Genomic DNA, 230686 nt, shown 5'->3' with positions numbered 1-230686 from the left:
GCAGGTCCTCCGCGGTGGCGGAACTGCGCACCGCGACGTCCGGGTTGGCGCCGTATTCCGCGCCGAGCTGTTGATAGGCCTGCGCGATCTCGCCGGCCAGTTCATCCGGGATGTCGCTGTACATGATCCATTCGCGGATGATGGCGCCGGTATAGGCCAGCGCCTTGACGTCATGGGTGTCGAGCTTGTCGAGGGCCTCGTCGATCTTCTGGTTCAGCCGGTTGTGCTCGATGAACAGGCGGTAGCCGTCCGCGGTGATGGCGAAACCGTCCGGGACCTTGACCCCGTGCGGGGAAAGGGCGTTGTACATCTCGCCCAGCGAGGCATTCTTGCCGCCGACCAGCGGCACGTCTTCGATGTGCAGTTCGGAGAAGCGGCGAATGTAGCGCATGCGATTTACCCCTAAGGTCGAGATGAGTGATGGGCAATGGGTGATTGGCGGGAGCCGGGCAGGGCGGAAGATGGCGGTATCACGGAGGCTTGCTGATCTGTCCGAAACGGCGCATTACTCATCATTACCCATTTCCCAACACCGATAAGAGCCATACCCCGTTCGGGGCCGCGGGTCCGGGTTCGTGTGGCGCGATCCCGGCTTCACGTGATCACCGTCGGTCCTCCCCGGCCGGTGCGCGCGAGCACGCCGGACAGCTTGTTTGCGATGTCGATCAGGTCCTTCAGCGCCACCTGCGTGTCCTCGCCGTGGCGGGCGGGGTCGGCGACATACTTCTCGATGTAGATGCGCAGTGTGGCGCCTTCGGTGCCGGTGCCGGACAGGCGGAAGACGATGCGCGAGCCGTCGGTGAAGCCGAGGCGGAGCCCCTGGCGTTCGGTGACCGATTCGTCGACCGGATCTTTGTAGCTGAAGTCGTCGCCGTAGGCGACCTGGTAGTCGCCGATCTTCTTGCCCGCCAGGGCGGTGATCCTGGCACGCAGCTCATCCATCATCTGCGCGGCGATGCCGGACTCGACCTGTTCATAGTCGTGGCGGGTGTAGAAATTGCGGCCGAAGGCGGCCCAGTGCTCGCGCACGATCTGCTCGACCGGCTGGCGTCGCACCGCGAGGATATTGAGCCAGAACAGCACGGCCCAGACGCCGTCCTTTTCACGCAGGTGATTCGAGCCGCTGCCGAAGCTTTCCTCGCCGCACAGGGTGATCTTGCCGCTGTCGAGCAGGTTGCCGAAGAATTTCCAGCCGGTCGGCGTCTCGTAACAGGGGATCCCGAAGCGCGCCGCGACGCGGTCGAGCGCCTGGCTGGTCGGCATTGAACGCGCCACGCCGGCGAGCCCGGAGCGGTAGCCGGGCACCAGGTGCGCATTGGCGGCGAGGATCGCGATGCTGTCGCTCGGCGTGACGAAGAAGCGCCTGCCCAGGATCATGTTGCGATCACCGTCGCCGTCCGAGGCGGCGCCGAGGTCGGGCGCGGTCGGCCGGTTCATGATCTCCACCAGCTCGTGGGCGTAGGTCAGGTTGGGGTCGGGATGGCCGCCGCCGAAATCGCTCAGCGGCGTCGCGTTGATGACCGTGCCGGGCAGGGCGCCGAGCCGCCGTTCGAGGATCTCGTAGGCATAGGGACCGGTGATGGCGTGCATGGCGTCGAAGCAGATATTGAACATCCCCGCCTCGATCATGCCGCGGATGCGCGGGAAATCGAACAGCGTCTCCATCAGGTCGGCGTAGTCCGTCACCGGGTTGATGATCTGGATGCGGGTGCGGTCCAGCATGATGTCGGCCGGCTTGCCCAGCGCGATGTCATCCGCTTCGAGGATGCGGTAGGCGCGGATGCGCCGGGTCTCGCGGTAGATCGCCTCGCTGACTGGCTCGGAGGCTGGCCCTCCGTTGGGGCCGTTGAACTTGATGCCGAAATCGCCCTCGGGTCCGCCGGGGTTGTGGCTGGCGGAGAGGATGATGCCGCCGTCGGCCTTGTGCTTGCGGATCAGGTTCGAGGCGGCCGGGGTCGAGAGCAGCCCGTTCCTTCCCACCAGCAGGCGCGCGACACCCTGGGCGGCCGCGATCTTGATGATGATCTGGATCGCCTCCTGGTTGTAATAGCGGCCGTCGCCGCCCACGACCAGGCTCTTGCCCTCGCCGCCGCCGATGGCGTTGAACAGGGCCTGGATGAAGTTTTCCAGGTAGTGCGCCTGGCGGAACACCGCGACACGCTTGCGCAACCCGGAAGTGCCGGGTTTCTGTTCCTCGAAGGGCGTGGATTCGACGGTGCGGACACTCATGTTCGTGCGCTCATGCGGAGAGGGTTTTTCCGCCGATTGTGCGTTTTTTTTCCGCCGATTGCCACAGGATTCTGCGGCCGGGACGCCAGGACTTGAATCCGGGCCCCGGCGTCCCTACCATGCTGGCAGCGCCGGGTTTGCCCGGCCGGCGTCCCCCGCGGCGCGCGCGAACCATGATGCCCCGATCCATTGCAACTGGGAGAACACTGCCACGATGACCGCCGATGTGCACAAGGAAACCCTGGATTTCCAGGCTGAAGCGAAACAGCTGCTCAATCTGATGATCCACTCCTTGTATTCGAACAAGGAGATATTTCTGCGCGAACTGATCTCCAATGCCTCCGACGCCTGCGACAAGCTGCGCTTCGAGGCGCTGACCGACGAGGGACTGTTCGAGGGAGACGCCGCGCTCAGGGTGCGCGTCACCTGGGACAGGGAGGCGCGCACCCTGACGGTGGCGGATAACGGCATCGGCATGAGCCGGCAGGAGGTGATCGACCATATCGGCACCATCGCCAAGTCCGGCACCCGGCAATTCTTCGAATCGCTCACCGGCGACCAGGCCGGCGACATGCGCCTGATCGGCCAGTTCGGCGTCGGTTTCTATTCCGCCTTCATCGTCGCGGAGCGCGTCACGTTGACGACGCGCCGCGCCGGCCTCGATCCCGCGCACGGCGTGCGCTGGGAGTCGGCCGGCGAGGGCAGCTATACCCTGGAGACGGTGCCGCATGCCGGTCGCGGGACCGAGATCGTACTGCACCTGCGCCCGGACGAGGACGAGTTCCTCGACGATTACCGGCTGCGGGGGATCATCCGCAAATATTCCGACAGCGTGTCGCTGCCCGTCGAGATGCCGGTGGCGGACAAGACAGGCGAATGGGAGGCGGTGAACCGCGCCGCCGCGCTGTGGGCGCGCCCGCGCAAGGACATCACCGCGGAGGAGTACAACGAGTTCTACAAGCACGTGGCGCACGATTTCGAGGAACCGCTCGCGCACGTGCATACCCAGGTCGAGGGGACGCAGTCGTACATCACCCTGCTGTACATCCCGAAGCGCGCGCCATTCGACCTGTGGGATCGCGAGCGCGGGCACGGCATCAAGCTCTACGTGCGGCGCGTGTTCATCATGGAGGACACCGAGCGCCTGATGCCGAACTACCTGCGTTTCATGCGCGGCGTGGTCGATTCCGATGATCTGCCCCTCAACGTCTCGCGCGAGATACTGCAGCACAACCGCCAGCTCGACGTGATCCGCAGCGCCTCGGTCAAGAAGGTGCTCGGCCTGCTCAAGGACATGGCGGAGAGCGAGCCGGAGAAATACCGCACGTTCTGGGCCGAGTTCGGCCGCGTGATGAAGGAAGGTCCGGCCGAGGATTTCACCAATCGCGAGCAGATCGCGAAACTGTTGCGCTTCACCACCACGCGCGGCGAGGGCGGAACGCAGGACGTCTCCCTCGACGACTACGTCGGGCGCATGAAGCCGGGCCAGGACAGGATCTATTACATCACCGCCGAGAGCGCCCTCGCCGCGCGCAACAGTCCGCACCTGGAGATCTTCCGCAAGAAGGACATCGAGGTGCTGCTGCTGTCCGACCGCGTCGACGAGTGGATGCTGACCGGCCTGACCGAATACGCGGGCAAGCCGCTGCAGTCTGTCGCCAAGGGCGAACTCTCGCTGGGCGGACTGGAGGACGCGGAGGAGAAGCGCGAGCTCGACGCGGTCACCGGCGAATTCAAGGATCTGGGCGAGCGCATGAAGGGGGTGCTCGGCGACAAGGTGAAGGAGGTACGCGTGACGCATCGCCTGACCGATTCGCCATCCTGCCTGGTGGTGGACCAGGACGACATGGGGATGAGTCTGCGCAAGCTGCTCGAGGCCACCGGGCAGAAGGTGCCGGCGACCCCGCCGATCCTGGAGCTCAATCCCGGTCACCCGCTGGTGAAGACGCTCAATCGTGAGCAGCAGGGCGCCCGCTTCGACGACTGGGCGCACCTGCTCTACGAGCAGGCGATGCTGAGCGAGGGCGGCCAGCTGGAGGATCCGGCCGCCTTCGTGCGCCGGATGAACGCGCTGTTGCTCCAATTTGCGGAGTGATCGGTACCTCGGCACGGGCGGTTTCCGCTATGATGCCGGATCACCGCGCGGTGCGCGCGGTTGGTGCTGGACGGGAAACACGGGAGGGTGCGCGTGAGCGAAGACGGGATGGAACGGCGGGGGATCATCGGCGTACTGCTGAGCAATCTCGGGACGCCCGAGCAGCCGACCGCGCCGGCGGTGCGGCGGTATCTGCGCGAATTCCTGTCCGATCGCCGCGTCGTCGCCTTGCCGCCCTGGCTCTGGCTGCCGGTGCTGAACGGCATCATCCTGCAGGTGCGCCCACGCCGCTCGGCGCGGCTCTATGAAGGCGTCTGGACGCCGGAGGGTTCGCCGCTGCTGGTGACCGCGCAGCGCCAGCTGCAGGCCGTGCGCGCGCATTTCGCCGCCGACGAGCGCCTGGTGTTCGCCCTCGGCATGCGCTACGGCTCGCCCTCGATCCCCGCCGCGCTGGAGGAGCTGCGCACGGCCGGCGCCGAGCGCCTGCTGGTGGTGCCCTTGTATCCGCAGTATTCCTCCGCGACCACGGCCTCGACCTTCGATGCCGTCGCGCGCGCGCTCGAAGGCTGGATCCGGGTGCCGGAACTGCGCGTGGTGGCCGACTATCATGCCGAGCCCTGGTACATCCGCGCGCTGGCCGACTCCATCCGTGAGGCCTGGCGCCAGCAGCCGGCAGCCGAGCGCCTGCTGTTTTCCTTCCATGGCATGCCGAGCAAGACCCGGCAGCAGGGCGATCCCTACTATGACCAGTGCCAGCGCACCGCGCGCCTCGTCGCCGCCGAACTCGGCCTCAAGGAGGACCGCTGGCTGGCCACGTTCCAGTCACGCTTCGGCTATGCCGAATGGCTGCAGCCCTACACCGACCAGACCCTGCGCGCCTGGGGCGGCTCCAACGTCGCCAGCGTCGACGTGGTCTGCCCGGGGTTTTCCGCCGATTGCCTGGAGACGCTGGAGGAGATCGCGGTGATGAACCGCGAGCTGTTCGTCGAGGCGAGCGGCGGGCGATTCCGCTACATCCCCGCGCTCAACGAGCGAGCGGATCATATTGAGGGGATCGCGGAACTGATACGCCGCCAGACCCAGGGCTGGTGATGATCCGGCCTGCGTACGCGGCTCAGCCCGCTGGGCGGCTGTCGAGGCTGTCCAGGTCAAAGTTGCCCATACGATAGTTTCCCGCGGAATACTCCAGCGCGCAGCCGTCGCGATACCAGTCGCCGAGGACGTAGCGCCGGGCGGGCGCGCCGTCGAGCGTGAATTCATGGATCGCCTGGCGGTGGGTATGGCCGTGGATCAGGCGGTGCACGCCGTGGGCGCGCATCGCCGCCTCGACGGCCTGCGGGTTGACGTCCATGATCTCCGGCGGTTTGTCGCGCGACAGGCGCGCGCTCTCGCTGCGGTAGTGCCCGGCCAGCGCGATGCGTTCGTCGATCGTCAGCGACAGGACGTGGGCGCGGAACTCCGGGCTGCGCACGCGCGCGCGGTAGGCCTGGTATTCGTGGTCGTCGGTGCACAGCGTATCGCCGTGCATCAGCAGCACGCGCTCGCCGCCGAGTTCGATCACGGCGGGATCCGCGAGCAGCCGGCAGCCGCTCTGCGCGGCGAAGTCCATGCCGGCGAGAAAGTCGCGGTTGCCGTGCATGAAGAAGAGGGTGATTCCGCGTTCCGCGGTCGCGCGCAGTTCCGCGAGCACGGGAGACTGGTCAGGCAGCACGGCGTCGTCGCCGAGCCAGGCCTCGAACAGGTCGCCGAGGATGTACAGCGTGTCGCCGGGACGGAGGCGCCGGCGCAGGAATGCGCGCAACAGCCCGGTCATGGCCAGGCGCTCGGCGCACAGGTGCAGGTCGGAGATGAAGGCGACGGTCATTGACCGTCGCCGGACGGTACGGCGCGGCGGGCGACGCTCAGGCGCCCCGCTTCAGGGCGCCGCGGGCTGGTCTCCGGCGGAGACAACGGTCGCCTTCTCGATGATGACCATGGTCTTCGGCACGTCGCGCGGGATCATGCCGCTGCTGCCGGTGGGCAGGTTTTCGATCTTGTCCACCGTCTCCATGCCGGCGACCACCTTGCCGAACACCGCGTAACCCCAGCCGCTCTGCGTCTGGTCGCGATAATCGAGGAAGGAGTTGTCGACGGTGTTGATGAAGAACTGCGCCGTGGCCGACTGCGGGTTGGAGGTGCGCGCCATCGCAATGGTGCCGCGCAGGTTCTTCAGGCCGTTGTCCGCCTCGTTCTTGATCGGCGGACGGGTCGGTTTCTGACTGTAGTCTTCGGTGAGTCCGCCGCCCTGGATCATGAACCTCTTGATTACGCGGTGGAAGATCGTGCCGTCGTAAAAGCCGTCGCGCACGTAGGTCAGGAAGTTGTCCACGGTGACCGGCGCCTGCGCGCGGTCGAGTTCCAGCGTGATGTCGCCCTGGTTGGTCTGCAGCAGGACGCGGGGCGCGGTGTCGGCGGCGTGCGATGGGTTTGCGGCTATGGTCGTCATGATGAGCAGGAGTTTCCCCAGGGTTGTCGTGAACGGTTTCGGCATGGCGCAGGGCTTTTGCAAGGGTCCGTGAGCCACGCATTCTAGCAGACCGGGTGCAGTTTTGGCACCCGGCGCCGGTTTCGGCTACCATGCCAGCTTGCGCGCATCCTGCGGCGGAACGGACAGGCGACGATGCTCCAGATCTACAACAGTTTGACGCGGCGGAAGGAGCCCTTCCGGCCGATCAAGCCCGGTGTTGTCCGCATGTACGTGTGCGGCATGACGGTGTACGACTATTGCCACATCGGGCACGCCCGCGTGATGGTGGTGTTCGACGTGGTGGCGCGCTACCTGCGCAGCCGCGGCTACGACGTCACCTATGTGCGCAACATCACCGACATCGACGACAAGATCATCAGGCGCGCGACCGAGCGCGGCGAGTCCATCGGGCAGCTGACCGATTTCTTCATCCAGGCGATGAACGAGGACGCCGCGGCGCTCGGCGTACTCCCGCCCGACCAGCAGCCGCGCGCGACGACCTCGATCGACGACATCAAGGCGATGATCGGCGTGCTGGTGGAGAAGGGCTACGCCTACGCGGCCGCCAACGGCGATGTCTATTACGACGTCAGCAAATTCACGAGTTACGGCCGGCTGTCGGGCAAGAAGCTGGAGGACCTGCGCGCCGGCGAGCGCGTCGCCATCGGCGAGGCCAAGGACGATCCGCTCGACTTCGTGCTGTGGAAGGCCGCGAAGCCGGGCGAGCCCAGCTGGGAGTCGCCGTGGGGGCCGGGCCGTCCCGGCTGGCACATCGAATGCTCGGCGATGTCCACCCGCTGCCTCGGCGACCACTTCGACATCCACGGCGGCGGCATGGACCTGATGTTCCCCCACCACGAGAACGAGATCGCCCAGAGCGAGGCCGCCACCGGCCATCCGTTCGTCAACGTCTGGATGCACAACGGCTTCGTGCAGATCGACGAGCAGAAGATGTCGAAGTCGCTCGGCAACTTCTTCACCGTGCGCGAGGTGCTGAAACGCTACAAGCCGGAGGTCGTGCGATTCTTCATCGTCAGCAGCCACTATCGCAGCCCGCTGAATTACTCGGATCAGAACCTCGACAACGCGCGCGCGGCGCTGGATGGCTTCTATCTGGCATTGCGTGGCCTTATCCCGAGCGATACGACCGGTGAAGGAGAGGGATACGTCGCCCGTTTCGAAGCAGCCATGGACGACGATTTCAATACACCGGAAGCGCTGGCCGTCTTGAACGAGCTGCGGACCGAAATCAATCGCGCCAAGGCGGCAGGCAACAGCGCACACGCGAATGCGCTGGGCGGGGTACTGATTCGGCTTGGAACTGGGCTTGGATTGCAGCAGCAGAAGCCTGAAGATTATCTCAAGAGTGGCGCTGGGGTATCCGTCGGCGTTGAAGCGGCGAAGTTATCCATAACGACATATCCTCCTGAAGTTAAGATACAGACTGGAGATGCCAAGATAAACGAACTTGTTACACAGCGAATCGAGGCGCGCAGCCGCAAGGACTGGGCCGAGGCCGATCGCGTTCGCAAAGAGTTGGATGCCCTTGGAGTGATCCTGGAAGATGGTCCACAGGGAACGACGTGGCGCAGAAAATAATTCAGTTGTAGCCTGGATGGGCGCAGCGGAATCCGGGGATAGGTTTGACTCCGTCCTTGGTCCTCAGCCCTGAGCCCTGTGTAAATTCTCCGCCGCCCACAAGGTATTCTCCATCAGCGTCGCCACGGTCATCGGGCCAACGCCGCCCGGCACCGGGGTGATCCACGCGGCGCGCTCGGCCGCCGCCGCGAATTCGACGTCGCCCACCAGCCTGCCCTGCGCGTCGCGGTTCATGCCGACGTCGATGACGATGGCGCCCGGACGGATCCATTCCCCCTTGACCAGCCCCGGCTTCCCGACCGCGACGACCAGCAGTTCGGCGCGCCGCACCTGGGCGGCGAGGTCGCGCGTGAAGCGGTGACAGGTGGTGGCGGTGCAGCCGCCCAGCAGCAGTTCGAGCGACATCGGGCGGCCGACGATGTTCGAGGCGCCGACCACCACGGCGTCGAGCCCGTGCAGCGGGATCCCGGTGTGCTCCAGCAGGGTCATGATGCCGCGCGGCGTGCAGGGGCGCAGCAGCGGCAGGCGCACGGCCAGGCGGCCGATGTTGTACGGGTGGAAGCCGTCCACGTCCTTGTCCGGACGGATGCGCTCGATGACGGTCTCGGAGTCGATGTGCGGCGGCAGCGGCAGTTGGACCAGGATGCCGTCGATGGTCGCATCCCGGTTCAAATCATCAATCAGCTCAAGCAGTTTCTGCTGGGTGATGGTCGCGGGGAGGTCATAGGAGCGGGACAGGATGCCCAGTTCCTCGCAGGCCTTGCGTTTGCTCGCGACGTACACCTGCGAGGCCGGATTGTCGCCGATCAGGATGACCGCGAGCCCGGGCGGGCGCAGGCCCTGGGTCCCGCGCTCGGCGACGCGGCGTCGGATCCGGTCGCGCAGCTCGGCGGCGATCGCCTTGCCGTCCAGCAGGCGCGCCGTCACGGCCGCGGGCTCCGTGCGCGGGCGGCGATCTTGCCGGTCGTGGTCGGGTGCATGGCGTGGTCTCGGATCGGTGTCGGCCGTGAGCCCGGCATCATAGCACGGTGCCCGCGTTCGCGCCGCGTTGATGTGTCAGGCCGTTGAAATACGTTAAGATAGTCGACTGACAAGCGATCGCGCCGGATTCGGTCCGGCGGGCGGCGGGTGCGAAGATGGCTAAGACCCTGTACGACAAACTGTGGGACGATCACGTGGTGCGCGACAACGGCGACGGCACCTGCCTGCTGTATATCGACCGCCACCTGGTGCACGAGGTGACCTCGCCGCAGGCCTTCGAGGGTCTGCGCCTGGCCGGCCGCCAGCCGTGGCGCGTCTCCAGCGTGCTCGCGGTGCCCGACCACAACGTGCCAACCACCGACCGCGCCCGGGGTATCAGTGACCCGGTGTCGCGCGAGCAGGTGGAGACCCTGGACAGCAACTGCCGCGAGTTCGACATTATCGAGTTCCGGATGAATGACCCGCGCCAGGGCATCGTGCATGTGATCGGACCAGAGGAAGGCGCCACATTGCCGGGCATGACGGTGGTGTGCGGCGACTCGCATACTTCGACCCATGGCGCCTTCGGCGCGCTCGCCTTCGGCATCGGTACCTCCGAGGTCGAGCACGTGCTGGCGACTCAGTGCCTGGTCCAGAAGAAGTCCCGCACCATGCAGATCCGCATCGAGGGCCGTTGCGGGCCCGGCATCACGGCCAAGGACATCGCGCTTGCGGTGATCGGGCGCATCGGCACCGCCGGCGGCACCGGCTACGTGATCGAGTACGCCGGCGCGGCGGTGCGTGCGCTGTCGATGGAAGGGCGCATGACGCTGTGCAATATGACCATCGAGGCCGGCGCGCGCGCCGGCATGGTCGCGGTGGACGAGACCACCATCGAATACCTGCGCGGCCGGCCCTTCGCGCCCGCGGGCGAGCAGTGGGAGCGCGCCGTCGCCGCCTGGCGCGGCCTGCAGAGCGATCCCGACGCGACGTTCGACGCCGTGGTGGAAATCGACGCCGCGACGATACAGCCGCTGGTGACCTGGGGCACCTCGCCCGAGATGGTGACCACGGTGGATGGCCGCGTCCCGCGGCTGGAGGAATTTTCCGATCCGGTGAAGCGCCGCGGCGCGGAGCGCGCGCTGGAATACATGGGCTTGACGCCGGGCATGCCGATCCGCGACATCCGGGTCGACAAGATCTTCATCGGATCCTGCACCAATTCGCGCATCGAGGACCTGCGCGCGGCCGCCGCGGTGGTGCGCGGGCGGCACGTCGCGGCCAACGTCAGGCTGGCGATGGTGGTGCCGGGCTCCGGGCTGGTCAAGCGGCAGGCCGAGGAGGAGGGGCTCGACCGGATCTTCACGGCGGCGGGCTTCGAGTGGCGCGAGCCGGGCTGTTCGATGTGCCTGGCGATGAACGCCGACCGGCTCGAGCCGGGAGAACGCTGCGCCTCGACCTCGAACCGCAATTTCGAGGGGCGCCAGGGTCCGGGCGGCCGCACCCATCTGGTCAGTCCGGCGATGGCCGCCGCCGCGGCCATCGCCGGGCATTTCATCGATGTACGGGAAATCTGATCTCAGGGAGCATGAACATGAAACATTGGTTGGCGCTGGGTCTGGTGGCGTTGATGGTGCTGGGGGTGGCCGGTTGCGAAACCATGAAGGGTCTGGGCCGCGACATCTCCAAGGCCGGCGAAAAGATCGAGGGCGCGGCGGACAAATGAGGCCGGGACCGTACAGCATCACGGTGCCTGACGCGTGCGCGGCGCGCGTCTTCGTGTCCGCGCGCGTGACTGAACGAGGGCAGTGATGGAAAAACTCGACAAGCTGACCGGGATCGTGGCGCCGCTCGACCGCGTCAACGTCGATACGGATGCGATCATCCCCAAGCAGTTCCTCAAGTCGATCAAGCGCAGCGGATTCGGGCCCAACCTGTTCGACGAGTGGCGCTACCTCGATCACGGTGAGCCGGGGATGGATATGTCGAAGCGCATCGTCAATCCGGACTTCGTGCTCAATCAGTCGCGCTACCGCGGCGCGACCGTCCTGCTCGCGCGCGACAACTTCGGCTGCGGCTCCTCGCGCGAGCACGCGGTGTGGGCGCTGGCGGACTTTGGCTTCCGCGTCGTCATCGCGCCCAGCTTCGCCGACATCTTCTATAACAACTGCTTCAAGAACGGCGTGCTGCCGGCAGCCTTGCCGGCGCATGTCGTCGACGACCTGTTCACGGCGGTGGAGGCGCATCCGGGCTACGCCCTCGCCGTCGATCTCGCCGCGCAGGAGATCACCACCCCGGCGGGGGACCGCCACGGTTTCGCGATCGACCCGTTCCGCAAGCACTGTCTGCTGAACGGGCTCGACGAGATCGGGCTCACGCTGGAGCACCGCGACGAGATCGCCGCCTACGAGGAGCGCCGCCGGCGGACGGCGCCCTGGTTGTTCGTGACGCCCGCCGGCACGTAAAGGATCGAGACAGATGAGCAAGAAGTTACTGGTATTGCCGGGCGACGGCATCGGCCCCGAGATCATCGCGCAGGCGCTCAAGGTGCTCGCGCGGCTGCAACGCGACTTCGGCCTCGACATCGAGATCGAACACGACCTGGTCGGCGGCGCCGCCTATGAGGCGCACGGGCGTCCGCTGACCGATGAAACCCTGAAGCGCGCGCACGCGGCGGACGCGGTATTGCTCGGCGCGGTGGGCGGGCCGAAGTGGGAGTCGCTCGACATCGCGCTGCGACCGGAGAAGGGCCTGCTCGGCCTGCGGTCCGGCCTCGGGTTGTTCGCCAACCTGCGTCCCGCCGTGCTGCATTCGCAGCTCGCCGGCGCCTCCACGCTGAAGCCGGAAGTGGTCAGCGGGCTCGACATCATGATCGTGCGCGAGCTGACCGGCGGCATCTATTTCGGCCAGCCGCGCGGCATCCGCCGGCTTTCAAACGGCGAACGCCTGGGTTTCAACACTCTCGTGTACAGCGAATCCGAGATCGAGCGCATCGGGCGCGTGGCCTTCGAGACCGCGCGGAAACGTGGCAAGCGCCTGTGCTCGGTCGACAAGGCCAACGTGCTGGAGAGCACTGAGCTGTGGCGCGAGGTGATGACGCAGCTGCAGCGCGACTACCCGGATGTCGCCCTGAGTCATATGTACGTCGACAACGCCGCGATGCAGCTGGTGCGGGCGCCGAAGCAGTTCGACGTCATGGTGACGACGAACATGTTCGGCGACATCCTGTCGGACTGCGCCTCGATGCTGACCGGTTCGATCGGGATGCTGCCGTCCGCCTCGCTGAACGCCACCGGCCAGGGCATGTACGAACCGATTCACGGCTCGGCGCCGGACATCGCCGGCAAGGGAATCGCCAACCCGATCGGCACCATCCTGTCGGTGGCGATGATGCTGAAGTACTCCCTGGGCGCGCCGCAGCTGGCGGAACGCGTCGAGCGGGCGGTTTCCGCCGTGCTCGACCAGGGCGCGCGCACGGCGGATATCCATACCCCGGATATGCGCCGCGTGGGGACCGAGGAGATGGGCGTGGCGATTACCGCGGCGCTGGGATGAAACCCAAAAAATATAACGATACGTATTGAGCGAAAGGATCGAGACACTATGGGCAAGAAGGTGAATGTGGCGGTGGTGGGGGCGACCGGTGCGGTGGGCGAGACCATGATCTCGATCCTCGAGCAGCGCGATTTCCCCGTTGCGGAGCTGTTTCCGCTGGCCAGCAGCCGTTCGGTCGGCAAGCGTGTCGAGTTCCGCGGCAAGTCGATCCCGGTCGGCGACCTCGAGACCTTCGATTTTTCGCGCGCGCAGATCGGCCTGTTCTCGGCCGGCGCCAGCGTGTCCAAGGTCCACGCGCCGCGCGCCGGGGCGGCCGGCTGCATCGTGATCGACAATACCTCGCAGTTCCGCTATGACGACGATATCCCGCTGGTGGTGCCGGAGGTGAATCCGCACGCGATCGCCCGCTATCCCGGTCACAATATCATCGCGAACCCGAATTGCTCGACAATTCAGATGGTTGTGGCGCTCAAGCCGATCCATGACGCGGTCGGCATCGAGCGCATCAATGTCTGCACCTATCAGGCGGTATCGGGCACCGGGCGCAAGGCCATCGAGGAACTGGCGGGGCAGACGGCGAACCTGCTGAATGCCAAACCGATCACGCCTGCGGTCTATCCGAAGCAGATCGCGTTCAACGTCATCCCCCAGATTGACGTGTTCCTGGACAACGGCTATACCAAGGAAGAGATGAAAATGGTCTGGGAGACTAAAAAAATCCTGGAAGATGACGCTATCCTTGTGAACCCGACCACAGTCAGGGTTCCGGTATTTTTCGGACACTCCGAGGCCGTGCACATCGAGACCCGGAAGAAGATCACGGTCGAAAAGGCCCGGGAACTGCTGGAGCGCGCGCCCGGGGTCACGGTCCTGGACCGACGCGAGCCCGGGGGATACCCGACCGCGGTGACCGAGGCGGCGGGCAACGACCCGGTGTTCGTGGGCCGTATCCGCGAGGATATCTCCCACCCGCGTGGCCTGAACCTGTGGATCGTCGCGGACAATGTGCGCAAGGGGGCGGCCTTGAACAGTGTTCAGGTGGCCGAGATTCTGCTGCGGGATTATCTGCATTAAGACCGGTATTGCCGGCTGACGGTGCCGGCGGCGCGCCCAGCCCCTGGGTTTCCTGGCAGGGCATTTGCATGCAACTACAGTGGACGTAACGACGTATGAAAAAGACATTACGCGGACAATCTGACGGAGACGGGATGTTGCACAGATTCACCAGGTTGCTGGTCGTACTTTCCCTGTTGATGCCGCTGGGCGCTACCCCGCTGGGCCTGGGCGACATCACGCTGCATTCGGCCCTGAATCAGCCCCTTGACGCCAAGATCGATCTGACGGCGCTGGGCCAGACCCGCGGCGAGGAGATCACCGTCGCCCTGGCCTCGCCCGCGGCCTTCGAAAGCGCCGGCCTCGACCGTTCCCTGGCGCTCGTCAGCCTCAAGTTCGAGGTGGTGGCGGAAGACGGCGGCGCGCCTTATATCAGAGTGAGCTCCACGGATCCGATCAAGGAGCCGTTCCTGGATTTCCTGGTCGAAATCGACTGGCCGAGCGGGCACCTGCTGCGTGAATACACCCTGCTGCTCGATCCCCCGGTGGTGGTGGACGAGGAGCCGCTGCCGGTTCAGTCCGCGGTCGCGGGGGAGGAGGCCGTCGTATCCGCGCCCGCCCCCGTCGTGTTCGACGAACCCGTTTCCGCCCCCGAATCTCCCGCCGGACAGCCGATGTCCGGCGCCGGGATCCTGACCTTCGGCCCGGTGCAGCGCAGCGATACCCTGTGGTCGATCGCAAGCCAGATGCAGCAGGCCGATCCCGATGCGACGGTGGAGCAGGTCATGATGGCCCTGCTCAAGAACAACCCCGACGCGTTCTACAACGAGAACATCAACGAGCTCAAGGCGGGCTACATCCTGCGGGTGAGCGACCCCGGGTTGTTGACGGCGATGTCCCGCGCCGCCGCCGCGGCCGAGGTACGGCGACAGAACGAACAGTGGATGGATTCGAAGCAGTCCCGCGCCGGCATGGCGGGCGCCACGCCGCAGGGGATGCCCGAGGCGGGACCGGGTGATGTCGCGGGCGCCGGCGGCGGCGATGCCGGACCGCGCCTGCGTCTCAGCGTGCCCGAAGCGACGGCGACCGGCATGGCGCTGGAGGGCGTGGCCGGAGAAGGTGAGGGTAATTCCTCGCCGCAGACCGAGGTTGCCCGCCTGAAGAACGAACTCGCGGCCGCGCTGGAAACCTCCGAGGCCTCGCGCCAGGAGAATACCGAACTGCGCGAACGCCTGGCGACACTGCAGGAACAGATCGATGCGATGCAGCGGCTGACGACGTTGCAGGACGATACCCTGGCGGCCCTGCAGGCCGGCGCCGGCGCGCCCGCCGCGGAAGCCGAGCCGGCGCCGGCGTCCGCCAAGGATGCGACGGAGGGCGGCAAGCCCGCAGATGTCGCGGCCGCGAAGCCGGCGCGCAAACCCGAGGCCCCGGCCAGGCAGAGCGCCGGCGGCGGCCTGCTGGATGACCCCAATATCCTGACCATGGGCGGTGTGGCCGCACTGGCCGTGCTCGTGATGGCGTGGCTGATCATGCGCCGGCGCCGCCGCAGCGCGGCGCTGCTGGAAGAACTCGCCGCGGCGGATGCGGCGAGCGAGGCGCGTGACGACATCAGCCCGCCGGCCTGGGCGGCCGTGACACCGCAACCTGCCGTGGCGCCGGCGGCGCCGCAACAGGATACACCGGCTGCGGAGACCGCGGAGGCGGAAGACACCGGGCTCGATCTGATGCAGGCCGACGATGATGAGATCGACGTGCTGGCCGAGGCTGATGTATATCTCGCCTACCGCCGCTTCGACAAGGCGGAAGAATTGCTGAAGGAAGCCATCAAGGGCGATTCCAACCGTAAGGACCTCGTCCTGAAGCTGCTCGAAGTGCAGGCGGCAAGCGGCAACAAGGGCGCCTTCATTGTCCAGGCGGAGTCGTTCAGGACGATGCTCGGTTCCGGAGACTCCACCCTGTGGGACAAGGTCGTCGTGATGGGCCGGCGCATCGCCCCGGATCACGTTCTGTTCGGCGGTGCCGCGACGACCGTCGCCGCCGCGGCCATGACGGCGGGTGCCGCGCACGCGACCGAGAGTGCCGGCCCGGATCTGGGTGGCGATGATCTGGGCAATGAGCTGCCCGTGCTCGAACTCGACGCGGATATCGCGACCGAGCTGGACAAGCTGGCGGGCGCTGACGACGAGGCCCAGGCGGCCGGCCATGCCGATGAGGCCTCCCCGCTGATGGACATGGACCTTTCCCTCGACGATGCCGTCGTGGCCGAGACGGCGCAGGACGGTTTGAACGATCCGGCCGGGGAAGAAACCCCTGCGGATTCAGCGCCGCAGCACGCCGGATCTTTCGGCAATGCGAGCAACGTGATCAACTTCGGGTCCAGGGCCGGGGTTGGCCAGGGCGCCCCGGGCCTGCCGCAGGAAGATGCGGCGGATGCGTCGACCGGCGCCGGGACGAGCGTCGCGGGGCTGGACCGGGATCTCGACTGGCTGACGGGCGGCGATGAGGAATTCGGTTCGCTCGATGACGCCGAGGGCGACGATTTCAGCAGCCTGATTTCGGGCGAAGACGAGGTCGGCACCAAGCTGGATCTCGCCAAGGCCTATATCGACATGGGCGACCAGGAAAGCGCGCGCAACATCCTGAGCGAGGTGGCGCAGGAAGGTTCACAGGACCAGCAGCGCGAGGCGAACGACCTGATGCGCCAGATTGGCTGACCGGGCGCTCACGGCGCCCGGTGTTGCTCCCCGCAGTCCACTCCCCGTTGTACAATGCCCGCGTCAGGTCCCGCCCCGCCGGGGCGGACGCGATCCGGTCGTGAGTCGCCCGTGCATCCGCTGATACGCGTAGTCTGCTTCCTGGTCTTCTCCGTCTGCCTCGCCTTCGGCAACGGGATGGACCTCCTGTGCGGCGCCCTGCTGCTCATCGCCGCGTATGTGGCCACGTCTCCCCGTCATTTGTCGCCCGCCGTACGCATGCTGTCCCGCCTGCGCTGGTTTCTGTTGTCGTTGCTGATCGTGTATGGGTGGTTCACGCCGGGGAACCCGCTGTTCGGCGCGGAGGGCGGGCGATTCGCGGCGATGTGGCCGAGCCGCGAGGGCCTGATGGAAGGGCTGCTGCGCGCCGCGCTGCTGGCGGCGATCGTTGCCGGAGCGAACCTGCTGCTGCGAACCACGGCGCGCGAGCAGATGCTGCTGGCGGTGTACGGGCTGACACGGCCGCTCGCCCTGTTCGGGGTCTCGCGGGAGCGGGTCGCGGTGCGCATGGTGCTGGTGATCGACGCGCTGGATCCGGTGCGGCGCATCGTGACGGAACGGATGGCCGCGGCGCCGGGCGGGCGGCCGGATCTGCGCTCGGCCGGCCGCTTCGCCTCGGGGGTGATGCAGCACGTGGTGCGCGAGGCTGAGGCGGTGACCTGCGGCAGCGTCCAGTTGTCCGGCGCGGGCGCTCCACCGCCCGCGCAGTGGGCCTATCCGCTGATACTGTGGGCGTTGTTCTACGCGGCCGCGCGGATCGGGGTCTGAGCCGCGACTTCAGCCGGCTTCCGGCCTGAGCACCACGCCGGCCAGCGGCGGCAGGGTGATGGCGATCGAATACGGGCGTCCCATCCAGGGGATCGCTTCCGCGTGAAGACCGCTGCCGTTGCCCTGGTTGCTGCCGGCGTAGAACTCGGAATCCGAGTTGAGGATCTCGCGGTAGACGCCGGGGTGGGGTACGCCGATGCGATAGTCCCGCCGCAGCACCGGGGTGAAGTTGAGGGCTACGATCAGCGCGTCGCGTTCACCCTGGCGCAGATAGGTCAGCACGGACTGCGACGAGTCGTGACAGTCGATCCAGTCGAAGCCGCGTCCTTCGAAATCGAACTGGTGCAGGGCCTCCGATTCCCGGTACAGCCGGTTGAGATCGCGCACCAGTTTCTGCATGCCCTGGTGATAGGCGTAATCGAGCACGTACCAGTCGAGCTCGACACTGTCGTCCCACTCGCGTCCCTGGCCGAATTCGCAGCCCATGAACAGCAGTTTCTTGCCGGGATGCGTGTACATGTAGACGTACAGCAGGCGCAGATTGGCGAAGCGCTGCCATTCGTCACCGGGCATCTTGTTGAGCAGGGATTGCTTGCCATGCACGACTTCGTCATGCGAGAACGGCAGCACGAAGTTCTCGGTGAAGGCGTAGAGCTGGCTGAAGGTCAGCATGTCGTGCTGGTACTTGCGGTACACCGGGTCCTTGCTCATGTAGGACAGAGTGTCGTTCATCCAGCCCATGTTCCACTTCATGCTGAAGCCGAGGCCGCCGAGCCAGGTCGGACGCGACACCATCGGCCATGCGGTGCTCTCCTCGGCGAGCATCAGCGTGCCGGGATGCAGTTCGTGGGTGAGCTGGTTGAGCCGGCGCAGGAAATCGATGGCCTCGAGGTTTTCGTTGCCGCCGTGGACGTTCGGCGTCCAGTCGCCGGGCTCGCGTGAGTAGTCGAGATACAGCATGGAAGCCACGGCGTCGACGCGCAGTCCGTCGATGTGGAACTCCTCGAGCCAGTACAGCGCGCTCGAGACGAGGAAGTTGCGCACCTCGTTGCGGCCATAGTTGAAGATCAGCGTGCCCCAGTCGCGATGCTCGCCGCGGCGCGGGTCCTCGTGCTCGTAGAGCGCGCTGCCGTCGAAGCGGGCCAGGCCGTGGGCGTCCTTGGGGAAGTGTCCCGGCGCCCAGTCCAGAATGACGCCGATGCCGTGCCGGTGGCAATGATCGACGAAGTAGCGGAAGTCTTCGGGTGTCCCGTAGCGGCTGGTCGGCGCGTAATAGCCGGTGGTCTGGTAGCCCCAGGAGGCATCGAAGGGATGCTCGGTGATCGGCAGCAATTCGATATGGGTGAACCCCATTTCGAGCACGTAAGGCACCAGGCTCTGGGCCAGCTCGCGGTAACTGAGGAACGTGCCGCGCGGGCCGCGGCGCCAGGATCCGAGGTGCACCTCGAAGATCGTGACCGGGGCATGGAGCCAGTCCATGCCCCGGCGTCGCTCGATCCAGCCCTGGTCCTGCCAGGGGTACGGCTCGGCGTCGGCCACGATCGAGGCGGTATAGGGGCGGAGCTCGAATTGTTGACCGTAAGGGTCTGATTTGAGGTGGATGCCGCCACTGTCGCGGTGGCGGAGTTCGAATTTATACAAGGTGCCGGGCGCGATTCCGGGGATGAACAGCTCCCAGATCCCGCTGCCGCCGCGGCTGCGCATCGGATTGCGGCGCCCGTCCCAGGTATTGAAGTCGCCGACCACGCTGACCCGCCCGGCATTGGGCGCCCAGACGGCGAACAGGGTGCCATGGATGCCCGCGACGTTGTGCGGATGCGCGCCCAGGAAGCGGTAGGCGTGCTGATGATTTCCTTCTCCGAACAGGTAGAGGTCGTAATCGGAGAGCAGCGGGGCGAAACAGTAGGGATCGTAGGCGGTGTGTGCCGCGCCGCCGCTGGTCCAGGTGAGGCGATATCGATCCGGCACCGTTCCCGGGCGGCCGCGCCACTCGAACAGGTCGGTGCCGTGGAGGCGCTCCAGAGGCAGGTCCCCTTCGGCGATGCTGACGCGGACCGCGCCGGGAACATATGCGCGCACCACCTCGGTGTCGCCGTCCCGGTGCTTGCCGAGAAACGAGAATGGATCGTGATGGCGAGCGGACAGGATCCGCTGGATATCCTCGGGGACGGAAGCGGCGGGCTGATTTTTCATTTGCTGGCTTTATGCTGGTATGTGGGCGTGAACAAGCGTCGTCCTCCGCGTGTTTTCGACTCGCCTCGATAAGGTCAATAATGATAGCATAATGCCCTGTTTGCAGGGTCACGCGAAAGGTCTTCGGCCACAATGAAAGAAAAAGCAGCGATGAAACGCACGGACAAACATGGAAACATCACCCGCTTCGTCAGCCGGCTTACCCGCGACACCATCGCCCTCATCCTCGCGGGAGGGCGCGGGTCGCGCCTGAAGCATCTGACACAGTGGCGTGCCAAGCCGGCGGTGCCGTTCGGCGGCAAGTTCAGGATCATCGACTTCCCCCTGTCCAACTGTGTGAACTCCGATATCCGCCGCATCGCGGTGCTGACCCAGTACAAGTCGCACTCGCTGATACGGCATATTCAGCAGGGCTGGAATTTCCTGCGCGGCGAGCTCGGCGAGTTCATCGAGGTGGTGCCGGCGCAGCAGCGCATTGCCACTTCGTGGTACACCGGCACTGCGGATGCGGTGTTCCAGAATCTCGATATCATCCGCAACTACGACGTTTCCTACGTGCTGATCCTCGCCGGCGATCACATCTACAAGATGGACTACGGCCCGATGCTGGCGGCGCATGTCGAGGCGAAGGCCGACATGACCATCGCCTGTATCGAGACCCCGATCGAGCGCGCGCGCGCCTTCGGCGTGATGTCCGTCGACGAAAACTGGATAGTGAAGGATTTTCAGGAGAAGCCCGCGTCGCCGCAGCCGCTGCCGGGTAACAAGGACATGGCGCTCGCCTCGATGGGAATCTACGTCTTCAACACCCTGTTCCTGTTCGAGCAACTGGTGAAGGATGCCGATATCTCCTCATCGAGCCACGACTTCGGCAAGGACATCATTCCGTCCGCGATCAGGAAATACCGCGTGCACGCCTACCCCTTCAAGGATCCGGTCACCGGCGACCAGGCGTACTGGCGCGACGTGGGGACGGTCGACGCCTTCTGGGAGGCCAATATGGAGCTGATCGGCGTGACGCCGGAGCTCAACATGTATGACGAGGACTGGCCGATCTGGACCTACCAGGCCCAGCTTCCGCCGGCCAAGTTCATCTTCGACGACGAGGGCCGCCGCGGCATGGCCGTCGATTCTATGGTGTCCGGCGGCTGCATCGTGTCCGGCGCCCAGGTGCGGCATTCCCTGCTGTTCTCCAACGTGCGCGTCGATTCGTACAGCGTCATCCAGGATTGTGTCGTCTTGCCGGATGTCGAGGTCGGCGAGGGCTGCAGGCTGAACAAGGTGGTGGTCGACAAGGGCTGTCGGATCCCGGCGGGGACGATCATCGGCGAAGATCCCGTCCAGGATCAGAAGCGGTTTTATGTCAGCGAGAAGGGCGTGGTTGTCGTGACGCCGGAGATGCTGGGGCAGGATTATCATCGTGCCCACTAGCGGTCGGCTGAAGGTGGTGCTGTGCTGGCACATGCACCAACCGGAATATCGTGACTATTCCACCGGCGACTACCAGTTGCCGTGGACCTATCTCCATGCCATGAAGGACTACACCGACATGGCCGCGATCCTGGAGCAGACGCCGGGCGCCCGGGCGGTGATCAACTTCGTGCCGATCCTGCTCGATCAACTGGAGGACTACGCCGCGCAGATCCGCGCCTATCTCGCCGAGCGCCGGCCGTTGCGCGACCCGCTGCTGGCGGCGCTGGTCAGCGAGACCTTCCCGCGGGAGGCCGAGCGGCGCGCGCCCCTCGTGCGCGCCTGCCTGCGCGCGAACGAACAGCGGCTGATCAACCGTTTCCCGATGTACCGGCGCCTGGTCGACCTTGCCGTGATGATGAAGGATGACACCGAGAGCCTGAGTTATCTGGGCGACCAGTATCTCGCGGATATCCTGACCTGGTATCACCTGGCGTGGATGGGCGAGACCGTGCGGCGCGGAGACAAACGCGTGCAGCGGCTGATCGAGAAGGCGCGCTTTTTCACGCCGGAAGACCGGCTGCAGCTGTTCGAGGTGATCGGTGAGCTGGTCGCGGCCGTCGTTCCGCGCTATCGCCGCCTCGCGGAAAGCGGGCAGGCCGAACTTTCCATGACGCCGTACGCCCATCCGATGATACCGCTGCTGCTGGACTTCGCCAGCGCGCGCGAGGCGGTGCCGGAGATGCCGTTGCCGGCGGCGGGGGGATATCCCGGCGGCCTGGAACGCGCGCACTGGCATCTCAAGGAAGGCGTCGCCACCTTCGAGCGTCATTTCGGCTTCGCCCCGCAGGGCTGCTGGCCGGCCGAGGGCGGGCTCAGCACGGCGACGGTCCGGCTGCTCGGCGACCACGGTTTCAGGTGGACGGCCACGGGTGAAAGCGTCCTGCGCAACAGCATCGCGCGCAATGTCGCCATTCATGATCCCTGCGCCAGCAAGAATCTGCACCGCGTCTATCGCATCGATGCGGCCAAGCCCGCCTGTTTTTTCCGCGATGACGGCCTGTCCGACCTGATCGGCTTCACCTATCAGGGCTGGCACGCCGATGATGCCGTCGCCAACCTGGTCCATCACCTGGAGAATATCGCGCAGGAATGCGACGGCGACCCGAATCATGTCGTCTCGATCATCCTGGACGGGGAGAATGCCTGGGAGGCCTATCCCGAAAACGGATATCATTTCCTGACCGCGCTCTACCACCGCCTGGCCGAGCACCCCGCCCTCGAGCTGACCACGTTTTCCGACAGTCTTTCCGGAGACATGGAATTCTGCCGCCTGCCGTCGATCATCGCCGGCAGTTGGGTCTACGGGACCTTCTCCACCTGGATGGGCAATCCGGACAAGAACCGTGGCTGGGAGCTGTTGTGCGAGGCCAAGCGCAAATGCGACGAGGTCCTGGCCGGCGACACGCTGCGGGATGAGGAGCGTGAGCGCATCATCCGTCAACTGGCGGCCTGCGAGGGATCCGACTGGTGCTGGTGGTTCGGCGACTACAATCCCGCCGATTCGGTCAGCGATTTCGAGCGCCTGTACCGACTGCATCTCGGCAACCTCTACCGCCTGCTGGGGGTGGAGCCGCCGGCGATCCTGACGCAGAGTATCAGCACGGGCGGCGGCCAGCCGCAGCTCGGGGGTGTGATGCGGCGCGGTTCCGAAGCGCACTGAAGTGGCGCCGCCGGCCGCATCAGCACTCAACAGGCGTCAGGCAGGCATCCTCCTGCATCCGACCTCATTGCCGGGACCGTACGGCTCCGGTACCCTCGGTGACGAGTCCTTCCGTTTCATCGATTTTCTCGTCGCGGCGGGACAGGCCGTGTGGCAGATGCTGCCACTCGGCCCCACCCATGACAACGGCTCACCCTACCAGTGTCTGTCGGTGCACGCGGGAAATCCGCGCCTGATCTGTTTCGACCGTCTGGTGCAGTACGGTTGGCTCGAGCCCGGCGATGCCGCGACGCGCGACGCGGATCGCGCCGCGACACTTGCCGAGGCCCGGTCCGGCTTCCAGGCACGGGCCTCCGCCGAGGACCGGGCCGCGTTCGATGCCTTCATGGCGGCGGAGCAGGACTGGCTGGCGGATTACGCCCTGTTCCAGGCGCTGCGGGCACATCATGGCGGCCACGACTGGGCGCGCTGGCCCGCCGCCCTGCGCGACCGCGAGGCCCCCGCGCTGGACAAGGCGCGGCGCAAGCATCGCGCCGCCGTCGAACGCGCCTGCTTCGAGCAGTTCGTGTTCCATCGCCAGTGGAGCGAAGTACGCGCAGCGGCCAATCGTCGCGGAATATCGATCATCGGCGACATGCCCATCTTCGTCGCGCATGACAGCGTCGACGTATGGGTGAACCGGTCACTGTTCGAGCTGGATGACGCCGGCCGGCCGACGGTGGTGGCCGGCGTGCCGCCGGACTATTTTTCCGCGACCGGCCAGCGCTGGGGCAATCCCCATTACCGCTGGAAACTGATGGAGGAGAGCGGCTTCTCCTGGTGGTTACAGCGCATCGAGCGCCAGATGAAGATGTTCGACCTGGTCCGTATCGACCATTTCCGCGGCTTCGAGGCCTACTGGGAGATCCCGGCCGACCACCCGACGGCCATGGGCGGGCGCTGGGTCGAAGGCCCGGGCGGCCGCTTCTTCGACGCGGTGCTGAAGCGCTTCGGCACGCTGCCGTTCGTGGCGGAGGATCTCGGCCTCATCACCCCGCCGGTGCATGCGCTGCGCGAGCAGTATGGTCTGCCGGGCATGCGCATCCTGCAGTTTGCCTTCGACGGCGGCAGCGACAACCCCTATCTGCCCCACAACCATAACCGCAACAGCGTCGTTTACACCGGGACGCACGACAACGATACCAGCCTGGGCTGGCACGAGGCGCTGGACGCGACCGCGCGTGCGCGGGTGCATGAATACCTCGGCAAGCCGGAGGAACCGATGCCGTGGCCGCTGATCCGCGCCGCGCTGGCCTCGGTCGCCGATACGGCGGTGATTCCGCTGCAGGACGCGCTCGGTCTGGGGACGACCTGCCGCATGAATACCCCGGGGACGACGGAGCACAACTGGCGCTGGCGTTTCGACTGGGGGCAGGTCGCCCCGGATCTCGCCACGCGCCTGCGCCACATGGGCGGCCTTTACGGCCGCACCCCGCCCGCCGGCGGCTGAGGCGCCGGCGGGCCGGCTTACAGCCAGAGCATGTAGCCGGCCTCGAAGCGGCGGCTCAACAGCTTGTGGTAGGGGTACATGCGGATCTTGTAGTGCTGCAGGCCGGGCAGCGGGGGGTGCAGTTCGAGCGTGAATATGGTCTCGCCGTGCTCACCCGGGCCGTCCGCATGGAAGCGGTAGACGCTGTGATTGCTGAAATCACCCGGTTCGGGTTCGGTGCCGACCAGGCATTCCAGATAGACGTCCTCCACCTTCAGCCCGTTGAGGCGCGCCGCGACCTGGATCTTCAGTTCTTCGCCCGCCAGCAGGGTATTGCGCCCATCGTCCACGCGGCGGATCGACACACCGGGCCAGGCCTGTGCGACGATCTGCTTCCATTCGGCGAGCCGGCGCGCGGGTTCGCCGCCGTTTTCGCCCAGCGCCGCGCGCTGGCGTATCGCGCGGCCGTAGAGCTTCTCGGCGTAATCCATCACCATGCGTTGGGCATTGAAGCGCGGGATCAGCGATTTCATCGACGCCTTGGCCTTGCTGACCCAGGAGCGCGAGTATCCCTGGGTCTTGCGGCTGTAGTACAGGGGTATCACCTGGGTTTCGATCAGGTCGAACAATTCATTCGCCTCTTCCCGGTTGCGGAAGGCCTCGTCGAAATGCTGTCCGTGCGGCGTGATCGCCCAGCCGTTCGCGCCGTCATAGCCTTCGCCCCACCAGCCGTCGAGTACGCTGAGGTTGATGACGCCGTTGATGCCGGCCTTTTCACCCGAGGTGCCGCTGGCCTCCATCGGGTAGGCCGGATTGTTGAGCCAGACGTCGACGCCGGTGACGAGCTTGCGCGCGAGCGCGAGGTCATAGCCTTCGACGAGCAGGATGCGCCCCTCGAATTCAGGCCGGTGCGAGAACTCGTGGATCACCTGCAGCAGGCGCTGCCCCGGTACATCGAGCGGGTGCGCCTTGCCGGCGAAGATGAACACGACGGGTCGCTCGGGGTCGTTGACCAGTCGCGCGAGCCGCGCCGGATCCGAAAACAGCAGCGTGGCGCGCTTGTAGGTCGCGAAGCGGCGCGCGAAGCCGACCGTGAGGATGTCCGTATCGGGCAGTGTGAGGTAGCGCGTCTGGCGTTCAACCTGCGTCGGACTGGTGCCGTTGCGCCGCTGCTGATGGGAGACGCGCCGGTAGATGTCCTGGTAGAGCTTCGACTTCAGGGTCTGACGGATGCTCCAGAAGCTGTGGTCGGGGATGTCGTCGATCACCGACCAGAATTCCTCGTTGAGCAGCTCGTTACGCCAGCCCGGGCCGAGATGCATGTCGAACAGGTTGACCCACTCCTGCGCCAGGAAGGTCGGCACATGCACGCCGTTGGTGACGTAGCCGATCGGGTTCTCCGCCGGCGGAATCTGCGGCCAGATATACCCTTCCATCTGCGACGCCACGTCGCCGTGGATGCGGCTGACGCCATTCTGGAAGCGTGAACCGCGCAGGGCGAGCGCCGTCATGTTGAAGCCCTTGTCGTTGGTCGGATACGCGCCGAGGGCGAGGAATTTCTTTTCGCCGATGCGCGTCTCGCGGATGTAGCGCTCGAAATAGGGCAGGATCAGGTCATGATGGAAAATATCGTGGCCGGCCGGCACCGGGGTATGGGTGGTGAATACGGTTCCGGAGGCCACCAGTTCCAGCGCCGCCTCGAAGTTCAGGCCTTGCTGCATCTGTTCACGGCAGCGCTCCAGGATCTGGAACGCCGCATGACCTTCGTTGATGTGCCAGGCGGTGGGCGACAGGCCCACCGCGCGCAGTGCGCGTACGCCGCCGATGCCGAGCACGATCTCCTGCTGAATGCGTGTGTTGATGTCGCCGCCGTAGAGTTGGTAGGTGATCCGGCGGTCGTGATCGTTGTTCGTCGGCAGGTCGCTGTCGAGGAAGTACAGCGTGATGTGACCCGCCTTCGCCTTCCATACCTTCAGTTCGACGTTGCGGCCGGGCATTTCCACCCGCACGTGCACGTCCTGGCCCTGGCCGTCGCGCGCCGGGGTGATCGGCAGGACTTCGGGGCTGGTGTTGAAATAGTGTGCGACCTGGTTGCCGTTGCCATCGATGGTCTGGTGAAAATAGCCTTCCCGGTACAGCAGGCCGACCGCGACGAAGGGAATGCCGAGATCGCTCGCCGCCTTGCAATGGTCTCCCGCCAGGATGCCGAGGCCGCCGGAGTAGATCGGGAAGCTTTCGTGCAGCCCGAACTCGGCGCAGAAATAGGCGACCAGGTCGGTATCGGGGTCAAATATATTGAGCCCGCGCCGGTCCGCGTTGCGATGTTTCAGGTAGGAGTCATAGGCCGCGAGGATGCGGTCATAGTCCTGCAGGTAGACGGTGTCGGCCGCCGCGGTCTCCAGCACATGCTGCGAGATGCGCCGCAGGAATACCTTGGGATTGTGCCCGCAGCGCTCCCACAGTTCCGGGTCGAGACGGACGAACAGGCTGCGGACCTGGCTGTCCCAGCTGTAGAGCAGGTCGTTCGCGAGTTCATCAAGCCTGCCGAGACGTCCCGGGATCACCGGACGGACTTCGAGGGAAAAGCGTGTGCCTGTCATTGCCTGTCGCACCTTCCGAGGTTGGATCGATGAGTGGAAAAATCAGCCGCCGCCGGGGGGTGAGAACGCCGCTGACGTTACAGTGTATCGGGCGGCGTGCCTGAATCCTGAGTCCGAAGGATAGCCAAGGGCGCGGCGCCGCGGCGAGGCCGCGGGGCGGGATGGAACGGCAGTTGTGATATAGTTTCTCGGCATTTTTCGCCGGATGTTTCGTGGTGCGTGTGGTGCCGGGAGAGAGACTCGAACTCTCACGGTCGTGAAACCACCGGATTTTGAGTCTGCCTTAGGCTACATTATTTGATTGAAACTAAACGATAATTTTCGTTACTTTTCGTTTATGTGTAAGAGAGTGTGTAAAAAGTAACGAATTACCTTGTTTCAAACGCATCCGTGTTCTCCTGCTTCATGTTGCTTTGCTGATCGTTAAAACTAACGTATTCCCGCTGTTCCCGCAATCTGAAAGTTAACATAGATTTCCCAAGTGGCATTCGCCTAATCACGCAATATCGAACTGCTCGAATAACGATTCCTGTTTTGGTGCAAAGAATGAAATGCTAGCCTGAATTTCAGGCTCGTCGCACCAATACTGGTGCATCAATCAGGTTCGCGCGGTGTAGATGTCGGAATGGATTTCTTGCGAGGATGGATTCATTGCAGCGGATGTCATCCGGTGGAAAGAATGTATATGGGAAAAACGACGTTCTCGAAGCAACCGCGCTAGGCGTTTTGGTGAAAGACTAGTAGAGGCTGAGGTACTTCAGGAAGCCGAGGCAGATGAATGGGTCAGGTTGCTCGTTGTGGGATCAACGGTATTATCAGAATTCCCGACGCGAACTCCCAAAAAACTGCTGCTGGACAAGGGCCAGGAGATCAGACGTAAAAGACAAACAATTATGCGCAGCAAGCCAGAACGGCTGCTGTGGAGCGATGAAAGAGCCAGGCAATTGGTAGTTAGTAAATTTCTGGGGAATCGCAGCTAACAAAAACACTAATAACTATTCATAGCAAAAATGCGTAGTTTATCTATTTTCCTCGACGATTATACGGCGTTTTGTTTGTCGGTTTTAAGGAAATTCTTTCCTGACTAGCTTTCTGCTGTACGGCGGCTGGTGTCCGCTTAAGCTTCCTTGCCACAATCGGTGTCGGAGTATTCTCTCTGGCTAGCTGTCTTAGCTGATTGATATCAAATGCAGACCAGTCTTTGCCATGTTTGGCTGGTTTTTTAACAATCGGTTTTTTCCCCATATAAAATTTACCCCGCGAAAAATGGCGTTGATATCATATGACAAGAGACTCGCATCAGTCATCAAGTTCACGAAGTATTCCGCCAATTCGTTCATTCAATTGTTCAAAGGCTTTTGTCATTTCATTAATATGAGACTCGCCTTCTGTTTGAGTTAAGCACATACCCGCATTGGTGGAATGATCCTTAAGTGCCTTGACAAGTTGCCGAACAGTGCCATCACGCACTCGTACAGAAAGCATTGTCGATCGAGCATAGGCAAGTCTTAATCCTTCAGATAATTCATCATCATATAACTGCTTTTGCCAATTCCCCGTTGTTCTGAATGCCATAACGTCCTGATGATGCATCATGGACACATGACGAACGAGTTGCATCAGTACATCTTGAAGATCAAGAAGGGTCTGCCGCTGGAATGTCGTTCGTCTTTCGATAAGCTGGTCCTGTCGTGTATCCATTCTGGCTTCGCGCTCACGTTGTCTTGTGCGCTTATCTCGAAACCATTCGGCTACCGAGCTAGCGGCGAACCCGAGAAGCAATGTCGCGACAGGGAACCAACCGTTGAGCGTATCGGACATGAAGTCACCTTCTATGGGCAAGTCAGCATGAATTAATGCGGCCAATATCATCCATCTCCAGACCCGTGGCAATGCGTACACTTACCGCTTCCGCCGCACTCTTCACAGGTGGTGTCGCCAGCTAAGCTGGCACCAACAGCCTCAATTAGTGGCATGTGCACTGGGCAACCCATGCAAATTTCTCCTATACCATGGCATTCAGGGCAATCACCACTACCTTCACAATTGCTACATTCAGACATGATATGCCTCCTGTCCTAAATTTTAGAACGGAATTTTCGGGTCTGTTTCATCATCCTCCAGGTCCATGATTTTACATTCCGGCGCTCCCATCTCATCGCAAAGACGGTTCCAGACATCCCTGTAGTAGGGAAAAGCCGTAGGCTCGACCGTCAGCCAATGCAGGATCTCGTGGCAGTGATGGTCTACAAGCCGCGACAGGATCTTTTCAATCGGATCATGGCTGGCCTGATCTTGGGTGCGTGATGCAATGTAATCGTAGAAGCCAAGAAGACGAACAAAGTCGCTGGATAAATTTACAGTGATTTTCGTTTCTTCCTCGCCGCCGCTAATCCCTCCTAAGGCATCTTGCAGTTCCATATACTCAGGCGTGGCCTTGAAGCGAAGGGAAATTTCTTCAAGTTTCTGCTCTGACATGGCGGGCTCCCGGTTTGTTACTGTTCAAGTATGTCAGTGCCGGCATGCAGCCTCAAGACTAATTCCAAGGTATTAGTCGGGTTGGATATCTGTAAAGATAGGCGGAGCTCCGGGGGCATTCCCCCGGAGGCTTGGGTCATGGATACGTTAGAGGAGTCCACGCTCGGCGAAGCTCATTGTTCCCTCCGTGCCGACGATGATGTGGTCGAGCACTCGAACGTCGATGAGCCCCAGGGCGTCCTTGAGCCTGCGGGTGAGGCTCTCGTCGGACCGACTGGGGTCTACTACTCCGGAGGGGTGGTTATGGGAGAAGATGACGGCGGCGGCGTTGTGCCGGAGGGCCGCTTTTACCACCTCGCGGGGGTGGACGGAAGCTCCGTCGATGGTGCCGGTGAACATAATCTCGAACTCGATCACCCGGTGGCGGGTGTCGAGGAAGAGTGCAGCGAACACCTCGTGTTCCAGTGGGGCGAGCCGAAGGCGAAGGAATTCCCGCGAGTCCGCCGGGCTGGAAAGCGCCTTTCCGCGCTGACGGGTTTCGAGTATCGCCGCTGCCTGAGCGATCAGCTCCGCCTCGGTAGCGGGCCGAGCCGTGGCGTATTTACCGCTGGCATCCCGGATGAAAACGCCTTCGTCGAGTTTTTTCCGTTGCATGATGTGAGCCTCCTGGTGGTTGTCTTCACCAGGCGAAAAGCGAAGCGGGCGTGCGGCCATTGCCGCGTGCCGTGGACGGAAAGTGATCTGCAATGAGAATGACAGCTCCGCTGGCGGGCGAATTGCCTGAACGCCACGGCACAGCCTGCGTAGCGCTATGAGACAACCATCAGGAGGCGGTGCAATGGAAAAGACGGCAGGTGGGAATGCATTGACCGCTAGCTCGGTTAGGAGCTAGGGTCTATCTAAAGACGGCTGGCCGCCTCTGCAAGGTGGCAGAGGTGTGGCCAAGATAATTTCTTGGAAATGTTTATATTCTTGCTCGACTTTTGGGGATGAAATACCTAATTACGTAGTCTCAGTATCAATTGATCGAGATATCGCAGATAAAATGTCTGAAACAAGAAACAATCATTATGTTCCTGAGTGGTATCAAAAGGGATTTCTGTTGCCTTCAAGAGGCCAGCTTCACTATCTTGATCTCTCCCCTGATAAGAAAGAGCTTTCTGATGGGCGGGTGATAACTTATCGCGCTTCGAATCACTGGCCAGTATCAAAATGCTTTCGAGAGCGCGACTTGTATACCACGTTTTTCGGTCCATATATCAATGATGAGATTGAGAGGGAGCTCTTCGGTAAGGTAGACGACGTGGGGTCAAAGGCGGTTCGTGCATTTATCGGTGGCGATTTTTCTGAATGCCATAAACGTTTCCAGGATTTCTTTTCTTATATAGATACACAGAAAATTAGAACACCAAAAGGACTTGCATGGATTAGTAAACACTACCCCCAGCTTAGCCAGCTCCAATTGATGATTGAAATGCAGTCATTGAGGAATATGCACTGCACCATCTGGACTGAAGGTGTTCGTGAAATAGTGTCTGCCGAGAAATCTTCATTAAAATTCATTATCTCAGACCATCCTGTCACGATTTATAACTACGCCTGCCCTCCTGAGAGTCAAGAATGCATATATCCAGATGACCCGCCCATTGCCTTCAAGGGGAGTCAAACAATATTTCCGCTAGATAGGGATCATTGTCTAATCCTGACGAATCTTGAGTATGCGGAGAACGCGGATGCTAATCCGCTGGAAAATAGAACGAATGCGCGGAATTTTGGGAATTCCCTTGTTCGAACCGATGCTTTTATACGGTCACGCTTCCTAAGTGAAGAAGAGGTTAGGAAACTAAATTTCATTGTCAAGAAAAGAGCGCGCAGATACATTGCGGCCCCTGAGAGGGACTGGTTATATCCAGAGAAAGATATTCAGTCTGACTGGTCTGCATTGAGGAAAACATTTCTCCCTCCTAAGGGCGAGATGTTTCATTTTGGTGGGGAAATATATGTGGGCCACAAAGATGGGAGTACATATTATCAGGACGCTTTCGGACGGACCACTGGTGACGTCCCGTATCTGAAGAAAAAAAAGAAGGAAGAGCCCGGACCAAATGATTCCTGCGTCTGCGGCAGCGGAAAGAAGTACAAGAAATGCTGCCGCGATAAAGATCCATCGCAAAGGCCAGCATCTGATGTGCTCAGCATACGTGAGCGAAATTTGATTTTCTGTAGGAAGGTAAAGGATACCCTTGGATTATATGATGGCAAGACTTGGGATGACGTTCGTAAAGAACTGGATGAGGACAAGGTCAAAGATATTTATGAATTCTTCGGGGGATTGTGGCCAGTTGATACTGATGTAGTGAGTCTGCTTCCAAAGCCGGATGGAACGTTGAGAGCGTTATATACGGGGTTGATCGATCCAAGAACAATTTCTCATTTTGCAATGAATGGTGTTCTATATTTTGATGAGATTCTTATTCAGTCTCCCTTTATTAATCCCGCTACCGTTAAGGCTGAATACAGTCCGGTTCATAATCCGGATCAATATAAACAGCAGACATTAAAGAATGTATTTCTGTTGTTTATGCTGGAACCATTTATAGATGCTGGTCTCGTTAACTTTATACCTGATCCATGTTCATTTAATGGATATCTCAGAATGCAAATGTTCGACATGGCAGAGGAGCGCGCCGGAAATAAGAAAATGCTTAAGACGGAAATGGCGAGATTAAAAGAGCTAGGTAAAGATGATTTTAAACGACTTCAGTTTATGTTGCCTAAAGAGGTGATGAAAGCGCAGATTCAAAAGGCGCTTCCTGACCTATCTGAGGACCAGGTTGTCGAGCTTATTGATTACATGGAGTCAGAAAAACAAAGAGATCCTCTTTCACTGCTTCAAGATGGTTTATATGGCGATGGTAAAGGACAATTAATGATAATGAGCATGTCTCCGAATTTTGAAATGTCCCTATTTATAGCGCAAGCAACAGGGTCACTAATATTTACCGATAGTCCCTATAGATGGGACGAATTGCAGAGTTCACAGTACTTGGAAAATGGTAACCCCAAATATCAATGGCGTGATTTAACCGAATTCATGAATAGACAGGATTATTTCTTGAATTCAAATCCTGAAACTATCTTTCGATTAAGAGTGTCTGGCAAGTTGGGAAGGCTAAGAAAGGTATTGGGAGATATATACACTGCTATTAAGTCGGAATCCGATCCAAACATTATTGGCAGTTTGACAGAACACTTCACACAGCAGTTTACTAAGGCACGTGAAATATCGTATAGAGAATTAATAAATCCAAAGGGACTAAATGGAGAGATAATCCCGGGGATGGAACAGCATAGTTTTAAAGGAAAGTTTATCTATCTCTCGCCTATGAGTGGGATTATCCACAATAATGTACAGAGACTGCTCTTCTCATGCGGATTAAATAACTATCTTAATAATGTCCCAATGGCGATTTTTATGGGCCATGAGGAAAATTCCGAATGATAGTAGCTCTAATACAACAATCCCATGCCAATGCAAAACTGAGTTATTCTGGCAGTAGTCTAACCAGCTTTTCTGTTACACGTTCCGCCGCCACATGTATATCCCACGAGCGCGTACCTGATAGTAATGCGCTAATATCAGCAGTGAATCTCGCATCTTGCAGTTTATCTTCGAGGTTTTTTTCAAAGATGGTTCGTGTGATGTGGTGACCGCCATGTGCCATATATTGAAGAAATACATCAATAACGCGCTGGGGATCTACTTCCGGATTACCTAGTGCTGTATCCAAGTCGAATAAATCACGCCCCTTTTTACGCTGATAGAGTGCTCGTAGCTTAGTTCCTAAGAGTTCATCGAGCGCATATGTGTTGATTTGGCAATTACCACTAAACCAGCGGGACGATACAGTGAATGGAATCTGATGGAATCCATAAACGGAAAAATGCTCGCGCGTATTAATTTCGACTTTTAGTCGCAGGGGGATGGTTGGCGTTCCCTCGGAATCAAAACGATATGTTAGAGTTACGTTGCCTTCAGATTGTTTACGACGTGGATCTCCAAGCCATGGATCAAGAATGGAGTGGATGGCATCCATTATTGGCCCGGCAGGTCCGGGACGAATCTGTACAAGATCTATATCTTCGGAGTACCGTGAAGCGCCCAGGTGAAGCTTGTAAAGTGCGGTGCCGCCTCGAAACGCGAGTTCTGCCTTAAGAAGCGAGTGCGAGAAAATATTCACCAGCGCACGGCTGATGACTAAGTCTTGCTCCACTTGGGCGTCGTCTACCCATGGAGCTACTGCCCGCCATTCGGTGATGAAGTCGCGAGGGATCATTCTTCCACTCCGACTTCAGTATTCAAATAGATTTTCCAGTCTTTGTCGCGCCGGGCAGGATCATGGGGCATTGTTGGCGATAATGGAACATATTCTCTTGCGTGTTTTCGTACATAGGTTTTTAGAGGTGTAGTTTTGTCACTAGCGCCGATTTTCTGAAGCAGATAGCCTAAGCGCTGTGAAATAGGGATGGGTGCAGTTTTGGCCGCAATTGCCAGTATCTCGGGATCAATTTTCTCCATAAGATCTGTGAGAACCGTTGCGATGTTATCAAGTCCTCCGGCGTGATTCGGATAACCGACAAGGTCCACGGCAGTCGCTTCTGGCGTTGAAACATGAATGATCCCTCGTAGCGTATTGAAGTCCTTTGTAGGTACTTCTATCAGGCGCTTTCGCGCTACGAAAATCACACTTACCGATCCACAGTGAATAGGCCGGCGATTCTTTTTGAGCAGAACCTGGAATTCCTGTGGCCGGTGATGCGCTGCGCCATGATACTGAGCGGCAGAGAGCAAGCCTACGTAATAAGGAACGCTCAGGTACTCCATGAGAGAAGGAATAAATTGATCGGCTGGCAAACAGCCAAGAGTCCGGTACTCCGGGGGCACGATGACATAGTATCCGCGTGCTGGAGAAGCGATGGCCGCTTGTTTAGCAAGCCGGCTCAGGGCTAGCTTGGCGGCATCCGGTGAAACACCAAGCGATAACTGAGCCTCTTTCGACGTAAAGAGATAGCGCCCCTTTGCAGCAAGCTGGGCGATATAATCCCTTGCATTTAAATGGCTATTATTCGTTTTCACTCACGTAAAGTATCAATTTATAATACTTTATGCAAGTAATTCCGGGGAACATTGTTTACTGTTTCGAGCACTTAATTGATCTCTATGCCGAGACTATACCTATAAACATTTGGGCAGTAGAAATCGCTCATAGTGAGTCTATCTGCTATTTATTTTCTATATTCTGTCTTGGCATGATCTGAAAACTATTTAGCGAGTTACAGCCGGTAAACTTAAAAATAAGTCAGGCTTATCGCATTTAACTTAATTTATGGCTAGGCAAAACAAGAATCTTCAGGATTTTGAATTTATTTATAGTGAAATAATTCGATTTATTGATTTGCTAAAGAACGATAGAAAAAGTATCGACTACAAATCTGACGGATTATATTTTCTGCAAAGTCCAGATGGTGCTGGCCATTTCTTAATTGGGTATGCTGCAAAGAAAAGATTCTCAGCCATTGCCGGTAGAATTTTAAATGCAAATCCGAGTATTAAGGACAGGGCATCAAAGAAGTTGGTGGTTAGTACGGCAGAGCACATCTTCTATGAAGAAATCATAAAGAGGGGGAGAAGTCTAACGGCATCTCTCTCAGATAAGATGGTTTCTCGTGTCGTCAAGCATATTGAGAAAAACAAGCTTAGAACCATTACGCAATTTTTCCCCTGTATTTTCCCTACTGATAAAGATTCAGGACGATTTAATATTGGTCCTGTCAGGTTTACGAAGACAAGCATCCTTCTTGAAGAAAGGGAGGCGCAATTCAAAGAATATATAAAGAAGTCTCAAAAAAATTATATCGAGAGAGCAAAGCTAAGCGGAAAAACACTCGACCAGGAACAGAAAGAGAAGAATCGTAAATTTGTCAAAATATTTCCTCGTGAGCTACGTGACTATTATTCGAATTATCCGTGGATTGCTTCCATCGAGATGGCCAACTTTGATGAAACAAGATCACGTGAAGTTGCTAGCATTTGCGTTCAGGCCGCCCTCAATGTAATTAGGCTTTATTTTCCTTCTGACAGAATAAAAATATACATGGCAAGCGGATCAGCATTTGAGTCGAAACCAGCTGCAATGGTTGAGGAAAATGGAAGTATTGATATCGTTTTGTCGCGACCCGGGTTATTGAGAGAGAGTGCTGGCTGGATAGCGACGCTTGAGCAAAAAGAAAATTATTGGCTTAAACTGGCTGGGGCTCTGATCCCTTTCCTGTCTTCTGCCGCACCTGTTCCGCTTCTCTATCAACGCTATATTAATGCCTTGTGGTGGTATGGTGAGGCCATGGTATCCAAGCCGCCTTACCTTCGAATCATATCTCTTTCTAATGCATTGGAGGCATTTTTGTGCACCTCCAGTAGAGGAAAAGATATTGTTAAACAAATCTCTGCGCGCGCCAACGCGTTTCTTCAATATGGAGAAACGGATATAGATTGGGTCAAGGAAACAAAGGAATTTTATGACCTGAGATCTGATCTGGTGCACGGAAGAATCCCTGCTTTTGACAAGAAAGTGCAACAAAAGATTGAGCGGGGAATTGAGATTGTTCAGAGAGTATTGATAGATGGATTAATCTGGACAAAATATTTAGATTCTCAGGAAGGCTGTCGTGATAGTTTGCCGAGAATACATGAGGAGTTTGAGTCGAACTTAGTCAGGTTATATAGTGGGGAATTGTTCGGTATAAAGGTTGTGGCACAATAAGCCTTCCCTTGCTTGTCCGCGTATAACGCCTAGGGATACGGCTTCCCCGTTCGCGTTTGAATAACCATCCTGTGTGGCCACTCCAAGAGGTGTTCTGGTCAAGAAAAGAGTTCGGCATCTACGCTGGTTTATATGCTGGGTTTGCAAGAAGCATTCTTGTATTGCAGACCGGACAGCGAATACGTGTCGTTGCAACGTGAGCGTTATAAACGGATGCGCATTTTGGGCAGCGTACCTGTATCCCTGCCGGGCGGGTTGGCGAGGCAAGCGCTGCAAGAACCAGGGCGATACCCGCTCCGATGATGGCACCATCAGCGCCCCGCGCAGCGCCAGCAGCTCCACCTGCCGCAATTGCGGGAATGACATGAGAGTCGTCGTAGGAATTTATGATTTGTGTCAAATAACCTTGCCATCGCTCATCCCTATGGTCGAGACAAACATAGTGCTGTAACCGGGGGACGACAAAAGAAAGCGCATCCGTATCAGACAGAGTTTCTAAAACCCAAATATCCTTGTTGGCTTGTGCCGCCGCAGCACCACCTTCAAATCCCATCCAATCTCGGGTATGTCGTAAAGCTTCAGCGTTTTTGCCGATTGCAATAAAAACGGCATTAGATTGTGCGATATTTTTTAGAATGCGAGGCGCATTGGCAGATCCTTGAAGGATTGATTCAAATTCCTCAAATATGGCCTTTACCTTTGTTGAGGAGAAAGCCCTAGAAAGTATATCAATTAGTTCTTTGTCCTTGCTGCTATGAGATACAAATATCTGTGCCATGGGATTCTCATCTGACTGAAGAATTAACTGACATCTTTAAAGATAATTCGCTAGCGATATCGTCCCCACGGTCTATGCGTATCTACCTCATCCAGCATCTCATCTTTTGGGAGGAGCAGAGTTAACACATCATTCGATATTTTGACGCTTTGCTCATTGAGCTGATAACGGCTTGCGTCGTACCGGTCAAACCATGCGTCTGCATCCATGAGCGTGGGAGGATGGTCGCCACGCCTGCCATAAAGTACGTCGAAAGCATAGGAATCATGACTCAGTTCATTCCTCGGAAACCAGCGCTCTGGAACTGATTTGGCGCGTCTGAACCATCTGCGACCTGAAATTCCATGGCAAACAAGCAGTGCAGGAAATAGGTCCAGGTCGATAATGCGTATCGCGGTGGCGGTGATGCTGCTTGAAAAAATGTCTGCCACTCCACGTACCACATCCCACGTTAGTTTGCGATGCTTCTGAGCCTCCGGGAGGAACAGATACTGGGGCATCAACATATCTGCCGCGTATTTATCGGCAACCTGTTCCGTTGCCGGCTTTCCCGGTGTCTCCTGCCCTATATCCTCGGGACGGCAGATTAATATCCGGCCTCGATGATACTGCCAGTGGCCAAGCTCATGGGCAATTGAAAATCTCTTTCGGCCCGGCGATACGTCGTCACGAACCGAGATGATCGCTCGCTTGTTATCCCCTGCAATCCTTGCCTCACATCCTTCAAGATGCCGATACCGGATTTGAACGCCGAGATGCCAAGCAATTGCCTCCAGATCAATCTCCTGAGGTTGTATCACGCCCAGCTCTTGCAGCAATTGTTCAGCAGGAGACAAGTGAACCATCAATTGTCTTCCTCATCTTTGATTATGCCTAGCTCCAACAAATCCTGGACGAGACTTAGGATGTCGTTATCGGACGATTCGCCACCATTACGTGCAGCCAATGTTAGCTGAACTTGAGGGTCATTAGCGGCGGCGCTTTTAAGTATTGTTTTTGCCCTATGAATATCCATTGATGTATCGCGCATGGGGTGTACTTTGTTTTGTGAGTGCAATCCCGCACGTGCCTTCTGCATTCTTTGCCTTCCTGATTCTAGAACAGCATTATTGAGCACGGCGCGAATGCGGTTTGCGGCGGTATCCGGGTCCAGACCTTTTTTCCTGGATTCCGCAAGGATCTCTTCATCTGTCATGTTCATTGCATCATCAGCCAGCTCCTCGCGAAGGAGAAAGAGCTGGTCTTGGGGGCGATTCACCTTATCGTTCATGATTTCCATCCTTCCGGATAACGCTCATCGAGCTTCCGGCGTATTCTTTTTCTAATTGTGTCATATTGGGTGTCCGATAGGTTGCACTCCGTCTGGATTTCTTTCCGGGTCATGCCTTGGAAAAGCCCCACCAGTAACAATTGAGCGTCCTCATCATCCTCGAACAATGATTCCATTTCCCTGATGAGTCGATTTACCGCATCTGCATTTATAAAGTGATCCTCCGGGCTCGGGTCCGGATGCTCTGCTTCAATAATTACGTTGTCTTGCGAGGTGGGGTCAACAGACTCTACCGGGTTTAATCGACGTTCTTTGAGGGCAGCGCTACGAATGCTGCGCATGGTATTCCATAGGAAGGTCGCGACAGGAACTTGGCGGGGACATGTTCGATCTTCGGTCAGGCTCCTGAGAACTGCCTCATGGAGCAGGTCATTGGCCTCCATATCGAGACCTCGGGAAAAATAGCCGGCGGCCTTCCCCAGCCGCAACACGGTTGCGGTGTCGAAGGCTTCTATTGCCTCCTTGATCTCGGCCGGTGTCAGCTCAGCCGAGCTGTCCACAGGCACTGTTACCTTCTTGGACGTCATTCACCCCCCTCTCTCTAATAGGATGGCTCCCGACGGGGCATATCACGGACAAAATATCTGAATGAAATAATGTCCGCAGTCCGGTGTTTCAAGAGCCTTTATCTATGAAGGGCAATACCGCCTGTATATAGAGGAAAGTGAAAATGAGCCATCATGATGAAAATAAAGGAAATATCCGGGTTCATATCGACCAGAAGCTCTACCATTCCCCCAATCCGACGACAGGGGAAGCCCTCTATGCCCTGGCAGGGGTGCGAGATGGCTTCGACCTGTTCAGGGAGGTCGATGGCAACCGGGAAGATACGCCGGTACCCGACGACGACACCCCTGTTCACCTCCGGTTGGATGACCATTTTCATAGCGCCGAGGCGCGTGAAAAGACCTTCTGGGTCGTGGTGAACGGCGAGCGGAAGGAAGTGACCAAAAAGATTCTGACCTTCAATGAGGTTGTGGCTCTCGCATTTTCCAATCCGCCGTCGGGTCCCGATGTCCGTTTTACCATTACGTTCAAGAAGGCGGCTGGGCCGAAACGCGAGGGGAGCATGCTTCCTGGTGATACCGTGAAAATCAAGAATGGAACCATTTTCAGTGTCACAGTCACCGATAAGTCGTAGCGAGGACCTGCGCCGTCTCCGCGAGGAAGGCTATGACATCGAGATCAGGTCGTCCTATCTCCTGGTCAAGGATGTCCCATACGTCAACTCAGGGAGGGAGATCAAGCGTGCGATCTTGGTCTCCTCCCTCAATCTTGCAGGAGATATCACGAGTCGCCCGGATGATCATACCATCCGCTTCGCCGGCGAGTTTCCCTGTCGCGCCGATGGCTCACCCATGAATGAGCTCGTCAACGCCAGTGATACCACTAGGCTCGACGATGGGCTTGTCATCAACCACTCATTTTCGCGAAAACCGCCGCGCGGACATTATGAGAATTACCACGAGAAAATGACGACGTATGTGGCCTTGCTTTCGAGTCAGGCCCAAGCGATTGATCCGAATGTGACGGCGCGTACATTTCGCGTTGAGGAACCGGAGGACGCCAGCTCTCCCTTCAACTACATAGACACGGCCTCCGGTAGGGCGGAAATCAGCGTCGTTACGAGCAAGCTGATGCTCGATCGCATCGCGATTATCGGTCTCGGTGGTACGGGTGCATATGTCCTCGATCTGACCGCGAAAACGCCGGTTAGGGAGATTCATCTCTTCGATGGAGACAAACTTTCCACGCACAATGCATTCCGATCGCCCGGCGCTTCCTCAATAGAGGAACTCCGGCAGCAGCCATTCAAGACGGAGTACTTCAAGGGAAAATACAGCCCGATGCACAAGGGGATTATTGCCCACAACTACTACATCAGCTCGTCAAGCGTGGATGAACTCCGCGGCATGGCATTTGTTTTTCTTTGTATTGATCGCGGTGAGGAAAAACAGGCCATCATGGCGAAACTTGAAGAGTTCGGCATACCCTTCATAGACGTTGGGATGGGGGTTTATCTCAAGAACGAAACTCTGATTGGAACTGTGACGGTTACGACCAGCACTCCAAGTCAAAGGGGGCACGTTAAGAACCGTGTTTCATTTTCCTCGGGAGATGCCGAGAACGAATACGATACGAACATCCAGATCGCGGATCTCAATGCCCTGAATGCGACACTTGCCGTTATTCGATGGAAAAAGCTGTTCGGATTCTATGCGGATTTTGAAAATGAGCATTTCTCGGCCTATACGATAGAATCCAACCTTCTTATTGGTGAGGATGCTCCATGAAGCAGGCGGCATTAACGCCAGAATTTGTCGAATTCATCCCATCGTCACTCCAGGATGGGGTGATTTATATATCAATCCCCTATGCGACGGCTGTTCATAAATGTTGCTGCGGGTGTGGAGAAAAGGTTGTTACGCCCCTGAGCCCGACAGACTGGCAGTTGATCTTCGACGGGGACGCGGTTTCACTCAAGCCATCAATAGGCAACTGGAGTTTCGCGTGCCAGTCCCACTATTGGATCGAGCGGAACAGGGTTAGATGGGCGCCCCGGTGGTCTGCGCAGCAGATTGCGGCCGGGAGAGCACGTGACCAGATAGCTAAGGACCGTTATTACGGGACAGATGAGCCAGGTATTCCCGAGACTGTTCAGCCAGAACCTCAGCCGGAGAGCCTACTCCTGAGGTTCGTGCGTTGGCTGAAGTCGAAATTCTGACTCGCCTGCGAAGAAAAGCGGACGGGGCTTCAGGCCCCGTCCTTTTGGACAATCCGGTGTCCCTGCGCGAGCAGGTTGGACAACCATGTGTTCAGGAAGGCATTGAGATCCCGTTTGGCGCGAGGATCGACGAGACGCCGATTGCCGTCGTCGTGATAGACGACGCGGTAGCCGAAGCTGTCCTGAAAGGACAGTGCCTCGACCGCGCCGTGGTTCCAGACCCGGATCTCCATGTCCGGGTCCGCGATCATGTCGCCGGAGGGATGCCGGTAATAGTGGCTGAGCGCGAGATCCGTGTAGGTATCTGTGCGGTTCAGGATATCGACGTTGAGGTCCATGAAGCCCTCGGCCTTGAGGGTCGCGTGTTCGGCGATGTCCGGGAGGCCCGGCAGTAGCCGCATGAGCTTGCGGTGCATGGATTCGTATATTGTGTTCATGGCATTTCTCCTTGAGAGAAAGGCCGGCTCTCGCCGGCCTTCCCGGTTCATTCCTCAGATTTGTTGGGCACGAAGATCAGCACGCCGTTGATGGGGAGGCCGTAGAGCTTCGCAGAGATCACTCCCTTTTCGTTTTGCCAGGCAACGCCGAGGTCGTGATAGAACGTGCGCTTGCCGTTGTTGTAGGGCGTGCGGATGCGGTAGTCGGGTTTTTCGTTCGTCATGGTCTTTCTCCTTTCCTTTGTTGGGTTAACCGAATGACAGCACCCAAAAGGCCGCCGGATCAGGCGGACGCCGCAAGGCTGTGGCAGCGAATGGAGCGGGCCGCGCAGCAACACGGGAGCGTCAGGTCCACACAGAGCCTGGCCTTGCGGCGAACGGCGCGGCGGCCAGGGTGTGCGTCCATGAGGTCAATAAAGGGCAAGGAGGCAGTGACGAGATCAGAAAGACCCTGCGTCCGGATGCCTGAATGTAATCAACGGCGCACCGGACGGAAACGACCGTGACTAGTTCGAAAAGGGCTGAAGCGAAGCCGGACTATGAAGGGTGCTGATCGACCAATAGAAAGGCGGAACCGGGATGGAAAGAAGCCCCTTTCCTTGCAGTCAAGGAGACATGAACGTTACGAAACCAAAGGGTCGGACTTCCGCCCTGGGACGATGAATGCGCGGGGATGCCCGAGGCACCCCCGCGCCGCCTCCGATTTAGAAGCCAGGCCTCGCCCGCATGCGGCGGAACACCGCGAACAGGCCAAGGATTGCCAGCATCAGGGGAGTTGTCGCGCCGCCGCCACCCTTCTTCTTTCCCGAGCCAGAGCCGGAACCGTTCGTCGCCGCGCAGGTGACAGATATGTTCGTCACATTGGCGTCGCCAACCGTGCCACCGCTGTTTGAAACCGAACAGGTTTGCCCGGTCGGCTGGGTAGCGACGGCCACGCTATAGCTGGATCCGGCGGTCATGGTTGTTGCAAAGGTGAATCCTCCATTCGAGGAACGCGACAGGCTGTCGCCGCCGTTATTTCTCAGCACGACCGTGCCGGTCAGGCCGGAAATCGTGCCGCCTATGGTGTACTTGGTTTTGCACGTCACCTGGACGCCGGTGACATTCCCGCCGCTGACAGTCCCGGAACCATTCGTGACCGAACAGGTCTGTCCGGCTGGCTGGGAAGAAACGGTGACATCATATGTGGCTCCATCCGCAAGCACCGTCCCGAACGTAAAATTGCCGTTCGTCGTCAATGACAAGGTGTCGCCGCCGTTATTTTCCAGCACGACCGTTCCCGTCAGCCCAGAAACCGTGCCGCCGACCGTGTAGTCGTCATCGGGGATGTCGCTGCAGGTCACCTGGATAATGGTTATGTCGGCGCTGCCAACAGTGCCCGACCCGTTGGAAACGACGCACAATTGCCCGTCCGGTTGCGTGTCCACCGTCACCGAGTAGGCCACACCGCCCGCAAGCTCTGAATCGAAGGTAAAGCCGCCGTTCGCGAATATTGTCTTGCTGTCTGTGCCGTTGTCCTTGAGGACCAGGGTGCCGCTCAACCCGGAAACGGTGCCTCCGACGCTGTAGGTGACAGGCGGATTGTCGCTGCATGTGACCTGGATGTTTGTCACGTCGGCAGTATTGATGATCCCTGCGCCGTTCGACACCACGCAGGTTTGCCCGAGGGGTTGGGTGAAAACGGTTACGTTATAGTCATCCTCATCCCTGAGTTCGGTCGGGAAGGTAAAGTTTCCGTTGGCCGATCGCGTGAGGCTGTCCGTGCCATTGTTCCTGAGCACGACAGTCCCGGTTAGACCGGAAATCGTGCCACCTATCGAGAAGGTGCCGACGAACAGCGTGGTATTGGCGTTTATATCGCCCACGGCGGCGGTGATGAGGGTATGTCCCCGGACAAGGCCGAAGGCTGCGCCATAGCCGTTGATGGTGCCGACCGGCTCGTCGTCGCTCTGCCAGGTAAGGGCATTCAGGGCGGATTGCACCATGCCGTTAGCGAGAGCCGGTGTCCCGCTTCCACCGACCTTGACGGCGGTTCCAAGCTGGCCGAGATTGTTATAGCCCCAGCACCGCATTGATGCGTCGGAAAGCACGGCGCAGGTATGGTTGGAACCCGCCGAAATGGCAGTGGCGGTCTTGATCCAGAGAACCGCGGCAGGGGTGCCTGAATCCGAGGCTCCCCCGTCGCCCAACTGCCCGTACTCGTTGTCTCCCCAGCATTTCAGGGAGCCGTCGTTCAGCAGGGCGCAGGAATGAAGGGCCCCTGCGGTCATGGCGACGGCGTTTGCAAGGCCGCTGACGGAAACCGGGGTGAACGTCGTAATAGTCGTGCCGTCGCCGAGCTGGCCGTCGCTGTCGTAGCCCCAGCATTTGGCCGATCCGTCCGCAAGCAGAGCACAGGTATGGGACTGGCCTGCGGCAACAGCAACGGCATTGTTGATGCCGCTTACGGTGGTCGGCGTGGATACGCCGCTTGTGCTGCTGTTAAAGCTGGTGCTGGCGCCGACCTGGCCGCGCTGGTTGTAGCCCCAGCACTTCACGGTTCCGTCGCCGATGGCGGCACAGGTGTGCAGGGCCCCGGCGGCGATGGAAACCACATTGGCAAGGCCGGTCACCGTGACCGGGGTCGTCAGGGGAGTGGAGATTCCGTAGTTGGTGGCAACTCCGAGTTGGCCGCGCAGATTGTTTCCCCAGCACTGCACCGTTTTGTCTGTCAGCAGCGCACAGGCGTGGGTTTGTCCGCCTGTAATCGCAGTGGCGGCATAGGTGGTGCCGTCGATGGCGCTCACCGACACGGGAACATTGCTGCTTGTCGTCGTGCCGTTTCCGAGATTGCCGTAAGTATTCCGGCCCCAGCATTTTACGCTTCCATTCTCAAGCAGGGCGCAGTTGAAATACTCACCACTGGAGCCTGTCACGGCTACAGCGGTCGTGATCCCACTTGTTACGACCGGCTTGAAGGAAGAGGTAGAAAGGCCGTTCCCGAGATCTCCGGCAACATTGTCGCCCCAGCATTGCAGGGACTTGTCATCGAGCACCGCGCAGGTCGTGGAGGTCCCGCCGCCTATTGCGGTTGCGGTCGTCATTCCGTAGACCATGGCGGGAGTGCCGGAGGCATCGGAATCGCAGGTGAAGGAGGCGGGGCAGTTTCCGATCTGGCCCAGATTGGAAACGCCGCCCCCTCCCCAGCACCACATCGACCCGTCTGAAAGCACCGCGCAGCTATGGTATCTTCCAGCGGAAACGGCGGTGGCATTCCCGATCCCGTCTACTTCCAGGGGGATCGAGGAGTTCGTTTCCGTGCCGTCTCCAAGCTGTCCTGCGTAATCTGCTCCCCAGCATTTGATACCGCCATTCGCAAGCAAGGCACAGGTGTGATCCATATGCGCCGAGATTGAGATGGCAGTGTCGAGGCCGCTGACCTGGACAGGCGTGGAGGAAGTAGTGGTGGTCCCGTTGCCAAGTTGACCCTGGTTGTTCACGCCCCAGCATTTGGCGGATTTGTCTGCCAGCAGGGCGCAGGCGAAATAATTCCCGACCGTCACCGCCGTGGCGTTGTTGATGCCGCTGACCTGCACGGGCGTGGTCGAGAGACTTCCCGTGCCGTTCCCGAGGTCGCCGTTTCCGCCGCCGCCCCAGCACCACACGGTCCCGTTGGACAGTACCGCGCAGGACGTTAACTGATAGCCCGTCGCAACCGCGACCGCGCTGCTGATGCCGCTGACCGTGACAGGGGTTGAGGAACTCGCCGTGGAACCGGCTCCCAGATATCCGAGTCCCCAGCATTTGACAGTGCCGTCCGAGATTAATGCGCATGAACGCTCATAGCCGCTTGCAACCGCTACGGCGTCGCTGATGCCTGTGACCTCTACAGGCGTGGAGGAGTTGATAGTGGAGCCGTTGCCCAGTTGGCCAACAACGTTCAGGCCCCAGCAGTAGACCGATCCATCGGCAAGAACCGCGCAGGTATGCTCGTACCCGGCGGCGATCGAAACGACCTCGTCCAGGTCCGTGACGGCCACGGGGGTTTCGGAGCTGGTGGTTGTTCCATTGCCAAGCTCGCCGGCGAAGTTCCCTCCCCAGCACTTCACTGTCCCATCGGCAATGATCGCGCAGGTGTGCTGGGTTCCAGTCGCGATCGGCGCACCGGGCATCGCCCGCACCGAGCCGTCGCTGAAAGTCCCTGTCGCCGTGAACGGCTGTATGCGCCCCGCGCTGATAAGCGGGTTTACGGGCGTGACGCTGATTGAGGAAAGGGCAGCACTTGCGGGCCCGTGCAGGGCAAGGCCGCAGATCAGGGCGATGAAAAGGATCAATGCGATACGCGGACGGCTGCTGCACACTTTCATAGCAATACACTCCTTCTTTTTGTGATCCGGTTATCTGAAAAAGGGATATTTTTACGCCGGATAATATCTGTTTTACAGATATCTAAAAAGGGGATTTATAAGTTATGGAATGACAAAGAGTATTTCCCATCGGAACCACAAGGTTCTTCTGGAACTGCTGCGGGAAGCCCGTACGGAAGCCGGGTTGACTCAAGTGGAGGTCGCAAAGCGCCTCCACCGCCCGCAGTCCTTTGTCAGCGACTATGAGACAGGGGTGCGCAGGCTGGATCTGATCCAGCTTCAGGAAGTCTGCAAAATACTTGGGGTGAGCCTGACGCAGTTCGTCAAGCGCTTCGAGAATTCATCCAACTAGGTTCAACCTCACCGGTTTCTTTTGAGCAGCTATGGCAGCAATTAGCAACGCGCTATCTCGTAGGGATAGACGAGTGCAGCAAGGTTGTGGTAGCGAATGGAGCGGGCCGCGCAGCAACACGGGAGCGTCAGGACACACGCAGCCTGGCCTTGCGGCGAACGGAGCGGCGGCTAGGGTGTGCGTCTATGAGGTCAACAAAGGACAGGAGGTAATGACGGGGGCAGAAGACCCTGCGTCCGCACACCTGAATTAGACATAACGGCGCACCGGACAGGAACGACCTTGGCTGACTGAAAAGGAGAAAAGCGAAGTTAGGCCGATTCGATTACTGATCGGCTCAACAAATCTGAGGAATGAAACGACAAGGAAGTATGATTGCTATATATTGGCTTTTGTAAAAATTATTCACAAAATCTTTTTGCAAGATCTGAAAGAAACTGAATGAAGAATCCAATCCCAATAAAGCTTAATCCCTGTAAAGATACTATTACTTTATCTTGGCTAATTAGTTTAATTTTCTCGCCCTTTTTTGCATAACATCCCCGCCTAAGACTAGAAAAAAAAACTCCTAACGATTGTATGAAATTTAACTGATTTAGGTAAGCATTGGCCATAAAAAATGCACCAAGAGTTTGTAGAGCGAGTCCTATCAATGGTGATATGTCGATAATAATTTGAACTATCTGAATTTCTAGAATCTTACACATATTGATGCTTTCAACATTGGAACGGGGGGTAAATTTTTTCGATACTTACTTTTTTATTCTCTGTACTTAATAAAAGCTCAATTACTGCCCCACATTCATATAACAAAACTATCCCCTTAGATACCTCCTTTGCTTGATACTCGGCTGTGACGCGCTCTAATTTACGAAATAAGCTGCTAAGACATCTTAGGAAATTTTCCGATTCATCAACGTAGTCTAAAGCACCAATATCGACTTTGACTGTAACTGGCCCAATTTTCATTTATGTTTATTCTCTCTTCCATGTCTAATTCTTTTCAGAAACTCGTCAGGACTTATCCCATCTGTTTTTCCAGTGTCCTGAAACAACTTATTTTTATTTACAAGGTAAGAAAAGTGAGCGGTATCTTTTGCGAGATCTGCGGTCGCTTTTAATAAATAGTACTCACTTGGTTCTAAAACAACAGCTAATGGTTCGCCTTCGTCATCTCGTATTATCAAATGGTCCTTCAATTTCTTATGAAAATTCTTATCGTTTCCTAATATAAGATCGCTAAGAATTTTCAAAAGTACTACTACTATGTCTGTCTTTATAGTCATATTCGGTAATTGTTAAGTTATTTCCTAAATAAAATTACGATTATTGAATTGACATTCAATACACATTCGAGCAATAAGAATTAACTAGGAGAAGAAATATGATTCTAACATATGAAAAGTTTAGCAAGCTCTTTAATAGTGAAAGCAAGAAATTACTTGGGATTTCTGCTGACGAGAAAGTTGCAGTACGTGCTTGGCGCAACTATTTAAACACCATATCTGCTATGAAAACTACAGGAAAATTATCTTTCGAAAAGGGCACTGATAATACCTTGAAAGTATATTTTGAACCAAAGTGGAATAATTAGTTATGCTCAATTTTCTAAAATAATATGAATACACAGAGCTAGTTAATTATTAAGAATTAATTAGTTAGTAGCTGCTAATGGTGCGGCTTGTGGAAATTCTTCGACTTCCATAGCGACCTCAAGCGCCGTCTTCTCTCGCGATCTGACTTTTGGATCGACCCAAGAAAAGCTGAAACAACCGGCACCGATTTGGCAACGGCCAAGAATTTTGAAACCGGCGCGGACTGAGTAAACGCACCCATGAACCGCGACCGGACCGGCGCGGGTGGCGTACTGGCAACCTGTGGTGGGAGAAAGCGGCTCGGCTTGGGTTGCAGGAAGCGGGAGCCGCTCAGAGTGTGCGTTTGGGCGGCCTGTCGGGACCGTCCCTGGTGCGTTGCTCCTCTTTTTCTCGGGCGCGTTTTTGTTCATCCAGCAAGCGCCGCGCTGTCTCCCAGTCGCGCAGATGGCGGTCAAGGTCGTCCTTAAGGCTTTCAGTCTGTTCACGGTGCTTCTGGGCGTGGCGCTCCTTGAGTTCGGCCAATTCATATTGCGCCTCCAGATTGAGGCGGGCACGGAGATCCTCGCGCTCCTGCTTCTGGCGGTCCGCAAGCTCCTTGCGTTTCTGCAGGCGGGCCGCGTCCTGCTCGGCGGCGCGTTTGGGACTTATGCGTCGCTTGACGGCTGAAACGAACCCGCTGCGCTCGCGGTGCTGTTGTTCGCGCAGTCGCCGCCGCTCTGCCGCCTGCAGCGTCTTCTGGTCTTCAAGCTTTTCCCGGCGTTCGGTTGCAAGCACGCGCCGTAGGTGCTTGAGCTCCGCCGCCTGCCCCGCACGTAGTTTCTCGCGTTCCTGGGTGTAGCGTTCCTTCAAGGCAAGCTCAAGCGCGGCGGTCTCCGTATCGCCCTTGCGCCGCTCACCTTCCGCCCGCTCCTTCATTGCCTGCTTTTGGAGTTCTTTGGCCTCGTCAACGGTCGGAAGCTCATCCCGGTCAATGCTGGACATGAAGGCGCGGAGCTCTTTGGCCGTCGCGCCGCGTATTTGGCGGCTGAGGCTGTAGACTTCACTCATCGTATCGACGATCACGAAGTCGCGCCGGTCGCCCTTGGCAAGGAGGTATCCTTGCTCCTCGATGGCAGCCTGCAAGGCGGAAGCCGAGTCCGATTGTTCATACAGGCGGGTGATCGTGTTCTTGCGCTCACGGGGGTCAATGCCGGTGCGTTCGCTCTGCTGCCATTCGGCGAAGTTGATGGCTTCACGCGGCATGTCGGATTGGATTGACCGGTCCCGCTTGTCGTGTTTGCCGGGCACGTGCTCGTGCCCGAATTCCTTTTCCAGTTGCTGGGAAGCGCGTTCATGCGCGAGGTAATTGAAACTGTCGGTGCGCAGCGTCATGGTGTCGATGTCGGTGCGCTGCCAGACGACATGGATATGCTCGCGGCCCTCCTTCTGGTGCATGACGATCACACGGGGCTGGCCTTCGAGGCCGAGTTCCTTTTCGAGCACGCTTACGGAATGCAGCCACTGTTCCTTCGTCATGACGTAGTGCTCGGCGGGGTCGATGTTGGCGTGATACAGGCCCTTGGTGCCCCGCGTGCCTCCGACCAGCAACTGCCAGTCCCGGAAGGTCCGGGACAAATTGCCGTGCATGGAGGTGTTATCAAGGACGAGCACGCGCTCGTTGGTGTCGGTGCGGAGCAGGTGACGGGCGAGCTGTTTAGGACCGGACCGGCTTTTGCCCTTGATGATCATCGGGCGGACCTTCCTCCGGCTGCAAGCCGAGGGCGCTGTATATGGCGGCGCGGATGTCGAGGACGGCGTCAAGCGCGTCCCGGAGTTCGGGCGGAGCAACGCTCCCGTTGGAGTTGAGGCGGTGGGCGATCTGGTTGATGTTCCCACCCACCTTGCCGATCTGCCCGAGGACGCGGCGCAGCAGTTCCTGATCGACCGTGGGGCGGCGCTTGGCGCGGGGGCCGGTGTTGCCGAGCATAGCGGCGCGGGCGAAGGCCCCAACGGCCAGGCCCCGCTCGGTGGCCCGCGCTTGCAGCGCGTCCCGTTCCTCGCCGGACAGCCGGACGGTGATGGTATGGGGCCGCTGGCGCTTGTCGCTTCCGCTGGTCATGTCGCCTCCCTCTCTCCCGCCGCGCCGCCGGGGTTCCAAGGGGGCCAGCGAACGCCGGTGCCCCTTTGGTCCGGGTCCAGGGCGGACAGCCCGCCTGGTCGCGTCCAGGAGCGACGCCCCCCTTGGTCATGGGGTTAACGATGCCAATAAGGCATCGTTAACGGGAGCTCGAAGGCTCCCCTGTCGGGGGATGCAACGGGGGCGCAGCGTCCCTTGCCAAGCCGCGCGGTGTTACCGCGCATGGCTTGCACACCCTGATTACCAGAATATCACGGTAATCGTTAACGAAAGATAAAGGGTGTGTCGGCGGAAGGCCGAGTGATTCGATGGTTAATTATACTACGGAACAATAAGTTATGGTAATTGAATCGCCGGTGCAAAGTTATTTTCCCGGCTCCGCGCCTCTGGTAATTCTGGAGGGGGCGACATGAAGGAATGAGAAATGACGGAATGGATTCCGGTCGGAGCGGCGTTTATCCAGGCGGACGTGATTCGCTGTAAAGAGAGCATCTGGGATCAGCGCCGGACCAGAAAGGGCCGGGCGTTCCGGCTAGGTGAAAGGCTGGTCATCGCGGAGGTCTTAAGCGAGGAAGACGAAAAGGGCTGGGTGTGGCTTCTGGTGGTGGGCTGCGAAGTCCTGTCGGAGAAGCCGTCCCGCCGTCCGAGAAAGCTGGTGCTGGACAAGGGGAGCAAGATCAAGCGCAAAAGGACGACGCTTGCACGCGGCAATATCGAACGGTTGCCGTGGAGCGAAGAATCGGCTCGCCTCCTGCTGGCGAGCCGGTTTCTCCGAAATAGTACATATTAGTCCTTGCTGATTATTTTCCATATGGTCCAAATAAACCATCTTTCAATGAATAGCCCTTTGGTTTTAGTAAGGGGCGAATCAATACGCGCAATTGTAGACAATAAATTTTTCGGTAATGAAATACCTGTTTCTTCACTATCAATTGACATAGAAAAATTAACCACATAATGGGTTTTTTCTTTTGGATTAAAGAATCTTGTTGACTCTGTAAATCAGACTCGCTAATCCATAATCGAAGAAAGGATTAGCCAATGAAGGAAAAATTCAATAATGGCCGCGAAGACGGTCCGACAATGAAAATACTTAGAAATGGAAATAAGGCGTGGTTTTACAATGGTAAGCTGCATCGTGATGATGGGCCTGCGCTTGAAACTGTTGATGGTGAAAAATACTGGTTTAAAAATGGAGTGCAGCATCGAGACGATGGGCCAGCATTTATATCAAGTAATGGTGACAAAGAATGGTGGTATGAGGGGAAGCAGTATCGCGAAATAGAATTTGCATTAGCTAAAGAACGAAATATATTTTGTAAAAAATTCGATCATCATTAATTTGACCTAGCCATCAAGCTGTAAAATAATCTACTATCCTATTGTTTACATCTTGGGAGGTTGTAATGTCGCTTACGCCCCTTGAGGTTCTTGAGGCTATTGACGCCTCTACTACAGTGGGAGTGGCAGCAACTCTTACTGGTTTGAGTCTGACGGCGGCCTCGCTGCTCATAAACGTTGTTAGAACACAGGGTGACCGAGTAGATTCATTAAGAGAAAAAATGGAAGCTAGGCAGAAGGATTGGGCTGACCTTAGGAGTGATGGCGGGGCGAGTAAGGAAGATAAAGCAGCGGCTGAAAGGTTGCATGATAGCGCGGTAAGGAGGCATAAAGACGCAAACGAACTTGCTAATGATGTAAGGAAAGCATTGCAGACGTTAATTTGGGCATTTGTTCTATTTTCAATTAATCTTGTAGAAGCACTATCACTGGATCCACTCGTCGATAATTCCATAGCTGTACTAAAAGATGAAGCTATCAAATATATCCAATTATTATCAATTGATGTGGGTATTTCGACAGGTACCATGGCGTTAGGAATAATTTTCCTTTGGGCGAGTGCGCGAGAGATATACAAAGCGATACCCCATCTTTAAGTCCTCATTTAACCCTTGAAGCCTATTATCAATCATGATAACGAAGCGGTGCATGTAGTTCGATAATTTCTTATCGTTTCAGTCGTTGCAATATTTTTATAAATTACATTTAGCTGGTATTGAGCACTACCACCTCCACCAAAGGCTTTTGATTCACTCCAAGCCGTCGCAATTACACATACTTCCTTTTTATCATCGGATATTTTTGGTGCAGTCACCGAGCAGCGCCCTCCATGACATGACAGTTCATGAGTAGAGGCGGAGATAATTTCCTGGTCAGGTCCTACGCTATAACATAAAGATTCTCTCTGAGTGTTTTTGCCACCCTTAACGCCAGGGCTACTAGCCGTTGCACCACCTCTCGTCGAAGCTGTTTTGGGTTCCTGATAATTGCTGACCATATCTGTTACACAGGCTGATATTTTAATATCCTCCTGTTTACTCTTTATTTCGAGGATTTTGTCGTATGCTCCGTCGAGTATCGATTTCTTTTTATCAAGGCAATCAGAAGATGATTGCTCACCACAGGATATTGAATTGACGAGTTGGCAAGTTTGATATTGATATGTACTTGCAATGTTCATCCAAGTATCTGGGTTAGTGTTTGCAAATTTTGCGGTTAATGATTTGCCAAGAGCCGTTTTAATTTTACCCTCAGCATCTCTTATTGTAAGATTTCCCTCAATATCCAACCCTTCATTTACAGTTAGCTCTGTGGGTTTTGCACAAGAGATGATTTCGGTTTTATCGCATGCGCATAGAAGCAGAAAGGCTAGGCCTAGAGTTAATAAAATATATTTATTGTTTATATAGTACATATTACAAATCCAGTAGTGCGCTTGGGCTGTAGCTTACAGAGACCGATGAGCCAGTCTCATCTCCCGTGTTATCAATTTTTCTCTGTTTACCAGCTCGAAGGTTAACCCATAAACTTTCAGAGGCTTTAATATCTAAGCCAAAGGCACGTTTAAATGTTCTATTAAGAGCTGTCGGAGTATCGTCGCTGGTGTTACTGCCTTCAATGAGGGCGCGAATGGCTGGTGACCCAATTGCTATTCTAAGGGTAGTAAGGTTGCTATTTTCCCGATCAGGAGAATCTTCTGAAAGGGTATCCAGCACAGGGGCATCTGAAACATGCTTATATGCACCAGTAATACCGATAGCAGTATTATCTGTAGCGTCGCCAAAACCCCAAGATAGACCAATTACCTCGGTTCGACCTAAAGAATGATTGTCACCTCCAGATTCTGGTTGATATTCCCCAGTTGCCCATGAGAACCATAAGCGGGATACATTCCACCTCATATTTTTGGTGCTTTTGGCCATACATGAACTCGCACGCTTATTAACCTCTTCTTGATATTTCTCCCATTCTTTATCTGTCTGATCTGGTTTTAAAGGTATAAGCAGCACACAGAGATCATCAAGATTATTACCATCAGCTTTTTCTAAAGCTTTCCAATAAGCTGTAGACGGGTCATCCTTATCCGGTTCCAAATAGTAGCTGGTTTCTATAGCAACAGCGCGCCGTTCAAATGAAACATCATTCGAGTCAGAAGTACCTTGGGCATAGCTAAATGATGTAGCAGCCCAAAGGCGTGCTAAAAAATTCGTGTCATATGTAGATATGCTTAATGGCATAAGCGAAGTTCTGGCAGGCGAAATTGATAGGCCAAAAGCGTCATCACTATTTAATGCCTTCAAGGCTAGAGTTAGGTTTCTTGGGTTTTGAATAACGGTAGTATCATCCGCTGAAATACCCAGGAGTGACATCGCGGTCACATTACCAGGCGCAGTTTCTACAACTGCTTTTGATAGTTCAACATTACCTTTGGCACTATTTATTATGTTCGTCTGCTTATCCGCGTCCGTCTGTGGCACATCGTCTGCTGACGCAGAAAGTGTAAAAAGAAAGAAGAAAGAAGCTATGATATAAGATGATTTCATTTTCGAATCCCTCATTGGACATCAATGACAAATTGGTTTTTATAGAACTTTGAATCATGCGGATTACTTGTCGTGTCAACATTGCCACTGTCTGAGCCCACTGAAGTGCCATTTACTAACATATCGAAGTCATACACGCCGTTAATAGATTCTTCCATACGACATACTAAAACCGCTGTATAAGAGCCTTTTGGAAGATTAGCTGAATGTGTTTCGTTTTTTTTGGTCACATTTTGAAATAGACTACTTCCGGCTAAGTCCCAGCCCTGCGGAGTTGCTCTCCAAAAGTCTATCCTAGCTGTGATTACTGTTCCGCCATTACGATTTAGTACCATTGAAATAGGTTTCTTCGATGTGATTTGCATTGCCTTCTCCCTTGTTAACCCAATCTTCGATTAATATTCATGCTTCAACTCGATAATATCCTGCCTCGCCACTCCGGCCCGCTGGATGTGGGCGAAGGCGTGCCAGCGGCCCATGGCGATCACATCTGAAATCGTCATGGCCGGAGCCAGGCTGTTTCCTTCCGTTCTGTAGCGCCTCTCCTGATCCTCTGCCCGCCATGCGGCCTGTTGCTGGGCGCTCAATTGCGCGACGCCAACCTTGTCGGGGATGAAGCGCTGATCCGCTTCATAGGTGCGCCGCGCCGATGCCTGCCCGACGGCGGGACCGGAAAACAATCCTTTTGCCGCCTTGAAGAAAAATGTGGGTCCGGCATCCAGCTTGCTTGCTGTCTCGTCGATTGGGTCTAATGGCGTCCAGCCGCTGACCAGCCGACGCTGGTCAAGGCTTTCCCACTGGCCGTCGTCGAAGACGCGGTTGCGCTCGAATTCCCCCGCGCACCAGCAGGCGTAAGAAACCGTCGCCTGATCCTCGCTGCGCAGGAACACCTTACTGCGCGTTTGTTGCAAAAAGTTGTCCGCCGCGTCCTTGCCCATCGCCTGCTTGAGCGCGGCGACGGTTTGCGTGGCGAACACGCCCGCAAGGCCAGTCGAACGCGCCACGTTCCAGAAGGTGGCGTCACTCAGGCCCGAGCTCGGGTCCACCGTCACGATCTCCTGAACCTCGTCCATCATGACGAGACAGGGCCTGTCCTGCGGCGTGGGGCCGTCCTTGCCCTTCAGGGCGGCCTCGCGCAGGCGGGCTTCACGGTAGAGCGTCGTCTTGAGCAGCACCGCGACCAGGCGCGCCGCGATGCCTTCCTCCAGCGTGGACAGCGTGACCAGCACGACCTTGCCATTCAGGGGCGCGTCGAGGCTCACGGTATTGGACGCAAGGCCGGAGGCGAAGCGCTCGCGCAGCATCGGAGCGCCCGCGAAGTTGTCCATCAACTGCGAAACGTTGGCAATGATCCCTGTCCGGGTGTCCTTCGCCATCTGGCTCCACGCGCCGGACAGGTATTCCTGGCTGGCGATGATGGCGGGACCGGAGAGGTTCTGGCGTTTTTCCTCAAGAGCGTCGTATGCCTCGCGGTCTCCCTTGGCTAGGGCCTGGTTCGTCTCGTCCATGAGCTGCCTGATCTCATCCGCGAGGGCATCGAGCGCGGATTTCATCTTGTCTGGGTCCAGCACTGCCTGGTAGGCCCACCACAGGCTGTAGGGGTGAACGACAGCGCTTTCGGCCTTTCCCTGCGGCGTCTGCGCATAGGCGCGGCCAAGCGTCAGCATGTGACGCATGACGTTCGAGGCCATGTCCGGCCAGAACGATTCGCGAGAGCTTCCGCCGGTCTGGTGCAGGACCGAGCGCAATGTCGCCGCGATCTGGTTCGGCGTGAGCTTTTCGCAGATGTTCACGCCCTTTTCATTGGGGCCGGTGCCGATCCAGATGAGGTCGCCCGAGCGTCCCACTTCGCCCGCGATTCTCTCTGCATCGCGCCACAGGACGCCCTTCGCGTCCGTCACATAGGCCCCGAATTGGCGTTGCTCCAGCACCTGCCGCAACAGCGGCTTGAGTACCGCCGTGGTCTTGCCGTCGCCCGTGCCGCCGAACACCATCAGGTGCTGGAAGAGCGACTCGCGGTCCAGCGCCAGCGCCTGGCCGGGCGACGGGGCGGCCAGATCGCCGCGCACGCGCATCGTGCCGGTGCCCGCGCCGATGGTGAACAGCGGTGAGTCCTTCAGGTAGCCCGTGGCGTGGCGCATCTGCCTGACATAGGAATTATGCGCGAGCGCCCGCGCCTCGGCGCGGTAGGGCCAGCGCACATGCGCGTCCTTGGAGATCAACTCGTAGGGCGCGGCCTGCTCGCGCCGCCAGTATTCGATGGCGGTGATGGCGATAAGCAGGCCCGCGCCAACGGACACCAGCGCCCAGGCGAGCACGAAGCCGACCGAATTCACAAGCGCGTGCAGGGCGCTGCCGAAGGCGTCGCCGATCACGGCGGTCCAGACGGACCAGCCGGAGACATAGACCGGCTCCTCATGCGGAAACTGCTCCAGCAGCACCTTCGCCGCGTCGGTTTCCGGCGTGCCGGGGGTCAGAGTCAGGTTCAGGATTCCAATAACGATCAATGGCAGGAGGAAGGTCAGCAGGGCGGCGGTCAGGCCCAATTGACCGGCCTTCTCCTGCATCGCCGCCGTGAAATGGCGGTCCGCGAGCCACGGGATATCCCGCCCGCCGACCAGCTTGCCGTCCTCCCACAGGGGCCGGACGATATCGGGCGGAACGTCCTCGTAGAGAAAGGGGTAGCGCTTCTCCGGCCAGAGCTCCCTTGCAACGGCTTCGCGTTCTCCCCGGTTAAGCGGGTTTGACGACCGAATGCCGAGCCGCTCGACGCCAGCGGCAAACAGAGCGCCCACGCGGGACGCGTAGGGCACGCGGGCAATGCCCCACGTCAGGGGATGCCAGAAGGGAACCGCCAGGGCTCCGATGACGAAGAGCGCCGCCGCCGGAAAGACCATGAGGCCCTTCCAGAGGATTTTCCGCACGAAGGGCACCGTCATGATGACGGAAAGGGCGACGAACAGCGTCACGATCATGCCGATCCATCCCATGCCAAGCAGAGCGGGAAGCGTGTTCATGGCCGGGCTTCCCTTGGCGTCAGGGTCCGCAGGGTTTCCGGGATCGTGCTGGGAGATAAGGGTTCGCCGCGCCCGCACGGAAGGGATCCCGGAACGGCGAGGCAGTAGAAATCCCACTTCTGCGGGGATTCCACCCGGTGATACAGGCTGAACACGCGGCCTAACGATACCTGTTGTCCGACTTGGGCATTCGGCGTGAAGGCGGCTTTGTTGACATAGAAGCCGACAAGAATGTCGCGCCTTGTGGCGACTGCGATGATCTTGCCCGGCGTCCAGTCGCCGGTCCAGAACTCCTCCGGATCAAGCTTGATCACTTCGGACGGCAGCTCGCCGGTGTTGCTGAGGAGTTGTGTCAGGCGGTCGATGATCTCCTGGGTTTCCGGCAACGCGAACGCCTTGGCGGAGTCGGTCGGCAGAGTCTGGGGCGGAGCGCCTTTTGATGCCAGGAATTGAGCAAGCGCCTGCTGACGAGCAACTACCAGTTGCTGTTTGGCATCGGCGATGTGCGGGGCCGGTTTTACATCCGGCAAGATGCGGATGCCGATCAGGCCGAGAATAATCAGGGAAATGCTCGCGACGACAATAAACCTGGCGGTGCTACGCCATCGGGCGGCACGTACATGTCCCTCTGTTACCAGCAGCTCCCACTGCGGCACGGTTCGATCCCTCCCCAAGGACCTCCCCGAATAGATTACTCTTTGTGTTGAATATTGCCAGAGAACACGGAATGGCTAATCCGTTTCGAGACGGTTCTAATACCTCCGGGCTAGGCGTAAAGCGTCATTTTCTCCTTAAACACCGTCCACAACATTCACGTCCTTTTCATCCTTGACCATGGCAGCGGTTCGTCCCGATAGCCGCAAACCTGAAGGCTTTTCCACTTCGTTTCAACGAGTGCGGCTGGCCGATACGCGCTGCCGGGGCCTGCGTCATGAAGGCCGCGATGGTCGCGGTCGGAAGACAAAGGAGAAAAGTCATGACTTACTTCGTCACCCCGTCGGAACTCGAACATCTCAGCGAAACGGAACTACGCTCGAAACTGTTCTACCTGGCGCAGGAACTCCACCGCATAGAGGAGTCGCAATTCGAGAGGAAGCTGGTCCTTGCCGCGATCGAAAACGTGCAACGCGCACTGCTGCGCAAGAAGCACAAGGGTCCGAAATTGTAAAAGGTACACCGATAATGGAAGTGCCTGCAAGAACAGGCACTTCCATTGCTTTAGTTGCTGACCGATCTCGACAATATTGCCTAAAATTGCAAACGATTATTCTTCAGGGCATCCTAGAGAACTCAACCACTTTGAAAACATGGCGAATGTTATTGCGTGCTGAAAAATTGGCGTGTGATTGAGCATGTAACGGAGAATTGTAGCTTCCGAGTCCGTTCAGCCCCCGTTCAGAATTCATCTGGTATTTATGTTTCTGTAGCTGGAGTTATCTATAACAAGAGGGTACTAACAATGAAAATCCTTGCCAATAGTTATGGGTTTATTTTCACATTACTTCTTCTAGCTAATAGCTCTCCGGCCTTGTCTGACGAAATTTCAGATAAACTTAAAGACGGATTCAGTAATATCTTTAAGCAACTACAGGCTCAGAACAATACTTCTTCGCCATCTGATAGCACATCTAATACCATAGATCAGAAAGCCCTACCTCAGAAAGAAGCAACTCAGATATCAAGTAATGCTGAAACCTCATCTAACGCTACTTCTTTTCAAACTGATCTTGTGGGAGTAAAACTAGGGATGACAGTAAATGAAGTAAGTTCGGCGCTAAATAAATACATGCCGGGAGCGGATATTATTGAAGTTCCCGCAATAGTCCCAGATGTTCCTTCCAGTAATTATGTTTCCGCATTAAAAGTTACTAAGCCTGGCAGCAATAATAACTCAGAAGAGCGCATTAATGTTTTGTTCCCTGCGCCACAGAACTCAGAAAAAGCAGTAGCTATTTTTCGATATATACATTTTGCTGTGAATGAGCGCACAACGCTGGAAAATCTAGTTAACTCACTAAAGAAAAAGTATGGGAAATTATCGTATGATAAGGATGAATCAAATTATGGCATTACATCAAAATATCTAATATGGGTATGGAGCCAGGATGGATCTCTGCGCACAGTGAATCCATATGATACAGCAACGTTGAAACTTGCTGGAATCAACATAATTAATGTTGGTGACAACCTGGATTCGGATGCCTTTAAAATTACATGGCTGAGAAATGGCGACTACAAAAATATTATTCACGGATGTAAAAACTCAAGCATCGGGTGTAGTACAGTCCTAAGCGCAAAGCTAACTCATGAAAATGGTCTAGTTACTATAGCTTTCATTTCCGCCATAGATATTGCTGCATGCGATATTGCTTCCGCTAACACTGAAAAATTTGTGGCGGAATACAAGCAGAGTGAACAGCAGAAAGCTTTAGACAAGGCAAATTCACAAAAAGGTCCAGCGCTATAACTCTTTATAGATTGGATTTCTTCTTCTCTTTCAAAAAGGGGACGACATGAAAATTATAATTGCCGGTGCTGCCGTTACGCTTCTTGCCGCTTGCGGACAAGGTGCTTCTTCCATGGCTACTTCCGGATTGTCGGGGGTATATGGAGGCAATGAGTGCCTATTCCAAGACCTCACTTTCAAATCTGACGGCTCCGTCAGATTCTCGCAGTTTGGTAGCGACGAATGGGGTGATTACAAAATCGACGGAGACAAGGTTCTAATCAACACAAACAAAAGGAGCGTTGCTTTTACACGCAATGGTGATTCACTGGATTTTTATATGAACGGACAAAAATCGTTCGTTTGTAATAAAATGTAATTGCCAGCATTACAGTGATCTCAATTTAGATGTAACTTATAAGTTTAATAAGTTGTTAGCCTACACGCGATCATCTATGCCGTGGTATGTGCAGAAGCGTTTGGCTGACATGTTTGTTATTGAGGGGCTATTGGAAGTTTAATATGCGATGGCCGAGTCCCGTTCGGTCCTCTATGGCCACCGTGCAGGCTGTTCAGCCTGCACTTCGCAAAACCCGGTCGAGCGGTTCCGCTCTTCCCGAAAGCCTAAAGTGTGAAAAAAAGAAAATTGAAAATGAAAGTGGTGCGGGCGGTCGGAATCGAACCGACACTCTGTCGCCAGAACTGGATTTTGAATCCAGCGCGTCTACCAGTTCCGCCACGCCCGCAGATTGGATTCGTCACGTAGTATATTGACGACGGAAAAATAGAGAAAGCTATTTTAACGATTATGAGATTTATGGCAATTGGAGTTTTTGTAGTCCTATTTACTTCCTTTCTTGCGCTTCGCGTCAGCTCCGCCCTTAGGCTTGCGGCTGGATGGCCGCTTCTTCACCGTGTTCACCGCTGATGCGTCTATCATATCCTTGATGTGAGACGCATAGAATTTCTCGATCATCTCGACGCTGGTACGGCAGTTCTTGGCTACCTGATAGATGTCCGCCCCTTCCATCAGCCTCAGGCATATGTAGGTATGGCGAAGGCTGTAGGCCGTTCGGGTCAGGCCTTCACGATCCTTTTTCAGTCCTTCTTCTTCCAGGATTGTATTGAAGAGCTCGCGCTGAATCTTCCCAAAAATAAGGTCTGTTGGTTTTGGATTGGTTCTCTTTTTCAGCCGTTCAAACGGCATTACGGCTCCCGGCATACTTTTACAGTAGCCGACGCCACGTTTGCCCCGAACGCTGATTTCCAGGATGGTCTTGTGGGTGCTGTCGTCATCCACGATTTGCACATCCCTGTATTCCAGCCTGATCGCTTCATCAGGTCTTAGCCCTGTATTCACCATGAACAGGACGAAGTCATGCATTTGCTCGCACGCGTATTTCCAGCGCGGATTAATCGGTTTCTCCGCTCTGCGGCGGGTTGCCTCGTAAAGCTTTTTATATTCCTCGGGCGAGAACCATGCCCGATGAGAAATCTTCGGAGAAGTTTTGTACGGCGGAGAAAGATCGGGGATGTATTCTATCCATCCATGTCGCTGCGCGGTCTTCAGGATATGGCGCAGCGTGATTATTTCGGTGTGCAGGGTACTGCGGGCGGGTCTCATCGGCTCACCCGTTTCAGGATGCTTACGGGAGGTCATGCGATGAACCCGGTACTGCTGGACTAGGCCGGGGGTGATTTCCGGCAAGGTTTTATGCTCGAAGAAGGGCATCAGGTGAACCCTGATCTTGTCCTTCAGGGTGGCAACATACTTGGGGCTGCGTTCCCCGAGGGTTATAGCTTCGAATTCTTGCTCAAACAGGGCGGCGGCTTGCTTGAATGATTTGCCGCTCTTAAGCTCACCAGACCGGAGCTTGCCTTTCAGGCTAAGATACCAGTCTTCGGCAAAATCCTTTGCGTGGGCCAGGCTGTCTTCTTTTGTTGATGTGCGCCAGTTTTTGCCATCGAGGAATGTGGAGCACTGCCAGTAGTTGCTGTTCTCGCGTCGATAAACGTGGAGCTTGCCTCCCATCAATTTATGTTTTTCTGGCATGATGGCTTCCTGATACAATACGCCCACAAATGTGTAATTTGTGTAACATATGTGTAAGTATATTCAGGAAGTTTAAAATTGTAAATATGTTTGTTTTTATTGGATAATTTAGATTAATGACGTGAAGGAAATTGCATTTTGAGTCCGGCGCGTCTACCTGTTCCGCCACCCCGGCGCGCAGCGTGAGAGTATACAAGCCCCCGTACGGACATGACAACAAAAAGCCCCGGCTGCGGCCACCGCCCGCCCGCACCAATGTGATGCGTCGCTCCGATTTTTTCTACGACCTGCCCGACGAGCTTGTCGCCCAGGCCCCGCTGCCGGTACGCAGTCACAGCCGGCTGTTGTGCCTCGACAGGGACGGCGGGGAATGCCGGGATCGCATGATCGCCGATCTGCCCGGCCTGCTGCGGCCGGGCGATCTGCTGGTCTTCAATGACACCCGCGTCATGCCCGCCCGCCTCGCGGGCGTCAAGGACACCGGCGGGCGAGTCGAGGTGTTGGTCGAGCGCGTGCTCGCGCACGACACGGCCCTGGTGCAGATCCGCGCCAGCAAGCCTTTACGCGCCGGCGGCCGCGTGATCCTGGAGGACGGGACGGGTGCCGAGGTGCTCCGGCGCGCGCGGGGGGGATTCTATGAGCTGCGGCTGGACGGCGGTAACGGCATCAGCGAGCTGATGCATTCGCGGGGTGCCCTGCCTTTGCCGCCCTATATCACCCGTCCCGCAGACGAGGTTGACCGCGAGCGTTACCAGACCGTCTTCGCGCGCAACGAGGGCGCGGTCGCGGCGCCGACGGCCGGGCTGCATTTCGACGCGGACCTGTTCGAGCGACTTGACGCGGCCGGTGTCGCGCGCGCCCGGATCACGCTGCATGTGGGCGCCGGGACCTTCCAGCCGGTGCGCGTAGAAGACCTGGCGCAGCATCGCATGCACAGCGAGCGGGTCGAGGTGGACGCGCGGACCTGCGCGGAGATCCGTGCGGCGCGGGCGCGCGGCGGGCGCGTAATCGCGGTCGGCACGACCGTGGTGCGCGCGCTGGAGTCCGCGTCGGACGCGGACGGACCGCGGCCGTTTCACGCCGAGACGGATATCTTCATCACTCCGGGATACCGTTTCCGCGCCATCGACGGCATGATCACCAATTTTCACATGCCGCATTCCACGCTGCTCATGCTGGTGTGCGCCTTTGGCGGCCATGGACCGGTGATGTCGGCGTATCGCCACGCGGTCGAGGCGCGCTACCGCTTCTTCAGTTATGGCGACGCAATGCTCATCGTCTGACGGGCGCAGGGTGCAAAGAGAGGGCGAAGATGCATAAAATAGGCGCGACCGGGCCACGGCGTGCGGTCGCGATTTTTCCCCTTGCATCCCGAGAAGCGCATCTGACACGATGAAATTCACCTTGCTTTCCACCGATGGCGCGGCGCGGCGCGGCCGCCTCGAATTCGCCCGCGGCACGGTCGAGACCCCGGCCTTCATGCCGGTGGGAACCTATGGCACGGTCAAGGCCATGTCCCCCGGGGAATTGCGCGCGGCGGGCAGCGAGATCATCCTGTCCAACACTTTTCATCTCATGCTGAGACCGGGCGTCGAGGTGATCGCGGCGCACGGCGGCCTGCACGAGTTCATGGCCTGGGACGGGCCCATCCTCACCGACTCGGGGGGCTACCAGGTGTTCAGCCTCGGCGACATGCGCAAGCTCACCGAGCAGGGGGTTCATTTCCGTTCGCCCGTCGACGGTTCGCCCGTGTTCCTGGGTCCGGAGGAATCCATTGCCGTCCAGCGGGCGCTCGGGGTGGACGTCGTCATGGTATTCGACGAGTGTACGCCGTATCCGGCCACCGAGGACGAGGCGCGCGTTTCGATGGAGCTGTCGCTGCGCTGGGCCGAACGGAGCAGACGGGCCTTCGACGCCGACGGAGGGCGGTCCGGAGCGGCGCTGTTCGGCATCGTGCAGGGCGGGATGTACGAGGGGCTCCGTGAGCGTTCGCTGCGCGGCCTGCGCGAGATCGGGTTCGACGGCTACGCGATCGGCGGGCTGTCGGTCGGCGAGCCGCGCGGCGAGATGCTGCGGGTGCTGGATTTTCTCGCGCCCGGGATGCCGGAGCGCGCGCCGCGCTACCTGATGGGCGTGGGCAAGCCGGAGGACATCGTGGAGGCGGTACAGCGCGGGATCGACATGTTCGACTGCGTGCTGCCGACGCGCAACGCGCGCAACGGTCATCTGTTCGTCGAAGGCGGGGTGATCAGGATTCGCAACAGCGCCTATCGCAGGGACACGCGTCCGCTCGACGAAAACTGCGGCTGCCCCACCTGCCAACATTACAGCCGCGCCTACCTGCGTCATCTCGCGGTGTGCAACGAGATCCTCGGCGCGCGCCTGAACACCCTGCATAACCTGTATTACTACCAGTCACTTATGCAGGGATTGCGCGCGGCGATCGCGGCGGGAGAACTGGACGGATACGTGCGGCGCTTTTATGAAAAACGCACCCAAAACGGGGAGCCTGTGGCATAATAGCCGGCTTTATGGCCAGGGTTGAAATAACAGGAGCGTGATCATGGACTTCTTCATCAGTGACGCATGGGCCCAAGCCGGGGGGGCGCCCGCGCAATCCGGATTCGCCAGCCTCATTCCACTTATCCTCATTTTCGTCATTTTCTATTTTCTCCTGTTGCGGCCGCAGATGAAGCGCGCGAAGGAGCTCAAGAAGATGGTCGCCGCGCTGGCCAAGGGCGACGAGGTGGTGACCACCGGCGGGCTGCTCGGCCGGGTCACCAAGGTCGACGACAATTTCGCCGCGGTGGAGGTTGCCGACGGCGTTGTCGTCAGGGTGCAGAAGTCGGCCATCACCTCCATGCTCCCCAAGGGCACGCTCGGCAAGGACAAGGGAGACTGATCCGGTCCGCCGGACGAGCCCGACATGAATCGCTATCCCTTATGGAAGAATCTGCTGATCCTCGCGGTGATGATCTTCGGGTTCCTGTATGCGATCCCGAATCTGTACGGTGAAGTGCCGGTGGTCCAGATCTCCGCGCTGCGCGGCGCCAGCCTCGGCGAGGCCGAGAAGACGCGCATCGAGCAGGTGCTGAAGGGCGCCAACCTCGGCTTTCTCGCGCTCGAACAGGAGAGCGACAGGATCACCCTGCGTTTCGCCGACACCGAACTCCAGCTGAAGGCGCAGGACCAGCTGATAGAGGCGCTGGGCGAGGATTATGTGGTGGCGCTGAACCTGGTGCCCGCCACGCCGAAGTGGATGGAAGACCTCAACGCGGCGCCGATGTATCTCGGTCTCGACCTGCGCGGCGGCGTCCATTTCCTGATGCAGGTGGACATGGACGCCGCCGTGGCGCAAGCCGAAGAGCGTTACGTGAGCGACCTGCGTTCGCTTCTGCGCGACGACAAGATCCGCTACCTCTCCATCAGCCGCGCCAGCGGCGGGGTGGAGGCCAAGTTCCGCAGCACCGAGGACCGCGCCGCGGCTCAGGAGAGAATCAGCCGGGAATTTCCGGCGCTGCTGTTGAATGACAGCGAGGCGGACGGCGCCTATTACCTGGTGGCTTCGCTCAGCGACAAGGAAGTGCTCGACGCGAAGAACCTGGCGCTGCAGCAGAACGTGCTGACACTGCGTAATCGAATCAACGAGCTGGGTGTCGCCGAACCGGTGATCCAGCGCCAGGGCAGCGACCGCATCGTGGTGCAGTTGCCCGGCGTGCAGGATCCCGCCCGCGCCAAGGAGATCCTCGGCGCAACCGCCACGCTCGAGTTCCGCATGGTGGACGCCAACGGCGATCTCACGGCCGCCCTGGCGGGCAAGACCCCGATCGGATCGCGCCTGTACCGCGAGCGCAACGGCAACCCCGTCCTGCTCGAACGCCGCATCATCGTCACCGGTGACCAGATCATCGACGCGGCCTCCGGCCTGGATCAGCAAAGCGGGTCACCCGCGGTCTACGTCACCCTGGACAGCAAGGGCGCGCGCCAGATGCTGCAGACGACCAAGGAAAACATCGGCAAGCCGATGGCGGTGGTGTTCATCGAGAACAAGTCCCATACCCGCATGGTGGACGGCGCCCCGGTGAAGGAAACGAAGACGGTCGAGGAGGTGATCAACGTCGCCACGATCCGCGACCAGTTCAGCAAGCGCTTCCAGATCACCGGCCTGGACAGCCCGACCGAGGCGCGCAACCTGGCCCTGCTGCTGCGCGCCGGCGCGCTCGCGGCGCCGATCGAGATCATCGAGGAGCGGACCGTCGGCCCCAGCCTGGGGGCGCAGAACATCGAACGCGGTTTCAACTCGACCCTGATCGGTTTCGCCGCGATCGTGCTCTTCATGAGTTTCTATTACCGGGTCTTCGGCGTCATCGCCTCGGTCTCGTTGTTCAGCAACCTGGTACTGCTGGTTGCGATCCTGTCCATGCTGCAGGCGACCCTGACCCTTCCCGGTATCGCCGGCATCGCCCTGACCATCGGTATGGCCATCGATGCGAACGTGCTCATCTTCGAGCGCGTGCGCGAAGAGCTGCGTCTCGGCAACTCCCCCCAGGCGGCCATCCACGCGGGATACGAGCGTGCCTGGGGCACGATCCTCGATTCGAACGTCACGACCCTGATCGCCGGCTTTTCCCTGTTCCTGCTCGGTTCCGGTCCGGTGCGCGGGTTCGCCGTGGTGTTGTGCATCGGCATACTTACGTCGATGTTCAGCGCCGTGATGATATCGCGCTCCCTGGTGAATCTGGTGTACGGCGGGCGCAAGCTGAGCAGGCTGGCGATCTAGCGGAGGCCCCATGATAGAGTTCTTTCATATAAGGAAAGATATCCCCTTCATGAAGTACGCCCGGTCGACCACCGTGGTGTCGGCCATCCTGTTCATCGCGGCGGTGGCGGCGCTGGCGACGCGCGGGCTCAATCTGAGCATCGAATTCACCGGCGGCATCGTGGTCGAGGTGCGCTACGCGCAGGCGGCAAATCTGCAGCAGATCCGGTCCGTGCTCGAGGAAGGGGACTACCGCGACGTCACGGTCCAGAACTACGGCACCGCCCAGGATGTGCTGATACGCCTGCGGTTACAGCAGGACAAGTCCTCGGCCCAGGTCAGCCAGGAGGTGCTGGAACTGCTGAAGCGGCAGGATTCCAGCGTGGAGCTGTTGCGCGTCGAATTCGTCGGCCCGCAGGTTGGCCAGGAGCTTTACGACAGCGGCGGACTGGCCCTGCTGCTCGTCTGCGCGGGCATCATGCTGTATCTGGCGATGCGCTTCGAATGGCGCTTCGCCGTCGCGGGCATCATCGCCAACCTGCATGACGTGGTGATCATCCTGGGCTTCTTCTCCTTCTTCCAGTGGGAGTTCACCCTCGCCGTGCTGGCCGGCGTGCTGGCGGTGCTCGGATATTCGGTCAACGAGTCCGTGGTCATCTTCGATCGTATCCGGGAAATCTTCCGCAAGAAGCGCAAGATGCCCGTTCCGGAGACCATTGATCACGCCCTCACGGTCACGATGTCGCGCACGGTCATCACCCATACGATGACCGAACTGGTGGTGTTGTCCATGCTGTTCTTCGGCGGCGAGGTGCTGTTCTATTTCGCGCTGGCGCTGACCATCGGCATCGTGTTCGGCATCTACTCGTCGATGCTGGTCGCCAGCCCGATCGCGATGTGGCTGGGGGTGTCGCGCGAGAATCTGTTGCCGGTGAAGAAAGAGGGCGCCGAGGCCGACGCGACGCCGTAGGACGGCGCCGTCAGCGCGGGGCGGGGTCGGCGCCGTCGTGCTGCTGCGCCAGTTCGATGCGGTTGCGGCCCATGCGCTTGGCCTGATAGAGCGCCCGGTCCGCCCGTTCGATCAGATTGCCCGGGGTTTCGCCCGGCTTGTACAGCGAGATGCCGGCCGAGAACGTCGGCATCGGCATGGCCCGCCCTTCGAGCTGATATGAGCTTTCCGCGGTACGTTTCTTGACCTTCTCCAGGGCACGCAGCGCGCCGGCCTTGTCGGTGTTCGGCAGCAGGACCGCGAACTCCTCGCCGCCGTAGCGCGCCACCATGTCGTGGTGGCGGAAGATCGACAGGATGTTGGTCGAGAAGTTACGCAGCACCTCGTCCCCCGCCGCGTGGCCGTACTTGTCGTTGACCGCCTTGAACCCGTCCATGTCGATGAGGGCGAGCGAGAGCGGGTAGCCGTAGCGCTGCACGCGGGCCACCTCGTCCTCCAGTCGCCGCATGAACGCGCGCCGGTTCGGCAGTTCCGTCAGTTCATCGGTCAGGCTGAGGATGTGGACCCGGGTGAGTTCGTCGTTGAGATATTGCCCTTCGGTCTCGATGATGCGCAGGTAATTGTTCGCCATCTCGAGTTTCTTGGCCAGGGCGCCGTGGCCCTCGCGCAGTGTGGCGACCTCGGCGATGAGCGACTGCTTCAGTTGCCGCAGGTCGGCGTCGTCGCCGCTGCGCAGCAGATTTTCGTGCTCGCTGGTGAGGATGGCGCCGAAACGCTCGTTCTGTTTGATGACCTCGCGCACCTGGTGCGCCAGGGTCTCCTGGACCTTCTGGACGCGGGCGCGTTTCTCGTCGATCTGGCGCCGCTGGGCGCCGTCCAGCCGCCGGTCTTCGCCGGCCTCGCCCACCGGCAGCTCCGGGGCAGGGGCGGTCGCCGGCCCGGTGTCGTCGATGGCTTCGACGGACAGCGGCGCTTCGGTGCCGGGGGGTTCCGCGACGGCGGGCTCCTCCCTCGCGGGAGTCGGTTCCGGGACGGCAGCAGGCACGGGGGCTGTGGCAGGCTCGAGTCTCCCCGCTTCCTGGGCCAGTGCGATGATGTGGTGTCTGAGTTGCTCCAGTTGGGCGCGGTCCGGCCGCTGGGCAAGCCGCAGCCCGAGCAGCCTGATCTCGAGCCGTTGCGGACTCGCCTCGGGGAAGAGCTTCGCGTAGGCGGCGAGCAGGTCGCGCAGCAGGGAGGTGCAGAGCGTCAGGCTCTGTTCCGCCTCGCGCTCATGGGTATCGAGGACTTCCCGCACGTGTCGCGTGATGACGCCGACCGCGGGGGTCTGACCCTGCTCGGCGAGCAACTGCAGGACCTTGGACGTCAGCGGTGCTGCGGTGATATTGGACTCTGGTCCTGCCAAGTTCGTGCCCGTCTTACTGAATTTTCAGTATTTTGTTTCTTCAAGCCATGGATTCGTAACAGTAAATCCATGACGCTACGGCTCGATCACGGGGTGATAACAGGGTCGTCGGCAGGATCCGCTGCGCCACTCGCCCGCACCCTCCCGGTCGGTGGTTTTTCCAGCCCGTGATGAAGCGGAATACTATCACACAGCTCCGTCAAATAATAGACGCTTCATTTTGCGCCGGGATAGCTATCCTTTGTCGGAACAATAAGATATTTCATTTGGACGCCAGGGCGTCAAATTTTTGTACAACGGCCTTGCACACACCCAGGGAGACCGGCTGGCTTCCGGGGGCCGGGTTAGGCGATTGACTCCGATATCATGTATCCTTAGCCATTTTCCCGGGCCAGTCCACGTCCAACTGCCATATAAGGTGTGAGATGTTCGCAGCGAAGATGCAAATTGCCGGTTTCGACAACGATCTGTGGGATGCCATCCAGGGCGAGGCGAGGCGCCAGGAGGAGCATATCGAACTCATCGCGTCGGAAAACTACGCAAGCCCGCGCGTACTGCAGGCCCAGGGGTCGGTATTGACCAACAAGTACGCGGAAGGCTATCCCGGCAAGCGTTACTATGGCGGCTGCGAGTATGTCGATATCGCGGAACAACTCGCCATCGAGCGCGCCAAGCAGTTGTTCGGGGCCGCATACGCCAACGTCCAGCCGCATTCGGGTTCGCAGGCCAATGCGGCGGTCTATCTCGCGCTGCTGCAGCCGGGAGACACGATCCTCGGCATGAGCCTGGCGCATGGCGGGCATCTGACCCACGGCGCGAAGGTGAATTTCTCCGGCAAGATCTTCCATGCCATCGGCTACGGACTTGATCCGGCGACGGGCGAGATCGATTACGCCCAGGTCGAGGCGCTGGCGCGCGAACACAAACCGAAGATGGTGGTCGCCGGTTTCAGCGCCTATTCGCGCGTGATCGACTGGCAGCGTTTCCGCGCCATCGCGGACGAGGTCGGCGCCTGGTTGTTCGTCGACATCGCGCATGTCGCGGGCCTGATCGCCGCCGGCTGCTACCCGAGCCCGGTGCAGATCGCCGACATCACCACCTCGACCACCCACAAGACCCTGCGCGGACCGCGCGGCGGCCTGATCATGGCACGCGCCAACGAGGAGATCGAGAAGAAGCTCAATTCGATGGTGTTTCCCGGTACGCAGGGTGGTCCGCTGATGCACGTCATCGCGGCCAAGGCGGTGGCCTTCAAGGAGGCGCTGGAGCCCGAGTTCGGCGTCTACCAGCGGCAGGTGCTCGCCAACGCGCGCGCAATGGCGGCACGCATGCAGGAGCGCGGCTACAAGATCGTGTCCGGCGGCACCGACAACCACCTGTTCCTGGTCGACCTGATCGACAAGGACATCACCGGCAAGGACGCCGACGCGGCCCTCGGCGCGGCCAACATCACGGTCAACAAGAACAGCGTGCCGAACGATCCGCGTTCCCCCTTCGTCACCAGCGGCATCCGTATCGGCACCCCCGCGGTCACCACGCGCGGCTTTAAGGAGGCCGAGGTGCGCGCGCTCGCGGACTGGATCTGCGATATTCTCGACCGTCCGGGCGATGCGGGTGTGATCGACCGGGTGCGCGGCCAGGTACTGGACGTCTGCCGGCGTTATCCGGTGTATGGATCCTGAGAGTTAGTGCTCGCGCCGGCGGAGTTCATTCGCGGGCGTACGTGAGTAACGGCTGACCCCTATGCGATGCCCATTCTGCGGCGCTGTCGATACCCGGGTGATCGATTCCCGCCTCGCGAACGAGGGTGCCTCCATCCGCCGGCGGCGCGAATGCGTCAGCTGCACGGAACGTTTCACGACCTTCGAGAGCGCTGAACTCGTCTTTCCCCACATCGTCAAGCACGATGGGACGCGGGAGCCCTTCAACGAGGAGAAGCTGCGGCGCGGCATGTTGCGCGCCCTGGAGAAGCGTCCGGTGGACATCGAAGCCATCGAATCCGCCATCAATCACATCAAGCATCGGCTGCATGTCTCGGGTGAACGCGAGATACGCGCGCGCGAGCTGGGCGAGTGGGTGATGAACGAACTGCGCGACCTCGACGAGGTGGCCTACGTCCGCTTCGCCTCGGTCTATCGCCGTTTCCAGGACGTCAACGCGTTTCGCGAAGAGATCGAGCGCTTGCAGAGCGACGCCTCCTCGGAGCTCAAGAAAAGGCAGTATTCGCTGCTCACGCCGGATGAAGACGCCTGAATGGCCGCGCCGCAGCCGGAGGCTGTCGTGACGGCGGCCCCGGTCCCCGTGAACGATCGTCAGGATCACGAAATGATGGCGCTGGCCCTGCGGCTGGCGCGCCGCGGCTGGTATACCACCCGGCCCAATCCGCGCGTGGGCTGTGTGCTCGCGCGCGACGGCGAGATCGTGGGCGCGGGATGGCACGAGCGTGCCGGCGGACCGCATGCCGAGGTGGCCGCGCTCGCGCAGGCCGGCGCGCGTGCGCACGGCGCCGTTGCCTATGTCACGCTCGAGCCGTGTTGCCATCACGGCCGTACGCCGCCGTGCACCGAGGCGCTGATCGCGGCGGGGGTGCGGCGCGTGGTCGCCGCGATGACGGATCCGAATCCGCGAGTGGCGGGTGCCGGGATCCGGCGCCTGCGTGAGGCCGGGGTCGAGGTGGAGAGCGGGTTGATGGGCGCCGAGGCCGAGGCCCTGAATCCCGGTTTCATCACGCGCCACCGCGCGGGCCGGCCCTACGTGCGCGCGAAACTGGCGCTGACGCTGGACGGACGCACGGCGGCGGCGGACGGGCGCAGCCAGTGGATCACCGGCGCCGCCGCGCGGCGCGATGTGCAGCGCCTGCGGGCGCAGAGTTGCGCGATCGTGACCGGTATCGGCACCGTGCTCGCCGACGACCCCAGGCTGACGCTGCGACCGGATGAGCTGGACCTCGGCGAACTCGCGCGCCATGTCGATCCGGCGTCGATCCCCCGGCCGCTGCGCATCGTCGTCGACAGCCACGGCAGGATGCCGGCGGGCGCGCGGCTGCTGGCCGTTCCCGGACCGGTACTGATCGCCACCGCGGATGCGCCGGGCCCGCGTGGGGCGGCGTCCTCTGGAGATTCGATCGAATACGATCGCTTTCCCGGTCCGGGCGGACGCGTGGACCTGCGCGCGCTGCTGGCCGGTTTGGCGCAGCGTCAGGTCAATGAGGTACTATTGGAAGCTGGCGCGACCCTGAGCGGCGCCATGTTGCAGGCAGGCTTGATCGACGAAATGGTGCTCTATATTGCCCCGAAACTGCTGGGTGACCGCGGCCGCGCGCTGTTCGACCTGCAGGATGCCCTGACGCTCGCGCAGGCCGTGCCGCTGGTGATCACGGATGCGCGCGCCGTGGGTGACGACTGGCGCATCACCGCGCGACCGCATCCCTCAGCCGGAGGTGCCTGAGACATGTTTACCGGTATCGTACTGGGTCGGGGTGCGTTGCTCGCGCTGGAGCGGCGCGGCGCGGATATGCGCCTGCGCATCAGTGGCGCCGAAATCGACCTGGGGGATCTGCGCGCCGGTGACAGCGTCGCGGTCAACGGCGTCTGTCTGACCGCGCTCGAACCCGGCGGCAACGCGTTTTCCGCCGATGTCTCGCTCGAGACGCTTGCCCGCACCACGCTGTCCGATCTGCACACGGGCGACCCGGTGAATCTCGAGCTCGCCTTGCTGCCGACCACCCGGCTCGGCGGACATCTGGTCAGTGGTCATGTCGACGGCATCGGCCGGCTCGTCGACCTGGACGAGGCGGGCCGCTCGCGCCGGCTGCGCTTCGAGGCGCCGGGCGGACTCGCGCGTTATCTGGCCGAGAAGGGTTCGATCTGCGTCGATGGCGTCAGCCTGACGATCAACGCGGTGGCGGGGGCGCAGTTCGAGGTCAATGTGATTCCCCACACCCTGGAACAGACGGTCATCGGGACCTATCGCCGCGGCACGCGCGTGAACCTCGAGGTCGATCTGGTGGCGCGTTACATCGAGAGCCTGCTGGCGGGACGCGTGGCGCCGGCGGCGGGCATCACGCGTGAATTTCTCGATCAGCATGGATTTGTCAGAGATGTCTAGCCTGGGCGATTTTATGGAACAAGATGCCGTCGTGGAGATCGCTGCGTCGCGCGACGACGAGACCCATTTCAATTCCACGCCGGAGCTGGTGGAGGATCTGCGGCGCGGGCGCATGATCGTCCTGATGGACGACGAGGAGCGCGAAAACGAGGGCGACCTGGTCATGGCCGCCGCCTGCGTGCGCCCGGAGGACGTCAACTTCATGGCCCGCTACGGCCGCGGTCTGATCTGCCTGACCCTCACGCGCGAGCGCTGCGAGCAACTGCGCCTGCCGCTGATGGTGAGCGATACCTATGCGAAGCATCTGACCAATTTCACCCTCTCGATAGAAGCGGCGCGCGGAGTGACGACCGGGATCTCGGCGGCCGATCGCGCGACCACGATCCGGGCCGCGGTCGCGCCCGAGGCCCGGCCGTCCGATCTCGTACAGCCGGGCCACATCTTCCCGCTGATGGCGCAGCCGGGCGGCGTGCTTGCCCGCGCCGGGCATACCGAGGCCGGGTGCGATCTGGCGCGCCTGGCCGGCTTCGAACCGGCGGCGGTGATCGTCGAGATCCTCGACGAGGACGGCGGCATGGCGCGGCGCCCGCAGCTGATGCAATTCGCGCGTGAGCACGGCCTCAGGATCGGCACCGTGGCCGATCTCATTCACCATCGCATGCAGCATGAGCAGACGGTGGAGCCGGTCGCGGAGTGCGCGCTGCCGACGATCCACGGCGACTTCAGGCTCAAGGCCTATCACGACGCGGCCGATGACCAGCTGCATCTGGCGCTGATCCGCGGGGTGATCCGTCCCGAGGAACCGGTGCTGGTGCGCGTCCACATGGAAGACCGGCTGTGCGACATGCTCGGCACCACCTTCCATGAGACGAGCTGGAGCCTGCGCGAGGCGCTGGAGCGCGTGGCGCGTGAGCCGGCCGGCGGCGTTGTCGTGCTGCTGCGCGGCGGCGAGGACGCGCAGGGCCTGTTGCGGCGCATCATGGACCATCAGCTGCACGACAAGGGGATCGAGCTGCCCAAGCCGCCGATCAGCTCGGAACTGCGCACCTTCGGCATCGGCGCCCAGATCCTCGCCGACCTCGGCGTGCGGAGGATGCGCGTGATGGGTTCGCCCAAGCGCCTGCTGGGCCTGTCCGGGTTCGGGCTCGAGATCGTCGAGTATGTGCCCGGGAATGGCTGAGCGCCGGGCGCATCGGTTACACTAGCGGCACATTCTGCCTGAACGGAAACGAGATGACGGACATACGCACCATAGAAGGCGACTATTCCGCGACGACGGCCCGCTTCGCCATCGTCGCGTCCCGGTTCAACGGCTTCATCGTCGATTCACTCCTGCGCGGCGCGCTCGACGTCCTGCGCCGCCACGGCGTGGAGGACAAGTCGATCGAGGTCGTGCAGGTGCCCGGGGCCTTCGAGCTTCCGCTGGTCGCCAAGCGGCTCGCCGCGTCGCGGCGCTACGATGCGGTGATCGCCCTCGGCGCGGTGATTCGCGGCGGTACCGCCCATTTCGACTACGTGGCGGGCGGCTGCGCGCGCGGACTGGCCGAGGTGGCGCTGAGCTGCGATCTGCCGGTGACCTTCGGCGTCCTGACCGTCGACACGATCGAGCAGGCCATCGAGCGCGCCGGCACCAAGGCCGGCAACAAGGGCGCCGACGCGGCGCTCACCGCGCTCGAGATGGTCAGCCTGCTGCGCAAGCTGAGCGGCTGATTCGGCCGACTCGATTTACTTGAAGGGAAATCGCATGAACAGCGCGCGCAGCCGGGCCAGGCGCTGTATCGTCCAGGCCCTGTACCAGTGGCAGTTGACCGGACGCGATGCCGGCGGCCTCGACGCGCAGTTCTTTATCGACGAGGGCGAGGGCGAGATCGAACGCGCCTACTTCGACGAGGTGCTGGCGGAGATCCTAGCCCACGTCGATCCACTGGACGAACTGCTTGCGCCGCTGCTCGACCGTCCGCTCCAGGAGGTGGATCCGGTCGAACTGGCCATCCTGCGCCTCGGAGCCGGCGAGCTGCGCTATCATCCCGAGATCCCGTTTCGCGTCGTGATCAACGAGGCCGTGGAGCTGGCCAAGATGTTCGGCGCCCATCACGGACATAAATACGTCAACGGCATCCTGGACCGGCTCGCCGCCCGTCTGCGCGCCGGGGAGATGCCCGCCGCCGGCGGCAGCGGTTCCGCGTCCAAGTGATCCGGCACGCTCTTCCAGTGCCGCGCAGGCGGGGAGGGAGATCCCTGTGAGTTCCTCGGAGTTCGATCTGATCGCGCGCCATTTCGCGCGTCCCGGCGCCGGGCGTTCCGACGTCGTCCTCGGCATCGGCGACGACGCCGCGCTGTTGCGACCGCCGGCCGGGATGGAGCTCGCGGCCGCGATCGATACTCTGGTTGCCGGCGTCCATTTTCCCCTCGACACCGACGCGGAGTCGATCGGTCACAAGGCGCTGGCGGTGAATCTGAGTGACCTGGCGGCGATGGGCGCGCAACCCGCCTGGGCCATGCTCGCGCTCACGCTGCCGCGGCCGGACGAACGCTGGCTGGCGGACTTCGCGCACGGATTCTTCGCATTGGCGCGCGCCCACGATGTCGCGCTGATCGGCGGCGACACCACGCGCGGACCGCTCACCATCAGCGTGCAGGTGCTGGGCTTCGTACCGCCGGGGGCCGCCTTCCGCCGCGACGGCGCCCGGCCGGGTGACCGGATCTACCTCACGGGGACCCTGGGCGATGCCGGACTCGGCCTGCTGCTCGCGGGCGAAGGGCACGGCCGCGACGCCGGGACCGTGTATCTTCGTCAGCGGCTCGATCGCCCGGCGCCGCGCGTGAACGAAGCGCTACGCCTGCGCGGTCTGGTGCACGCGGCGATCGACGTCTCCGACGGACTGTATGCCGATCTGGGTCATATCCTGCAGGCGAGCGGCGTCGGGGCGACGCTCGATCTCGATCACCTGCCGCTGTCGCCGGAGTTCCGCGCTACACTGGCGGCCATGGAGGCCGCGAATCATCCCGCCTTGCGCGGACTGACGCCTGGAAAGGCGTGGGCGGATCTGGCGCTCGGGTCGGGCGACGACTACGAGCTCTGTTTCACGGCCCCGCCCGCGGCCGCGCCCCGGCTGGAAGAACTCATGACCTCGGGAATTCCCTGCACGTGCATCGGGGTCGTCGAGGCGCAGGCGGGCCTGCGGCTCAGGCTGGCGGAGGGTACCGCCTACCGGCCGCCGCGAGGCGGTTACGATCATTTCGGCGCCGGCGACCGATGAAGGCGCCGCCGCTCCCGATGCGGGTATTGAAGAACCCGCTGCACTGGCCGGCGCTGGGCTTCGGTCTGGGCGCCGTGCCGTTCGCCCCGGGCACCTTCGGCACGCTGCTGGGGGTTCCGCTCTATCTGCTGCTCGCGCAGCTCCCGTTGGCGGGATATCTTGCCGCGCTCACCGTGCTCTTCCTCGCCGGCGTCGTCGTGTGTCGCGTCACCGCGCGTGCGCTCGGCGTGCACGATCATCCGGCGATCGTGTTCGATGAGGTGGTCGGGTTCCTGGTCACGATGACGCTGGCCCCGTCAGGGGCCTGGGCGATCGTAACGGGTTTCGCGCTGTTTCGCCTGTTCGACATCTGGAAGCCGTGGCCGATCCGCGGGATCGATCGCCGCGTGCACGGCGGGCTGGGCATCATGCTGGACGACGTGCTGGCGGGGGTGTACGCGCTGCTGATCTTGCAGCTGATTGCGCGGGTGGGGTCGTAGGCCGGTTACGGGCACGGCTTCGATAATTACGGGGACAGATTTGAAATCTGTCCCTTGGCTTTGTTCGGGGACGGACTTAAGTCCGTCCCCTATTTTACATTCAGCCAGTAGTCGTACAGGGAATCGGCGACGCGCTGCAGCCCGGCGATGCGCTCCTCCAGCCGTTCCGTCATCTGCGCCGTGCCCTGCACCGCGGGCTGGCCCGCGCATTGCGCGAGTTCGGCGCGGTATTCCGCGCACCACTCCCTGACCATCGCGCCCGTCACCTCGACATGGAACTGCAAGGCCAGCGCCCGATCCTTGATGAAGGCCTGATGGCGACAGTGCGCGCTGCGCATCAGCAGCGTGGCCCCAGTCGGCAGCGTGAAGGTCTCGCCGTGCCAGTGGTAGCCCTCGAAGCGCGCCGGCAGATGCTCCGTGATGCCGGCGTCGCCGGCCGATTCCACCCTGACGATCTCGTGCCAGCCGATCTCCTTGACCGGATTGCGGCCCACTTCGGCGCCGAGCGCCTTCGCGATCAGTTGCCCGCCGAGGCAATGGCCCAGTACCGGGATGCCTTCCGCCGCGGCCTGTCGGATCAGTTCGAGTTCCTGCGTGACCCAGGGCAGCGGATCGTTCACGCTCATCGGTCCGCCCATGAATACCAGGCCGCCGACCCCGTCGATGCGCTCCGGCACGGTTTCCCCCATGTCGATCCGGATCGTGCGAAAGGGGATGTCGCGCGCGGCGAGGAACTCTCCCAGGTATCCGGGGCCCTCGCAGGCGATGTGGCGGAAGACCAGGACCGGTTTCATGCCACGGTTCCCCGCGGCGTAACCGGTCCCCGGGTCACGGGCAGGGATGCATGCCCTTTTCGATCAGGGCATACGCGGAGTGATTGTGGATCGACTCGAAATTCTCCGACTCGAGGATGTAACCCTCGATGCGCCGGTCGGCGTTGAGGCGGGCGGCCACGTCGCGCACCATGTCCTCGACGAATTTCGGGTTGTCGTAGGCGCGTTCGGTGACGAACTTCTCGTCCGGCCGCTTGAGCAGGCCATAGATTTCGCACGAGGCCTCCTGTTCGACGATATCGATCAGGTCCTCGATCCAGACGAAGCCCTTGGTGAGCGCGGTGACCGTCACGTGGGAGCGCTGGTTGTGCGCGCCGTATTGCGAGATTTCCTTCGAGCACGGGCACAGGCTGGTGACCGGCACCACGACCTTCACCGTCATCTGCGACTTCTCGGGCGACGCCTCGCCGATCAGGGTGACGTCGTAGTCGAGCAGGCTCTGCACGCCGGACACCGGGGCGGTCTTGTTGACGAAGTAGGGAAAGCGCATCTCCATGTGGGCGGAGGCGGCGTTGAGCGTCTCGCGCATCTGCGCCAGGATGTCCTTGAAAGAGGCGACGGTGATCTCGCGCTCGTGGGAATTCAGCAGTTCCACGAAACGCGACATGTGCGTGCCCTTGAAGTTGTGCGGCAGGTCGACGTACATATTGAAGGTGGCGATGGTGTGCTGCTCGCCGCCGCTGCGGTCGCGCACCCGCACCGGGTGGCGGATGTGCTTGATGCCCACCTTGTTGATGGGGAGCTTGCGCGTATCCGGGCTGCCCTGGACGTCGGCGATGGCGCTGGTATTGATCGGATTCATCGTTCGTTCACCTCGCTGTAGCGGACCCCGGCGCTGTCGGTTTCCCACAGCATGACTGCGACGACGCGCACGGTGTCGGTGTTCAGTACCTCGGACAGCCCACGATGGAAAAAGGCCGCGATGTTCTCCGCCGTCGGATTGATCCGGTCGAACGGCGGGATGTCGTTCAGGTTGCGGTGATCGAGCGTGGCGGCGAGGTCCCGCGCCGCCTGCTTGATGACCTTGAAGTCGACGCCCATGCCCACGTTGTTGAGCGCGGTGGCCTCGACCTCGACGTCGACCTTCCAGTTGTGTCCATGCAGGCGGCTGCAATCACCCGGATAGTCGCGCAGACTGTGGGCCGCGGCGAAGCCCGTGGACACTTTCAACAAATAACGTGACTGCATCGGAATACTTGACTAATTTAGTAGGAATTTACGCCAAGCGGCAGGATTTGGCAAGGATGGCTTGCCAGCCAGGCATTCACGGTACGCAGGATGCCCGGCGTGTCCAGCTCGCATTCGGCGAGGAGCTCGGCCCGGCCGCCGTGTTCCACATACAGGTCGGGCAGCCCGAGGTTGATCACCGGCAATACGATGCCCTGCGCGGCGAGAAACTCGCTCACGGCGCTGCCGGCGCCCCCCTGCACGGCGTTTTCCTCCACCGTCACGAGCAGGTCATGGGTGGTGGCCTGGTGCAGCACCATGTTCTCGTCCAGCGGTTTGACGAAGCGCATATTGACGACGCTGGCGTCGAGTGTCTCGCCGGCCTCGAGGGCGGATTGCACCATGCTGCCGAAGGCGAGCAGGGATACGCGGCGGCCTTTGCGCCGCAGCTCGGCGCGGCCGAGCGGCAGGGCGGCGGCCGGCTTGCGCACGGCGCGTCCCGGACCGGTACCGCGCGGATAGCGCACCGCGCAGGGACCGTCATGGTGATAGCCCGCGGTCAGCATCTGGTAGCACTCGTCCTCGTCGGCCGGCGCCATGACGACCATGTTCGGTATGCAGCGCAGAAAGCTCAGGTCGAAGCTGCCGGCGTGGGTCGGGCCGTCCGGGCCGACCAGCCCGGCGCGATCGATCGCGAACAGCACCGGCAGGTTCTGCAGCGCGACGTCGTGGATGAGCTGGTCGTAGGCGCGCTGCAGGAAGGTCGAATAGATGGCGACGACGGGTTTCAGGCCGCCGCAGGCCAGTCCGCCGGCCAGCGTCACGCTGTGCTGCTCGGCGATGCCGACATCGATGAACTGGGCCGGGAAGCGCCGGGCGAACTCGTTCATGCCCGAACCGTCACTCATGGCCGGGGTGATGGCAACCAGCCCCGCGTCGGCCGCGGCCGTATCGCACAGCCATTCGCCGAAGATCTGCGAGTAGGTCGGGCGGCCGCCGCCGGCGCCGAGCATGCGGCCGTCCTCCGGGTTGAAGGCATTGACCCCGTGGAAGGCGCAGGGGTTCTCCTCCGCCGGATGGTAGCCCTTGCCCTTGCGCGTCACCACGTGAAGGAACTGCGGTCCCTTCAGCGAGTAGAGGTTTTTCAGTGTCGCGACCAGGGTGTCGATGTCGTGTCCGTCGATCGGGCCGATGTAGTTGAAGCCAAGTTCCTCGAACAGCGTGCCCGGGACCACCATACCCTTGACGTGCTCCTCGGCGCGCCGCGCCAGCTCCCAGACCGGGGGCGGCAGCGCGCTGAGCACCTTCTTGCTGCCTTCGCGCATGGTGGAATAGAGGCGCCCGGAGAGCAGCCTGGCGAGGTAATTCGAGATGCCGCCGACGTTGCGTGAAATCGACATCTCGTTGTCATTCAGGATCACCAGCAGGTCGGCCTCGGTGTTGCCGGCATGGCTGAGTGCCTCGAAGGCCATGCCCGCGGTCATGGCGCCGTCGCCGATCACCGCCACCGTCTTGCGCTCCTCGCCGCGGCGCTGCGCCGCGATCGCCATGCCGAGCGCCGCGCTGATCGAGGTGCTGGAGTGGCCCGCCCCGAAGCTGTCGTAGGGGCTTTCGCTGCGCTTCAGGAATCCGGACAGACCGTCCTTCTTGCGCAGGGTCGCCATCGCCCGGCGACGGCCGGTCAGTATCTTGTGCCCATAGGACTGGTGACCGACATCCCAGACCAGCGAGTCGTACGGCGTGTTGAAGACGTAATGCAGGGCGACGGTCAGTTCCACCGTGCCTAGGCTGGAGGACAGATGGCCGCCGGTATGGGAGACGGACTGGATGATGAACCCGCGCAGCTCGTCGCTGAGCTGGCGCAGCTGTTGCGGTCGCAGCTGGCGCAGCTCGGAGGGATCATTGATGCCTTCCAGCAGCGGGAAGCCAGGTTTCGTGTCCGTCATCCGTCCTTATACCCTTGATCTACGTATGGAATAATGCGTGCTTTGGCCGGGTGATGCAAGCGCCATGCGCCGCTCTCCGCCGCTAATGGATGCGCCGGATGATATAGGCCGAGATCTCGCGCAGCAGCTCCGCCTGCGCGCCCAGCGCCTCCAGATGTCCCACCGCCTCGCGATGCAGTTCCTCCGCCAGGCGTTTCGCCGCCTCCACGCCGAGCAGGGTGGCGTAGGTCGGCTTGTGGTTGTCGCGGTCGCTGCCCGAGGTCTTGCCCAGCGTCGTGGTGTCGCCCTCGGCGTCGAGCACGTCGTCGCGGATCTGGAAGGTGAGGCCGATGCAACGAGCGTACGCGCCCAGCGCGGCCACCGTCGCCGCCGGCAGATCGCCGGCGGCGAGCGCCCCCATCAGTACGCTGGCGCGGATCAGTGCCCCGGTCTTGCGCGCGTGCATGTCCTCCAGTTCGGCAAGGCCGAGCGCGCGGCCCACGGCGGCGAGGTCGATGGCCTGGCCACCCGCCATGCCGAGCGATCCGCCGGCCAGCGCGAGGGTGTCGATCATGCGCAGGCGTTGCGCCGCGGCGATGCCGGGTGCGGGGTCCGCCGCTAGGATGTGGAAGGCCAGCGCCTGCAGCGCGTCGCCGGTCAGGATGGCGGGGGCCTCGCCGAAGGCGACGTGGCAACTCGGCTTACCGCGCCGCAACGGATCGTTGTCCATCGCGGGCAGGTCGTCGTGTACCAGCGAGTAGGCATGGATCAGCTCCACGGCGCAGGCGGCGCCGTCCAGCCGCTCCGGCGCCACGCCGAAGGCCTGCCCGGTGGCGTACACCAGCAGCGGCCGCACGTATTTGCCGCCGGCGAGTGTCGCGTAGCGCATCGCGCGGTGGAGGTCGCGCGGCTCCGCCTCCGCGGGCGGCAGCCAGCGGTCGAGTGCGGCCTCGACCCGGGCGCGGGACAGCTCCATGAAACCGTCGAGCGCGACGGCGGGTTCAGTCTTCGGTTTCGTCGGTGAATGCACGGGTATCGGTTTTCCCATTTTCCTCGATCAGGATCTGCACCTTCTGTTCGGCCGTCTTCAGGGACTGCTGACAGGCCCGGGTCAGCGCGATCCCGCGTTCGAACTGGCGCAAGGATTCCTCCAGCGGGAGGTCACCCTGTTCGAGGCGCGCGACGATGGCCTCGAGTTCCTGCAGGGAGTGTTCGAAATCCGGCGTCTCGTCCTGTTTGCGTTCGGGTTTTTTCGCCACTCGATATACCTGCTCGTTCACGCGGTGAAGGCCGGGCCCGCTCCATCCAACGTCATGTGGAGCCGTGCGGTGCCGCGGGGATGGCACATTATATATCATTTTTTCTCCCTCATTCCGCGGCTGGAACGCGCGCGGGCCCGCTCGTGCCCGCCGCGGCGCTTCATGATAGACTGCGGGCGGTTTTTGCAGCCAGGACGAGCGAATACGAGCAATGAGCAGCAAGGTTTACGACGCCGCCGCCATCGAGGTCCTCACCGGCCTCGAACCGGTGCGCAAGCGCCCCGGCATGTATACCGACACCGCGCGCCCGAACCACCTGGCGCAGGAGGTCATCGACAACAGCGTCGACGAAGTCCTCGCGGGTCACGCCCGCCGCATCCAGGTCACCGCCTGGAAGGACGGTTCCCTCGAAGTGGAGGACGACGGGCGCGGCATGCCGGTGGACATCCATCCCGGCGAGAAGATTTCGGGCGTCGAGGTGATCCTGACCCGGCTGCACGCGGGCGGAAAGTTCTCACAGAAGAATTACCGTTTCTCGGGCGGTCTGCACGGGGTCGGCGTGTCCGTGGTCAACGCCCTGTCGAAGAAGCTCGAGGTCCACATCCGGCGCGACGGCCAGGAATACCACATGGCCTTTGCCGGCGGCGAAAAGGCCTCCGCCCTGAAGGTGGTCGGCAAGGTCGGCAGGCAGAACACCGGCACCCGCGTGCGCTTCTGGCCCGACCCGAAATATTTCGATTCCGACAAGTTCTCGTTGTCGCGCCTGAAGCAGTTGCTGCGCGCGAAGGCAGTGCTCGCGCCCGGCCTGCACGTCGGTTTCCACGACGAGGCCAGCGGCGAGCGCCTCGAGTGGGAATATCAGGACGGTCTGCGCGATTACCTGCTCAGCGCGCTGCAGGACAGCGTCCTGCTGCCCGAGGAGCCCTTCATCGGTTCCATGGCGGGTGAGAGCGAGGCCGCCGACTGGGCGGTGGCGTGGCAGCCGGAGGGCGGCGAGCCGGTGGCCGAGAGTTACGTGAACCTGGTGCCGACGGTGCAGGGGGGCACGCACGTCAACGGTCTGCGCACCGGTCTGGCCGACGCGATCCGTGAATTCTGCGAGTTCCGCAATCTGCTGCCGCGCGGTGTCAAGCTGACCGCCGACGATGTCTGGAGCGGCTGCAGCTACATCCTGTCGGTCAAGATGGAGAACCCGCAGTTCTCCGGCCAGGTGAAGGAGCGGCTGTCCTCGCGTGAGTGCGCCACCTTCGTCGCCGGCGTGGTGAAGGACAGCTTCGGCCTGTGGCTCAACCAGCACGTCGAGACCGGCGAGAAGATCGCCGCGCTCGCGATCACCAACGCCGAGGGACGCCTGCGCGCCGCGCGCAAGGTCGAGCGCAAGCAGGTCACGCGCGGCCCGGCGCTGCCGGGCAAGCTGGCCGACTGCAGCACGCAGGATCCGCGCCTGTCGGAACTGTTCCTGGTCGAGGGCGACTCCGCCGGCGGTTCGGCCAAGCAGGCGCGCGACCGCCAGTTCCAGGCGGTGATGCCGCTGCGCGGCAAGATCCTCAACACCTGGGAGGTCTCCGCCGCCGAGGTGCTGGGTTCGCAGGAGGTGCACGACATCGCGCTCGCGATCGGCGTCGATCCCGCCTCCAGCGACCTCGCCGGTCTGCGCTACGGCAAGATCGCGATCCTCGCCGACGCCGACTCGGACGGCGCGCACATCGCGACCCTGCTGTGCGCGCTGTTCCTGCGCCACTTCCGCCCGCTGGTGGCGGCGGGCCACGTCTACGTGGCGATGCCGCCGCTGTATCGCATCGACCTCGGCAAGGAGGTCTACTATGCCCTCGACGAGGCCGAAAAACAGGGCATCCTCGACCGCATCGCCGCCGAACACAAGAAGGGCAAGCCCAATGTGCAGCGTTTCAAGGGGCTGGGCGAGATGAATCCGCTGCAGCTGCGCGAGACCACCATGGCCCCGGAAACCCGCCGGCTGGTCCAGCTCACCATCGAGGAAGGCGACGACACCGTGGCCCTGATGGACATGCTGCTCGCCAAGCGCCGCGCCTCCGACCGCAAGAGCTGGCTGGAGGAGAAGGGGAACCTGGCGGAGCCCGTAATCTAAGAACCGGGGACAGATTTCAAATCTGTCCCCGAACATTTTTGATGGGGGAGATAGGCCTGCTGGCGGGGACAGATTCTAAATCAGTCCCCTAACAGCATCTGTCCCCATACTCCATACCGGGGACGGAATTCAATTCCGTCCCCTAGATGAAGTGAGGTACTCATGAGCGAAACCCTCGAAATCGATTACGAAGGCGTCGAACGCCGTCCGCTGCGGGCATTCACCGAGAAGGCGTATCTCGACTATTCGATGTACGTGATCCTCGATCGCGCGCTGCCGCACATCGGCGACGGGCTCAAGCCGGTGCAGCGGCGCATCGTCTACGCGATGTCGGAGCTGGGGCTGTCGGCGGCGGCGAAGTACAAGAAGTCGGCGCGCACCGTGGGCGACGTGATCGGCAAGTTCCATCCGCACGGCGACTCGGCCTGTTACGAGGCGATGGTGCACATGGCGCAGCCGTTCACCTACCGCTATCCGCTCATCGACGGGCAGGGCAACTGGGGCGCGCCGGACGATCCGAAGTCGTTCGCGGCGATGCGTTACACCGAGGCCCGGCTGTCGCGCTACGCCGAGATCCTGCTGGCCGAGCTCGGCCAGGGCACGGTGGATTGGCAGCCGAATTTCGACGGCACGCTGGATGAGCCGGTGGTGCTGCCGGCACGGCTGCCCCATGTGCTGCTGAACGGCGTCACCGGGATCGCGGTCGGCATGGCCACCGACATCCCGCCGCACAACCTGCGCGAGGTGGCCGCCGCCTGTATCCACCTGCTCGACGAGCCGAAGGCCACGGTCGCCGAGCTGTGCGAACACATCGCGGCCCCCGATTTTCCGACCGAGGCGGAGATCATCACGCCGCGTGCCGAGATCCTGCGCATGTATGAGACCGGCAACGGTGCGGTGCGCATGCGCGCGCGTTACGAGGTCGACAAGGAGGGCATCGTTATCCACGCCCTGCCGTACGGCGTCTCGGGCGCCAAGGTGCTGGAGCAGATCGCGCAGCAGATGGGCGCGAAGAAGCTGCCCATGGTCGAAGACCTGCGCGATGAGTCCGACCACGAGAATCCGACCCGGCTGGTGATCGTCCCGCGTTCCAACCGCATCGATTTCGAGGCGTTGATGTCGCACCTGTTCGCGACCACCGACCTCGAGCGCAGTTATCGCGTCAACATGAACGTGATCGGGCTGAACGGCCGGCCCCAGGTCAAGAATCTGCGGACGCTGCTGGAGGAGTGGCTGCAGTTTCGCGCCGACGTCGTCACGCGGCGGTTGACGCATCGCCTTGAGGCCGTCCAGCGCCGCCTGCACATCCTCGACGGCCTGCTCGCCGCCTATCTGAATCTCGACGAGGTCATCCGCATTATCCGCACCGAGGACCATCCGCGTCAGGTCCTGATGGAGCGTTACGCGCTGAGCGAAATACAGGCCGACGCGATCCTCGACATTCGCCTGCGCCAGTTGGCGAAACTGGTGGAGATCGAGATCCGCGCCGAGCAGAAGGCCCTGAACGGGGAACGCGAGGATCTCGAGAAGACGCTGGGCTCGAAGGCGCGCCTGAAGAAGCTGATTCGCGCCGAGCTGCAGGCGGACGCCGACAAGTACGGCGACGCGCGCCGCTCACCGCTGGTCGAACGCGCGGCCGCGCAGGCGATCGACGAGACCGCGCTGGTGCCGACCGAGCCGGTCACGATCGTACTGTCCGAGAAAGGCTGGGTGCGCGCCGCCAAGGGGCATGATATCGACCCGGTGAGCCTCGGCTACAAGGCGGGCGACGGCTTCAAGACCGCCGCGCTGGGACGCAGCAACCAGTCCGCCTATTTTGTCGATTCACATGGCCGGGCCTATACCCTGCCGGCGCACACGCTGCCGTCCGCACGCGGCCAGGGGGAGCCGCTGACCGGCCGCCTCAGCCCGCCCGATGGCGCGACCTTCGCCGGGGTCATGATCGGCGCCGACGAGAATTTCACTCTGCTCGCGAGCGACGCCGGTTACGGTTTCGTCGCCAAGCTCGGCGAGCTGTTCTCGCGCAACAAGGCGGGCAAGAGCGTGCTGTCGGTCCCGGCCGGCGCGCTGGTGCTGCCGCCGGCGGCCGTCGCGGATCCGCAGAACGACCTGGCCGTCGTCGCCAGTAACGAGGGGCACCTGCTCGTCTTCCCGGTCGGCGAACTGCCGCAGCTCGGGCGCGGCAAAGGCGTCAAGCTGATGGGGCTCGCCTCGGCCAAGGTCGCCTCGCGCGAGGAGTTCGTCTCCGCCCTGACGGTGGTGCCGGCGGGGGGCTCGCTCAAGGTCACCGCCGGGCAGCGCCATACCGTGCTGAAGCCGAAGGAGCTGGAGCACTACCGCGGCGAGCGCGGGCGGCGCGGGCTCAAGCTGCCGCAGGGATTCCGCAAGGTCGACCGCTTGGATCCGGTCTAGGGCGGCGGCGCCGGCGACTTGATTTTCGTCGGCGCGCCACCATGATTAGCGTCGTAACCACTTGGTTATATTTGAATTAACGAGGAAGGAATGAAGCGTATCCTGTTGTTTCTGGCCACAAACCTGGCCATCATGATCGTGCTCAGCATCTCGCTGCGCGTGCTCGGCGTCGAGAGCATCCTGGACCAGCAGGGTGTCGATCTGAACCTGAATTCGCTGCTGATCTTCGCCGCGGTATTCGGCATGGGCGGTTCGTTCCTGTCCCTGGCCATGTCCAAATGGACCGCCAAGCGTTTCACCGGCGCGCGCGTCATCGAGCGCCCGGCCAACGAGGCCGAGCAGTGGCTGGTGGCGACCGTGCAGCGCCAGGCGCGGCAGGCCGGCATCGGCATGCCCGAGGTGGCAATCTATGACTCCCCCGACGTTAACGCCTTCGCGACCGGCGCGAGCCGCAACAAGGCCCTGGTCGCCGTCAGCACCGGCCTGTTGCGCTCGATGAGCCGCGACGAGGCCGAGGCCGTGCTGGGCCATGAGGTCAGCCACGTCGCCAACGGCGACATGATCACGCTGGCGCTGATCCAGGGCGTGGTCAACACCTTCGTGATCTTCCTGTCGCGCGTGATCGGCCACCTGGTCGACCGCGTGGTGTTCAAGACCGAGCGCGGCCACGGCCCGGCCTTCTGGGTCACCGCGATCGTCGCCGAGCTGGTGCTGGGCGTACTCGCCTCCATCATCGTGATGTGGTTCAGCCGCCAGCGTGAATTCCGCGCCGACCAGGGCGGCGCCACGCTCGCCGGCCGCCAGAAGATGATCGCCGCGCTGGAGCGCCTGAAGCAGCGCATGCCGCAGCCGCTGCCCGATCAGCTCGCCGCCTTCGGCATCTCGGGCGGCATCGGCCACGGCCTCAAGCGCCTGTTCATGAGCCACCCGCCGCTGGAAGAGCGCATCGCCGCGCTGAAGTCGATGGAAGTGACGGGTGTGAGGAGCGAGGCGTAACGCCAAAAGAGGGGACGGATTTCAAATCCGTCCCCGATTGTGAGTCAGCAGAGGAAGTGAATGGAAGTGGGGACAGATCAGAAATCTGTCCCCATTTTGTTTTTTACCACTGCAAGAGGGGAAGAACTTTCTTTGTTGCTCCCCTCCTCCTCCCTCCCCCCCCCGGCGTTTTTCCCCTCCTCCGGCGCCCCCCCCTTTTTTTTTTTTTTCCCGTCGCGTTCTTTTCCCGGCCCCCCCTTCCGTTTCTCTCCGCCCCCCCCCCGCCCCCCCGTGGGTCGGTGGTGGGGCGTCTCCCCCCTCTCCCCGCCGCGGGGGGGGGGGGGGGGTTGGCGGTCCTTCTTTTTGGTCCCCCCCCCCCCGCCGTTTTTTTTGCCGGGGCGTTGCGCCCCGGCGCCTCGCGTCCCCCCCCCTTTCTGTTTTTCCCCTTCCCGCGGCCCTCCCCCCCCGGCCCGGCGGGGTTTGCCGCCGTTTGTGCGTGGCCTGGGGGTTTGTTGGGGGCCCCTCCCTGGTTTTTTGCGGGGTCCCGCCGCCGCGGGGCCCCCGGGGGCGGCGGGGCGCCCCCGGGCGGTCCTGCCCGCCCGCCGGCTGGGGGCTGGCCGGGGGTGCCGGGGGGGGCCGCCCCGGGCGCTCTGGCCGCTCCCCCTTCCTCCCTCCCGGGGGGGGCCCCGCCCCCCCCGCGGGGGGGCGCGGGCGGGGCGCGCGTCCCCCCGGCTGCGGGGGCTCCCCGGGCCCGGCCGGCCCCCCCCCCCCCCTTTTCTTTGTGGATCTCCTTCGGCGACGGGGATTCAACGGCGTTGTCCCGTATTCCGCTGCTCTGCATCCGGTCTACTGTAGGAGGGGACGGATTTCACAATCCGTCCCCGGGTTTTAAACCGGTCGCTTGAACGGCTCGCCGGCCACTTCCTCCACCAGCCGCGGCACCAGATAGCCCGGCAGGTTCTCGCGCAACTGCCGGTGCAGCGCGCGCGCGGTATCGATGTCCACCTCGAAATGCGCGGCGCCCTGCACGCGGTCGAGCAGGTGCAGATAGTAGGGCGTCACGCCGGCCTCGAATAAGGCTTCGCTCAGTTCCGCAAGTACGGCCGCATCGTCGTTGACGCCGTGCAGCAGCACGGACTGGTTGAACAGCGTGATGCCGGCGGCGGCGAGTCGGGCCAGCGCTGCGCCCACATCATCGTCGATCTCATTGAGATGGTTGGCGTGCACGACCATCACCGGCTTCAGCCGGCCGCGCGCGAGCAGCTCGAGCAGGCCGTCCTCGACACGGGAGGGGAGCACGATAGGCAGGCGGGTATGGAGGCGCAGCCGGCTCACATGCGGTATCGCCTCCAGCCTGTGCACCAGCCGCGCGAGGCGCGGCGTGGTCAGTGACAGCGGGTCGCCGCCACTCAGGATGACCTCGCGCAGCGAGCCGTCGCCGGCGATGACGCTCACCGCGTCCTGCCATTCATTGTCGGCGGCGTGTTCCTCGGTATAGGGGAAGTGCCGGCGGAAGCAGTAGCGGCAGTGGACGGCGCAGGCGCCGGTGGTGATCAGCAGGGCGCGGCCACGGTATTTGTGCAGCACGCCGGCGCCGCGCCGGGCCGCGTGGTCACCGACCGGGTCGGCGGAGAACCCCGGCGCGGGCTGACGTTCATCGGCAAGGGGAAGTACCTGGCGCAGCAGCGGGTCGGTCGGGTCGCCGCGCCGCATGCGCCGGGCATAGGCGCGCGGCACGCGCATCGGAAACGGGCTGTCGAAATCGACGCCACCGCCGATGCGTTCGGGCGCGATCTCGAGCGCGGCCAGCAGCTCCGCCGGGCGGCGATAACCGGCGGCCAGTTCCTGCTGCCAGCCGTCGGACTGCCATGAAAGGGGAGTTCGCGCTATCATAATGCCCTTATTAAAAGGCGCCTTTGGCCAAATCCGCCATTCCCGCACAGGCGCGGGCGATCCCCCCCCCCCCCCCCCCCCGGCCCCCCCCCCGCGGGGACTTCATGCGGAAGTCGCGGGGTTACGCACCGTTCGTGCGCCTGACATTGTAGGCGATTCCGCGGCGGCTGGGTAAGCGCCGGCCTGCGGGCGGATCATACGAATTCTATACAACCACTGGGAAACGACAATGGCAGTCTACGGCACCAACGAGTTCAAGAACGGCCTCAAGGTCATGATCGACAACGATCCCTGCAACATCGTCGACCTCGATTTCGTCAAGCCCGGCAAGGGCCAGGCCTTCACCCGCGTCAAGTACCGCAACCTCAAGACCGGTCGTGTCAACGAGCGCACCTACAAGTCGGGTGAGACGCTGGAGGGCGCCGACGTGATGGACACGGAGATGCAGTATCTCTACAACGACGGCGAGTTCTGGCACTTCATGGTGCCGGAAAACTTTGAGCAGTACATGGTGCCGCAGGCCGCGCTGGGCGACTCGGCGCAGTGGCTCAAGGGCCAGGAGACCTGCATCATCACGCTGTGGAACGACTCGCCGCTGGCGGTGACGCCACCCAACTTCGTCGAACTCGTCATCACCGAGACCGATCCCGGCGTGCGCGGCGACACCTCGGGCGGCGGCGGCAAGCCGGCGACGCTGGAGACCGGCGCGGTGGTGCGCGTGCCGCTGTTCGTCAATCAGGGCGAGACGATCAAGGTGGACACCCGCACCGGCGAGTATGTCTCCCGCGTGAAGACTTGATGTCGATATCGCCCAAGGGGACAGACTTCAAGTCTGTCCCCGATACTGCGGAGGACAAGGGGGCAGATTTAAAATATGTCCCCGAACCCAATGTCGGAAGGGGACGGATTTGAAATCTGTCTCCGACGCATCTGTCGACTGGTGGCCCAGCGCGCCGCTGGAGAATCTGAGGGTCCGCGCGGCGCTGCTGGCGCGGATACGCGAGTTCTTCGCGGCGCGCGGCGTGCTGGAGGTGGAGACGCCGACCCTGGCGGGCGTCGCCGTCACCGATCCCCATCTGAGCAGCCTGCAATCCCGCTATACCGGTCCGGGGTTTCCCGCCGGGCGCCCCTTGTACCTGCAGACTTCCCCCGAGTTCGCCATGAAGCGCCTGCTGGCCGCGGGCAGCGGCCCGATCTACCAGATGGGCAAGGCCTATCGCGACGGCGAGGCCGGGCGGCTGCATAATCCCGAGTTCACCCTGCTCGAGTGGTACCGGCCGGGTTTCGACCTGTCCGCGCTGATGGGCGAGGTCGAGGCGCTGGCGACGCAGGTGCTGGGTCTGACGGGGCGCTTCGAGCGGGTGAGCTACCGCGAACTGTTCCGGCGCCGCCTCGGGATCGATCCGTTCGAGGTTTCCGAGGACGCACTGCGCGATTGCGCGCGCCGGCACGGCCTGCCGCGCAGCGCGGAGCTGCCTCTCGCCGGGCCGGATGCCTGGCTCGATCTGCTGCTGACCCATTTCATCGAGCCCGGACTGGGCGCCGGGACGCCGTGTTTCGTCCACGACTATCCGCCCGGCCAGGCCGCGCTGGCGCGCATCCGCCCCGGTCCCTGTCCGGTCGCCGAGCGTTTCGAGCTGTATATCGACGGCATGGAGATCGCCAACGGGTATCACGAACTCGGCGATCCGGCGGAACAGCGCATCCGCTTCGCGCATGACCGGGAACGCCGCCGGCGCGCAGGGCTGCCGGACGTGACGCCGGATGAGCGCCTGCTCGCCGCGCTCGCGCACGGCTTGCCCGACTGCGCCGGCGTTGCCCTCGGCGTCGACCGCCTGCTCATGGCCGCGCTGGGCGCAAAATCGATCGGCGAGGTGGTGGCGTTTCCGCTGGATAAAGCTTAGGACTAAGAGCTGAGTATTGTAGGTTGGGCTGAGCTATGCGAAGCCCAACATCGCCATCCGGTAACGTTGGGCTTCATTGCATTCAGCCCAGCCTACAGGTGTATCCGGACGGACGGCCTGTGCCGCGTTTTCTATTCTTTAAACTTAGTCCTTAGTCCTCAGCACTTAGTCCTGTGTTTTTTATGGTTCCCATCAACTCCCCCATCCTCACCTTCGCGCCCGGGACGAGGGTGTCAGCCCAGCGTACCCGCTCCGGTCCAAACAGCACGATGACGGTCGAGCCCATATTGAAGCGGCCCATCTCTTCGCCGCGCTCGAGTTCGATGTTCACCGGACGGCCCGAGGACGGGCGCTGCCAATACCCGCGCGGTCGCTCGCGGGAGACCGCGCCGGTCCAGACGGTTTCGATGCCGGCGACGAAAAACGCCCCCACCAGGATCATCGCCATCGGACCCGCCCCGGTTTCGAATACGGTGATGAGACGTTCATTGCGCGCGAACAGGCTGCGGACGTGGCGGGTGGAATAATCGTTCACGCTGAACAGGCGTCCGGGGATGTAGCGCATGTCCGCGAGGACGCCCGCGAACGGCATATGAACGCGATGGTAGTCACGCGGGGACAGATAGACGGTGGCGAAGCTCCCGCCCAGAAACCGGTCCGCCAGTTCTCCATCGCCCCCGAGCAGGGATTCCAGTGTGTACTCGATGCCCTTGGCCTGCAGCAGACGCCCCCGCTCGATCCTGCCCGCCTGGCTGACCGCGCCGTCGGCGGGGCAGGCGATCTCGCCGGCGCCGGAGACAACCGTCCGCGCGCCCGGGGCGAGGGCACGGGTGAAAAAGGCGTTGAAATCCGGGTAGGCGGTCGGGTCCGGTTGCAGGGCCTCGGTCATGTCGACCCGGTAGCGGGCGATGAAGCGCCGGATCAGGGTATTTTTAATCGGGATAACGCGCACGCGCGCCAGACGGTACATCAGCCGGGCACAGGCATGATGCGGCAGCAGGTAGATCAGCAGTGTCGCAATGAATCCAAGAAACGTATGTAACAATTCCGGGCCTTGAGGGTTGTGTCGTGGGGCCGACAGGCACGCTACTATACCGGATAACGCCGGGATAAAAAGCCCGGCACGGAGGGCGCACGATGGATGTGGAAATCGAACGTCTGGCCCAGCGCGTCGGCGTCGCGCTGGGCGGCCATGGATACATGCTCGCCACGGCGGAATCGTGTACCGGAGGCGGTATCGCCGCTGCGGTGACCTCCGTGCCGGGCAGTTCCGGCTGGTTCGAGCGCGGCTTCGTCACCTACAGCAACGCCGCCAAGCACGACCTGCTCGGCGTGCGCGAGGCCACGCTGGCCGCGCACGGCGCGGTGAGCGAGGCCACGGTGCGCGAGATGGCGGCGGGCGCGCTCAGACACAGCGCCGCCCAGGTGGCCGTCGCGGTCAGCGGTATCGCCGGGCCGGATGGCGGCAGCGCGGAAAAGCCGATTGGTACGGTCTGTCTGGCCTGGGACGGCGCGGGTCTGCTGGCGCGCAGTGAGACCCGGCATTTCCCTGGCGACCGTGCCGCCGTGCGGCGCCAGGCGGTGGCGGCGGCGCTCGCGGGGGTGATCGAGATTGTCGGACAGCGGCGCGGGAAACTCTGACGGCGGCGCCCCGCGGGCAGGCCTGCGCCGGCTGTTTCTCGCCCTGTGGCCCGAGGCGGACGTGCGCGACCGTCTGCGCGAGCGGCTGAAGGCGGGTCTGCGACTCCGCGACGGGCGTCCCGAGCCGGTTGCCAACCTGCACGTCACGCTGGTCTTCATCGGCGATGTCGAGACCGCGCGCGCCGCCGCCATCGAGCGCGCCGTGGCCGGTGTTCCGGGTGATGCCTTCACGCTCTCCCTGGAACGGGTGGGCTATTGGCCGCGTCCCCGCATCCTGTGGCTGGGACCGCGCGAGACCCCGCCGGCCTTGTACGCCCTGGTCGGACGTCTGCGCGCGGCGGTGATGGCGGCTGGAGGTCCGGAGGAAACAAGGCCTTATCTCCCACATATCACGTTGGCCCGGAAGGTCACGCGACCACCGCGGGTGGACAGGATCGAGCCCCTGTCCTGGGAGGTCACGCGCTACTCGCTGCTGGAGTCGGTTCCCGCCGCGAACCGCCGTGCCTACCTGGAGCGGGGCTGCTGGCCGTTGCGGCGGGAGAGCCCCTGATCCGGTGAGCGCGAGACGCGCGCCGCGCCGGGTCGCGGGGTGTTCGCGCGCGGGCATTCTATGGGATAATCCCGGCGCCAGGTTTCACGCAAGGACGATCGCGCAAGGGATTGCCGATTCACTCGGAACAGCAGGGGGAGACAATGGAAGAAAACAAGCGTAAGGCATTGGGCGCGGCCTTGAGCCAGATCGAGCGTCAGTTCGGCAAGGGTTCGGTGATGCGCATGGGTGACGCGGGGGTGGAGCGCGATATCGGCGTCATATCCACCGGTTCGCTCGGACTCGATCTCGCGCTCGGGATCGGCGGCCTGCCGCGCGGCCGCATCGTCGAGATCTACGGCCCCGAATCCTCGGGCAAGACCACGCTGACCCTGCAGGTGATCGCCGAGGCCCAGAAGGCGGGCGGCACCGCGGCCTTCGTCGATGCCGAACACGCGCTGGATCCCTCCTATGCCGCCAAGATCGGCGTGAACGTCGATGACCTGCTGGTTTCGCAGCCGGACACCGGCGAGCAGGCGCTCGAGATCACCGACATGCTGGTGCGCTCCGGCGCCGTCGACGTGATCGTCATCGACTCGGTGGCGGCGCTGACGCCGAAGGCCGAGATCGAGGGCGAGATGGGCGACTCCCACATGGGCCTGCAGGCGCGCCTGATGTCGCAGGCGCTGCGCAAGCTGACCGCCAACATCAAGCGCTCGAACACCATGGTGATCTTCATCAACCAGATCCGCATGAAGATCGGCGTCATGTTCGGCAACCCCGAGACCACGACCGGCGGCAACGCGCTCAAGTTCTACGCCTCCGTGCGCCTCGACATCCGTCGCACCGGCGCGATCAAGAAGGGCGATGAGGTCATCGGCAGCGAGACCCGCGTCAAGGTGGTGAAGAACAAGGTGGCGCCGCCGTTCAAGCAGGCCGAGTTCGACATCCTCTACGGCGAGGGCGTGTCGCGCGAGGGCGAGATCATCAACCTCGGCGTGCAGGCGGGCGTGATCGAGAAATCCGGTGCCTGGTACAGCTACTCCGGTGAGCGCATCGGCCAGGGCAAGGACAACGCGCGCGATTATCTCAAGCAGAATTCCGCGATCGCGCACGAGATCGAGGGCAAGATCCGCGGCCAGCTGCTGACCCTCCCGGCCAAGGCCGGGGCGGCCGCCAGCGAGGCCGAGGCCGCCGAGGCCGAGGTCTGACAGCGAAGCGCCCACGCGAACCGGGGACGGAGATCCGCCGCCGCGCCATGGATCTGCTGGCGCGGCGCGAGCACTCGACCGGCGAGCTGCGCACCAAGCTGCGCGCCAGGGGGTTCGAGGACGAAGAAGCGGTCGATCTCCAGCTCGGGCGTCTGCTCGACGAAGGCCTGTTGAGCGACGAGCGCTTCGTCGAGGCCTTCGTGCACGGGCGCCGGCTGCGCGGCCAGGGGCCGCTGCGTATCAGCGCCGAACTGCGCGAGCGCGCGGTGCCGGCGGCCTTGATCGCGGCCTACGTCGATCAGCGGGAGTGGACATGGGTCGGGGTCGCGCGTGACGCGAGGCGCAAGCGCTTCGGTGACGAGGCCCCGGCGGGTGTGGCGGAACGCGCCCGGCAGGCGCGTTTTTTGCGTTATCGCGGGTTTACCGAGGACCAGATCAGGGCCGCGTTCAGCAGCGGCGATGATCTTTAATCGAGTAAAGGACAGCAACGTTTCGCAATGGTAGTTCCTCAGCATGACGAGCAGCGCAGAACTTCGCAGCAAATTCCTTGAGTTTTTCCGGCGCAACGGCCACGAGGTGGTGGCGGGCAGCCCGCTGATCCCGGCCAACGATCCGACGCTGTTGTTCACCAACGCCGGCATGGTCCAGTTCAAGGATGTGTTCCTCGGCAACGAGCAGCGGCCCTACAGGCGCGCCGCGACCTCGCAGCGCTGCGTGCGCGCGGGCGGCAAACACAATGACCTCGAGAACGTCGGTTACACCGCGCGCCATCACACCTTCTTCGAGATGCTCGGCAACTTCAGCTTCGGCGACTACTTCAAGCGCGATGCGATCCGTTACGGATGGGAGTTCCTCACGCGCGAGCTGGGCATCCCGGCGGACAAGCTCTGGGTCACCGTCTACCAGGATGACGACGAGGCCGCTGACATCTGGCTGAAGGAGATCGGCGTCGCGCCGGAGCGTCTCACGCGCATCGCCGGCGATGACAACTTCTGGTCGATGGGTGACACCGGACCCTGCGGACCCTGCACGGAGATCTTCTACGACCATGGCCCGTCGGTCGCCGGCGGTCCGCCCGGCGCGCCGGACGCGGACGGCGACCGCTACATCGAGATCTGGAACCTGGTCTTCATGCAGTACAACCGCGACGCGAAGGGCGTCATGACGCCGTTGCCCAAGCCCTCGGTGGACACCGGCATGGGGCTGGAGCGCCTCGCCGCCGTAATGCAGGGTGTGCACAGCAATTACGAGATCGACCTGTTCCGCAACCTGATTCGCGCCGCCGCCGCCCTGTGCGGGTCGAAGGACCTCGAGCAGGCTTCCCTGCGTGTGATCGCCGACCATATCCGTTCCACCGCCTTCCTCATCGTCGACGGTGTGACGCCGTCCAACGAGGGGCGCGGCTACGTGTTGCGCCGCATCATCCGTCGCGCGATCCGCCACGGTTACGAGCTCGGCCTGCGTGAACCTTTCTTCCACAAGCTGGTCGGTCCGCTGTGCGACGAGATGGGCGCGGCCTATCCGGAGCTTCCCAGGGCGCGCGCGCAGGTGGAGCGCGTGCTGCGCCAGGAGGAAGAACGCTTCGCCGAAACCCTCGACCAGGGCATGAAGATCCTGCAGGAGAGCATCGCCGCCCTGCCGAAGGGGGATAAACGGCTCCCAGGCGCTGTCGTGTTCAAGCTGTATGACACCTATGGCTTCCCGGTGGACCTCACCGCCGATTACGCGCTGAAGTACAACATCAGTCTCGACATGGAAGGCTACGAGCGCGAGATGGCGGCGCAGCGTGAACGCGCCCGCGCCGCCGGCCACTTCCAGGTCGATTACGGCGACCAGGCCGTGGTCGCGTGCGAGAGCGAATTTACCGGCTACGACCACCTGCGCGGCGCCGGCCGGATCGCGGGGTTGCTGCGCGGCAAGCAGAGCGTGGATGCGCTGCAGGCGGGCGAGGAGGGCGCGGTGGTTCTCGAGGCCACGCCGTTCTACGCCGAGTCGGGCGGACAGGTCGGCGACCGCGGCGAGATCGCCGTCGGCGCGGCCATGTTCGCGGTCTCGGATACCCAGAAGCTGCCGGGCGGGGCCTACGCGCACATCGGCAAGGTCATCAAGGGCAGATTCCGGGTCGGCGATACCGCGGAGGCACGGGTGGATGAGGCCGCGCGCCAGGCCACCGCGCTTAACCATTCAGCCACGCATCTGCTGCACGCGGCCCTGCGCAAGGTGCTGGGCGAGCATGTAGCCCAGAAAGGCTCGCTCGTCGAGCCCGAGCGGCTGCGGTTCGATTTCTCCCATTTCGAGGCGCTGTCTCCGGCCCAGATCGAGGAGATCGAAACCCTGGTCAATACGCAGATCCGCGCCAATGCGCCGGTCGAGACCGCGGTGATGGCCTTCGACGAGGCGCGCGCCTCGGGCGCCATGGCGCTGTTCGGCGAGAAGTACGGCGACCACGTGCGCGTACTCACCATCGGGAATTTTTCCAAGGAGCTGTGCGGCGGCACCCATGCGCGCCGCGCGGGCGACATCGGCCTCATGAAGATCGTGTCGGAGAGCGGTGTCGCCGCCGGCGTACGTCGCATCGAGGCCCTGACCGGGGCGGGCGCCCTGGCGCGGGTGGCGGAAAACGAGCGCCAGCTCGATCAGCTCGCCGGGCTGGTGAAAGGCGGGCGCGGCGAGATCACGCTGCGGGTGGAGCAGGTGCTCGAGCGCAATCGTCAGCTTGAGCGTGAACTCGAGCGACTGAAGGGTGTGATGGCGAGCAATGCGGGAGACGATCTGGCCGCCCAGGCGCAGGAAGTGAACGGTTGCAGGGTGCTGGCGGCGCGGCTGGACGACGCCGACCCGAAATCCCTGCGCGATACGGTTGACCAGCTCAAGAACAAGCTTGGCTCCGCCGTGGTCGTGCTCGCGACGGTGAAGGATGACAAGGTGAGCCTGGTCGCGGGCGTGACCCAGGACCAGATCGCCAGGGTAAAGGCCTCCGAGCTTGCCAACCATGTCGCCCAGCAGATCGACGGCAAGGGCGGCGGGCGGCCCGATATGGCCCAGGCCGGGGGCAGCAACCCCGCCATGCTGGCGAATGCCCTGGCGTCCGTGCCGGCCTGGGTGAAGGAGCGTCTCGCCTGAGGCCCGGGTCCGTTCCCGCGGTCGTGCTAAAATAAACGTCTGTTTTTATCACTCTCCTCGGAACTGCAAACATGGCTTTGATCGTACAAAAGTACGGCGGCACCTCGGTTGCCGATCCGAAGCGCATCGAAAACGTCGCGAACAAGGTCATTGCGATGCGCAACCAGGGACATCAGGTGGTGGTGGTCGTCTCCGCCATGAGCGGCGAGACCAACCGCCTGCTGGCGCTGGCGAAGGAGATGTCGCCGCGGCCGAATCCCCGTGAACTGGACGTGGTGCTCGCCACCGGCGAACAGGTCACCATCGGGCTGCTCGCCATCGCGCTCGAGGCGAAGGGCTGTCCCGCGCAGTCCTATACCGGCGCCCAGGTCCATATCCTTACCGACAGCGCGTTCAACAAGGCCCGCATCCTCGAAATCGACGCCGAGCGTCTTCGCCGCGATCTCGCTGACGGCCGCGTGATCGTCGTGGCCGGTTTCCAGGGCGTGGACGAGCAGGGCAATATCACCACGCTCGGGCGCGGGGGGTCGGACACGACCGGTGTCGCGCTGGCCGCGGCGCTCGATGCCGACGAGTGCCAGATCTATACCGACGTCGACGGCGTCTACACCACCGATCCGCGCGTCGTGCCGCAGGCGCGCCGATTGGACTCCATTACCTACGAGGAAATGCTGGAAATGGCGAGCCTGGGGGCGAAGGTCCTGCAGATCCGCTCGGTGGAGTTCGCCAGTAAATACAACGTACCGTTGCGCGTGCTGTCCTCCTTCGAGGACGGTCCGGGCACTTTGATCAAAGCTGAGGACGAAAACATGGAACAGGCCCTGATCTCAGGCATCGCATTCAACCGCGACGAGGCGAAGTTGACCGTGCTCGGCGTCCCCGATCAGCCCGGTGTTGCGAGTCGCATACTCGGACCGGTTGCGGACGCCAACATCGAAGTGGACATGATCGTGCAGAACGTCGCCGAGGATTCCACCACCGATTTCACCTTCACGGTGCATCGCAACGATTATGAGAAGGTGCTGGAAATACTGAAGGCGCTGGCCAAGGGATTGGGCGCGCGCGAAGTGGTGGGTGACAAGAAGATCGTCAAGGTGTCGCTGGTCGGCGTGGGCATGCGCTCCCATGCCGGCATCGCCAGCAGGATGTTCCGCTCCCTGGCTGACGAGGGGATCAATATCCGCATGATCTCGACTTCGGAGATCAAGATCTCCGTGGTCATCGACGAAAAATATCTCGAGCTCGGGGTGCGGGCGCTGCATTCGGCCTTCGGTCTGGATGCGGCATAAGCTGCGGCTGGGCTTGAAGATTCCGCCGGATGCCCAGTCGGCCTAAAACAATATAAAAATCATGTGGATGACATTATTGTTAAGTTTCCGGAGGAAAACGCCGATGCATAAGAAGAACAAACGGGTACGGGAAATCAGGAACGTGACCACAGAGGGTTATTACTGTAAGGAGACAAAAGATGTTGATATTGACTCGCCGTGTGGGCGAAACGCTGGTGATCGGTGATGATGTGACAGTAACGGTGCTGAGCGTACGGGGCAATCAGGTGCGCATCGGTGTGAATGCCCCGAAGGACGTGACGGTCCATCGCGAAGAGATCTATCAGCGGATCCAACAGGAAAAGGACATCCCCCAAGGAAAGGCCCAGGGTTGATATAGCGGCGAAACCCTGTCCCGGGCGCGGTATTACTTCTTTACGCCCCCATCTTCAATCGCTATCCTTGCCGTCTCTCAGGCCGCCCCAGCGGGTCGGCCGGCTTCTTTGGTTTGACCGCAGCAACAATTTTTCGCCCTGTGGGTCGCGAGATTCCACGGGGTAGTGTATCATCGCTTTTTTTAATTGGCGGTGAATCAGCCGCTTGGAGGAGGGCTGGCAAGACGGCCTGGGAAGGATGATTCCGGAGAGATGGCCGAGTGGCCGAAGGCGCTCCCCTGCTAAGGGAGTATGGGGTCAAAAGCTCCATCGAGGGTTCGAATCCCTCTCTCTCCGCCATATTAATTACGAGTTTTGGCCCCACCCCAGCGATATCTCGCAAGCTGGTCTGAAATAAAACCGCTCCGGACCCTTAACTCACGGCGTCGATATTGTTAAAATACGCCGCCTCGCCGTGACGGCGAAGTACATTTCGGTTTACCTAATACGCGCCCGTAGCTCAGTTGGATAGAGTACCTGGCTACGAACCAGGCGGTCGGGAGTTCGAATCTCTCCGGGCGCGCCATTCCCACCCCGCGGGGGCCCACCTTGGCTGAAAACAGTAGAGCACCCGGTCAAGAGCCGAGGCTTTCTGTGCTTTGATGGTGGTTATCCATATTATGGTTAATCAGCTCATTCCCTGCCGGGTCAATTAAAATCCCCAAGAAAAATTGCGCAGCATTCTGGCTTCCCAGGATAATGTTGGCTCGATGCGATTTTCAATAAAATACTGAAGGCCTTTCATGGAGCGTATTTTGCTAATGCAACGGTCGCTCGGACATCGGAAATGCTCTCCCACTTTTCACTCTGAAGATGTAACAGGCTGTCTTCGTAATCACGCAGCAAGTCGCACGGAAAAATTGAGAAATACGGTTGTTGGCCGCCCATGCAAACGGATTGAATCAGGGTTCATCCTCAAGGGCGATTTCGATCAATGACAATAACATGTCGGTATTGTCCAGGTGCTGCACTAAAATATGATTGTGCCTTAAAGCCCGCATGCTATCGAAAGCAAAAGTCGTCGGACCTTATCTTTGTCTATTTCCACTGGTAATGGCAGTCTCATCGATGGTCAGCTTATCGCCGTCAGGCGAGGCGGGATGAATGACCGCTGGAATGCGGTCATTATGTGGTATTCATTCTTCCTTAAACCGGACGCTCCGGGCCATCCAGGAAGAGGTCCCCGGCAACGAGGGGAGTGGGGCCAAGGGCATAATTCTCCAGTTATACTCTCCCAATAGAATCAATAGACGGGGAGAAGTCAATCATGCTGGCCATCGAATCCTCTTGATTTCCACGCTGTCGAGCTGGGTGTGGGGGGCCGCCCATGCTGATTTTGCTGGTTGGCACAGGTCTTGATGTAATCATATTCCCCAAAGGCATGCAGTTCCATGCCTTGCCACATCGATGAAACCGATTTTCACGAAGTCCAGGTCATGCTTGGCGACATCAGCCAATTTCCGCGCGCATTGATGACTGCTTTGGCGGCAAACCGTCGGGATTGGCAACATCGGTTGGCGTAGCCACCGCGATTACTCTGGGGGCCGGACGTGGGTATTCTGGATCTGGATGACCGGCTTGATCGGAGAATGGACCAAGATGCCGAAGCGGTTCTCGCCGTTAAGTACCGCGGGCATGGCGAACATGAGTTTATGCGGGGGCGGTCAGGCTCATTTTACCGGGCCGGGGGTTGCAACCTGCCAGCGTTGGGTTGGTTCTTCGCCTGTTTACCACTCGTTGCGATGTCAAATTCGACGATTGATGTCCTATCAGAACTACTCAAACAATCTGATGATCGATTTAAACGATTATCCGCCGACGTTTCTACCCGGGAAAATAATTTAAATTCGGAGTGGCTGTTTTTCTTTTGGCCGCCGCTATTTGACGAAATATTTTGATTTTCCGAGTGTTGAAAAATCATTTTTTCCATAAAGCTGTTATTATTGATCTGTTTATTCACCCAGCAAATCACTATTGCATATTGTAGGGATTTCGCTAAACATTCCTTCAAATTGTTCTGCAGTTATTTTGAAATGACTTTGATAATTAGTCATTTTATCCCTGTCCAGGCTATCGAAGAATTTACGAAAATTTTCTAGACGCCGAGCCAATCTACAGGATGTTGGTGGGTGTGAGTTATTCAGGATTACCCTATCTGAATCATATTCTTCGATTGCTAATAAGGGAAAAGCTATAGAAATTCCAAATAATGGTGAAAACCCTGCCCTTTCAGCTAACTCATATCCAAAGTCATCTGCAGCATGCTCCTGATTCCGATACTCTTCTGAGGTAATTTCAGAAATAGTATTATGATTTAAATGTAAGTGGCCAAGCTCATGGCCGATAATGAAGCTAAAAAAATCAATAAATATATTTTCTTTTAATTCAGAATAGGTTTCTGATTTCCGAATCCTTGATATTTCGTCTGATGGAATCTTGCAGAAACTACTAAAGTCGATATTAGGAATTGATGGTTCTGTAATGAACGAATCGTAGTTATTGAAGAGTGCATTCATAATAATGTCAGAGTAGTTCATTAAAGCATCTATGCATTCTGGGTTCTCGATATAAATAATGCCGGCGTCAACATATTGATCAACTATAGCTATGAATCCAACTGGGATTATTATTTTATATTGATTCTTGTACGAATAAGCGTTGAAGTGCCAATCTTTACTAACTATCAAGGATGTTCGGTTTATTACATGTCTAAGACTTTTGTCCGCAGATTTTAGAAAGCCACTTCGTATGTGGTTATTCCAAATCAATTGAATATAGTTGTTATATTTGATATATGCGTTATTAATATTCACATGTGTTTCAGTGTTATGTCCATGAGCTCATCTCTACAGAAAATGAGGAAAGTAAAGCGAGACATGAGAATAAGTAAAAAAATAATTTTCATCTGTCTTGAGTATTAATAGTTGAGGTGACCTTACACCTTCGGATATCCCAGTTTCAAGTTCGGACTCTGGCTGATTGTTGTTGACTCAAACTGCTGCCTATACATCTCGGGACTCAAGCTTCACAAGGCGCTGTGAGGCCGTTCCCGGTTGTAATCTTGTCGCCTGTCCTCGATGGTTCGCGGGTTTCTCCAGATTCAAGATGTACGTGATGGTTCAAACATTCATACCGCAGGCGGGCGTTGAAGTTCTGTATATGACCATTGTCTGTCGACTTACACGGCCGGATGAATTGCAATTTCACTTCCTGGTTATACGCCCACCGATCCAGCACCCGGCTGGAGAACTCCGGTACGTTATCCATCTGTATCACGGCAGGTCGCAGTCCCTCGCCCATAAGCCGCGTCAGCAGGCGTATCCGCCTGCCATGGAGCAGCTATCGCTGACGAAATCCAGCGACCAGAGCTGATTGGGACAGGTCGGACCTCGCATCACCACGCGTAAAGGCCATCATCACGATCTCTATATTGGTATACCGGGCGGGGAATAGGTCACATTCGATAATACTAACAGATGTGTACATTGAGCTTTGGTTGTGCCGAATTTGTGACAAACCAAGTAAATGCCAGTATTAAAAATCAACGACTTACGTAGGGCACAGAAAATCGGCAGGCGTCGCAAGTGGCAGATTAAGTTAACTTTAGTATAAAAAAGTTACGACTACGAACCAGGCGGTCGGGAGTTCGAATCTCTCCGGGCGCGCCATTCACCATTTGGCTGAAAATAGAGCACTCGAAGAGCCGAGTTTTCTCTGTGCTTTGATGGTGGTTATCCATATATGGTTAATCAGCTCATTCCCTGCCGGGTCAATTAAAATCCCCAAGAAAATTGCGCAGCATTCTGGCTTCCCAGGATAATGTTGGCTCGATGCGATTTTCAATAAAATACTGAAGGCCTTTCATGGAGCGTATTTTTGCTAATGCAACGGTCGCTCCATCGGAAATGCTCTCCCACTTTTCACTCTGAAGTTGTAACAGGCTGTCTTCGTAATCACGCAGCAAGTCGCCGGAAAATTGAGAAATACGGTTGCTGGCCTGCAAACGGATTGAATCAGGTTCATCCTCAAGGGCGATTTCGATCAATGACAATAACATGTCGGTATTGTCCAGGTGCTGCTCAAAATATGATTGTGCCTCGGGTAAAGCCCGCATGCTATCGAGCAAAAGTCGTCGGACCTTATCTTTGTCTATTTCCACTGGTATGGCAGTCTCATCGATGGTCAGCTTATCGCCGTCAGCGGCGGTGAATGACCGCTGGATGCGGTCAATATGGGTATTCATTCTTCCTAAACCGGACGCTCCGGGCCATCCAGGAAGAGGTCCCCGGCAACGAGGGGGGAGTGGGCCAAGGGCATAATTCTCCAGTTATACTCTCCCAATAGAATCAATAGACGGGGAGAAGTCAATCATGCTGGCCATCGAATCCTTGATTTCCACGCTGTCGAGCTGGGTGTGGGGGCCGCCCATGCTGATTTTGCTGGTTGGCACAGGTCTTTATCTCACCATTCTGCTCAAAGGCATGCAGTTCCGTGCCTTGCCGCATGCGATGAAACTGATTTTTCACAAGGACCAGGGTCATGCTGGCGACATCAGCCATTTCGCCGCATTGATGACTGCTTTGGCGGCAACCGTCGGGATTGGCAACATCGTTGGCGTAGCCACCGCGATTACTCTGGGGGGGCCCGGAGCGGTATTCTGGATGTGGATGACCGGCTTGGTCGGAATGGCAACCAAGTACGCCGAAGCGGTTCTCGCCGTTAAGTACCGCGAGCATGGCGAACATGGTATGCGGGGCGGTCCGATGTATTACCTGGCCAAGGGTTGCAACCTGCCAGCGTTGGGTTGGTTCTTCGCGCTGTTTACCACTCTCGCGACTTTCGGCATCGGCAACATGACGCAAGCCAATGCCGTGGCCGGCATTTTCGAATCCGCATTCCATATCGAACCCTGGGTCACAGGTGTGACACTGACCCTTCTGACGGGACTGGTGATCCTTGGCGGTATCCGCTCGATTGGCCGATTTACCTCGGTACTCGTACCATTCATGATTCTGGGTTATATCGCGGCAGCGCTTCTGGTGCTGGCGATCAATGCCGGCGAAATTCCGCATGCCCTTTCACTGATCTTCTACCATGCTTTCAACCCGATTGCCGCCGGTGGCGGCTTTGCCGGTGCTGCTGTGGCTGCAGCCATCCGCTATGGCGTAGCCCGCGGTGTGTTCTCAAATGAATCCGGTCTTGGCTCGGCTCCGATCGCCGCCGCCGCTGCACGTACCAACGATCCAGTCAAACAGGCACTGGTGAGCATGACGCAGACCTTCATCGACACACTGGTTGTCTGCAGCATGACGGCCCTGGTCATACTGACCGCAACTCCCTGGACTGAAGGAGTGGGCGCCGCCCAACTTACCAGCCTGAGTTTTGCAGAAACGCTCGGCCGGGCCGGGGAAATCATCGTTGCAATCGCGACAGCATGCTTCGCCTACTCGACCCTGCTTGGCTGGAGTTATTACGGGGAAAAGGCCGTTGAATACCTCGCCGGCACTCGCGCGATTCGCATCTATCGCGTGGTATTCGTCACGGCGGTCATCGTCGGCGCCATGATGAAGCTGGAATTCGTGTGGAATTTCTCCGACCTGATGAATGGGCTCATGGCCATTCCTAACCTGATCGCCCTGTTGATGCTCTCAAAAATCATCAAACAGGAAACCGACCGCTACTTTTCCGAATAAGGGATTACGCAGGCGCGGTCATTGGAGCAAACAATGGCTTATTGTCATGCCACCGCCGGAGCGACCCAAGCCACAAAACTTTCTCTCCGGCGTCCGTGCTAATTCGGGTCGCAGTGCGTCGTGCGTGACGCGCCAGCGGTCCAAATTATCTGGAGATTTTTTTACCCGGCGATTTCTTTTGTCTGCGCCTTCCAAGCCCTCCGGCAGCAGCGATCCCCACGATACGGCGGAACTTCGGGCATTCCATGTGGCTCGCTGCGGTACAGGCAGCCGCGTGTCGCAGGCCATCACGCATGACTGTCAACTTTCGGATCTTTCCATCAAGCTCTTCCGCCTTGTCGGCGAGTAACTGCCGGTCGATCCGGGGTTTCCCGTCCGGCGCGAACATGCGGGCGATCTCATCCAGCGAAAGTCCCGCGGCTCGGCCCAGGGCTATCAATGCCAGCCGTTCCAGCACGTTGGGGCTGAACACACGGCGCAACCCTCGTCTGCCGACAGAGGTAACTAAACCTTTCTCCTCGTAGAAACGCAGGGTTGACGCGGGAACACCGGACTGTTTCGCCACTTCCGAAATATCCATGATACTCCCCTTGACTTAAAGTCGACTTTAAGTCGTAAGCTATCATCACTGGCCTGTGAAGGCAAACATCTGGAGAGAATCATGAACTACTTAGTCAGTACGATTATTACCGGGGTTGGCGCAACGGTGGTGATGGATCTGTGGGGACTTGCACGCAAACCTCTGCTCGGTATCGCGCCGCCGGACTATGGTTTGGTGGGCCGCTGGATCGCCTACATGCCGCGCGGTCGCTTTCACCATGAATCCATTTCGGCATCGTCGCCAGTGCAAGGCGAACGCCTCATCGGCTGGACTGCCCATTATCTGACCGGTATCGCGTACGCAGCCGTATTGATCGGAATCTGGGGAAGTGGCTGGATTGAGCGGCCAACAATTGCCCCAGCGTTAATCGTGGGCATAGGCACCGTGGCGGCGCCTTTCTTGTTGATGCAGCCAGGTATGGGGGCAGGCATAGCCGCCTCCAGGACATCCCGCCCTGTTGCGGCCCGGGTTCAGACTCTAATTACCCATGCGATTTTCGGTTCCGGGCTTTTCCTCACCGGATGGGTCGCGCGCCTTATCTTCTGATCATGCCGCTGGATTCAGGAAGGAGTGGCAAGCTGCATCAATGACTAACCATAGGAGAACAAAAATGCGTATTCCTGCTCGTTTCGCACCGATACTTTTCAGCGCCCTGCTTTCCGCAATCATGGTCAGCATCGTTTCTGCGTTTGTCCTGGTAAACACGCAAGGGTTTAACCCCGGGTTACCTTCGCAGTGGTTTCGAAGCTGTGTCACGATCTGGCCTGTGGCTTTCCCGACGGTAGCAATCGTGGCGCCATGGGTTCGGCAGATTGTTGGTCGTATCACCGCCTAGAGGACGCAGTCCTGAATCCTTGATGTGCAGTGTCGACTGTAGGAGAGGGGAGAGGGGGGCAGTACTCCATTTGGCATGCGTATCCTGGGGCTCACCTATCGAGATTCCGATTCGGGTGCCGGCCAGGACCCACTGCGGGTGAAAAAGATGATGACCAAGGGCCTGGTTCCAGGCCCTTGGTCGAGGTGTGCAGGCGGGATTAGAAAATATTCTTGAAGATGGACTTCAGCTTGGTGAAGAAATTGAAGTGACCGTCTTTCTTCTTGTAGCCTTGGTGGCCGTGATGGCCGCCATCGTGGGGCTTATGGGGCGAGCCGGTGCCTGCGAGGGAGGGGGCGGCTTTGAGGGTCAAGATCACCGGCACTACGTACGCGGTTTTCTTAAGAAAGTCACGTCTGGATTTGTTTGTTGATTCGCTCACGACTACCTGCCTCTGTTCCTCAATCACACCGTGATATCGGAACACCAACTTGTTTCTATTTAGCCAATCTGTGGACCTTACAGATTGAACCCGCTCGTCCGAGTGTGAATCTGGATTGCTAGGTAAATCTCACATGGACGTGCCAATTATATGACGCACATCACGGGATGTCAATTTCTCGTCGCAATGTCCGGGGTGCCCCATCTGCCCTTCGCTGGTAATGTAAGTTAATGAATTAATATGAGAATCATTCGTTACTCGGTGGCTTGACGGAGATCGGGGTGTGGTCTGAATGAAGGGATCTTTCAGGATCCGAGGTTTGTGCAAATAATTTGCATCGAGGTTTTATCCTTTCATCTCCTTATATATTTCAAGTAAGTGAGAATTAGACTTCAAATTTCACCTTGAGAGTCAGGATTCAAGTAGATGAATTTACATAAGATCAGTCGATACGATGCCGTGCCTTTGTGGGAAGCAATTACACTATCTTATTACGTGATGCGTTCCCGGTACTCGGGATGGCGGAGCCGACGCGCTGCCGCCCGAGGTCGGTCAGCCCCGGTCGGCGACTGCGGGGAGAAGTTTGAATAAGACGTGCGGTTCGCAGGGGGCTATTTGCGGACCTCGGCCTTCACATGTATGGATTCGTCATTGCTGAAATGCAGTTCGATATCGACATGGTCGCCTGCCTTCAGGGGCCTCTTTTTGTCCATCAGCATCAGGTGGTAACCGCCCGGTTCGAGCTTAAGGCTCGAATTGGCATCGATGTGCAGGTGATGTTCCTTGCGCATGTGCATCATGCCGTCGTGCATCTCCGAGGCATGAATCTCGACTGCTCCGAAGTCATCGCTGGCGGCGGACTCGAGCATGACGCTGGCCTTGGAGTGGTTCTCTATGGTCAGGTAGCAGGCCAGGACTTTAGCGGTCGGTGGTGCCTCAGGTATCCATGCGTCCTGAATGGCGATGTCGCCGGCCTGGCTTGGCGCGAAGGCCAGGACCAGCAGACTGAATAGTGTAATACGAATGGTGTTTTTCATGGCGTCTCCTCGGTGTTACTGGTGATCGCGCAGCTGTTGATAAACCTGGAGCGTGCGCTCGGTGTCGAAGGGCGGCAGCAGCGTCGCGACCAGCCGGCCTTGCGGATCAATGAACAGCAGGCCGGAATAATGATCGACGACATAGGCATCGAGTACGGGTTTATGCAGTACGTCGCGAATCGGCTCTCCGGTTTCGGGATCGGCATATCCGTAAGGAATGTCCAGCTCATGATTGAGACGTTGGAGCTGGTCGGGTTCGCCCGTCAGGCCCAGAAAGTCCGGATTGAAATACGTGACATATGCCGCCAGTTGTTCCGCAGTGTCACGGAAAGGGTCGACGCTGATGAATACGAACCGGGTCGCTTGGGTGCCCACGGATGAAAGCGCGGGTTGTTTGAAGAGGCGCGCCATCTCCGCCAGAGTCGTCGGACAGAAATCGGGGCAGGAGGTATAGCCGAAGGCCGCCAGGGTCCAGTGCCCGCGCAGGCGGTCATTCACAAACGGTCGCCCGTGGTGATCGGCGAGATCAAATTTTGGCAGCCTTGCCGGCGGGCTGAATACGGTCAGGCCCGGAAGGTCAATTTGCGGGGCGGGCGGGTTTCTGGCCAGGAAAATCCAGATGCCCGCGATCAGTTCGAGTACGACGATCGCGAGTATGGCGATGAGTACCCGGCGCCGCGTGCGGTGCGGCACAGGAGTGCTCCGGTATTCTGCGGCATCGGTGATCATGGCGACGAACGAAGAGAAAGGCTCATGCCATTATAGGCGGGTTACGCATGCCGGAGGATGCGACATTTTGCCGCACCCAGATATGAAGTCATGGGCTGCGCACGGCCGCACCATTCAGTTCGCTACGTTTGCATTCATCAGAACCACTGCGCCCAGAACGATGAAGATCAGGGCGGCGGCTCCATGTATCAATGGCAGCGGGAGTTTTCTCGTAATGGTTTCACCGAGCAGAACCGCGGGTACGTTCGCCAGCATCATCCCCAGGGTCGTGCCTGCCACGACGGCAGAATAGCCGGTGTACTGTGCCGCCAGGGCGACGGTAGCCACCTGGGTCTTGTCGCCCATCTCGGCCAGAAAAAACGCGACCACGGTGGTGGCGAAAACGCCGAGCTTGAGCGGTTTCTCCCCGGCATCGTCGAGTCGATCCGGGATCAGCATCCACAAGGCCATGCCGATGAACGAGATCCCGATGATCCAGCGCAGATTGTCGTAACCGACGTACGCGGTGATCCAGGCGCCGAGGGCGGCGGCCGCCGCGTGATTGGCGAGGGTGGCGCAGAGGATTCCGAGGATGATCGCGGTCGGTTGCCGGTAGCGTGCGGCCAGCAGTATCGAAAGGAGCTGGGTCTTGTCACCCATTTCCGCCAGGGCGACGACCCCGGTTGAAACCAGAAATGCTTCCATGATTGTCTCCGGCCGGTTCGAGATCCAATGACTGCGCCGCCTCCCCGGCCATGCCGGAGACGGTGCAGTCAAAAGTCTCGCCAGATCCGGAAACCGTCCGCACCATGCCCGCAGGGCAAGTCTGTTGATGCGAACCCCTCTCGTTCGGAGGGCGGCTACTCCCCAATGACGCGGATGATTCTAACGCACCCACGTGGCGAGGAAAAGCCCTCCGGCATTGCGCCGGGAACGCAAGCTATGCGTATAATCAGCCCAACGTCAACGAGCGTGGAGGGCACTGCCATGTTTGAGCCAATTGATGTTGTGATTGTGGGGTTGTTGATGTGTGCGCCGGTCAGTTACCTGTTGTTCGCGATCTTTACGGGTAGCTGATCCCCCGCCGTACCGGTGGCGGACAACTCTCCGCCGATCGGACCGGTACTCCAGGCAGTCGCCGAAGGGACGTCAACGTTGATCGTTATCGTTCCCTCAGGGTGTCTGTTGTCTTTCATGGCGCCGAATCGGTCGCTGAACCGTCGTTTCTGAAATCCTGGCCGGTCTTGTCCGCCGTGGCGTGATTTTCCACTGGCATATCTCTTGCAATTTCCCCTGCGGGAAAACCTTTTCCCAAACAAACAGCCTGTTATCGTGAATCGCCGGCCCGCACAGCCGGGTTTCCGTCACGGTTGTCCGGCGTCACGCCGGAATTCCGGCAGGCGGAGGGATCTATGTATTACGAACACTTCGGGTTGAGCCAGGCCCCGTTCCGGATTACACCGGATACGCAGCTGTTTTATACCGGCGGTGATCGAGGCGATATCCTTGCCGCACTGGTGCATGCGATCAGCGCGGGCGAGGGCATCACCAAGGTCGTGGGGGAAGTCGGCAGCGGCAAGACCATGCTGTGCCGCATGCTCGAGGTCTCGCTGCCGGAAACCATTGAGATCGTCTACCTCGTCAATCCCAGCATCGCGCCGGAGCATATCCTGCACGCGATCGCTTTCGAAATGGGGCTCGGGGCGGGGGCGGACGAGAACCGCTATGAAGTAATGAAGCGACTGCAGGAGCACTTGCTGGCCAAGCACATGAACGGTCGACAGGTCGTGGTTTTCGTCGAGGAAGCGCAGAGCATGCCGCTGGCGACCCTGGAAGAGATCCGTCTTCTCAGCAACCTCGAGACCCAGAAGCACAAATTGCTGCAGGTCGTACTGTTCGGGCAGCCCGAGCTGGACGCCAATCTCTCTGCGCCCCATGTGCGCCAGATCAAGGAACGCATCACCAACGGATTCTATTTGTCCCCGCTGGGGCCGCAGGAGGTGCGCGATTATCTGGAGTTCCGTTTGCGTCTGGCCGGTAATCGCGGACCCGGGGTATTTGCGCCGGATGCCGTGCGCGCATTCACGCGCGCGTCGCGCGGCGTGATGCGCCGTCTCAATATCCTGGCCGACAAGTCCATGCTGGCGGCATATTCCGAGGGTCGACGTGAGGTCTCTGCGCGGCATGTGTATGCGGCATTGCGGGACAGCGAATTCTCCAGCCGAATGCCCTGGAGTCGCGGGTTGCTGGCTCAATTGACGAATGCCGCCGGCACCTGGGCAGCCGCCGTTTTTCAACGCGCTGCAGTCGATGTGCCGCCTGATGCCTGGGCGGTGCCGGGTTCGGCCGTGGTGCCCGTCGAATCCGCACCGACATGCGTGTCGTTGCCAATGGAAACACCGGTCGAGGCATGTGCAGATATTACCCGGGAGCGCCTCGAAGCGACGCGCGACTGGCTGTCATCCGTCGATCCCGATCATTTCAGTGTGCAACTCCTGCAGGCGGAGGCCGAGACCGCCGCTCCGCTGGATCGTTTTCTGTCCACGGTCGAGGCGCGGAAACGGCTCGATCGTATCTACATCTATCGCAGCGATGTCAGAGGGAATCCCATGTTGTCGGTCTTGTACGGCAGCTACGAGAACTATGCGGCAGCGAGCGAAGCGGCGCGGAATGTGGAATCGATGCTGCCCGGCTACCAGCCGTATGTGCGGACCGTGCGCCGGGTCATGGTCGAGGCCGGGACAGCCTCGCATTAAGGAACCGAGTTTCAACTGAATATCAGGGCGGAAAGCAACCATGAAAAAAATGATCGTCCTCCTGCCGGCATTCCTGCTGTTGATATCGTGCAGCGCGACAAACCCGCCGAAGATCTCGGAGGAGCATCTGCAGGCGCCGCCATCCGAAGATGGGGATATCCCGGCGGCAGTCGCGCAGGCGCCGGTGCTGCCCAGGCCCAGACCAACGGCGAAACTGGAGACCTATACCGTCGTTGTGAGCGATGTCCCGGTCAAGGATCTGCTTTTCAGTCTGGCGCGTGACGCCAGGCTCAATGTCGATATCCATCCGGGTATTGCCGGGACGGTCACGCTCAACGCGGTGGATCAGACCCTGCCCCAGATTCTCAACCGCGTTGCCAAGCAGGTCAGCCTGCGCTACACGATCGACGGCCCGAATCTGGTGGTTTCGCCCGATCTGCCGTTTTGGCAGACCTACAAGGTCGATTATCTGAACATGGCGCGCGACAGCGTGTCCGAGGTCAGCGTGGCGACGAAGATCGCAACCACCGGAGGTACCGTCGGCCAGGAAGGCGGCGGGACCGGCGAGGAGGGTAATGTCTCCCGTACCACGGTGACCAATACTACCAAGAACGATTTCTGGGTTCGGCTCGAGGGGAATATTCGTTCGATCGTCGGTGGCGGGACCGCCGCCACGGCGGACGGCGCGGCCTCCTCGTCGGTCGTGATCGACCCCAACAGCGGCGTCATCAATGTGCTCGGGACCCAGCGTCAGCAGGAGCAGGTCCAGACCTACGTGGATGAAGTGCTCGCGAACGCGATGCGCCAGGTACTGATCGAGATGTCGATTGTCGAGGTCGAACTCAGCGACGGCTATCAGGCGGGTGTGGACTGGCAGCGCCTCTCCGACGCCCAGGGCAGTGATCATAACGGTCCGTCGGTGATCGGGTCGTTTCTCGGGAACAACCTCGCCACCGCGCCGTTTTTCAGCCTTGCCTACAACAAGGATACCCCGGGCGGAGGCAATATATCGGCGACCGTGCGCATGCTGGAAACCTTCGGCGATGTGAAGGTGTTGTCCAGCCCCAAGATCATGGTGCTGAACAACCAGACCGCAGTGCTCAAGGTGGTGGATGAGCAGGTCTATTTCTCGGTCGAGCAGGAGATCTTCGAGGGGACGGATAACGCCCAGCCGCGTACCACCTATACCAGCACCATCCATACCGTGCCCGTCGGCCTGGTCATGAGCGTGACGCCACAGATCAACGGCACGGATTCCGTCAGTATCAATGTGCGACCGACGATCTCCCGCATCACCGGGTTCGCCACGGACCCGGTGCCGCGCCTGCTCGGGTCGGACTTTGACAACCTGGTACCGGAGATCCAGGTGCGCGAGATGGAATCACTGCTGCAGGTCGCGAATGGCCAGACCGTGGTCATGGGCGGATTGATGCAGAACAAGGTCGACAAGAACAAGAGCGGTGTGCCCCTGTTGTCCTCCCTGCCCGTGATCGGGAACCTGTTCAGCTATCGCGACGACGGGTTCACCAAGACGGAGCTGGTGATTTTCCTGCGTCCGACCGTCGTGCGCAGCGCGGGCGTCGGTTTCGACGCGGACACGGCGAGCAGGCATCTGGTTGATCCCGGTACGGAGAAATTCGGCGCGCTAAAGCGGCCGTCGCCGGAGAAGGATGGTGCCTCATGAGTCTGTTGATGGATGCCCTGCGCCGGGCCGAACAGGTCAGGGAGCAAGGTGCAGTCGATCCACGTGACGAGACTGGCGCCACGGCGCCGGAGGCGCCCGTGGTTGCCAGGCTGATCGCCCATGACGGCGAGAATGCAGCCGGTCAGAAGCCGTCCACGGAAGGAGAGGGGATCACCCTGTCCATCAGCGAGGTGACACCCGTGGAGCCGTCACCGTCCGAACCATCCCCGGTCTCGATGCCTGTTGTACCGGACCCGCCGGTGGCGTCCGAAGCGCGGCGGCCCGAGCCCGCCGTATCTGCATCTACAACGGGGCGGAGTGTCGATCATGAACAGGCGCGACGCATGCTCGCGCTCAAGGCGCGTCAGTCCCGGCGCCGCCGGTTCGGATACCTGGCGGGAGGCGGCGTCGCGCTGTTGCTCGCGGGCCTGATCGTGATCTATTTCAGGGTGGTCGTCGAGACCGGGGATCTCCGCGAGGCCAGGCCGGCCATGGTGGAGCCGATGCCAGAGGCCCCGGCCGAGTCCGGTACGGAGCCGATGGAGGAAGCGGCAATCGGGCCGTCCGAGTCCGGCGGCCCGGTCACCGATGAGACGCCGCAGGGTATCTCTCCAGTGGTACCACCTGCCGCGGTCGCGCCGCCGAAGTCGCGCGTCGCCGCGCGAGAGGCGGGATCCACGCCGCCGCAGGCGATGACACCCGCGCCCGAAGAACAACATGTCGCGCCGCCGCTGGTCATCGTGCGCAATGAAGTGGAGGATCCGCTGCAGGCCTTGCTCGGCAAGGCGTTCGCGGCCTACCAGGGCGGTGATGATGCGGCGGCCGAATCGGCCTACCGCCAGGCATTGCAGTTCGACACGCGCAATCGCGATGCGCTGCTCGGTCTTGCCGCGCTCGCGCAGCGGGGTGGGCGGACCGAGGAGGCGCGGCAGTATTATCGTACCCTGCTCGAATTGAACCCGCTTGACAGCGCGCCGGTCGCCGGTCTGATCGGGCTGCAGGGCGGCAATGATCCGGTACAGGACGAGAGCCGGATCAAGCTGCTGCTCCGGCAGGAACCCGAGGCGCCATATCTGCATTTCACGCTCGGCACGCTGTTCGTGGCCCAGGGCCGCTGGCCGGAGGCGCAGCAGGCCTTCTTCGACGCCTACCGTTATGATTCCGTCCGCGCGGACTATGCCTTCAACCTGGCGGTGGCGCTCGACCGCCTCGGGCAACGGGGGGCCGCTATCGGCTATTACCGGCGCGCGCTCGAACTGAGCCGTTCCGGCGCCAGCAGTTTCAACACCGACGATGTGGAGCGCCGCATCGATACCCTGACCACGCCAGGCGGAGGCCGCCAATGAGCGCGGTACGCAAGCCGCTGCGCCTGGGTGAGCTGCTGATCGAAAAAGGGCTACTGTCCCAGGATCAGCTGCGCATTGCGCTGACCGAGCAGAAGCGCCAGAACGTGCCGCTCGGCAAGATCGTGGTCCAGCTCGGATTCCTGACCGAAGCGGTGATGCGCGATGTTCTCGGCGAATCGATCGGGCAGGAAAGCATCGACCTGACCAAGATCGTGCCGTATCCGGAGGCCCTGGCGTTGATGCCGAAGGATCTGGCGCGCCGCTACAACATGCTGCCGATCTCCTACGATCCGGCGCAGAAGGTGTTGACGGTGGCCATGGCGGATACCTTCAACGTCGTCGCGCTGGATCAGACCGCCGCCCTGCTCGGGGGCGATCTCGAACTGAAACCCCTGCTTGCCAGCGAGGCCGAGATCGAGGCTGCAATCGATCAGTTCTACGGTTACGAGCTTTCCATCGACGGCATCCTGCACGAGATCGAGACCGGTGAGGTCGATTACCGGACCTTCCACGGCAAGGAGGAGGAGTACAGCCATCCGCTGGTGCGTCTGGTCGACGCGTTGCTGGTCGACGCCGTGAAACGCGGCGCCTCGGACATCCATTTCGAACCCGAGGCGGGCTTCTTGCGCGTCCGCTACCGCATCGACGGCGTGCTGCGCCAGGCACAGACCTTACACAAGAATTACTGGTCGGGAGTCTCGGTCCGGCTCAAGGTGATGGCTACCATGAATATCGCCGAGACGCGGGCGCCGCAGGACGGACGGATATCACGCGCCATCGCCGGTCGGCCGGTCGATTTCCGCGTTGCCAGCCAGCCGACCACGCATGGCGAAAACATCGTGCTTCGTATCCTGGACCGCCAGAAAGGCATCGTCCCGCTGGAGAAACTCAAGCTGACGGAGGAGGCGCTGTCGACGCTCAAGCTGATGATGGCGCGTCCGGAGGGCATCATCCTGGTGACCGGACCGACCGGAAGCGGAAAGACGACCACGCTCTATTCGATGCTCAGTTTCCGCAACACCGAGGCGGTCAACATCATGACGCTGGAGGATCCGGTGGAGTATCCGATGCCGATGATACGCCAGAGCTCGGTCAACGAATCCGTCAAGCTCGATTTCGCCAACGGCATCCGTTCGATCATGCGCCAGGATCCGGACATCGTGCTGATCGGCGAGATCCGCGACGAGGATACCGCGGAGATGGCGTTCCGCGCCGCCATGACGGGTCATCAGGTCTTTTCCACCCTGCACACCAACTCCGCGCTCGGCGCGGTGCCGCGTCTGCTCGATATCGGCGTGCTTCCCGACATCATGGCCGGAAACATCATCGGCGTGGTCGCGCAGCGCCTGGTGCGTCGCCTGTGCCGGCATTGCCGGACGCCTTATGAACCCGTCGGCGTCGAACGCCGGCTGCTCGGCATCGAGGACCGCAACGCCAGGGTTACCGTATACCGGGCGCAGGGTTGTCCGCAGTGTGATCACCAGGGATACAGGGGCCGGTTTGCCTTGCTGGAGATACTGCGCATCGATCCGGATATGGATGAAATGATCGCGCGCCGCGCCACCGTGCGCGAACTCTACAAGCACGCGCTCTCGCTGGGTTTCAGCACGCTTGCCGATGATGGCATCCGCAGCGTGCTCGCGGGTGACACCAGCCTCGACGAGGTCTCGCGCGTGGTCGACCTTACCGGACGGATCGTATAGGCGTCGCCATGGCGATATTCCGGTACAGGGCGATGAACGGTCGCGGCAGGGTGGTCCAGGGCCGGCTGGTGGCCGTCAATGCCAATGAGCTCGAGACCCGGCTGGGCAATATGGAGCTCGACCTGATCACCTGTCGCGAGGTCACCGCGAGCGCCGGTCACATCGGCGGACGTCGCGTCACACGCCAGGACCTGATCAATTTCTGTTTTCACATGGAACAGATGCTGCGCGCCGGCGTTCCCATCCTGGAGGCGCTGGGCGATCTCCGGGACAGCATGGACAACCTGCGGCTGCGTGAAATGGTCGTCGCGCTGATAGCCTCGATTGAAGGCGGCAAGACCCTGTCGGGGGCGCTGGCGGAGTTTCCGCGCATTTTCAACCCCGTGTTTATCAGCCTGATCCGGGCCGGCGAGTCCAGCGGACGCCTGAGCGACGTGCTGGCCAATCTCGCGGAATCGCTGAAGTGGCAGGATGAACTGATCGCGCACACGCGCAAGCTGGCGATGTATCCGGCCTTCGTCGGGGTCGTGGTGGTCGCGGTGGTGTTTTTCCTGATGATCTATCTGGTGCCCCAGCTGGTCGGATTCATCCGCAACCTGGGCGGAGAACTGCCCTTGCACACACGCGCCTTGCTGTGGGTTTCCGGTGTGTTCGTTCACTACTGGCATGTGATCCTGCTGGCGCCGGTCGTCATATTCATGGGCGTCCGCTATCTCGCCCGGGTCAGTCCGGCTGTCCAGTACCGGATCGATGGCGCGAAACTGCGCCTGTTCGTGGTGGGCCCGATCCTGCGCAAGATCATCCTCAGTCGCTTCGCGAGTTATTTCTCCCTGTTGTATTCCTCCGGTGTGCCGATTCTCGACTGCCTCAAGATCAGCGAGGAGATCGTTGGCAATCGGGTGGTGGCGGCCGCGATCGGCAAGGTCACGCGTTATGCCGCCGAGGGCCGGACGCTGAGCGAGAGCATCGAGAGCGTCTCGCTTTTCCCGCCGCTTCTGATGCGCATGCTGAAGGTGGGCGAGAGCACCGGACGGCTGGATGCCGCGCTGAACAACGTGAGTTATTTCTACAATCGCGACGTGCGTGAATCGATCGAACGCCTGCAGACGGTCATCGAGCCGGTCATGACGGTCGTGCTGGGGCTGATCCTTGGCTGGGTCATGATGTCGGTCTTGGGTCCGGTATACGACATGATCAGCAAGATACGGATGTGATATGACCTTGCAGCGCATTATCTACGCCGCCCCCGACGCCATCACCGTCTCGATGTACGACGGCCGGTCGTTTCTCGGTGAGGTCGCATTTGACGACGATGCCGCCGGTCGCGCGGCGCTGGGCGAGTATTTCGCCCAGGAGCCGCATATCATCAGTCGCCTGCTCGTCGATATGATCGAGGAGGAGTATCGGATTGACACGCTGCCCCACCTGATCGGGCGCGATCGTCACGCCGTCCTCGCGCGCAAGCTCGAGCAGACGTTCCGCGCGACCCCCTATCGCGCCGCCCAGGTGCAAGGACGTATCGAGTCCGGGCGCCGCGACGACCGTGTCCTGCTGACGGCATTGACCAATCCCGATGCGATAACCGCGTTGACGGCCCCGCTGGCGGAGAGCCACGTCCCGCTGGCGGGCATCCATTCGGTAGCGATGCTGGCGCGATCACTGCTCCATGGACTCAAGATCACGGGCGACAACGTGCTGCTGCTGACCGCGAACCGGCAGGGATATCTGCGCCAGACCTTTCTGCACCGGCAGGAGCTCAAGAACAGCCGCCTGTCGCCGCTGACGAGCGACGATTTCGACGCTGTGCCGCTCGCGCATGAAATCGAGAAAAACCGGCGCTACCTGAACCGTCTGCGCGTGCTGGCGCATGATGCTCCGCTCGATGTTGTAGTAATAGGAAGCCGCTCCCTTGTCGATCGGCTACGCGGGGGCTGGGGAGAAAAGGAGTCGACGCGTTATCACCTGATTGATTTTGCAGCCGCGGCCGCGTCCGTCGGTCTTGCGGATGCGGCAAGTGAGGTGGATTGCGAGCGGCTGTTCACGCATCTGCTTAACCGCAGCGCGCCCGTGTTCAATTATGCCCAGATGCCGGACCGCCGCATCTATCGCCTCTACCAGGCCCGCAAGGCCGTGCTCGCGACGAGCCTGGGCATGGTGCTGGGCGGGGCCGCCTGGGCCGGCATAAACGTGATGGACGGGGTTGCCCTCGGTCGCCAGAGTGATCTGGCCATGCACACGATCGAGTCGCTGCGGGCGGACTACGAAGCGGCCACCGCCAACCGCCCGGAAATGGATGTCGGTGTGGACGAGATGCGCTGGATGGTCGACGCCGGGGATATGCTGCAGCACACCAGCGCCACGCCTTGGGATATGTTGCGCGCCCTGAGTGCCGGGGTGTCCGCGCATCCTGCGATCCGGATCGATGAAATCGACTGGAGCGCCGCTTTGCAGCAGGGCGATGTGAATCCGGTCGATCTCGCTCAGCCCGGACCCGAAAGCGTGGAGGTCTCCGGCAGCGAGACGGCGATCATCAAGGGGCGCGTGGAACCGTTCGCGGGTGATTTCCGCGCGGCATTCGACCGCGTGGAGTCCTTTATGGACACCCTGCGCCGGGACCCCCGGTTCAGCGCGGTCAGTGCCCAGGCCATGCCGCTGAATGTGGATCCGGAATCGACCATCGCGGGGATGGCGGGGGGGCAATCGGACAATGCGCCCGCCACCTTCGAGATCAGGGTCGTTATGAGGACTGGGCATGAAGGCACGTAGCATGGAATGGCGGTACCTGCGCGGAGTCGCGCGCTGGCTGCTGGCCGCGGCTGTCGCCGGCGTCATGATGGTGGCGGCCAGCGCCTATTACCTCGCGGCGCAGCAACACGGCTACCAGCGCCTGACCGGCGAGCGTGATGCCGCGCGCTCGGAGTATCTGGATGCCGAAAACCGTGACCGTCTGATCGCCGAATACCATGCGCGCTATCTGACCCTGCGCCGGCAGGGGATGATAGGCGCCGAGAACCGGCTCGACTGGGTCGAGACCGTTCGCGACAGCGCGCGCCGGCTCCAATTGCCCAAGCTGCAATATCAGATCATGCCGCGCGAGAGTTTTACGCTGGCCAATCTTGCCGAGTATCCCGGGGTGGCGCTCTACGCCAGCCGGATGAAACTGGACATGGAACTCATGCATGAGGGGGATCTCGCCGCCGTGATCTCTGGCCTCGACCGGGCCTCCCCTGGCGCCATGCATGTGGAGTCCTGTGTCATCCGCAGGCTGGCCGATGCGCCGGAGGCCGGGGTTCTGTCGCCGAATCTCTCCGCCACCTGCGAACTGATGCTGTTTACCATGCGGCCCGGAACGGCCGCGACCGGGGACGTGTGACATGAACGGACGACGCTGCCGGATCGCACGGATGGCCGTTTCTCTTCTGCTCGCGGCCCTGCCGTGCGTCGTCTCCGCCGGGTTCACCGATGGCCTGGGCCGGCTGTTCATGACCGGGCAGGAGCGGACCGAAATTGATCGCCTGCGCGCAAGCGGGCCGCGCCGCGAGGACTCGGCCTCTTCGATGTCACCGAACCGGTTCTCCTCCGCGGCGTTGCGCCTCGACGGTGTGGTGCGCCGCAGCGATGGCCCGGATACGCTCTGGGTCAATGGAGAACACATGGCGGGTGACGGAAGGATGGATGCCCGCGATCGCGTCCGGGTCCCGGCGGCGAGCGCGGGCCGTTCGATCTGGATGAAGCCCGGGCAGGTCTTCGATCCCGATAACGGCGCGGTACGCGAGTCCTACCAGGCCGGCCAGCCAGGACCATGATGCCGACCCGAGTGCGAGGAGATGCGCCCGCGCGCATGGCGGCCGGACAGCGCGGGGTGGTCCTGCTGGTGATGCTGCTTATCCTCCTGCTGGGTTCGAGCTATGTGCTGGTGCAACGCTTGAATCACGTGAGTGAAGTCATGAACCTGGATCAGGCCACGGCGCACGCCCTGGCCGAGGCCCGCGCCGCCCTGCTGGGCTGGTCCGTGGGCCATCCGGATCGGCCGGGGATGCTGCCCTATCCCGATCGCAACGGCGACGGCAACTACGACGGCAACAGCGACTGTCCCGCGGGGGCGGTCAACGCGAACATGCTGCTTGGCCGCCTGCCCGCCTCCGGACAGGCCACGCCCTGCATCCCGCCCCTGTCCGGCCTGGGGGTGAATGTGACGGACGGAAGCGGTGAAGGATTGTGGTATGCGGTCAGCCGGAATCTGTTGTACCAGCCCTCCGGCGGCGGATATCCCGCCATCGATCCGGCGTTGCCGGAGATCTCGACGAACTGGCTGACGGTGCGCGATGAATTCGGCAACGTGCTGTCCGATCGCGTTGCCGCGGTGATCCTGGCGCCCGGCGCAGCCTTGCGCGGCCAGAATCGCGCTGGTGCGGCGCCGGCCGCGGCGAATTATCTGGATACCGTGACGATCGGCGCCACGTCCTACAGCAATGCCGATTCCGACGGCGTATTTATCGCGGCGGCACGCGGCGACACGTTCAACGACCAGATCGTCTATGTCACGGCCGACGAGCTGATCACGCTGGCGGAACGGCGCGTGGCGCGTGGTGCGCAACAGTGCCTGCAGTCGTACGCCACCGCCTCAGGGGGAAAGCTGCCCTGGGCGGCCAGGCTGGATCCCGCCGCCGTGCCGGACTACGCCGGGGATTTCGGCGAGCGCTTCGGGCGCATCCCGGGCGCGCCGGCGGTCGATGCCACGCCGGGTTCGCCGGATACCTCGATGCAGACCGCCTGGCCGGCGGGCTGTTTCGTCGCGGGAACCTATTGGGACAACTGGCGGGAATTCGTTTTTTACGCCCTCGCGCCCGATTTCATCCCGGGTGGCGCGGCGGCCTGTCCCGTGTGTCTCGAGATCAGCGGCGGCGGCGAGCATCACGCCGTCGTGTTGGCGGCGGGGCGTGCGCTGGCGGGGCAGGCGCGAAGCTCGCCGGCGCAGAAGGGGACGGTTACGAATTATCTCGAGGGTGACAACACGACGCCGGCTGATAACGCCTTCGAGCGGCGGGACGGCGATGCGGGCTTCAACGATCAGGTCCTGTGCGTCGGTGCGGATGCGGAATGTCAGTGAGACGGATCATGCGAACACAAGGCGGCGGGGTTGTCGGCGGACGCGAACGGGTGGGGGGATTCTCCCTGATCGAGATGGCCGTGGTGCTGGTCATCATCGGCGTGCTGCTCGGCAGCCTGCTGATGCCTCTGTCCGTGCAGATGGAGGCCCAGCGCCGCGACTCGACGACCGCGACAGTCAAGGAGGTCGGTGAGGCCTTATTGGGCTTTGCCGTCGTGCATCGGCGGCTGCCCTGTCCCGACAGCGACGGCGACGGTTTTGAAAACGGTCCGACCTGCAACAACGTCGAGGGGACGGTGCCGTGGGCGACCCTGGGGGTCGGCAGAGAGGATGCCTGGGGGCATCCGTTGCGCTATCGGGCCAATAACGGCTTCGTGGCCGCGATTCCCAATCCGCCCGATACGACCGGCGGGCTCGCGATCGTCGATACGGACGGTACGGCGCTCACCGCGGCCGATCCCGACGGGCCGGCGGCCCTTGTGTTTTCCTGCGCCGCCGACGGCCTGCCCAACCTGGGCAACGACGCCGACGGTACCTTGAATACCAATCTGACCTGCGTCAACAGCGGCGCCCCGGACGGCACCTATGTCCAGGGCGTTTATCTCGACGGGCAATACGACGATATTTTGCTGTGGGTGTCAAAAAACAGTCTCATCAATCGCCTGGTCAGCGCCGGGAAGTGGCCCTGACCCCGGAAAAGTCCGGGCGGACAGGGGTTGGCACAGGAGTTGCTGGTTACCCGCTGACAGGCGCCTTGGAAGTGCGGGGCACGGCGCCAGCCCGACTCAGGTGCGACCACCGCCGGGCGAGAAACACAACAGGTCTTGAGTCGGGGATCGCCGGTCAGGGCCAAACAACGAGCGAGGTTGAAGGGTATGAACATGAAACAACGAAACGCGGGTTTCACGCTGATCGAAATCGCGATCGTCCTGGTGATCATCGGTCTGCTGCTGGGCGGTGTCCTGAAGGGACAGGAGATGATCGAGAATGCCAGGATCCAGAGCCTGCGCAACGATATGGATGGCGTGGTAACGGCCTTCTATGCCTATCAGAATCGCTACCACGCACTGCCGGGCGACGACACCAAGGCCAGCAATGCCGGGCGCGGCTGGGCGAACGCCGTGGCGGGCAACGGCAACGGCGCGCTGGCGAATGCCAACGCCTTCGATGCCGGCAACAGCGAGAACCAGTTACTGTGGCAGCACCTGCGCTATTCCGGCCTGATTGCCGGCGATCCTTCCGGAGTGACGAATAACGCCGGCGGCCGCGCCAATCCGCTGCATGGCTACAACGGCCAGATCGGCATCTCCAATACCACGGCGGCCTGGGGTCTGGGCCTGACGGGCAATATCGTGTGCGCGGGCAATGTCCCCGGCAAGGCGGCCGAGGCCATCGACGCCGCGGTGGATGACGGCCTGTCCGATACGGGCACCGTGCGCGCCCTCGCCGGAACCAACAACGCCGAGCCGGCCGGTACGACCGCCGCCACCAACTACCTCGACGACGGCACCACTCTTTACACAGTCTGCCGGAAGATCTGACCGCCGCACCGTTGCTCGGGGCCCGGTCCGCAAGAGCGGCGCCTGTGCGGTGCAGAGGATGAAATAACCGGCGTCCGGGAATCGCATCACGCCAATCCGCGATGCATGTTTCCCGGACGCTGGCCGTTTTCACCCCGACGGCCGGATGGGTCCCGGCAGCATCCTCCGGTTTCCCGCCGATGCTTGAAAAATGGGTCTGTGAGTTTTATATCTTCACCGGACAGGACCGGGGGATGGCGGGGGTTCCGGCCGTGGCCGTGAACGACTCCGTACGTTATTCTTTCCGGGCCAACGGGCCGCTCAATTTCTCAATTTCAGGATACGGGCTTGCGGATCGAGGGGGCTTGGGATACAGTAGGCAAGAATTTAGACTGCGTCTAAATATATGAGTGATACGTCTGTTCTGGAGGGTCATGACATGCAACTGAAAGGCAGTAAAACGGAAGACAATCTCAAGTACGCGTTCGCGGGCGAGTCGCAGGCCAACCGGCGCTATCTGTATTTCGCGTCCAAGGCCGATGTGGAAGGATACAACGATGTCTCGGCCGTGTTTCGCTCCACGGCGGAAGGTGAGACCGGGCATGCCCACGGCCATCTGGAATACCTGGAGGCCTGCGGTGATCCGGCCACCGGTCTGCCGATCGGCGATACCTCGAAGAACCTGAAGGCGGCGATCGCCGGCGAGACCCATGAGTACAGCGACATGTACCCGGGCATGGCCAAGACGGCGCGCGACGAAGGGTTCGACGAGATCGCGGACTGGTTCGAGACGCTGGCCAAGGCCGAGCGTTCGCACGCGAACCGGTTCCAGAAATCTCTGGATACCCTGGGCAAGTAAACCACCGGCTGTCGAAAGGGGCCGGTTGTGCCGGCCCCGCAGCCTTGTCTCCATAGCGTGCGTTCCTCATCATCATGTCGACGACCGTGACCGAAGGCCAGCGCGAGGGCAGCCTCGAGGCGCCCACCCGCCACCCGTTGAAATGGGACCAGCCGGAGTTCTACGACGAGCCGGCACTGATCAAGGAACTGGAACGCGTCTTCGACATTTGCCATGGCTGTCGGCGCTGCTTCAGCCTGTGCAACTCCTTCCCAACCCTGTTCGATGCCATCGACGCCTCCGAGACCCTGGAACTCGACGGCGTTGACAAGAAGGTGTACTGGGACGTGGTCGACCACTGTTACCTGTGCGACATGTGCTACATGACCAAGTGTCCCTACGTGCCGCCGCATCCATGGAACATCGATTTCCCGCACCTGATGCTGCGCGCCAAGGCGGTCAAGTTCAAAAAGGGTGAATTCACGGCGCGCGACAAGATGCTCACCGCGACTGATACGGTGGGCAATCTGGCCGGCATACCGGTAATCGCGCAGGCGGTGAACGCCGCCAACCGGAACGGGGCGGTGCGCAGGCTGATGGACAAGTTCATCGGCGTCCATCCCGATGCGCACATACCGGAATACCACAGCGACAGCCTGCGCAAGCGCGTCAAGCGGCGGCAGCCGCCCGTGCTGCAGCCGGTCGCCACCGCGGAGACCAAGGGCAGGGTGGTGCTGTTCACCACCTGCTATGGCAACCGCAACGAACCGCAGATCGGCGAGGACCTGATCGCGATCTTCGAGCACAACGGCATCCCCGTCGTCACGATGGAGGAGGAGCGCTGCTGCGGCATGCCCAAGCTCGAACTGGGCGACCTGGAGGCGGTTCGGCAGGCCAAGGAATTCAATATTCCCCGGCTCGCGCAGTGGGTGGAAGACGGCTGGGACATCGTCGGGCCGGTGCCGTCCTGCGTGCTGATGCTGAAGCAGGAGTATCCCCTGTTGTTCCCGCGGGACGCACAGGTGCGCGCGGTCAGCCGCGCGACCTACGACCCCTTCGAGTATCTGATGCTGCGCCACAAGGAAGGCCGCCTGAAGACCGACTTCAAGCGTCCGCTCGGCAAGGTTGCCTATCACACGGCCTGTCATCTGCGGGTGCAGAACATCGGCTACAAGACGCGCGACCTGCTGCAACTGGTGCCGCAGACCAGCGTGGAGATGATCGAGCGCTGTTCCGGACATGACGGGACCTACGGCGTGAAGAGCGAGACCTTCGCCATTGCGACGAAGATCTGCCGCCCCGTGATCAACAAGGTCAAGGGCGCCGGGGCCGACCATTATTCCAGCGATTGCCCGATCGCCGGTCATCACATCGCCAACGGCCTGGGGGACGGTTCGGACTCGACTCATCCCATTACGCTGTTGAGAACCGCCTACGGCATAGAGTGACGCCCGCCGCGGGGCGATCCCGGAGCTTGCCATGAAGAAACTGACACGACAGGATCTGTATTCGCTTGAGGCCTATGCCAGGATGCGCGCCGACTTCCGCGCGCGCGTGATGGCGCACAAGAAGGACCGCCAGGTCCCGATCGGCCCCCATGCCAGACTGTACTTCGAGGACCGTCTGACCATCCAGTACCAGGTGCAGGAAATGCTGCGGGTGGAGCGCATCTTCGAGGAGGCGGGTATCATCGATGAGCTGGAGGCCTACAACCCGCTGATCCCGGACGGCAGCAACCTCAAGGCCACCTTCATGCTGGAATACGCCGATATCGACGAGCGCCAGCAGGCCCTGGCGCGCATGGTCGACATCGAGGACCGGGTCTGGCTGCGGGTCGCCGGATTCGAACCGGTGTGGGCCATCGCCGACGAAGACATGGAGCGCGAGAGGGTGGACAAGACCTCTTCGGTACACTTCCTGCGCTTCGAGCTCACGCCCGCGATGAGCGGGGCGGTCCGGCAGGGCGCCGGCATGGGCATGGGCATTGATCACCCCGCCTATCGTCATACCATCGAGGCCGTGGCCGATAACGTGCGCCGCTCGCTGGCGTCGGATCTGGGCTAGTCGATCCCCGTTTCCGGCGGCGCTTACTGTCCGCGTTTCCACCCGTGATGCCCGCAGCGAGTCACGCGGCAGGCGCCGAGGTTTATCACAAATCCCGTTGTATGCTACAGTGCCCCCGGTTTGCCGGGATACGGTCGCGGATGGGGGGCCTCCATGCTGTTTGCCTTTGTGCTGGATAACGGTCGCCTGGTGCCGCTGGCCGGAGATGAACCGGAACGCCGCCTGGAAGATGCCTTGTGGATCGATCTCGTCGATCCCACCGACGATGAGCGGGCGCGTGTCGAGGCGCTCTATCGTCAGGAGCTGCCCGAGGCCGAGGAGGCCGAAGAGATCGAGGCCAGCGCTCGCTCCTACGAGGACGAAAGCGGCCTGCATGTCCACGGCCTGTTCCTGCATGAGGTGGACGGCCACCCGCGCAACACCTCGGTGGTATTCACCGTCAGCGGTGACCGCCTGTTCAGCCTGCGCGAGCGCGAGATCCCGGCCTTCCGCCTGCTGCGCATGCGCGCCCGGCGCGAGTCCGGCGTGGCGGTGAGCGCCATGTCGATCCTGCTGACCCTGCTCGAGATCAAGATCGAGGATCTGGCGGATACGCTGGAAGAGGTCTACACCGGTCTCGAACGCGTCAGCAGCATGGTGCTGGAGGAGAACGACGTCGAGCTGGAGGAGTCCATCGACGAACTCGCGCGCCATGAGGACATCAACGGCAAGATCCGGCTGTGTCTGATGGACGCCCAGCGCGGCCTGACCTTTCTGCTAAGGCGCGGACGTCTCGACGCCACCAACACCGAGTGGGTGCGCGAGTTGCTGCGCGACATCGATTCGCTGCTCCCGCACAACAGCTTTCTGTTCGAGAAGGTGAACTTCCTGATGGATGCCGCGCAGGGCTTCATCAACATCGAGCAGAATCAGATCATCAAGATCTTTTCCATCGCGGCCGTGGTGTTTCTGCCCCCGACGCTGGTGGCCAGCATCTATGGCATGAATTTCGACTATATGCCGGAGCTGCACTGGCTGGTGGGGTATCCCTGGGCGCTGCTCCTGATGGTGGCCTCGGCCATCGCTCCCTACTGGTACTTCAAGCGCAAGGGCTGGCTGTAGCCGCGGGCGGGGGCCGCGCCGCGTGGTTTCCCGCGGTCCGTGCACCGTCGCGGCGACTCAGTCCCTGCTGCGAAAGGATTCCGGATCCAGCTCGTAGCGGTGCAGCAGTTTGTAGAGTTCCGTCCGGTTGCGCTGCGCCAGGCGCGCCGCCTGGGTGATGTTGCCCTCGGTCATCTTCAGCAGCCGGGTGAGGTATTCGCGCTCGAACTTGCGCCGCGCGGCGGAGAGCGAGGGCAGGGCGGTGTTCTTCTGGCGCAGCGCGCGCTGCACCAGGCTGACCGGGATCACCGGTGTCGAACACAGCGTCGCAGTGTGCTCGACCACGTTGAGCAACTGGCGGACGTTGCCGGGCCAGGGCGCGGTCAGCAGGAATTCCATCGCCTCGGCGGAGAACGAACGCGCCGGCGTGGTGCTGCCGCGCGCGATCTGGCGCAGGAAGTGGTTGGCGAGCGGCTGGATGTCCTCCGGGCGTTCGCGCAGCGGCGGGATTTCCAGCCGTACCACGTTGAGGCGGTAATAGAGATCTTCGCGGAAGCGGCGATTTTTCACCAGCTCTTCCAGATCCTGATGGCTGGCGGAGATGATGCGCACATCCACCGGTATGCTGACCGTCGAGCCGACGGGACGGATCTCCTTTTCCTGCAGCACGCGCAGCAGTTTGGCCTGCAGCGCGAGCGGCATGTCGCCGATCTCGTCGAGGAACAGGGTGCCGCCGTCGGCGGCCTGAAACAATCCCTTGTGGTCCTGCGTCGCGCCGGTGAACGCGCCCTTGTTATGGCCGAACAGCTCGGTTTCCAGCAGCAGCTCGGGGATGGCGCTGCAGTTTACCGCGAGGAAGGGTTTATCGCGCCGCGCGCCGGCGCGGTGGATGGCCTGCGCGAGCAACTCCTTGCCGGTTCCGCTCTCGCCCTGGATCAGGATGCCGATGTTGCTTCCCGCCACGCGATAGGCCTGGCTCAGAACCTCTTCCATCGCCGCGCTGTGGCTGATGATCTCCTCGCGCCACGCCTGCGCCCCGGCGGCGGCGCCTTCCTCGGCGGGGGCGGCGTTGATGCGATAGGCCTTGTCCACGCAGCTGAGCAGTTCCTTGCTGTCGAACGGTTTCGTCAGGAAGGTGAATACGCCGCGCTTGGTCGCCTCGACGGCTTCCGGAATGGTGCCGTGCGCGGTGAGGATGATGACCGGCAGCGTAGGGTGGTGCTCGTGAATCGCGTCGAACAGGGCCATGCCGTCCATGCCATCCATGCGCAGGTCGGTAATCACCACGTGCGGTTGATGCTTGTCGAGCTGGAGCAGGCCGCGGTCGGCGTTGTCCGCGGTCGCGACATCCCAGCCGGCGGCGTTGAGGCGGATGGAGAGCAGTTTCAGCAGGTCGACGTCGTCATCGACGAGCAGGATTCGGTGGCGCGCGCTCATGGCGCAGGCGGGGGCATGTCGGCCCCGTCGCGATCGCCCAGTTGCTGTTCAATCGCCTTCAGCTGGTTCAGCTTGCGTGTCAGTTCGGCATTCTGCGCCGCCAGGCGCCCGCGCTCGCCCAGGATATGCGCGAGCAGCTGTGTCAGCGGGACGAGATCGGCGTCGTTACCCTCCATGGACGGTTCTGCGAGCAGATCAAGCAGCCGTGAGGATGTGTCGATGTCGGCTTGGCGGTTCGCTTCGCTGAGCGACTGCAATAGCGCGAACCGAACCAGGGCCTGCGGGGTCTGTTCGTGCGCGCGCCGGGTCTCGGCCTCCTCGAGGACGGTGCGCTGTTCTTCCGGGGACGACGCGCCGTAGGCAGCGGCTTCGCGCAGCAGTTCGGCAATCCGGACGGCTGCCGGCGCCGGGGTTTCTGTGGACGGCTCGGGCTGGACCGGGGCATCATGCGCGGCTGAGACGTCCGTCTCCGCGGGCGTCATCACCGGCGCGGGGGGCTGCGCGGCCTCAGTGGTGGTGGACTGGGTGTTTCCATGCGGGTTCAGCGCAGCGCAGGCGGACAGGGTCACCGCGAGCAGCGACATCGCCAGTGCGCGCTCAACGCGGATCATTGTGCGCGCCGCCTCCGCCTGCGTCGGGCAGCGTGACGCGGAAATGGGCGCCGCCGTCTCCATCGATGATCTCGATCGTGCCATGGTGCAGGTGAATGAGTTCTCTGGCGATGGAAAGTCCCAGGCCGCTACCCTTGACCGCTCCCGCCGAACGGGCGCGTCCCTGGTAGAAGGCCGCGAAGATTTTATCACGTTCGTCGGGGTGGATGCCGGGTCCGGTATCCGCGACGTCAATGACGGCGGCGCCGTCGCGGCGCGCCAGGGATATTCGCACATATTCCTTGTCAGGCGTGTACTTTACGGCATTCGAAAGCAGGTTGTCTACGACGGTGCGGAGTTTCTCCCGGTCGCCGGTCACCACAACGGGTTCCAGTTTCAGCCGCAGTTCCACCGAGCGGGAGCGCGCCGCGAGCTTGTGGTTTGCGCTGACTTCCCGGATCATCTGGTCGAGCGCGACCGGTTCCGTCGTCATGCGCTGGCTGTCGATCTCCAGCGTGCTGAATCTGAGCAGATCCTCGATCAACTTTTGCAGTTTCAGGCTCTGCTGCTTGAGCATATTGACGATCTCGCTCTGTTCCTCGTTGAGTGAGCCGACCACCTGCTCCTTGAGCAGTTCACTGCCTTCGCGGATGGTGGTGAGCGGGGTCTTCAGTTCATGAGAGACATGGCGCAGGAAGGACACCTTCTGGTTTTCCAGCGTGAGCAGGCGCTGGCGCATCCATTCGAGCCGGCGGCCCAGTTCCTTCAGGTCGTTGGGCCCCCCGACGGTGATCTCCTGGCCGAAATCGCCGTCGCCCAGGCGTCGGATCGACTGGTCGAGCTGCCGGAGGGGTTTGGCGATCAGCGCAATGAACAGGACGGTGAGCAGCAGCGCGATCGGAATCAGGGTGAGCGCCTGCCACAGCAACAGGAGGCGGGCGCGTTCCGCGAGCCCCTGTATCTCGCCGACGCTTTCGCCGATGAGCTGGCTGCTTTCCGACAGGATCTCGCGGGCGGAGGCATTGAGGGCGGAGAAGGATTCGATGGCGGCCGCGATCTCCGCCGCGCTCGTCGTAGGATCGTCGAGTTGGCGATAGACCGCCTCCTCCCGCCCGACCAATGTGTCGATGGTTTCCCGCTGCAGGGGTTTGAGATCGAGGCGGAGCAGCTCACCGACGGTCTGATACAGCTGTTTGCGCCGGGCCTTGTAGGCATCGAGCAGGGTGCGGTCGTTCAGCACCTGGAATTGCCGCGCGCTGCGCTCCATGGCGGTCAGATGCTCCACCAGCAGACGGCTCGACTGGGTCGCTGCGACAGCTTCGAGTACGCTGCGTTTGCTATGCGTGGTGAGGCGGTCGACGTAGACCGCCGCGGTGATCAGGGCGATGACCAGCGGCAGCGCCACCGCGACGAAGCCGAGCAGAATCAGCTGCAGTATGGATCGTGTCGGAAACAGGGCCACGGGTCGATGGATGCGCATCCTTCACTGCCGGAACGGTTTTCGGAAGTCGGCGTACGGGGAACCGCGGGCGGCGTACCGGCCGCCCGCGGCAGCGTGAAGGATAGCACAGACCACCCGCGGGCAGGTGTATCCCCGGCCGCATGCGGGCGCCGGGCGGAGACATCTCCCGCCCATTTGGAAGAACTACGGTAAGAATTTGGCTGCCGGCCGATTATTGTCTGATCAGATTCGCTTAGTCCGTTTCGCCCGCCATGGTGCTCGCGGCATCGCCGGCGGCATCCGCCGCCTTCGAGGCTGCATCCCCCGCGGCATCCGCGGCGTCGGAGGCCGCCTGCTCAACGCTTTCCATCGCCTGTTCGCCGGCTTCCTGCGCCTGATCGGCGAGCTCTTCCGTCTTCTCACCCATGGCGCTGGCGGCGTCACTGACCTCGCTCGAGATCCGGGATTGGGTGTCTTCGAGGGACGCGGTCTCATCAGACTTGCTGCAGCCGGTCACCAGGGCGAATGAACCCGCGGCCAGGATCAGGGCCAGGGCGGAAAGGGTGGTCGATCGTTTCATTGTCATTGTCTCCTTGCTTGGAAATATATGGTCGAAGTGCGATACCTTCCCCGTAATAAAACCTGACCGGAAGGCGCTGTTCGCGCCCCCGGCCAGCATGCTCTCAAATGGGGGAAGGAAGGGTTATGAGAGCAAAATCATCCGCCTCGCCGATCCTGCGCCTTCATCGCGGCGTCATATTCGGTCTTGCTCAGCTTGCCATCCTTGTTCTGATCGGCGGACGTGAAGCTGGAATCCTGCTGCAGCACCTTGGCCGTACCGGCCTCATCCCTGGTGATCGAGCCGTCCTTGTTGGTGTCGACCTGATCAAAGGAAGGGGTCTGGGTCATGGCGGCATGGCGCATCGATCCCGGCGACGTATCCGCCCATCCGATACCGGTTGCCGCGATCAGTGTCAAAGCCGTCAATGTGGCCTGCATCGTCATCGATTTCATGGCTCACCTCCTGTGTTCCCGCTGGTCTGATTACGTCAGTCGCGCGCGAGCGTTCCATACGGTCAAATGCGATATCCATGCCACGTATATTTATGCTATTTGAATCAATATATTAGATTGTTACAGAAGGAAATCTCATCCCCGTAACCCGGGGATTCTGTCGGGAAAGTGCGACAGTGCGGTCAGGTCGGTTTTTCAAGTACCCGATAACGCTTGAATTTATCCTGTCGCTAGGCGGCGACAGGATGGGGTGGTGCGGATTTCAGCGTCTGCGTCTTCCCTGGCTCCGCTCGGCATCCTCGAAGCGCACGCGCAGGGGTTTGCCGCCGAAGGTTTTGCCGTCCAGGCCCGCGACGGCAGCGCGCGCCTCATGGCCTTCCATCTCGATGAAGCCGAAGCCCCGGCACTTGCGCGTGAAGACATCGGTCATCAGATGGATGGAGCGGACCTTGCCATATTCGGAAAAGAGCTCGCTGACTGCGTGTTCGGAGGTCTCCGCGGGGAGGTTGCCGACATACAATTTTTTCATTCCATAAATCTCCGGGGTGGGGCGTTGCCCAGGGAGGGGCGCGGCGTGGATAGGAGGAGAGCCGAACATACGCTTCCGCGTCCGTTCCTCGCCCGTTTCAGGAAGCCTGACCTGATGCCAGCGGGGCTGACACGCAGCCTGGGATCCTCGATGCGCATGGGACGGTGCGCTGGATGGATGCAGGAAACAAGACGTGCGAACGAAGGCAGGAAGTCCTTCGCTCTCGTGTCAGGCTACACCGCGGCAGGCGCTGTCACTATAAAGGGTGCGGGGAGGTAATACAAGCAAGGCGCGCGTGAAAGCGTGCCCGATCAGTCCGAAGTATCGTCGTTCGCGACCGAGAAGGCGTGTGGATAGATCACCAGGTGACGTCGCGGCTCGCTGCCGACGCTTTCCGCCACCATGTGATGGCGGCTTGCGACCCGATGTTGCAGGCGGCGCAGCGAAGCCGGACGCGGCATGAGCGAGACGACCACGCCGTCGCGCAGGGCGCGGCGGATGCCGTCCTCGGTTTCGCGCACAGCGGTCTCCGTTTCCTGCTCGTCCAGGCCGGGCACCACATTGAACAGGTTGCGCAGCAGGTGGCGGATCTGCGCGGTGGAATTCTTCTTCACCGTGTGCACGGGCAGCCCGGTGAGCTGGACCAGGCGTTGCAGACGGGAATCGCCGGCGCGGGCGCGCAAGGTCACGATCAACTGGGCACGCTCCGCGCGATTGACCACCTGGGCGTCCAGCCTCAGATCGCGGATTACGCGCTCGAGCAGATCGCGACTGAACGCGTAGGGGTAGATACGGACGGTCTGTTTCTGGTCGCCGGCAGAGAACAGGGTGCGCGGGCGTGGCGGGGATTCCGCTGCGGCGGTTTCCGCCGCCGGCTCCAGGGCCTGCTCCTGTCCCGGCGTGCGGCGCAGCCCGCCGGGCGCTTGCCCGCGCAACAGGCGGTCCACCGCCTGAGCCGTGTCGGGATGCACGATGACCTCTTCATGATCGACGATTTCCACCACGGCATCGAAGGTCGGCGGCGCCTTGCGTTCGCTGACTGTCTTCTGCGATCCGCGCAGGCGCGCTTCCTCGTCTCCGAGTGTCACGGTCTGCACGCCGCCGACGAGATCGGAGAGCGTCGGATTGCGGATCAGGTTTTCGAGGGTGTTGCCATGCGCGGTGCCGATGAGTTGCACGCCGCGTTCAGCAATCGTGCGCGCCGCCAGGGTCTCGGGTACGGTGCCGATCTCGTCGATGATGATGACCTCGGGCATGTGGTTTTCGACCGCCTCGATCATGACATCGTGTTGGGCCGCGGGTGAAGCCACCTGCATGCGGCGCGCGGCGCCGATCGCGCGGTGCGGGATGTCGCCGTCGCCGGCGATCTCGTTCGAAGTGTCGATGACGATGACGCGTTTGTCGAAATCGTCCGCCAGCACGCGGGCGATCTCGCGCAGCTTGGTGGTTTTGCCCACGCCGGGACGTCCCAGCAGCAGCACGCTGCGACCGCCCTCGATCAGGTCGCGGATGAGGTCGATGGTGCCGAACACCGCGCGACCGGCGCGCAGCGTCAGCCCGACGATATCGCCGCGGCGGTTGCGGATCGCGGAGATGCGGTGCAGCGTCCCTTCGATCCCGGCGCGGTTGTCGGCGCCGAAGGCGCCCACGGCGCGGATGACATGCTCGAGATCGGCGCGCGTGATCGCGTCTTCCGTCAGCGTTATCGCGCGCCCGGGCAGGCGCGCCTGCGGCCGGCGGCCGAGATCGAGCACGATTTCCAGGAGTTCATCGCCCGGCAATTCATCGACGGCGTGCTGGAGTGACGGCGGCAGTGTCTGGATCAGCAGCCGAAGATCGTCGGTGTGAGGATGTGCGATCATGTGATAGCGGTGCCCCGAAATGCGGCAAGCCCCGTTGCCAGATTATATCGGCAGGAGACGCCGCACGGTCAACCTCGATCGCGCGGCGCCGGTGCGCGGAGGTATCAGGGGAACTGGATCTTTCCGCTTCCCGGGAATCCCCCGCCCGGGCCCGAGTCCGGCAGCACCAGCGACGAGGCCGATTCGCGGCGCATCTGACGCAGTTCCTCGATGGTTTGTTCCGCGGCCGCCTGCGCCGCGTGACCGAAGTTGCGCGCCGCTTCCTCGAGTGAGGCGGCCGCGATCTCGAAATTGAGCGGCAGGGCGCCGACCGGTGTCAGGATCTGGGTCTGCCCCAGGTAGCTGACCGGGCGGGAAGCGTCGGGGGAGCCGTCGGCCGTGACAGGCGAGAGACGCCGGATCGTGCCGACCTGGCGATCAGTGAACATCTCCTCGCGGTAGAGGTCGGCTGCGTTCATATGCAGATCCGCGGCCAGGCTGTCGGACTCGTTCATGTCGGCTCCCTCGTCATGTCGCCGCAGTGGCGTGCTTGATAGCCTAGCAGATCTCGCCGCGGCCTGTCTCATGTCCCCTGTTACGCCGTTCAGGCGCGGACGGGCAAGCGGCCGGCACCACGCTTACGTGCGGGTCTGCTCTTTCTCGTGGGTATCGCCGCACGGGAAATGCCGCGGGGCCTGAACCCTGTCCGGCTGGCGTGTTATTATCCGCGACAGCAGGTTTTCGGCGCGGTTGGGCGTGGCGATGCCGCGTCACCACGAAGGCGAATGAATCTCGAGGCATTCGAACGATGATAGAAAAAATCCTTTCGGGCGGGCAGACCGGCGTTGACAGGGCGGCGCTCGACGCGGCGATTGATCTGGGGATCGCCTGCGGCGGCTGGTGTCCGGCGGGCCGGCATGCCGACGACGGACCCATCTCTTCGCGTTATCCCTTGCAGGAAACGGCGGATATGGATCATACCGTGCGCACCGAGCATAATGTGCGCGACTCGGACGGAAACCTGATGTTTTACCGTGGCGAGCTCCAGGGCGGGACCGCCTACGCCGTGCTGATGGCGAAACAGCTTGGTCGCCCGGTGCTGGCGATCAACGTGGAAACGCCGCCGGCGTCCGCGGAAGTGGTGACATGGCTGCGGCGCCACGGTGTCCGGCGGGTCCACATCGGGGGGCAGCGCGAGAAGACGAGCCCCGGTATCTATGCCGAAGCGGGTCGTGTGATCCGCGATATTCTGCGTCTGGCGCAGCAAGGGGAGATGTAGTCCATGGGTACTGTCATGACGAGGACGTTGGTGGCGGGTTTCCTGCTGGGGCTGTGCGCGGCGCCGCTGGCGGAGGAGCAGGGCGAGGTGACCGGCGCGTTCGGTTTCGAGCTCGGCCAGGAGGTCGACCCGGCCGGACTGAAGGCCCTGGACAACGACGAGGATGGCGGCCCGACCTATGCCGTTGCGCCCGACAATCCCTACGGCCCGCTCACGGACTACGCCGTCGCGCTCACGCCTGCGACCCACCGCGTATATCGGATCATCGCGCGCGGCAGCTTCACTTCGATGCAGCGCTGTCAGGAGGAACTGGTCAAGCTGGAGAAAGCGCTGGAACGCAAGTATGCCAAGACCAGCGGCAGCAATGCCTTCGGATTCAGCGACAGTCCGCTGATCACTTTCGGTCAGTCTTCACGCAAGATCCGCGGCAAATGCACCGGAACGATCCTGCGCAAGACGCTCACGCTGAGCTATTTCGATGAAGATCTGGCGCAGGCGGCTCGCGCCGAGGCGTATCCGGCGGGCGACGGGGCATCCGCCCGGGATAAGGATGCGCCGCGCGACGAGTCCGGCCTGTAGACTGGCGGACGCCGGATTACTTGCGTTCCCCCGGGCGTTTCCCGGGTCGTGGCGTCAGCGTGAACCAGTCCGCGCTGGTGATCTCGTGGAAATAATCGGCCTCTTCCTTCAGCACTGAGGACGTCGCGGCCGGCACCGCCGCGATTTCCACCCGCACTCCCTCCGTCTTCAGGTGGCGCACCAGTTCTACGAAGTCGGAATCGCCCGACAGGATGATGATCGTGTCCACCTTGCTCGCGAGTTGCATGGCCTTGATCGTGAGCGGGATGTCCGCGCTTTTGTGGCAGGGCTGCACCGAGCCGTGGTAGTGGTGGTGGAGGCGCTCCTGGAGCTTGGACGAAATCTGGCGTCCCTCGCGGAAGTAGAACAGGCGGTTCAGGCCGCGGTTGTCGAGCAACTTCGGGATCAGGGTGTCGAAATTGAGCATGGTGTGCTGATCGCCCGTCACGTCATGGATGGAGCGTTCCATGTTGTTGCCATCCACGAGGATCGCGACGGACTGGTTGATCGTGACGTTGTCTGGTCTGGGTTCGGGCATGGCGCCGGTTTTCCTGTATGGGGATGATGTGCAAGAATGATTTTAGCCGCGAAACCGCCGGATGCGGAATCCTCCCGCGGGCGGACGCGGTATTTTGTCGCCGGGCCGCGCAGGATCCGGCGATGATCAATCCAGCGGGCGGAACCGCATAAGGCATTATGACCTTGCTCGAGCAGGCTGCCATATATCTGGGCGCGGCGATCATCGCCGTGCCCCTGTTCAACCGGCTCGGCTTCGGTTCGATCCTCGGCTATCTGATCGCGGGGGTCGCGATCGGGCCCTGGGTGTTCGGGCTGGTGACGGATGTCGACAATATCTTTCATTTCGCCGAACTCGGGGTTGTCCTGTTGTTATTTCTCATCGGCCTCGAGCTGCAGCCGAGCCGGCTGTGGGTGCTGCGCCGCTCCATCTTCGGCCTGGGCGCCGCCCAGGTGCTGGCCAGCGCCGTGGCGCTGGCGGCGGCGGGCTGGTGGCTGCTGGATCTCGGTATCACGGTCGCGCTCGTCGCCGGACTCGGCCTGTCCCTGTCCTCGACCGCCTTCGTGGTGCAACTCCTGGCCGAGAAGAAACAGTTGATGACGCTGTCCGGGCGTTCCGCCTTCGCCGTGCTGCTGTTCCAGGACCTCGCGGTGGTGCCGATGCTGGCGCTGATTCCGCTGCTCGGGCCGCACAGCGGCCAGGGGATGATCACCCCGGGCGCGGTGCTGGTCGCGCTGACGGCATTCGTGGTGCTGGTCGCCGTCGGACATTTCCTGCTGCGCCCGGTGTTCCGCATCGTCGCCACGGCCGGCGGTCCCGAGATCTTCACCGCGGCGACGCTGCTGGTGGTGATCGGCGCCGCGCTGCTGATGGAGGCCGCCGGTTTCTCCATGGCGCTCGGAGCCTTTCTGGCCGGCGTGTTGCTCGCCGATTCCGAATATCGCCACGAGCTGGAGGCGAACCTGCAGCCGTTCAAGGGGCTGTTGCTCGGCCTGTTCTTCATCGCGGTCGGCATGTCGGTCAATCTCGAGGTGATCGGCGAGCGTCCGCTGGCGATCGCAGCGCTGGTGTGCGGCCTGCTGGTAATCAAGGCCGCGGTGCTGTACGTGCTGGCGCGCCTGTTTCGCATCGACGGACATCATGCCCGCAACCTCGCTTTCGTGCTGCCGCAGGGCGGCGAGTTCGCCTTCGTGCTGTTCAGCGCCGCGCTCGAGCACCAGGTGCTGGGGCGAGAACTGGTCGACCTGCTGATCGTTGCGGTCACGTTGTCGATGGCGGCCACGCCGTTGCTCTATCTGTTCAATGAGCGCGTGCTGCGGCGCTGGCTGGAGGGGGAGGCGCCTCCGGTGTTCGACACCATCAATGAAGATACGGCGCCGCCGGTGATCATCGCCGGCTTCGGGCGTGTCGGCCAGGTTGTCGGCCGTATCCTGCGCATGAGCCAGATCCCGTTCACCGCGCTGGAGGTCAGCCAGACGCAGGTGGATTTCGTGCGCAAGTATGGCGGAAAGCTCTATTACGGCGACGCCTCGCGCCTCGACCTGCTGCGCGCCGCGCATGCCGACAAGGCCAGATTGCTGGTGCTCGCCATCGACGACATCGAGTCATCGGTACGGACGGCGCGGGTCGTGCGCCAGCATTTCCCCAATCTTGAGATCCTGGCGCGCGTGCGCAACCGCCACCACGCGCATCTGCTGATGGACCTCGGCATCCAGGTCCTGGTGCGGGAGGCGTATTTCTCCAGCCTGGAACTTACCCGGAACGTGCTGTCTCGGCTCGGGTTCTCCGAGGCGCAGGCCAGGCTGACCGTGAATACCTTCCGCGAGTACGACGAGGATGCCCTGGTCAAGCAGCACGCGATCCACCAGGACGAGAAGATGATGATCCAGAGCGTCAAGGCTGCGGCGCGCGAACTGGAGGCGCTGTTCGAGTCCGATATCAAATCGGGCGGGCGTCCCGAATCGAAAAAGGCCGAGGTATGACGCGATGCGGGAGAGGGACACGATAATGCGCGCTGCCGGATTTGGATGGAGGGCCGCCGGTGCGGCTGTCGCCTTATCCATCTTCCTGCTGTCGCCTGCCCCGGCAGTGGAATCCGCGACGCCGGCCTATCCGCCCGCAGGTTCGCCGCCGCCCGCCGCGCCGTGCGCGCGCGCGAATCCCGCCGCCGCGATGGATTTCCTCTGCCGTTTCCTCACCCAGGAACTGTGGGAACAGGCGGGGCGTCCGGAGTTCATCGATGCCGGCGGCCGGCGCTGGCAGGCCTGGTTCTACGGCCGGGACGGCGTCACCAATCAATTGCTCGTCGAGGGGCGCGATTACCTGCCGGATCACGAGGGCTGGTTCGAGGCCGTGCTCGACGCCGGCAATTTCGAGGCGCAGACCTACGAATATTTCTGGGATCTGCTGCGTTACGCACCGTGGAGCGTACAGTTTCACACCGCGGCGGAATGCCGGGATGTCGAGGTGCTGAATCCCGCCGCGCTGGCCTCGGCGCGCTTTCGCCGCATGCATGTGCTGGGTTTCGGCTGGCCCGGTCTCGCTCCCGATCCCGGCGATCCCGCCCGAACCTTCGATCCATCGGCGCTGCCGCTGTTGTCGGGGCTGGTGAATCTGCGCTATACGCTGGAGCCGCCGCTGAGGAGGCGGTTCGCGGATGCGGGCGCACTGCGGGCCGAGGTCGGCGCGCTTGCCGCCGGCCGCGGCGCGTTGTGGCCGGATTTCGCGCGCGACGGCGGCGTGTGGGAGATCGGTCGCGACGGGGCGATGACGTCCGTCGACGATCTGGACGAGGCCGCCGTGCGCCTGGCGGCGCACGGGCTTCTGGTGACCAACGATGCGATGCGCTCCTGGGAGAGCGCTCAGGCGGTGGCCGCGGAGATCGCGCGTGAGCGCGGCCCGCTGCTGTTCATCTATTTTGCCCAGGACCCCTTTCTGCCGGTCGATGATGATGGAATCTACGGCCGGCGCCTGGCCTATCTGCTGAATGCGGCCGCGCGCGCCCCGGCCGGCGGGACGTCCGTCCATGTCCTGAGCCATGGACGCAGCGCCGGCGTCGTCGCGCACGCCATCGCCGATCGGCACATCGGGCATCAATCCTATGCGCCGGTCGCTTCACCGCTCGATGGTCCCCGGTATGTTGAAGCGCTGCGCCTGGCGATCGCCACTGGCCGTATTGAGATCCTGGCGGCGCCGCTGTCCACAGGGGAGCGGCAGGGCGCGGTGGTGCCGGATTGTCTCGGGGCGGTGAGGTGATGAAGGGCGTGATGCGTTTATGGGAAGGAACAGGGTTGACTCATGCGATCTGTGTTATCCACCCACTTGCTGTCACCCATCACCTATCACGAGCTCTCCGATCATTCCCTTGATGTCCTTCTCGGACAGTTCGATCTCCGCGGACAAGCGCAGTTGCGTGGTCGCACGCACCAGGTTCTGTTCCGGATATTCGATGCGGAAATAGCGATTGCCTTCGAGATAGTCGGTCAGGAAGCGTACGCCGAGCTCGAACGGGATCAGGCGAATCGCCGCATACAGCAGGTCCGTATCCGTGAAGGGCGCGCGATCGCCCAAGGCGGTGAAATATTCCTGCAACAGCGCCTGGCAGATTTCCAGATCGAAACGCACCGGTTCTCCGAGGCCGGGGGATTCTCCCGCGCGGTTGCAGCAGGAGCGCAGACAGTCGGCGACATCGTGCTGGAGCAGTCCGGGTTTGACCGTGTCCAGGTCGATCAGGCTGACGGCATGGCCGCCGGTTTCATCGAACAGGAAATTGTTGAGCTTGGGGTCGCCGTGGATGACGCGGACGGGGAGTTGTCCCTTCAGTCTCGCCGTCTCGAGTTCGCCGGCCAGGCGCCGGCGCGCGCCGATGAATGACAGAGAGAACCCGAGCTCCTCCGTTTCGGGGAGGGCGCCGGCAGAGGCGCGGGCGCGATCGAAGCGCTCGAGATGACGCGGCGTGTTGTGAAAATCGGGTCGGGTGTCGTGCAGGCGGCGGGTGTCGAGGTCGCTTACCAGCGCATGGAAACGTCCCAGCGCGAACCCCGTCTCCGCGGCGCGCGGCGGACCGTCCGGTTTATCGAAGGTGCACGTGTCCTCAAGATAGGACAGGGCGCGCCACAATGCGCCCTCCGCGTCGAGCATGAAGTCGCGGCCATCGCGCGCCGGACACAAATCGGGAAAGCGCAGGTCGCGATCGCGCGTATCGCGCTGTTGCCGGACTCGGATATGTTCGAGCAGGGTGCGCAGATTGGCGATGATCAACTCGGGTTCGGGAAACGCGCGCCGGTTGATGCGCTGCAGGATCAGGCGCGGCCGCGCCGGATCGTCCGTCCTCACCAGGTAGGTGTCGTTGATGAGGCCGCGGCCATGGGGGTGGATGCCGAGCACGGCGCCATGCGGCACGAAGGCGCGCGCGATTTCTTCCATGGCCGCGGTTACCGCCTGCATGGGAGGCCTGTGTGTGTCATGGCGGTGGTGTGCCATCCGGTCATTCGTTTGAATCCTTTTCCACGGAGAAACGCAGGGTCTGCGCCGCGTCGTCGTCACCCCACGTCAGGCGGTCCCTGCCGCTGATGCGCGGCCAGCGTCGCACGCCCCCCAGCTCGGGTTTCCAGTACAGCGGCTGGATCCAGCCGTACTCGTCACGCCCAAAACCCACCGGAACCTTGCGTTCGAGGACCGCCCTCACCATGGCCTGTTCGGCCGAATCCGCCTCTACCACGGCATTGCGTTCCAGTTCGGGGCGCTCATAAAACGCGGTGACGCGATAGCGTTGTGTCCGTTTCACAGCGATCATCCCGTTGGCGGGCCACCTCGCGCGCCCTCGCGCAGACAGCATAGGCGATTCGCCGGTATATACCAACTGGTAAGGGCGCGCCGGCCGGCAGGGATGAATGTGTTATCATCCCACTCCGAAATGCGGTGCGGATGACAGGGGTCCGTCATGCGGATTAGTGAGATTCACCATGTGAGCATTGTCGTTTCCGATACGACGCGAGCGCTCGCTTTCTATCGCGATGTGCTCGGGCTGGCGGACGTCGCGCGCCCGGACCTCGGCTATCCTGGCGCATGGATCGAGGTGGGTGGCCGCCAGCTTCACCTGCTCGAACTGCCGAACCCCGACCCGGCCGAGGGCCGGCCGCCGCACGTCGGGCGTGATCGCCACATGGCGTTCCTCGTCGACGACCTGGCCGCCTGCGTGGAGCGACTGGAGCGCGCCGGCCGGCCCTATACGCGCAGCCGGTCCGGCCGCGCCGCGCTGTTCTGCCGTGATCCCGACGGCAACGGCATCGAGATTATCGAACACGGGACCGGCGGCGCATCCGCCGCCGGTAGCTGAAACCGCAATCCTAACGGGGAGTGATGCAGCTTGACCAAGCGATCGAAACATTTGTCCGAGGCCTATCTCAATGAGTCGTTTCTCGGCAGCCGCAGCGCACGTTCGCTGCGCATCCTGTCCGAGTACCTGGAGCCGGAGAGCCGCTTTTCCCATTACGCGGTGGATGATACCGTCGTCTTCCTGGGCTCGGCGCGCCTGAAGTCGCGCGAGAACGCCGAGCAGGCGCTTTCCCGCGCCGAGGCCGGGGAGGGTGACGTCGCCGCCGCGCGCCGCGACCTCGATACGTCGACCTATTACGAGGCGGCGCGCGAACTTGCCCGCCGCATCACCGAGTGGTCCAAGGGGCTGGGCGACGAGGAGCGACGTTTCGTGGTGTGCACCGGTGGCGGACCCGGCATCATGGAGGCGGCGAACCGCGGCGCCTCCGAGGCGAAGGGAAAGAACATCGGGCTGACGATTTCCATCCCGGTGGAGGAATTCGACAACCCCTACGTCACGCGCGAGCTCTCGTTCCATTTTCACTATTTCTTCATGCGCAAGTTCTGGTTTGCCTATCTCGCGAAGGCGGTTCTGGTCTTTCCCGGCGGTTTCGGCACCCTGGACGAACTGTTCGAGCTGCTGACGCTGCTGCAGACGCGCAAGATGCGCAAGCACCTGCCGGTGGTGCTGTTCGGTACCCGTTTCTGGCGCGAGGTGATCGATTTCGACGCGCTGATCCGCCACGGCACCATCAGCCCGCAGGACGTCGATCTGATGTTCCGCACCGACTCGGTGGACGAGGCCTACGACTACATCGTCTCGCAGCTCAGCGAATACTCGCTGGAAGAGCGCGGCGCGATCCTGTAGCACGCGGCGGATCTCGGCTCCGGCCGAAAGCCCGCCGGACCGACTGTCATCGGGCGGGCGTAGGACATTGCGCCGCGGGATTGATATAGTGAAATCCGGTTCCGGGGCGGAGGACTGGGGGCGATGCGGTGAAGACTTTTGCATGTGCATGCGGCAACACCCTGCATTTCGAGAACACCCTGTGTCTTGCCTGCGGGCGCGGCGTCGGCTTTCTCCCCGGCGCGCGGCGGCTGAGCGCGTTCGAGGTTGACGGGTCGGGCACGCTGCGTGCGCTCGCGGACGGCCGCCGTTACCGCCTGTGCCGCAACCAGCGGGATTATGAGGTGTGCAACTGGCTGGTGTCTGCCGAGGAACCGCGGGAATACTGCGCCTCCTGCCGCTTGAATCGCCTGATTCCCGATCTCGGAGAAGGGCAGAATCTGGCCCTCTGGTACCGCATCGAGGGCGCCAAGCGCCGGCTGCTGTATACCCTGTACGCACTCGGCCTGCCGGTCACCGGGCGGGACGAGGATCCGGCGCGGGGCCTGGCCTTCGAGTTCCTGGCCGACCCCCAGGCGACGGTGGACGAGTTCGTCAATGAGACCGCCCCGCACCACCGCGTCATGACCGGACACCGCACCGGCGTGATCACCATCAACATCATGGAGGCCGAGGACAGCGTGCGCGAGCGCATCCGCACGCAGATGAACGAGCGTTATCGCACCCTGCTCGGGCACTTCCGTCACGAGAGCGGGCATTACTACTGGGACCGCCTGATCGCCGATTCGCCCTGGCTGGACAGTTACCGCGTCCTGTTCGGCGATGAGCGCACCGACTACGCGGACGCGATGCAACGCTATTATGCCGGCGGGTCACCGCCGGGCTGGCAGCAGTCCTGGATCAGCGCCTATGCGAGCATGCATCCATGGGAGGACTGGGCGGAAACCTGGGCGCATTATCTCCATATGGTCGATACGCTGGAGACCGCACAGGATTTCGGTTCCAGTATCGAGGGGCGCCGCCTGAGCGCCGTGGAGACCGCCCGCGCGCAGGCCGCTTCGGGTTATGGTGCGACAGATTCCTTTGACGCGGTGATGGAGGATTGGACGCGTCTCAGCGTCGCGCTCAACGCCCTCAACCGCAGCATGGGCCTGCCCGACGCCTACCCCTTCGCCGTTGCCGGCCAGGCACTGGACAAGCTGCGGTTTATCCACGCTGTTATCCACAGTGCTGGAAAGCGGGCGGACCTGGCGGCAGGCTGATCCTTTCCGCTGTCCCGCGGTTACTCCCAGTCGAACCGCGGCAGTTCACGGAAGGCATGCTGAAGACCCTCGTTCCAGCGCGTCTGCAGCGACTGGAACAGCGGCATCGACAGCGTGAGCTTGAGTCGTCGCGGCGCATCCAGCCTGTCCTTCTCGCATATCGCCACTTCGATAGGCGGTCCGACCGACAGGTTGCTGCGCATCGTCGAGTCCAGCGACACCAGCGCGCAGCGCGCCGCGTCTTCCAGGGTCGTGTCACCGGTAATCATGCGGTCCAGGATCGGCTTGCCGTACTTGTTTTCCCCGATTTGCAGGAATGGTGTTTGCGGCGATGCGCTGATGTAATTGCCCTGGGGGTAGATGAGCAGGATCTCGGGGGGGCGGCCGTTGATCTGCCCACCCACGATAAAGCTCGCTTCGATGCTGATGTTGGCGTGTTTCGCGGCATCCGCATGCTGGCGCTGCTCGGTCTGGCTCAGGGCGCCGATGTAGTGAGCGATCTCGAACAGGTGCCGCGCCCGGCGCAGGTCGAAATCGGCATCCGGGTCCTCGAGGTGGCGCCGGATGTTGTTGATGACCGCCTGGGTTGTCGCGAGATTTCCCGAGGTCAGGATGAAGATCACGCGATCATCCGGCCAGATGAAGGAGTGCATCTTGCTGTAGGTGGTCACGTAATCAACGCCGGCACTGGTGCATGAGTCGGATGCGAACACCAGACCGCGGTCGACTTTGATCGCGAGGCAGTACGTCATGGTGGAGTCCCTGTTTCGATATGGATCAATGCTCTGGTTGCGTGCACCCGCATAGTGCAGCGCTCAATCCCGTTTGCAGGTCTGGTTTCCCGTGCGGTATGTTAGGGAACATTAGCACGAAAAACGACGGGGAAATACTGCGCTGCGCGCCATGGCGATCCGCTGGGGGAGTTACAGAGTCAAGGGCATACACGACGAGCTGATACGCGCGGCCGGCCGCGCACGGCCGGCCGCGCGTATGCTGTGCCAGTACCTGCGCGCGCTCAAGGACGAGGAGATCGCCGAGTACAAGGCGGCGGCGGAGCTGGCCATCCGAGTCATGGGTATCACCTTCCGCGTCTACACGGAGGAAGAAGGCTCCATCGACCGCGCCTGGCCGTTCGATATCATCCCGCGCGTCATTGCCCGCGATGAGTGGCGCCGCATCGAGGCCGGGCTGCGCCAGCGCGTGCGCGCGCTCAATCTGTTCATCGACGACGTCTACCATGGACAGCGTGCGTTGCAGGACGGGGTCGTCCCGGCGGAACTGATCGCGGATTCGAAGAACTTCCGCCCGCAATGCGTCGGCATCGATCCGCCGCGCGGCGTATGGGCGCACATCTGCGGTTCCGACCTGGTGCGCGACAGCGATGGCACCGTGTACGTGCTGGAGGACAACCTGCGCGTACCGTCCGGGATCTCGTACATGCTGGAGAACCGCGCAGTGATGAAGCGCGTTTTCCCGGAGCTGTTCCAGAGCCACAGCATCCTCCCGGTCGACGACTATCCCTCGCAGCTGTACGACATGCTGGCATCGCTGTCGCCGCGACCCGGCCCGCGGCCCGAGGTGGTGGTACTGACGCCCGGGGTGTTCAACTCAGCCTACTTCGAGCATTCCTATCTGGCGCAGCAGATGGGTGCGGAGCTGGTGGAGGGCAGCGACCTGGTCGTCGGCAACGACGATTGCGTGTACATGCGCACCGTCGACGGACTTGCTCGCGTCGATGTCATCTACCGCCGCATCGACGACCTGTTCCTCGACCCCGAGGTGTTCAATGCGGACTCGCTGCTCGGCGTGCCGGGGCTGATGCGGGCGTGGAAGGCCGGCAAGGTCGCGCTCGCCAATGCGCCCGGGGCCGGCGTCGCCGACGACAAGGTCATTTACAGCTATGTGCCCGACCTGATCCGCTACTACCTGGCGGAGGAGCCGTTGTTGCCGAATGTGCCGACCTACCGCTGCGTCAACCGCGACGAGCGCGATTACGTGATCGCCAATCTGGAGAAGCTGGTGGTCAAGCCGGCCAACGAATCCGGCGGCTACGGCATGCTGATCGGTCCACAGTCGACGGCGGAGGAGCGCGAACGCTTCGCGCGCCTGATCCGGCGCGACGCGCGCAACTACATCGCGCAGCCGCACCTGACCCTGTCGACGACGCCCACCCTGGTCGGCAACCGCGTCGAGCCGCGCCATGTCGACCTGCGCCCGTTCATCCTGTCCGGGCAGGAGACCTACGTCACCACCGGCGGACTGACGCGCGTCGCGCTGCGCAAGGGCTCGAGCGTGGTGAACTCCTCCCAGGGCGGCGGCAGCAAGGATACCTGGATCGTGGATACCGAGGCCTGAGCATGCTGTCGCGCGTGGCCAACAACCTGTACTGGATGGCGCGCTATATCGAGCGCGCCGAGAACACCGCGCGCCTGGTCAACGTCAACACCCATTTGCTGCTCGACCTGCCGCGGCACATTCGCCCCGGATGGGAACCGATCATCGACATCAGCGGCAGCCGGCCGCTGTTCTTCGCCCAGCACCAGGAAGTGGACGAACGCAGTGTGGTGCGCTTCCTCGTCGCGAGCTCCAACAACCCCGGCTCGCTGCTGAGCTCGCTGTACGCGGCGCGCGAGAACGCGCGCACCACGCGCGACTTCATGCCGCGCGAGGTGTGGGAGCAGGTGAACCAGCTCTACCTGTTCGCGAAGGAGAACGCCGGACTCGCTCTGGTGCAGCGTTCGCGCTATGACTTCCTGAGCGGAGTCATCCGCGGCGTGCAGACCATCACCGGTGTGCTCTCCGGCGCCATGATGCACGACGAGGGCTATGACTTCCTGCGCATGGGCCGCAACCTCGAGCGTGCCGACATGACCACGCGCATCATCGATGTGCGTTCGGTGACGCTGCTCCCGGAGCTGCACGAGGACCTGACGCCGTTCGAGAATATCCAGTGGATGAGCGTGCTGAAATCGCTCACCGCCTATCAGATGTACCGCCGTACCATGCAGGTGCGCGTGCGCCGTCCCGATGTGCTGCGTTTCCTGCTGCAGGAACGCTGTTTCCCGCGTTCGTTCTATCACGCTGTTTCCGAGGCCGAGTCCTGCCTGCGCCAGCTCCCGCGGCCCGCCGTTCCGCTCGGCGCGCTGCACGAGGTGCAGGATCTGGTGCGCGCCGCCAAGCCCGACCTGTTGCAGCAGGACGAGCTCCATCGTTTCATCGACGATCTCCAGCTCGGCCTGATACGCGTCAACGACGCCATCGCGGCGGCGTATTTCTGAATAATAAGGATGGGGACGGACTTAAGTCTGTCCCCATTTAGAGTCCGTCGAGCAGCCAGGTGGGGCGCAGATGCGCCGGTAGCGATGCCGGGATGGCGGCCGAGATGCCGCCCGCGACCAGCGCTGCGTCGAGACCGAACTCGCGCGCGCCGCGGATATCGGTGGCGAGCTGGTCGCCGATCATGATCATGTCGCGCGTGCCGCTGCGGCGCAGCGCCTCCGCGAAGATCGTCGCATGCGGCTTGCCGAGGCGGAGGAAACCCAGGTCGGTGCGCCCCGGATAGCGCAGGGCGAGCGCCGCCTCGAACATCAGCGCCATGGTGCCGGCGGCGATGCCGTACTCTCCGGCGGACTTGAGAAATACCAGGTCGGGGTTGGGCAGGATCAGATGCACCCCGTCGCCGCGGTCGATCCGGGCATAGAGCACGGACAGGGTGCGGTCGATGCCGTCCAGGAACGGAAAGCCATTCTCGTCGCACAGGACCAGGGTCTCGAAATCCTCCCCCAGAGGCATGCTGACCCCGCCGGCCTGCTCGACGAAGCGGACGCTGTCCGGTGTGCCGAGCACCGCGCAACGACTGCCCGTGAACCCGTGCTCCTCGAAACAGGCGGGCAGCAGCGTGCCGGCGGAGATGATGCGATCGGGGTCGATCTCCAGTCCAAATCCCCGATAGCGCCGGCTCGCGGTCTCCGGCAGTTTGGAGGCGTCATTGGTCAGCAGGTAGTAGGGTTTGCCCATGCGGTTGAGGCGCCCGATCAACTCGCGCGCGCCGGGCAACGCGCCTGCGGTGTCCACCAGCACGCCGTAGGCGTCGAGCAACAGGACGGCATGGCGCTCGATAAGCGCGTCGATAGAAGTCGTCTTCATGTATTCCACAGGTTCCAGTAATATCGGGTGCGCCGGTCCCGGCGCGTGCATCGTGCGATGGTAGGGGCCGCGCCATGCAAAGGCAACGGGAACACATGAAACAGCCCAGATCCCCCCTCCGACCCGCCGGGCAGCCAGGCTGACGTGCACTGGCTCGTCCTCGCGCTGATCTGCGCCATCTCCCTTGGCGCGGCGGATGCCCTGACCCGGCACTATTTCCGGGACTATCGCGGCTGGGAGCTGGTGCTGCTGCGCTTCGCCGTGCCGGGGATCATGTTGCTGCCGCTCGCCATGGCGACTCCGATCCCGGACGCGCTGCCGCCGGCGTTCTGGGGCGGCATGCTGGTGCTCACCCCGCTCGAACTGGGGGCGATGTGGCTCTACGTGCGCGCCATCCGCGACAGCCCGCTCTACCTCACGCTGCCGTATGTGTCCTTTACCCCGGTGTTCAACGTGCTGACCGGCTATCTGTTTCTCGGCGAGACCATCAGCGCGCGCGGTTTCTCCGGTATTCTGCTGGTGGTGCTCGGTACCTACCTGCTCAATCTGGAGCGGGATTCGCGCGGGGTCCTCCGCGCCGGGCTCGAGCCGCTGCGCGCCATCACCCGTGAGCGCGGCGCGCGCGAGATGCTCCTCGTGGCCGTGGTCTATGCCGTCACCTCGGCGCTGGGCAAGCGGGTCATGGGATACGCCACGCCGGAGAGTTTCGGCGCGTTTTACTTCGTGTTCATCGGCGGCACCGCGCTGGCGGCGACCCTTGTCCTGCGGCCCGCCGGGTTGCGTGTGCTGGCGCGGCGACCTCTGCCGCTGTTCCTGGTCGGCGGACTGATGGCCGTCATGGTGGTGACGCACTTCATCGCCATCGCCGGGGTGGAGGTGGCGTATTTCCTCGCGGTCAAGCGGAGCAGCCTGATTTTCGCTATCGTATTCGCCATGGTTCTGTTTCACGAGCGTCCCGCCGGACGCCACCTCCTCGCGAGCGTGTTGATGGTCGCCGGCGTGGCCCTGATCCTGCTATGAGGACAAGGCATTCCGCGGGTGGCGGCACGTTGGCGGCGGGGCGCCGCATCCTGCCGGCTGTCATGTGCGTGATGGCGATCGCGGGCGCGCGGGCGGAGGAGGCCGCCGCGCCGTCCTCGAGCGTGACGACGGGCCATACCTACCAGTCGCCGCTCGACAAGCGCATCGAGATCGAGCAGATGTCCCAGGACAATCCCTTCGTGTTGACCTCGCACAAGCCGACCTATCTGTTACCGATCTCCTATAACAGCCGCCCCAACGGCGCCGCCGTGGGTGGGGATGGCGGCGATCTGGACAGCATCGAGATGAAGTTCCAGATCAGCCTGAAGTTCAGCGTGTGGCGCCATATCTTCGGCGACAATGGCCACTTGTCACTGGCCTATACCCAGCAGGCCTACTGGCAGGCCTACAACCGCGAGATTTCTTCGCCGTTCCGCGAAACCAGTCATGAACCCGAGGCCATGCTCTCCTTTACCACCGATTTCGACGTGCTCGGCATGCGCAATCGCATGCTGGTATTCGGTTTCGTGCATCAGTCGAATGGCCAGACCGAGGAGTCTTCGCGCAGCTGGAACCGCCTCTATGCCAACTTCATCCTGGAGCGGCGCAACCTGGTGATCAGCTTCCGGCCCTGGTACCGCCTGCCCGAGGATGTCGAGGATGACGACAACCCTGACATCGAGGACTATCTCGGCCACGGCGACCTGACGCTGGCCTACGAGAGCGAACGCCATGTCTACAGCCTGCTGTTCCGCAACAACCTCAAGACCGGTGGTGACAACCATGGGGCGATACAGCTCGACTGGAGCTTCCCGCTCAAGGACAGGATCAAGGGCTATGTGCAGATCTTCAACGGCTACGGCGAAAGCCTGATCGATTACGACCGCTCGGTGACCCGTCTCGGCCTCGGTATCATGCTGAACGACTGGTTGTGAAAAATACAGAACTGAGTCTTTAGTCTTCAGTCCTGTCTTTCAGACAGGCCGGATCCACGTAGCGCCACGCACCCGGAGCCAGCCCGTCCAGCGTGATGGCGCCGATCGCGTAGCGGATCAGGCGCAGGGTGGGGTGGCCGACCGCGGCGGTCATGCGCCGCACCTGGCGGTTGCGGCCCTCGCGGATGGACAACCGGATCCAGGCGGCGGGGATGTTCGCCCGGAACCGGATGGGCGGATCGCGCTGCCACAGTCCGGCCGGTTCCTCGATGCGTTCGACGCGCGCCGGCCGGGTCGGCCCATCGTTCAGTTCCACGCCCGCCGCCAGCCGGCGCAGCGCGACGTTGTCCGGGATGCCTTCCACCTGTACCCAGTAGGTCTTCCATAACTTGAAGCGCGGATGCGCGATGCGCTGCTGCAGCGTGCCGTCGTCGGTGAGCAGGACCAGGCCCTCGCTGTCGCGGTCGAGGCGGCCCGCCGGACGGAAACCCGGCGCGCGCAGGCAATCGGCCAGCGTCCGTCGCGCACCGCCCGCGTCACTGAACTGGCACAGCATATCGTAGGGTTTGTTGCAGGCGATGAGTCGGGTGCTCATGGGGTGATTATTGCAGTTTCTCATCGCGCCGTATCGGGGCTGGCTCGCCAAGCCGGCCGTCACCCGGGCGAGGGCCGGAATTTTACCGACGGACGGCTAGGAGCGACGGCGGGGTATGGATTAAGATAGGTGCATTCATCGATGTACAGCCTGAGAGAGGGAAACCATGACGGGATCCACGTATGTGCTTCGATTGAGTGTGCTGCTGGGGGCGTTCCTGTTATCGCTGGCGCCCGGGGCGCGGGCGGACGTCACCGACCCCGCCATCACGACAGGGCGCGAACTCTTCTACCAGGGTGTCGACGGGGACAAGCGCGCGGTGCGCGAGGCGCTGCGGTTATTCAGGGAATTGAAGGCGGAGCGCCCGGACGATCCTCTCGTTCAGGCCTACCTCGGCGCCTGCGGGGCGCTGCTCGGGAGGGACGGCAGCAACGTGACGGCCAAGCGTACCAACACCGGCCAGGCCGTGCGTGATCTCGACGCCGCCCTGGTCATGCTGTCGCGGCAGGAGGGCGACGACGGCGCAGTCACGGCGTCGAGCATTCTCGAGACCAAGCTCGTCATTGCCAACGCCTTCCTGCACATCCCCAGTTTCTACAATCGCCTGGAGGACGGCCAGCGCCTGCTGCGCGAGCTCCAGCGGGATCCTCGCCTCGACTTCATGTCGCCGGGTTTTCGCGCCTCCGTCCTGGTGTCCGCGGCTACGGTCGCGCGGATGAACGAGCGTCCGGATGATACCGTGCATCTGCTGAAGCGCGCGCAGGAACTCGATCCGGCAGGTCGCGAGGGGCGGCGCGCGCAGCATATGCTGGCTGTCGAGACCGAGTGACCACCCGGCGATTCCGCGCGAGGCCAGCGGGACTTCGTGCTACCATAAGCGCCTGCACCGGCCGTCCGCGCCGAGTGACGGCATACGACGCGCAGGTGGCGAAACGGCAGACGCGCTGGTTTTAGGTACCAGTGGGGCAACCCGTGAGAGTTCGAGTCTCTCCCTGCGCACCAGAAGACTGCCGGCCGGACGCTTGTCCGGTTTCTGTTATCAAGCGCGACTACCGTTTTCCGGTCGGCGATATCCCGCGCCGGATTTTCCCCTCCGGGCAAGATGCAAGCCGGAACTTCGCCCGCGGTACCGAATGATCTCCCGCGGCCGCACGGTGTGGCAGGGATAGCCGAGTCCTGAACAATCCTGGTTGTCGAGCGCCTCCCGTGCGTTAAGGGGAATGTTCAGGTTTCCGCTGCCCGTCCCGGGGTTCCGGCCGGACCCCGGTGCGATTGCGTCCATGGGCGCGGCTTGCTGAAGTGCAGGGCCGGATCGTGCGCGAAATCCTCGTCAGCATCGAACCAGTAGTTCCGCACGGATGCCGAGGAGCCGCAGCCGGGCACGGACCGGACAGTGGCATCGGGTTTGATCATTCATGAATATTTTCCCGCCACCAGGCGGGCAGGGCGGCGATGGAGGGGAGCACGCCGTCGGGGACGATCCCGAGTTCCAGGTCCTGCGGACGGAATTTTCCGGTGCGCACCAGCAGACCGTGTATGCCGGCATGCTGGGCGGCGGCGATGTCGGTGCGGATGTCGTCACCGATCATCCAGGTGTCGGCGGCGGAGGTGCCGAGCACCCCGAGCGCCATTTCGAAGAACGCGGCCGCCGGTTTTCCCATCACGATCGCGTCGATGCCGCTGGCGTACTCCAGGGCCTTGACGAACGGCCCGGCATCCAGCTGCAGTCCGTCCGCGGCGCGCCAGTATCGCGTCAGGCCCAGGGCGATGAGCTGCGGCCGCGGTTCGCTCATCAGCAGCCGGAAGGCCTCATTCAGGCGCTCGAACGACCATTCCTGGCCGAGGTCTCCGATCACGACGGCGGCGGGGTGGTCGTTATACTCCGGATCCATCACCGGAAGACTGGCGAATTCCTCGAGCGTCACGCTTGCGACGAACAGCGCACAGCGGCCGGCGCCGTGCTGCCTGAGCCAGAGCGCGGCGGCGAACGGCGGTGCGAGGATCTCGGCGGCTTCGGCCGCGATCCCGATGCGCGCGAGCTTCGGCACCAGGGCCCGGCGCGGGCGTGACGTAGTGTTGGTCAGGAAGAGGTGCGGGATGCCCTGCTCCCGGCACCACGTCACGGCCTCGGCCGCTCCCGCGATGGCGTGGTCGCCTTCGTAGAGCACGCCGTCGAGGTCGATCAGGAGTCCGGGCATGGATTTATCTATAACCCCGGGTCGTGGCCGGAGTCAAAGTTTCCGTACTCCGGCGTGCGGAGCCGCGCCGGAACGACGCGGTGCGGTCCATGGGCCTGACCGAGGCCCCCAATGATTCGATTCAGGTAGCGGGAACCGGCGGCGAGAACTCCTCCGTTTCCATGTCCGCAGCGGGGGATTTCGAAACGGATCCCGGATCCTCTGTTAGAATAGGCGCTGTAGTTGGCATCGGGAGGTACCAAGCGTGGCAGACGAGCAAGAAGAAGCGACTTTCGACGAGGCGGCCTGGCGGGCCGTCGATCTCGGCAACCAATTGGCCCAGGAGGACGACGAGACCGATGTCTGGGATATTGCCGACGGGTTGCTCGCGGGTGCCGTCCAGTATTGGCTGTATTCGCGCGAACCCTGCGACAATCCCCGCTGTGAGGATTGCGCCCCGATCAGCACGGCCGAGCAGCGCCTCGCCGAGTTGATGAAGCTGGTGCGCCAGTACGCGGAGGAAAGCGAGTACTATCATTCCCAAAACGACGCCAACGTCGGTCGCGCCTGAGCCCGGCGTCAGGATGCCCGATACCGTCCGCCGGCCGGCGATCAGATTGCGCGATCGGCCAGGCGGGAAACGCCCGGCCTGATTCCGGCGTAATGTCCGCGCCGGGATCCGTTACTCGTCTTCTTCCTCGCCCCAGTCCTCTTCACCGACCCCATCCGTATCCGCATCGATGGATGAGAACGATTCCTCCTCGCCGAGGGATTTCCTCTCGTTCGGGCTGCGTGTCTGTTTGCGCGCCGGCGCGGCGAACACGCGATCGGGGTTGAATTTGAAGGTGCGGCGCGCCTTGGTATAGGCGTTCTTGAGTTCCTCGGCGAGGCTGGACTCGTCATCCCGCAGCTCACGCAACTTCGGTTCGACCAGTGCGCGGCTGTATTGCAGGATCTCGTCGCGGTTAAGATTGTACAGGTAGATGGTGTTCGGATTGCCGGTTTCCAGGCGTTCGTCGCGCAGCACCGCGCTGCTTCTATCGCCGGCTTCCAGGTACCCGCACCAGAGGGGAGTCTTGGCCATGGTTATCCGTTCATGCTGTCGTGATGTTATGGGTCCAATTGCCGGCATCGGCGATTTACCCTGTAATCCCTCCGCGGATCGAGTCCGGTCGAGGGCGCCGAAGCGGCAAAATATTATTTCCGGAATTGGTATAAAAGCAAGAGTTTGTCCCTGATCGACGGATTATGACAGAGAGGCTTGCGGCGATTCGGTCGGGTCGCGATGCCTCCGTGGTTAGAATTCCCCCGGGGGCGGTCGTATAATCCCGGTCAGGCGCTGGTCCCGCGCCGAGGGGCCGCCGCGGGCAAGAGTCAGAGCGGCTGTGGCGCCGGCGGCGTATGCGGCCGAAGACGGAATGATGCACGACCCTGGGGGGAGATGCCCATGGCGAACATGATCACGTCCTTGCGCTTCATGCTGCTGTTCCTGCTGGTGGGCATGATCTACCTGGCGCCGGCGGTGTGGCGGCTGCTGGACCCCCTTCTGTTGGTCCTCATCATCACCCTCGATGGCCTGGATGGATACGTCGCCCGGCGGCGTGGCGAGAGCTCCCTGTTCGGCTCGGTGTACGACATCGCGGTCGACCGCATCGTCGAAAGCACCCTGTGGATCGTGCTGGCGGACGTCGGACTCGTACCGCTGTGGGTGGCGCTGCTCGTCATCGCACGCGGAGTACTGGTGGATTCGATTCGCGGGCAGGCCGCCGCGCAGGGCGTCGGCGCCTTCGAGATGATGCGCTCCCCCCTGGGGCGGTTCCTGGTGGCGGGTCGGTTCATGCGGGGTCTGTACGGGACGGTCAAGGCCATGGCCTTCGCCTGGATCCTGCTCTTTCAGCCTGTCGCCGAGCTGTGGCCGGGTTGGTGGGAGTCCTGGGGCGGCGTGGTGCAGGCGGTTACCGCGGTGCTGGTGTACGCGGCGGTGGCCTTGTGCCTGCTGCGGGGGGCGCCGGTGATGGTCGAGTTCTACCGCACCGAAGGGCAGCCGCGCAGGCTGCGCGCGGCGAGATGAGCGCATGCGGCTGGTTCTGATCGACCTGGACGGCACTCTGCTGGACCCTCCGAGCAGCGAGCGGCGCTTCATTCGCCACCTGGCCCGGGCCGGGCTGCTGGGGCCGCGGCAATGGCTGTCGGCCGGACTGTTCTTCCTGCGCTGGACCCCGCGTTACGGGCGCGCGGTCGCGCGCAAGAACAAAGCCTATCTGTGCTCACTCGAAGCGCCGCGCGTCGCGCGGATCGCGCAGGCCTTCGTCGCTGCGGAGCTGTTGCCGCGCCTGCGACCCGCCATCCTCGAGCGCTTGCGGCGGCATGTCGCGGCGGGAGACGCCCTCGTGCTGCTGACAGGCGCCCCCGATTTCATCGCTGCCCCGTTGGCGCGCCATCTCGGCGCGCGGTGTTGCGCGGCCACGCCCGTTCTGCGGGCCGGGCGCTATACGGCGCAGCCGCCGCGGCGGCATCCGCTCGGCGCCGGCAAGGTTGGCCTGGCGCGCGCCCTCGCGCGGGCGGCGCGCATGGATCTGCGCCGCTGCGTCGCCTATGCCGACAGCGGTGACGACATCCCCCTGCTGAGGGCGGTGGGGCGGGCCGTCGCGGTCTCTCCCGACCGGCGGCTGACGCGCGAGGCGGCACGGCGCGGCTGGGAGATCCTGCGGCCCGAGCCGCGGACAGGATGGGAGGAACGGATGCTGGAAACGGATGTATAGTGGCGGACGGGAACCGTAATCCGTCAGCGCATGACGGCTCAGACCGCCGAGGAAACCCGCAATGCCCGCACCGCAAACGCCCCGGCTCGCCGCCGACGTGATCATCGAACTGGAGGATGCGGGTCGTGGCATCGTGTTGATCGAGCGCAAATACCCGCCACCTGGCTGGGCCTTGCCCGGAGGTTTTGTCGATGTCGGCGAGACGGTGGAGCAGGCCGCGGTGCGCGAGGCGCTGGAGGAGACGAGTCTGCGCGTGACGTTGCGCTGCCTGCTCGGCTGCTATTCCGATCCGCGCCGCGACCCGCGCGGCCACACCGTGAGCCTGGTCTTCGTCGCCGCGGCGGCCGGTGAACCGCGCGCGCGGGACGATGCCAGGGACCTCCGGGTCGTCAATCCGGCGGCGATCGGCGGGACGCTCGCCTTCGACCATGCGCGCATCGTGGACGACTATCTCCGCTACCGCGAGACGGGTCGCTCACCCGCCTGGTTCCCGCGCGGCGACGGACCCGCGTGAGGGTCCGCGCCGGCCATTCGCCAGGCTTGACCGGCGCGCGGCCGGCCGCTTCTAATGATCACCGAACCGATGTTTCATGACAGGGGGGAAGATGAAACTGTGGAAAGAATATGGCTGCGGTGTCGTGCTCGCGGCGGGTCTGACAGTGCTCGCGCCGGCGGCTGCGGCCGGCCAGCCGGTGTCACAGGGCGAATACGTGTTTTCCGCGAACCAGGCCGATCACAGCCTGTCCGCCTATCGCGTCGATGCGGAGAACGGCGCGCTCCTTCCGCTGGAAGGTTCGCCGTTCGATACGGGCATGTTTCCGGTCTCGGTCGCCGTGTCTCCCGGCGGACATTTCGTTTACGTGAGTAACCAGGGTTCTGGCACCGTGTCCGGTTTCGCTGTCACGGAGGATGGCCGCTCCCTCGCGCCCCTGCCCGGTTTCCCCTATCGCGTCGATTCCTATCCCGATGCGGTGACGATTACACCGGACGGCCGTTTTCTGCTGGTGAGCTACGAGGACGAGGGCATCGTGGAGACCTTCCGCATCGACGCCGGGTCCGGCGTCCTGAGCGCGACGCACCAGCGGACGAGGACGGGGCGGCATCCGATCTCGATCACGGTCGCGCCGAACGGCCGCTTCGCGTTCATTTCCAACTATGACGACGACAGTATCGATGCCTACCGTTTCGACGGCGACAGCGGCGCCCTCGCGCCGGTGGGGGCAAAGGCGAAGACGGATACCCATCCGATCTATATCGCGGTCAGCGCCGACAGCCGGTTCCTCTATACGGCCAACTACGGTTCGACCACGGTCTCGGCCTTTCGCATCGACGCCGAGAGCGGAATGCTCAGCCCGGTCCCGGGTTCACCCTTCGTGGCGGGGGCCAAGCCATATTCCGTCACCATCGATCCGGAACAGAGGTTTCTCTATGTCGCCAACTGGGCCGGGCACGACGTCAGCGTGTTCGATCTGAATCGCGACAGCGGCGTACTCGCCGAGGTCGCCGGTTCACCCTTCAAGGCCGGCTGGTATCCCTACGCCGTGGTGGTCGATCCGCAGGATCAGTACGTCTATGTCGCCAACAATGGCGAGGCCTCGATCTCCGCCTATGATATCGAGGAGGGCACCGGCGCGCTGAAGCCGCTGCGGAATTCGCCGTTTCTCTCCGGTCTGGGGCCGTACTCCCTGGCGATTGCCGCGAATCACGGGGGTTGACGCCGCGGCGGAAGCGCGATGCGTTTGATCCCGGTCCTGTCGTTCCTGCTGGCCGCGGCGGCCTGTGCGCCCGCCGCGGCGGAACCGTGGCTGCTCGTCGACAGTGAGAAGGGCACGCTGGCGGTGATGGAGGAGGGGCGGACCGTGCGCGTGTTCCGCCATATCGCCATGGGGCGGGGCGGTGTCGTCGCCGCCCGCCGCGCCGGTGACGGGACGACCCCGCGCGGGGAGTTCCGCATCGCCTGGGTCAATCCCGACAGTTCCTATCATCTCTTTTTCGGCCTTGATTATCCCGGTATGACACAGGCGGAAGAGGCCTTGAGCAGGCGCTTGATCGATCCCGCGACCTACGAACGTATCCGCCGCGCGCGTGATCGTGGCGAACTGCCGCCGCAGGATACCGCGTTGGGCGGCTACATCGGCATCCATGGCATCGGCGCGATGAATGCCGGGATCAACCCGCGCTACAACTGGACACAGGGCTGCATCGCCCTGTCAGACGAGGAGATCGATCAACTGGCGCGGTGGGCGGGTATCGGTACCCGGGTGGTGATCCGCTGACGGGCGGTGAACGAGGCTGCGCGTGATTCTTGGAATCAGGCGTAACTGCATGATTAAAAATGTTAAATGCGGAAAATTTCCGGTTTCGGGTGGGCACAATGAAGTGCATCATTGAAACGAAACCGGTTCCGTGTATAGCATGGAAGGCGTGGTTGGCTCTGCTCTAGGGAAGGTTGACCCATGAAAGATCGCGAGAAGGAGTTGGTGAGTGTGCCCTCCGGTCCGAGATCGACGCGACCGCGGGACGCGGGGGATGCAGACCGCGCGACGGGTCGCGTGAGCGGAATCGAGCGGCGCCTGCTGGCATATATGCTCGACGCCATCGGTAACCCGCCGGTGCAGTTCGTGCTGTGGGACGGGGAGCGGTTCGAGCGCTCCAGAAGGACTCCCGTCGCGCGCGTGCACGTGCACGACCGCAGCGCGCTGTTGCGCCTGATCCTGGACCCCGAACTTTACTTCGGCGACGCCTATACGAACGGCAGTATCGAAGTCGAAGGCGACCTCGTCGGGTTCCTCGAGAGCGTCTACCGCAGCATGGCGCGGACCGGCGCGCACAGGCCGCTGCGAAAATTCCTGCTGCGATGGTTCCATCGGCCGCGTTCCACCGCGATCACGCAGGCGCGTGACAACATCTACAGCCACTATGACATCAGCAACGAGTTCTACCGCCTGTGGCTCGACGAGCGCATGGTGTACACCTGCGCCTATTTTCCCGCGCCTGAGGCGACCCTGGAGCAGGCCCAGCTTGCCAAGATGCATCATGTCTGCCGCAAGCTGCGCCTCCGCCCGGGCGAGAGCGTCGTGGAGGCGGGTTGCGGCTGGGGTTCCCTGGCGCTGTTCATGGCGCGCCACTATGGCGTGCGTGTGCGGGCCTACAATATCTCGCGCGAACAGATCGCCCATGCGCGCCATCAGGCGGAGCTGCAAGGTCTGGATTCCCGCGTGGAATTCATCGAGGACGATTATCGCAATATTGCGGGCAGCTACGATGCCTTCGTCTCGGTGGGCATGCTCGAGCATGTCGGGCAGAGATATTATCGCGCGCTCGGCGAGGTGATCGACCGCGTACTGAAGGACGACGGCCGCGGGCTCGTCCATTCGATCGGACGTATCCGGCCGGGTCAGATGAACGCTTGGATCGAGAAGCGCATCTTCCCCGGCGCCGCGCCGCCCAGCCTGGCGGAAATGATGGAAATCTTCGAGCCCGCCGGCCTGGCCGTGCTCGACGTCGAGAACCTGCGTCTGCACTATGCCCGCACGCTGGAGCACTGGCTGCGGCGTTTCGACCGCGCCGAGGCCCGCATCGAGGAAATGTTCGATGCGCGCTTCGTGCGTGCCTGGCGGCTCTATCTGGCGGGATCCATCGCCGCGTTTCTGAGCAGTGATCTGCAGCTGTTCCAGGTGGTTTTCAATCGCGGATCCAGCAACGAGGTGCCGTGGACGCGGGAGCATCTGTACCGGGACGGCACCCGGATAGGTCCGCGCCGGCAAGCGCGGAGGCGGCGGCGCGTGAGCCTGCGCCCGTCTGACGCCTGCGACGCCCTGATCATCGGCGGCGGGCCGGCCGGCTCGACCTGCGCCCGCGCGCTGCGCCGCGCCGGTCTCGATGTCCTGGTGATGGACCGGCAGGATTTCCCGCGCGACAAGGTCTGCGCCGGCTGGATCACCCCGGCGGTGGTCGATCTGCTGGATCTCGATGTGGACGAGTACCGGCGGGGACGGGTGTTCCAGCCGATTACGGCCTTTCTGACCGGGATCGACGGCGGGCCGCAGGTGGCCACGGACTACGGCCGCGTGGTCAGCTTTGGCATCCGGCGCTGCGAGTTCGATGATTACCTGCTGCGACGCTCCGGGGCGCGGCTCGCGCTCGGCGAGTCGCTCGACTCGATGCGGCGTACTAGAGTTGGCTGGGTGGTCAACGATCGTATCGAAACGCGGCTGGTGATCGGCGCGGGCGGGCATTTCTGTCCGGTCGCGCGTCACCTCGGGGCCAGGCCCGGTAGAGGGGAGATCGCCGTCGTGGCGCAGGAGATCGAGTTCGAGCTCGATGCCGAGCAGCAGCGCGCCTGCCGCATCCGGCCGCACACCCCGGAGCTGTTCTTCTGCGATGACATGAAAGGTTACGGCTGGTGTTTCCGCAAGGGGGATTTTCTCAACGTCGGCCTGGGCCGCGAGGGCGGCCATCAGCTTTCCCGGCATGTGCAGGCCTTTCGCGCGTCGCTCATCGCGCAGGGCAAGATTCCGCCCGGTACCCCGGTCGATTTTCACGGACACGCCTATCTGTTGTACTCCAGCGCGCGGCGCACGGTGATCGACGATGGTGTGCTGCTGATTGGTGATGCCGCGGGCCTGGCCTATCCGCAGAGCGGTGAGGGCATCCGCCCGGCGATCGAGTCGGCGCTGATGGCGGCACAGAGTGTATGCGCCGTGCGCGGCGATTATCGCCGTTCCAGCCTGGCGCCCTACCAGGATCGGCTGCACGCGCGCTATGGCCTGCGTGTGGCGCCGGCGTCGCAGGGCATGCTGTCCGGTCGCCTCAGGCAGGCGCTGGCGGGCTGGCTGCTGGGTTCGCGCTGGTTCGCGCGCCATGTCGTGCTGGACCGCTGGTTCCTGCACGCGCACGAGAAACCGCTGGTGACGCCTTCTGCGTGAGCGGGACCTGGTTCGAAATCAGGGGGAATGAACCGGGCAGGATGGAAACACCGGACATGCCGCGCCGGTGTTCTGGCGCGGCATGTCCGGTGGACGGATTCAGGCGCTCTTCTTCGCCGGTGCGAACAGATCGAAGTCGGCAACGTTGGTCTGCCACTTTCCGTTGCTCACGGTCACCTCGATGATGTCGGAATCCTCCGTTTCCTCGGGCTGGGCCGGCGGCTGTGGGGTGGCGGCGGGTCTCATCTGCATCTGTCGATGACGGCGCAGTATCTTGTCGCGCGCGGCGGCGTACACCTCCTCCGTCAGAATGCCCTGGTCGCGCAGGCGCCGGTGCTCGCGCAGCTCCGCGCCCAGCTTCTGGTCCGGCTTGCGCCGGTCGCTGCGTTGCGCCGCCTGGATATGCTGCACCAGCTCGCGGCCGAAGGCCTCGAACTCCGCGCGATTGGGGGCATTGTTGTACATCTCCAGCAGCACCGCGTCACCGCTCTGGCTGTGGAAGCGGACCAGGTTCTGCGAGCGATGTACGAACACCAGCAGGGCGATCACCGAGGCGCACAGGGTCAGCAGCGTGAACGGACTCCAGGCGTGCGTGTACCAGGGCATGCGCGAGAACATGCTGGCAAGCGTGAGAATCGCGCACAGACCGAACATGCCGCCTGAGGTGTACAGTGAGTGGCGATCGTTTTTGACGAAGAAATGCGGCGTCGAGTCGAGCAGCGCGAGGTCTACCCAGTACTGACGCGCCTTGCCGCCGAAGTTCTTGCGGTAAATTGACAGGAAGCGGCGATCGAAGATGGTATAGTGCGAGGTCTGCGCCCGCAGATAGCTCACTTGCGACAACTGGATCAGGATGGACGGGCGCGGCGTGCCGCGCTCCGCCTCGGCGGCGATCTGAATGTGATCCTCCGCGGGGTGCCTGTTTTCCGTTTCCTGGGCAAGGGTTGCGCTGTGCTCCATGATGTTCACCGCCTCCATAGATATGTTGGGTTGTGTATGCCGTCTGACGCCGTCTCCGCGGGGGCGGGGACAGGCGCATCGACCGCGCTCGGGAATGGCGACTCGACTTGGGGGTGCTGTTTATTATCAACAGCGAGCGGCAGGATTCTGTGACCGGTGCGGCAATTCGCGCCGCCGTTCTATTCGAACAGCGCCCGGCGCAGCGTGGCGGCCAGCAGGGCGGACAGGCGTTCCCGGGCGCGGTCTCCGCGCAGCCGGTTCTGGTTGATCTCCAACTCGACGCCGGTGTAGCGCGAGGCGGGGAAGCGGGCGCGCAAATGGCGGGTGAGGCCGTCGCTCGTCCCGCGGTAGGGATAGTTGCGGCGTACCGCGAGCGGGTTGCCGCCCGCGTCCCGCAAGGCGTCGCGCCAGCGCCGGCACAGGGTGGATTCCGTGCCGCGGCCGGGGTCGTACAGCAGACCGACATCCGCCCGCCGCTTCACCCCGTCCAGCGCCGGGGTGAAGCTGTGTACGGCCACGTGCACGACGCGGCGCCCCCTTGCGATCCGGGCGTCCACCCAGCGTTCGACGCGCATGCGGTGTGGTGCGTAGTAGCGCGCGATCATGCGTCGTTTCTCCTCCCGTGGCAGCGTTCGGGTGCGCATCGAGAACAGCGCGGGATGCCCGGGCGAGCGGTTGAGGTCCACCAGCAGGCGGCTGTAGGAAGCCGCGATCAGCGGCGCATGCAGTCGGCGCCCAATGGCGCGCGCGCAGGCGAGCGCGCCAGCATCATATGCCCGGTGGCTGGCGAGCAGTGCGCGACAGCCGTGGAACAAATGCAGATACTCGCGCGGTATGCGGTTGGAGGCGTGCTCGCAACTCAGCAGCAGTATCGGCGCATCAGCCATCGAACAGGGTGCCTTGGCCGAGACAGTCGCACAGGCGGCGGTAGGTGGATTTCAACTGATCCGGCGCCGGCGTGTTGCCCAGAGCGCTGGCGATGCGCCGTGCCAGGCTGCCGCGCCGAAGGTAGAGCCGGTAGGCATCCTGCCATGGCGCCGGCAGATCGGGGCGGGGCACCATCAGGGTCTCGATAAGGTGCTGCCACAGGTCGCGCGCGCGGCAGGGGCCGCGCTCCGGAAATCCGAAGGCGGCGCGGAAGTCGTCATCATCGATTACGGCCAGATCGGCGTGCCGGACGCTCTGCAGGAAGAGTCGCTGCAGTGACCCGCTGTCCCATTTCTGCAAGTGCCGCAGACCGCACCAGTGTTCATCCGTCAGGGCGCGCACGACTTCGACGACGAGCGCCGCCACGGCGATATCGGCAGCCGGACATTCCTGGGTATCGAGCACACGGATTTCGACGGTATTGCGCTCGAAACGGGCGATGGCCCCGCGCGCGTTGATCCACTCGTGCCGGAGGATGCCCGCGGGATCGAGCGGCGTCATGTCCCGGTAGATGCGCTGCAGGATCTCCGTTTCATAGGCCTGGCGCGAATATGCCGGTTCCGGGATGATGCGGCCGCTCACCGAGGGTACGCGCCGGCAGTTGTCCCGGTAGACTTCCAGTCGGTTGTCGAGCAGGCCGGTGAGGCGGCTGTCCATGACGGGGGAGCTGGCGGCGAGCGCCGGCATCAGCGGCATGGTCACGCGCACGGCCGCGTGCAGGCGCGCGAATTCGTCGTCGTCCGCGAACGGAAGATTGATGTGCATGCTTTGCAGGTTTGACCAGCCATGCCCTTGGCAGCCGAAGATGCGGTCGAAGGTCCGGTAGATCATGCTGTCGTCGTGCGGCCACAGCCGTGTCTCGCGCTCCGGGTCCATCCAGGGGTGCATCGCCGTCGGCATCAGGCGTCCGCCGAGCGGGGTGAGCAGGGCGTTGAGGCGGGTGATGTCGCTCTGGAAGGCCTGGTGCAGCCCGGTCAGTGCGCGGACCGGGCCGTTGGTCTTCATCTCGATGACGTGCAGGGCGAGTTCGTTCGACCAGGCGAGCGCGCCGGTCTCCACCTCGTTGACGATTCCGCCGGCGAGGGACTGGATGGCGCGGTCCGCCGCCGGCAGCACGGACAGGCTGTCACCGTCGACGATCATGTACTCCAGCTCGATGCCGTAGGCCTCGAACAGGCCGAGATCCGGCGTTTCCTCACCGCGGCTTGCGCTCACCCTTTCTTTCCTCGATGCGGGCCAGCATGCCGCGCATGATTCTGGTGTAAAGGTCGAGCTGGATGATGCCATCCTCCAGGCCGGAATCGATGTTCGGGTTGTCGTTGATCTCGATCACGAAGACCTTCGAGTCGATCTCCTTGACGTCGACGCCGTAGAGCCCGTCGCCAATCAGATTGGCCGCCTTGAGGGCGGTCGAAACGATGTTGCGCGGCACCTGCTCGATCGGAATGGCCTCGGTACGGCCCTCGCGCGGTTTGCCGGCGTTGTTGTGGTCGATGATCTGCCAGTGGCCGTGCGCCATGTAGTACTTGCAGGCGTAGAGCGGCTCGCGATTGAACACGCCGATGCGCCAGTCGAACGGCGTGGGCATGAACTCCTGCGCGATGATCAGGTCCGATTTCTCCAGCATGCGCGTCGCCTCGGTGATGAACTCGGCCTTGCTGCCGACCTTGATCACGCCCTGCGAGAAGGCGCTGTCCGGCTGCTTGAGGATGCACGGCATGGCGATGGTCCCGGCCACGGCCTGCATGTTGCCGCGATTGACGATGCTGGTATTGGGCGTCGGGATCTTGTGGCGCGACATCAGCTCGGCCAGATACACCTTGTTGGTACACTTGAGGATCGAGGCGGGGTCGTCAATTACCACCAGGCCCTCCGCGGTCGCGCGGCGTGCGAAGCGGTAGGTGTGGTGGTTCACGCCGGTGGTCTCGCGGATGAACAGGGCGTCGAATTCGGCGATCCGGCCGTAATCGTTCTTGGTGATCATCTCCACGTCGAAGTCGAGCTGCTGCGCCGCCTTGATGAATTTCTTCAGCGCCTTGGCGTCGGACGGCGGCTGCGCCTCGGCGGGATTGTGGAGTATGGCGAGGTCGTAGCGCATGACCTGCTGCGTGCGCCGGCGCAGGCCCTTGCCGGCGAAATGCTCGCTCGCGGTCTGCAGCAGGAACGGCTTGTGGTCGTCCGGGATATCGTTGCCGGCGATCGGGCCGATGCTCTGCAGTTGCCAGGTGCGGTTGTGGATGAAGCGCGCGCGCAGTAACGGGGCCGGAAACAGGTTGAACAGCGTCAGGCTGAGGCGCTCGTAGCGCTTGGCGAAGTTGCGCCCGAAGTAGATGCTGAGCTCGTACTCCTCCGACTTGATCGGCGCCAGCGTGCGCTGGATCAGCTCGAACAGATCGTCGGACACGAAACGCGTCATGGTCTGCGATTTCATGTCCTGGATCGTGTTCACGTTCGGCAGCGGCTTGTGGCCACGGGCCTCGGCGAGCAGTGATACGTAGTAGCCCACGCTCTGGTAGCGGTATGAACGGCATAGATTGAAGATCTTCAGGCCGCGCAGGTCGCTGAAGCGCGGATCGGACAGGTAGGTCTTGGCGGCGATGACCTCGGCGCCGTGGATATTCAGCGGCCAGTCTTCCGGATTGTTAACGACTATGAATATCGACATGACGGGGCGGCAACGGTTTTTCGCGCGGCTCAATGATCAACAGGTTGGCGTCGTGGGTCAGCACGCCGAGCAGGATCGCGCCCAGCACGCGATCGATGCTGATTTCGTAGATCTGGCCTGGCGCGAGCGGATTGGGGTGCAGGGGATCCATGATCAACACCGAGCGCGTCTCGGCCGCGTAGCCGGCCAGGATCACGAAATGACCGCTCGGTATACCTCGCACATCGTCGTAAAGCGGTCCATGCTCGCGTGTGGAGTGGTAAAGATACGTCGCGCTCAGTCCGGTCAGGATGGGGATGCCGCGCTTGAGGTAGCGCCGGATCAACGCACTGGTGAGGTCCTCGAAGCGCAAGGTTCCGCCCAGCTCGATGTAATCCATGTAAGCATCGGTCGCGATCTTGAACCGCGACGAGTTCTTGAACACCAGTTGCCGGCTCAGGCGGTCGCGCAGGTCGCTGTCCTGTTCCCCAAACCACGAGGGATCGAACATTTCCAGGTTGTAGGTGAAGATCTTGGTGCGATAGCCGCGTCGCAGCGCGTGACAGGCGAGAAACACCGCCAGCGTGCCGCCGTCGCGCAGGGTGGGGATCTCGCCGATCAGTCGGTCGAGCGCGATTTCGTCGTTGAAATAGCTGTAGACCGCATGCAGGCAGGTCGGGCCGCAGGTCGTCTCGTCGGGCTGCGGCAGGATGTCGAGATTGAGACGATGCTCCATCGCGCGATGATACTATCTTGCCGGCGCGCATCCAATCGCCAGCGAGTCTGCGCCCCGCGCGGCGGAGCGTATGGGGTCCGGGGCTGAAATCATGACGCTAGTCGGAGGGAACTTCCCCGGCGCCGTCTTCGCGCGCAGCTCCTTCCGCGTCGCCGCCCTCGCGGGGGCTGTTCTCCGCGCCCGCGGCCTGTTCCCTCTGCGTGTAGATATTGTCAATGCAGCGATCGATGAAGGCGTCGACGCGGTCCTCCTCGATCTTCTGTTCCACCGCGCGCTGCAGGCATTGCTCGATGGAGGCGATGTCGCGATCCTCCGCCACGTCGTTCATGTCCTGCGCCACGGCGGGCGTGAGCGCGCAGGCGCACGGCAGCAGGAGCCCTGCAAACAGGCAGTGGATGCGTCGTGTCATCGCTCAGTGTCCGCGGTCATCACGGGCGGGGCGGGGCGCCGTCCGGGACCGGTCCGCATGGCGCGATTATAGCGTAATCGCCGCGCCCGGAAAGGGCCGGGTCACAAGCGGCGGCGGTGGCGACGCAGCGTCCGGCGCAACAGCGTGCGCTGGCGCGTCCACGGATCGCCCCAGGCCAGATCCCGGCGCATCAGCGCGCGGCACAGACGCAGCAGACCGGCCACGTCGCGGGTGCTGACGAACTCCGGCGCCGGACCGTGCGGCGCCGGACAATCCGGGCCGCCCTCGAAGCCCTGGTTGTGATAATTGCCGAGCGGGACCGAGATGCCGATGGCGGGGAATCCCCAGGCGGTCGCGGCGGTCGCCTCGCAGGCACCGCCGTCCATGACGCGGCGCTGATGCCGGCCGGGCAGGGCGCGGGTCGCCACGTCGCTCAGCACCTTCAGGCCGTCGGGTTGAAACACGGTGCGACGGTCGCCGAGTCGCACCACCGGCCCCTTGCCGATTTCGGCGCCCGGCAGGGTGCGCGAGGCCTCGAGGCTGACGACGACGTGGGGGCGGCTGGCGCGGCCCAGCCAGCCGAGTTCGAAATGGGCGACCGCGCCGACGAAGCCGACCTCCTCGGCGCGCGTCAGCAGTCCGAGAAAGGGCGGGCGGGCGCGGGGCGCGCGCCACAGGCGGCGCGCCGTTTCCATGATGGCGAACACGCCGACCAGATCGTCCGCCGCCGGGCAGTACACATGATCGCCCCGCATCCAGACCGGGGCGCGGAATTCGAACCCGCCGTAGAGGGAGCGCGCGCCGCGACCGCGCAATGCCTGCGCCTGCTCCGGCGTCAGTCGGATCTCGGCGGTGTCGATGGCCCAGCCGCCCGGGTTGATGCGCACGCGCGCGAAGACGCCGCTGCCGACGACACCATCCGGACCCACCAGGCGCGCGCGGGCGCCCGCGACATGCTTCACCGGCGAGCCCCCGTACCAGCGCACCGCCAGACGGTCGCGCGCCAGCCAGCGTACGCCGTGAAACCCGGGATGATCCATATGGGCGATGAACATGCGCACGGGTTGACGTGCACGCTCACGCAGCAATGCGGCGTAATCGCGCCGGGACTCCGCCCCCACCACCAGGTTGCCGTGCGGATCAGCGAAGAACGGCACATGGTGGCGCTGGAGATAACGGCTCACATGATCGATGACATGGGTCTCGCGAAACGGCGCCGTCGGTTGTTCCAGCAGTTCGATCAGGCGCCGCGTCACGGCCGGCGACAGGGCGGGCAGGGGCGATGTGCGCATGGGAGTCCTTTATCGGTTAGAATCCGGTCTATGTCGATCTCGATGCACCTATCATACTGCACTCGCGGTTGTGGCGGCGCGCGGGAGAGCAGGCCGTGAACGACGAAACTCGGGAGGACATGGAGGACATCGCGGCGGAGGTGGCGCGCTTTCGTGCCGGGTTCCGCTCCGTCATGCTCGCCACCGTCGACGCGGACGGGACGCCGGAGGCGAGCTACGCCCCCTATGTCGCCGGCGCAAATGGAAGTTTTTATCTGTTCGTGAGCGGGCTCGCGCGCCATACCCGCAATCTGGGGCGAAGCGGCAAGGCCGCCGTGCTGTTCCTGCAGGAAGAGGCCGCCGCCGCCAATCCCTTTGCCCGTGTACGCCTGAGCTATGCGTGTACCGTGGCCGCCGTCGTGCCCGCCACGGAGGAGTGGGGAGAGATCATGGAGCGTTTCGAGCACGAGTTCGGCGACATCGTCCCGGTACTGCGCGCACTGCCCGATTTCCGCCTGTTTCGCCTGGCACCGGATTCCGGGCGTTATGTGCGCGGCTTCGGGCGGGCCTACGACCTGTCGGGCGCCGGCCCGGTGCCGGTTCGGCCGGACAAACCGCCGTCCGGCGGCGCGGGTTGAGGCATCCAGCGTCCGCTGTCATGAAAGGTTCACGTGGATGACATCCCGGCGACACGCCCGCCGGCTAATCTTGCCGACGTGACGGGGCCGATACGGCTGGAGCGAGGTGAACCATGCAGATCTACGTTAAGGAATGGCCGAACCGCGCCGCGACCTTGTACTCCGACACGGGTGAGGAACTCTGGACCTTCGCCAGCATCGAATCCGCCCTGGCGCGTTGCCTGGATGTGACCGCCGCCCTGGGGGAACTGCCCGATCGCGGTGACATCGGTACCTTGCGCGCCCTGTTCGACGCCCGCTCCGCCGCCTGACCGGATACCGCCAGCGGCGGGGTCCGTCGCACCTCATTCCGCTCGGGCGGGGAGTTTGCTATCCTCCCGCACATGATTCCGCTTCCCGGCCCAATGCCGCCGCTTGCCATCCCCCTCGCGCGCAGGATGAACCCGGTGCATTTCCATGACTGATCATTACGACGTAATCGTGATCGGGAGCGGACCCGGCGGAGAGGGCGCTGCGATGAAGGTCGCCAAGGAAGGGAAGCGGGTGGCGATAATCGACGCCCTTCCCGAGGTCGGCGGCAACTGCACCCATCGTGCGACCATTCCCAGCAAGGCCCTGCGCCAGGGCGTGCAGCAACTGATGGACAGCGGCCGTCACAGCGGCACCCGCTACCCGGACCTCCTGCAGGCGGCGCGCGGCGTCATCGAGAAGCAGGTGAGCATGCGGCGCGGGTTCTACAGCCGCAACCATGTCGATGTCGTCCACGGGCGCGCCGCCTTTGTGGATGACCACACCGTTGAGGTCTCGAAGCCGAACGAGGGCCGGAAGCGTCTGGGGGCGGACGCCTTCGTCATCGCCACCGGATCCCGGCCCTACCGTCCCCCCGACGTCGATTTCAGTCATCCCCGCATCCTCGACAGCGATACCGTGCTCGAACTCATGGACAGCCCGCGCTCGATCACCATCTATGGCGCGGGGGTGATCGGCTGCGAGTACGCCTCGATCTTCCGCAACCTGGGTATCAAGGTGAACCTCATCAACACGCGCGGCCAGCTCTTGTCCTTTCTCGACGACGAGATCATCGACGCCCTGAGCTATCACCTGCGGGAACAGGGTGTGCTGATTCGCCACAACGAGGAATATGAAAAGGTCGAGGCCGACGCGGAAGGGGTGACGCTCCACCTGAAGTCACAGAAACAGATCCGCACCGATTATCTGCTGTGGGCGCAGGGGCGCACCGGCAACTCGGACGGGCTCGGGCTGGAAGCCATCGGCGTCGAGCTCAATCGCCGCGGCTCCATCGTCGTCAATACCAGCTACCAGTCGACGCGCGGGCATATCTACGCCGCGGGCGACATCATCGGTTATCCCAATCTCGCGAGCGCCGCCTACGACCAGGGGCGCTTTGCCGCCACCCATCTGGTGGAGGGCAGCTGCTCGGTCTATCTGGCCGAGAACATCCCGACCGGGATCTACACCCTGCCCGAGATCAGCTCCATCGGCAAGACCGAGCGCGAGCTCACCGCCGAGAAGATCCCGTACGAAGTGGGGCACTCGCTGTTCCGACATCTCGCGCGCGCGCAGATCTCCGGCAAGACCACCGGCATGCTCAAGATCCTGTTCCATCGCGACACGCTGAGGATCCTCGGCATCCATTGCTTCGGCGATCAGGCTTCGGAGATTATCCACATCGGTCAGGCCATCCTCGCGCAGCAGGGCGAGGCCAATTCACTGATGTACTTCATCAACACCACGTTCAACTATCCGACCATGGCGGAGGCCTACCGCGTGGCGGCGCTCAACGGTCTCAACCGCGTCTCCTGAGCGGCGGGTGTACCGGCGCCCCGGCGGGGCGTACAATGGGTGATATTGTGGTTCCGGACTGACCGGCGAAGAAGGACCCGATGAAGGATCTGCTCAGACTGCTCGTATACGGCGGCGGCGCCGCCCTGGTGATCGGCCTGCTCTCGCTCCTGGCGACGAATCAGTTGGTATCGCCGGACATACTCGTCGCCCTCTCCGTGCTGCTGGTGATCGTGCTGCCGGTCATCCTCGGCGTCGTCCTGGGACGGCGGGAGCGGATGCAGCGCGAAAAATCCCCCGAATAATCTCCCACCGCCGCACCCGGACGCCGGGCTGATGCTTCAGCGGCCGGCCGCCGCCGCCGATATTAGCCGTAGCGATCAGCCAAACTCAGGTGGAATGCGTATGAAACGCGAGTCCCGCGAACTCGGGCGGAGCCGGATCGGCGTGGCCGCGCTGTGCCTGCTTGCATTGGCCTTGTGGACGGGGCCGGCGCCGGTTTATGCCGATGTCTACAAGTGCGTCGACCACGAGGGCCGGGTCTCCTTCCAGGAAACGACCTGTGACGGAATGGCGCCCGGCAACGAGACCGCCGCCCGGCTCGACAATGCCTGGCCCGCCTCTGGCAAGCATCTCTTCTGGGAGGCCAAATCCCCGGCCAGCGGCAAGATCTATCTGCTCGGCTCCCTGCATTTCGGCGCGCCCTGGATCTATCCGCTGCCGGCGGTGATCGGCGATGCGCTGGCGACGGCGGATGCGCTCGTCGTGGAGGCCGACCTCACCCGGACCCCGCCCGCGGATCTTGCCGCGCGCCTGCAGGCGGCCGGGACCTATGCGGAGAACAGCCCCGGCCTCAAAGGGGCGCTGGAACCGACCGAATGGGCGGCGCTGAGCAATGTGAGTCGTACCTTCGGCTTGCCTATCGCCCTGGTCGAGCGTCAGAAACCCTGGCTCGCCTCGCTGACGCTGACTTCAGCGGTCCTGCAGAAGCTGGGCTACAGCGCCGCCTATGGGGTCGACATGCAGCTCATGCGCGAGGCGGCGCCGCGGATGCCGATCGTCGAACTCGAGTCGGCCGACTATCAATTCGACCTGCTGAGCGGACTGGAGCCGAAGGACCAGGTCGCGATGCTGATGCAGACCCTGCATGAGATCGACGATGCCGGGCGCCATTTCGGCGATATGCTCGACGCCTGGCTGAACGGCAACGTCGAGAAGCTGGACCGCGTGATGTTCGAGGCGTTTGACCGCATGGTGCGCGGCGACGTGATCTATCGTCGCCTGATCCTGGAGCGGAACGAACGGATGACGGACGCCATCGCCAGGCTTTCGCGCGAGCATGGCGTCCTGTTCGTGGTGGTCGGGGCCGGTCATATGGTCGGGGAGAACGGCATCGTCGAACGCCTGAAGTCCGCCGGATACTACGTCGAGCAACTCTGAGCCGCGCCACCCGTCCCGCCGGGACACAATCATCCGCTTTTGCCTCGCCAGCGGCCCGCGCCCTCGGGTATAATGGCCCCTCGCCCGGAAACCCGATACTTTGAACAAGCCTGGGAAAACCATCATGAGCCAGACTCCGTCCAGCGCGCACAGCTTCGCCCTCGGCTTTTATGCCGGCAACCGCAAGACCGGTTCGGTCAGCGTGATCCGCCGTGAAAACGGCCGGACCCGAGTCGATGCGCTCGCCGTCGAGCCCGAGACGGGGCTCGCCCCCGAACTCAAGCCGATCTTCGTCGGCCTCAGCGAGGACCGCCGCGTCATCCTGCTGGATCCGAAGAGCAAGCAGATCAGCCTGCGCGCCGGTTTCGCCGCCGACGCATTTCCCGCGCACATCTATTCCGATCCGAACTCGAATCGCGACTGGTTCATGAACGACGGCGACAAGGAGACCGGCAACGACCGCCTCAACTGCGGCGACCAGGGCTCCTCGGTGACGGTGGTGGAAAAGACCGCGAGCGCGCAGGCGAAATTCCTTAAGACCGTCTGCGTCGGCCGCGGCCATCATCAGGCCGCTTTCACCTGGCCGTCGGCGCAGGCGCCGGGCGTGCCTCATCGCGCCTATATCAGCAGCCTGAAGGACGGCACGCTGTCCGCCATCGGCAACGATCCGAACGATCCGACGACCTATCTACAGGTCGTTGCCACGATCAATCTGTGCGAGACCGACAGGGAAGAGAGGCATGACGGCGCCGACGGTGCCCAACAACGCCTTCCCGCACGGCCTGGCCTATTCGCCGCTCACCGGCAAGCTCTACAACCTCAACAACGGCTACGGCAACGTGGCGGTGATCGATCCCGTCAGCAATCAGATCGAGACACGCTTCCCGTTCAAGGGCCACAGCAACCTGTTCATGGTCCCGGGCGGGCGCTACATCATCGGGCGCGGCGCCGACCGCAAGTCGGATCCGAATCACGTGGTCGCCAAGCTGACCGTGCTCGACGTTACCGACAACCGTATCGTCGACAAGCTCGATCTGCCCGACATCTACATCAGCAAGTACTATTTCAATCCCGAGGGCACCAAGCTGTATCTGACCACCTCCAGCTCGGGCAGTCCCGAGCAGCAGGCGAATATCAAGGCCGATGCGCTGCTGGTGCTTGATCTGACCACGCTGCCGAAACTCAGGCTGGCGCGCGAGCTGCGCCTCGGCACCTCGTCGGGCTCGCTCGACTTCCTGCGGGTGAACGGTTCGGCCGCGCTGGTGTTCTCCTCCCACGCCGAGGACGGGACGGTGGCGGTCATTGATGCCGCGCGCGACGAAAAGATCGAGACCATCGCCGTCCCCGGCAGCATGAGCCATTCGCGGGTGTGGGTAATCTGACACCCGGGGACGGATGTTAAATCCGTCCCCATTCATTATTGGCGGGACAGGTTCGCACTTTCCCCCAATGTCTGCAGGAAGCCCTGAAGAATTCCCTGTTTGTCGTCCCCGCGCATGCAGGCCTGATGATGGACCGGATCTTCCCTGGATATAGTGAACAGATTTCGTGGCGAAAATGTTCGCGGGAAGGATCCATGCCAGTCCCCGCTCTGCTGATACCTCGTTTATCCCCGCCGCATCCCGATCAGCAGGCGCCGATCGCGTTTGTTCGGCCGCCGCTGCGGCGCCGGCGCGCTGCCGGCGGCGAGGCGGCGCTGACTGGCGGCCAGTGCGCGCCGCGTGATGCTGTCCTCCGTCTCCCGGTACAGGCGCTGCGCCTCCGGCGCCGGTCCGCGCCGCTCGCTCAGTTCGAGCACCGTGACCGTGTATTCGACCTCCTCGCGGGTGATATCGAGCGTGTCACCCGGACGCAACATGCGCGACGGTTTGGCGCGCTGGCCATTGACATGCACCTTGCCGCCGCTGACGGCCGTGCTCGCGGTTGCGCGCGTCTTGAAAAAGCGGGCAGCCCATAACCATTTGTCGATACGCACGGGTTCGGCGGTTTCTTCCACGGCAGCGGGTTCTCTCGGACTGACCGGTACAATGTAGCATGCGCGGGCAATCGCGTTACAATAGCCCGCGAATAGGAGGCGGGGTGCGCGATGGCCGACATTCTTCCCTTCAGGAAGCCGGACCTGAAACAGAAGGCAAAGGGCAGGACCCTGTGCGCCAACGGTCTGCACAAGTGGCGCATCGTGCAGGAGAAGCAATTCGACGTCCGCCAGGGCCGCCTCGTCACCGTGTACCGCTGCAGCCGCTGCAGCGCCGAAAAGACGGAGGCGCGCTAACCGGCGCCGAAAACCCGTCGTCGGGGACAGATTTATTTATTGCATTTATTGCGCGCAGCCGGGGTTAAATAAATCTGTCCCCAGCGTTTAAAAACCGTCGTTTAACGGAGGCAAGGACCAGAGCCATGATGAGTGTCGACTCCCTGAACCAGCGTTTCTCTTCCGGGCGTGAGCTCGGTTTTCGTGATGTAAACGGATTGATCGTCATCGACATCGACACCCCGCTGGCCAGTGCAGCGTTGTGCCTGCAGGGCGCGCACCTGATGATGTGGCGGCCGAAGGCGCAGGCGGAGCCCGTGGTGTGGCTGTCGAAGCTGGCGAAGCTCGCCCCCGGGAAGTCGATCCGTGGCGGGATGCCGGTGTGCTGGCCGTGGTTCGGCCCGCACGTGAGCGATGCCGGACTGCCGGCACATGGCTTCGCCCGCACCGTGCCGTGGGCGCTGACTGAGGCCCGCATTTCCGCCGACGGCGCGGTCGAACTTGCGCTTGCGCTCGCCGGCAGTGAGCAGACCCGGGCTCTGTGGCCGCACCGTGCGCGCGCCGAGCTGAGGGTTTCCATCGGTGAGACGCTGAAGGCGGAGCTCGCCACGATCAATGAGGGCGATCAGTCCATCATCATCAGCGAGGCGCTGCATACCTACTTCCATATCGGTGACATCGGCGCGGTGCGCGTGCTTGGCCTCGAGGGTTGTGCCTATCTCGACAAGGTGGACGGCGGCGCGCGCAAGCGCCAGGAGGATGCCATCGACTTCACCGGCGAGACCGATCGCATTTATCTGGACACCGCCGCCGAGTGCATCATCGAAGACGCGCGCCTGCGCCGGCGCATCCGCATCGTCAAGACCGGCAGCCGCTCGACCGTGGTGTGGACACCATGGACCGAGAAGGCGGACAAGATGGGCGACTTCGGCCCCGAGGGCTGGCGCGGCATGGTCTGCGTTGAGAGTGCGAACGCCGCAGAGAATGTCGTGACGGTCAAGCCCGGCGAACGCCGCACGCTGGCGGTGGAGTACCGCGCGGAAAGCTCGTGATGCGCGCGCCTGAATCAGGGTCGCAACGGCCGGATCCGGGTCGCTTCATAATTTCCGTACTCATGCCGACGCTGTTCGAGAATTTCCCGCATTGAAGCCGATATCGGCGCGGTGAACGTGAGGCACTTGCCTCGCGCGAGCCTCCGCGTCCGGAAAAATCGAGTCGAGCGAAGGTGAGCTCGATGAGCATCGGCCCCCAGCCATGACAGCCGGCATGCCGACCGGATATCTATTCCAATCGCATATTCTCCGTCATGCATGCACATTTGATTCCGAATGTTTACATAATGTGCTTGTATGATCTGCAGAACTTATTCTCTGATCTGTCCATATGCGACGGGAATAAATCTCCATGAAATATGGGGGTATGGGGCGAATGAGTGGATCTGACTGCAAATTCTCCACATTTGCGATGTAGACAGGCAATGATAACTCGCCAGTTTCCTTTGTGACCATGATCCAGCAACCCGTCAACGTAGAAGACTCCGTCAGACTCGCCAATGAGTACCTCCGCTCCGGGAGGCTGGCGGACGCGGAGTCTATTTATCAACAGGTCCTGGCTGACAACCCTGACCATTTCGTTGCCCTGCATGGTTTGGGGGTAATCGCCATGAATACGGGCAAGTTGAGCCGTGCCGCTGAATTGATCAGTTCCGCGATCCAGCAAAACCCTTTCGATTGCGCCGCGCACAATAATCTGGGGATCACCCTCATGAAGCAAGGGCGGCTCAATGAGGCGGTTCAATCCTTTACCAGGTCATTGTCCGTCAACCCGGATTACGCGAGCGCCATGTACAATCTCGCCCGCACCCACCAGGAGCTAGGCAATCACGGCGCCGGACTGGAGATTATGTTGAAGGCGAGGGGATACGTCAGATTCACTCTTGGTAAAGTCATGCTCCTCTCGGCGGCCCAGAGTGAGCAAGGCAAAGTGAATATTTCCCCGAAAGCCGCCTGAGCGGATTCCAGCCCGGTAGGTGTTTTAGAGGCACTGGGTCCGTAGTCGACGCATGAGCCAACGATACAAGAAGATGAAGATGTTTCTTGTGGTTGGCTGAGACGTCATGAATCCTTCCGTCGTTGTCCTCGCGATATCCGTGTTTCCTGCCATTCATCCCGCATCGTTGTGACGCCGGGATAGGATCGTTCCGTCATGGCAAGCTGCGATTGGAGGTGTAAATGAAGCAGATTGCATTTGTCTGTGACAAGACGCCGAACTTTATCGGCGCCTGGTTTATGGAAAAGCCCGGGTTATGCGACAGGATCATCGAATTTTTCGAGCGCAATTCCCACCTGCACGAGGCGGGCGTCACGCAATACGGCATGAACAACTCCAAGAAAAACTCCACGGATCTGGTGATATTCCCCAAAGACTTGCGGGAGTCCACGCACGCCGTCTTCCGGGAGTATTTGCTTGAATTGCATCAATGCTATTGGGATTACCTGAACCAGTGGCGATTTTTGTACGATATGCAAAAGGATGTGGATATCGGGCCGTTCATTATTCAGAAATATGGTGTGGGGGGACATTTTGCCGTGGTCCACAGCGAGCGGGCGTCCTTGTCCACCATGCATAGAACACTGGCCTGGATGACGTATCTGAATACCGTCGATGTCGGGGGGAGAACGAGTTTTCCTCATTACGGGCTGGATGTGAAACCCGAGCGGGGCAAGACCTTGATATGGCCGGCGGACTGGACTCATGCCCATAAAGGCAACGTTGTGACCGCGGGCGTCAAATATATCATCACCGGCTGGATGCACTATCCGCTTTCCCAACTGGGCGCGGGAATCGAGGTCCATGAACTGGCGGCAGAGGGTCGATGAAATCTTCGTTTCGCGCCCGCGCGCCGCTGGCCGCGGCGGCATGGCGAAGCCGCGGGCCGACGATCTGATCAGTTCCTGACCGGTTCACGGGGCAGGAGAGAAAACCCAATAAAAAACCCGCTCTTAAGCGGGTTCTGCGGGATTCTTGGGCATCCATTGATCATGGATTGGTGGAGCGGAGGAGGATCGAACTCCCGACCTTCGCATTGCGAACGCGACGCTCTCCCAGCTGAGCTACCGCCCCACAGTGTACTGCTACCCTCATTTATGAGGAGGGCAGATTCTAGCATTGCCGGAGGCGCTTTGGCCAGCCGGGACGGCGAAATGGTCCCGCAGTGCGGGGCTCAGGCCCGGGCGAGCGGATGCGAACTGGGGGCGGAGGGCCGCATGCCCTCGGGTCCATATTCGCCTCCGGCGACGACCGGTTGTCCGCGCAGGATCGCCAGCGCCTGCCGGGTCTGCTGCTGTCCGGCCTGGATGATGATGCCGTTGATCAGGTTCTGGCGCTGGCATTCGGCGCCGAGCTCGAGCAACCGGGCCCAGTCGCGCTGGATGCCGCCGCGGCGCTGCGTATCGTGGCGGGCGAGCAGGCGGTCCATCGCCGCGCGGTCGGTGCCCATGCCGGCTTCGCGCAGCAGATTGTTGCGTTCGCCGCCGCAGGCCTGCATCGCGCCGATCAGTTCACTCTTGCGTGCGACGGCCTCGTTCAGCGCGCCGGTGTCCCGGACGGTCAGCGCCTGGTGTTCGCGCCGCAGGGCCTCGATCAGTTGCTCGCTCAGGGCGATCTCGCGCTGTATGCAGGCGGCGAGGTCGTGCAGCAGTCCATTCGCGCTCATGTGAGTCCCCGTCAGAAGCCGCGGCTCTGCAGCATGGATTCGAAACTCAGCATCTTCTCCGCGACGCGGGCGGAGTCGATCTCGTAGGTACCGTCCTCAATCGCCTGGCGGATTCGATTGACGCGTTCCATGTCCACCTCCGGGGTGGCGGCGATGGCGGCGTCGAGTTTCTGCATCAGGGCACCGGTCCCGGTGAGGCTCAGGGTGTCGGTGCCGGCGGCATCCTTGCCGACGCCCGTCTTGGCGCCGGCCGCCGTTCCGATGGGGATGGCCCGGACCGAATTCCCTTCGCCGGCGGTGCCGGTGTGGGGAGGGGTCTGACCCGTGATTTCGATTGGCATTTCCTTTACTCCTCTATGCTTGGGTTCGTTAGCGGCACCAGCGACGGATTTTTGACTATCTCGGCCCGGCGTCAGAATTACATCGAGACCATCACCAGGCCGGGGGCCTCGACCCGCCCCTCGATGACCCGCCGGGATTTCGAATTCCGGACCTTGATGCGGTCTCCCTCGGTCCCGTCCATCAGCGCGCTGCCTTCCATGCGGACCTCGATCCCGCCGGTGCGCGACAGGATCACGACTGACTCCCCGCGCCGGATCAGTTTGGCCCTGGCCACTGCCTGCGGCGGGATGACGCGGCCGTCCTGCAGCGGTTGTTTCACGATCATGCCCTGCAGTTGCTCGCTGTCGGTCAGGTATCCGTAGCCGCTCGCGGTGACGTCGCGCTCTTCCATCCGGACATTCTCCGCGCCCAGCACGGTGCCGGCGCCGAGATAGCCGGAAGCGACCGCCACCGTCCTGAATACGCCGACGTAGGCCTGGACATACAGCTTCCACGGCTGGGTCCCGCTGCACTCCACGCCGACGCTGGTATTTCCGCTGAGCTTGCCGCCGGGCGGCAGGAAACCCTGCAGCGGGCGGTCGCAGGCGGCGAGGCGCAGCCGCGCATCGAGCCCGCTGAGGCGGATCTCGGTGCGTGCGTCCTGCGCGGCCAGTTGTTCCTCCAGGAACGCGCGCGCCGCCGCCAGGATGTTCCCGGGCGACTCGATGGCGTCGGCGACGCTGATCCGCGGCGATGTCGCGATCACGATCGACAGCGCGGCGAGCAGGGCGGTGGCCGGCTTGTTCACGATATCTGTCCTCCAATCGATGGCGGCCGGGAACGGTCCGCGTCCTTTGTCCGTATGAATACAAGAAGCGTGCCAGTGCAATGATGGTTCGTGCGTAATCCAGGGTCCGGTCGGCGCGTGTCTTGCTACATGCAAATCGGGGGCCGGCTCGCGAGTGCCGTTCGTGCACGGGCTCGATCCTATATATATGCGCGGGCGGACCCGTCCGCGGCAGAAAGCCTTGCCGCCCGGCGGAGGAAACTTGCCGGCGGCAAGCCAGGCTCGCGGCGCGGAGGGCGTCGGAGTCGCCCGTCTGGTGCAAAGCGTGTTCTTGGCATGTTGATTGCTATCAACTTGCCAGAGGAATTTTACGGGGACATCCACATGGCTTCGAGGATCGACGATGCATTTGGGATACATGCCAAGGCGCTGGAGACATTCGGGCGGCGCGCGGAAGTGCTCGCCGGCAATATGGCCAACGCGGACACGCCGGGGTACAAGGCGCGCGACGTCGACTTCAAGTCCATCCTCGGCGGTGTCATGAAGGATGAGCTGTCGATGACGAAGAGCACGAGCGGACACATGACGGTTTCCGACCGCGGGCTGTCGAACGGGGAACTGCTCTACCGGGTTCCGCTGCAGCCTTCCGCGGACGGCAATACGGTGGATATGCAGATGGAGCAGGCGCAGTTCTCGCAGAACGCGATCCGCTATCAGACCAGTCTGAGCTTCCTGGACGGCACCATCAAGAATCTGCTCAGCGCGATTCGAGGAGAATAACCATGTCACTGTTCGGAATATTCGATATCGCCGGTTCGGCCATGAGCGCGCAGACCGTGCGCCTCAACACCACCGCCAGCAATCTGGCCAATGCCGACAACCTGAGCGGCAGCGAGGCGGAGGCCTACCGCGCGCGCCATCCGGTGTTCTCGACCTTCCGCAACGCGCTCGACAACAGTACCGCCAGCGTCAAGGTCGACGGCATCGTCGAGAGTCAGGCGCCGGTGCAGCGCGAATTTCAGCCCGACAATCCCCTGGCGGACACGGAGGGCTATGTCTATCGGTCCAATGTCGACGTGGTCGCCGAGATGGCGGACATGATTTCCGCCTCGCGCAGCTACCAGAACAACGTCGAGGTGGTGAACACCTCGAAACAGATGCTGCTGAATGTGCTGCGGCTGGGGCAGTAGGGCGGGACCGACCGGAGGAATGACTGAATGACCACTGTCAATACACAACTGCTGGACAACCTCGGCCTGAGCCTCTCGTCGCAGTCGACCCAGAGCAGCGATGTACTGGGCAAGTCCGACTTTCTCAAGCTGATGACCACCCAGCTGCAGAACCAGGACCCGACCAAACCGATGGAGAGCGGCGAGTTCTTCAACCAGATCGCGCAGTTCAGCATGGTCGCCGGCGTGGAGGAACTTAAGACCTCCTTCCAGCAGGTCGCCGATGCGATGTTTTCCACCCAGAGCCTGCAGGCCTCGGCGATGGTCGGCCGCTCGGTGCTGATACCGGGCAGCGCGGTCACCCTGGCCGAGGGCGGGGAGATGACCGCGGGCGTGACCCTGCCGGCGTCGACCCGGAACGTGGTCATCGGCGTCGTCGATTCCTCCGGCCAGCTGGTGCGCCGCCTCGATCTCGGCGCGCAGTCGGCGGGCGATCTCTCCTTCACCTGGGACGGGCGCGACGCCAGCGGTGTCGCGGTTCCCGCCGGCGACTATCAATTGGTCGCGCAGATGGATTACGACGGCGAGGCGGTCGGCCTCGACACCATGGTCACCTCCAAGGTCAACAGCGTCGTCATGGGCAAGAACGGACAGGGCATCATGCTCAACCTCTCGAATAACGAGCAGGTATCCCTGGCCGACGTCGTTCAGATTATGTAAACGCATCACACAGGAGAACCCACATGGCATTCCAAACGGCATTAAGCGGTATCAACGCGTCGGCGTCAGAGCTCAACGTCATTTCGAACAACGTCGCGAACGCGAGCACCACCGGGTTCAAGCAGTCGACGATCCAGTTCGCCGACGTCTTCGCCACATCCAATCTGGGTTCATCCGCCAACGCCATCGGCAGCGGCGTCAAGATCGCCGGGGTCGCCCAGCAATTCTCGCAGGGCAATGTCGAATTCACCGACAACAACCTGGATCTGGCGATCAGCGGCCAGGGATTCTTCGTGCTCAACGACAACGGCAACAGCGTCTATACGCGCAGCGGCACCTTCGGTGTCGATCGCAACGGCTTTATCATCAATCCGGATCTCCAGCGCCTGACCGGCTACCTGGCGGACGCCTCAGGCAACATCACCGGAGCCCGCGGCGATATCCAGCTCGACACCTCGGATATCTCCCCGCAGGCGAGTACCGAGATGACCTTCGGCGTGAATCTGAACGCCTCCGCGGCGGTTCCGAGCGCGGCGGTGCCGTCCGCCACGATCACGCTGGGCAGCGCCGGCGCGACCCAGGTGCTGGACGACGGCGATTCCCCGATCACCACCGGCGCCTTCAATCTGGTCGACAATTACGGCCAGCAGGTGACAACCGCGCAGCTGCAGTTCACCAACACCGGCGGCAACAACTGGGATGTCACCCTGGTCGGCGCCGGCGGCACCACGAGCACGGCCGCATTGACGGTCGGCACCACGGGAAGCATCACGCTGAGCTGGGATCCCGACAGCGCAGCCGGGTCGCAGGCGCCCATCTCCCTGACCTTCGACACCTCGGACCTGACCCAGGCCACCGGCGGCGGCAATACCGATGTCACGGCCGTCGCCACCGGCGCGGTGCAGGGCGGATTCGATGTGACCGACGCGGCCACCTTCAACAATTCCACCACCATGACCATCTACGATTCGCTCGGCGCGGCCCACCTGGCGACGGTGTATTACCGCAAGACCGACATCCCCAACCAGTGGGAGAGCTATGTCTACATCGACGGGAACCAGATTACCGGCGCCCAGGCTAACGGTTCCGATCTGCTGCAGTTCAACAGCAACGGAGAATTGTCCGAGATCAACGGGGTGACGACCCCGCCAGCCGCCTACGCGCTGGCGGCGTATTCCCCTGCCAGCGGCGCGACGCCGATGAACCTGAGCATCGATTATTCCTCGCTCAGCCAGTACGGCGGCGGCTTCAATGTGAACTCGCTGTCGCAGGACGGTTTCGCGACCGGACGACTGAGCGGTATCGACATCAGCGACACGGGCGTGATCCTGGCGCGGTTCACCAACGGGCAGTCGCGCACGCTGGCCCAGGTCGCGCTGGCCAACTTCGGCAACCCGCAGGGATTGACCCAGCTGGGCAGCACCTCATGGGCCGAGTCCTTCGAGTCCGGACAGCCGGTGGTGTCGACGCCGGGTTCCTCCAGCCTGGGCAACGTGCAGTCGGGTGCGCTGGAAAGCTCCAACGTCGACCTGACTGAACAGCTGGTGAAGATGATCACCGCGCAGCGCAACTTCCAGGCGAACGCCCAGGTGATCTCGACCGAGGACACCGTGACGCAGTCGATCATCAATATCCGGTAAGCAGACGGCGAAGCGCGCACGGTAACGTGACGAGGATGCACTGATGGACCGCATGCTGTACATCGCGATGGCGGGGGCGAGCCAGACCATGCTCGCCCAGGGCGTGAATGCCCACAACCTGGCCAATGCGACCACCCCCGGGTTCCGCGAGGACCTGTTGTCCTTCACCGACGAGGGGCTGCAGGGCGACGGTTTTCCCAGTCGCGTGTACGCGGCGGCGGACCGGCCCGGCGTGAATCTGCAACCGGGTTCGATCATGGCGACCGGCAACGAGCTCGACGTGGCGATCAACGGTCCGGGCTGGATCGCGGTGCGCGCCGCCGACGGCACGGAGGGTTACACGCGCGCGGGAGACCTGCGCGTGTTGCCGACCGGGGAACTGGTCAACGGGGCCGGCCATGCGGTGATCGGCAATTCGGGCGGGCCGATCGCGTTGCCGCCTGCGGAAAAGATCGAGATCGGAGCGGATGGGACCATCACCGTGCGGCCGAGCGGGCAGACCCCGGCGGCCCTCGCGATAGTCGATCGCATCAAGCTCGTGAATCCCGATCCGACCCAGCTCGAGAAGGGACTGGATGGCCTGATGCGCCTGAGCGACGGCGCGGTGGCGCCGCCCGACGCCGCGGTGACGCTGGTTTCCGGCGCGCTCGAGGGCAGCAATGTCAACACCGTTGACGCGATGGTGAACATGATCGAGCTGGCGCGCCAGTTCGAACTGCAGGTCCAGCTGATGAAGACCGCGGAGGAGAACGACCAGTCCTCCACCCAGATGATGAATATCGCCTGACGGCATGATCGAGAGGAGCAGGAACAATGGCTGACGCGCTGAGAATCGCCAAGACCGGGCTCGATGCCCAGCAGACCCGCATGGCGGTCATATCCAACAACCTGGCCAACGCCAACACCACCGGCTTCAAGGCCGGCCGCCCCGTGTTCGAGGACCTGCTGTATCAGAACGTGCGCCAGGTCGGCGCGCAGTCGGCGCAGGATTCGCAATTGCCGACCGGCCTGAGCCTTGGTACCGGCGTGCGCACGGTGGCGACCGAGAAACTGTTCACCCAGGGCAGCACCGTCGAGACCGGGAATTCGCTGCACATGGCGATCCAGGGACGCGGCTTCTTCCAGATCCTGATGCCGGACGGCACCCAGGCCTATACCCGCGACGGCACCTTCCACGCCGATGCCCAGGGCCAGATGGTGACCTCCAGCGGTTATGTGCTGCAGCCGGCCATCACGATCCCGGACAACGCGCAGAGCATCACCATCGGACAGGACGGCGTGGTCAGCGTGACCACGCCCGGCAACAGCACGCCGACCCAGGTCGGCAGCGTGCTGCTTGCCGATTTCATCAATCCGTCCGGGCTGCAGCCGATCGGCCAGAACCTGTTCCTGGAGTCCGCCTCCAGCGGCGCGGCGCAGACCGGCACGCCGGGATTGAACGGAGTCGGCACGCTGGCGCAGGGATCCATCGAGAGCTCCAATGTCAACGTGGTCGAGGAGCTGGTCAACATGATCGAGGCGCAGCGCACCTACGAGATGAACTCCAAGGCGATCTCGACCGTGGACAACATGCTGCAGTATGTCACCAACAACCTGTAACGGAGCGCGCATGAGACGAGTCCTTCCGATGCTGTTCACCCTCCTGGCGGCCGCGCTGGCCGCCGGTTGCGCCTCGACGCCGAAACATGCCTCGGGCATCTCGGAGGACATCATCCGCCATGCCGAGCCCGCCCAGCCGGCGACGGCCGGAGCGATCTACCGCGTCGGTCTCTCTGCGCCGCTGTTCGAGGACATCCGGCCGCGCCGCGTGGGCGATATCATCACCGTCATGCTGGTCGAGCGTACCAATGCCAGCAAGAGCGCCAGCACCAGCACCAGCAAGGACAACAGCGTCGATATCGCGAACCCCACGCTGTTCGGAAATCCACTATCCTTCGGCGTCGGTCCGCTGGGCAGCAATCCGCGCACGCTGGAAAACAATCTGGAATCCTCCAAGACCTTCGACGGAACGGGTGAAAGCGCGCAGAGCAACCAGCTGACCGGCAACATCACCGCCGTGGTCACCGAGGTGCTGCCGAACGGCTACCTGCGCATCTACGGCGAAAAGGTGATCTCGATCAACCAGGGTGATGAACATATCACGCTGTCGGGAATCGTCCGGCCGGCGGATATCCTGGCGGACAATACGATCTCCTCCACCCTGATCGCCGGCGCCGAGATCTCCTACGGCGGCACCGGTGTCGTCGCGGACACGAGCGACATGGGCTGGCTCGGGAAATTCTTCAACGGCAAATGGTGGCCGTTCTGACAACTGACGGGATGAATCGCATGCAAGCACGTCGTACTGGATATCCACGCTGGGCGCTGGCGGCACAGCTCGCCGCCGTTCTGTTGCTCGCCGCGGCGCCGGCGGCGGCCGAACGCATCAAGGACATCGCCACGGTGGCGGGGGTGCGCGCCAACCAGCTGGTCGGGTACGGCCTGGTGGTCGGCCTCGACGGCACGGGCGACCAGACCAGCCAGACGCCGTTCACCGTGCAGAGCCTGAAGAACATGCTCAATCAGTACGGTATCACGCTGCCGCCGGACGTAAATCCGCAGCTCAAGAACGTGGCCGCGGTCACCGTCCACGCGGACCTGCCGCCGTTCGCCAAGCCGGGACAGACCATCGACGTCACGGTCTCCTCGCTCGGCAACGCCAAGAGCCTGCGCGGCGGCAGCCTGCTGATGTCGCCGCTCAAGGGTGCCGATGGCCAGATCTACGCGATGGCGCAGGGCAATCTGGTGGTGGGCGGTTTCGGCGTCGAGGGCAGCGATGGTTCGCGCGTCAGCATCAACGTGCCGAGTGTCGGACGCATTCCCAGCGGCGCGACGGTGGAGCGCCCGGCGCCGACCAGCTTCGGCGGCGAGGACTACTTTGTCTTCAATCTCAACCAGTCCGATTTCACCACTGCCAAGCGGGTGGCGGACGCGATCAATACCGCGATCGGCGAGGGAACGGCGCTGCCGGTCGACGGTTCCTCGGTGCAGGTCAATGCGCCGCGCGCGCAGGGCCAGCGCGTCGCCTTCCTGTCCGTGCTGGAGAACCTCACGCTGGAGCCGGGCACCGCCTCGGCGCGCGTCATCGTCAATTCGCGCACCGGCACCGTGGTGATCGGCAGCAACGTGCGGGTGACCGCCGCCGCCGTTTCGCACGGCAGCCTGACCGTGACCATCAGTGAACGCGCCGAGGTCAGCCAGCCCAATCCGCTGTCGGGCGGCTCCACGGTGGTGGTGCCGACCAGTGACATCTCCGTCGAGCAGACCGCGAGCCATATGTTCAAATTCGATCCGGGCATCTCGCTCGACGACATCGTCACCGCGGTGAACCAGGTGGGCGCCGCGCCGGGCGACCTGGTAGCCATTCTGGAGGCGCTGCGCGAGGCTGGCGCGCTGCGCGCCGAACTGATCGTGATCTGACGGACGGGATGCGCGCGGGCGGGCGGATGCGAGTGTCATGATCGAGGCGAACTCCGGTTCGGCATCCACCGCGGCCGTTTTCAATGACCAGAACGGGATGGCGCGCCTGCGCCGGGATGCGCAAACCCCGTCGCCGGAAACGGTGCGCAAGGTCGCGCAGCAGTTCGAGGCGCTGTTCATCCAGATGATGCTGAAGAACATGCGCAACACCGGCGTCGGCGATGAATTGTTCGGCAGTGACCAGGAGAAGCTCTACCGCGACATGTTCGACCAGCAGCTCTCGGTGAATCTGTCGGAAAAAGGCGCGCTCGGGCTCGCCGACCTGCTGGTCAGGCAGTTGACACGGGCGCCCGGCGGAGGATCGGATGCGCCCGACGCGAGCGCCAGCGCCACGCCTTCGGAACCTGTACACGCGGCAGCGGCCCCGCGGTTTGTATCACCATCGACGGCGCCGGGCGCGGTGACCGCGGCGGTCCCGGAGCAGAAGGCATCAAGCGCGGAGCCGGCCATCGAGACGCCGGAGGATTTCATCCGGGTACTGGCTCCGCACGCCGAAGACGCCGCGCGCGAACTCGGGGTGTCCCCGCGCGTGCTGCTGGCGCAGGCCGCGCTCGAAACCGGCTGGGGCAGGCATGTCATGCGCGCCGCGGACGGCGGCAGCAGCCACAATCTGTTCGGCATCAAGGCCGATGCGCGCTGGTCCGGCGACCGGGTAGTCGCCGAGACGCTCGAATACGAGGACGGCATCGCCGTGAAACGGCGCGAGGCCTTCCGCGCCTATGATTCCTACGCCGACAGCTTCGCCGATTACGCCGCGTTCCTGCGCACGAGTCCGCGCTACGGCGCGGCCCTGGCGGAGGGGGTGGACGGGGCCGCCTACCTGCAGCGACTGCAGCAGGCCGGGTATGCGACGGACCCTGAATATGCCAGCAAGATCAGTCGCATAGCATTTGGTTCCGATTCCCTTCTGGGAGCGGGGGCATTCAAGGATGCGAGTGTGATGCCGTTAACAGATTCTGACGAGATTACCCTCTGATGACCCGGCTCAGCTTCCATCCTGCGAACATGTACTCATGATGTCTGGAGCATAGACGATGGCCAGCGGCGTGTTGGGTAACGGGCTTTCCGGTCTGCTGGCGGCGCAGCGCGCGCTGGCGGTGGCGTCGAACAATATTTCCAACGTGAACACGGAAGGCTACAGCCGCCAACGTGTCACGCTGGCGACGCAGACACCGGACCGGCTCGGGGATTTCTTCGTCGGTACCGGAGTGACCATCAGCAGCATCGAGCGGGTCTACGACGAGTTCAACACGCTGCAGATCCGCACGGTCACCTCGGGCAGCACCCAGGCGGACAAGTTTTACGCCCTGGCGAGCCAGATCGATACCATGCTGTCGGATTCAGATGCGGGCGTGATGTCCGCGTTGCAGGGATTCTTCGATTCAATCCAGACCGTCGCCAACGATCCTTCCTCGCTGGAGTCGCGCCAGGTGATGCTCAGCGAAGCCGAGAGCCTGACCAGCCGCTTCCAGAATTTCTATCTGCAGGTCTCGAGCCTCGATGGCAACGTGAACAATGCCCTGACGGCCGCGGTCGACGAAATCAACAGCCTCGCCAGCTCGATCGCGGGCATCAACCAACAGATCTTGAATCTTGGCGTTTCCGGCAGCGGTGGCGCCAACGATCTGCTGGATCATCGTGACGAACTCATCCGGCAGCTGTCCGAGCAGGTCGCGGTGAGCACCGTGGCCCAGAACGACGGCACCGTCAATGTGTACATCGGCAACGGCCAGGCCCTGGTCACCGGCTCAAACGCCAGCGGCATGACGATCACCGCCAATGCGTATGACCCGGAACGCAAGGAGGTCGCCTTCGTGACGACCTCCGGCCCGGTGATCGTCTCCAGCCAGCTGAGCGGCGGCGAGATCGGCGGCATACTGCAGTTCCGGTCCCAGGTGCTGGATCCGACGTTGAACAAACTGGGACAGCTCGCCATCTCGGTGACGGCCACCTTCAATGCCCAGCACGCCATGGGCATCGATCTCAACGGCGCGGCCGGAGGAGATTTCTTCGTGCCGATCGATACCGACACGACGATCTCGACCGCACAGGTATTGCCCAACGCGAAGAATACCGGGCAGCCCGTCGCGCAGGTCGGCGTGACCATCAGCGATACCAGCGCGTTGACCGCCAGCGACTATCGCCTGGAGCGCACCGGGAGCAGTTACACCCTGGTCCGGCTCAGCGACGGCCGGACCACTTCGCTGAGCGGATTCCCGGCGGCTTCCGTCACCATCGATGGGCTCACGCTGTCGCTCGATTCCGGAACCATCGCGAGCGGTGACAGTTTCCTGATTCGTCCCACCGCGAACGGCGCACGTTATTTCGATGTCGCCATCTCAAACCCGAACCAGATCGCCGCGGCGAGTCCGATCCGGACCTCTGCGTCGCTCGCCAACACCGGCGACGGCGAGATCGATGCCGGTGCGATGACGGATCTGGCGAGCTTCGTCAGCGATGATTACCGCATCCTGGCGGCGGACGTTACCGCTGCCGTGGCCGATGGCGGGACGACGCGCGGCCAGGTGACGGAAAGCGGCGGCAACAACAGCGTGCAATACGAACTGAGCATCAACGGGGTCCTCGTCTACAGCCAGGGCAGCGCGGATGCGGCGCTGTCCGATCTCGACGCGCTGGCGGCGGCGATCAACGATGACGTTTCCTCCACCGGGGTCATGGCCTATGTCGACGCCGGCGGCACCTCGCTCTATCTGGCCAATGTGCCGCCGTCCGCGATGCCGATCACGGTGACCGAATCGCTCAATACACTGAGCGGGACGGCGGAGGATGCGGATACCGCGGTCGGATATTTCAGCGGCACGACCCTGCAGGGCGCCTCCAACCCCTCCAGCAGCTTCACTTACGGTGGCGCCGCGGACAGCTACGTCGTGCTGAACAGCGCCGATGCGGCCGTGGCGACGGGCGCATACGACGACGGCGCCGCGATCCAGTTCAGCGGTATCGAGGTCGTGCTGAGCGGGGATCCGAACAGCGGTGATATCTTTACGATCGGGCCGAACACGAACGGCATGAGCGACAACCGGAACGCGCTTGCGCTCGCCGCGCTGCAGGATGCCCGCCTGCTGAACGGCGGAACCGCGTCGTACCAGGATCTCTATGGAGGGCTGGTGGCGGATGTCGGCATCAAGACTCACCAGGCCGATGTCACCGGCCAGGCGCAGGCCAGCATGCTGGCCCAGGCGGTAGAGGCGCGCGAGTCCCTGTCCGGGGTCAATCTCGACGAAGAGGCGGCCAATGTTCTGCGTTTCCAGCAGGCCTATGCGGCGGCGGCGCAGGTCATCGCCGCCGCCAACAATATGTTCCAGGTTCTGATCGACTCGGTCCGGAGGTAACGATGCGCGTCTCGACCAATCAGATCAATCTGATCGCGATGAACTCGATCCTCGATCAGCAGACCAAGGTGGCGCGCACGCAGGAACAGTTGTCGACGGGCAAGCGGATATTGCACCCCTCCGACGACCCCACCGGAGCCTCGGCGCTGATCGGCTATCGCCAGACGCTGGATACCGTCGCGCAGTACCAGGAAAACATCACCAGCGCGCGCCAGCGTCTGCAGCGGGAGGAATCCGCGCTGGGTTCGGTCGGCAATATTCTCGATCGCATCCGCGAGCTCGCACTGCAATCCAACAACTCCGCCCTGTCGGCGGAGGACCGCCGCTACATCGCGGTCGAGGTACGGCAGAATCTCGACGAGATCATGACCGTGGCCAATGCCACGGACGCGAACGGCGAATACATCTTCGCCGGATACCAGGGCCGCGTCCTGCCGTTTTCCCGCAATGCCGGCGGAAATTATCTCTACAGCGGTGACAGCGGGCAGCGCTTTCTCCAGATCGGCTCGACCCAGCAGGTCGCGACCGGGGATTCGGGCGATGATGTATTCATGCGGATACGGACCGGCAACGGCACGTTCAGCACCGGCAGCGATCTCGCCAACCGGGGCGACGGCGTGATCGCTTCGGGCAGCGTGACCGATCCATCGGCCTATGACGGCGACGTCTATACCATCTCCTTCCCGCATGCCACCACGGCGACGGGGACACTGTCGTTCACCGACACCGTCGGCACGAACGACGCACTGACCTACACCCTGAATATCAACGGCGTCGACGTGTATTCGGTCTCCGAGGGCGGGACTCCCGCGGCCACGCTCGACGAATTGGCGCAACAGATCAATGACGACAGCGCTGCCAGCGGCGCCCGCGCGGTGGTCGCCGACGGAACGCTCTACCTGGTCAGCACCGCGCCGTCCGACACCCCCATCGTGGTCACCGAGTCGATGAGCGGGGCCAGCGACGGCGATGCCGATGCGGTCACCGGATACTTCGGGTCGGTACTGACCGGCGCCACTGCCACGAGCGCCGAGCTGAGTTTCGATCCGGCGGCGGCAAACTATTTCATCGTCGAGGACAGCCGCGGCAACCTGGAGGCCAGCGGAGCCTATTCCAGCGGCGTACAGGTCATCGCCTTCAACGGCATCCAGACCTCGCTGTCGGGGACGCCCCGGACCGGGGACGTATTCACGGTGTCGCCCAGCGGGCATCAGGACCTGTTCTCCGCGATCGACGATCTGGCCAGTATGCTCGAAGGCGATATTTCCGGGGTGAACGCCAGTGGAGTACTCGGAAACTCCGTCAGCCAGTTCCTGTCGGATATCGACCAGGGCATGGAGAATATCCGCTCCGTCCGCGCACAGGTCGGCGCCCGCCTCAACCGCATCGATACCCAGGAGAACATGAACGAGGCGTCTTCGCTGCAGATCGAGGCCGCCCGCTCCAGTATCGAGGATCTGGATTACACGAGCGCGATCACCCAGCTGACCCAGCAGACGGTCGGTCTGCAGGCGGCGCAAAAGGTATTCATCCAGGTCCAGGGCCTGTCGCTCTTCAATTATCTCTGATACCGCATTCCCGCCCCCGCGCGAGCCACTCGCCGGCAAGGGGCAGTCTTCCCCCGCGCATGCGTTGGCTCGTCTATTGCATCTTTTGACCGGATGAACCGGCGGCGACGAGAAATGGGGTGACACCGTGGGCTTGGCACAATCCATCGAACAGGCGAGACGATATGTCGAACGCGGCGAGATCCAGGCCGCGGAGGAGATCACGGGGCGGTTACGCGGACGGGCGCGCGGCAACGCGGAGCTGCAATTTCTCGAGGGCTGCATCCAGTACAGGAAAGGGGACTTCGCCGGGGCGGCCGGACTGTTCAGGAAAGTGGTCGAGAAATCGCCCGCCGATGTCAATGCGCGCGTCAATCTCGGCGTCGCGCTCAGCGACGCGGGTCAGGCGGAAGAGGCGATCGGACATCTGCGCCGGGCGCTCGCGCAGCGGCCCGATCACTTCATCGCCTGGTACAACCTCGGCAATGCGAACCGCACTCTGGGGCGCTATGCCGAGGCGCGCGAGGCCTATCTGCGCGCCATCGCCTGCCGGCCCGACTATCATCCCGCCCACAATAATCTGGGGTTCGTCTCCGGCAAGCTTGGGAAAATCGACGAGGCCGAGGCGGCCTACCGCCGGGCGCTCGCGCTGCAGCCATCGCCCGATGCCTGTATCAATCTGCTGCATCTGCTCAAACGCCACGACGCCGGCCGGACCCACGTCTTCATGCAGGAAGCGGCGGCGTGTTTCGACGCCCCCGAACTCCTCGCCTGCATCTTTCCGAGCGCCGTGAATCTGTGCGCCTGGCCGCTGGTCGAGCGCATTCGCGATCGCATGCTCGATTACGCGTGCTCGAATGACAGCAAGCCGGGGGTGTTGCAGGATCTCCTGCTCCCCATCAACGCCTGGCCCGGCATCGAGCCCGCCGTGCAACTGGAGATCCACCGCAACTGGGCGCGCCGCAGCGACGCCACGGAGCCGGTTGCCGCCGCGCCCGTCATGGATGCCGTCTGCGCAGGCCGGTTGCGTGTCGCCTATCTGTCAGGTGATTTCAGCGGCCACTCAGTCGGCCTGTTCATGCGTCATGTGCTCGCGGCCCACGACCGCGACCGTTTCGAGATCCTGTGCTACGCGACCTCCGGCCAGAAGGACGATCTGACGCGCGAGATGGCGCGCCGGGTCGACGCCTTCAGCGATGTCTCCGGACTGGACGATGCGGCGCTGGCACAGCGGATACGCGCGGATGGCGTCCACCTGCTGGTGGACCTGGGCGGACACACGCTCAACACCCGCGTCGCGGTATTACGGCACCGACCGGCGCCGGTGCAGGTGACGTATCTGGGCTATCCGAACACGACGGGTCTGACGGAGACGGACTACCGGATCACGGACCGGTACGCGGAGGCGGAGGGGGGCACACAATACACGGAGCGGCTGAAGGCGCTGCCGGAGAGCTTCCTGTGCTTCGGGTCGTTCGCGGAGCGTCCGCGGCCGGCGGTACCGCCGGCGGTGAGCAGGGGTCATGTGACCTTCGGTTCGTTCAACCACACGCGCAAGCTGACGCCGGAAGCGGTGCGGCTGTGGAGCGGGATCCTGCAGCGGGTGCCGGGCTCGCGGCTGCTGATCAAGGCGAGCCTGGCGGGGGAGTCCTGCGTGCAGGAGAACCTGTACGAGGCCTTCGCGGCAGAAGGGATCGGGCGGGAGCGGGTGGAACTGCGTGGATTCACGGCGACGCGGGACTCGCACCTGGACTGTTACAACGAGGTGGACATCGCGCTGGATACTTTCCCCTATAACGGGACGACGACGACCTGCGAGGCGCTGTGGATGGGGGTGCCGGTGGTGACGCTGACGGGGAAGGTGCACGCGCAGCGGGTGAGCTACTCGATCCTGAAGAACATCGGGGTGGAGGAGACGATTGCGTGGACGGAGGCGGAGTATGCGGAGATCGCGGTGGGGCTGGCGCGGGATTCGGCGGCCTTGTCGGCCCTGCGGGCGCGGATCCCGGGGGCGGTGCGGGGCTCAATCCTGTGCGACCCGGAACGATTCACGCGCCAGCTCGAAGAACTCTATCGCACCCTGTGGAACGAAAAAACCGGGGGAGCAGTGACGGGAAGCAGCGAGGAACCCGCCGGTCCCGTGCCTGTCGACGGGCGACGGGATGATGGGGCGCTCGCGCAGGCCCGCAGGCTCCTGATCGAAGGGCATCCCGCCGAGGCGCGCGCGCTGGCGGAGCGTGTGCTGTCCTCCCGGCCGGACGATGTCAATGCCCTGTTCATCTCCGGCACGGCCTGCCACGAACTCGGCGAACACGAGGCGGCGATCTCGGCGCTGGACTCGGTCGTCGCGCGGGCGCCGGACTTCCTCGACGCCCGTCTGAATCTGGGCGTAGCGTACAGCGAGCACGGGCAGCCGGCCGAGGCCGAAGCGCAGTATCTCGCGCTGCTGGCCATGGCACCGCGCCATCACGTCGCGCTCAACAATCTCGGCAGGCTCTATCACACCCGGCGCCGTCATGACGAGGCACGGCGCCTGCTGGAGGACTCGATCGCCGTTCGTCCCGACTACTGGGTCGCGCATTTCAACCTGGGCAGCGTCCATTCGGCGCAGGGCGATTACGAGGCGGCGGCGCGCAGTCACCGGCGCGCGCTGGAGATCGAGTATCATGCGGAGCCCTGCGCGGCCCTGATCAGCGTGCTGAAGAAAATCGGGAACTATGAAGAGGCCTTTCGTCTGGCCCATGAGTTCGTGGGGCGGATGGGAACTCCGGTCGACGCCCTGTTGCCGGTGGCGACGGTCTTCTACGAGAGCTGCGCCTGGCAGACAATCCGGCGCGTACAGACAGACGTGCTGGCGCTCGCTGTGGCCGCTACGACCCGCAAGGCCTATCTGAGCAGCGTATTGCTCGATCTGAACACCCGGTCCGACATCGACCCGCGGCAGCTGTTCGAGCTGCATCGCCGTTGGGGTGGAGACCCGCATCAACAGATTCAGGCCTATACCGGGTACCCGGCGGCTTTGCGCGACGACCGGCGGCTGCGCGTCGGCTATCTGTCGCCGGATTTCCGTTCCCATGCGGTGTCACTGTTCATCGGCCCCGTCATCGCCGCGCATGACCCGGAGCGGGTGGAGGTCTTCTGCTATGCCAAGTCGGCGACGCTGGATGAGCAGTCGCGGGCCATCGCGGAGCGGGCGCAGCACTTCGTCGATGTGAGCGCCCTGACCGACGAGGCGATCGCGCGCCGCATCCACGAAGACGGCATTCATATCCTGGTCGACCTGGCCGGCCATACCGCCGAAACCGGCATGCCGGTATTACGGCACCGACCGGCGCCGGTGCAGGTGACGTATCTGGGCTATCCGAACACGACGGGTCTGACGGAGACGGACTACCGGATCACGGACCGGTACGCGGAGGCGGAGGGGGGCACACAATACACGGAGCGGCTGAAAGCGCTGCCGGAGAGTTTCCTGTGCTTCGGGTCGTTCGCGGAGCGCCCGCGGCCGGCGGCACCGCCGGCGGTGAGCCGGGGTCATGTGACCTTCGGTTCGTTCAACCACACGCGCAAGCTGACGCCGGAGGCGGTGCGGCTGTGGAGCGGGATCCTGCAGCGGGTGCCGGGGTCGCGGCTGCTGATCAAGGCGAGCCTGGCGGGGGAGTCCTGCGTGCAGGAGAACCTGTACGAGGCCTTCGCGGCGGAAGGGATCGGGCGCGAGCGGGTGGAACTGCGGGGCTTCACGGCGACGCGGGATTCGCACCTGGACTGTTATAACGAGGTGGACATTGCCCTGGATACCTTCCCCTATAACGGGACGACGACGACCTGCGAGGCGCTGTGGATGGGGGGTGCCGGTGGTGACGCTGACGGGGAAGGTGCACGCGCAGCGGGTGAGCTGCTCGATCCTGAAGAACATCGGGGTGGAGGAGACGATTGCGTGGACGGAGGCGGAGTACGCGGAGATCGCGGTGGGGCTGGCGCGGGATTCGGCGGCCTTGTCGGCCCTGCGGGCGCGGATCCCGGGGCAGTGCGGGGCTCGATCCTGTGCGACCCGGAACGATTCACGCGCCAGCTCGAGGAACTCTATCGCACCCTGTGGAACGAAAAAACCGGGGGGCTGCCACGGGAAATAGCGCCCGCCCGGGCGGGGATCTGGGTCGATTTCGTGCACGACAAGCCGTACATCCAGGGCTTGCTGCCGTCATGGCTGGGGTATATGGAGGCGCAGGCGGATACCGGGCCCTGGTTGTGCCATCAGCAGGCGATGGATCTCTACGTCGAGGCGCAGGAGGACGATATCGCCGGCCGGCGCATGAAGCTGAATCAGGCGTACAGCCTGATGAGTTCGGGACTGGGCGCGCGGCCCCGGATCTGTGCCGGCCAGACCTTTCTGCGCATCGCGTTCGAACTCGGTGAAACCGAGGCGGCCTTGCCCGTATTGCAGGGGTTGATCGAGCGTGTGATGGCCGGAGATACCCTGGATCTGTCGGAGCCGTTTCTGCCCGCGCTCGCCGGCTACGAACGCATCGATCCTGCCGGTGACCCCGGGCGCTGGGTGCTGGCGGGGTTGCTGGAAATGCACGACCGCCTGCTTGCCGGTCGCGCGGAATACGAAGACGGTGATGCACCGGAGGTGCTCGAACTGATCGAAGGGCTCGGGTTCCGCAATGACTATGTCAGCGGCCGGCGGGCTGCGCTGCGCGCTCGCGCGGGAACTCATCAAGAAGTCGTGATTATCGAGGCGCCGGCGCGGGAACGCGCGCCGGATCAGCGGCCGGTTCGCGTCCTGCACAATCTCGCCCGTTCCGGCGGCACCTTGATGGCGCGCTGCCTGGGTTGCATGCAGGACGTCATCCTGCTGAGCGAGATTCATCCCAAGGGCAGTGCGCGGTTCCACCCCATGACGCAGGCACAGGAGTGGTTTCATTTGTTCGACCCGGAACAGCTGCGCGAGATGCAACGGGGCGGCAGGATGAACTTCGTCCGTGAGGTCGATCTGATCGAGCAGCGCTGTCATGAGCTCGGCCGGCATCTGGTCGTGCGCGACTGGGCGCATCTCGATTTTCATGCCGTGCCCTTCCTGCCCGAACCCACGTACGAATTCACCACCGCGAACGTGCTCGGATTCAGCGGGCTGTTCCGGCTCCGGCGTGCCGCGCTGACGCGCCATCCGATCGATCAATGGCTCAGTCTCTCGCGCCTGTCGCTGGTGCGCGGCAAGCTGACGCTGCAGGACTTCCTGCGCGGTTATCTGCGCTATGCGGAACAGTGCGTGACGATCGGCTTTGTGCGCTACGAGGACTTTGTCGCCAGCCCCGAGGCCGTAATTGAGCAATTGTCTGATTTGCTCGAGCTGCCGTATGACGGCCGCTTCGTTCAGGCCTGGCCCGATTACGACAAGATCACCGGCGACACCGGGGCGGCATCCGACAGGCGGGAGATCCGGCCCATATCACGGCGCCGGCTGGAAGACGCCGAACTCGCGCGCTTCGCGGGCAATGCGGACTACCAGGCTGCGCTGGATCTGCTGGGCTACCGTCACCCGCAATGAGCCTTGCGCCCCCGTAACACTGCTTCTTGCTCCTATTAATAGAGCTGCTCCCCGATCCGAGCGAGGGGCGTGTCGTCTGACGGCGGGAGAGGCCGCCCGGAAAGGGCATTGCTTGCCATCGGTATCGCTTCCCGATCTCTCCCGTTTCGGTTTCATCTTCCTGGCCCCGTCATCACCTGTTTTTATCTAATTGTTTCCAAATAAAAATTTCAATTGCCCGGGCCTGGGTCACGATTTTTCACTGCGCCAGTGTGGCCTGGGTTCGGTTTCTTAAAGAAAGATTCGGCAGCGCCGATAGCATCGTCGGGAGCGGTAAATACTGCCAATCGCATGGGGAGTATATCCGCTGTAGACAACATCTTCCGGGTAGCATGGGTCTGCCAGGAATCTAGGAGAAAAGAAAATGCCGCAAATTATTAATACCAACGTTGCTTCACTCAACGCACAGCGCAACCTGAACAAGACCCAGGGCGAGTTGGCTACCTCGCTGCAACGTCTGTCTTCCGGTCTGCGCATCAACAGCGCCAAGGACGACGCCGCAGGCCTCGCGATCTCGGAACGGTTTACGACGCAGATCCGCGGTCTGAACCAGGCGATCCGCAACGCGAATGACGGTATCTCGCTCGCGCAGACGGCTGAAGGCGCCCTCGGTGAAGCGGGCAACTCTCTGCAGCGTATCCGCGAACTGGCGATTCAGTCGGCCAACTCGACCAACTCGGTTTCCGACCGCGCCGCTCTCAACGCCGAAGCCCAGCAGCTGCTGAGCGAAATTCAGCGCAACGCCCAGACGACCTCGTTCAACGGGCAAAAGATCCTTGACGGTTCGTTCTCTTCGGCCCAGTTCCAGGTCGGTGCCGAGGCGAACCAGACCATCTCCCTGAGCATCTCCGGTGCGACCACGAACCTGCTGGGCGCCTATCAGGCGACCGGAGTGCAGGCGGTTGGCACCACGGCGTTCGACGGCGCCGATCTGAGCATTAACGGCATCGCGGTGGCCGCGTCGTCCGCCACCACATCGGCGGGCGTCACCGCGGGAAGCGCGGCCGCCAAGGCGACGGCGATCAACGCCGTGACCACCCAGACGGGTGTGACCGCGACGGCGTCGACGACGCTGACCGGTGTCGCGCCGGTGGCGGGTGTCAGCCTGGGTAACGGCGAGCTGCTGATCAACGGCGTTGCCGTGGGTTCAGTCGCCTCGGCCGCGACCGCGGTGCAGCAGGCGAACAACGCCGTGACCGCGATCAACGCGGTGTCCAACCAGACCGGCGTGTCCGCCGAGGCCAACCAGTCGACCGGCGTGCTCACGCTGACCGCCGCGGATGGCCGTGACATCACCATTTCCGCAGGCGGCGCCGGTACGGCCCAGGTCGTGACCGACATCTTCAATGCCGTCGGTCTCGATGCGGCCACCGAAGCCAATCCGACCGGTAACAACACCCAGACCCTGACCATCAACACCAACGCCGCCTTCGTCGCCACCGGCACCACCACCGGCAACGAAATCGCGGTGGGCGACACGGTGACGGTCGACGGCCTGGTCTACGAGTTCTACAACTCGGCCGGTACCTACAGCGGTTCCAACATCGGTGTCGGCGTTGCCCTTGCCGGCGACGAGAGCGCCATTGCCACGGCCTTGACCAGCGCGATCAATGCCCAGCGCGCCCTGGGTACGACCACCGCCTCCGCCAGCTCGGCGGCCGGTGTGGTCACCCTGACCAACGACAAGGTCGGTGCCGAGACCCTGGGTTACGCGGAGAGCGTGGCCGATGGTGTGGGCGTGATCGTGCAGAGCACGGAAACCGCCGGTACGGACGCCGCCGGCACGACTGCGGTGGTGACGGGCGGTACGCTGACCCTGAGTTCCGACAAGAACTTCACCTTCACGGGCACCAACGCCCAGCTGACCGCGGCCGGTCTGCAAACCGCCTCCACGGCGCTGACGCAGCTGGCTTCGGTGGACATCTCTGATGTCGACGGCGCCAACTCGGCGATCTCGATCATCGACGGCGCCCTGGCCCAGATCTCGACCATCCGCGGTAACCTGGGTGCGATCCAGAACCGCTTCCAGTCGACGATCTCGAACCTGTCCGCCACCTCGGAAAACCTGAGCGCCGCGCGCTCGCGTACCCTGGACACGGACTTCGCTGCCGAGACCGCCGCGCTGACCAAGGCGCAGATCCTGCAGCAGGCCGGTGTGTCGATCCTGTCGCAAGCCAACTCTCTGCCGCAGATGGTGCTCCAGCTCCTGCAGTAAGTTCGGTAAACAAACTGGCAGCCCGGGGCGGCGCAAGCCGCTCCGGGCGGGCCATCCCCGGTCACACTGGAGACCGGACCATGACCTGAATGCCCTGTCTCACCGGGCGCCGGGGCAGCGGGAAAAAATATAGAGAGCTTGTCTACGCGAGGTCCTGTTTCCTGTTCGCAGCGGACGCGGCCATTGTTTAACGCGCAGAGGACTTCGTATGCGTCAGATCCGATCATCCCGGGCGAACGCCCACATGCGGCAAGATATTCCCACCGGCGGCAAGAACGGGCCGGCCGCAACCGAACACCGCCCCTCCGTGGCTGGCGACTCCAGGCTCACCGAGGCGGTCAGTCAATTGAACGACTATATCCAGAGCATCCATCGCAATATCGAATTCAGCGTCGATGCGAAGATCAATCGCGTGGTAGTCAAGGTCTATAACCTCGAGACGGGGGAGATTATCCGCGAGATTCCGGCGGAGGAGGTTCTGGATATGTCGCGTTATCTCGTGAAACAGCGGGACTGGTTGTCGGGTATGGGCCTGTAGCGCTGAATTGGTCCTTATTTTGCATCCTTTAACCGCATCACAGCGGATCCGGACGAGACGGGAATGGCATCCATTACATCACCTGGCATAGGCAGCGGTCTGGACATCAACGCGCTGGTTTCCCAGCTGGTCGAGGCCGAAAAAACCCCCCAGACTACCCGGCTCGATACCAAGGAAGCGGAGCTGACGGCGCGACTGTCCGCCTTCGGGACGCTGAAGGGTGCCCTGTCCTCCCTGCAGACCTCGCTGTCGGGCCTGACTTCTCTGTCGACCTACCGCGGCCGCAGCGCCGACTCCAGCAATTCCGAGGTAATGACGGCCAGCGCGGGGACCCTCGCGGCGCCTGGAAGATATCAGGTCAGTCTCGACGGACTCGCCACCGAGCACAAACTGGCTACCGATCCCGTCAACCAGGCGGGCGCGCGCTTTACGTCAGTAACGGACAGCGTCGGGACCGGCACGCTGACGTTCAGGTTCGGGACCACCGACTATGATTCCGGGACTGACACCTACAACGCCTTCGAGCAGAATGCGGAGCAACCGAGCTACACCGTGGAAATCAAGGACGGGAGCCTGCAGGGGATCCGCGACGCCATCAACGGGGCCGAGATGGGCATCACCGCGTCGATCATCTTCGACGGCACCTATCAGCGGCTGACCCTGTCGGCGGGGGATACCGGCGCCGCGAACAGCCTGGAGATCACCGTCGCGGACGATGACGGCAACAATACCGACGGCACAGGACTCTCGCTGCTCGCGTTCAGTTCGGCAGCCACCAATATGATCCAGACCCAGGCGGCGCAGAACGTCTCCGGCCTGACCATCGATGGCATTGCCGTCGCGAGCGCAAGCAATACCCTGACGAACGTAATCAACGGCCTGGCAGTCAATCTGCTCGAGGCCGGTACTTCCACGCTGACCGTTGCCTATGACAAGGACAGTGTATCGAGCGCGGTCAGCAGCTTCGTCGAGAAGTACAATGGCCTGATCAGCACCATCAACGACCTTTCGAGCTACAACGTCGATACCGGCGAGGCGGGCCTCCTCAATGGTGATGGTGTGCTGCGCAATATCGATACGCAGGTAAGGCGTATCTTCAGTCAGACGGTAACCGGGTTGAATGGCCCGTACCGCCAGCTGGCCGATATCGGCATCACGCGCAATGCCAGCGACGGCAGCCTGGTGTTGGACAATGTCAAGCTGGAGGCCGCGATCGAGGACAACTTCGACGCGATCGCCGGCATGTTCACCGCTTACGGCGCGACCACCGACTCGCTGATCCAGTATCAGTCGTCCTCCGACGTAACGCGCGCGGGAAAGTACGACATCAACGTCACCCGGCTGGCAACGCAAGGGGACTTCGCGGGATCGGCGGCGGCGAATCTGACCATCAGCGCGGGCATTAACGATGGCCTGACGCTGGTGATCGACGGCGTTTCCACGAGTGTTACCCTGTCGGCGAAGACCTATGCCTCCGCGGCGGCGCTGGCGGCCGACCTGCAGTCGAGACTGAACGCCAATGAGGATCTGACCAGGCGCGGCATCGCGGTGAAGGTCGCCGAAACAGGCGGTGTACTGACCCTGACCTCCGATTCCTATGGTTCCGGATCCAAGGTCTCGGTCACCGGCGGCAATGCGCGGAACGGACTCTTCGGTCTGGCGCCGGTATCCACCGACGGGGTGGATGTCGCGGGGACTATTGGCGGGATCGAAGCGGTCGGCGACGGGCAGAAGCTGACCGGTCAGGGGATCGCGCTCGGGCTGGAGCTGATGGTGGTCGGAGGGGTGACGGGCAGCCGTGGCAGTGTCACCTTCTCGCGTGGCTACGCCGAGGGGCTGAAAAACGTGCTCTCGGGCCTGCTCGCGAGCGACGGATTGTTCGATTCCGTAACCACTGGCATCAATCGCAGCATAAGCGACATCGAGACACAGCGTGAACAGGTGGATCTCAGGTCGCAGGCCTATGAGGACAGGATCCGGGCGCAGTTCACGGCGATGGACATACTGGTCGCGCAATTCCAGAGCACCAGCACTTTTCTCACACAGCAGCTGGACAACCTGTCGCAGATGCTTTCGACCAGGTCAAAATAAACGCCAGCGGCTCGGAAGCGGGAATCCCGGCACATGCCGGCGACTACACGGGAACAGAGGCATAAGGGGAGATCATATCGATGGACCAGTTCGGTTCAAGGAATTATCAGGCGATGAAGCAATACAGGAACACAGGGCTGAAGGGCGCCGTCGACGATGCCTCGCCACACCGTCTGATTCAGATGCTGATGGATGGGGCGCTGGACAAGATCGCGGCGGCTCGCGGCTTCATGGAACGCGGCGACATGACACAGAAGGGGGCTCATATCAGTTGGGCGGTCTCCATCATCGACGGGCTGCGTGTCAGTCTGGACAAGTCCGTCGGGGGCGAGGTCACGCAGAACCTCGAGGATCTCTACAACTACATGATGGTTCGGCTTACCGAGGCGAATCTCAAGAATGATGTTTCCTGTCTGAATGAAGTCTCGGGTCTGTTGCGCCAGATCAAGGAGGGCTGGGACGCGATTCCACAGGAAGTCATCCGGGATCACGCGCAGAAGGCGGTTGCCAGTTCCGGGCAGACGTACGGCGGCCGATGACCGTGAGTTCATCGAGTTTCTCGCCCCGATCCGGCGGTAACGCAGTGGAACCCACCGCCGGGCTGGCCGATGTCCTGGACCTCTCCCGCGAGATGCTGGCGAAGGCCGAGGCGGGCGCCTGGGACGATCTGCCCGAACTCGAATCCCGGCGCGGCGCCATGCTCGCGCGGTTATTCGAAACCCTTCATGCCGCCGGTCCCGGCGCGGCGGACGCCGCCGGGATCCGCGCCTTGCGTGACATCAACGACCGCATCATCCAGCTCGGCAAAATCCAGAGTCAGCGCCTTGTGCAGGCGCTGTCGGACAGTTCGTATCAGCGTCGGGCGGCCGCCTGTTATCGGCAGTCTTCGGCCGGCTGAGCTTCATCCGATCCCATATCCCACCGCGACCGAGCATCGGCTCCGGCTGTGCCGCGTGTTGTCTGGCGAAACGGGATCGAGTATCTTTGCCTGCATGGAGAACGGCGATGATTCGCAATTCGGCGCAGGACTGGTCTATGAGGACGTCCTGCCGCTTGGCTGGCGCGATGTTAAAAGCGATGTCTCGACCGCCGAGATATTGAGCGCCTGCCAGTCCAACGAGCGCATCCTGCGCGGCTTTTCCGTTCTTGATGAACATCGGGCCGAGGGCTCCGACGATGAGCATGGCCATCATGGCGCCCATGAACCGTCCCGCCTCGAATTCAAACTGAACCTGCTGCTCGACATGGTGGCGCGACTGCTGGCCGAGCATGTGTCCATTCCCGCCGCCGTGCCAGTCAAGATGAGCGGTTCCGGTATCCGCTGGCGATCTTCCAGTGCCCCGCGCGTCGGCGGCACAATCAGCGTGGACCTCTATCTGAACAGGCTGTATCCGACGCCGATCACCTTCTACGGCGAGGTGACGCAGGTGGAGCCGGACGGAGAGGATTTCCAGATCGAGATGATCTACCGGGACATGAGCGACAGCCTGCGAAGCTGGATCGAGAAACTGATCTTCCGTCACCACAGGAGACAGATCGCGCATTCTCGCCACCAGGGGCGCACGTGATATTGTCAATTATTATCAGTTGGTTATTATAGATCCATGGAGAGCGACAAGTTTTTGACATCATAATTAAAAAGGGTTAGGCTCTAGGTCATTTTGTGGACCCTATACCTATATAGATAAAGACTATAACAATCCTGCACAACGCAGCTTAGGAGAAGGGGTGGGCCGAATGGAATCCGTTCTTGTCGTCGACGAGGATCAGCAACGATCCGAGTGTCTGAAAGCGATTCTGAATTTCATCGATTACGACAATATTCAGCTTGCCAAGCCGGGGAACTGGAAGGAATCCGGGCTCGTGGCCGGGACTCTGGGGGCTGTGGTCGTGGCCACCGATCCCGTGGATGAGGGCTGGCTCAATACGGTCCGGTCTCTCCATGAGTGGGATGCCGGCTTGCCCATCGTTCTGGTCGGCAACGGCGCCAGAAAGAAACTCCCCCCCGAGACCCAGTCCCTCCTTCTCGGTCAGCTCAAATATCCTCCGAAATATAAAGAACTCACCGGTATCCTGCAGCAGGCGGCGGTGTTCCGCGCCAGCCAACGCGAAGGACAGGGCGACCATTCGCCCGAACTCTTTCGCAGCCTCGTCGGCAACAGCCGGCCGATACGCGTGGTACGCACCCTGATCGAGCAGGTCGCCGGTTCCGACGCCACTGTCCTGATCCTGGGCGAATCCGGCACCGGCAAGGAAGTGGTCGCGCGCAACATCCATTATCACTCGGCGCGACGCAACAAGCCGTTCGTCCCGATCAACTGCGGCGCCATTCCGGCGGAACTGCTGGAGAGTGAACTGTTCGGGCACGAAAAGGGCGCCTTCACCGGGGCGATCAGCGCGCGCCAGGGCCGGTTCGAGATGGCCGAGGGCGGCACGCTGTTCCTCGATGAGATCGGCGACATGAGCATGCACATGCAGGTGAAGCTGCTGCGCGTGTTGCAGGAGCGGACCTTCGAGCGTGTCGGCAGCAACAAGACCATCACGTCCGACGTCCGCATCATTGCGGCGACGCACCGCAACCTCGAGAAGGCCATCGCGGAAGGCAAGTTCCGCGAGGATCTGTACTATCGTCTCAACGTGTTCCCGATCGAGATGCCGCCGCTGCGCGATCGGTCGGAGGACATTCCCCTGCTGATCAAGGAGTTGATCACCCGGCTCGAGCATGAGAAGCGGGGCTCGGTGCGTCTGACTCAGTCCGCGATCATGGCGCTTTCGCAGTACCACTGGCCGGGCAATGTGCGTGAACTCGCCAATGTCATCGAGCGGCTCGTCATCATGTACCCGTACGGCGTCGTCGATATGCACGATCTGTCCGAGAGATATCAGCCGGAATCGGGCGAATTGAAGGATGCGGTGATCGCCGAGGAGAACCTGATCACCGTCGGCAATCTCGATGTGCCGCGTCTGCCGCGTGACGGTATCGATCTGAAACAGCACCTGACCAACCTCGAGTGCAATCTGATCAAGCAGGCCCTGGACGATGCCGACGGCATCGTGGCGCATGCGGCCAACCGCTTGGGACTGCGCCGGACCACGCTGGTGGAGAAGCTGCGCAAATACGGATTACAGCGCACGGACGAAGTGACGTAAGTTTGACGTCACATCCCTGTCTCTAATCCAACTATCTGTAAAACCTGTTAAATAAAATCCGGCACGCTTATTGCTCCCTGTCCTGGCGGCGGAATCGATCATCGATTCCGCCGTTGAATCGACACTGCGACGGGGACGGAAGCGCATGGATCAGACCGTAACGCGCCAAGCGCAACGCTTGACGGATGCCTTCGACCATTTCAATCGCGTCTCGGAGCAGCTGACCTCTTCGTACCAGTTGCTGGAGCGTCATCTTGCGGAGATCACCCGCCGCTTTGCGGCCGGGCCCGACACCGCCCCCGACCTCGTCAGGGGGAGGCCGCAGTCCACCCGTCACCTGCAGCCGGTGCTGGATGCCTTGCCCGCCGGGGTCGTCGTGCTCGATGGCGACGGTCGTGTCGCCCAGTGCAACCGGGCCGCGATCGATCTGCTCGGTGAGCCGCTGGCCGGCGCCTTCTGGTTCGAGGTGATCCGCCGGTCCTTTGCCGCGCAGTGCCGGCTCGGCGATCTGCGCCTGACCGACGGCCGCCTGGTTGCGCTCGCCACCAATCCGCTCGAGGACGAGCCGGGGCAGGTCATCCTGATTCACGAGGTGACCGACTCGCGCGCAATGCAGGCCCTGATGCAGCGCCAGCAGCGCCTCGCCTCGATGGGCGAGATGGCCGCCGCCCTTGCGCATCAGATCCGTACCCCGCTGGCCGCCAGCCTGTTGTATGTCTCTCAGCTCGAGGACCGTGGGCCGACTTCGCCGGCGCAGCGGCGCGGGATCGAAAAGATCCGCTCCTGCCTCGATCATCTCGACACGCTGGTGCGGGACATGCTGATGTTCGCCCGCGGCGGCTCCTTTCCCAGCGAGACCTTCAGCGCCGCTGCACTGGTCGACGCATTTCGACGCCTGTCGGAACCGCTGGCGCGCGCGGGCGGATGCCGGCTCGAGGTCATCGACGACAGTGGTGACACGCGGCTGCGCGGGAATCCCGATGCCCTGGTCGCGGTATTGCAGAATCTGCTGGAGAACGCGATCCAGGCCTGCCGCGGCGATGCGCCCGCGGAACGGCCCGTCTACGGTCATCTGGGATTCCTGGCGCGGCGGGTCGCCGGCATGGAATCCGTCGAGTTTCTGCTCAAGGACGACGGTCCCGGCATCGATCCCGCGTTGAGGGAGCGCATCCTGGAGCCGTTTTTCACCACCAAATCGCACGGGACAGGTCTTGGCCTCGCCGTGGCCCAGGCGGTCGTGCAGGCGCATGGCGGCGTGTTGTGGATCGAATCCGAGCCCGGACACGGCGCCACCGTCGGGGTGCGCCTGCCGCTGGCCGTGGACCAGACCTGAGGCCCGCGTCGGGATTCCGCTTCATGATCAATGCAATCAAAGAAGAGGTGCCGGACATGACTCATTCCACCGTGCTTGTCGTCGAGGACGAGCCGGCGCTGCGCGAGGCGCTGTGCGATTCGCTCGATCTGGCCGGCTATCCGGTGGCCGCGGCGCACGACGGCTCGGAGGCGGTCCGTGTGCTGGCGGAACGCGCCGGGGGCATCGGGATGGTGATCAGCGACGTGCAGATGAAGCCGATGGATGGCTACGCCCTGCTCAACCATATCCGCAGCAACCGGCCCGAGATCCCGGTGCTGATGATGACCGCCTACGGCACCATCCAGCAGGCCGTGCAGGCCATGCAGGCGGGCGCGGTGGATTATCTGGTGAAACCGTTCGATGCCGCGCGACTGCTGGAGATGGTCGGGCGCCATATGGCGCAGGCCGCTGCCGGCGACGAAATGGTGGCGACCGATCCGGCCAGCCGTTATGTGGCGAACCTGGCGCGTCGTGTCGCCGCGACCGACGCGACCATCATGATCACGGGAGAGAGCGGCGTCGGCAAGGAGGTGCTGGCGCGCCATATCCACCGCCATTCGCCGCGCGCCCAGCAGGCCTTCGTCGCGATCAACTGTGCCGCGATCCCGGACAATATGCTGGAAGCGACCCTGTTCGGCTATGAAAAGGGCGCCTTCACCGGGGCCTACACCGCGTGTCCGGGGAAATTCGAACAGGCACAGCACGGAACCCTGCTGCTGGACGAGATCTCCGAGATGGATCTCGGTCTGCAGGCGAAGCTGTTGCGCGTGCTGCAGGAACGCGAGGTGGAGCGACTGGGCGGGCGCGGCGTGATAGCGCTCGACGTCCGTATCCTCGCCACGTCGAACCGTAACCTGCGCGAGGAGGTGGGCGCCGGCCGGTTCCGCGAAGACCTGTTCTACCGGCTCAATGTATTTCCGCTGCATCTGCCGCCGTTGCGCGAGCGCGGCGCGGACATCCTGCCGCTGGCGCGCAGGATGCTGGGACACGGCGCGCGCGCGCAGGGCCGCGCGGTGCCCGAGTTGACCGCTGCCGCCGGGCAGCGCCTGCTCGGCCACGGCTGGCCGGGCAACGTGCGTGAGCTCGACAATGTCATCCAGCGCGCCTTGATCCTGCAGGCCGGGGCCGTGATCGACGCCGTGGACCTGCAGATCGAGGCGGTCTGCCCCGCGCCGGCGGCGCAGGCCATGGACGCAGCCCGGACCCCCGGGCTGGGCGAGGACCTGCGCGGCCGTGAACAGCAGCTGATCCTGGATACGCTGGGCTCCGTACGAGGAAGCCGCCGCGCGGCCGCCCGGCAGCTTGGCATCAGCGAGCGCACCTTGCGCTACAAGCTGGCGCGCTTGCGCGAGGCCGGCATCGAGTTGCCGGACTGACTGGCTCGGAACGTGCATAGGGAAGGGATCGAAATGAGGACCCAGGGCCGGCGCATGCGCGGCGAGGAGATGTGATCATGACGGATATCAACCCCACTCAGCTGATCTCCCAGTTACGGTCGATGGCCACGGCTGCCGGCGGTTCGCCGGCGCAGGGTGGTGGCGGGGCGGCCGGGATCGATTTCTCGGACATGCTGTCGCGGGCGGTCAACAACGTCAACGACGCCCAGCAGGAATCGGCCGCACTCAAGGAGGCGTTCCAGCGTGGCGACGAGAGCGTCGACATTTCCCGCGTCATGATCGCCTCGCAGAAGGCGAGCATCGAATTCCAGCTCATGATGCAGGTACGCAACCGCCTGGTCAGCGCATATCAGGACATCATGAACATGCAGATCTGACGCGGCCGGCTACGGAGTTCGGGCCGGAATGATTCAGTTGAGGAACGGTTTCTGGAGGCAAGATGGCGGTAGTGACGAAGGATAATGTGGTGATGCCGGCACGGGGGTTTTACGGCCTTACCCTGCTGCGCCAGTTCGGTTTGATGGCGGGCCTCGCGGCCAGCGTGGCCATCGGCGTCGCGGTGGTATTGTGGTCCCAGAAACCGAGCTATCGCATGCTGTACAGCGGGCTGGCCGAGCAGGATTCGGCCGCGGTGGTGCAATCGTTGCAGAAATCCGGCATCGCCTACGAACTGGCCGACGGCGCCGGCACGGTGCTGGTCCCGGCGGACCAGGTGCACGAGGCGCGACTCAAACTGGCCGGTGAGGGGCTGCCCAAGGGCGTCGGTGCCGGTTTCGAGCTGCTCGACAACCAGAAGGGGTTCGGGGTCAGCCAGTTCATGGAAAACGCGCGCTACCAGCGCGCGCTCGAGGGCGAGCTGGCGCAGACCATCGCCTCGATCAGCTCGGTGCGCGCGGCGCGGGTTCATCTCGCCATCCCCAAGCAGACGGCCTTCGTCCGCAGTCAGAAAAAGCCGACCGCCTCGGTCATGGTCGACCTGTATGCCGGTCGCAGCCTGGATGAAGGCCAGGTTGCCGCGATCGGGCATATGGTCGCGGCCAGCATCCCCAACCTCGACGTCGACCAGGTCACGATCGTGGACCAGCAGGGGCGCCTGCTGACCCAGCCCGAGGCGGGCGACGACATGCGTCTGACCGCCACGCAGTTCGATTACCGCAAGCGCATCGAGGCGTATTACACCAAGCGTATCGAGGACATCGTGACCCCGATCGCCGGTCTCGGGGCGGTCAAGGCGCAGGTCAACGCCAATCTGGATTTCACCGTGACCGAGGAGACCCAGGAAAGCTTCAATCCGAATCCGCCCGCGGTGCGCAGCGAGCAGACGGTCGATGAGAAGACCCTGTCGTCCCAGTCGCTCGGCGGCGTGCCCGGCAGTCTGTCCAATCAGGCCCCCTCGACCGGCGCGGCGGCCCAGACGGCCGATTCGGCCGCGCCGGCCGGCAGTTCGGTCCAGCGCACCACGCGCAACTATGAGATCGACAAGACCATCAGTCACACCAAGCGCAACGGCGCGGCCATCACGCGCCTGTCGGCCGCCGTGGTGATCGACGACCGCGCGACGGTCAATGAGGACGGCGACACGGTGCGTGAACCGCTCAGCGAGGAGGAGATCGCGCGCATCACCAACCTGGTGAAGGAGGCGATCGGGTTCGATGCCGAGCGCGGCGACAGCGTCAATGTGATCAACCAGTCCTTCACGCTGCCGCCGGCGCCGGAAGAGCTCCCCGAGCCGTCCATGTTCGAGCAGCTGAACGTGTGGGATATCGCCAAGCAGGCGCTCGGTATCGGGATCGTACTCTTCCTGATCTTCGGCGTCCTGCGGCCGGTCCTGCGCGAGCTCGCCGCGAAGGGAAAGGCGATACCGCAGGCCTTGCCGCACGGCGAGGGCCAGATGGCGGAGGACCAGCTGACCCTGAGCGGCGGGATGCGCCCGGCGGCGCTGCCCGGGGGCGCAGGCGGCGGCAATCTGGATACCAATCTGAACATGGCGCGCACGCTGGCCGCGCAGGATCCGAGGCGCACCGCCCAGGTGGTCAGGAACTGGGTGGGGGCGGAGTAATCCGGAGCGTGGACCATGGCGGATAAGAAACAGGCATCCGAAATCAGCGGCGTCGAGAAGGCGGCCGTGTTGCTGATGAGTCTCGGCGAACAGAACGCCGCCGAGGTATTCAAATATATCGGGCCCAAGGAGGTCCATCGCCTGAGCTCGGCGATGGCGAATCTGAGCAAGGTTTCGACCGAACAGGCCAACACGGTGCTGAAGGAATTCGTGCAGTCGGTCGGCCACGAAACCTCGTTCGGCATGGCGGCGCAGGATTACCTGCAGACCGTGCTGGTGAAGGCGCTCGGGCAGGACAAGGCCGGGAACATCATCAATCGTGTCATGCTCGGGGGGGCGGACTCCGGGCTCGATCAGCTCAAGTGGATGGACTCCCACGAGATCTACGAAGTCATCAAGATGGAGCACCCGCAGATCATCGCGGTGGTGCTGTCCTACCTCGACAACGATCAGGCCGCCGAGGTGCTGACGCTGTTGTCGGAAAAGGTCCGCGCGGACGTCCTGCTCAGGATCGCCGTGCTCGACCGCCTGCAGCCGACCGCCCTGCAGGAACTGAATCAGGTCATCGAGGAGCAGTTCCGCGGCAATTCCAACGTCAAGTCGTCCACGGTCGGTGGCATCAAGGTCGCCGCCAACATCCTCAACAGCATGGAATCCGCGCTGGAGACGACGATCATGGATCAGATCAACGAGTTCGACAAGGAGCTGGGCGACAAGATCCAGGATCTCATGTTCGTGTTCGACGATCTGTCCGCGCTGGACGACCGCGGCATCCAGTCCCTGCTGCGCGAGGTGTCCTCCGAGACGCTGGTGATCGCGCTGAAGGGGGCCGAGGAGGCGCTCAAGGAGAAGGTCTTCAAGAACATGTCGAAACGGGCGGGCGAGATGCTGCGCGACGATCTGGAGGCGAAGGGGCCGGTGCGCCTGAGCGAAGTGGAAGTGGCGCAGAAGGAGATCCTCGCCATCGCGCGGCGCCTGTCCGAGTCCGGCGACATCTCACTGGGTGGCAAGGGTGGAGAAGAGTACGTTTAAGGTCATCAGCGGCGCCGCGGCAGATGCCTGCGAGCGCTGGGAACTGCCGCGGGTGGGCGGCGCGGCGGCCGGCGATCCGGTCGCTCATGGCGGTCATCTGACCGCGACCCGCATGGAACAGATCCAGCAACAGGCCTACGAGGAAGGGTTCGCGCTCGGGCAGCGCGAGGGCCTGGAAAAAGGCGCGGCGCTGGCCAGGGAAAAGGCGGATCGGCTGGAGGGGATACTGAATCTGCTGTCCCGGCCGCTGCACCAGCTCGACGACGGGGTGGTGGAAGAGATCACCACGCTCGCGCTGTCCATCGCCCGCCACGTCATCCGCCGCGAGCTGAAGACCGATCCCGGCCAGATCGTCGCCGTGGTGCAGCGCGCGGCCGCGATACTGCCGGTTGCCTCGCGTAACGTCCGTCTGTTCGTCAACCCGGCCGACGCGGAGACCCTGCGCGAGAATCTCGCTGCCTTGCAGGGCGAGGAATCCGGCTGGAAGATCCTGGAAGATCCGGCGCTCGCGCGCGGCGGCTGCCGGCTGGAGACCGATAACTCGCGCGTCGACGCCAGCGTGGAACGGCAGTTCGCGGCGATCGCTGCGGAGCTGCTCGGCGGCGAGCGCCAGGAGGATGCCGGTGTTGTCTGAGCTCGATCGCGCGCCGGTATGGCGCCGGCGCCTCGCCGAGCGTGGCGCGGTACTGAAGAACGCGCCTCCGCTGGTGGTGGAGGGCAAGATTACACGCATGGTCGGACTGACGCTGGAAGCGGTCGGTTGCCAGGCGGCGATCGGTGACCGCTGTCTGATCGACAACCCCTCGGGTCATCCGCTCGAGGCCGAGGTGGTGGGCTTCGCGGGCGACAGGACCTTCCTGATGCCGAGCGGCGAGATTCGCGGCCTGGTGCCGAATGCGCGCGTCATTCCCACCGGCCGGATCTACGAGGCGGCGGTCGGCGACGGCCTGCTCGGCCGGGTGCTCGACGGCACGGGAAAGCCGCTCGATGGGCGCGGTCCGGTACGCAGCGAGACCACCTATCCCCTGCTCGGCCGGCCGATCAATCCCCTGCAGCGCCGCGTCATCAGCGAACCGCTCGATGTCGGCGTGCGCGCCATCAACAGCCTGCTGACCATCGGCCGCGGCCAGCGCCTGGGCCTGTTTGCCGGCAGCGGCGTGGGCAAGAGCGTCCTGCTCGGCATGATGACGCGCTACACCGACGCCGATGTGACCGTCGTCGGCATGATCGGCGAACGCGGCCGCGAGGTGAAGGAATTCACCAACCGTATCCTGGGTACGCACGGGATGGCGCGCGCGGTGGTGGTGGCGACACCGGCCGATACACCGCCCATGCTGCGCCTGCACGGCGCCATGCTCGCGACCAGCATCGCGGAGTATTTCCGTGACAAGGGGCTCAAGGTGCTCCTGCTGATGGATTCGCTGACGCGCTATGCCCAGGCGCAGCGCGAGATCGCCCTCGCCATCGGCGAACCGCCGGCCACGCGCGGCTATCCGCCCTCGGTGTTCGCCAAGCTGCCGCAGCTGGTCGAGCGCGCGGGCAACGGCGACGGCAACGGTTCGATCACCGCGCTGTATACCGTGCTGGCGGAGGGCGATGACCAGCAGGATCCGATCGCCGACGCCGCGCGCGCGATCCTCGACGGCCACATCGTGCTCAACCGTGAACTGGCGGACGCGGGCCATTATCCGGCGATCGACATCGAGGCTTCGGTAAGCCGCGTGATGAGCGAGATCGTCAGTCCCGAACACCAGCGCCAGGCCATACGTTTCAAGCAGCTCTATTCGACCTATCGCCGCAATCGTGACCTGATCAGCGTCGGCGCCTACGCCAAGGGCAGCGACCCCAGGGTGGACGAGGCCGTCGATTACCATCCGCGCCTGACGCAGTTCCTCCAGCAGGGCCTGAACGAGCGCGTCACCTTCCGCGACGGTTTGCGCGGCCTGGGCGAACTGCTGGGCGGAAACGTGCCGCAGAAGGCGAAGAAATAACGTACTGTCGAAATCCGGGTGGGAGATGACATCATGACGAGATCGGAACGGCTGGAACCCATCGCCGGGCTGCAGCGGGACAAGGAGATCCAGGCGACGCGCGTGCTGGGCGAGTCGCGCAACCGTTATCTGTCCCAGGAGCGCCGCCTGGCCGACCTCGAGAAATTCCTGCGCGAGTATCAACAGCGCTTCCAGACGGAAGGTGGCGGCGCCACCATTGAGCGCTTCAAGGAGTACAGGCGTTTCACCGAGCGCCTCGATGCGGCGATCCAGCAGCAGAAAAAGCTGCTGGAGGAATGCCGGCGCGAACTGGACCAGCACAACCGCTACTGGAACGAGGTAAGCTCCAAGCGGCGCGCACTCGACAAGGTCATCGACCGCTTCCAGCGCGAGGAGGTCTCGCGCGTGCAGCGGCGCGAACAGCGCGAGAGCGACGATCGCGCACAGCGTGCCCGCCCGGGTTTCGGCGGCGAGGAATAATATCAGCGCCGGTTTCGGCTGGCGTGGGACTTGCATTTTGCCTGGCGGATACGACCGACGGCAACGATCACGGGGAGCGGGGAAGTCATGGCGGTAAGCACTGCAGGCGTGGGTATTCCTATTTTGCCCGGTGTCCCGGGCCCGGCGGGCCAGGCCGTAGTTGCCGACGATGGCACATTGCCGGCGATGTCCTCCGCTGAGACCGATTCGTTTGATTCCCTGATGAATTTTCTCCTTGCCGCGCCGCGTCCCCAAGGTGTCGCCGCGCCGGGTGTGACGTCTCAGGATGCGCTCCCTACACCCGTGCTTCCGCCGGATCCGTCCATCGCCGGAGATGTTCAGGCGGAGCCGGAAGGTGAGGTCTGTGCGGAGTTTGTGCCGGTTTCCGCACCATCGAATCCCGGCTCACCCGCGGCATTCTTGCCGCAGGACGGCAAGACCTTGCCGGTGCAGCCGGCGGAGACATCGGTTGCCGATCGGCTGGAGTTCACTACGGGGGTTGAGCCGGATGACGCCGGCGATGATCTCGATCCGTGCGCAGGCGCTGCGCCTGTGCTACCGCCGGACCCGCCGGTTGTGATACCGGAGGCCGGGCAAGCGCCGGCCGCGGCACACGAACCTCCCGTTACCGCAGCCCCGGTCATCGTCGCTGCACCGATCACCGTCCCGGCGCCCGCCGCCGTCCAGACCACCGGCGAGACCGTCGTGGAGGCGGAAGGTGATGCCGACGCTGCGGAACCCGTACGCATCCCCGTGCCGAACCCCGCGGTACCCGCGCCACGATCCACGCATGCAGCCACGCCCGCACCGGGTCCGAGTTCATCATCGACCAACGGCGGCGCCGTGACGGCCGCGTCCTCGCCATCCCCCATGCCCCCGGCCGCGCCTGGATCCGTATCCGTACCCACGGGACCGGAAGCGACGGCGCCGGCGCCGGCCTCGACGCCGGACGTCGGTGCGCGTCTGCAGGAGCTGCTGGCGCGCCTCGGCGCGAATGACGGCGCAAATCCGCTTCGCGGCGAGGCCGTCCATGCCTTGTTGCGCGATCCCGAAGGCGGCGTGCCGGCGAATGCCGCCGCGTTGACCTATGCCCAGGCCGGCGCGGCCGCCCAGCCCCGGGGAGACGTCCCGGTGCCGGGCCCCGCCCTGCAAACGCCGTTGCGCCATCCGGAATGGAGCGATGAACTCGGCCAGCGCATCCGCTGGGCGCTCGGCAACCAGATCCAGAGCGCGGAACTGAAGATCAATCCGCCGCAACTGGGCCCGCTCGAGATACGCGTCAGCGTCGATTCCGATCGCCAGATGAACGTGACGCTGTCGAGCCAGCACGCGCTGGTGCGCGAGTCCCTGCAGGACAGCCTGCCGCGGCTGCGTGACCTGATGAGCGAACAGGGATTCGGCGCCGTCAACGTAGACGTCTCCCAGCACTCCTTGTCCGATGGCGGCCGTTCATCGGCGCGCCAGCCCGGGGCCGAGTCCGTGGCGCGTGCCGAGTCCGGTCCGGCCGATGACGCGGCGGGCCCCGGCGCGGACCGGCCGCGCGAGATTCGCGGACTCGTCGATCTGTACGCCTGATCCCGCTTTCGCGACCACACGCCGTCTTTCCCGTTCGTCGGGCGGTACCGCCGCGCCGGTTTCCGGCCCGCCGGCACAGGGCACGCTCGCCATCGCATTTCCGCCATCCCTGTCCCGGGAGGAAGGCATCGACGTCAAGATGCCGTCATCCTCGCGAGAGCGCGACACAACATGTTGTAATTATTAAATAATAATTTTTCTCTTCCGCTGGCACATGTCTTGCTAAATCTGGGCAGGACGTTATTACGAACTCCGTGCACAAGGGAAGGGAACGAGATGGCGAGAAAAGACGAAGAGATCAACGAAGACGAAGACAACGAAACACCCAAGCCGAAGAAGAAATCGGGCGGGGTCCTCAAGATCCTCCTGATCGTTGTCTCCGTGATCCTCCTCATCGGGACGAGCGTGGGCGCCACGCTGCTGCTGACCGGGGCCCTTAGCCATAAGGCCGGCGATGAAGTGGCTGCTGCCGAAGACGGTGGCGATGCCCCGGCCGAGGCGGCGCCCAAGGAGAAATCGAAGAAGTCCAAGGACAAGAAGTCCGCGAAGGAGCCCAAGGCGCCACCCATCTATGTCGAGCTGGGCGATCCGTTCGTGGTCAACTTCATCGAGGGGGTCCAGATCCGCTACCTGCAGGTCAAGATCGAGGCGATGACCCGCGATCAGGTCGTCGCGGACGCCATCAAGACGCATCTGCCGCAGATCCGGAACAATCTCGTGATGATGTTCAGCAACCTGGATTACGCCTCGCTCACCACGGCCGAGGGTAAACAGGCGATCCGCGACAAGGCCCTGGTCGAGGTCCAGACCATCCTCAAGGAGGAAACGGGCAACACCGGGGCGGAAGCCGTCTACTTCACCAGCTTCGTGATGCAGTGAGCCGCCATGGCAGTCAATGACATCCTGAGCCAGGACGAGATCGACGCGCTGCTCAACGGCGTCACCACGGGAGAGGTCGAGTCCGAATCCGATCAGCCGGTCATGGCCGGCGACGTCGCCGACTACGACTTCACCAGCCAGGACCGCATCGTGCGCGGGCGGCTGCCCACGCTGGAGATGATCAACGAGCGCATGGCGCGTCATCTGCGCATCAGCTTTTTCAATCTGCTGCGCCGCAGCGCCGAAATCGCGGTCGGCAACGTGCAGATGGTCAAGTTCAACGAGTACGTCCACAGCCTGTTCATGCCGGCGAGCCTGAACGTCATCCGCGTGTCGCCGCTCAAGGGGATGGGCCTGCTGGTGATCGATCCCAAGCTGGTGTTCAGCTTCGTGGACAATTTCTTCGGCGGGCGCGGCCGTTTCAACACCAAGATCGAGGGTCGTGAATTCACCCCCACGGAACAGCGCATCATCAAGATCATCCTTGACATGGCCTTCCTCAATATCAAGGAGGCCTGGAATCCCGTCGTCGGGATCGATGTCGAGTTCGTCAGCACCGAGATCAATCCGAATTTCGCCAATATCGTCAGCCCGAGCGAGGTCGTCGTGGTTTCCAGTTTCCACATCGAGTTCGAGGGCGGCGGCGGGGACATCCATTTCACCCTGCCATACGCCATGATCGAGCCGATCCGGGATCTGCTCGAGTCCGGCGTCCAGAGCGACCTCGTCGAGAGCGACGAACGCTGGACCATGTCCCTGCGCAACGAGCTGATGCACGCCGAGGTGGAACTGACCAGCACATTGACGGAGGCCAGCATCAGCATGCGCCAGCTGAGCAGTCTTCAGGTCGGCGACATCATCCCGATCGAGATCCCGGACGCCATTACCGCGGTGGTCGACGATATTCCGGTGTTCCGCGGCGTCTTCGGCAGCGCCGACGGCAGGAACGCCATCAAGGTAACTGAGCTGGTGCAGCACCAGCGCGGCAGGCAACTAATGACAATCACAGGAGTCGCGTGATGAATGATGCAACGAAAACGATGAGCGACGCGGCGGGTGCCGGGGCCGCCATGGCGCAGGGCGAGGACTACGCACGCGCCAGCTTCCAGAATCTGCAGGACGATTCGTCCGGATCCACCATGGGCGACAAGAGCCTGGACATGATCCTGGACATTCCGGTCACGGTGGCGGTCGAGATCGGCCGTACCAAGATATCGATCAGCAACCTGCTTAAGCTGAACCAGGGGTCCGTCGTCGAGCTGGACCGCCTCGCGGGCGAGCCGATGGACGTCACGGTGAACGGCACGCTGGTCGCGCACGGCGAGGTGGTGGTGGTGAACGAGAAATTCGGCATCCGCCTCACCGACATCATCAGCGCGACCGAGCGCGTCAAGAAACTGAAATAGTTCAGCGTCGGAGCATGTTGATGCCGAGAAATCTCCCGGTACTTGCCTTCGCGCGCGCCGCCTGCGGTTGCCTGCCGCTGCTGGTGTTTCCCGTGGCAGCCCTGGCTCAGGGTGCGGATCCCGCCCTCGCCCACAAGAGCGCAGTCTCGTTCGCGAGCGTGTTGCAGATGATCACCGGCCTCGGCGCCGTGCTGGCGCTGATCTTCGCGGGTGCGTGGGTGCTGCGGCGTTACGGTCGCGTGCAGGGGGTCTCGCACGGTCAGCTGAGGGTGGTTGGCGGCATCAACCTCGGCCAGCGCGAGCGCATCGTGATCGTCCAGGCCGGCACTGACCGCCTGCTGGTCGGAGTCGCACCGGGCTGCATCAGGACGCTGCACGTGCTGGAGCCGGCGCCCGAGCCAGGGGCGGAAGATTCCGTCAGCGGCGCGCCGCCCGCCAGTTTCCTCGGACGTTTCAATCAGGAACTCAGAAAGAGAATTTCGCCGTCATGATCAGGCTCATTCTCGTCCTTATCGCCGCGCTGGTTCCCTGTGCGGCCGCCCTCGCCGATTCCGGTCTGGCGGCGGTCACCGTGACGACGGCCCCCGACGGCGGCAAGACCTACAGTCTCAGCCTGCAGATCCTGGCGCTGATGACCGTGATGTCGCTGCTGCCGGCGGCCCTCATGATGATGACCTCGTTCACGCGCATCATCATCGTGCTCGCGATCCTGCGCCAGGCGCTCGGCACGGCCTCGACGCCGACCACCCAGACGCTGATCGGGCTGGCGCTCTTCCTGACGGTGTTCATCATGATGCCGGTGTTCACCGACGTCTACAACGACGCCGTGCTGCCGTACACCGAGGAGAAGGTGACGATGCAGGAGGCGCTCGAGCGCGGCAGCGCGCCGATGAAGAAGTTCATGCTGGCGCAGACGCGCGATTCGGACCTGAGCCTGTTCGCCGAGATCTCCGGGACCCCGGCGGTGGAGTCGCGCGAGCAGGTGCCGTTCACGCTGCTGATGCCGGCCTTCCTGACCAGCGAGCTGAAGACCGCGTTCCAGATCGGGTTCATCATCTTCATCCCGTTCCTGATCATCGATCTGGTGGTGGCGAGCGTCCTGATGTCGATGGGCATGATGATGCTGTCGCCGCTGATCATATCGTTGCCGTTCAAGATCATGCTGTTCGTGCTGGTGGACGGCTGGGCGCTGATCCTCGGCACCCTGGCCGCGAGCTTTTCCACCTGAACCGCATCGGGCCGATTCGCACAGGAGATACGCCATGACCCCGGAATCCGTCGTCACCCTCGGCCAGAATGCGCTCTATGTCACCCTGCTGATACTCGCGGTGCTGCTGCTGCCCGCGCTCGGCATCGGCCTGCTGGTCAGCATGTTCCAGGCCGCCACCCAGATCAACGAGCAGACGCTGAGTTTCATCCCCAAGCTGTTCGTGGTGCTGGGGGTGATGGTCGCCGCCGGCCCCTGGATCCTGCGCTCGCTGATCAACTATACCGAGGAGCTGATCCGCAGCATCCCGTCGCTGATCGGATGAGCGGAAGGGGCTGCGGGGTGATGCACAGATGAACTTCACGGACCAGGAACTGACGCAATGGCTCACGGGTTTCCTGTGGCCGTTCTTCCGCATCGCCGCCCTGGTGACGGTGGCGCCGATCCTGGGCGTGCGCGTCGTGCCGATGCGGTTCCGTGTCGGCATCGCCCTGGCGCTGACCCTGGTCGTGGCGCCCGTGCTGCCGCCGGGCCCGCAGGTCGATCCCGCGAGCGTCCAGGGCATCCTGATCGCCGGCGCCCAGGTCATGACCGGGCTCGCAATGGGCTTCCTGATGCGGCTGGTGTTCAGCGCGGTGGAAATGGGCGGCAATCTGATCGGTCAGACCATGGGGCTGGGGTTCGCCCAGATGATGGATCCTGCCAACGGCGTCACGGTTCCGGTGGTGAGCCAGTTCTATATTGTCCTGGCCACACTGATCTTCCTCGTGCTGAACGGCCACCTGATCCTGATCGAGACCCTCGTCGACAGCTTCCGGACGATTCCGGTGGCGCTCGGGTCGATCCGCGGAAACGGCCTGTGGGTGCTGCTCGAATGGGCGGGATGGATCTTCAAGGGCGCGTTGATCATCTCCCTGCCGGCCCTGGCCTCGCTGCTCCTCGTCAACGCCGCCTTCGGCGTCATGATGCGTGCCGCACCCCAGCTCAATATCTTCGTCATCGGGTTCCCGATCTCGCTCATGCTCGGGTTCATTTTCATTCTGCTGTCGCTGCCGCTGTTCGCGCCGCAGTTCTCGAGCATGACCGAGAGCGCCTTCGACGCGATCCGTGCGATGACGACGGAGTAGCGCCGTGTCGGAACATTCCGCGCAGGAACGCACCGAACAGGCCACCCCCAAGCGCCTGCAGGAGGCACGCGAACGCGGCCAGGTGCCGCGCTCGCGCGAGCTTACCACCATGGCCGTGCTGCTGATCTCCGCCGCCGGCATGATGCTGCTCGGGGACGGCATCGTGCGCCAGAACCTGCGCACGATGGAGCTTTCCTTCGCCGTCCCGCGCGCGGAGCTGATGGATCCCGCCACCATGCTGCTCAAGCTGCAGCAGGCGATCTTCGAGTCGACCGGCGCGCTGATGCCGTTCTTCGTCCTGGTGGTGGCGGCCGCGCTGCTCGCGCCGATGGCCCTGAGCGGATGGTCCTTCAGCGCCAAGGCGATGTCCTTCAAGTGGGACAAGCTCGATCCGATCAAGGGCGTGGGCCGCATATTCGCCGTGCGTGGCCTGGTCGAGCTGGTCAAGGCGCTCGCCAAGTTCTGTGTCGTGCTGGCGGTCGCCATTCTGATCCTGATGGGGAACGCGGAGGCGCTGCTCGGGCTGGGCGGCGAGGACGTTAATCCGGCGATCGCCGATGCCGGAACGCTGCTGCTGCATGCCTTTCTGATCCTGAGCGGGGCCATGATCGTGATCGCCGCCATCGATGTCCCGTTCCAGATCTGGGACCACAACAAGCAACTCCGGATGACACGCCAGGAGATCAAGGACGAATTCCGCCAGACGGACGGAAGCCCGGAGATGAAACGCCGCATCCGCGAGATCCAGCATGAGCAGTCGCGCCGCCGCATGATGGACGCGGTGCCGAAAGCCGACGTGGTCATCACCAACCCGACGCACTATGCGGTGGCGCTGCGCTACGACCAGGCCCGGATGTCGGCGCCGGTAGTCGTGGCCAAGGGCAAGGATCTCGTCGCCATGGAAATCAGGAACATGGCGCTCAGGCACAAGGTGCCGATCCTGTCCGCTCCGCCGCTCGCGCGCGCCATCTTCTACAGCACGCGCCTGGACCAGGAGATCCCGTCGGGCCTGTTCCTGGCGGTGGCGCAGATCCTGGCCTACGCCTACCAGCTGCGCCGCCGGCCGCGGCGCGGGGCCGGCGCGCACAAGGAATTCAACGATCTACCGATTCCGGACGACCTGCGACGCGACGAATGACGCCGCCGGCACCGGACGCAGTGAACATGAACGCAGATACGCGAACGAGGAACGCACATGGCTGAGGCAAACGTACTGGGCAGCATCCGCGATATCGGCCGCCACGGCATGCTGGGGGCCCCGCTGCTGATGCTGGCGCTGCTGGCGATGCTGGTGGTGCCGCTGCCGCCGCTGATGCTCGACGTGTTCTTCACCTTCAACATCGCGCTGTCGCTGGTCATCATCCTCGCCTGCGTGTATACGCAGCGGCCGCTGGACTTCGCCACCTTCCCCACGGTGCTGCTGCTGGCGACCCTGCTGCGGCTCGCCCTCAACATCGCCTCCACGCGCGTGGTCCTGCTCGAGGGGCATACCGGGGCGGACGCGGCCGGCCAGGTGATCGAATCGTTCGGCGAGTTCGTCGTCGGGGGCAACTACGCGGTCGGTCTCATCGTGTTCGCCATTCTGGTCATCATCAACTTCGTGGTCGTGACCAAGGGCGCCGGGCGCATCTCCGAGGTCAGCGCGCGCTTCACCCTGGATTCGATGCCCGGCAAGCAGATGGCCATCGATGCCGACCTCAACGCCGGCATCATCGGCCAGGACGAGGCCAAGCGCCGCCGCGCCGACGTAGTGGCGGAGGCGGATTTCTACGGCTCCATGGACGGCGCCAGCAAGTTCGTTCGCGGCGACGCGATCGCCGGAATCCTCATCCTGTTCATCAACATCATCGGCGGGCTCGCCATCGGCATGATGCAGCACGATATGGTCTTCGCCAACGCCGTGCACAACTACACCCTGCTCACCATCGGCGACGGTCTGGTTGCGCAGATCCCCGGCCTCGTGCTGTCGACTGCCGCGGCCATCATGGTGACACGGGTGTCAAGCGAACAGGACATGGGCAAGCAGTTGCTCAGCCAGATGTTCGACAGCCCGCGCGCGCTGGCCGTGACGGCCGGCGTCATGGGCCTGCTCGGCATCGTACCGGGCATGCCGAATGTCGCCTTCCTGACCCTGGCCGGGATCGCCGGGGCCGGCAGCTACATGATCCATCAGCGCAAGATGCGGCCCGCGCGCGCGCAGCAACAGGCGGCGCAGGCGCGCGAAGTGGCGACGGCGGAACAGAAACCGAACGAGTCGCGCGAGCTCAGCTGGGAGGACGTGGTGCCGGTGGACACCGTCGGGCTCGAGGTCGGCTACCGCCTGATCCCGCTGGTGGACAAGAATCAGGGCGGACAGTTGATGAGCCGGATCAAGGGCGTGCGCAAGAAGCTGACGCAGGAGATCGGTTTCCTGGTCCCGCCGGTCCACATCCGCGACAACCTCGAACTGGCGCCGAGCGCCTACCGCATCACGCTGATGGGCGTCACGCTGGGCGAGGCGGAGGTCTTTCCGGACCGCGAACTGGCGATCAATCCCGGGCGCGTGTTCGGCAAGCTGCCCGGGATAGAGACCAAGGACCCGGCCTTCGGCATGGATGCCGTGTGGATCGAGCCGAACCAGCGCGACCAGGCCCAGACCATGGGATATACCGTGGTCGACACCAGCACGGTGATCGCCACCCACCTCAATCACATCCTGCAGACCCACGCGCATGAGCTGCTCGGCCGCGAGGAGGTGCAGCAACTGCTGGACAATCTCGCCAAGGTCTCGCCCAAGCTGGTCGATGGCCTGGTGCCGGATTCGCTCCCGCTCGGCACCGTGCAGAAGGTGCTGCGCAACCTGCTGGAGGAGAAGGTGCCGATCCGCGATATGCGCACGATCGTGGAAAATCTGGCGTCAGCCTCCGCCACCAGTCAAGACCCCGGCGCCCTCACCGGCTCCGTGCGTGTCGCCCTCGGCCGCCTGATCACGCAAAACATCAGCGGATTGGGCAGCGAGCTGCCGGTGATCACCCTGGATCAGACGTTGGAACAGTTATTGCACGAGACTCTGCGCACCCAGGGGGCCGGCGGCATGGCCCTCGAGCCGGGACTGGCCGACCGTCTGCATCAGTCGCTGTTGCAGGCGGCGCAGCGGCAGGAGATGGCGGGGCAGCCGGTCGTGCTGCTGGTATCGCCGGCGCTGCGGATGGTCATGGCGCGCTTCACGCGCCACACGATCCCGGCCATGAACGTGCTGTCCTATGACGAGATACCGGACAACCGGCAGATCAAGATCGTCGCCAACATCGGTCGGCCGGACCGCTGACGACGAAGACCGCCGCCCGCGGCGCGGCGCTGAACGAGGCGAACCATGAAGATAAAACGATTCTTTGCACCGGACATCCGCCAGGCGATCCGCATGGTGCGCGAGGAACAGGGGCCGGACGCCGTGATCCTCTCCAACAGCCGCGTCAACGGCGGCGTGGAGATCGTGGCGGCGGTCGATTACGACGAGACCGTGTTCAAGGCGGTGAAGGGCGAATTCCCCGGCGAGACCAGGTCGACGGAGGCCCAGACGGCCGGCACCCCGGTGCGCAAGACCGCCGCGGAGGCCCCGGTCAGCCGTCCGGCTGCGGAACCGGCGTCCGTTTCCCGCACCGGCGCGCCGGTATTCGACGCCAACGGAAGCATCTGGAGTCAGGAACCGACGCTGGTCGAACTGCGCGCCGAACTCAACCGCATGCGCCTGATGATGGAAAACCAGTTGTCGAGCCTCGCCTGGGGCCAGTTCGCGCGGCGCGAACCGGCCGCCGTCGAACTGATCCAGCGCCTGATGTGCTTCGGCCTGACCGCGGCGCAGAGCCGCCGGCTGGTCGACGGCCTCGGCCGCCTCGATGGCGACATCGAGGCGCTGTGGCAGCGCGCACTGAACGTGCTTGCGAGCTGCGTCCCGCTGTATGGCGATGACATCCTCGACGAGGGCGGCATCGTCGCCCTGGTCGGACCGACCGGGGTGGGCAAGACGACCACCGCCGCCAAGCTCGCCGCGCGCTACGCGCTGCGCCACGGCAGCCGCCAGGTGGCGCTGATCACCATCGACAACTACCGCGTCGGCGCCTACGAGCAACTGCGCACCTACGGGCGAATCCTGGACGTTCCCGTCCGGACCGCCGACAGCCGCGACGAACTGCGCAAGGTGCTCAATGATCTGTGCGACCGTCGTCTGATCCTCATCGACACCACCGGCATGGGTCAGCACGACAGCGGCCTGCAGCGGCAGGCGGAACTGCTCGACAAGGAACACCTGAACAAGAAGACCCTGCTGCTGCTCTCGGCCACCACGCGCCTGTCGGGGCTGGAGGACGTGGCGGATGCCTTCGGCGTATTCCGGCCCGACGGCTGCATCCTGACCAAGCTGGACGAGGCCACCTGCATTGGAGGCGCGGTCAGCACGGCGATCAGCCGCGCACTCCCGATCGCGTTCTACAGCGACGGCCAGCGGGTGCCGGAGGATCTGCACCCGGCGCGCGCCGGGGCCCTGCTCGCGCGCGGCGTGGAGACGATGAAAAACTCGGAATCCCACATCAACGAAGATTTGATCGCACTCAGTTTCGGAAAGGAAATGGCCAATGCTTATGTCTGACAAGGGACTGTCCCAGGCGGCCGGTCTGCATGAATTTTCCCGCCAGACGCCGGTGCGCGTCATCGCGGTGACGGGCGGCAAGGGCGGGGTCGGCAAGACCAACGTCTCGATCAACCTCGGCGTGACGCTCGCCATGAGAGGGCGGCGCGTCCTGCTGATGGACGCCGATCTCGGCCTGGCGAACGTGGACGTTCTGCTCGGACTGCATCCGGGCGTGAACCTCTCGCACGTGATCAACGGCGATTGCACGCTCGACGACATCCTCGTCGAGGGTCCGCACGGCCTGCGCATCATTCCCGCCTCGTCGGGGGTCAAGCGCATGGCGGAGCTCAGTCCCGCCGAGCACGCCGGGCTGATCCGCGCCTTCAGCACCCTCGATTTCAATCCCGAGATCCTGCTGGTCGACACCGCCGCGGGGATATCCGACGGGGTGGTGACCTATGTGCGCGCGGCGCACGAGGTGGTGGTGGTCGTGTGCGACGAACCCGCCTCGATCACCGACGCCTACGCGATGATCAAGGTCATGCATCGCGAGTACGGGGTGGACCGCTTTCGCGTGCTGGCGAACATGGTGCACGGGGCGCAGGAGGGCAACGAGCTGTACAAGAAGCTCGCCAAGGTCGCCGACCGCTTCCTCGACGTCAGCCTCGACTACATGGGCGCGGTCCCGTATGACGAATTCCTGCGCAAGGCGGTGCAGAAGCAGCGCACGCTGGTCGACGCCTATCCGCGCAGCAAGGCGGCGCTTTCCTTCGCCAAGATCGGGCAGAAGATCGAGCAGTGGCCCGTCCCGCGCGCCGCGAGCGGACGTATCGAGTTCTTCGTGGAAAGACTGTTCATGAATAACAAGGGCGGCAGGACAACCGTAGGGACAATATGAATAAACCAGCCATGTACACACCCGCAGACAATGATGGAAACGGATATCAGGAGGTGGTGACGCAGTACGCCTCGCTGGTCAAACGCATCGCCTATCACATCATGAGCCGGTTGCCGCCCAGCGTGCAGGTCGACGACCTGATCCAGGCCGGCATGATCGGCCTGCTCGAGGCGGCGCGCAACTACGATGCCGGGCAGGGCGCGAGCTTCGAGACCTATGCCGGCATCCGCATCCGCGGCGCGATGCTCGACGAGATCCGCAAGGGCGACTGGGCGCCGCGCTCGGTGCACCGCAAGGCGCGCCAGGTCGCCGACGCCGTGCGCGAGGTCGAGAACGCGACCGGGCGCGACGCGAAGGATCACGAGGTCGCCAAGCTGCTCGGCATGAGTCTGGACGAATACCACAAGACCCTGCAGGACGCGAGCGGTTGCCGTCTGCTCAGCTTCGAGGAAATGGGCATGAGCGAGGACGCCGTGCCGTCGCGTCTAGGCAAGAGTGACAACGGACCGTTCGAGGGCGTGCAGCACGACGACTTCAAGCGCAACCTCGCCGAGGCGATCTCGGGGTTGCCGGACCGTGAACGGCTGGTGCTGACGCTCTACTACGAAGAGGATCTGAACCTGCGCGAAATCGGCGCGGTCATCGGCGTCAGCGAGTCGCGCGTCAGCCAGATCCACAGCCAGGCCCTGGTCCGACTGCAGTCCAGGCTCGGTCACTGGAGGACGAATGACTGAGCCATCCTCGCGGTCCCGCCGCCCGCGCTAGCGCGGCGCGCCGGGGAGGAGGGCCCGGAGTCGGGACACGGACAGGGAACGGGATACGGTTTTATGCAAGGATCGGCCGGCAATGCGCGAGTGACGGGCGCCGCCACGTCCGCCCCGGCGGACGCGGTTGCACGCGCGGCCGGGCTTGTGGTGAGGGGGAGATAGGTCTTGGATATTCTGAGCATCGCCGGCATCGCGCTTGCCTTCATCGCGATACTCGGAGGCAACGCCCTGGAAGGCGGACACCTCTCGTCGCTGCTGCAGTTGACGGCGTTCCTCATCGTGTTTGGCGGCACCCTCGGCGCCATTCTGATCCAGTCACCGTTCAGCATCTTCATGCGCTCGCTCAAGATGGCCATGTGGGTCATTCTGCCGCCCAAGGTGGCCGCGGCGGAGGCCATCCAGAAGATCGTCAACTGGAGCAACATCGCGCGCAAGGAGGGCCTGCTCGGCCTGGAGTCGATCACCGAGAGCGAGCCCGATCAGTTCGCCCGCAAGGGGCTGCAGCTGCTGGTCGACGGCAGCGACCCGGAGGCGATCCGCGCCATCATGGAAGTCGAGGTGGGCGTCCATGAATATCACGATACCCAGGCGGCCAAGGTGTTCGAGGGTATGGGCGGGTACTCCCCCACCATCGGCATCATCGGCGCCGTCATGGGCCTCATCCACGTCATGGCGAATCTGGCCGATCCCAGCAAGCTGGGTTCGGGTATCGCGGTGGCCTTCGTGGCCACGATCTACGGCGTGGGTCTCGCCAACCTCTTCTTCCTGCCGATGGCGAACAAGCTGAAGGGGATCGTGCACGTCCACACGCAATTCCGCGAGATGATCATCGAGGGCATCGTTTCCATCGCCGAGGGAGAGAACCCGCGCAACATCGAGACCAAGCTGCAGGGCTATATCCACTGAGGGTACGCCCATGGCGCGCAAGAAAAAGCACGAGGAACACGAGAATCATGAACGCTGGCTCGTGTCGTACGCGGATTTCATCACGCTGCTGTTCGCATTTTTCGTCGTCATGTACGCGGTTTCCTCGGTCAATGCGGGTAAATACCGCGTCTTGTCCGATTCGCTGGTGGCGGCCTTCAACGAACCGAAAAAATCCTTCGAGCCGATCCAGCTGGGCGAGATGGTGAAATCCGCCACCAACGCCTCGATCGAGATCATCAGCAAACCCACCCTGATCAAGGTCCCGATCACCAGCTTGAGCAACCAGGAATCGGAGCAGGGAAAAATGCCGGGCGCCGGCGTTGCCTCGTCGCCGGAAAACGCGCGTGACATCCAGAAGATCGCGGACGAGGTCGCCCAGGCCATGCAGCAGCTGGTCGACAAGGGGCTGGTCTCGATCAGCATGACCGACCTGTGGGTCGAGGTCGAGATCAAGGACAGTGTCCTGTTTCCCAGCGGCAGCGCGCAGATCCATCCCGAGGCGATCGAGGTGCTCACGCGGCTGGCGACCATCCTGGCCGATTTCACCAATCCGGTTCGTATCGAGGGGTTCACCGACAACGTTCCCATCACCACGCAGGTCTATCCGTCGAACTGGGAATTGTCGGCCGCGCGCGCGGCGAGCGTGGTACGCCTGTTCGAGCGCCAGGGTCTCTCCTCGACGCGGCTGTCGGCGGTAGGCTATGGCGAGTATCGCCCGATCGACACCAATGACACCGTCGAGGGGCGCGCGAAGAACCGGCGCGTCGTGCTGGTGGTGCTGGCCGACAAGGAAGTCGAACATCTGCTCGACGAGCGCCTGCGCCAGTCGGTGGCGGCGGATGTGCCCGCTGCGGTTTCCGCTGTCGTTGAGCCGGATTCACCCGCGACCCCGGCGGCTGCGCCCGTTGAAGTCGCGGCCCCCGCCGTGATGGAAGCTCCGTCCGGGGGGAACGCAGACGATTCTGCGGATGCGGTGGAGGCCGCGCCGGTGGAGGCACCACGCGCGGCCGTCGTGCCGCAGGCACCGGCCCAGGCGCAGGGGAGCGGCAAACCGCCGGCCCGGAACGGCGCGGGGATCTCCCTCCCGCCGAATCCGCGCCCGTTGCGGGCGATTACCCCGTTGGTCGTGCCGGCGCTGCCGGAGCGCCCGCTCGAGTTGGCGCCACCGGTGCAGCAGCCCAGGGTCGATCTCGGCCTGCCGCTTGCCGTGGACCGGCGGGCGGCGTTGGGTCCGCCCTGAGTCGGGACCTGAAGCCCGATTCCTGGCACGGAATGTGCAATTTTCTGGGTATTCAAGCGACCCTGGGAGGTCGATGGAATGCCGGAGATCGGGGATATCAAGCCGACGCTGCCGACCTGGGGTCGGCGTCCGGTGGATCGTATCGGGCCGGACGGCGAGCGGCCCCGGCCGCCGCGCAGGGAAAAGCCGCCTCCGCGCGAGGAAGGCGGGGACGACAAAGATGATCCCCGCGGCGGACAGATCGACGAATATGTCTGAGGTGAGCTGTAATGACGCTTGAGATAACCCTACAGATCGCAACGGTCGCGGCGGCGGCGGTGATGGTGCTTGCCCTGTTGCTGCAGACCTTGAGCGTGGCGCGTCTGCGCCGCGATCATCGCGCCTTGCGCGCGGAATGCGCGGCCTTGCAGAGCGAGCTGGGCGCACTGTGCGCCGGCGCCTCCGGGATGGGCGCGCACCTGAGCCGGCTGGATCAGCAGGTGATGCGCCTGGGCGAGCGTCAGGACGATCTCGAGTCGAACGACATCCTTCACCGCGAGTACGACCGGGCAGTCAAGCTGGTGCGCGCGGGCGCGGGCGTCGAGGAGATCATGGCGCAATGCAATCTGATCAGGTCGGAGGCTGAATTGCTCATGCGCCTCCACGGCGGGGTACCGGAGCGCGCGGCCTGAGACCGTTGAAGGTGTGAGGACCGGGGCCGGATCCGCGATCACGCGGGGCGGCCCTGGATCGCGTGTTTCAGCCCGGCGGCGGGATCTCGGGCAGCGGCTCGCCGATGAAGTTGCCCTGCGCGCGGTTCACGCCGTATTCCTCCAGCAGCGCCAGTATCTCGGCGTTCTCCACGAATTCCGCCACCACCACCTTGTCCAGCGTGCGTCCGACCTCGATCATCGATCGGACCAGGCGCTGGTCCACCGGATCGTTGAGCAGGTTGCGGATGAAGCTGCCATCGATCTTCAGATAATCGACCGGAAACTGTTTCAGGTAGTTGAACGAACTGAAGCCGGTGCCGAAGTCGTCCAGCGCGAAGCGGCAGCCCAACTCGCGCAGGCGGTTGATCATGGTACGCGTCTGGTCGTAGCTCGCCACCGCCGCCGTCTCCGTGATCTCGAAGGTGATGCGGTCCGCGGCGACGCCGCAGTGCTCCAGCCGGTCGCGCACCAGCGACAGCAGGGCCGGATCCTGGAAGGCGTGGATCGACAGGTTGACGTTGAGGGTCAGGCCGGACTGCTCGCGCGGCAGCCGTGCGAGCACGTCGATGGCGTATTGCACTACCCACAGGTCGATGTCGTGGATCAGGCCCATGCGCTCGGCGACCGGGATGAAGCGGTCCGGCGTGATCAGCGCGCCGTCAGTATCCCGCATCCGGATGAGGGCCTCATAGCCGACCACGCGCCCGCCGGGCAGTTCGATCACGGGCTGGAAGAACATGCAGAAACGGTTCTGCGTGAGCGCCTCGCGGATGCGCGGCACCCAGTCCGCCGCGTGGCGCAGGATATTGGTTTCGACATCGTCCTTGTTGAACAGGTGCACCAGATTGCGCCCGTGCGTCTTCGCCTCGAAGCAGGCCTGGCTGGAGCGCGCCAGCGCCTCGCTCGCATTGATGTCCTCGTGCGGCAGGACCAGCGCCACGCCGATGCTCGCGCAGACATGGTAGTTGCGGTCCTCGGTGCGGAAACGGTATTCATCGATGGCGATGCGCAGGGTTTCCGCCCGTGCGATGGCCTCCGCTTCGGTAGTGTCCTCGATCAGTACGGCGTACTCGTCCGAGCTGATACGGGCGAGGATGTCGTGCGCGCCGAGATGCTTGCGCAGGATGTTGGCGACGCTCATGAGCAGGCGGTCGCCCACGGCGTGCCCCTCCAGGTCGTTGATGACCTTGAACTGGTCCAGGTCGACGTACAGCAGGGACGCGCTGTGTCCGCTGGTGCGCACGCTCGCGATCGTGTCCTCGATCGCGAGCTCGAGCCGGCGGCGGTTGAACAGTCCGGTGAGATCGTCGTGCGAAACCAGATACTGCAGCCGCGCCTCCATGACTTTGCGCTCGGCGAGTTCGGTCTCGAGCTCGCTCTCGTGCTGGCGGCGCATGTCGCGTTCCTTCTTGAGCAGCAGCGCCGAGATCACGCGCGGGATCAGTTCGGCGCGCTGCACCGGGTGGAACAGGATATCGGTGGCGCCGGCGGCGAAGCTGCCCGGCAGCATGTCCTCCCGCCAGGCGCTGCGCTGCCGGATCAGGATGATCGGCATGTCGCGCCACGCCGGCTGGCGGCGGATCGCACGGCACAACGCATGGCCGTCGAACTGCGTCGTGGCGACGTCGAGCAAGAGCAGGTCGACGGGGTGCGCACCGAAATCGAGGCTGGAGCGCAGCGCCCGCAGCACCTCTTCGTCATTGCCTGCGGTTTCGACGCGGGTGAAACCGTTCCGGGACAGCATGGTCCCGATGGGGGTGGCGTCCCCGGCCACGGCGGCGGCCACCAGGATACTCATGGCGCGCAGTTCGTCGAGCCGGTGGCGAATGTCCTGCGATGGGTCCTGGGCTGGCGGGTGTCCGGCGGCGGGGTCTGGCGCCGCACGGTTGTCGCGGCTGGTGTTGTGCGCGGAGCTCATACTGACGGTTGTTTTAATTCCCTTTCCTGCAATGCCGATACTGTTTCTGGCATTTGTCATGCATATAGATTCGCCCGGTATCCCGGACTCTATGCAGCGTCCGGAGCGTAGCGTATCACAACTGTAGCTTAAATCCATGTTGAGCATAAAGGATTTTTTCATCGGCCCGGGCCGGCCGCCGAAGGCCGGGGGTCGATCCTGTAAGACGCGGACAGGCGGGCGCCGGTTCCACCGGCAGCGGGGCGAGGACGATGCGACAGCCGGATAAGACCCAGCACCAGCTCTGGTATACCCGGCGTGGCGAGGCCGTGCAGGGGCCGTTCCCGGCTGGCCAGATTTCGCGCTATGTCATCCTCGGCCGTATCCAGCTGACCGACGAGGTCAGCGCGGACGGCGTGGTCTGGGTACCGCTGAGCCAGATGCCCGAGATGATCCCGGACCTGGTGCAGTATGATTCCGAAGATCCGTCCCAGCGCGAGCGTCTGGAGGCGGCCCGGCGTTGGGAAGATGAGCGCAGCCGCGATCGGCGCGGGGAGGGGGGCGCCGCGCCCACCGATCAACGCGGCGCGGGTGACCGGCGCCAGACGCCGGTTCCCGGTGCGCAGCGTCCGCGTAATGCGCGTCCCGATCGCATGAGTGAGCACCTGGAGCAGCGCCGGCGTCAGCGCCTGATCTCCGGACTGATCGCGGTCGGCGTGCTGATCTTTCTCGCGCTGCTGGTCGTGATCTACCGCCCGGCGACGAAGATCGCCGACTCCAAGTTGCGGTGCGCGCAACCGCCGGGGCCGGGCGTGGAATGGAGCAACTGCGCCTTCGAGGGCCGGGGTCTGGCCGGCGTCGACCTTTCCGGCGCGGATATGACGAATATGCGGCTGTCCCGCGCCGATCTCGAGGGCGCCCGGCTGGAGCGGGCCGATCTCTCCTACAGCGAACTCGCCGTGGCGCGCCTGCGCAACGCCCGGCTGGGTGGCGCCGTGCTGGTGGGCGCCGCCCTGCGCGGCGCCGATCTGGCCGGGGCGGATCTCGCCGGCGCGAATCTCTCCTATGCCGATCTCACCGGTGCCGACCTCACCGGCGCGAATCTGAGTGCCGCGACCCTCGACCAGGCGATCTGGACCGACGGCAACGTCTGCAGGCCGGGCTCGGTCGGGCGCTGTCGGACCGCGGCCAATTGACCGTCCTCAGCCCGGTAGCGGGTTCCCGCCGTCGCGCGCGAGCGTTTCCAGATATCCGCCCTGGATAACCGCGGTGGTGTAGCGCGCGAAGCGCAGCGATTCCGACCAGTAGTCCGGCGCCAGGCCGGCCTTGCGGCGCAGCGCGCGCAGAAACTCCGCCGGTTCCGGCAGCATCTCCCACACCTTGGGCAGGAAGGTCGCACGGTGCCGCGCCCCTTCCTCCAGCAGCAGTCCATCGACATGGGGGCGCAGCTGCGCGAGGAGTTCGGTTTCGCTGTCGCAGGGGAAGGCCTCGAGCGGGTTCAGGATCGCGATCTCCAGACTCAGCGTGGTGACCTCGACGTCCCGCAGCGGCGGGAAGCGCGGATCCAGAAAGGCCGCGGCGTAGGCATTCAGGGCCAGGTCGCGCGCCAGCGCACGGTGCGCTTCGAGGCTGCCGATGCAGCCGCGCAGTTCGCCCGCATGGGTCAGGGTGACGAAACTCGCGCCCGGCCGCCGCAGGGCGGCGGGATAATCGTCGCGCGGGGGCGGCGGTGCGCCTTGCGCGAGGCCGTGGGCGATCGCGGCGGCGGCGATGGACAGCGCGGGCGTGTCCCTGGTGTCCGTTTCTCCGCGCTCAGGCATCGAAGGCGTACGCCCCGTAGCCGACCACGCGGTCGCGTGGACCGGCGGTGTCTCCGGAATTGCGCAGGTCGAGCGTGCGCGCGCGCAGACCGTGGTTGCGTGCGCTGAGCAGCAGGCCGTTGACCGGGTTGCGGCCGCAGGCGTCTTCATAGTGGATGTCCTGTGGACGCAAGGCCTCGATCGCGCGCGAGGTCGCGGCATCGAGACGCCGCGCCGTGGCGTAATCGTGATAGTGGCTGAGATCGCTGCTGATCAAGATCAGGGTTTCGGGGCCGCCCCACAGGGTTTCGATCACCTCGCTTACCTCCTCGGGTGTCGCGTCGCCGACGACGAGCGGGACCAGGGTGAACTCCGTCA

General features: G+C 62.6%; 220 protein-coding genes, 5 tRNA genes and 1 pseudogene (2 of these 226 only partly in view). 149 read left to right on the top strand and 77 right to left on the bottom strand.

The window, feature by feature from the left end; translation table 11 throughout:
* Together ppsA and IPM20_06575 are read right to left on the bottom strand one after the other, a co-directional pair.
* Positions 1-391 carry the 5' portion of a phosphoenolpyruvate synthase gene (gene ppsA, locus IPM20_06580; GenBank protein ID MBK9131290.1) on the bottom strand. It extends 2003 nt beyond the left edge of the window, so only the first 391 of its 2394 coding nucleotides appear in the window; its start codon is at positions 389-391; its stop codon lies off the left edge, out of view.
* A gap of 203 nt (positions 392-594) precedes the next feature.
* Positions 595-2229, bottom strand: a complete 1635-nt coding sequence (locus IPM20_06575) for an alpha-D-glucose phosphate-specific phosphoglucomutase (GenBank protein MBK9131289.1) — start codon at positions 2227-2229, stop codon at positions 595-597.
* A gap of 214 nt (positions 2230-2443) precedes the next feature.
* On the opposite strand from IPM20_06575, the gene htpG reads away from it, so the two are divergent.
* The gene (htpG, locus tag IPM20_06570) at positions 2444-4324 is read left to right on the top strand and encodes a molecular chaperone HtpG (protein MBK9131288.1); all 1881 of its coding nucleotides are present in this window, start codon (positions 2444-2446) and stop codon (positions 4322-4324) included.
* 108 nt (positions 4325-4432) lie between these two features.
* Positions 4433-5416, top strand: a complete 984-nt coding sequence (locus tag IPM20_06565; GenBank protein MBK9131287.1) for a ferrochelatase — start codon at positions 4433-4435, stop codon at positions 5414-5416.
* 22 nt (positions 5417-5438) lie between these two features.
* Here IPM20_06565 and IPM20_06560 read toward each other — a convergent pair whose 3' ends face one another.
* On the bottom strand, positions 5439-6188 hold the full coding sequence (locus IPM20_06560) for a UDP-2,3-diacylglucosamine diphosphatase (protein ID MBK9131286.1): 750 nt from the start codon (positions 6186-6188) through the stop codon (positions 5439-5441).
* A gap of 51 nt (positions 6189-6239) precedes the next feature.
* Positions 6240-6854 carry a peptidyl-prolyl cis-trans isomerase gene (locus IPM20_06555; protein MBK9131285.1) on the bottom strand — a complete coding sequence of 205 codons (615 nt, stop codon included), beginning with the start codon at positions 6852-6854 and terminating at the stop codon, positions 6240-6242.
* Positions 6855-6983: 129 nt separating this feature from the next.
* Here IPM20_06555 and IPM20_06550 point away from each other — a divergent pair, with 129 nt between their 5' ends.
* Complete coding sequence (locus IPM20_06550; GenBank protein ID MBK9131284.1) at positions 6984-8429, top strand: cysteine--tRNA ligase; 1446 nt, start codon at positions 6984-6986, stop codon at positions 8427-8429.
* Between the two features lie 63 nt (positions 8430-8492).
* On the opposite strand, the gene folD is transcribed toward IPM20_06550, so the two are convergent.
* Positions 8493-9356: a bifunctional methylenetetrahydrofolate dehydrogenase/methenyltetrahydrofolate cyclohydrolase FolD gene (gene folD / locus IPM20_06545; protein ID MBK9131283.1), complete on the bottom strand. Its 864-nt coding sequence runs from the start codon at positions 9354-9356 to the stop codon at positions 8493-8495.
* A gap of 209 nt (positions 9357-9565) precedes the next feature.
* On the opposite strand from folD, the gene leuC reads away from it, so the two are divergent.
* The 7 genes from leuC (at position 9566) to IPM20_06510 (ending at position 17521) form a co-directional block, all read left to right on the top strand.
* Positions 9566-10966: a 3-isopropylmalate dehydratase large subunit gene (leuC, locus tag IPM20_06540; GenBank protein MBK9131282.1), complete on the top strand. Its 1401-nt coding sequence runs from the start codon at positions 9566-9568 to the stop codon at positions 10964-10966.
* A 17-nt stretch (positions 10967-10983) separates the two neighbouring features.
* On the top strand, positions 10984-11115 hold the full coding sequence (locus IPM20_06535) for an entericidin A/B family lipoprotein (GenBank protein ID MBK9131281.1): 132 nt from the start codon (positions 10984-10986) through the stop codon (positions 11113-11115).
* 85 nt (positions 11116-11200) lie between these two features.
* Positions 11201-11854 carry a 3-isopropylmalate dehydratase small subunit gene (gene leuD / locus IPM20_06530; GenBank protein ID MBK9131280.1) on the top strand — a complete coding sequence of 218 codons (654 nt, stop codon included), beginning with the start codon at positions 11201-11203 and terminating at the stop codon, positions 11852-11854.
* 13 nt (positions 11855-11867) lie between these two features.
* On the top strand, positions 11868-12944 hold the full coding sequence (gene leuB / locus IPM20_06525) for a 3-isopropylmalate dehydrogenase (protein MBK9131279.1): 1077 nt from the start codon (positions 11868-11870) through the stop codon (positions 12942-12944).
* 48 nt (positions 12945-12992) lie between these two features.
* Positions 12993-14018, top strand: coding sequence for an aspartate-semialdehyde dehydrogenase (locus IPM20_06520; protein ID MBK9131278.1), 1026 nt, complete (start codon positions 12993-12995; stop codon positions 14016-14018).
* 134 nt (positions 14019-14152) lie between these two features.
* Positions 14153-16714, top strand: a complete 2562-nt coding sequence (locus IPM20_06515; protein MBK9131277.1) for a hypothetical protein — start codon at positions 14153-14155, stop codon at positions 16712-16714.
* A gap of 111 nt (positions 16715-16825) precedes the next feature.
* A complete protein-coding gene (locus tag IPM20_06510) occupies positions 16826-17521 on the top strand; it encodes a hypothetical protein (GenBank protein ID MBK9131276.1) in 696 nt (231 codons plus the stop codon).
* A gap of 9 nt (positions 17522-17530) precedes the next feature.
* Here IPM20_06510 and glgB read toward each other — a convergent pair whose 3' ends face one another.
* Complete coding sequence (glgB, locus tag IPM20_06505) at positions 17531-19714, bottom strand: 1,4-alpha-glucan branching protein GlgB (GenBank protein ID MBK9131275.1); 2184 nt, start codon at positions 19712-19714, stop codon at positions 17531-17533.
* Positions 19715-19864: 150 nt separating this feature from the next.
* On the opposite strand from glgB, the gene glgC reads away from it, so the two are divergent.
* The 3 genes from glgC to malQ are packed head-to-tail and all read left to right on the top strand — an operon-like array spanning position 19865 to position 24336.
* Complete coding sequence (gene glgC, locus IPM20_06500; GenBank protein MBK9131274.1) at positions 19865-21145, top strand: glucose-1-phosphate adenylyltransferase; 1281 nt, start codon at positions 19865-19867, stop codon at positions 21143-21145.
* 31 nt (positions 21146-21176) lie between these two features.
* The gene (locus IPM20_06495; protein ID MBK9131273.1) at positions 21177-22847 is read left to right on the top strand and encodes a glycoside hydrolase; all 1671 of its coding nucleotides are present in this window, start codon (positions 21177-21179) and stop codon (positions 22845-22847) included.
* Position 22848: 1 nt separating this feature from the next.
* A complete protein-coding gene (malQ, locus tag IPM20_06490; GenBank protein MBK9131272.1) occupies positions 22849-24336 on the top strand; it encodes a 4-alpha-glucanotransferase in 1488 nt (495 codons plus the stop codon).
* A gap of 17 nt (positions 24337-24353) precedes the next feature.
* Here malQ and glgP read toward each other — a convergent pair whose 3' ends face one another.
* The gene (gene glgP, locus IPM20_06485; protein ID MBK9131271.1) at positions 24354-26915 is read right to left on the bottom strand and encodes an alpha-glucan family phosphorylase; all 2562 of its coding nucleotides are present in this window, start codon (positions 26913-26915) and stop codon (positions 24354-24356) included.
* 617 nt (positions 26916-27532) lie between these two features.
* On the opposite strand from glgP, the gene IPM20_06480 reads away from it, so the two are divergent.
* Entirely contained in the window at positions 27533-27895 is a 363-nt protein-coding gene (locus IPM20_06480; GenBank protein MBK9131270.1) for a hypothetical protein, read from the top strand.
* Between the two features lie 319 nt (positions 27896-28214).
* Here IPM20_06480 and IPM20_06475 read toward each other — a convergent pair whose 3' ends face one another.
* The 3 genes from IPM20_06475 to radC all read right to left on the bottom strand — a co-directional run bounded on the left by IPM20_06475 (position 28215) and on the right by radC (position 30107).
* A complete protein-coding gene (locus tag IPM20_06475) occupies positions 28215-28736 on the bottom strand; it encodes a hypothetical protein (GenBank protein ID MBK9131269.1) in 522 nt (173 codons plus the stop codon).
* A gap of 264 nt (positions 28737-29000) precedes the next feature.
* The gene (locus IPM20_06470) at positions 29001-29393 is read right to left on the bottom strand and encodes a hypothetical protein (protein ID MBK9131268.1); all 393 of its coding nucleotides are present in this window, start codon (positions 29391-29393) and stop codon (positions 29001-29003) included.
* A gap of 147 nt (positions 29394-29540) precedes the next feature.
* The gene (gene radC, locus IPM20_06465; protein ID MBK9131267.1) at positions 29541-30107 is read right to left on the bottom strand and encodes a DNA repair protein RadC; all 567 of its coding nucleotides are present in this window, start codon (positions 30105-30107) and stop codon (positions 29541-29543) included.
* Positions 30108-30330: 223 nt separating this feature from the next.
* On the opposite strand from radC, the gene IPM20_06460 reads away from it, so the two are divergent.
* Entirely contained in the window at positions 30331-32895 is a 2565-nt protein-coding gene (locus IPM20_06460) for a DUF4238 domain-containing protein (protein MBK9131266.1), read from the top strand.
* Positions 32896-32938: 43 nt separating this feature from the next.
* Here IPM20_06460 and IPM20_06455 read toward each other — a convergent pair whose 3' ends face one another.
* Positions 32939-33730 (bottom strand): nucleotidyl transferase AbiEii/AbiGii toxin family protein, encoded by a 792-nt coding sequence (locus IPM20_06455; GenBank protein ID MBK9131265.1) that lies wholly within the window; start codon positions 33728-33730, stop codon positions 32939-32941.
* The gene (locus tag IPM20_06450; GenBank protein ID MBK9131264.1) at positions 33727-34530 is read right to left on the bottom strand and encodes a type IV toxin-antitoxin system AbiEi family antitoxin; all 804 of its coding nucleotides are present in this window, start codon (positions 34528-34530) and stop codon (positions 33727-33729) included. Before IPM20_06450 ends, IPM20_06455 begins: the two co-directional genes overlap by 4 nt.
* A gap of 250 nt (positions 34531-34780) precedes the next feature.
* On the opposite strand from IPM20_06450, the gene IPM20_06445 reads away from it, so the two are divergent.
* The gene (locus IPM20_06445) at positions 34781-36214 is read left to right on the top strand and encodes a hypothetical protein (GenBank protein MBK9131263.1); all 1434 of its coding nucleotides are present in this window, start codon (positions 34781-34783) and stop codon (positions 36212-36214) included.
* Positions 36215-36332: 118 nt separating this feature from the next.
* Here the strand turns inward: IPM20_06445 and IPM20_06440 are convergent, their stop codons facing one another.
* From IPM20_06440 to IPM20_06425, 4 genes are read right to left on the bottom strand one after another with little or no spacing between them, the layout of a single operon-like run.
* Complete coding sequence (locus IPM20_06440) at positions 36333-36992, bottom strand: TIR domain-containing protein (protein MBK9131262.1); 660 nt, start codon at positions 36990-36992, stop codon at positions 36333-36335.
* A 50-nt stretch (positions 36993-37042) separates the two neighbouring features.
* The gene (locus tag IPM20_06435) at positions 37043-37837 is read right to left on the bottom strand and encodes an ImmA/IrrE family metallo-endopeptidase (protein MBK9131261.1); all 795 of its coding nucleotides are present in this window, start codon (positions 37835-37837) and stop codon (positions 37043-37045) included.
* Positions 37837-38262, bottom strand: coding sequence for a hypothetical protein (locus IPM20_06430; protein ID MBK9131260.1), 426 nt, complete (start codon positions 38260-38262; stop codon positions 37837-37839). Before IPM20_06430 ends, IPM20_06435 begins: the two co-directional genes overlap by 1 nt.
* Positions 38259-38849, bottom strand: a complete 591-nt coding sequence (locus IPM20_06425; protein MBK9131259.1) for a sigma-70 family RNA polymerase sigma factor — start codon at positions 38847-38849, stop codon at positions 38259-38261. The genes IPM20_06430 and IPM20_06425 overlap by 4 nt, the downstream gene beginning before the upstream one ends.
* Before the next feature lie 143 nt (positions 38850-38992).
* Here IPM20_06425 and IPM20_06420 point away from each other — a divergent pair, with 143 nt between their 5' ends.
* The gene (locus IPM20_06420) at positions 38993-39463 is read left to right on the top strand and encodes a multiubiquitin domain-containing protein (protein ID MBK9131258.1); all 471 of its coding nucleotides are present in this window, start codon (positions 38993-38995) and stop codon (positions 39461-39463) included.
* Entirely contained in the window at positions 39438-40616 is a 1179-nt protein-coding gene (locus IPM20_06415; GenBank protein MBK9131257.1) for a ThiF family adenylyltransferase, read from the top strand. Before IPM20_06420 ends, IPM20_06415 begins: the two co-directional genes overlap by 26 nt.
* A gap of 460 nt (positions 40617-41076) precedes the next feature.
* Here IPM20_06415 and IPM20_06410 read toward each other — a convergent pair whose 3' ends face one another.
* The 3 genes from IPM20_06410 to IPM20_06400 form a co-directional block, all read right to left on the bottom strand.
* Positions 41077-41484 (bottom strand): DUF1249 domain-containing protein, encoded by a 408-nt coding sequence (locus IPM20_06410; protein ID MBK9131256.1) that lies wholly within the window; start codon positions 41482-41484, stop codon positions 41077-41079.
* A 47-nt stretch (positions 41485-41531) separates the two neighbouring features.
* The gene (locus tag IPM20_06405; GenBank protein ID MBK9131255.1) at positions 41532-41708 is read right to left on the bottom strand and encodes a hypothetical protein; all 177 of its coding nucleotides are present in this window, start codon (positions 41706-41708) and stop codon (positions 41532-41534) included.
* Positions 41709-42188: 480 nt separating this feature from the next.
* Positions 42189-45830: a hypothetical protein gene (locus IPM20_06400; protein MBK9131254.1), complete on the bottom strand. Its 3642-nt coding sequence runs from the start codon at positions 45828-45830 to the stop codon at positions 42189-42191.
* Positions 45831-45939: 109 nt separating this feature from the next.
* Between IPM20_06400 and IPM20_06395 the strand changes: the two genes are divergently transcribed.
* Positions 45940-46182 (top strand): helix-turn-helix transcriptional regulator, encoded by a 243-nt coding sequence (locus IPM20_06395; GenBank protein ID MBK9131253.1) that lies wholly within the window; start codon positions 45940-45942, stop codon positions 46180-46182.
* Positions 46183-47147: 965 nt separating this feature from the next.
* Here IPM20_06395 and IPM20_06390 read toward each other — a convergent pair.
* Positions 47148-47468 carry a hypothetical protein gene (locus tag IPM20_06390; GenBank protein ID MBK9131252.1) on the bottom strand — a complete coding sequence of 107 codons (321 nt, stop codon included), beginning with the start codon at positions 47466-47468 and terminating at the stop codon, positions 47148-47150.
* 98 nt (positions 47469-47566) lie between these two features.
* On the opposite strand from IPM20_06390, the gene IPM20_06385 reads away from it, so the two are divergent.
* Complete coding sequence (locus IPM20_06385; protein MBK9131251.1) at positions 47567-47776, top strand: hypothetical protein; 210 nt, start codon at positions 47567-47569, stop codon at positions 47774-47776.
* A 331-nt stretch (positions 47777-48107) separates the two neighbouring features.
* Here IPM20_06385 and IPM20_06380 read toward each other — a convergent pair whose 3' ends face one another.
* Together IPM20_06380 and mobC are read right to left on the bottom strand one after the other, a co-directional pair.
* Positions 48108-49505, bottom strand: coding sequence for a hypothetical protein (locus tag IPM20_06380; protein MBK9131250.1), 1398 nt, complete (start codon positions 49503-49505; stop codon positions 48108-48110).
* The gene (gene mobC, locus IPM20_06375; GenBank protein ID MBK9131249.1) at positions 49471-49875 is read right to left on the bottom strand and encodes a plasmid mobilization relaxosome protein MobC; all 405 of its coding nucleotides are present in this window, start codon (positions 49873-49875) and stop codon (positions 49471-49473) included. The genes IPM20_06380 and mobC overlap by 35 nt, the downstream gene beginning before the upstream one ends.
* Positions 49876-50317: 442 nt before the next feature.
* Between mobC and IPM20_06370 the strand changes: the two genes are divergently transcribed.
* The 3 genes from IPM20_06370 (at position 50318) to IPM20_06360 (ending at position 51830) form a co-directional block, all read left to right on the top strand.
* On the top strand, positions 50318-50683 hold the full coding sequence (locus IPM20_06370) for a hypothetical protein (GenBank protein ID MBK9131248.1): 366 nt from the start codon (positions 50318-50320) through the stop codon (positions 50681-50683).
* A gap of 251 nt (positions 50684-50934) precedes the next feature.
* Positions 50935-51234 (top strand): hypothetical protein, encoded by a 300-nt coding sequence (locus tag IPM20_06365; GenBank protein ID MBK9131247.1) that lies wholly within the window; start codon positions 50935-50937, stop codon positions 51232-51234.
* A 65-nt stretch (positions 51235-51299) separates the two neighbouring features.
* Positions 51300-51830 carry a hypothetical protein gene (locus tag IPM20_06360; protein ID MBK9131246.1) on the top strand — a complete coding sequence of 177 codons (531 nt, stop codon included), beginning with the start codon at positions 51300-51302 and terminating at the stop codon, positions 51828-51830.
* Positions 51831-51862: 32 nt separating this feature from the next.
* Here IPM20_06360 and IPM20_06355 read toward each other — a convergent pair whose 3' ends face one another.
* The 5 genes from IPM20_06355 to IPM20_06335 are packed head-to-tail and all read right to left on the bottom strand — an operon-like array spanning position 51863 to position 57450.
* The gene (locus tag IPM20_06355; GenBank protein ID MBK9131245.1) at positions 51863-52648 is read right to left on the bottom strand and encodes a hypothetical protein; all 786 of its coding nucleotides are present in this window, start codon (positions 52646-52648) and stop codon (positions 51863-51865) included.
* A gap of 1 nt (position 52649) precedes the next feature.
* Positions 52650-53777 (bottom strand): hypothetical protein, encoded by a 1128-nt coding sequence (locus IPM20_06350; GenBank protein ID MBK9131244.1) that lies wholly within the window; start codon positions 53775-53777, stop codon positions 52650-52652.
* An 11-nt stretch (positions 53778-53788) separates the two neighbouring features.
* Positions 53789-54142, bottom strand: coding sequence for a hypothetical protein (locus IPM20_06345; protein MBK9131243.1), 354 nt, complete (start codon positions 54140-54142; stop codon positions 53789-53791).
* A 30-nt stretch (positions 54143-54172) separates the two neighbouring features.
* Entirely contained in the window at positions 54173-56794 is a 2622-nt protein-coding gene (locus IPM20_06340) for a type IV secretion system DNA-binding domain-containing protein (GenBank protein ID MBK9131242.1), read from the bottom strand.
* Positions 56791-57450 carry a hypothetical protein gene (locus tag IPM20_06335; GenBank protein ID MBK9131241.1) on the bottom strand — a complete coding sequence of 220 codons (660 nt, stop codon included), beginning with the start codon at positions 57448-57450 and terminating at the stop codon, positions 56791-56793. Before IPM20_06335 ends, IPM20_06340 begins: the two co-directional genes overlap by 4 nt.
* Positions 57451-57770: 320 nt before the next feature.
* Between IPM20_06335 and IPM20_06330 the strand changes: the two genes are divergently transcribed.
* From IPM20_06330 to IPM20_06320, 3 genes are all read left to right on the top strand, one after another.
* Complete coding sequence (locus tag IPM20_06330) at positions 57771-57962, top strand: hypothetical protein (protein MBK9131240.1); 192 nt, start codon at positions 57771-57773, stop codon at positions 57960-57962.
* A 291-nt stretch (positions 57963-58253) separates the two neighbouring features.
* A complete protein-coding gene (locus tag IPM20_06325; protein ID MBK9131239.1) occupies positions 58254-59261 on the top strand; it encodes a hypothetical protein in 1008 nt (335 codons plus the stop codon).
* 46 nt (positions 59262-59307) lie between these two features.
* Entirely contained in the window at positions 59308-59619 is a 312-nt protein-coding gene (locus IPM20_06320) for a hypothetical protein (protein MBK9131238.1), read from the top strand.
* 280 nt (positions 59620-59899) lie between these two features.
* Here IPM20_06320 and IPM20_06315 read toward each other — a convergent pair.
* Positions 59900-59986 (bottom strand) — tRNA-Leu (locus IPM20_06315).
* A gap of 95 nt (positions 59987-60081) precedes the next feature.
* Positions 60082-61293 carry a site-specific integrase gene (locus IPM20_06310; protein MBK9131237.1) on the bottom strand — a complete coding sequence of 404 codons (1212 nt, stop codon included), beginning with the start codon at positions 61291-61293 and terminating at the stop codon, positions 60082-60084.
* Positions 61294-61553: 260 nt separating this feature from the next.
* On the opposite strand from IPM20_06310, the gene queA reads away from it, so the two are divergent.
* The 5 genes from queA to secF all read left to right on the top strand — a co-directional run bounded on the left by queA (position 61554) and on the right by secF (position 67022).
* The gene (gene queA, locus IPM20_06305) at positions 61554-62576 is read left to right on the top strand and encodes a tRNA preQ1(34) S-adenosylmethionine ribosyltransferase-isomerase QueA (protein MBK9131236.1); all 1023 of its coding nucleotides are present in this window, start codon (positions 61554-61556) and stop codon (positions 62574-62576) included.
* A 109-nt stretch (positions 62577-62685) separates the two neighbouring features.
* On the top strand, positions 62686-63813 hold the full coding sequence (gene tgt / locus IPM20_06300; GenBank protein ID MBK9131235.1) for a tRNA guanosine(34) transglycosylase Tgt: 1128 nt from the start codon (positions 62686-62688) through the stop codon (positions 63811-63813).
* Between the two features lie 43 nt (positions 63814-63856).
* Positions 63857-64195: a preprotein translocase subunit YajC gene (gene yajC / locus IPM20_06295; protein ID MBK9131234.1), complete on the top strand. Its 339-nt coding sequence runs from the start codon at positions 63857-63859 to the stop codon at positions 64193-64195.
* Between the two features lie 24 nt (positions 64196-64219).
* Positions 64220-66073: a protein translocase subunit SecD gene (gene secD, locus IPM20_06290; GenBank protein ID MBK9131233.1), complete on the top strand. Its 1854-nt coding sequence runs from the start codon at positions 64220-64222 to the stop codon at positions 66071-66073.
* Between the two features lie 13 nt (positions 66074-66086).
* Entirely contained in the window at positions 66087-67022 is a 936-nt protein-coding gene (gene secF / locus IPM20_06285; GenBank protein MBK9131232.1) for a protein translocase subunit SecF, read from the top strand.
* A gap of 10 nt (positions 67023-67032) precedes the next feature.
* Here the strand turns inward: secF and IPM20_06280 are convergent, their stop codons facing one another.
* Complete coding sequence (locus IPM20_06280; GenBank protein MBK9131231.1) at positions 67033-68403, bottom strand: diguanylate cyclase; 1371 nt, start codon at positions 68401-68403, stop codon at positions 67033-67035.
* Between the two features lie 425 nt (positions 68404-68828).
* Between IPM20_06280 and IPM20_06275 the strand changes: the two genes are divergently transcribed.
* The 9 genes from IPM20_06275 to IPM20_06235 all read left to right on the top strand — a co-directional run bounded on the left by IPM20_06275 (position 68829) and on the right by IPM20_06235 (position 76249).
* Entirely contained in the window at positions 68829-70085 is a 1257-nt protein-coding gene (locus IPM20_06275; GenBank protein MBK9131230.1) for a serine hydroxymethyltransferase, read from the top strand.
* Between the two features lie 61 nt (positions 70086-70146).
* On the top strand, positions 70147-70656 hold the full coding sequence (gene nrdR / locus IPM20_06270; protein ID MBK9131229.1) for a transcriptional regulator NrdR: 510 nt from the start codon (positions 70147-70149) through the stop codon (positions 70654-70656).
* Entirely contained in the window at positions 70657-71850 is a 1194-nt protein-coding gene (ribD, locus tag IPM20_06265) for a bifunctional diaminohydroxyphosphoribosylaminopyrimidine deaminase/5-amino-6-(5-phosphoribosylamino)uracil reductase RibD (protein ID MBK9131228.1), read from the top strand.
* Positions 71851-71853: 3 nt separating this feature from the next.
* Complete coding sequence (locus tag IPM20_06260; GenBank protein ID MBK9131227.1) at positions 71854-72510, top strand: riboflavin synthase; 657 nt, start codon at positions 71854-71856, stop codon at positions 72508-72510.
* A gap of 13 nt (positions 72511-72523) precedes the next feature.
* Complete coding sequence (gene ribB, locus IPM20_06255; GenBank protein ID MBK9131226.1) at positions 72524-73690, top strand: 3,4-dihydroxy-2-butanone-4-phosphate synthase; 1167 nt, start codon at positions 72524-72526, stop codon at positions 73688-73690.
* 53 nt (positions 73691-73743) lie between these two features.
* Positions 73744-74220, top strand: coding sequence for a 6,7-dimethyl-8-ribityllumazine synthase (gene ribE / locus IPM20_06250; GenBank protein ID MBK9131225.1), 477 nt, complete (start codon positions 73744-73746; stop codon positions 74218-74220).
* Between the two features lie 34 nt (positions 74221-74254).
* Positions 74255-74704, top strand: coding sequence for a transcription antitermination factor NusB (nusB, locus tag IPM20_06245; protein ID MBK9131224.1), 450 nt, complete (start codon positions 74255-74257; stop codon positions 74702-74704).
* Positions 74705-74750: 46 nt separating this feature from the next.
* Positions 74751-75770 carry a thiamine-phosphate kinase gene (gene thiL, locus IPM20_06240; protein ID MBK9131223.1) on the top strand — a complete coding sequence of 340 codons (1020 nt, stop codon included), beginning with the start codon at positions 74751-74753 and terminating at the stop codon, positions 75768-75770.
* Between the two features lie 17 nt (positions 75771-75787).
* Positions 75788-76249: a phosphatidylglycerophosphatase A gene (locus IPM20_06235; protein MBK9131222.1), complete on the top strand. Its 462-nt coding sequence runs from the start codon at positions 75788-75790 to the stop codon at positions 76247-76249.
* Positions 76250-76338: 89 nt separating this feature from the next.
* Here IPM20_06235 and IPM20_06230 read toward each other — a convergent pair whose 3' ends face one another.
* From IPM20_06230 to xseB, 6 genes are all read right to left on the bottom strand, one after another.
* A complete protein-coding gene (locus tag IPM20_06230; protein MBK9131221.1) occupies positions 76339-77043 on the bottom strand; it encodes a type 1 glutamine amidotransferase in 705 nt (234 codons plus the stop codon).
* Between the two features lie 34 nt (positions 77044-77077).
* Complete coding sequence (locus IPM20_06225; GenBank protein ID MBK9131220.1) at positions 77078-77884, bottom strand: GTP cyclohydrolase I FolE2; 807 nt, start codon at positions 77882-77884, stop codon at positions 77078-77080.
* Complete coding sequence (queD, locus tag IPM20_06220) at positions 77881-78270, bottom strand: 6-carboxytetrahydropterin synthase QueD (protein ID MBK9131219.1); 390 nt, start codon at positions 78268-78270, stop codon at positions 77881-77883. The genes IPM20_06225 and queD overlap by 4 nt, the downstream gene beginning before the upstream one ends.
* 17 nt (positions 78271-78287) lie before the next feature.
* Positions 78288-80195, bottom strand: a complete 1908-nt coding sequence (gene dxs / locus IPM20_06215) for a 1-deoxy-D-xylulose-5-phosphate synthase (GenBank protein MBK9131218.1) — start codon at positions 80193-80195, stop codon at positions 78288-78290.
* 82 nt (positions 80196-80277) lie between these two features.
* Positions 80278-81150 carry a polyprenyl synthetase family protein gene (locus IPM20_06210; protein ID MBK9131217.1) on the bottom strand — a complete coding sequence of 291 codons (873 nt, stop codon included), beginning with the start codon at positions 81148-81150 and terminating at the stop codon, positions 80278-80280.
* A 25-nt stretch (positions 81151-81175) separates the two neighbouring features.
* Positions 81176-81532: an exodeoxyribonuclease VII small subunit gene (gene xseB, locus IPM20_06205; protein MBK9131216.1), complete on the bottom strand. Its 357-nt coding sequence runs from the start codon at positions 81530-81532 to the stop codon at positions 81176-81178.
* Between the two features lie 112 nt (positions 81533-81644).
* On the opposite strand from xseB, the gene parE reads away from it, so the two are divergent.
* The 3 genes from parE to htpX all read left to right on the top strand — a co-directional run bounded on the left by parE (position 81645) and on the right by htpX (position 86948).
* Positions 81645-83540: a DNA topoisomerase IV subunit B gene (gene parE / locus IPM20_06200; protein ID MBK9131215.1), complete on the top strand. Its 1896-nt coding sequence runs from the start codon at positions 81645-81647 to the stop codon at positions 83538-83540.
* A gap of 162 nt (positions 83541-83702) precedes the next feature.
* Positions 83703-85952, top strand: coding sequence for a DNA topoisomerase IV subunit A (gene parC / locus IPM20_06195; GenBank protein ID MBK9131214.1), 2250 nt, complete (start codon positions 83703-83705; stop codon positions 85950-85952).
* A gap of 90 nt (positions 85953-86042) precedes the next feature.
* Positions 86043-86948, top strand: coding sequence for a protease HtpX (gene htpX, locus IPM20_06190; GenBank protein MBK9131213.1), 906 nt, complete (start codon positions 86043-86045; stop codon positions 86946-86948).
* Between the two features lie 867 nt (positions 86949-87815).
* Here the strand turns inward: htpX and epmB are convergent.
* Complete coding sequence (epmB, locus tag IPM20_06185) at positions 87816-88820, bottom strand: EF-P beta-lysylation protein EpmB (protein MBK9131212.1); 1005 nt, start codon at positions 88818-88820, stop codon at positions 87816-87818.
* 229 nt (positions 88821-89049) lie between these two features.
* Between epmB and efp the strand changes: the two genes are divergently transcribed.
* Positions 89050-89619: an elongation factor P gene (gene efp, locus IPM20_06180; GenBank protein ID MBK9131211.1), complete on the top strand. Its 570-nt coding sequence runs from the start codon at positions 89050-89052 to the stop codon at positions 89617-89619.
* 109 nt (positions 89620-89728) lie between these two features.
* Positions 89729-90724 carry an EF-P lysine aminoacylase GenX gene (gene genX, locus IPM20_06175; GenBank protein ID MBK9131210.1) on the top strand — a complete coding sequence of 332 codons (996 nt, stop codon included), beginning with the start codon at positions 89729-89731 and terminating at the stop codon, positions 90722-90724.
* A 151-nt stretch (positions 90725-90875) separates the two neighbouring features.
* Here the strand turns inward: genX and psd are convergent, their stop codons facing one another.
* The gene (psd, locus tag IPM20_06170) at positions 90876-91694 is read right to left on the bottom strand and encodes a phosphatidylserine decarboxylase (GenBank protein MBK9131209.1); all 819 of its coding nucleotides are present in this window, start codon (positions 91692-91694) and stop codon (positions 90876-90878) included.
* Positions 91695-91861: 167 nt separating this feature from the next.
* Between psd and IPM20_06165 the strand changes: the two genes are divergently transcribed.
* From IPM20_06165 to IPM20_06120, 10 genes are all read left to right on the top strand, one after another.
* Positions 91862-92365: a nicotinamide-nucleotide amidohydrolase family protein gene (locus IPM20_06165; protein MBK9131208.1), complete on the top strand. Its 504-nt coding sequence runs from the start codon at positions 91862-91864 to the stop codon at positions 92363-92365.
* A complete protein-coding gene (gene thpR, locus IPM20_06160; GenBank protein ID MBK9131207.1) occupies positions 92337-92915 on the top strand; it encodes an RNA 2',3'-cyclic phosphodiesterase in 579 nt (192 codons plus the stop codon). The genes IPM20_06165 and thpR overlap by 29 nt, the downstream gene beginning before the upstream one ends.
* Before the next feature lie 143 nt (positions 92916-93058).
* Positions 93059-94105: a recombinase RecA gene (gene recA, locus IPM20_06155; GenBank protein MBK9131206.1), complete on the top strand. Its 1047-nt coding sequence runs from the start codon at positions 93059-93061 to the stop codon at positions 94103-94105.
* 47 nt (positions 94106-94152) lie between these two features.
* Positions 94153-94575, top strand: coding sequence for a regulatory protein RecX (locus IPM20_06150; GenBank protein MBK9131205.1), 423 nt, complete (start codon positions 94153-94155; stop codon positions 94573-94575).
* A gap of 43 nt (positions 94576-94618) precedes the next feature.
* On the top strand, positions 94619-97228 hold the full coding sequence (alaS, locus tag IPM20_06145) for an alanine--tRNA ligase (GenBank protein ID MBK9131204.1): 2610 nt from the start codon (positions 94619-94621) through the stop codon (positions 97226-97228).
* Positions 97229-97299: 71 nt separating this feature from the next.
* Complete coding sequence (locus IPM20_06140) at positions 97300-98517, top strand: aspartate kinase (protein MBK9131203.1); 1218 nt, start codon at positions 97300-97302, stop codon at positions 98515-98517.
* 179 nt (positions 98518-98696) lie between these two features.
* Positions 98697-98891, top strand: coding sequence for a carbon storage regulator CsrA (gene csrA, locus IPM20_06135; GenBank protein MBK9131202.1), 195 nt, complete (start codon positions 98697-98699; stop codon positions 98889-98891).
* 246 nt (positions 98892-99137) lie between these two features.
* Positions 99138-99230: transfer RNA gene (locus IPM20_06130), tRNA-Ser, on the top strand.
* 149 nt (positions 99231-99379) lie between these two features.
* Positions 99380-99456 (top strand) — tRNA-Arg (locus IPM20_06125).
* Positions 99457-100480: 1024 nt separating this feature from the next.
* Entirely contained in the window at positions 100481-100828 is a 348-nt protein-coding gene (locus tag IPM20_06120) for a hypothetical protein (protein ID MBK9131201.1), read from the top strand.
* Positions 100829-100882: 54 nt separating this feature from the next.
* On the opposite strand, the gene IPM20_06115 is transcribed toward IPM20_06120, so the two are convergent.
* From IPM20_06115 to IPM20_06105, 3 genes are all read right to left on the bottom strand, one after another.
* Entirely contained in the window at positions 100883-101446 is a 564-nt protein-coding gene (locus IPM20_06115) for a hypothetical protein (GenBank protein ID MBK9131200.1), read from the bottom strand.
* 502 nt (positions 101447-101948) lie between these two features.
* Positions 101949-102230, bottom strand: coding sequence for a transposase (locus tag IPM20_06110; GenBank protein ID MBK9131199.1), 282 nt, complete (start codon positions 102228-102230; stop codon positions 101949-101951).
* Positions 102231-102699: 469 nt separating this feature from the next.
* On the bottom strand, positions 102700-103173 hold the full coding sequence (locus IPM20_06105; protein ID MBK9131198.1) for a hypothetical protein: 474 nt from the start codon (positions 103171-103173) through the stop codon (positions 102700-102702).
* Positions 103174-103300: 127 nt separating this feature from the next.
* Here IPM20_06105 and IPM20_06100 point away from each other — a divergent pair, with 127 nt between their 5' ends.
* Positions 103301-104623: a sodium:alanine symporter family protein gene (locus IPM20_06100; GenBank protein MBK9131197.1), complete on the top strand. Its 1323-nt coding sequence runs from the start codon at positions 103301-103303 to the stop codon at positions 104621-104623.
* Positions 104624-104768: 145 nt separating this feature from the next.
* Here IPM20_06100 and IPM20_06095 read toward each other — a convergent pair whose 3' ends face one another.
* Positions 104769-105203 carry a helix-turn-helix domain-containing protein gene (locus tag IPM20_06095; protein MBK9131196.1) on the bottom strand — a complete coding sequence of 145 codons (435 nt, stop codon included), beginning with the start codon at positions 105201-105203 and terminating at the stop codon, positions 104769-104771.
* An 81-nt stretch (positions 105204-105284) separates the two neighbouring features.
* On the opposite strand from IPM20_06095, the gene IPM20_06090 reads away from it, so the two are divergent.
* Together IPM20_06090 and IPM20_06085 are read left to right on the top strand one after the other, a co-directional pair.
* Complete coding sequence (locus IPM20_06090; protein ID MBK9131195.1) at positions 105285-105770, top strand: DUF2938 domain-containing protein; 486 nt, start codon at positions 105285-105287, stop codon at positions 105768-105770.
* Positions 105771-105840: 70 nt separating this feature from the next.
* On the top strand, positions 105841-106059 hold the full coding sequence (locus IPM20_06085; protein ID MBK9131194.1) for a DUF2798 domain-containing protein: 219 nt from the start codon (positions 105841-105843) through the stop codon (positions 106057-106059).
* A gap of 199 nt (positions 106060-106258) precedes the next feature.
* On the opposite strand, the gene IPM20_06080 is transcribed toward IPM20_06085, so the two are convergent.
* From IPM20_06080 to IPM20_06065, 4 genes are all read right to left on the bottom strand, one after another.
* Positions 106259-106480 carry a hypothetical protein gene (locus tag IPM20_06080; GenBank protein ID MBK9131193.1) on the bottom strand — a complete coding sequence of 74 codons (222 nt, stop codon included), beginning with the start codon at positions 106478-106480 and terminating at the stop codon, positions 106259-106261.
* A gap of 611 nt (positions 106481-107091) precedes the next feature.
* Positions 107092-107517 (bottom strand): copper chaperone PCu(A)C, encoded by a 426-nt coding sequence (locus tag IPM20_06075; GenBank protein ID MBK9131192.1) that lies wholly within the window; start codon positions 107515-107517, stop codon positions 107092-107094.
* A gap of 15 nt (positions 107518-107532) precedes the next feature.
* Positions 107533-108246: an SCO family protein gene (locus IPM20_06070; GenBank protein ID MBK9131191.1), complete on the bottom strand. Its 714-nt coding sequence runs from the start codon at positions 108244-108246 to the stop codon at positions 107533-107535.
* Positions 108247-108360: 114 nt separating this feature from the next.
* Complete coding sequence (locus tag IPM20_06065; GenBank protein MBK9131190.1) at positions 108361-108930, bottom strand: TMEM165/GDT1 family protein; 570 nt, start codon at positions 108928-108930, stop codon at positions 108361-108363.
* Between the two features lie 707 nt (positions 108931-109637).
* Between IPM20_06065 and IPM20_06060 the strand changes: the two genes are divergently transcribed.
* The 15 genes from IPM20_06060 (at position 109638) to corA (ending at position 126347) form a co-directional block, all read left to right on the top strand.
* Complete coding sequence (locus IPM20_06060; GenBank protein ID MBK9131189.1) at positions 109638-110981, top strand: AAA family ATPase; 1344 nt, start codon at positions 109638-109640, stop codon at positions 110979-110981.
* Positions 110982-111021: 40 nt separating this feature from the next.
* Positions 111022-112665, top strand: coding sequence for a pilus (MSHA type) biogenesis protein MshL (gene mshL, locus IPM20_06055; protein MBK9131188.1), 1644 nt, complete (start codon positions 111022-111024; stop codon positions 112663-112665).
* Positions 112662-114011, top strand: coding sequence for a tetratricopeptide repeat protein (locus IPM20_06050; GenBank protein ID MBK9131187.1), 1350 nt, complete (start codon positions 112662-112664; stop codon positions 114009-114011). The genes mshL and IPM20_06050 overlap by 4 nt, the downstream gene beginning before the upstream one ends.
* The gene (locus IPM20_06045; protein MBK9131186.1) at positions 114008-115714 is read left to right on the top strand and encodes a type II/IV secretion system protein; all 1707 of its coding nucleotides are present in this window, start codon (positions 114008-114010) and stop codon (positions 115712-115714) included. Before IPM20_06050 ends, IPM20_06045 begins: the two co-directional genes overlap by 4 nt.
* 8 nt (positions 115715-115722) lie before the next feature.
* A complete protein-coding gene (locus IPM20_06040) occupies positions 115723-116928 on the top strand; it encodes a type II secretion system F family protein (GenBank protein MBK9131185.1) in 1206 nt (401 codons plus the stop codon).
* A gap of 1 nt (position 116929) precedes the next feature.
* Positions 116930-118480 carry a hypothetical protein gene (locus IPM20_06035; protein ID MBK9131184.1) on the top strand — a complete coding sequence of 517 codons (1551 nt, stop codon included), beginning with the start codon at positions 116930-116932 and terminating at the stop codon, positions 118478-118480.
* On the top strand, positions 118467-119087 hold the full coding sequence (locus tag IPM20_06030) for a hypothetical protein (protein MBK9131183.1): 621 nt from the start codon (positions 118467-118469) through the stop codon (positions 119085-119087). Before IPM20_06035 ends, IPM20_06030 begins: the two co-directional genes overlap by 14 nt.
* A gap of 31 nt (positions 119088-119118) precedes the next feature.
* Positions 119119-119520 carry a hypothetical protein gene (locus IPM20_06025; protein ID MBK9131182.1) on the top strand — a complete coding sequence of 134 codons (402 nt, stop codon included), beginning with the start codon at positions 119119-119121 and terminating at the stop codon, positions 119518-119520.
* Between the two features lie 35 nt (positions 119521-119555).
* Positions 119556-120824, top strand: coding sequence for a hypothetical protein (locus tag IPM20_06020; protein ID MBK9131181.1), 1269 nt, complete (start codon positions 119556-119558; stop codon positions 120822-120824).
* An 8-nt stretch (positions 120825-120832) separates the two neighbouring features.
* Positions 120833-121513: a type II secretion system protein gene (locus IPM20_06015; protein MBK9131180.1), complete on the top strand. Its 681-nt coding sequence runs from the start codon at positions 120833-120835 to the stop codon at positions 121511-121513.
* A gap of 186 nt (positions 121514-121699) precedes the next feature.
* On the top strand, positions 121700-122365 hold the full coding sequence (locus IPM20_06010) for a prepilin-type N-terminal cleavage/methylation domain-containing protein (protein ID MBK9131179.1): 666 nt from the start codon (positions 121700-121702) through the stop codon (positions 122363-122365).
* 418 nt (positions 122366-122783) lie between these two features.
* Positions 122784-123203, top strand: coding sequence for a rubrerythrin (locus IPM20_06005; protein ID MBK9131178.1), 420 nt, complete (start codon positions 122784-122786; stop codon positions 123201-123203).
* A gap of 74 nt (positions 123204-123277) precedes the next feature.
* A complete protein-coding gene (locus tag IPM20_06000) occupies positions 123278-124630 on the top strand; it encodes a Fe-S oxidoreductase (GenBank protein ID MBK9131177.1) in 1353 nt (450 codons plus the stop codon).
* Positions 124631-124661: 31 nt separating this feature from the next.
* Positions 124662-125246, top strand: coding sequence for a DUF3501 family protein (locus IPM20_05995; protein ID MBK9131176.1), 585 nt, complete (start codon positions 124662-124664; stop codon positions 125244-125246).
* A gap of 153 nt (positions 125247-125399) precedes the next feature.
* On the top strand, positions 125400-126347 hold the full coding sequence (gene corA, locus IPM20_05990) for a magnesium/cobalt transporter CorA (GenBank protein ID MBK9131175.1): 948 nt from the start codon (positions 125400-125402) through the stop codon (positions 126345-126347).
* Between the two features lie 57 nt (positions 126348-126404).
* On the opposite strand, the gene IPM20_05985 is transcribed toward corA, so the two are convergent.
* The 8 genes from IPM20_05985 to IPM20_05950 form a co-directional block, all read right to left on the bottom strand.
* Positions 126405-127763 carry a sigma 54-interacting transcriptional regulator gene (locus tag IPM20_05985; protein ID MBK9131174.1) on the bottom strand — a complete coding sequence of 453 codons (1359 nt, stop codon included), beginning with the start codon at positions 127761-127763 and terminating at the stop codon, positions 126405-126407.
* Positions 127760-128374 (bottom strand): hypothetical protein, encoded by a 615-nt coding sequence (locus IPM20_05980; GenBank protein MBK9131173.1) that lies wholly within the window; start codon positions 128372-128374, stop codon positions 127760-127762. Before IPM20_05980 ends, IPM20_05985 begins: the two co-directional genes overlap by 4 nt.
* A complete protein-coding gene (locus IPM20_05975; GenBank protein MBK9131172.1) occupies positions 128361-129833 on the bottom strand; it encodes a HAMP domain-containing histidine kinase in 1473 nt (490 codons plus the stop codon). The genes IPM20_05980 and IPM20_05975 overlap by 14 nt, the downstream gene beginning before the upstream one ends.
* A gap of 214 nt (positions 129834-130047) precedes the next feature.
* The gene (locus IPM20_05970) at positions 130048-130374 is read right to left on the bottom strand and encodes a hypothetical protein (GenBank protein ID MBK9131171.1); all 327 of its coding nucleotides are present in this window, start codon (positions 130372-130374) and stop codon (positions 130048-130050) included.
* Between the two features lie 137 nt (positions 130375-130511).
* Positions 130512-130808 (bottom strand): EF-hand domain-containing protein, encoded by a 297-nt coding sequence (locus tag IPM20_05965; GenBank protein ID MBK9131170.1) that lies wholly within the window; start codon positions 130806-130808, stop codon positions 130512-130514.
* 262 nt (positions 130809-131070) lie between these two features.
* Positions 131071-131337, bottom strand: a complete 267-nt coding sequence (locus IPM20_05960; protein ID MBK9131169.1) for an RNA-binding protein — start codon at positions 131335-131337, stop codon at positions 131071-131073.
* A gap of 311 nt (positions 131338-131648) precedes the next feature.
* Positions 131649-133199: an AAA family ATPase gene (locus tag IPM20_05955; GenBank protein MBK9131168.1), complete on the bottom strand. Its 1551-nt coding sequence runs from the start codon at positions 133197-133199 to the stop codon at positions 131649-131651.
* A 104-nt stretch (positions 133200-133303) separates the two neighbouring features.
* Positions 133304-133693, bottom strand: a complete 390-nt coding sequence (locus IPM20_05950; GenBank protein MBK9131167.1) for a hypothetical protein — start codon at positions 133691-133693, stop codon at positions 133304-133306.
* A 293-nt stretch (positions 133694-133986) separates the two neighbouring features.
* Here IPM20_05950 and IPM20_05945 point away from each other — a divergent pair, with 293 nt between their 5' ends.
* Positions 133987-134457: a putative molybdenum carrier protein gene (locus IPM20_05945; GenBank protein MBK9131166.1), complete on the top strand. Its 471-nt coding sequence runs from the start codon at positions 133987-133989 to the stop codon at positions 134455-134457.
* A 15-nt stretch (positions 134458-134472) separates the two neighbouring features.
* Positions 134473-135036: a hypothetical protein gene (locus tag IPM20_05940; GenBank protein ID MBK9131165.1), complete on the top strand. Its 564-nt coding sequence runs from the start codon at positions 134473-134475 to the stop codon at positions 135034-135036.
* A gap of 16 nt (positions 135037-135052) precedes the next feature.
* Here the strand turns inward: IPM20_05940 and IPM20_05935 are convergent, their stop codons facing one another.
* Positions 135053-135574 (bottom strand): NYN domain-containing protein, encoded by a 522-nt coding sequence (locus IPM20_05935; GenBank protein ID MBK9131164.1) that lies wholly within the window; start codon positions 135572-135574, stop codon positions 135053-135055.
* A 158-nt stretch (positions 135575-135732) separates the two neighbouring features.
* Between IPM20_05935 and IPM20_05930 the strand changes: the two genes are divergently transcribed.
* Positions 135733-137535: a cation:proton antiporter gene (locus IPM20_05930; protein MBK9131163.1), complete on the top strand. Its 1803-nt coding sequence runs from the start codon at positions 135733-135735 to the stop codon at positions 137533-137535.
* A gap of 25 nt (positions 137536-137560) precedes the next feature.
* Positions 137561-138808 (top strand): hypothetical protein, encoded by a 1248-nt coding sequence (locus tag IPM20_05925; protein ID MBK9131162.1) that lies wholly within the window; start codon positions 137561-137563, stop codon positions 138806-138808.
* Positions 138809-138880: 72 nt separating this feature from the next.
* Here the strand turns inward: IPM20_05925 and IPM20_05920 are convergent, their stop codons facing one another.
* Positions 138881-139999, bottom strand: a complete 1119-nt coding sequence (locus IPM20_05920) for an aminoglycoside phosphotransferase family protein (protein ID MBK9131161.1) — start codon at positions 139997-139999, stop codon at positions 138881-138883.
* A gap of 40 nt (positions 140000-140039) precedes the next feature.
* Positions 140040-140339 (bottom strand): hypothetical protein, encoded by a 300-nt coding sequence (locus IPM20_05915; protein ID MBK9131160.1) that lies wholly within the window; start codon positions 140337-140339, stop codon positions 140040-140042.
* Between the two features lie 156 nt (positions 140340-140495).
* Here IPM20_05915 and IPM20_05910 point away from each other — a divergent pair, with 156 nt between their 5' ends.
* The 3 genes from IPM20_05910 to IPM20_05900 all read left to right on the top strand — a co-directional run bounded on the left by IPM20_05910 (position 140496) and on the right by IPM20_05900 (position 142978).
* Positions 140496-140891, top strand: coding sequence for a VOC family protein (locus IPM20_05910; GenBank protein ID MBK9131159.1), 396 nt, complete (start codon positions 140496-140498; stop codon positions 140889-140891).
* A 30-nt stretch (positions 140892-140921) separates the two neighbouring features.
* Entirely contained in the window at positions 140922-141737 is an 816-nt protein-coding gene (locus tag IPM20_05905; protein MBK9131158.1) for an LOG family protein, read from the top strand.
* 128 nt (positions 141738-141865) lie between these two features.
* Positions 141866-142978: a putative zinc-binding peptidase gene (locus IPM20_05900; protein MBK9131157.1), complete on the top strand. Its 1113-nt coding sequence runs from the start codon at positions 141866-141868 to the stop codon at positions 142976-142978.
* Positions 142979-142998: 20 nt separating this feature from the next.
* Here the strand turns inward: IPM20_05900 and IPM20_05895 are convergent, their stop codons facing one another.
* Positions 142999-143730: a peptidase gene (locus IPM20_05895; protein MBK9131156.1), complete on the bottom strand. Its 732-nt coding sequence runs from the start codon at positions 143728-143730 to the stop codon at positions 142999-143001.
* A gap of 151 nt (positions 143731-143881) precedes the next feature.
* Between IPM20_05895 and IPM20_05890 the strand changes: the two genes are divergently transcribed.
* Both IPM20_05890 and IPM20_05885 read left to right on the top strand, forming a co-directional pair.
* Positions 143882-145333 carry a circularly permuted type 2 ATP-grasp protein gene (locus tag IPM20_05890; protein ID MBK9131155.1) on the top strand — a complete coding sequence of 484 codons (1452 nt, stop codon included), beginning with the start codon at positions 143882-143884 and terminating at the stop codon, positions 145331-145333.
* A 2-nt stretch (positions 145334-145335) separates the two neighbouring features.
* Positions 145336-146256 carry an alpha-E domain-containing protein gene (locus IPM20_05885; GenBank protein ID MBK9131154.1) on the top strand — a complete coding sequence of 307 codons (921 nt, stop codon included), beginning with the start codon at positions 145336-145338 and terminating at the stop codon, positions 146254-146256.
* A gap of 37 nt (positions 146257-146293) precedes the next feature.
* Here the strand turns inward: IPM20_05885 and IPM20_05880 are convergent, their stop codons facing one another.
* A complete protein-coding gene (locus tag IPM20_05880) occupies positions 146294-147124 on the bottom strand; it encodes an HAD-IA family hydrolase (protein ID MBK9131153.1) in 831 nt (276 codons plus the stop codon).
* Positions 147125-147268: 144 nt separating this feature from the next.
* On the opposite strand from IPM20_05880, the gene IPM20_05875 reads away from it, so the two are divergent.
* Complete coding sequence (locus IPM20_05875) at positions 147269-148144, top strand: DMT family transporter (GenBank protein MBK9131152.1); 876 nt, start codon at positions 147269-147271, stop codon at positions 148142-148144.
* Positions 148141-149079, top strand: a complete 939-nt coding sequence (locus tag IPM20_05870) for a phospholipase A (protein MBK9131151.1) — start codon at positions 148141-148143, stop codon at positions 149077-149079. Before IPM20_05875 ends, IPM20_05870 begins: the two co-directional genes overlap by 4 nt.
* A gap of 19 nt (positions 149080-149098) precedes the next feature.
* Here the strand turns inward: IPM20_05870 and IPM20_05865 are convergent, their stop codons facing one another.
* On the bottom strand, positions 149099-149674 hold the full coding sequence (locus tag IPM20_05865) for a pseudouridine synthase (protein ID MBK9131150.1): 576 nt from the start codon (positions 149672-149674) through the stop codon (positions 149099-149101).
* Between the two features lie 166 nt (positions 149675-149840).
* Here IPM20_05865 and IPM20_05860 point away from each other — a divergent pair, with 166 nt between their 5' ends.
* Together IPM20_05860 and IPM20_05855 are read left to right on the top strand one after the other, a co-directional pair.
* A complete protein-coding gene (locus IPM20_05860) occupies positions 149841-150503 on the top strand; it encodes a hypothetical protein (protein MBK9131149.1) in 663 nt (220 codons plus the stop codon).
* A gap of 89 nt (positions 150504-150592) precedes the next feature.
* A tRNA-Leu gene (locus tag IPM20_05855) sits at positions 150593-150676 on the top strand.
* 407 nt (positions 150677-151083) lie between these two features.
* Here IPM20_05855 and IPM20_05850 read toward each other — a convergent pair.
* A complete protein-coding gene (locus tag IPM20_05850) occupies positions 151084-151872 on the bottom strand; it encodes a TIGR01458 family HAD-type hydrolase (GenBank protein MBK9131148.1) in 789 nt (262 codons plus the stop codon).
* Between the two features lie 244 nt (positions 151873-152116).
* Here IPM20_05850 and IPM20_05845 point away from each other — a divergent pair, with 244 nt between their 5' ends.
* Complete coding sequence (locus IPM20_05845) at positions 152117-152422, top strand: hypothetical protein (protein ID MBK9131147.1); 306 nt, start codon at positions 152117-152119, stop codon at positions 152420-152422.
* A gap of 111 nt (positions 152423-152533) precedes the next feature.
* On the opposite strand, the gene IPM20_05840 is transcribed toward IPM20_05845, so the two are convergent.
* Positions 152534-152935: a hypothetical protein gene (locus tag IPM20_05840; protein MBK9131146.1), complete on the bottom strand. Its 402-nt coding sequence runs from the start codon at positions 152933-152935 to the stop codon at positions 152534-152536.
* Between the two features lie 363 nt (positions 152936-153298).
* Between IPM20_05840 and IPM20_05835 the strand changes: the two genes are divergently transcribed.
* From IPM20_05835 to IPM20_05805, 7 genes and pseudogenes are all read left to right on the top strand, one after another.
* The gene (locus tag IPM20_05835; protein MBK9131145.1) at positions 153299-153922 is read left to right on the top strand and encodes a CDP-alcohol phosphatidyltransferase family protein; all 624 of its coding nucleotides are present in this window, start codon (positions 153299-153301) and stop codon (positions 153920-153922) included.
* A 4-nt stretch (positions 153923-153926) separates the two neighbouring features.
* Entirely contained in the window at positions 153927-154613 is a 687-nt protein-coding gene (locus IPM20_05830) for an HAD-IB family phosphatase (protein ID MBK9131144.1), read from the top strand.
* A 61-nt stretch (positions 154614-154674) separates the two neighbouring features.
* Positions 154675-155127 carry an NUDIX hydrolase gene (locus tag IPM20_05825; protein MBK9131143.1) on the top strand — a complete coding sequence of 151 codons (453 nt, stop codon included), beginning with the start codon at positions 154675-154677 and terminating at the stop codon, positions 155125-155127.
* Between the two features lie 91 nt (positions 155128-155218).
* The gene (locus tag IPM20_05820) at positions 155219-156328 is read left to right on the top strand and encodes a beta-propeller fold lactonase family protein (protein MBK9131142.1); all 1110 of its coding nucleotides are present in this window, start codon (positions 155219-155221) and stop codon (positions 156326-156328) included.
* A gap of 18 nt (positions 156329-156346) precedes the next feature.
* Positions 156347-156889 carry a L,D-transpeptidase gene (locus IPM20_05815; protein ID MBK9131141.1) on the top strand — a complete coding sequence of 181 codons (543 nt, stop codon included), beginning with the start codon at positions 156347-156349 and terminating at the stop codon, positions 156887-156889.
* 309 nt (positions 156890-157198) lie between these two features.
* Positions 157199-158353, top strand: a pseudogene (locus IPM20_05810) (class I SAM-dependent methyltransferase).
* Between the two features lie 51 nt (positions 158354-158404).
* Positions 158405-159541 (top strand): NAD(P)/FAD-dependent oxidoreductase, encoded by a 1137-nt coding sequence (locus tag IPM20_05805; protein ID MBK9131140.1) that lies wholly within the window; start codon positions 158405-158407, stop codon positions 159539-159541.
* Positions 159542-159640: 99 nt separating this feature from the next.
* On the opposite strand, the gene IPM20_05800 is transcribed toward IPM20_05805, so the two are convergent.
* The 7 genes from IPM20_05800 to IPM20_05770 form a co-directional block, all read right to left on the bottom strand.
* Positions 159641-160501 (bottom strand): hypothetical protein, encoded by an 861-nt coding sequence (locus tag IPM20_05800; protein ID MBK9131139.1) that lies wholly within the window; start codon positions 160499-160501, stop codon positions 159641-159643.
* 179 nt (positions 160502-160680) lie between these two features.
* Positions 160681-161388 carry an N-formylglutamate amidohydrolase gene (locus IPM20_05795; GenBank protein ID MBK9131138.1) on the bottom strand — a complete coding sequence of 236 codons (708 nt, stop codon included), beginning with the start codon at positions 161386-161388 and terminating at the stop codon, positions 160681-160683.
* A complete protein-coding gene (locus tag IPM20_05790) occupies positions 161381-162715 on the bottom strand; it encodes a glutamate--cysteine ligase (protein MBK9131137.1) in 1335 nt (444 codons plus the stop codon). Before IPM20_05790 ends, IPM20_05795 begins: the two co-directional genes overlap by 8 nt.
* The gene (locus tag IPM20_05785) at positions 162624-164093 is read right to left on the bottom strand and encodes a RimK family protein (protein MBK9131136.1); all 1470 of its coding nucleotides are present in this window, start codon (positions 164091-164093) and stop codon (positions 162624-162626) included. Before IPM20_05785 ends, IPM20_05790 begins: the two co-directional genes overlap by 92 nt.
* Positions 164071-164808, bottom strand: coding sequence for a hypothetical protein (locus IPM20_05780; protein MBK9131135.1), 738 nt, complete (start codon positions 164806-164808; stop codon positions 164071-164073). The genes IPM20_05785 and IPM20_05780 overlap by 23 nt, the downstream gene beginning before the upstream one ends.
* Positions 164809-164905: 97 nt before the next feature.
* Positions 164906-165217 carry a hypothetical protein gene (locus IPM20_05775; protein ID MBK9131134.1) on the bottom strand — a complete coding sequence of 104 codons (312 nt, stop codon included), beginning with the start codon at positions 165215-165217 and terminating at the stop codon, positions 164906-164908.
* A gap of 101 nt (positions 165218-165318) precedes the next feature.
* Complete coding sequence (locus tag IPM20_05770; GenBank protein ID MBK9131133.1) at positions 165319-166509, bottom strand: hypothetical protein; 1191 nt, start codon at positions 166507-166509, stop codon at positions 165319-165321.
* 95 nt (positions 166510-166604) lie between these two features.
* On the opposite strand from IPM20_05770, the gene IPM20_05765 reads away from it, so the two are divergent.
* The 6 genes from IPM20_05765 to IPM20_05740 all read left to right on the top strand — a co-directional run bounded on the left by IPM20_05765 (position 166605) and on the right by IPM20_05740 (position 171751).
* The gene (locus IPM20_05765) at positions 166605-167126 is read left to right on the top strand and encodes a pyridoxamine 5'-phosphate oxidase family protein (protein ID MBK9131132.1); all 522 of its coding nucleotides are present in this window, start codon (positions 166605-166607) and stop codon (positions 167124-167126) included.
* Positions 167127-167239: 113 nt separating this feature from the next.
* Complete coding sequence (locus tag IPM20_05760; protein MBK9131131.1) at positions 167240-167437, top strand: hypothetical protein; 198 nt, start codon at positions 167240-167242, stop codon at positions 167435-167437.
* 145 nt (positions 167438-167582) lie between these two features.
* A complete protein-coding gene (sthA, locus tag IPM20_05755; GenBank protein MBK9131130.1) occupies positions 167583-168950 on the top strand; it encodes a Si-specific NAD(P)(+) transhydrogenase in 1368 nt (455 codons plus the stop codon).
* 80 nt (positions 168951-169030) lie between these two features.
* Positions 169031-169234, top strand: coding sequence for a hypothetical protein (locus tag IPM20_05750; protein ID MBK9131129.1), 204 nt, complete (start codon positions 169031-169033; stop codon positions 169232-169234).
* 100 nt (positions 169235-169334) lie between these two features.
* On the top strand, positions 169335-170369 hold the full coding sequence (locus IPM20_05745) for a TraB/GumN family protein (protein MBK9131128.1): 1035 nt from the start codon (positions 169335-169337) through the stop codon (positions 170367-170369).
* A gap of 740 nt (positions 170370-171109) precedes the next feature.
* The gene (locus IPM20_05740) at positions 171110-171751 is read left to right on the top strand and encodes a hypothetical protein (GenBank protein MBK9131127.1); all 642 of its coding nucleotides are present in this window, start codon (positions 171110-171112) and stop codon (positions 171749-171751) included.
* Between the two features lie 224 nt (positions 171752-171975).
* Here the strand turns inward: IPM20_05740 and IPM20_05735 are convergent, their stop codons facing one another.
* Positions 171976-172365, bottom strand: a complete 390-nt coding sequence (locus tag IPM20_05735; protein MBK9131126.1) for an RNA-binding protein — start codon at positions 172363-172365, stop codon at positions 171976-171978.
* 90 nt (positions 172366-172455) lie between these two features.
* Between IPM20_05735 and IPM20_05730 the strand changes: the two genes are divergently transcribed.
* The 4 genes from IPM20_05730 to IPM20_05715 all read left to right on the top strand — a co-directional run bounded on the left by IPM20_05730 (position 172456) and on the right by IPM20_05715 (position 175499).
* Positions 172456-172641: a hypothetical protein gene (locus IPM20_05730; protein MBK9131125.1), complete on the top strand. Its 186-nt coding sequence runs from the start codon at positions 172456-172458 to the stop codon at positions 172639-172641.
* Positions 172642-172766: 125 nt separating this feature from the next.
* Complete coding sequence (locus IPM20_05725) at positions 172767-173672, top strand: D-hexose-6-phosphate mutarotase (GenBank protein MBK9131124.1); 906 nt, start codon at positions 172767-172769, stop codon at positions 173670-173672.
* Positions 173673-174126: 454 nt separating this feature from the next.
* Entirely contained in the window at positions 174127-174630 is a 504-nt protein-coding gene (locus IPM20_05720; GenBank protein ID MBK9131123.1) for a tetratricopeptide repeat protein, read from the top strand.
* Positions 174631-174851: 221 nt separating this feature from the next.
* Positions 174852-175499: a 2OG-Fe(II) oxygenase gene (locus tag IPM20_05715; protein MBK9131122.1), complete on the top strand. Its 648-nt coding sequence runs from the start codon at positions 174852-174854 to the stop codon at positions 175497-175499.
* Positions 175500-175667: 168 nt separating this feature from the next.
* Here the strand turns inward: IPM20_05715 and IPM20_05710 are convergent.
* The 4 genes from IPM20_05710 to flgA all read right to left on the bottom strand — a co-directional run bounded on the left by IPM20_05710 (position 175668) and on the right by flgA (position 177464).
* Positions 175668-175743: transfer RNA gene (locus IPM20_05710), tRNA-Ala, on the bottom strand.
* 100 nt (positions 175744-175843) lie between these two features.
* The gene (locus IPM20_05705) at positions 175844-176335 is read right to left on the bottom strand and encodes a flagellar protein FlgN (protein MBK9131121.1); all 492 of its coding nucleotides are present in this window, start codon (positions 176333-176335) and stop codon (positions 175844-175846) included.
* An 11-nt stretch (positions 176336-176346) separates the two neighbouring features.
* The gene (flgM, locus tag IPM20_05700; GenBank protein MBK9131120.1) at positions 176347-176676 is read right to left on the bottom strand and encodes a flagellar biosynthesis anti-sigma factor FlgM; all 330 of its coding nucleotides are present in this window, start codon (positions 176674-176676) and stop codon (positions 176347-176349) included.
* A gap of 77 nt (positions 176677-176753) precedes the next feature.
* Positions 176754-177464, bottom strand: a complete 711-nt coding sequence (flgA, locus tag IPM20_05695) for a flagellar basal body P-ring formation protein FlgA (GenBank protein MBK9131119.1) — start codon at positions 177462-177464, stop codon at positions 176754-176756.
* A gap of 363 nt (positions 177465-177827) precedes the next feature.
* Here flgA and flgB point away from each other — a divergent pair, with 363 nt between their 5' ends.
* The 44 genes from flgB (at position 177828) to IPM20_05475 (ending at position 226591) form a co-directional block, all read left to right on the top strand.
* Entirely contained in the window at positions 177828-178223 is a 396-nt protein-coding gene (flgB, locus tag IPM20_05690) for a flagellar basal body rod protein FlgB (protein MBK9131118.1), read from the top strand.
* Between the two features lie 2 nt (positions 178224-178225).
* On the top strand, positions 178226-178633 hold the full coding sequence (flgC, locus tag IPM20_05685) for a flagellar basal body rod protein FlgC (protein ID MBK9131117.1): 408 nt from the start codon (positions 178226-178228) through the stop codon (positions 178631-178633).
* A 27-nt stretch (positions 178634-178660) separates the two neighbouring features.
* Positions 178661-179332 carry a flagellar hook assembly protein FlgD gene (locus tag IPM20_05680; GenBank protein ID MBK9131116.1) on the top strand — a complete coding sequence of 224 codons (672 nt, stop codon included), beginning with the start codon at positions 178661-178663 and terminating at the stop codon, positions 179330-179332.
* 23 nt (positions 179333-179355) lie between these two features.
* Positions 179356-180972: a flagellar hook protein FlgE gene (locus IPM20_05675; protein ID MBK9131115.1), complete on the top strand. Its 1617-nt coding sequence runs from the start codon at positions 179356-179358 to the stop codon at positions 180970-180972.
* A 43-nt stretch (positions 180973-181015) separates the two neighbouring features.
* Positions 181016-181759: a flagellar basal-body rod protein FlgF gene (gene flgF / locus IPM20_05670; protein MBK9131114.1), complete on the top strand. Its 744-nt coding sequence runs from the start codon at positions 181016-181018 to the stop codon at positions 181757-181759.
* Positions 181760-181785: 26 nt separating this feature from the next.
* Positions 181786-182571 (top strand): flagellar basal-body rod protein FlgG, encoded by a 786-nt coding sequence (gene flgG / locus IPM20_05665; protein MBK9131113.1) that lies wholly within the window; start codon positions 181786-181788, stop codon positions 182569-182571.
* Positions 182572-182581: 10 nt separating this feature from the next.
* Positions 182582-183280 (top strand): flagellar basal body L-ring protein FlgH, encoded by a 699-nt coding sequence (locus tag IPM20_05660; protein MBK9131112.1) that lies wholly within the window; start codon positions 182582-182584, stop codon positions 183278-183280.
* An 11-nt stretch (positions 183281-183291) separates the two neighbouring features.
* Entirely contained in the window at positions 183292-184431 is a 1140-nt protein-coding gene (locus IPM20_05655) for a flagellar basal body P-ring protein FlgI (protein ID MBK9131111.1), read from the top strand.
* A 37-nt stretch (positions 184432-184468) separates the two neighbouring features.
* Positions 184469-185467, top strand: coding sequence for a flagellar assembly peptidoglycan hydrolase FlgJ (flgJ, locus tag IPM20_05650; GenBank protein ID MBK9131110.1), 999 nt, complete (start codon positions 184469-184471; stop codon positions 185465-185467).
* A gap of 58 nt (positions 185468-185525) precedes the next feature.
* Positions 185526-187844 carry a flagellar hook-associated protein FlgK gene (flgK, locus tag IPM20_05645; protein ID MBK9131109.1) on the top strand — a complete coding sequence of 773 codons (2319 nt, stop codon included), beginning with the start codon at positions 185526-185528 and terminating at the stop codon, positions 187842-187844.
* Between the two features lie 2 nt (positions 187845-187846).
* A complete protein-coding gene (flgL, locus tag IPM20_05640) occupies positions 187847-189412 on the top strand; it encodes a flagellar hook-associated protein FlgL (GenBank protein MBK9131108.1) in 1566 nt (521 codons plus the stop codon).
* A gap of 127 nt (positions 189413-189539) precedes the next feature.
* Positions 189540-194942 carry a tetratricopeptide repeat protein gene (locus tag IPM20_05635; GenBank protein ID MBK9131107.1) on the top strand — a complete coding sequence of 1801 codons (5403 nt, stop codon included), beginning with the start codon at positions 189540-189542 and terminating at the stop codon, positions 194940-194942.
* A 403-nt stretch (positions 194943-195345) separates the two neighbouring features.
* Positions 195346-197196, top strand: a complete 1851-nt coding sequence (locus IPM20_05630) for a hypothetical protein (protein MBK9131106.1) — start codon at positions 195346-195348, stop codon at positions 197194-197196.
* A gap of 244 nt (positions 197197-197440) precedes the next feature.
* Positions 197441-197734 (top strand): flagellar protein FlaG, encoded by a 294-nt coding sequence (locus tag IPM20_05625; protein ID MBK9131105.1) that lies wholly within the window; start codon positions 197441-197443, stop codon positions 197732-197734.
* 63 nt (positions 197735-197797) lie between these two features.
* Positions 197798-199825: a flagellar filament capping protein FliD gene (gene fliD, locus IPM20_05620; protein MBK9131104.1), complete on the top strand. Its 2028-nt coding sequence runs from the start codon at positions 197798-197800 to the stop codon at positions 199823-199825.
* Between the two features lie 80 nt (positions 199826-199905).
* Positions 199906-200364 carry a flagellar export chaperone FliS gene (gene fliS, locus IPM20_05615; protein ID MBK9131103.1) on the top strand — a complete coding sequence of 153 codons (459 nt, stop codon included), beginning with the start codon at positions 199906-199908 and terminating at the stop codon, positions 200362-200364.
* Positions 200365-200408: 44 nt separating this feature from the next.
* Positions 200409-200723 carry a flagellar protein FliT gene (locus IPM20_05610; protein MBK9131102.1) on the top strand — a complete coding sequence of 105 codons (315 nt, stop codon included), beginning with the start codon at positions 200409-200411 and terminating at the stop codon, positions 200721-200723.
* Positions 200724-200817: 94 nt separating this feature from the next.
* On the top strand, positions 200818-201393 hold the full coding sequence (locus tag IPM20_05605) for a PilZ domain-containing protein (GenBank protein MBK9131101.1): 576 nt from the start codon (positions 200818-200820) through the stop codon (positions 201391-201393).
* 169 nt (positions 201394-201562) lie between these two features.
* Complete coding sequence (locus tag IPM20_05600) at positions 201563-202975, top strand: sigma-54-dependent Fis family transcriptional regulator (GenBank protein ID MBK9131100.1); 1413 nt, start codon at positions 201563-201565, stop codon at positions 202973-202975.
* Between the two features lie 145 nt (positions 202976-203120).
* Entirely contained in the window at positions 203121-204308 is a 1188-nt protein-coding gene (locus IPM20_05595) for a PAS domain-containing protein (protein MBK9131099.1), read from the top strand.
* A 56-nt stretch (positions 204309-204364) separates the two neighbouring features.
* Positions 204365-205705, top strand: coding sequence for a sigma-54-dependent Fis family transcriptional regulator (locus IPM20_05590; protein MBK9131098.1), 1341 nt, complete (start codon positions 204365-204367; stop codon positions 205703-205705).
* A gap of 77 nt (positions 205706-205782) precedes the next feature.
* Positions 205783-206103 (top strand): flagellar hook-basal body complex protein FliE, encoded by a 321-nt coding sequence (gene fliE, locus IPM20_05585; protein MBK9131097.1) that lies wholly within the window; start codon positions 205783-205785, stop codon positions 206101-206103.
* 62 nt (positions 206104-206165) lie between these two features.
* The gene (gene fliF, locus IPM20_05580) at positions 206166-207785 is read left to right on the top strand and encodes a flagellar M-ring protein FliF (GenBank protein ID MBK9131096.1); all 1620 of its coding nucleotides are present in this window, start codon (positions 206166-206168) and stop codon (positions 207783-207785) included.
* A 15-nt stretch (positions 207786-207800) separates the two neighbouring features.
* Positions 207801-208817, top strand: coding sequence for a flagellar motor switch protein FliG (gene fliG, locus IPM20_05575; protein ID MBK9131095.1), 1017 nt, complete (start codon positions 207801-207803; stop codon positions 208815-208817).
* Positions 208798-209451: a flagellar assembly protein FliH gene (locus IPM20_05570; GenBank protein ID MBK9131094.1), complete on the top strand. Its 654-nt coding sequence runs from the start codon at positions 208798-208800 to the stop codon at positions 209449-209451. Before fliG ends, IPM20_05570 begins: the two co-directional genes overlap by 20 nt.
* Positions 209435-210808: a flagellar protein export ATPase FliI gene (fliI, locus tag IPM20_05565; protein ID MBK9131093.1), complete on the top strand. Its 1374-nt coding sequence runs from the start codon at positions 209435-209437 to the stop codon at positions 210806-210808. Before IPM20_05570 ends, fliI begins: the two co-directional genes overlap by 17 nt.
* A 33-nt stretch (positions 210809-210841) precedes the next feature.
* The gene (gene fliJ / locus IPM20_05560; protein ID MBK9131092.1) at positions 210842-211288 is read left to right on the top strand and encodes a flagellar export protein FliJ; all 447 of its coding nucleotides are present in this window, start codon (positions 210842-210844) and stop codon (positions 211286-211288) included.
* Positions 211289-211591: 303 nt separating this feature from the next.
* Positions 211592-212863, top strand: coding sequence for a flagellar hook-length control protein FliK (locus IPM20_05555; protein ID MBK9131091.1), 1272 nt, complete (start codon positions 211592-211594; stop codon positions 212861-212863).
* A 276-nt stretch (positions 212864-213139) separates the two neighbouring features.
* Positions 213140-213742, top strand: coding sequence for a flagellar basal body-associated FliL family protein (locus IPM20_05550; GenBank protein MBK9131090.1), 603 nt, complete (start codon positions 213140-213142; stop codon positions 213740-213742).
* Positions 213743-213748: 6 nt separating this feature from the next.
* A complete protein-coding gene (fliM, locus tag IPM20_05545; GenBank protein ID MBK9131089.1) occupies positions 213749-214762 on the top strand; it encodes a flagellar motor switch protein FliM in 1014 nt (337 codons plus the stop codon).
* Positions 214762-215148 (top strand): flagellar motor switch protein FliN, encoded by a 387-nt coding sequence (gene fliN, locus IPM20_05540; GenBank protein ID MBK9131088.1) that lies wholly within the window; start codon positions 214762-214764, stop codon positions 215146-215148. Before fliM ends, fliN begins: the two co-directional genes overlap by 1 nt.
* A 20-nt stretch (positions 215149-215168) precedes the next feature.
* Complete coding sequence (gene fliO, locus IPM20_05535; GenBank protein ID MBK9131087.1) at positions 215169-215639, top strand: flagellar biosynthetic protein FliO; 471 nt, start codon at positions 215169-215171, stop codon at positions 215637-215639.
* Positions 215636-216376 (top strand): flagellar type III secretion system pore protein FliP, encoded by a 741-nt coding sequence (fliP, locus tag IPM20_05530; GenBank protein ID MBK9131086.1) that lies wholly within the window; start codon positions 215636-215638, stop codon positions 216374-216376. Before fliO ends, fliP begins: the two co-directional genes overlap by 4 nt.
* Positions 216377-216410: 34 nt before the next feature.
* The gene (fliQ, locus tag IPM20_05525) at positions 216411-216680 is read left to right on the top strand and encodes a flagellar biosynthesis protein FliQ (GenBank protein MBK9131085.1); all 270 of its coding nucleotides are present in this window, start codon (positions 216411-216413) and stop codon (positions 216678-216680) included.
* 28 nt (positions 216681-216708) lie between these two features.
* Complete coding sequence (gene fliR / locus IPM20_05520) at positions 216709-217482, top strand: flagellar biosynthetic protein FliR (protein ID MBK9131084.1); 774 nt, start codon at positions 216709-216711, stop codon at positions 217480-217482.
* A 4-nt stretch (positions 217483-217486) separates the two neighbouring features.
* A complete protein-coding gene (gene flhB, locus IPM20_05515) occupies positions 217487-218620 on the top strand; it encodes a flagellar biosynthesis protein FlhB (GenBank protein ID MBK9131083.1) in 1134 nt (377 codons plus the stop codon).
* 57 nt (positions 218621-218677) lie between these two features.
* On the top strand, positions 218678-220789 hold the full coding sequence (gene flhA / locus IPM20_05510) for a flagellar biosynthesis protein FlhA (GenBank protein MBK9131082.1): 2112 nt from the start codon (positions 218678-218680) through the stop codon (positions 220787-220789).
* Positions 220790-220834: 45 nt separating this feature from the next.
* The gene (flhF, locus tag IPM20_05505; GenBank protein MBK9131081.1) at positions 220835-222106 is read left to right on the top strand and encodes a flagellar biosynthesis protein FlhF; all 1272 of its coding nucleotides are present in this window, start codon (positions 220835-220837) and stop codon (positions 222104-222106) included.
* Positions 222099-222986 (top strand): MinD/ParA family protein, encoded by an 888-nt coding sequence (locus IPM20_05500; protein ID MBK9131080.1) that lies wholly within the window; start codon positions 222099-222101, stop codon positions 222984-222986. The genes flhF and IPM20_05500 overlap by 8 nt, the downstream gene beginning before the upstream one ends.
* Positions 222983-223720, top strand: coding sequence for an RNA polymerase sigma factor FliA (locus IPM20_05495; GenBank protein ID MBK9131079.1), 738 nt, complete (start codon positions 222983-222985; stop codon positions 223718-223720). Before IPM20_05500 ends, IPM20_05495 begins: the two co-directional genes overlap by 4 nt.
* A gap of 198 nt (positions 223721-223918) precedes the next feature.
* Positions 223919-224659: a flagellar motor protein gene (locus tag IPM20_05490; protein MBK9131078.1), complete on the top strand. Its 741-nt coding sequence runs from the start codon at positions 223919-223921 to the stop codon at positions 224657-224659.
* Positions 224660-224669: 10 nt separating this feature from the next.
* Positions 224670-225920, top strand: a complete 1251-nt coding sequence (gene motD, locus IPM20_05485; protein ID MBK9131077.1) for a flagellar motor protein MotD — start codon at positions 224670-224672, stop codon at positions 225918-225920.
* A gap of 78 nt (positions 225921-225998) precedes the next feature.
* Positions 225999-226178 carry a hypothetical protein gene (locus IPM20_05480; GenBank protein ID MBK9131076.1) on the top strand — a complete coding sequence of 60 codons (180 nt, stop codon included), beginning with the start codon at positions 225999-226001 and terminating at the stop codon, positions 226176-226178.
* A gap of 11 nt (positions 226179-226189) precedes the next feature.
* Positions 226190-226591 carry a DUF2802 domain-containing protein gene (locus tag IPM20_05475; GenBank protein ID MBK9131075.1) on the top strand — a complete coding sequence of 134 codons (402 nt, stop codon included), beginning with the start codon at positions 226190-226192 and terminating at the stop codon, positions 226589-226591.
* Positions 226592-226658: 67 nt separating this feature from the next.
* Here IPM20_05475 and IPM20_05470 read toward each other — a convergent pair whose 3' ends face one another.
* Entirely contained in the window at positions 226659-228530 is a 1872-nt protein-coding gene (locus tag IPM20_05470) for an EAL domain-containing protein (GenBank protein ID MBK9131074.1), read from the bottom strand.
* A gap of 251 nt (positions 228531-228781) precedes the next feature.
* Between IPM20_05470 and IPM20_05465 the strand changes: the two genes are divergently transcribed.
* On the top strand, positions 228782-229705 hold the full coding sequence (locus tag IPM20_05465) for a pentapeptide repeat-containing protein (protein MBK9131073.1): 924 nt from the start codon (positions 228782-228784) through the stop codon (positions 229703-229705).
* A 6-nt stretch (positions 229706-229711) separates the two neighbouring features.
* Here IPM20_05465 and amrA read toward each other — a convergent pair whose 3' ends face one another.
* Both amrA and amrB read right to left on the bottom strand, forming a co-directional pair.
* Positions 229712-230329 carry an AmmeMemoRadiSam system protein A gene (amrA, locus tag IPM20_05460; GenBank protein MBK9131072.1) on the bottom strand — a complete coding sequence of 206 codons (618 nt, stop codon included), beginning with the start codon at positions 230327-230329 and terminating at the stop codon, positions 229712-229714.
* On the bottom strand, positions 230322-230686 hold the end of the coding sequence (amrB, locus tag IPM20_05455) for an AmmeMemoRadiSam system protein B (protein MBK9131071.1). The gene runs 430 nt beyond the window's last position; 365 of the gene's 795 nt are visible here — the last part of the coding sequence; the start codon falls outside the window, past its right edge — the gene reads right to left on this strand; it ends in the stop codon at positions 230322-230324. The genes amrA and amrB overlap by 8 nt, the downstream gene beginning before the upstream one ends.

The organism is Gammaproteobacteria bacterium (assembly GCA_016716465.1).
Lineage (GTDB): Bacteria > Pseudomonadota > Gammaproteobacteria > SZUA-140 > SZUA-140 > JADJWH01.
This window is presented reverse-complemented; position numbering and strand designations above follow the sequence as displayed.

Coding starts and splice junctions, on each gene's coding strand:
- IPM20_05860 (MBK9131149.1), top strand. CDS start 149,841: ATGACGGGATCCACGTATGTGCTTCGATTGAGTGTGCTGCTGGGGGCG.
- IPM20_06345 (MBK9131243.1), bottom strand. CDS start 54,142: ATGCAAATCACATCGAAGAAACCTATTTCAATGGTACTAAATCGTAAT.
- IPM20_06225 (MBK9131220.1), bottom strand. CDS start 77,884: ATGAATCCGATCAATACCAGCGCCATCGCCGACGTCCAGGGCAGCCCG.
- IPM20_06210 (MBK9131217.1), bottom strand. CDS start 81,150: ATGGAGCTGTCCCGCGCCCGGGTCGAGGCCGCACTCGACCGCTGGCTG.
- fliM (MBK9131089.1), top strand. CDS start 213,749: ATGGCAGTCAATGACATCCTGAGCCAGGACGAGATCGACGCGCTGCTC.
- IPM20_06550 (MBK9131284.1), top strand. CDS start 6,984: ATGCTCCAGATCTACAACAGTTTGACGCGGCGGAAGGAGCCCTTCCGG.
- IPM20_06325 (MBK9131239.1), top strand. CDS start 58,254: ATGAAAATCCTTGCCAATAGTTATGGGTTTATTTTCACATTACTTCTT.
- IPM20_05865 (MBK9131150.1), bottom strand. CDS start 149,674: ATGAGCACCCGACTCATCGCCTGCAACAAACCCTACGATATGCTGTGC.
- IPM20_06060 (MBK9131189.1), top strand. CDS start 109,638: ATGTATTACGAACACTTCGGGTTGAGCCAGGCCCCGTTCCGGATTACA.
- IPM20_06435 (MBK9131261.1), bottom strand. CDS start 37,837: ATGGTTCACTTGTCTCCTGCTGAACAATTGCTGCAAGAGCTGGGCGTG.
- radC (MBK9131267.1), bottom strand. CDS start 30,107: ATGGCCGCACGCCCGCTTCGCTTTTCGCCTGGTGAAGACAACCACCAG.
- IPM20_06010 (MBK9131179.1), top strand. CDS start 121,700: ATGAACATGAAACAACGAAACGCGGGTTTCACGCTGATCGAAATCGCG.
- IPM20_05985 (MBK9131174.1), bottom strand. CDS start 127,763: ATGAGCGCGCGCCACCGAATCCTGCTCGTCGATGACGACGTCGACCTG.
- flgM (MBK9131120.1), bottom strand. CDS start 176,676: ATGCCAATCGAAATCACGGGTCAGACCCCTCCCCACACCGGCACCGCC.
- IPM20_05840 (MBK9131146.1), bottom strand. CDS start 152,935: ATGGCCAAGACTCCCCTCTGGTGCGGGTACCTGGAAGCCGGCGATAGA.
- IPM20_05600 (MBK9131100.1), top strand. CDS start 201,563: ATGGAATCCGTTCTTGTCGTCGACGAGGATCAGCAACGATCCGAGTGT.
- IPM20_06015 (MBK9131180.1), top strand. CDS start 120,833: ATGCGAACACAAGGCGGCGGGGTTGTCGGCGGACGCGAACGGGTGGGG.
- yajC (MBK9131234.1), top strand. CDS start 63,857: ATGGACTTCTTCATCAGTGACGCATGGGCCCAAGCCGGGGGGGCGCCC.
- IPM20_06515 (MBK9131277.1), top strand. CDS start 14,153: ATGTTGCACAGATTCACCAGGTTGCTGGTCGTACTTTCCCTGTTGATG.
- IPM20_06445 (MBK9131263.1), top strand. CDS start 34,781: ATGGCTAGGCAAAACAAGAATCTTCAGGATTTTGAATTTATTTATAGT.
- IPM20_05625 (MBK9131105.1), top strand. CDS start 197,441: ATGCGGCAAGATATTCCCACCGGCGGCAAGAACGGGCCGGCCGCAACC.
- IPM20_06090 (MBK9131195.1), top strand. CDS start 105,285: ATGAACTACTTAGTCAGTACGATTATTACCGGGGTTGGCGCAACGGTG.
- IPM20_06000 (MBK9131177.1), top strand. CDS start 123,278: ATGTCGACGACCGTGACCGAAGGCCAGCGCGAGGGCAGCCTCGAGGCG.
- IPM20_05975 (MBK9131172.1), bottom strand. CDS start 129,833: ATGCGCATCCATCGACCCGTGGCCCTGTTTCCGACACGATCCATACTG.
- IPM20_05945 (MBK9131166.1), top strand. CDS start 133,987: ATGATAGAAAAAATCCTTTCGGGCGGGCAGACCGGCGTTGACAGGGCG.
- htpG (MBK9131288.1), top strand. CDS start 2,444: ATGACCGCCGATGTGCACAAGGAAACCCTGGATTTCCAGGCTGAAGCG.
- IPM20_06440 (MBK9131262.1), bottom strand. CDS start 36,992: ATGGCACAGATATTTGTATCTCATAGCAGCAAGGACAAAGAACTAATT.
- IPM20_05480 (MBK9131076.1), top strand. CDS start 225,999: ATGCCGGAGATCGGGGATATCAAGCCGACGCTGCCGACCTGGGGTCGG.
- IPM20_05785 (MBK9131136.1), bottom strand. CDS start 164,093: ATGTCGATATTCATAGTCGTTAACAATCCGGAAGACTGGCCGCTGAAT.
- IPM20_05925 (MBK9131162.1), top strand. CDS start 137,561: ATGCGCGCTGCCGGATTTGGATGGAGGGCCGCCGGTGCGGCTGTCGCC.
- IPM20_05715 (MBK9131122.1), top strand. CDS start 174,852: ATGAAGCAGATTGCATTTGTCTGTGACAAGACGCCGAACTTTATCGGC.
- IPM20_05955 (MBK9131168.1), bottom strand. CDS start 133,199: ATGATCGCACATCCTCACACCGACGATCTTCGGCTGCTGATCCAGACA.
- IPM20_05940 (MBK9131165.1), top strand. CDS start 134,473: ATGACGAGGACGTTGGTGGCGGGTTTCCTGCTGGGGCTGTGCGCGGCG.
- dxs (MBK9131218.1), bottom strand. CDS start 80,195: ATGACGGACACGAAACCTGGCTTCCCGCTGCTGGAAGGCATCAATGAT.
- IPM20_05880 (MBK9131153.1), bottom strand. CDS start 147,124: ATGAAGACGACTTCTATCGACGCGCTTATCGAGCGCCATGCCGTCCTG.
- motD (MBK9131077.1), top strand. CDS start 224,670: ATGGCGCGCAAGAAAAAGCACGAGGAACACGAGAATCATGAACGCTGG.
- IPM20_05935 (MBK9131164.1), bottom strand. CDS start 135,574: ATGCCCGAACCCAGACCAGACAACGTCACGATCAACCAGTCCGTCGCG.
- IPM20_05825 (MBK9131143.1), top strand. CDS start 154,675: ATGCCCGCACCGCAAACGCCCCGGCTCGCCGCCGACGTGATCATCGAA.
- IPM20_06520 (MBK9131278.1), top strand. CDS start 12,993: ATGGGCAAGAAGGTGAATGTGGCGGTGGTGGGGGCGACCGGTGCGGTG.
- IPM20_05655 (MBK9131111.1), top strand. CDS start 183,292: ATGAATCGCATGCAAGCACGTCGTACTGGATATCCACGCTGGGCGCTG.
- IPM20_06355 (MBK9131245.1), bottom strand. CDS start 52,648: ATGTACTATATAAACAATAAATATATTTTATTAACTCTAGGCCTAGCC.
- mobC (MBK9131249.1), bottom strand. CDS start 49,875: ATGACCAGCGGAAGCGACAAGCGCCAGCGGCCCCATACCATCACCGTC.
- IPM20_06565 (MBK9131287.1), top strand. CDS start 4,433: ATGGAACGGCGGGGGATCATCGGCGTACTGCTGAGCAATCTCGGGACG.
- IPM20_06115 (MBK9131200.1), bottom strand. CDS start 101,446: ATGAATGCACTCTTCAATAACTACGATTCGTTCATTACAGAACCATCA.
- IPM20_05910 (MBK9131159.1), top strand. CDS start 140,496: ATGCGGATTAGTGAGATTCACCATGTGAGCATTGTCGTTTCCGATACG.
- IPM20_05745 (MBK9131128.1), top strand. CDS start 169,335: ATGAAACGCGAGTCCCGCGAACTCGGGCGGAGCCGGATCGGCGTGGCC.
- IPM20_06330 (MBK9131240.1), top strand. CDS start 57,771: ATGACTTACTTCGTCACCCCGTCGGAACTCGAACATCTCAGCGAAACG.
- IPM20_06040 (MBK9131185.1), top strand. CDS start 115,723: ATGGCGATATTCCGGTACAGGGCGATGAACGGTCGCGGCAGGGTGGTC.
- xseB (MBK9131216.1), bottom strand. CDS start 81,532: ATGATATATAATGTGCCATCCCCGCGGCACCGCACGGCTCCACATGAC.
- fliG (MBK9131095.1), top strand. CDS start 207,801: ATGGCGGATAAGAAACAGGCATCCGAAATCAGCGGCGTCGAGAAGGCG.
- IPM20_05630 (MBK9131106.1), top strand. CDS start 195,346: ATGCCGCAAATTATTAATACCAACGTTGCTTCACTCAACGCACAGCGC.
- IPM20_06560 (MBK9131286.1), bottom strand. CDS start 6,188: ATGACCGTCGCCTTCATCTCCGACCTGCACCTGTGCGCCGAGCGCCTG.
- IPM20_06260 (MBK9131227.1), top strand. CDS start 71,854: ATGTTTACCGGTATCGTACTGGGTCGGGGTGCGTTGCTCGCGCTGGAG.
- epmB (MBK9131212.1), bottom strand. CDS start 88,820: ATGATAGCGCGAACTCCCCTTTCATGGCAGTCCGACGGCTGGCAGCAG.
- IPM20_06395 (MBK9131253.1), top strand. CDS start 45,940: ATGACAAAGAGTATTTCCCATCGGAACCACAAGGTTCTTCTGGAACTG.
- htpX (MBK9131213.1), top strand. CDS start 86,043: ATGAAGCGTATCCTGTTGTTTCTGGCCACAAACCTGGCCATCATGATC.
- IPM20_05770 (MBK9131133.1), bottom strand. CDS start 166,509: ATGCGCACATCGCCCCTGCCCGCCCTGTCGCCGGCCGTGACGCGGCGC.
- amrA (MBK9131072.1), bottom strand. CDS start 230,329: ATGCCTGAGCGCGGAGAAACGGACACCAGGGACACGCCCGCGCTGTCC.
- IPM20_05895 (MBK9131156.1), bottom strand. CDS start 143,730: ATGACGTACTGCCTCGCGATCAAAGTCGACCGCGGTCTGGTGTTCGCA.
- IPM20_06385 (MBK9131251.1), top strand. CDS start 47,567: ATGATTCTAACATATGAAAAGTTTAGCAAGCTCTTTAATAGTGAAAGC.
- IPM20_05660 (MBK9131112.1), top strand. CDS start 182,582: ATGAGACGAGTCCTTCCGATGCTGTTCACCCTCCTGGCGGCCGCGCTG.
- IPM20_06425 (MBK9131259.1), bottom strand. CDS start 38,849: ATGACGTCCAAGAAGGTAACAGTGCCTGTGGACAGCTCGGCTGAGCTG.
- IPM20_05780 (MBK9131135.1), bottom strand. CDS start 164,808: ATGGAGCATCGTCTCAATCTCGACATCCTGCCGCAGCCCGACGAGACG.
- IPM20_06360 (MBK9131246.1), top strand. CDS start 51,300: ATGTCGCTTACGCCCCTTGAGGTTCTTGAGGCTATTGACGCCTCTACT.
- IPM20_06050 (MBK9131187.1), top strand. CDS start 112,662: ATGAGTCTGTTGATGGATGCCCTGCGCCGGGCCGAACAGGTCAGGGAG.
- queA (MBK9131236.1), top strand. CDS start 61,554: ATGCGTCGCTCCGATTTTTTCTACGACCTGCCCGACGAGCTTGTCGCC.
- IPM20_06340 (MBK9131242.1), bottom strand. CDS start 56,794: ATGAACACGCTTCCCGCTCTGCTTGGCATGGGATGGATCGGCATGATC.
- ribD (MBK9131228.1), top strand. CDS start 70,657: ATGGCCGCGCCGCAGCCGGAGGCTGTCGTGACGGCGGCCCCGGTCCCC.
- IPM20_05760 (MBK9131131.1), top strand. CDS start 167,240: ATGCAGATCTACGTTAAGGAATGGCCGAACCGCGCCGCGACCTTGTAC.
- psd (MBK9131209.1), bottom strand. CDS start 91,694: ATGTACCGTCTGGCGCGCGTGCGCGTTATCCCGATTAAAAATACCCTG.
- IPM20_05850 (MBK9131148.1), bottom strand. CDS start 151,872: ATGCCCGGACTCCTGATCGACCTCGACGGCGTGCTCTACGAAGGCGAC.
- IPM20_06400 (MBK9131254.1), bottom strand. CDS start 45,830: ATGAAAGTGTGCAGCAGCCGTCCGCGTATCGCATTGATCCTTTTCATC.
- IPM20_06430 (MBK9131260.1), bottom strand. CDS start 38,262: ATGAACGATAAGGTGAATCGCCCCCAAGACCAGCTCTTTCTCCTTCGC.
- IPM20_05680 (MBK9131116.1), top strand. CDS start 178,661: ATGACCACTGTCAATACACAACTGCTGGACAACCTCGGCCTGAGCCTC.
- IPM20_06095 (MBK9131196.1), bottom strand. CDS start 105,203: ATGGATATTTCGGAAGTGGCGAAACAGTCCGGTGTTCCCGCGTCAACC.
- IPM20_06100 (MBK9131197.1), top strand. CDS start 103,301: ATGCTGGCCATCGAATCCTTGATTTCCACGCTGTCGAGCTGGGTGTGG.
- flgL (MBK9131108.1), top strand. CDS start 187,847: ATGCGCGTCTCGACCAATCAGATCAATCTGATCGCGATGAACTCGATC.
- IPM20_05885 (MBK9131154.1), top strand. CDS start 145,336: ATGCTGTCGCGCGTGGCCAACAACCTGTACTGGATGGCGCGCTATATC.
- fliN (MBK9131088.1), top strand. CDS start 214,762: ATGAATGATGCAACGAAAACGATGAGCGACGCGGCGGGTGCCGGGGCC.
- csrA (MBK9131202.1), top strand. CDS start 98,697: ATGTTGATATTGACTCGCCGTGTGGGCGAAACGCTGGTGATCGGTGAT.
- IPM20_06555 (MBK9131285.1), bottom strand. CDS start 6,854: ATGCCGAAACCGTTCACGACAACCCTGGGGAAACTCCTGCTCATCATG.
- IPM20_05970 (MBK9131171.1), bottom strand. CDS start 130,374: ATGAAACGATCGACCACCCTTTCCGCCCTGGCCCTGATCCTGGCCGCG.
- IPM20_06370 (MBK9131248.1), top strand. CDS start 50,318: ATGACGGAATGGATTCCGGTCGGAGCGGCGTTTATCCAGGCGGACGTG.
- IPM20_05500 (MBK9131080.1), top strand. CDS start 222,099: ATGTCTGACAAGGGACTGTCCCAGGCGGCCGGTCTGCATGAATTTTCC.
- IPM20_05605 (MBK9131101.1), top strand. CDS start 200,818: ATGGAGAACGGCGATGATTCGCAATTCGGCGCAGGACTGGTCTATGAG.
- fliJ (MBK9131092.1), top strand. CDS start 210,842: ATGACGAGATCGGAACGGCTGGAACCCATCGCCGGGCTGCAGCGGGAC.
- IPM20_05920 (MBK9131161.1), bottom strand. CDS start 139,999: ATGCAGGCGGTAACCGCGGCCATGGAAGAAATCGCGCGCGCCTTCGTG.
- IPM20_06065 (MBK9131190.1), bottom strand. CDS start 108,930: ATGGAAGCATTTCTGGTTTCAACCGGGGTCGTCGCCCTGGCGGAAATG.
- queD (MBK9131219.1), bottom strand. CDS start 78,270: ATGCAGTCACGTTATTTGTTGAAAGTGTCCACGGGCTTCGCCGCGGCC.
- IPM20_06480 (MBK9131270.1), top strand. CDS start 27,533: ATGTCGGAATGGATTTCTTGCGAGGATGGATTCATTGCAGCGGATGTC.
- glgB (MBK9131275.1), bottom strand. CDS start 19,714: ATGAAAAATCAGCCCGCCGCTTCCGTCCCCGAGGATATCCAGCGGATC.
- IPM20_05795 (MBK9131138.1), bottom strand. CDS start 161,388: ATGGCTGATGCGCCGATACTGCTGCTGAGTTGCGAGCACGCCTCCAAC.
- sthA (MBK9131130.1), top strand. CDS start 167,583: ATGACTGATCATTACGACGTAATCGTGATCGGGAGCGGACCCGGCGGA.
- IPM20_06380 (MBK9131250.1), bottom strand. CDS start 49,505: ATGATCATCAAGGGCAAAAGCCGGTCCGGTCCTAAACAGCTCGCCCGT.
- IPM20_06075 (MBK9131192.1), bottom strand. CDS start 107,517: ATGAAAAACACCATTCGTATTACACTATTCAGTCTGCTGGTCCTGGCC.
- IPM20_06310 (MBK9131237.1), bottom strand. CDS start 61,293: ATGCCAGAAAAACATAAATTGATGGGAGGCAAGCTCCACGTTTATCGA.
- flgJ (MBK9131110.1), top strand. CDS start 184,469: ATGATCGAGGCGAACTCCGGTTCGGCATCCACCGCGGCCGTTTTCAAT.
- IPM20_05965 (MBK9131170.1), bottom strand. CDS start 130,808: ATGAAATCGATGACGATGCAGGCCACATTGACGGCTTTGACACTGATC.
- IPM20_05590 (MBK9131098.1), top strand. CDS start 204,365: ATGACTCATTCCACCGTGCTTGTCGTCGAGGACGAGCCGGCGCTGCGC.
- parC (MBK9131214.1), top strand. CDS start 83,703: ATGAGCGAAACCCTCGAAATCGATTACGAAGGCGTCGAACGCCGTCCG.
- IPM20_05750 (MBK9131129.1), top strand. CDS start 169,031: ATGAAGGATCTGCTCAGACTGCTCGTATACGGCGGCGGCGCCGCCCTG.
- alaS (MBK9131204.1), top strand. CDS start 94,619: ATGACGAGCAGCGCAGAACTTCGCAGCAAATTCCTTGAGTTTTTCCGG.
- flgF (MBK9131114.1), top strand. CDS start 181,016: ATGGACCGCATGCTGTACATCGCGATGGCGGGGGCGAGCCAGACCATG.
- IPM20_06420 (MBK9131258.1), top strand. CDS start 38,993: ATGAGCCATCATGATGAAAATAAAGGAAATATCCGGGTTCATATCGAC.
- IPM20_06005 (MBK9131178.1), top strand. CDS start 122,784: ATGCAACTGAAAGGCAGTAAAACGGAAGACAATCTCAAGTACGCGTTC.
- IPM20_05470 (MBK9131074.1), bottom strand. CDS start 228,530: ATGAGCTCCGCGCACAACACCAGCCGCGACAACCGTGCGGCGCCAGAC.
- IPM20_05675 (MBK9131115.1), top strand. CDS start 179,356: ATGGCATTCCAAACGGCATTAAGCGGTATCAACGCGTCGGCGTCAGAG.
- IPM20_05800 (MBK9131139.1), bottom strand. CDS start 160,501: ATGGAGCACAGCGCAACCCTTGCCCAGGAAACGGAAAACAGGCACCCC.
- IPM20_05725 (MBK9131124.1), top strand. CDS start 172,767: ATGATGAGTGTCGACTCCCTGAACCAGCGTTTCTCTTCCGGGCGTGAG.
- IPM20_05475 (MBK9131075.1), top strand. CDS start 226,190: ATGACGCTTGAGATAACCCTACAGATCGCAACGGTCGCGGCGGCGGCG.
- IPM20_05870 (MBK9131151.1), top strand. CDS start 148,141: ATGAGGACAAGGCATTCCGCGGGTGGCGGCACGTTGGCGGCGGGGCGC.
- nrdR (MBK9131229.1), top strand. CDS start 70,147: ATGCGATGCCCATTCTGCGGCGCTGTCGATACCCGGGTGATCGATTCC.
- IPM20_06020 (MBK9131181.1), top strand. CDS start 119,556: ATGGCGGCCGGACAGCGCGGGGTGGTCCTGCTGGTGATGCTGCTTATC.
- IPM20_05995 (MBK9131176.1), top strand. CDS start 124,662: ATGAAGAAACTGACACGACAGGATCTGTATTCGCTTGAGGCCTATGCC.
- IPM20_06070 (MBK9131191.1), bottom strand. CDS start 108,246: ATGATCACCGATGCCGCAGAATACCGGAGCACTCCTGTGCCGCACCGC.
- IPM20_06365 (MBK9131247.1), top strand. CDS start 50,935: ATGAAGGAAAAATTCAATAATGGCCGCGAAGACGGTCCGACAATGAAA.
- ribE (MBK9131225.1), top strand. CDS start 73,744: ATGACGGACATACGCACCATAGAAGGCGACTATTCCGCGACGACGGCC.
- fliQ (MBK9131085.1), top strand. CDS start 216,411: ATGACCCCGGAATCCGTCGTCACCCTCGGCCAGAATGCGCTCTATGTC.
- glgP (MBK9131271.1), bottom strand. CDS start 26,915: ATGACAGGCACACGCTTTTCCCTCGAAGTCCGTCCGGTGATCCCGGGA.
- IPM20_05930 (MBK9131163.1), top strand. CDS start 135,733: ATGACCTTGCTCGAGCAGGCTGCCATATATCTGGGCGCGGCGATCATC.
- flgB (MBK9131118.1), top strand. CDS start 177,828: ATGGCTTCGAGGATCGACGATGCATTTGGGATACATGCCAAGGCGCTG.
- IPM20_06230 (MBK9131221.1), bottom strand. CDS start 77,043: ATGAAACCGGTCCTGGTCTTCCGCCACATCGCCTGCGAGGGCCCCGGA.
- flgC (MBK9131117.1), top strand. CDS start 178,226: ATGTCACTGTTCGGAATATTCGATATCGCCGGTTCGGCCATGAGCGCG.
- IPM20_05835 (MBK9131145.1), top strand. CDS start 153,299: ATGGCGAACATGATCACGTCCTTGCGCTTCATGCTGCTGTTCCTGCTG.
- IPM20_05740 (MBK9131127.1), top strand. CDS start 171,110: ATGACGGCGCCGACGGTGCCCAACAACGCCTTCCCGCACGGCCTGGCC.
- IPM20_05550 (MBK9131090.1), top strand. CDS start 213,140: ATGGCGAGAAAAGACGAAGAGATCAACGAAGACGAAGACAACGAAACA.
- IPM20_05465 (MBK9131073.1), top strand. CDS start 228,782: ATGCGACAGCCGGATAAGACCCAGCACCAGCTCTGGTATACCCGGCGT.
- corA (MBK9131175.1), top strand. CDS start 125,400: ATGCTGTTTGCCTTTGTGCTGGATAACGGTCGCCTGGTGCCGCTGGCC.
- IPM20_05820 (MBK9131142.1), top strand. CDS start 155,219: ATGAAACTGTGGAAAGAATATGGCTGCGGTGTCGTGCTCGCGGCGGGT.
- IPM20_05960 (MBK9131169.1), bottom strand. CDS start 131,337: ATGAAAAAATTGTATGTCGGCAACCTCCCCGCGGAGACCTCCGAACAC.
- IPM20_06045 (MBK9131186.1), top strand. CDS start 114,008: ATGAGCGCGGTACGCAAGCCGCTGCGCCTGGGTGAGCTGCTGATCGAA.
- fliE (MBK9131097.1), top strand. CDS start 205,783: ATGACGGATATCAACCCCACTCAGCTGATCTCCCAGTTACGGTCGATG.
- IPM20_06350 (MBK9131244.1), bottom strand. CDS start 53,777: ATGAAATCATCTTATATCATAGCTTCTTTCTTCTTTCTTTTTACACTT.
- IPM20_06470 (MBK9131268.1), bottom strand. CDS start 29,393: ATGTCAGAGCAGAAACTTGAAGAAATTTCCCTTCGCTTCAAGGCCACG.
- IPM20_06405 (MBK9131255.1), bottom strand. CDS start 41,708: ATGACGAACGAAAAACCCGACTACCGCATCCGCACGCCCTACAACAAC.
- fliR (MBK9131084.1), top strand. CDS start 216,709: ATGAACTTCACGGACCAGGAACTGACGCAATGGCTCACGGGTTTCCTG.
- fliS (MBK9131103.1), top strand. CDS start 199,906: ATGGACCAGTTCGGTTCAAGGAATTATCAGGCGATGAAGCAATACAGG.
- IPM20_05730 (MBK9131125.1), top strand. CDS start 172,456: ATGGCCGACATTCTTCCCTTCAGGAAGCCGGACCTGAAACAGAAGGCA.
- IPM20_05790 (MBK9131137.1), bottom strand. CDS start 162,715: ATGGCATCATCCAGCTCGACCTTTACACCAGAATCATGCGCGGCATGC.
- IPM20_05830 (MBK9131144.1), top strand. CDS start 153,927: ATGCGGCTGGTTCTGATCGACCTGGACGGCACTCTGCTGGACCCTCCG.
- flgG (MBK9131113.1), top strand. CDS start 181,786: ATGGCTGACGCGCTGAGAATCGCCAAGACCGGGCTCGATGCCCAGCAG.
- fliD (MBK9131104.1), top strand. CDS start 197,798: ATGGCATCCATTACATCACCTGGCATAGGCAGCGGTCTGGACATCAAC.
- flhA (MBK9131082.1), top strand. CDS start 218,678: ATGGCTGAGGCAAACGTACTGGGCAGCATCCGCGATATCGGCCGCCAC.
- IPM20_05720 (MBK9131123.1), top strand. CDS start 174,127: ATGATCCAGCAACCCGTCAACGTAGAAGACTCCGTCAGACTCGCCAAT.
- IPM20_06475 (MBK9131269.1), bottom strand. CDS start 28,736: ATGTCCGATACGCTCAACGGTTGGTTCCCTGTCGCGACATTGCTTCTC.
- flgK (MBK9131109.1), top strand. CDS start 185,526: ATGGCCAGCGGCGTGTTGGGTAACGGGCTTTCCGGTCTGCTGGCGGCG.
- glgC (MBK9131274.1), top strand. CDS start 19,865: ATGAAACGCACGGACAAACATGGAAACATCACCCGCTTCGTCAGCCGG.
- fliO (MBK9131087.1), top strand. CDS start 215,169: ATGCCGAGAAATCTCCCGGTACTTGCCTTCGCGCGCGCCGCCTGCGGT.
- IPM20_06035 (MBK9131184.1), top strand. CDS start 116,930: ATGACCTTGCAGCGCATTATCTACGCCGCCCCCGACGCCATCACCGTC.
- mshL (MBK9131188.1), top strand. CDS start 111,022: ATGAAAAAAATGATCGTCCTCCTGCCGGCATTCCTGCTGTTGATATCG.
- IPM20_05815 (MBK9131141.1), top strand. CDS start 156,347: ATGCGTTTGATCCCGGTCCTGTCGTTCCTGCTGGCCGCGGCGGCCTGT.
- IPM20_06455 (MBK9131265.1), bottom strand. CDS start 33,730: ATGATCCCTCGCGACTTCATCACCGAATGGCGGGCAGTAGCTCCATGG.
- IPM20_06105 (MBK9131198.1), bottom strand. CDS start 103,173: ATGAATACCCATATTGACCGCATCCAGCGGTCATTCACCGCCGCTGAC.
- IPM20_05595 (MBK9131099.1), top strand. CDS start 203,121: ATGGATCAGACCGTAACGCGCCAAGCGCAACGCTTGACGGATGCCTTC.
- efp (MBK9131211.1), top strand. CDS start 89,050: ATGGCAGTCTACGGCACCAACGAGTTCAAGAACGGCCTCAAGGTCATG.
- IPM20_05950 (MBK9131167.1), bottom strand. CDS start 133,693: ATGAACGAGTCCGACAGCCTGGCCGCGGATCTGCATATGAACGCAGCC.
- IPM20_05775 (MBK9131134.1), bottom strand. CDS start 165,217: ATGACACGACGCATCCACTGCCTGTTTGCAGGGCTCCTGCTGCCGTGC.
- IPM20_05705 (MBK9131121.1), bottom strand. CDS start 176,335: ATGAGCGCGAATGGACTGCTGCACGACCTCGCCGCCTGCATACAGCGC.
- IPM20_06030 (MBK9131183.1), top strand. CDS start 118,467: ATGAAGGCACGTAGCATGGAATGGCGGTACCTGCGCGGAGTCGCGCGC.
- IPM20_06495 (MBK9131273.1), top strand. CDS start 21,177: ATGCACCAACCGGAATATCGTGACTATTCCACCGGCGACTACCAGTTG.
- fliP (MBK9131086.1), top strand. CDS start 215,636: ATGATCAGGCTCATTCTCGTCCTTATCGCCGCGCTGGTTCCCTGTGCG.
- IPM20_06275 (MBK9131230.1), top strand. CDS start 68,829: ATGTTCGCAGCGAAGATGCAAATTGCCGGTTTCGACAACGATCTGTGG.
- IPM20_06165 (MBK9131208.1), top strand. CDS start 91,862: ATGGATGTGGAAATCGAACGTCTGGCCCAGCGCGTCGGCGTCGCGCTG.
- IPM20_05980 (MBK9131173.1), bottom strand. CDS start 128,374: ATGATCCGCGTTGAGCGCGCACTGGCGATGTCGCTGCTCGCGGTGACC.
- IPM20_06140 (MBK9131203.1), top strand. CDS start 97,300: ATGGCTTTGATCGTACAAAAGTACGGCGGCACCTCGGTTGCCGATCCG.
- IPM20_06025 (MBK9131182.1), top strand. CDS start 119,119: ATGGCCGTTTCTCTTCTGCTCGCGGCCCTGCCGTGCGTCGTCTCCGCC.
- IPM20_06320 (MBK9131238.1), top strand. CDS start 59,308: ATGAAAATTATAATTGCCGGTGCTGCCGTTACGCTTCTTGCCGCTTGC.
- ribB (MBK9131226.1), top strand. CDS start 72,524: ATGGAACAAGATGCCGTCGTGGAGATCGCTGCGTCGCGCGACGACGAG.
- secD (MBK9131233.1), top strand. CDS start 64,220: ATGAATCGCTATCCCTTATGGAAGAATCTGCTGATCCTCGCGGTGATG.
- tgt (MBK9131235.1), top strand. CDS start 62,686: ATGAAATTCACCTTGCTTTCCACCGATGGCGCGGCGCGGCGCGGCCGC.
- fliF (MBK9131096.1), top strand. CDS start 206,166: ATGGCGGTAGTGACGAAGGATAATGTGGTGATGCCGGCACGGGGGTTT.
- leuD (MBK9131280.1), top strand. CDS start 11,201: ATGGAAAAACTCGACAAGCTGACCGGGATCGTGGCGCCGCTCGACCGC.
- IPM20_06235 (MBK9131222.1), top strand. CDS start 75,788: ATGCGGGTATTGAAGAACCCGCTGCACTGGCCGGCGCTGGGCTTCGGT.
- IPM20_05495 (MBK9131079.1), top strand. CDS start 222,983: ATGAATAAACCAGCCATGTACACACCCGCAGACAATGATGGAAACGGA.
- IPM20_06390 (MBK9131252.1), bottom strand. CDS start 47,468: ATGACTATAAAGACAGACATAGTAGTAGTACTTTTGAAAATTCTTAGC.
- IPM20_06150 (MBK9131205.1), top strand. CDS start 94,153: ATGGATCTGCTGGCGCGGCGCGAGCACTCGACCGGCGAGCTGCGCACC.
- recA (MBK9131206.1), top strand. CDS start 93,059: ATGGAAGAAAACAAGCGTAAGGCATTGGGCGCGGCCTTGAGCCAGATC.
- parE (MBK9131215.1), top strand. CDS start 81,645: ATGAGCAGCAAGGTTTACGACGCCGCCGCCATCGAGGTCCTCACCGGC.
- nusB (MBK9131224.1), top strand. CDS start 74,255: ATGAACAGCGCGCGCAGCCGGGCCAGGCGCTGTATCGTCCAGGCCCTG.
- flhF (MBK9131081.1), top strand. CDS start 220,835: ATGAAGATAAAACGATTCTTTGCACCGGACATCCGCCAGGCGATCCGC.
- IPM20_06535 (MBK9131281.1), top strand. CDS start 10,984: ATGAAACATTGGTTGGCGCTGGGTCTGGTGGCGTTGATGGTGCTGGGG.
- leuB (MBK9131279.1), top strand. CDS start 11,868: ATGAGCAAGAAGTTACTGGTATTGCCGGGCGACGGCATCGGCCCCGAG.
- IPM20_05890 (MBK9131155.1), top strand. CDS start 143,882: ATGGCGATCCGCTGGGGGAGTTACAGAGTCAAGGGCATACACGACGAG.
- IPM20_06110 (MBK9131199.1), bottom strand. CDS start 102,230: ATGGGCGAGGGACTGCGACCTGCCGTGATACAGATGGATAACGTACCG.
- IPM20_06410 (MBK9131256.1), bottom strand. CDS start 41,484: ATGAACACAATATACGAATCCATGCACCGCAAGCTCATGCGGCTACTG.
- leuC (MBK9131282.1), top strand. CDS start 9,566: ATGGCTAAGACCCTGTACGACAAACTGTGGGACGATCACGTGGTGCGC.
- IPM20_06575 (MBK9131289.1), bottom strand. CDS start 2,229: ATGAGTGTCCGCACCGTCGAATCCACGCCCTTCGAGGAACAGAAACCC.
- fliI (MBK9131093.1), top strand. CDS start 209,435: ATGCCGGTGTTGTCTGAGCTCGATCGCGCGCCGGTATGGCGCCGGCGC.